Here is a 230,686-nt window from a genome sequence, read left to right as displayed (position 1 = left end):
TTGGGGTCACCGGTCTTGAGCTTGCCTGCCGCCTCCACAAAACGCTGCACGAAGGCATCGGCGATCGCATCGACCACGATGAAGCGCTTGGCCGCGATGCAGGTCTGCCCGGCATTGTCGAAGCGGCCCTTCACCGCCGCGGCCACGGTCTTGTCCAGATCGGCATCGTCGAGCACGACGAAGGCATCGCTGCCGCCCAGTTCCATCACGCATTTCTTGAGCTCGCCCCCGGCGTTGGCGGCAATGGACTTGCCCGCTCGCTCGGAGCCGGTGAGCGTCACCGCCGCCACGCGCCGGTCGCGGATGATCTCGGCGGCCTGGTCGTTGTCGATGTGCAGCACGGCGAACACGCCTTCGGGCACGCCGCCGTCGCGCAGCACGGAGGCGATGGCATCGGCGCAACGCGGCACGTTGCTGGCGTGCTTGAGCAAGGCCACGTTGCCTACCATGAGGGTCGGCGCCAGGAACCGGAACACCTGCCAGATCGGGAAGTTCCACGGCATCACTGCCAGCACGCAGCCGATCGGCTCATAGCGCACGTAGCTGGCCTGGGCCTCGGTCTCGATGGGCTGCGGCGCCAGGTAGCGCGCGGCGTTCTCGGCGTAGTAGTCGCAGGCACCGGCGCACTTGTCGACCTCGGCCAGGGCCTCGGCCTTCAGCTTGCCCATCTCGGCGGTCATGATCCCCGCGATGGCCTCGCGGCGCTCGCGCAGCAGCGCGCCCACCTTGCGCAGCACTGCGCCACGGGCCTCCAGCGGACGCTGCGCCCATTCGGGGAAGGCGGTCTGGGCCGCATGCAGCGCGGCCTCGACCGCGTTGGCGCCCATCAGTTCCTGGCGATGCTCGATCTGGCCGGTCGCAGGATTGGGAATCTCGGTGAACATGGCGCACTCCACACAGCTTGAAAACAGGGTTCCATCATCGCGATGTGCCTGTTACCGAGTCGTCGCCGACGCACGTCGCCACGGGTTGGAACCGCCCTTGTGAGAGCCGCCATGGCGGCGATGGGGCGTGACCGGGAATGCCCATCGCCGCCGTGGCGGCTCCCACAAAGCAATAACGTCAGCGCGCCGCGGTCTCCTGGTCTTTGGCGACCGGTTCCGGCGCGTCCTGCCAGCCCAGCCCCAGGCTCTTCTGCAGCGCCACGTAGTCCACCAGCAGTTGGACCCGCGCCTGCGCGGCGCTATCCCGTGCGGAGAGCTGCTGGCGCTGCACATCGAGCAGATCGATCTGCGAGCTGGCACCGGCATCTCGTCGCTGCTGCATGAGCTGCGCCGCGCGATCGGCCGAGGCTTCGGCCTGCTGCGCCACGACCAGCTGCTTGCGCGCCGAACCGAAGTTGGACAGCGAGGTATTGGCATCCTGCAGGGCCGACAGCACCGCGTTCTCGTAGGCCGCAGCCCGTGCCTGGGTGCCGGCGCGTGCCTGCGCGACCTGGGCGCGGATGCGGCCGAAGTCCAGGATCGACCACTGCAGGAACGGTGCGGCGATGGTCGCCGCCGAGTCCGCATCCAGGTCGCTGGGCTTGGTCGCCACCGCGGCGATGTTGCCGAACAGCTTCACCTGCGGGAAATAGCCGGACATCGCCTCGCCGATCCGCGCGTTGGCGCCGGCCAGTTCGCGTTCGGCCTGACGCACATCGGGACGGCGACGAATCAGCGCAGCCGGATCGTCCACCTTCACCTGCGCCGGCAACCCGGGCAAGGGCGTGACCGGTGCCAGCCTTGCGTCCAGCGCACCGGGCACTTGCCCGACCATCAGCGCCAGCTGGTCGAGCGCGGCATCGCGCTGGGCCTGCAGCGGCAGCAGGCGCGCCTGCTCCTGCTGGAGCTGCCCGCGCGCGCGCTCGACCTGCAGGTCCGAGGCGGCGCCACGGCCGCGGCGCTGCGCGACCAGATCCAGGGAGTGCTGCGCATCGCGCACGCTGTCCTGGCCGAGCGCGATGCGGGCCTGCAGGCCGCGATAGTTCAGATAGACCTGACCGATCTCCGCGGCCAGCCGGACCTGGGCGTCGGCCAGTTCGGCCTGCGCGGCCTGGGCCTGGGCCGCCGCCCCTTCCAGCGCACGCCGGCGCCGGCCGAAGAAATCCAGTTCCCAGCTGGCGTCGAAGCCGGCCAGGTACAGATCCGTATCCAGGTCGACGTCCTGCGTTGCCTGGGTGACCGCCGCGCCGGTGGCCGGATCGCTGGCCTGGGCAAGGCCCTGGCCCGCCTCGCGCAAGCCGTCCTTGACCGAATCCGGCGATCGGACATGCGCGTAGGCGGCCATCGCCCCGACCTGTGGCAGGCGTTCGGCCCGGCGCTGGGCGGCCAGGCCACGCGCCGAACGCAGCTTCGCGTCCGCCGCGCGCAGGTTGGGGCTGTCGCGCAGGGCGGTCTCCACCAGCCAGGTCAGCTGCGGATCGTCCAGCGTGCGCCACCACTGGCTGGGCGGCGGCGCGTCGACGATGTCGGCGGCGGCGGCGCGGTGCAGGCGCGGGGCCTCCATCGCGCCCGGCGCGACCTGCGGGCGCACATAGTCCGGACCCAGCATGCAGCCGGCCAGGGCCAGCGGCAGCAGCGCGAACAGCAGGGAACGCCTGGCGCGGGAATCAATGCATCGCAACGTGGGCCCCCTTGGGCAATGGCTTGAGCAGGAACGCCAGCGGAATGGCACAGGCCACCACCACGCCGAAGATCCAGAACAAATCGTTGTAGGTCATCACCAGGGCCTGCAGCTGCACCTGCTGAGCAAATGCCCCCATCGCCTGCATGGCGGCGTCGCCTCCGCTGCCGCGCAGCGCGCCGGCGATCTGGCGCAGGGAGTCCTGCCCCATCGGCGAATTGGCCGTGGTCGCGCTGCCCAGCACCTCGGTGTGGTAGGTCAGGCGCCGGTCCTGGAAGGTGGAGATCATCGCCAGGCCGATCGAACCGCCCAGGTTGCGCGCGGCGTTGAACAGGCCCGAAGCGTCACCGGCCAGTTCGGTCGGCACCGAGCTGATCGCCGCCTGGTTGAGCGACATCATCGCCAGCGCCAGGCCCACGCCCTGCAACAGCTGGCTGGCCACGAAGGTGGTGCCCACGCTCTGCGAGGTCAGGTCCATGTTGATGAAGCAGGCGATGCCAAAGCACAGCAGGCCGCCGATCACCAGCGCGCGCACATCCACGATCTCCAGCAGCTTGGGCATCAACGGCATCAGGAACACCGTGGGCAGGCCCTGCAGCAGCAACACATAGCCGGACTGCTCGGTGTTGTAGCCGGAGACCATCGCCAGGAACTGCGGGATCATGTACATCACGCCGAACAGGATCATGCCCACGGCGAGCATCATCAGGAACACCGCGCCGAAGCTGCGGTTGCGCAGCACCTTGAGCTGGATCACCGGCTCGCGGCTGACCACCTGGGCCAGCAGCAGGGCCGCAAACCCCACCGCGGCCACCAGCGACAGGACGATGATGAATTCGGACTCGAACCAGCGCTCACGCTGCCCCTCTTCCAGCACCACCGTCAGCCCGCCCAGTCCGGCGGCCAAACCGAAGATGCCCAGCCAGTCGGCATCCAGCAGACCGGCCCAGTGCGCCTTTTCGTGGTGCAGGCCCAGCAGCAGGAGCGCCAGCAGGCCAGCGCACACCGGCACGTTGAGAAAGAACGCGTAGTGCCAGCTGACGTTCTCGGTCAACCAGCCGCCCAGCAGCGGGCCGATCACCGGTCCCATGATCACCGTCATGCCGAACAGCGCCGTGCCCATGGTCTGCTGCGCGGGCGGCAGGCGCGTGGCCACGATGGTCAGCGCGGTGGGAATCAGCGCGCCGCCGGCAAAGCCCTGGCCAATGCGCCCGACGATCATCATCGGCAGCGAGCTGGACAGCCCGCACAGCACCGAGAACAGGGTGAAGAACGAGGCGCAGATCAGCAGGAAGTTGCGCAACCCGAGCGTGCGCACGAACCAGCCGGTCAGCGGGATCATCACGATCTCGCTGACCAGGTAGGCGGTGGAGATCCACGTGCCTTCGGTGCCGCTGGCGCCGACCTCGCCCTGGATGGTGGGCAGCGCGGCGTTGACGATGGAGATGTCCAGGGTGGCCATGAACGAACCGATGGTGCCGGCGGCCACCGCCAGCCAGGCGCCGGCGTCGGCCTTTTGCGCCGCCCCGGCCTGGCCGTCATCGTCCGCGCTGGCCGCCTGCGCGTTCACTCGCGTGCCTCCTCCCGCTCCTCCAGGCGTTCGGCTTCGTCCTGGGTCTGGTCCTTGGCGCCCTTGGCCGACCGCGTATCGACCGTGGCGGTCACCGACATGCCCGGGACCAGCACCTTGCGCGCCTCTTCCCCCGCGATGACCTTGATGCGCACCGGCACGCGCTGGACGACCTTGGTGAAGTTGCCGGTGGCGTTCTGCGGCGGCAGCAGCGCGAACTGCGAGCCGGTGCCCGGCGACAGGCTGTCCACGCGGCCGTGCAGGGTCACCCCGCTGAGCGCATCGACCTCGATCTCCACCGGCTGCCCGGGGCGCATGAGCCCGACCTGGGTTTCCTTGAAGTTGGCGCTCAGGTACAGCGCGTTGACCGGCACGATGGTCAGGGTCCGCGTGCCGGCACCGAGGAACTGACCGACCTGCACGGTCTTGTCGCCCAGGCGCCCGGCGATGGCTGCTGTCAGCCGGGTGTCTTCCACCGCCACCTGGGCCTGGTCCACATTGGCCTGCGCCTGCTTGAGCCCGGCCTGGGCCTGCTCCAGTTGCGCCTGGCTGGCGGCGATCTGGCTCTGCGCGCCGGCCACCTGGGCCTTGGCCGCGTCGTACTGCGCCTGGGCCTGGTCGCGCTGCTGGTGCAGCTGCTCCTGGTGTTCGTGGGTATCGGCGCCGGAGGCGGCCAAGGGCGCGAAACGCGCGACCTCGGCCTTGGCGAACTTCAGCTGCGCCGCGGCCGAGGCCACCTGCGTACGGGCCTGCAGCAGCTGCGCCTGATAGCCCTCGATGGCGGCCTGGGCCGCGACGATGTCGGCCTGACGCACGCCCACCGCGGCCTGGGCCTGCTCGAGCTGTGCGCGGTAGGTGCGGTCATCGATCTGCAGCAGCGGTTGTCCGGCCTTGACCCAGGCGTGGTCCTTGACGAAGACCTTGGTCACGTAGCCATTGACCCGCGGCGCCACGGCCACCGAGTCGGCCTGTAGATAGGCGTCGTTGGTTTCCTGCATGTAACGGCCGACCAACAGGTAATAGACCAGCCAGATCACCAGCGCGACGACCACCAGCACCCCGATCACGATCAGGGTCCACTTCACCCTGGGGCTCTTCAGCGGCGAGGGCTTTTTCTGCGCGTCCTTTTCCTGGTCATCGCCGCGGCCCTGCGCGGGCGCGTCTTCGGGGCGGCGGTCGTGGTCGTCGTGACTGCTCAAGATGGCGATTCCTGCTCGGTGGACATGGACAAGAAAGCCCGATCCACCACCACACCCATCCACGGCGCGACGGCGCCGGGGGACGGCACGTACGGCGCCGGATGTTAGATCACGGCGACTTCACGAAGGCGTGAAAGTGAAACTCGAGGTTCCACTTACCATCAAGCCTGGTCGTGCAGGGCCAGCTGCATGTCCGCCCTGCGGCGACGTTCGCTGCGGGACATCAGCCACCATCCCAGGAACGCGCACAAGGACACCGCCACGATCATCAGCGTGGCCAGCGCATTGATCTTGGGACTCAGCCCCAGGCGCACCGAGGAGAACACCTTCATCGGCAAGGTGGTCGAGCCGGGTCCGGAGACGAAGCTGGCGATCACCACGTCGTCCAGCGACAGGGTGAAGGCCAGCAGCCAACCGGACACCAGCGCCGGCGCGATGATCGGCAAGGTGATCAGGAAGAACACCTTGATCCGGTTGGCGCCCAGGTCCATTGCCGCCTCTTCCAGCGACTTGTCCAGCTCGGCCATACGCGAGGACACCACCACCGAAACGAAGGCCAGCGAGAAGGTCGTATGCGCGATCCAGATCGACAGCATGCCCTTGGGCTGGAAATGCAGCATGTCGCCCAGCGAGACGAACATCAGCAGCATCGACAGGCCAATGATCACATCCGGCATCACCAGCGGTGCGGTGATCAGCCCGCCGAACAAGGTCTTGCCGTGGAAGCGACGCATGCGCGTCATCACCAGCGCGGCCAGCGTGCCCAGCACCACCGAGGCATTGGCCGTCCAGAACGCGATGCGCAGGCTGATCCAGGCCGCGTCCATCATCTGCCGGTCGCGCAACAGCTCGCCGTACCACTTGACCGAGAACCCCGCCCACACCGTGGCCAGGCGCGAGCTGTTGAACGACCACACCACCAGCAGCAGGACCGGCAGGTACAGAAAGCCGAAGCCCAACCCCAACACCAGCCAGGCCGGCCAGCGGGCGCGACCGACGCTCACGTCAGCCGCCCTTCGATCTGCCGCTGCTGGACGCGGTTGAAGATCACGATGGGCACCATCAGCAACAGCAGCATGGCAATAGCCACCGCCGAGGCCAGCGGCCAGTCGCGGTTGGCGAAGAACTCGTTCCACAACACCCGGCCGATCATCAAGGTGTCCGGCCCGCCCATCAGTTCGGGAATCACGAACTCGCCTACCGCCGGGATCATCACCAGCATGCAACCGGCGACGATGCCGGCGCGCGAGAGCGGCAGGGTGATCCTGAGGAAGGCCCGCCACGGCCGCGCGCCCAGGTCGTAGGCGGCTTCGAGCAGGCGCGTGTCGTGCTTGACCAGGTTGGTGTACAGCGGCAGCACCATGAAGGGCAGGTAGCAATAGACGATGCCGATGTAGGCGGCCATCGGCGTGTACAGGATCTGGCGTCCGTCGATCCAGCCCAGCGCCTGCAGCGCATCGATCACGCCGAGCTTCTCCAATAGCCGCCCCACCGGGCCGCTGCTCTTGAGGATGCCGATCCAGGCATAGACCCGGATCAGGAACGAGGTCCACGACGGCAGCACCACCAGCATCATGGCGACATTGCGACTGGCCACCGGCAGGCGGGCGATGACATAGGCCATCGGATAGCCGATCAGCAGGGTCAGGAAGGTCGCGATGGCGGCGATCTTGAGCGAGCTCCAGTACGCGGCGATGTAGCCGTTCTGCAGCGCACCGAGCTGCAGGAAGTTGGACAGGTTGAGCTTGAGCGCGACCTCGGCCCCATCCACCTCCAGGATGGGCGTGTACGGCGGCATGGCGATGGCCAGCCGCGCGAAGGAAATCTTCAGCACGATCAGGAACGGGATGGCAAAGAACACCAGCATCCACAGATACGGGATGCCGATGACGCCCCAGCGCGGCCCGGGCGTGAGCTTGCGCAACGCCTGGAAGACCGTGGCGGCGCTCATTGGGTCAACACCACGCCATCGTTCTCGCCCCACCACACCCAGACCGTGTCGCCCCAGGTCAGGCCTTCGCTGGCCCAGCGCTGCACGTTGGCGAAGTGGGCCATGACGGTGAAGCCGCTGGGCAGCTTGACGTGGTAGACCGAATGGCTGCCGAAGTAGGCGATGTCCTCGATCACGCCCTGGGCCCGGTTGTGCGGCTGATCCGGCGCCTGCTTGCCGATGCCCAGCTTCTCCGGGCGTACCGCGAAGGACACCGCCTGCCCTTCGAAACCGGAGATGCCATGGCCGATGTAGATGACCGATTCCAGCGCCGGTGCGCGCAAGGTCACGTACTCCGGCTCGTCCTGCTCGATCACCGCATCGAGCATGTTCACCGAACCAATGAAGCTGGCCGCAAAACGGTTGGCCGGCTGCTCGTAGATCTCGTCGGGGGTGCCCACCTGGCGGATGCGTCCGGCGTCCATCAACGCGATGCGCGTGGCCATGGTCATGGCCTCTTCCTGGTCATGGGTGACCATCACGCAGGTGACCCCGGTCTTTTCGATGATCGAGACCAGTTCCAGCTGCATCTGGGTGCGCAGTTTCTTGTCCAGCGCGCCCATCGGCTCGTCCAGCAGCAGCAGCTTGGGGCCCTTGGCCAGCGAGCGCGCCAGCGCCACGCGCTGCTGCTGGCCGCCCGACAGCTGGTGCGGCTTGCGCCTGGCCAGCGCGTTCAACTGCACCAGCGAGAGCATCTCTTCCACGCGCCGGACGATCTGCGCCTTGGGCAGCCGGTCCTGCTTGAGTCCAAAGGCGATGTTCTGCTCCACGGTCATATGCGGGAACAGCGCGTAGGACTGGAACATCATGTTGATCGGACGCTCGTAGGGCGGCAGCGACCCCAACGCCTGACCATCGAGGAAGATGCGGCCGGAGGTCGGCGTCTCGAAGCCGCCCAGACAGCGCAGCAGCGTGGACTTGCCGCAGCCCGAGCCGCCCAGCAGCGCGAAGATCTCGCCCTTGCGGACGGATAGGTCGGTGTCGTCCACGGCCAAGAAGCCGTCGAACTCCTTGCGCACCTGCTCCAGCCGCAGATAGCCCTCCGTGCCGGCGGTGGGCACCGGGCCTGGCGCTGTCATCGGAGTTTCCACTGCGCTCATCCGGCGTCCCCCTCTTGAATGTGGCGGGGCCAGGCGTGTCGGACCCGGCGCCACCAGACAGGTTCCAGGATCCGGCGCGCGGATGGCCGCGCACCGGACCGCGACCGGCCCTGCTGGGCCGGTCAGGCGTGCCCTACTTGCCGCTCTTCAGGTCAGTCCACAGCTTGGTGTATTGCTTGTCGACCTCCGGCGGAATGATGGCGAAGGTGAACAGCTTGGCTTCCACATCCGGCGGCGGATAGATCGTCGGGTCGGAGGTGATGTCCTTGTCCATCAGCGCCTTGGCCTTGGGCACCGCGTTGGGATAGCTGATGAAGTTGGAGTTGTTGGCCATGACCTGCGGATCGAGCAGGTAGTTGATGTAGGCATAGGCGTTGTCCACGTTCTTGGCGTCCTTGGGGATGGCCAGCATGTCGAACCACAGCGGCGCGCCTTCCTTGGGGATCGAATAGGCGATGTCCACGCCGTTGCCGGCTTCCTGCGCACGGTCACGCGCCTGGATCACATCGCCCGACCAGCCCACCACCAGGCAGGTGTCGCCATTGGCCATCGCATCGATGTACGAGGACGAGTGGAACTGGGTGATATAGGGCCGGATGGTCTCGAGCAGCGCGGCGGCCTTGGCGATCACCGCCGGGTCGGTGCTGTTGGGATCCTCGCCCAGGTAGTTGAGCGCGATGGGGACGATCTCGGTGGGCGTATCCAGGAAGGTCACCCCGCAGTCCTTCATCTTGGCGAGGTTCTCCGGCTTGAACACCAGGTCCCAGCTGCCGGCGATGTCGGTGCTGCCGAAGGCCGCCTTGAGCTTGTCCACGTTGTAGCCGATCCCGGTGGTCCCCCACATGTACGGCACGGCGTACTGGTTGCCCGGGTCCTGCTTGGCGATACGCGCCATCATGGTCGGGTCCAGGTTGGCCAGATTGGGGATCTTGGCCTTGTCCAGCGGCTGGAACACGCCGGCCTGGATCTGCCGCCCAAGGAAGTTGAGCGTGGGCACCACGACGTCATAGCCGCTGGAGCCCGCCAGCAGCTTGGCTTCCAGCACCTCGTTGCTGTCGAACACATCGTAGGTCACCGTGATGCCGGTGGCCTTCTCGAAGTTGGCGTTGGTGTCTTCTGCGATGTAGTCCGACCAGTTGTAGACGTTGACCGTCTTGGAAGCGCCGGCCTGTGCAGCCGTCGACTCCTTCCCCGCTTCCGGGCCACCGCAGGCGGTCAGGCCCGCGGCCAGCATCACACCCAGGATTCGCAGCTTCATCGTCTCTCTCCATGCAGTCCCCGCCGGGCGGGGCGTTCGACTGGAAGCACGGACCGCCGGTGGGCGGACCGCGCGTTTGATCCCTCCCCAGGGAGCATCACCTACCGATCGCCGCAGCCGTCTCCTCCAGCGCGGCCCAGGCCTTGTCGAACAGTTCGTCCACCTGCGCGCGGGTCATGACCAGCGGCGGAGAGAGCAGCATCGAGTCGTAGGTCGCGCGAAGGATCAGGCCGTGACGCAGCGCACTGTCACGGCACAACGCCCCCACTCTACCGCGCTCCTCGAACATTGTGCGCTGGCCCTTGTGCGGCACCAGCTCCAGCGCGCCCATCAGACCGACGATTCGGGCCTGGCCGACCAGGCGGTGCTCGCCCAGTTCGGCCCAGCGCTGGGCCAGGTAGGGGGCGACCTGCTCGCGTGCGGTCTCCACGATCCGCTCGTCCTGCAGGATGCGGATGTTCTCCAGCGCCACCGCCGCGCACACCGGGTGGCCGGAATAGGTGGCGCCATGCGCCAGCTCCCCGCCCTGGCCCTTCAACACGCTGGCGACGCGGTCGTTGAACATCGCCGCGCCCAATGGGATGTAGCCGGAGGTGACGCCCTTGGCGATGGTCATGATGTCCGGCATGAAGCCGAAGGTCTGCGATCCGAACCACTCGCCGGTGCGGCCAAAGCCGCAGATCACCTCGTCGGCGACCAGCAGCACGTCGTACTTGCGACAGATGCGCTCGATCTCCGGCCAGTAGGTGCGCGGCGGGATGTACACGCCGATGGCCCCCATGACCGGCTCACCGATGAAGGCCGCCACGCGCTCGGGACCAAGCGCGAGGACCCTGTCCTCCAGCCGGCGCGCGGCGACCAGGCCATATTCGTCCTCAGACAGCTCGCCGCCGTCATGGAACCAGAACGGTGGTTCGATGTGCACGATGTCCGGGATCGGCAGCCTGCCCTGCCCGTGCATGCCCTTCATCCCGCCCAGGCTGGCCCCGGCCACGGTGGTGCCGTGGTAGCCGTTGTGGCGGCCGATGAAGATGTTTTTCTGCGGCTGGTCCTGCACCGCCCAGAAGTGCCGCACCAGGCGCAGGATGGTGTCGTTGGCCTCCGAGCCGGAATTGACGAAGAAGGCGTGGTTGAGATCCCCCGGGGTCAGCTCGGCCAGCTTGGCCGCCAGGCGGATGGTCGGCTCGGTGGTGCACTGGAAGAAGCTGTTGTAGTAGGCCAGCTGCTCCATTTGCCGCGCGGCCGCCTGGCCCAACTCGGCCCGGCCGTAACCGATGTTGACGCACCACAGGCCGGCGAAGGCGTCGAGCAGCTTGTGGCCCTGCGCGTCCCAGACATAGCAACCCTGGCCGCGAGTCAGGATGCGCGTGCCCTTGGCCGCCAGGGCGGCGTTGTCATTGAATGGATGCAGGTGGTGGGCGGCATCGAGGTCCTGCAGGAGTCGGGCTTGCTGGGTATCCATCACTTTTTTCCAACGCTTTGAAGGCAAGGGCAAGAGCTTTCGCGCTTACAGCGCGAGCTACTTTTGTCATCGCAAAAGTAGCCAAAACCGTGGGCACCGACGCAATCCGATGCTGCGCATCGGTCCCCTGTGCTTCTCGCAGCCCCGGGCACGGCGCCCAAACTCGCTTCGCTCAGACAAGGGCGCCTCTTCGGCCCGGGTCTGCTGCGATGCTCGGCTTGCTTTAAGGTGCTCAGAATCAAACGCCGACAGCAACAACAGGCCTCACCGCGCGGATCACACGTTCAACAACAAGAACTCGCGCTCCCACGAGCTGATCACCCGGAAGAACGTCTCGTATTCCTTGCGCTTGACCGAGATGTAGGCGCGCACGAAGCGCGGCCCGAGCAGGTCGTGCAAGGCGGTGGCGCCCTCCAGTTCGTCCAGCGCCTCGCCCAGCGAGCGCGGTAGCTCGAAGCCCACGTCCTGCGCGCTGGTGGACAGCGGCTTGGTCGGCTTCAGCTCGCCCTGGATGCCCAGCAGCCCACAGGCCAGGGTGGCGGCCATGGCCAGGTAGGGATTGGCATCGGAACCGGCGAAACGGCTTTCCACGCGCGTGTTCTCCAGCGTGTCCTTGGGCACGCGCAGGCCGCAGGTCCGGTTGTCGTAGCCCCACTGCACGTTGATCGGGGCCACCTGGCCGATCGCCAGGCGCCTATAGGAATTCACGTTGGGCGCAAAGAAGGCCATCGTCAGCGGCGCGTACTTCTGCAGCCCGCCGATGTAGTGATGGAAAGTCTTGCTCTCCTTGCCCAGCGCCTTGCCGGCGAACACGTTCCTCCCGCGCTTGAGGTCCAGCACGCTCTGGTGAAGATGCATGGCGCTGCCGGGCTCGTTCTCCATCGGCTTGGCCAGGAAGGTGGCGTAGATGCCGTGGCGCATCGCCGCCTCGCGCATGGTGCGCTTGAACAGGAAGACCTGGTCGGCGCGGCTCAGGGCGTCGGCGTGGGTGAAGTTGACCTCCAACTGGGCGGCGCCGGATTCGTGGATCAGCGTGTCCACGTCCAGCTCCATCGCATCGCAGTAGTCGTACATCAGGTCCAGGATCGGGTCGAATTCGTTGACCGCGTCGATCGAGTAGGACTGGCGCGCGGTCTCCGGCCGGCCCGAGCGCCCGGCCGGGGGCAGCAGCGGGAAGTCCGGATCGGTGTTCTTCTGCACCAGGAAGAACTCCAGCTCCGGCGCCACCACCGGCTGCAGGCCGGCGTCCTCGTAGGCCTTGAGCACGCGCCGCAGGACGTTGCGCGGGGCCAGCTCGTGCGGCTCACCGTCCTTGGTCCAGCAGTCGTGGATCACCTGCGCGGTCGGGTCGGCGGCCCACGGCACCATGCGCACAGTGCCCGGGTCCGGGCGCAGGAACATGTCCGAATCCGACGGACTGGTCAGCTCGTAGTAATCGTCTGGATAGTCGCCGGTGACGGTGGTGGCGAAGATGCCTTCGGGCAGGCGCGTGCCGTAGTCGTGGCTGAACTTGTCGGCCGGGATGATCTTGCCGCGCGCGATGCCGGTGATGTCCGGGACCAGGCATTCGACCTCGGTGATGCGGCGCTCCTTGAGCCAGCGCCGCAGCGAATTGTCGGCCGGTTCGGCGGGCGGTTCACGCGGGGGCTGGCGGCGGCTCATGCGAAAGCAGGCTCCTGGCGACGTCTGGCGCGGGCGCGGCAGGCATCGCCGAACGCCCGAAAGATACCCATGTAGAACGGGTGCTCGGTGAGCTTCCATTCCGGATGCCACTGCACGCCAAGCAGGAAGGTCTCGCCATCGAAGCGAAAGGCTTCGACCAACCCGTCCGGCGCGGTGGCTTCCACCAGCAGGCCGTCGGCGAGTCGGCGCACGCCCTGCCCATGCAGCGAATTGACCTGTTGGCTGCTTCCGCCAAACTCGGCCAGCAGCCCGCCCGGGGCCAGGGCGACCGGATGCGCCGGGCCGTACTGCACGTCCAGGGTCGCGGTCTTGTCCTCGCGGTGATCGGTCAATGCAGGGACCTCGTGCACCCGCTGGTGGAGGGTGCCGCCCAGGGCCACGTTCACCTCCTGGAAGCCGCGGCAGATGGCCAGGACCGGGACGCCAGCGCGCAGCGCCGCGCGCACCAGCGGCAAGGTGGTCGCATCGCGCGCGGGGTCGTGCAGGTTGCCGTCCCAGCTGGGCTCATCGGAGTAGTGGTGCGGCTCGATGTTGCTGACCGCACCGGTCAGCAACAGGCCATCGACCGTGTCCAGCAACGCATCGAAGGCCAGCGGCGGGCTCAGCGCCGGCCACAGCAGCGGCACGCCGCCGGCGCCATCCACCACGGCACGGACATACTTCTCACCCACGGCCAGGAACGGATGCAGGCCGATCTGCTTGCGGTCGGTGGGGATTCCGATCAGCGGCGACTGGGTCATGGGGGACGCGGCTCGCGTGCGGCTCCGGGCCAAAGTAGCCGCGGCGCCTGATTTTTACAACGCGGTCCTCCACCTAAGCCCAGGCAGCACTGAAAGCCGACGGACACTAAGCGGCGCGTGCATGGCCTTTGTTGATTTTTCTTGACAGCCACCCGCACTGCTAAGCTCCTGCGTGATCGCCAGCGAGGCCTCCATGACCCTTCCTCCCGCCGCCTCCGACGAGGCCCTGCGTGACCAAGACCGCGCCACCCGCGCCGCGCTCCCGGACCTGGAAGCCATCGACCTGCTGCTGCCGGACATGAACGGCCTGCTGCGCGGCAAGCGCATCACCGCCGATGCGCTGGACAAGGTGTATCGGGGCGGCGTGTGCCTGCCGATGTCGCTGATCGCCACCGACATCACCGGCAATACCGTCGAGGAGACCGGGCTGGGCTACGACATCGGCGACGAGGACCGGATCTGCCGGCCGGTGCCGGGCTCGCTGCGGCCGGTGCCGTGGTCGCCACGGCCGATGGCGCAGCTGCTGCTGTCGATGGAGGACGGGCAAGGCGGCGTGTTCGAGGCCAATCCGCGCGAAGTGCTGCGTCGGGTGGTCGAACGCTTCGCCGCGCGCGGCCTGACGCCGGTGGTCGCCATCGAGCTGGAGTTCTACCTGTTCGACCGCCTGCCCGATGCGCAGGGACGCCCGCAGCCGGCCATCAACCCGCAGACCGGCACGCGCAACGCGACCACGCAGGTCTACTCCATGGAAGACCTGGACGACCATCGTGGCTTCATCGACGCGGTCACCGCGGCCTGCGCCATCCAGGACATTCCCGCCGACACGGCCGTGGCCGAATACGCCCCGGGGCAGTTCGAAATCAACCTCAAGCATCGCGCCGACGCGCTGCGCGCCTGCGACGAGGCGCTGTTGCTCAAGCGCACCATCAAGGCGGTCGCCCAGCAGCAGGGGCTGCAGGCCAGTTTCATGGCCAAGCCGCTGGTCGAGCAGGCCGGTAGTGGCCTGCACGTCCATGTCAGCCTGCTGGATCGCCAGGGCCGCAATGTCTTCGCCGGCCCCCAGGACGCACCGGCCGAGGCGCTCAAGCACGCCATCGGCGGCTTGCAGCGCAGCGCGGCCGATACCCTGCTGTTGTTCGCCCCGCATGCCAACAGCTACCGACGCTATGTCCTCAATGCGTTCGTCCCCCTGGCCGACACCTGGGGCTTCAACAACCGCACCGTGGCCATGCGCGTCCCGCACAGCGATGCGGCCAATACGCGGATCGAACACCGCGTCGCCGGTGCCGATGCCAACGTCTACCTGGCCTGCGCGGCCGTGCTGGCCGGCATGCTGCATGGGCTGGAGCACGGGTTCGATCCCGGCCCGCCCATCGTCGGCAACGCCTACGAGCAGACCGACAACCGCAGCCCTTCCTGGCGCCAGTCGATCGATGACTTCCTGGCCAGCGACCTGGTGGCCACGCAGTTCGGCACGCGCTTCCGCCACATCTATGGGCAGCAGAAGCGCAAGGAGCTGCGCAGCTTCGAGACCCAGGTGACCGACCTGGACTACGCCTGGTATCTGCGTGCGGTCTGAGCCTGCCTGGCCGCGCGCCCGCCGCCGCACGCACCTGTAGAGCGCAGCTTGCTCCGCTGGGGCTGCCCCGGGAAAACCCCGTGCCGAGCAAGCTCGGCCCTACAACAACAACGACAATCGGGAAGGTCCACGCGCAGGAGCCTGCATGAGCGAGTCATACCCCCTCAGCTGGTACGCGGCCAGCGTCACTCCCCTGCCCCGCCAGCCCGCGCTGGAAGGCCGCCTCACCTGCGATGTCTGCATCCTCGGCGCCGGCTACACCGGACTGTCCGCCGCATTGGAGCTGGCCGAGGCCGGCTATCGCGTCGTGGTGCTGGAAGCGCAACGGATTGGCTGGGGGGCGTCTGGCCGCAACGGGGGCCAGGCCATCGTTGGCTTCGGCTGTGGCGAGGAGAAACTGGAACGCCTGGTCGGACTGGACCAGGCGCGGCGCCTGTTCGATCTCTCGCGTGAAGGCCTGGAGTGGTTGCACGCCCGCCTGGCCCGGCACGGCATTCAGGCCCACTGGCGCCCCGGCCATGCCACCGTGCCGCTCAAGCCGCGCCAGCAGCGCGACGTGCAGGCGATGGTCGAACGCTTCCAGACCCACTACGCCCATCCAGTCGAATGGTGGGACCGCGAACGCCTGCGCGCCAGCCTCGCCAGCGACCGCTACCTGGGCGCGCTCTACGACGCCATCAGCGGCCACCTGCACCCGCTGGCCTATGCGCTAGGCCTGGGACGCGCGGCCCTGGCCGCCGGCGTCCAGATCTTTGAAGGCAGCCCGGTCACGCAGTTGGTCCGCGGCGCCAAGCCCGTCTTCCGCACCGCGCAGGGCGAGGTGCATTGCGAGTTCGCCGTGCTGGCCGGCAACGCGCTGCTGCAGGGCATCGCCCCGGAGCTGGAGGCGCGGATCATGCCGGTCGGCACCTATATCGCCGCCACCGCCCCGTTGGGCGAGGCCGGGGCCCGGGCCCTGATCGGCAACGACATGGCCGTGGCCGATACCGCCCGGGCGCTGGATTACTACCGGCTCAGCCACGACCATCGCCTGCTGTTCGGCGGGCGCGCCAGTTATTCCGGGCGTGCCCCGCGAGACCTGCAGGCGATCATGCGCCGGCGCATCGTCGCGGTGTTCCCGCAACTGCGCGACACCTCGCTGGATTACACCTGGGGGGGCGTGGTGGACATCTCGCTCAATCGTGCCCCCCACTGGGGGCGCCTGGCGCCCAACCTGTACTTCGCCCAGGGATTCTCAGGTCATGGCGTGGTCGCCACCGGGCTGGCCGGCAAACTCATCGCAGAGGCGATCGCCGGCCAGTCCCAGCGGCTGGACCTGTTCGCCAGGATCGAGCACGCGCCCTTTCCCGGGGGCCAGGCCTTGCGCACCCCGCTGCTGGTCGCGGCAATGGGCTGGTACAAGCTGCGCGACGCACTTTGGTAAGCACAAAGGCCTCAAGAACCCCGCAGTCGTGCCGTTATGGGCACTGACTCTCCAAGTCTTCGCGACCCATGTCACCGTTTCCGCATCTAGCGGCGTTTCAAGCTGGCGACGAAGTGCTCCCGCAGAAAGTCCTGCTGGTGGAGAACTCGCGCACCTTCACCACCCTGGTGCGCGAGGCGATTGCCCAACGCATCAATCTGCCGGTGACCGTGGTCTCCACCCTGGCCGAGGCCGCGCGGGTGCTGGAGAGCGAGGATGGCTGGTTCATGGTGATGACCGGCCTGGTCCTGTCCGACGGCGACCGCGACACGGTCGTGGACTTCTTCGTCTCGCGCGGGCTGCCGACCGTGGTGGTCAGCGGCGTCTACGACGAGGACCTGCGCAAGCGGGTGCTGCAGCAGCAGATCATCGACTACGTACTGAAGAACGCCCCGGGCAGCATCGACTACCTGGCCTGGCTGGTGCAGCGTCTGGAACGCAACCGGCGCATCGCCGCCCTGGTGGTGGACGATTCGCTTTCCGCGCGGGCGTACGCCGCCGGACTGCTGAGCATGTACGGCTATCGGACCGAACAGGCGGCTGGCGGCGCCGAGGCACTGGAAGTGCTGGAGAAAGACCCCGGCATCCGCCTGGTGGTGGTTGACCAGGAAATGCCGGGCATGGAAGGCGTGGAATTCATCCGCCGCATGCGCGCCATCCGCGCGCGCGACAAGGTCACCGTCATCGGCCTGTCCGGGAGCAGCGACCCCACCCTAATCCCACGCTTCCTGAAGAATGGCGCCAACGATTTCCTGCGCAAGCCGTTCTCACGCGAGGAGTTCTTCTGCCGCGTCTCGCAGAACGTCGACCAGCTGGAGTTGATCGGCACCCTGCAGGACCTGGCCACGCGCGACTTTTTGACCGGGCTGCCCAACCGGCGGCACTTCCTGGAGCAGGGCCAGCGCATGCTGCCCCACCTGCGCCAGCAATCGGCCCAGGTCGCCGCGGCGATGGTCGACATCGACCACTTCAAACACATCAACGACACCTGGGGCCACGAGGCCGGCGACGACGCGCTGCGCGCAGTGGCCAATGCGGTCTCACGTCACGCCCGCCCGCAGGACCTGGTCGCCCGCTTCGGCGGCGAGGAATTCTGCCTGCTCGCGCCGGGACTGAGCGCGGACGAGGCGGCGACGTACTTCGAGGACCTGCGCCACCGCATCGCCGAGCTGGACGTCCAGATCGCGGGCGACCGCCTGAAGACCACCGTCAGCATCGGCGTGTGCCTCAGCGCGGGCGCTCACGACGAGACCCTGCACAGCCTGCTGGCCGAGTCCGACCGTCGCCTGTACTTGGCCAAGGCCGGCGGACGTAACCAGGTCATCGCCTCAGGCTGACAGCCTTGGTCAGCGCGGCGGTGCGCATACACCGGACCGCCGTGCCTTGCGCCAGATCAATGCCTCAGCGACGCGTGTCGCACACATTGCCTTCCATCGGCCCCGCCAACCTGGGGCGTCCTGGAAGCGTCAACATGGCCCTGCTGATCTGGCAGAACGACCTGGACACCGGCATCGAGGAGATCGACCGGCAACACCGGCGCATCGTCGAGATGATCAACCAGCTGCATGCCGCCCAGCGCACCCACGAGCAGCTGGCCGTGGGCGAGGTGATCGAGGAGCTGGTGGACTACACGATGTCCCACTTCGCCTTCGAAGAGGAACTGCTGGAGGAAGCCGGCTATCCCTTCACCGCCGCGCACAAGCGGGTGCAAGAGGTGTTCATCCGTCGGGTCAACGAGTTCCGGCTGCGCTTCCAGGCTGGCGAGGACGTCTCCGACGACCTCAAGCACCTGTTGTCGCGCTGGCTGTTCAACCACATCCGCAACGACGACAAGGCCTACGCCGAGGACGTCCGCCGGCACCTGGACCACTTCAGCCGCACCCATCAACAAGGTGGCTGGATGAAGCGAACCCTGGCGCGCCTGTTTCACTGACCGCCAGCTTGCCTCATCGGGCCACGCTGGCGTGGCGTCGCACCACCATCAGCGCCAGCAACGTGATCACCGCCGCCGCGCTCAGGTAGAACCCGACCGACTGCACGCCGTACTGCCCGGCCAGCCACTTGGCGGCCGCCGGCGCCGGCGCCGCGCCCAGGATGCTGGCCAGGTTGAACGACAGCGACGAGCCGGTATAGCGCACGCCCACCGGATAGACCTCCGACAGCAGCGTGCCCACCGGGCCGTAGGTACAGCCCATGATGAAAAAGCCGACCGACAGGAACAGCAGCACCATCGCCGGATGCCCGGACTGGAACAGCGTGGAGAACAGCAGGCCGAACACGAAGATGCACACCGTGGCCACCATCATCGCCTCGCGCGCGGTGGCGCGGTCGCCGTAGAGCGCCGAGAGCGGGATGCCCGCAGCGAAGAACAGGATGCCGATCATCTGCAGCAGCAGGAATTCCTGCTTGCTGTAGCCCAGGGTGCCGGTGCCGTAGCCCAGGGCGAACACGGTCATCAGGTAGAACAGCACGAAGGTCGCCAGGGCGCCCAGGGTCCCGGCCAGCATCGGGCCGAAGTGTCGGGTGAACACCTCGCCCATCGGCAGGCGCACGCGCTCGTTGCGGGCCAGGGCCTTCTGGAAATCCGGGGTCTCGGCGATCTTCAGCCGCACCCACAGGCCGACGATCACCAGCAGCGAGGAGGCAATGAACGGCACGCGCCAGCCCCAGGCCAGGAACTGGTCGCTCGACAGCGCCGCGCCCATGATCAGGAAGGTGCCCGCCGAAAGCAGGAAGCCCAGCGGCGCGCCCAGCTGCGGGAACATGCCGTACCACCCGCGCTTGCCGGGGGGCGCGTTCTCGGTCGCCAGCAGCACCGCACCGCCCCATTCGCCGCCCAGGCCCAGGCCCTGGCCGAAGCGGAACAGGGTCAGCAGCGCCGGCGCGGCCAGCCCGATGGTCGCGTAGGTCGGCAGCAGGCCGATCGCCACCGTGGAGACTCCCATCGTCAGCAACGCCGCCACCAGCGTGGCCTTGCGGCCGATGCGGTCACCGAAATGCCCAAACATCGCCGAACCGACCGGACGGGCGATGAAGGCCACCGCGAAGGTGGCCAACGACGACAGCTGCGCGGCGGTCTCGTTGCCCGGAGGAAAGAACAGATGCGGGAACACCAGTACCGCGGCGGTGGCATAGATGTAGAAATCGAAGAACTCGATGGTGGTGCCCATCAAGCTGGCCACCAGCACGCGCGCGGGTGAGTTGGTGGTGGGAGCGGCAGCGACGGAAGACATCGATGAAAACCGGTTCAGGAAAACGAAGCCGCCGGATTCTGTCATGTTTGCCTGATCACGTCGGCAATGGTTGCAGGCGTGACGATCGCGGTACGCAGGCTTCAGGCGTCGAGCTGCTCCACGGCGCTACGGGCCAATGGAACCAGCCCCTCCCCGCCCTCACGCACGTAGCGCAGCAACTTGCGACGCATGCCCGGCTCCCAGAACTTCACCAGGTGCTGGCGAACCCCTTCGGCGCCGATGGCCTGGTCGGACTCGGCGGCGAAGTAGGCGGCGATGTCGTTGGCCATCTCGACCAGGCGATTGACGCGTTCACCGGCAGTCTCGTTCATGGGCGGTCCTCGTGGATGTCTTCGATGAAGCGCGGCGCGTGGGTGTACACCGCGTGGCCGTCCTCACGCGCAAAGCCCAGCAGGGTCAGGCCGGTGCGCTGGGCCAGGGAGATGGCCAACGCGGTCGGTGCGGAGATCGCGGCCATGAAGGCGATGCCGGCGCTGGCCGCCTTCATCGCCATTTCGTAGCTGGCGCGGCTGGTCACCACCAGGAAGCCGGCCTGTGGATCATGGCCGGCCCGATGCATCGCCCCGATCAACTTGTCCAGCGCGTTGTGGCGGCCAACGTCCTCGCGCACCAGCACGACACGGCCATCGGCCAGCGCCCAACCCGCGGCGTGGGTGGCGCCCGTGCGCGCGTTGAGCGGCTGCAAGCCGCGCAGCTCCCGCAGGGCGCGCTGCAGGGCGGATGCGGTGACCGTGACGCCCTCGCCCACCGGTGCCGGCGAACGCAGGGCCGCTTCCAGCAGTTCGCTGCCGCACACGCCGCAGCCACTGCGTCCACTCATGCTGCGGCGGCGCTGCTGCAGGATCTCCGCGCGGTCCTGCGGGATGCGCACACGGATCTCCACGCCCTCCAGCAGATGCTCGACCGAAGCGACCTGCGCATCGTCGAAGGCTTCCACGATGCCCTCGCTCAGGGCAAACCCCTGCGCAAAATCGTCCAGGTCCGCAGGCGTGGCCATCATCACCGCGAACGGCGCATCGTTGTAGACGAACGCCACCGGCACCTCTTCGGCGATGTGGTCTTCCAGCGTGCGCACGGTGTCGCCACGCCGCCGGGCCACGCCGCGCACGACGCTGCCGGCGTCTTCGGTCCGCTCTGCGGTGTGGCTCTCGCTCATGGCCCTATTCTGCAGCAGGCAGCAACTGCTCCTGCAGCGTGTCGAAGGCCTTGTGCCGCTGCTGCCAGTCCGAAGGCTGGGTCACCCGCGTGACCTGGACCGCGGTGACCTTGTACTCGGGACAGTTGGTCGCCCAGTCCGAGTTGTCGGTGGTGATCACGTTGGCGCCCGAGCCAGGGAAGTGGAAGGTGGTGTAGGCCACGCCCGGCTGTACCCGGTCGGTAATGCGCGCGCGCAGGACGGTGTCGCCCGCGCGGCTGGCCACGCCGACCCAATCGCCCTCGGCGATGCCGCGCTCCTCGGCATCGTGCGGATGCAGCTCCAGGCGGTCCTCGTCGTGCCAGGTGGAGTTGGGCGTGCGCCGGGTCTGCGCGCCGACGTTGTACTGGCTCAGGATGCGCCCGGTGGTCAGCAGCAGCGGGAAGCGCGCGTTGACCTTCTCACGCGTGGGCACGTATGGCGTCAGCATGAACTTGCCCATGCCGCGCACGAAGGCATCCACGTGCATGGTCGGCGTGCCGTCCGGGTGCTCGGTGTTGCACGGCCACTGGATGCTGCCCATCTCCTCCAGCCGCGCATAGCTGACCCCGGTGAAGGTCGGGGTGAGCCGGGCGATCTCGTCCATGATCTGCGAGGGGTGGGTATAGGCCATCGGATAGCCCATGGCGTTGGCCAGCAACTGGGTGATCTCCCAGTCCGCATAGCCGGCCTTGGGCGCCATGATCTTCCTCACCCGCGAGATGCGGCGCTCGGCGTTGGTGAAGGTGCCATCCTTCTCCATGAACGAGCTGCCGGGCAGGAACACGTGGGCGAACTTGGCCGTCTCGTTGAGGAACAGGTCCTGCACCACCACGCACTCCATCGCGCTGAGCGCGGCGGTGACGTGCTGGGTGTTGGGATCGGACTGACCGATGTCCTCGCCCTCGATGTACAGCCCCTTGAACTCGCCATCCAGCGCCGCCTCGAACATGTTGGGGATGCGCAGCCCCGGCTCGTCATGCAGCGGCACGCCCCACTCGCCCTCGAACAGCGCCCGCACCTGGGCGTCGCCGACGTGGCGATAGCCGGGGAATTCATGCGGGAAGCTGCCCATGTCGCAGGAGCCCTGCACATTGTTCTGCCCGCGCAGCGGGTTGACGCCCACTCCGGGCCGGCCCAGGTTGCCGGTGGCCATGGCCAGGTTGGCGATGCCCATCACCGCAGTGGAGCCCTGCGCGTGCTCGGTCACGCCCAGGCCGTAGTAGATGGCCGCGTTGCGCGCGCCGGCATACAGGCGCGCGGCCTGGCGTACCAGCGCGGCGTCCACGCCGGTCTCGGCCTGCAACGCCTCGGGCGAGCGCGAGGGATCGGCCACGTAGCTGCGCCACTTGGCGAAGGGTTCGGGCTCGCAGCGCGCGGCGATGAAGCCCTCATCGGCCAGGCCTTCGGTCACGATGACGTGGGCCAGCGCGTTGAGCATGGCCACGTTGGTGCCGGGCCTGAGCTTGAGATGGACCTCGGCCTTGCCGTGCGGCGTCTTGACCAGGTCGATGCGGCGCGGGTCGATCACGATCAGCTTGGCGCCCTCGCGCAGGCGCCGCTTCATCTGCGAGGCGAACACCGGATGGCCGTCGGTCGGATTGGCGCCCATGACCAGGATCACGTCGGCATGGCGCACCGAGTCGAAATCCTGGGTACCGGCCGATTCGCCCAGGGTCTGTTTGAGCCCGTAGCCGGTCGGCGAATGGCACACGCGCGCGCAGGTATCGACGTTGTTGTTGCCAAAGCCGGCGCGCACCAGCTTCTGCACCAGGTAGGTTTCCTCGTTGGTGCAGCGCGAGGAGGTGATGCCGCCAATGGAGAACTTGCCGTACTGCTGCTGCAGGCGCTTGAACTCGCTGGCGGTGTGGGCGATCGCCTCCTCCCAGCTCACCACCTGCCACGGGTCGGTGATCTTCTTGCGGATCATCGGCGTGGTGATGCGGTCCGGATGGGTGGCGTACCCCAGCGCGAAGCGCCCTTTGACGCAAGAATGCCCGTGGTTGGCGTGCCCGTCGGCGTTGGGGACCATGCGCACCAGCTGGTCGCCCTGCATCTCGGCACGGAACGAGCAGCCCACACCGCAATAGGCACAGGTGGTGACCACGCTGTGGTCGGCCTGGCCCAGGGTGATCAGGGACTTTTCCGACAGCGTCGCGGTTGGGCAGGCCTGCACGCAGGCGCCGCAACTGACGCACTCCGATTCCAGGAACGGCTGCTCCTGCGCGGCGGACACCTTGGAATCGAAACCCCGTCCGGCGATGGTCAGGGCGAAGGTGCCCTGCACCTCGCTGCAGGCGCGCACGCAGCGCGAGCAAACGATGCACTTGGAAGGATCGAAGGTGAAGTATGGGTTGGACGCGTCCTTGTCGGCGAACAGCGGATTGACGTGCCCGCCCTGGCTGACCGGCTTGACGTGGTTGGCGCCCTCGTAGCCGTAGCGCACCTCGCGCAGGCCGACCGCGCCGGCCATGTCTTGCAGTTCGCAATGGCCGTTGGCCGGGCAGGTCAGGCAGTCCAGCGGATGGTCGGAAATGTACAGCTCCATCACCCCGCGCCGCAGTTCGCCCAGCTTGGGCGACTGCGTGCGCACTACCATCCCCTCGGACACCGGCGTGGTGCACGAGGCGGGGTAGCCCTTGCGTCCTTCGATCTCCACCAGGCACAGGCGGCATGAGCCGAACGCGTCGAGCGCATCGGAGGCGCACAGCTTGGGGATCTTGGTTCCCATCAGCGCCGCGGCACGCATGATCGAGGTACCTTCGGGCACCTGCACCGACTGGCCGTCGATGTTCAGGGTGACCTTCTTCAGCGGCTGAAGCTGGATGAGCTGGGGATTGGGGGTGCCCAGGTCGGTTTCGGCGATGGAACGCATGGTGACCTCCTCAGGCCGCGTCGGACTGGCGGACGCGGTCGAAGTCTTCGGGGAAATGATCCAGGGCGCTGAGCACCGGGTACGGCGTCAGCCCCCCCAGCGCGCACAGCGAGCCGTGCAGCATGGTCTGGCACAGGTCGCGCAACAGCGCCTCCTGCACCGCGCCATGCGTGGCGAAGCGGTCGATGACCTCCACCCCGCGGGTGGAGCCGATTCGGCACGGCGTGCACTTGCCGCAGGACTCGATCGCACAGAACTCCATGGCGTAGCGGGCCTGTTCGAGCATGTCCACGGTGTCGTCGAACACCACGATGCCGCCATGGCCGAGCATGCCGCCGACCTTGGCAAAGGCCTCGTAGTCCAGCGGCGTATCGAACAGCGATTCGGGCAGATAGGCGCCCAGCGGGCCGCCGACCTGTACCGCGCGGATCGGCCGGCCGCTGGCCGAGCCGCCGCCGTAGTCGTACAGCACCTGGCGCAGGGTCAACCCGAACGGCACCTCGACCAGCCCGCCGTGGGCGATGTTGCCCGCCAGCTGCAATGGCAGCGTGCCGCGCGAGCGGCCAGTCCCGTAGTCGTGGTAGGCCGGCGCGCCGTCGGCCAGGATCGCGGGCACCGCCGAGAAGGTGATCACGTTGTTGATCACGGTGGGCTTGCCGAACAGACCCTTGAGCGCCGGCAGCGGCGGTTTGAAACGCACCTGTCCGCGCTTGCCTTCCAGGCTCTCCAGCAGCGAGGTCTCCTCGCCGCAGATGTAGGCCCCGGCGCCCAGGCGCACTTCCAGGTCGAAGCGCCGCCCGGAGCCGGCGATGTCCGCGCCCAGCCAGCCCGCCGCGTAGGCCTGGGCGATGGCGGCGTTGAGCGTGCGCCAGGCGTGTGGGTACTCGCTGCGCAGGTAGATGTAGCCCTGGGTCGCCCCGACCGCCAGGCCGGCGATGGTCATGCCCTCGACCAGGCACAGCGGGTCGCCCTCCATCAGCATGCGGTCGGAAAAGGTGCCCGAGTCGCCTTCGTCGGCATTGCAGACGATGTATTTCTGCAGGGCGTGGGCATCGTGCACGGTCTGCCACTTGATCCCGGTCGGGAACGCCGCACCGCCGCGCCCGCGCAGGCCGGAGGCGGTCACCGTCTCCACGACCTTCGCCGGCTCCAGCGCCAACGCACGCTTGAGACCCGCCCAGCCGCCATGGGCGGCGTAGTCGTCCACATCCACCGGATCGATCACGCCCACGCGGGCGAAGGACACTCGCCGCTGGTCGCGGAAATACGGATGCTGGGTGATGTCGCCCAGACGCAGCGCATGGGCGCCCCCCTCCAGCCATCCGGCCTGGAACAGGCCCGCGACATCCCCCTCGCCCACCGGCGCATAGGCCACCCGCCCCTGGGGCGTGGCGACTTCGACCAGCGGTTCCAGCCACAGCAGCCCACGCGAACCGTTGCGGACCACGCGCACGTCAAGGCCGCGGGCCTGGGCCTCGCGGGTGATGGCCGCGGCCACGGCATCGGCGCCGACCGAGACCGCGGCGGCGTCGCCTGGCACATACACCGTAATGCTCATGCGGCGTGCTCCTCGGTCGTCTCACAGGCGGCCAGCAAGGCGTCGAAGCGCCCCGGCGTCACCCGCCCGTGCAACTGCCCGTCCAGCAACATCGCTGGCGACAGGGCGCAGTTGCCCAGGCAATACACCGGCTCCAGGGTGAAGCGGCCATCGGCGCTGTCATGCGCGCCGGCCGCAAGCCCGAGCCGGGCGCGGGCGTGGGCTTCCAGCGCCCGGGCGCCCATCGACTGGCAGGCCTCGGCCCGGCACAGCTGCACCAGGTGCGCGCCTGGCGGCGCGCTGCGGTAGTGGTGGTAGAAGCTCACCACGCCGTGCACGTCGGCGCGGGTCATGTTGAGCGCGGCGGCGATCGGCGCCACCGCGCCTTCAGGGACATGCCCCAGTGCATCCTGCACCGCATGCAGGATCGGCAGCAGTGCGCCGGGACGGTCGCGATGTTCGGCGATGGCCGCTTCCACCGGACCGGCCAGTGCCTCCTCCAGCGCCGGGACCACTTCGGTCACTGATTCGATATGCCTAGAGCGCTTGCCCATCGGTACGATCTCCTCTGCCCGACTACATGAACAGTGCCGCGGCCTTCTTCAGGGCGATCCACACGCCGATCAGGAACGGCACGCCCACCGCCAGCCACGCCAGCATCCCGCCCAGCCCGAAGCCGCCACGGGCCACTTGCTCGGTCCCGGCGCCAGTGGAGGCGGTCTTGGCCAACGCGCGCTCGGCGGCCAGTTCCTCCTCGCTCATGTAGTGCTTCTCGTTGACCGGGCGGATCAGCAGGTTGCAGATGAAGCCCACCAGCAGCAGGCCGGCCAGGATGTAGAGCGTGGTGTCGTAGACCAGGTTGGGCGCCATGCCGCGGTCCAGCTGGAACTGGCGCAGGTTGGTGATCAGCACCGGGCCGATGATGCCGGCCACCGACCAGGCGGTGAGCAGGCGTCCATGGATCGCGCCAACCATCTGCGTCCCGAAGATATCGGCCAGGTACGCCGGGATGGTGGCAAAGCCGCCGCCATACATGGTCAGCACCACGCACACGGCCACCACGAACAGCGCCGCGTAACCCAGGTGTCCCAGCGTGGGCATCAGGCAGTACAGCGCCATGCCCAGCACGAAGAACACGAAATAGGTGGTCTTGCGCCCGATGAAGTCCGACAGCGAGGCCCAGAACAACCGCCCCAGGCTGTTGAACAGGCTGATCAGGCCAACCAGCCCGGCCGCCGCCGCCGCCACCGCCGCCTTCTGCTCGGTACTCAACTCGGTGCCGGCCGGCAGGCCCAGCAGGCCGCCGCCAAACACCTCCTGCAACATCGGCGAGGCCATCGCGATCACGCCGATGCCGGCGGTCACGTTGAGGCACAGCACGCCCCAGATCAGCCAGAACTGCGGGGTGCGCCAGGCCTTGGACAGGTGCACGTGGCGCTGGGTGACCATGCGCGCGGCCTTGTCGCTGGCCGGCGGGGTCCAGCCGGCCGGGCGCCAGCCATCGGGGGCCACGCGGAAGCCGAAGGCACCGGCGCTCATCACCAGGAAATAGATCGCGCCCATCACCATCAGCGTGGTCGCCACGCCGTTGCCGCCACCGGCGTTGAAATGGCCCATCAGCCACACAGCCAGCGGCGCGCCGACCAGCGCGCCACCGCCGTAGCCCATGATGGCAAAGCCGGTCGCCATGCCGCGCCGGTCGGGGAACCACTTGATCAGCGTCGACACCGGGGTGATGTAGCCCAGGCCCTGCCCCACGCCACCGAGGATGCCGCAGCCCAGCCACACCAACCACAGCTGGTGCACGTAGACGCCGATGCCGCCCAGGATCATGCCGCCGCCCCAGCAGAGCGCGGCGATGAAGCCGGCCTTGCGCGGGCCGGCATGCTCCAGCCAGCCGCCCCAGATGGCCGCCGAGATACCCAGCATCGCGATGAACAGCGTGAACACGATGCTCACCATCGGCACCGACCAGTTGCAGGTGGTGGTGGTCAGCTCACCCAGCACCCCCAGGTTGGCGCAGCTGGCGGCCGCGCCATCGGCGCCGGCCAGCAGCTTGGTCATCGGCAGCCAGAACACGCTGAAGCCGTAGGCCATGCCGATGCACAGATGGATGGCCAGCGCAGCCGGAGGCACCAGCCAGCGGTTGAAGCCCGCGCCGGCGATGATGCGTTCCTTGGACATCAGGCTCGGCGCTGCGCCGCGGGTCCCTGCAATTAAGTCTGGTGTGCTCGCCATGAACCCTCCCAAGGTCGATTGGCTGGCGGATCTACGGATCACCCGGACGATTCAATATGTTCCAGATGACATAAGGCGTATCGGACTCGTGACGAGTTTAGTCGGGCATATTGACGCAATGCGGCGTTCCAAGACGCGCCATTGGTCGAATAATCGGCTCTGAACCACCGATGGCACCGGCACACCGGCCGCGCTGCCCCGCACCACCGCGAGATCATCCATGTACAAGGTCGGCATCCGCCCGCAGTGGAGCGTTCAGACCGTCGACGGTCGGGAGTTGCCCGCGCGCCTGATCGAACTGCTGGTCGCCGTGCGCGCGTCCGGTTCGCTGGCGGCGGCGAGCCGCGAGATCGGCCTGTCCTATCGCTATGCCTGGGGACTGCTGCGCCAGGCCCAGGCCCTGTTCGGCGTACCGCTGCTGCGCTCGCAGCGTGGACGTGGCGCCGTGCTGACCCCGCTGGGCGAGCGTCTGGTCTGGGCGGACAACCGCATCGCTGCGCGCCTGTCGCCCATGCTCGACAGCCTGGCCACCGAACTGGAGGCCGAGTTGTCGCGCAACCTAACCTGCGAGACCACGCCACTGCGCCTGCATGCCTCGCATGGCTTCGGCGTGGAGATGCTGCGCAAGACCCTGGCCGCCGCCGACCAGCCCCTGGACCTGAAGTACCGCAGCCCGGACGACGCCCTGACCGCGCTGCGTGCCGGCGCCTGCGACCTGGCAGGCCTGCACCTGCCCATCGGCGGCCTGGAGGGCGAATTGCTGCGTCATTACCTGGACAGGCTCGACCCGCTCGGGGACCGCGTCATCCACCTGGCCATGCGCCGGCAGGGATTAGTGGTGGCGCCTGGCAACCCCAAGCGCCTGCGCATGCTCAGCGACCTGCTGCGTGATGACGTGCGCTTCATCCATCGACAGCCGGGCTCGGGCACGCGCCTGTTGCTGGAATGCATGCTGGCCCGCGAGGGCCTGCCGCTGTCGGCGATCCACGGTTGCGATGCCGAGGAACTGACCCACGCGGCGGTCGCCGCGTATGTGGCCAGCGGCCTGGCCGACGTGGGCCTGGCGCTGGAACCGCCGGCGCGCCGCTACGGGCTGGATTTCGTGCCGTTGATCACCGAGCACTACTTCTTCCTGTGCCAGGCGCGCAGCCTGGATGACCATCAACTGCAGCCGGTGCTGGATCTGCTGCGCAGCGATGGCTTCCGACACGAGCTGGGGCAGTTGCCTGGCTACGACCCCAGCTACTGCGGCACGGTGCAGATGCTGGGCGATGCCTTCCCATCGATGGCCGAGCGCAAGCCCGTACCCACCCTCCCGTAGAGCGGAGCCCGCTCCGCTTGGGCTTCCTCGAAGATCCGGCCTGTAGAGCGGAGCTCGCTCCGCTGAGGCATTCCCGAACATCCGACCTGTAGAGCGGACCTTGGTCCGCTGGGGCTTTCCCGAAAACCTCGCGGACGAGCAGCGGAGCAAGCTCCGCTCTACGCGCGGTTTCGGAGTTATCGCAGCATGTCGGCTTCGCGCAGGACCGCCTGCCCCTGACGTGGTTGGTCAACGCCGGCCCGGTCATCTGCGGACGCGCGGCGCTCCCGAACATCCCATGTAGAGCGGAGCTCGCTCCGCTGCGGCTTTCCCAAATAACCCACCGTAGAGCGGAGCCAGCTCCGCCGGGGCTTTCCCGAACATCCGACCTGTGGAGCGGACCTTGGTCCGCTGGGGCTTTCCCGAAAACCCGGCCAAAGAGCAGCGGAGCAAGCTCCGCTCTACACGCGGCTCTGGGGGTTATTGCAGTACGCCGGTCTCGCGCAGGGCGGACTCGACCTTGGCCTGGTTGGCCGGCTCCAGCTCGGTCATGGGCAGACGCAGCGCACCACCGCAATGGCCCAGGCGCGAGACGGCCCACTTCACCGGGATCGGGTTGGCCTCCACGAACAGCTGCCTGTGCAGCGGCAGCAGCCGCATCTGGATCGCCATGGCGGTGGCGGCATCGCCGGCGATGGCGGCCATGCACAACGCATGCATCAGGCGCGGGGCGACGTTGGCGGTGACGCTCACATTGCCGTGGCCACCACAGAGCATCAGTGCCACGGCGGTGCCGTCATCGCCGGAGTAGATCGAAAAGCCCTCCGGCGCCTCGCGGATCAGCCACTGCGCACGTTCGATATTCCCGGTGGCTTCCTTGATGCCGACGATGCCCGGCAGCTGGGCCAGGCGCAGCACGGTGTCGTGCTGCAGATCGGCCACGGTGCGGCCGGGCACGTTGTACAGGATGATCGGCAGGTCGCCGGTGGCTTCGGCGATGGCGGCGAAGTGGCGGTACTGCCCTTCCTGCCCGGGCTTGTTGTAGTACGGCACCACCTGCAGCTGGCTGTCGGCGCCGACCTCGCGCGCGAACTTCGCCAACGCGATCGCCTCGGCGGTGGAATTGCCGCCGCAGCCGGCCATCACCGGCACGCGCCCGGCGGCCTGCTCGACGGCGACACGGATGATCTCGCAATGCTCGTCCACGTCCACCGTGGGCGACTCGCCGGTGGTGCCGACCACGCCGATGCAGTCGGTGCCTTCGGCCACGTGCCAGTCCACCAGTTTGCGCAGGGCGGCGTAGTCGACGCTGCCGTCCTGGTGCATGGGGGTGACGAGCGCGACGATGCTGCCGCGCAGGGGGGCGTGGGAAGTGGTCATGAAGGCAACGAGGAAGTGACGGACGGAAAGAGCGCCGATTCTAAGCGCCGCGGCGCGCCATCGCGCGCTTCCAGGACGTGTTTTGGCGCGAAACAGGCAGTGTCAGATGCAACCATCCGCCTTGTCGATTTCGCGCGCGCTGCACCGTCGTGTCATCAAACGCGCATCGCTGCACCACCCACTCGCCCAAGGAGAAACGCCTGTGATCCCAAAGAACCTGATCTGCCTGTGGTACGACGGCACCGCGCTGGAAGCGGCCGAGTTCTACGCCAGGACCTTCCCCGACAGCCGCCTCGGCCCGGTGCATCGGGCGCCATCGGACTTTCCGTCCGGCAAGGCGGGTGACGTACTGACCGTGGAGTTCACCGTGGTCGGCATCCCGTGCCTGGGGCTCAATGGCGGCCCGATGTTCAAGCACAGCGAGGCGTTCTCGTTCCAGGTCGCCACCGAGGACCAGGCCGAAACCGATCGGCTATGGAACGCGATCGTGGACAACGGCGGACAGGAGAGCGACTGCGGCTGGTGCAAGGACCGCTGGGGTCTGTCGTGGCAGATCACCCCGCGCGCCCTGACCGAAGGCGTGACCGATGCGGATCCGGCCGTGACCAGGCGCGTGTTCGAGGCGATGATGACGATGCGCAAGATCGACGTGGCCCGGATCCAAGCCGCGCGACGCGGCTGAGCGCATTCCTCAACCAGACCCCCTGCCCGCCTCGCGGCGGACAGGGGGTTCGGTTCACTCCAGTCGAATCGGGATCAGCGCCGAGGCAGCGCGTAGGCGACCACGTCGTTGCCGCGCTTGGTCTTCATGAAGTGATGGCCGGTGGCGGTGATGACCACGTACTCGCGGCCGTTCTGCTCGTAGATCATCGGCATGGCCTGGCCCCCGGCCGGGAGCGGCGCGGTCCACAGGGTCTTGCCGGTGTTGATGTCGATCGCGTGCAGCAGGTCATCGGTCGCCGCGGCGATGAAGATCAGGCCGGACTTGGTCACCACCGAGCCGCCGTTGTTGGGCGTGCCGATATTGATCGGCAAGCCACTGGAGATGCCCCAGGGGCCGTTCTTGCGGGCGGTCCCGAAGGGACGGTCCCACACGGTACGACCGGTGCGGATGTCGATGGCCCGGATCCCGCCGTAGGGCGGCTCGGTGCACAGCATGCCGGTGTACTTCAGCTGCCAGCCGGCGTTGACGTCCACGGCGACCGGCAGGCCCGCCTGCGGATCGCCCGCGCCTTCGGCCTGGGCATCGGCGTGCGGATCGTTGATCACGTCCTTGGCATGCCAGCCCAGCGCGTTGGCCTTCGCCCGCGTAACCAGCTTGTTGTAGTTGGCCATGTCGTTGTAGTTGGCGATGATCAGGCCGCGGGCCGGATCAAGCGCCACCCCGCCCCAATCGATGCCACCGTTGTAGCTTGGGTAATCGATGATCGGGTGCTTGACGCTGGGCGGCGTGAACTCACCGCGGTAGTCGGCCTGCTGGTACTGGATGCGGCACACCAACTGGTCGATCGGGGTCAGGCCCCAGGTCTTGGCCGGGGTCAGCTCGGGCTGGGCCACGGTGGCGAACTTGGAGAACGGCTGGGTCTTGCTGCGCTCGCTGGGCTCGTAGCCGCCCTGCGGCACCGGACGTTCTTCCACGCCGAACAAGGGCGCACCGGTCTTGCGGTTGAGGACGTAGATCTCCCCGTTCTTGGTCGGGAAGAGAATCGCCGGCACCCGGGTGCCGTCCTTCTGCGGATAGTCCACCAGGGTCGGTGACGCACCCGGGTCGTAATCCCACACGTCGTTATGGGTGTTCTGGAAGGTCCACACCGGCTTGCCGGTCTCGATATCCAGCGCCGTCAACGAAGGCGAATACTTCTTCTCGGCGGGCGTGCGGCTACTGGAGTAGTAGTCGCCCGAGGCATTGCCCACCGGCAGGTAGACCATGCCCAGCGTGTCGTCGCCGGTGAAGGAGGTCCACACGTCCGGCGAACCACGCTTATAAGCGTCGTCGTGATCGCGCGGTGCGGTGTTCTCCGGATCGGCCGCGTCCCAGGCCCACTTCAGCTTGCCGGTGTGCACGTCGTAGGCCTTGGTCACCCCGGCCGGGCCGAAGGCACGCTGGCCATCGACGGTCTCGTGCCCCACCACGATAGTGTCGCGGATCACCGCTGGTGGGCTCGAGATGGCCACATACCCGTGGTAGACCTTGCCCATGTCGATGGTGATGTCGACTTGTCCGTTGGTGCCGAAGTCGCTGCAACGCTTGCCGGTCTGCGGGTCCAGCTCGATGACGCGACCGTCCAGGGTGCCCATGATCAGGCGGGACTTGCAGGCTTGCGCGGTGGCGCCTGCGACAGGGGGCGCGGCTGCGGCAGAAGTCGCATCCGCGGGCACTGTCGCCGCATCGGCCACCGGAGCCGGCGTCTGGTCGGCGGGTGTCTGCGGGGCGGCGCCGGTGTCGGTGTAGTAGGCCATGGAGCGGCACGAAGGGGTGTAAGGCACGGACGTGGCCTTGACCCCCGGGTCGAAGGTCCACTTGGTCTTGCCCGTTGCCGCATCCAGCGCCGCGACCTTGTTGAGGTAGCCGCACACATACAGCGTGTCGCCGATCTTGAGCGGCGTGTTCTGGACGCCCCAGCGACCATCGGTGGGCACCTCGCCTACCTGGGCGGTCCAGGCCATCTGGAGGTTCTTGACGTTGTCTGGCGTGATCTGGGTGGCGGTGGTGTAACGGTCGGTCGCCTGGTTGCCGCCGTAGGCGGGCCAGTCGCTCGACGGCAGCGCGCCGTCCACGCTCGAACCGGTCTGCGCGGTGAAGTCGGCATCGCCCGCCGTCGGCACATTGGACGCTTCGGTCACGTGGTGCGGCGCGAACGCCAGGCCGCCGGCAACCAGAAAGGCGGCCACGAGCAAGGCGGTGATGCCGCCGGCCTTGGCGCGCGAGAAACCTGCATGCAGCCCCGGCAGCAGTAGGGAGAACCAGATCGCGAAGACCAGCACCAGCGCAAAGCGCGGCACCCAGCCCCAGTAGTCCAAGCCGGATTCCCAGATCGTGAACAACAAAGTGATTACGAACAGCGCGCCAAACCAGAGCGTGGCACTGGCTTTACGGCGCCATAGCGCTACCGCACTGGCCACGCTGAGCAGGCCGGCGACCAGGTAATACCAGCTGCCGCCAAGTGCGATCAGCCAAGCGCCGCCAATCGTCAGGAAAAGGCCGAATGCGCATAGACACAGCGCGAGAAGCCAACGACCCACGCGCATGGGAGTTGTCTCGGTTTTAAGCATGTTATTTCCTTCGGCAAAGGAGCTCCGCCGCGACGTCCATGCCCGGCCTGGAGATTTACTTGAAGGCCGGCCTTGCGATGGCGAACCTTCAATCAAGGAGTCGCGGGTAGGTTCCTCATCGGCCGCGATGGGGCCGGTGGGCCCACGATTTCGATCCAAGTGGAATGACCGTTCTGTCATTTTGGCCCGCTGGATGCATTCCCACCGTGAATTTTGGTCGAGCGCCCGCTGGTACCGGTCGGTACTGGTGGTCTCATCGCCAAGGCACGATCACTGCAACCTAGAGGTGTGCTTGCGTCAGAACATGCGCAGGTCGATTCTCAGCAGAACCTCTGCGGCGAGTACCTGCGCCGCGCGCGAGATTGGTTGGCGCTGCGCCACCGCATGCGAGCCGTGGTGGGAGGCCGCGCCGCATCGATCCAAATCCATGACGGCCGTGCGCCGAGCGCCGAGGTGATGTGTCCGGCTCGTCAGTGCCGGCGACTTCCGCCTGGGCGACGCGCATCGCCAAAGCCGTATCGAATGCGGCGCCCGGAACATGAGACCCGCATGCGCACCACATGCGGGGAGCCGCATCCATGGGACCCGAGCCAGCGGAGCGACACTGCGCCGTCCACAGCACACCCACTGACCAGGGCTCGCGCGCCAGATCGCTCGGTCAAACCCTCCCGTAGCGGCAAGCCCTCCCCCCGGGATCCTCGTGGGACTGACCATGTGGCAACCGCGGCTCGCCGCGCCAAGCGGTCGACCACCTGGCCGCGTTCCGGCCTCCACGGACGGACCTCGGCAGCTCTGCGCGCCGCGCCGGGAATCGGCAAGCCACGACACGACGTGTCACTAGGCGAACACCAGCTCAAATTTGTAGCGAAACGCTGCCCATTTCTGCGCGGCACTACTCCCGCACAAAGTGATAGCGTTAACGCTGATAGAGGGGACGGCCTTGCGAGCGCATGGCCAACGACAGGGGTAGGCCAGCACCGGCCTCAGAGGGAGCGGAGAACGGGCAATGCCAAACAGCCGATGGTCGCTGCGCCGAGGAGTCGGCCGCAGGGCACTACTCAGTTCCATCGCCACGGCGCTGGTGGGCACTGTGGCGGCGCTGCTGGCCGGCGCGGCCACCGAACGCCACAACACTCAGATGCTCAACGACCGCTTCGCCGACCTCAACCGGCACATGGTTACGGAGATCGGCGATCGCATGGCCATGTTCGAGCACGGTCTTCGGGGCGCGCGCGGGGCGTTGATCGCCACCGATGGCGACATCGGCCGCGAGCGCTTCGTGCGCTACAGCCGATCGCGAGACTACCAACGCGAGTTCCCAGGCGTCCGCGGCTTTGGCTATGCGCAGCGCGTTCCCCCTGACCAGCGCGCTGCCTTTCTTCAGAAAGCCCGGGACGACGGCGCAGAGAATCTGCACATCCGTCAGTTCGCACCGCACGACGGCGAGTCCTACGTGCTTCTGTATTTCGAACCCTACCCAACACAGGGGGGGCCCGCAGGACTGGACCTGGCTTCGGAGCCTGCCCGACGTACCGCGGCCATCGCCGCGGCACGCAGCGGCATGCCCGTCATGACCAGTCCGATCCTTCTGCAATCGGCGCCATTCCATGGCCGGCAGGGCTTCCTCATCCTGCTGGCCGACTACCGCGAAGGCAAGCCCCTAGACACGCCCGACGCGCGCGCGCGCGCAGTGCGCGGCTGGGCGCTGGCAGCCCTGGAGGCCGGCCACCTGCTCACGCACCTGGCACTGCATCGCCGCGACGTCGAGCTCTCGCTGGCCGATACCACGTCGCCTGACGCACCGTTCTTTCGGGTGCATCAGGCGCAAGCGGCGGATGGTACTAAGGCCATCATCAGTGACCTGCCCGTGTACGGGCGCCATTGGCGGCTGACCGCGCGCCCTACCCCGGCCTTCATTGGCTCCCTTAACCAGATCCAGCCATGGTGGGTAGCGGGTGGGATCACCGCGCTGTTCATCCTGTTGGCTGCGTTGCAGTACCAGTATCTGGCCAACCGGTTCCGACGCGCCCAGGTCCTGCGTCATCAGACCGAGTTGGCCTCGCTGGTCAGCCATTCCAGCGAGGCGATCATCGCCGAGGATGCCAAAGGAAGAATCACGCATTGGAACCCGGCCGCCGAACGCATCTTCGGCCATACCCGGGCGCAGGCGCTGGACCAGGAACGCCTGGCCCTGCTCGTGCCCGAGCCCTACCTGCCCCCGCAGATCGCCGAGCTGATGCCGGGCGAGGATCCCAGTCCCACCCTGGTCGAACAGATGCGGCATCGCGATGGACGCGTGGTCTACGTCCTGTCCAGCATCGCCCCCATCGTGGGTCGCCAGGGGCAGACCGTCGGGCACTCGCACTTCGTGCGCGACGTAACCGAGCGGGTCGTGGCCCAGCAGCGCGTCCTGCAGACCAACGCCACGCTGGAGCAGCAGGTCCAAGAGAGGACCAGTGAGCTGGTGCGCTACTCGGCGCTGCAGCATGCCATCCTCGCCCACGCCGGCTATGCCATCGTCGCCACCGACAGGCAGGGGCTGATCACCCTGTTCAATCCCGCGGCCGAGAAGCTGCTGGGCTATTCGGCCCACGACATGATCGGGCGCGGCCATCCCGAGCACTTTCTCGACGCGACCGAACTGGAACGCCGTGCCGAGGACGCCTCGCGCGAGGCCGGCCATCCCGTGGCGCCCCGCCTGGAAGCCATCGCCGCCGAATCCAGCCTGGGACGCAGCGACACCCGCGAATGGACCTATGTGGCCAGCAACGGCCGTCGTCTGCCCGTGCTGCTGACCCTGAGCACGCTGCTGGATGCGCAGGATCAGGTCATCGGCTACCTGGCCATGGCCGTGGACCTGAGCGAGCAGAAGCTGCGAGAGCAGCAGCTGCGCCTGGCCATCGATTCGGCCGAAAACGCCAACCGCTCCAAGTCGGATTTCCTGGCCAACATGAGCCACGAGATCCGCACGCCGATGAATGCCATCCTAGGCATGCTCTATCTGCTGAGCCGCAGCAGCCTGGCCCCGGCGGCCAAGGACATGGTGCAGAAGATCGATGTGTCGGCCCGTTCGCTGCTGGAAATCATCAACGACATCCTGGACTTCTCCAAGATCGAGGCTGGGCGGATCGACCTGGAGATCGCCCCGTTCGATCTCAACCAGTTGCTGGACGACCTGGGCGTACTGATGGGCAACTCGCTGGCGAACAAGCCGGTGGAGATGGTGATCGAGTCGGCGCCGGAAGACTGCCACTGGTTCCTGGGCGACGCGTTGCGGCTGAACCAGGTGCTGATCAACCTGGTCGGCAACGCGGTGAAGTTCACCGAAAATGGCGAGGTCGTGCTCTCGGTGCGAACCTTCCCGGCCGGCAATGCGAGCAGGGTCAAACTGCTGTTCTCGGTGCGCGACACCGGCATCGGCATCTCGCGGGAAAAGCAGGAACTGATCTTCTCGCCGTTCCTGCAGGCCGATACCTCCACCAGCCGCCAGTTCGGGGGAAGCGGACTGGGCCTGACGATCAGCGCACGCCTGGTGGAGCTGATGGGTGGCGAGCTCAAGGTGGACAGCGTGCTGGGCCAGGGCAGCGAGTTCTACTTCGCCATCACCCTGGAGCGCGCAGCGGCCCCCGCGCACGCGCTGCCACTGCCCCAGGCGCCCGCGGTAACCGAGCGGGCGCCGCGCGTGTTGATCGCCGACGACCACGAACTGGCACTGAGCACGCTCAGTGGGATCGCCAGCAGCCTGGGCTGGGAGGTCCGGGCCGTGGCCAGCGGCGCCGAAGCCCTGGCCGAGATCAAGGCCTCGGCCGAGGACCCGTTCGACATCTACCTGCTCGACTGGTGCATGCCCGAGATCGACGGCCTGGATGTGGCCCAGCACGTCCGCGACACCGCCACGCCCGGCTATCACCCGGTCATCGTGATGGTCACCGCCTACGAACGGCGCCTGCTCGAGCAGCAACCCGACCACCCCTGCATCGACGCGGTCATGACCAAGCCGGTCAGCGCCAGTTCCCTGCACCGCACCGTGACCGAGCTGGACCGCCAGGCGTGCCAAGACGCGGGCACCGCCCAGATCGAGTCAACTGAACGCCTGTCCGGCGCGCGTCTGCTCCTGGTTGACGACAGCCACATCAACTGCGAGGTCGCCCAACGGATCCTGCAGGGCGAAGGCGCCTCCGTGGAGGTCGCCCATGACGGCCAGCAGGCGTTGGACATGCTGCAGCGCCAGCCGGACCACTTCCACCTGGTGTTGATGGACGTGCAGATGCCACGCATGGACGGCTACGAGGCCACCGCCCGCCTGCGACGCGATCCGGCGCTGTCGGACCTGCCGGTGATCGCGCTGACCGCCGGCGCCTACCGCCAGCAGCAGGACCTGGCCCTGCAGGCCGGGATGAACGGTTTTGTGTCCAAGCCGTTCCAGGTCGACGAACTGGTGGACATGATCCAGCAGTTCATGCCGCGCACGGTCCGCATGACGCGCCTGGGCAACCTCCCTGCCCCGCCACAGGCGCCGCTTCCCCAGCGTGGCTGGACCAGCAGCGACCCGGACCTGCTCGATGGCGAGCGCGCGCAACAGTTTTGGGAGGAACCGGCGCCTTACCAGCGTTACCTGGCGCGCCTGTTCCATGACGACCCGGACCCCGCGGCGACGCTCGGCGGGCTGATCGAGGCCGGCGACATTGCAGCGGCCATTGCCCTGACGCACAAGCTGCGCGGCTCGTGCGGTTCGCTGGCGTTGCCGCGACTGGGCCAGGCCGCCGCGCAGCTGGAGCACGAGCTCGAGCAAGGGCGCAGCGGACGCGATGCCCTGACCGAGCTGCATCGCGCCGTCGTCGACACGGCGGCGGCCATCGAGGTCTTCCTGCGCCGTAATCGCCTTGAGCAGGCGCCGGACCTAGCCCAGGAGGACACCACCCGGCCGGACATCGCATCCGATGGGGAAGGCGACCCGCTGGCGCGCCTGATCCTGGCCCTGCAGACCGACGACGCGGACCAGATCGAGCAGACGCTCGCCAGCGTCGCCCCCTACATTCCCGAGGAACTGCGCGACCAACTCCAGACGCTGGTGGAGAACTTCGACTTCCGCGTCGCCGAGGATCAAGTCCGCCGCCACCAGGCCGATATCACGTCATGAAGCCCCGAATAATGGAACCCGGTCTCATCGAGCGGCATCGATCCGGAGCGGTCATGAGCCAACGCCCCATCCTCTGCGTGGACGATGAAGCCAGCAACCTCGCGTTGCTGCGCCAGATCCTGCACAACGACTACCCGCTGGCCTTCGCCAAGAGCGGCACCGACGCCATCCGCTGCGTGGTCCAGCACGCGCCCTCACTGATCCTGATGGACGTGGACCTGCCGGACGTGGATGGCTACACCATCGCCCGCACCCTCAAGCAGGACAACCGCAGCGCGGCGATCCCGATCATCTTCGTCACCTCCAAGAACAAGGACGCCGACGAGGACGTGGGGTTCGCCGCCGGCGGCGTGGATTACATCACCAAGCCCTACTCGCCGGCGGTCCTGCGCGCGCGCATCCGCACCCACCTGTCGCTGGTCAGCGCCACCGAGCTGGTGGCCAGCTACCACGACGCCATCCGCATGCTCGGTATCGCCGGGCACTACAGCGACAACGACACCGGCGTCCACATCTGGCGCATGGCCGCCTATGCCGGCGCCCTGGCCTGCGCCGCGGGCTGGCCGGTGGAGGAGGCCCGGCTCCTGGAGGAAGCCGCGCCGATGCACGACACCGGCAAGATCGGCATCCCCGACGCGGTGCTCAAGAAGCCCGGGCCGCTGACGCCCGAGGAATGGGCGGTGATGAAGACCCACCCGCGCATCGGCTACGACATCCTCAGCCACAGCAAGGCGCCGTTGTTCAAGCTGGCCGCCGAGGTCTCGCTCTACCACCACGAGCGCTGGGACGGCAGCGGCTATCCCAGTGGATTGGCCGGCGAGCGCATCCCGGAGTCGGCGCGCATCGTCGCGGTCGCCGACGTCTTCGACGCCCTGACCTCGCCGCGTCCCTACAAGGAGGCGTGGCCGGTGGAACGGGCGATCCAGCAGTTGCAGGACTCGGCCGGCAGCCACCTGGACGCCCGCCTGGTGCGGATCTTCATTTCGATCCTGCCGCGCATCCTGCAGATCAAGGCGCACTGGGACGAACAGGACGCCTGAGCGCGGCGCACGCTGGATAGCGCTTCATGGCGGAAGCGCGACGGCTCACCAGCACCGGGCCCCGGTGCCTGCGTGAAGCGGGTGGGACACGCTAGGCTAGCGATTCCCCGGCTCCTGACCGACCCCGCCCATGCCCGCCGACGCCCTGCCCGACGATACCGCCCTGGCCACCCAGCGACCGGAGGCGATGGACGCCTTCTGGATGCCGTTCACCGCCAACAAGGCGTTCAAGGCCAGGCCGCGCCTGCTGGCCAGCGCGCAGGGCATGTACTACACCGATGTGGACGGGCGGCAGATTCTCGATGGCTGCGCCGGCCTGTGGTGTGTCAACGCCGGCCACGCCCGCCCGCGCATCGTCGAGGCCGTGCGCCGGCAGATCGGCACGCTGGATTTCGCCCCCAACTTCCAGATGTCCTCGCCCCTGCCCTTCGTGCTGGCCGAGCGCCTGGCCGAACTGACCCCGGGCGACCTCGACCATGTGTTCTTCACCAACTCTGGCTCCGAAGCGGTGGACTCGGCACTGAAGATCGCCCTGGCCTACCACCGCGCCCGCGGCGAGGGGCAACGCACGCGCTTGATCGGCCGCGAGAAGGCCTATCACGGGGTGGGCTTCGGCGGCATCTCGGTGGGCGGCTTGCCCAACAACCGCAAGTGGTTCGGCCCCGGCCTGCCGGGCGTGGACCACTTGCGCCACACCCTGGACATCGAGCGCAACGGCTTCACCCCGGGCCTGCCCGTGCATGGCAAGGAATGGGCCGAGGAACTGGAGCGCGTGATCGCTCTGCATGACCCGTCGACCATCGCTGCGGTCATCGTCGAACCCATCTCCGGCAGCGCCGGGGTGATCCTGCCGCCGGAGGGCTACCTCAAGCGCATCCGCGAGATCTGCACCCGGCACGGCATCGTGTTGATCTTCGACGAGGTGATCACCGGTTTTGGCCGCGTGGGCAAGGCCTTCGCCGCGCAACGCTTCGGGGTGACGCCGGACATCATCACCGCGGCCAAGGGCATCACCAACGGGTGCGTGCCGATGGGCGCGGTGTTCGTGTCCGAGGACATCTTCGATGCCTTCACCCATGGCCCGGACAACGCCATCGACCTGTTCCATGGCTACACCTATTCCGGCCATCCACTGGCTTGCGCCGCCGCGCTGGCGACCCTGGACACCTACGCCGAGGACAATCTGTTCGAGCAAGCCATCGCCCTGGGCGAGGTCTGGCAACAGGGCCTGCACGCGCTCAAAGGCCTGCCCAACATCATCGACATCCGCAACTACGGGCTGATCGGCGCGATCGAGCTTGCCCCGCGCCCCGATGCGCCCGGCGCGCGTGGCGCGGAGGTATTTATCCGCGCCTTCCACGACGGCCAGCTGCTGGTCCGCGTCACCGGCGACACCATCGCCCTGTCGCCACCGCTGATCATCGAGAAGTCGCACATCGACCAGATCTTCAATGTCCTCGGCGAGGTCATCAAGGCGACCGCTTAACCCGTAGCGCGGAGCTTGCTCCGCTACCCTGCGACCAGATCAAGGGAAACGCCTTGTAGAGCGGAGCTCGCTCCGCTGCTCTTCGGCCAGGTCAAGGGGAACGCTTTAGCGGAGCAAGCTCCGCTCTACACGTGGTGTGGCGGGCCCGCTCAGGCCGTCGGCAACTGCATGCGGGCCTCGGCTCCGCCTTCGGCCACGTTGGCCAGTTGCACCTGGCCGCCGTGCAGGCGCGCGACTTCGCGCACGAAGGGCAATCCCAGCCCGCTGCCGCGCTGGCCGGTCGCCGGCGAGGCCTGCGAACAACGCCGCTGCCCTCCGCCCCGGATCAAGGCAAAACACCCGTAGAGCGGAGCTTGCTCCGCTGCTCTGCAATCAGGTCAAGGGGAACGCCCTGTAGAGCGGAGCTCGCTCCGCTGCTCTTCGGCCAGGTCAAGGGGAAGGCTCCAGCGGAGCGAGCTCCGCTCTACACGTGGCGTGGCGGACCTGCTCAGGCCGTCGGCAACTGCATGCGGGCCTCGGCCCCTCCACCGGGCGCGTTGGCCAGTTGCACTTGGCAGCCGTGCAGACGCGCGACTTCGCGCACGAAGGGCAGCCCCAGCCCGGTGCCGCGCTGGCCGATCGCCGGCGAGGCCTGCGAATAACACCGCTGCCCTCCGTCACGGATCAAAGCAAAACACCCGTAGAGCGGAGCTTGCTCCGCTGCTCTGCAATCAGGTCAAGGGAACGCCCTGTAGAGCGGAGCTCGCTCCGCTGCCCTTCGGCCAGGTCAAGGGGAACGCCCTGTAGAGCGGAGCTCGCTCCGCTGCTCTTCGGCAAGGTCAAGGGGAACGCTCCAGCGGAGCAAGCTCCGCTCTACGCGTGGCAGGGCGGACCTGCTTGCGCTCAGGCCGTCGGCAACTGCATGCGGGCCTCGGCTCCGCCCCCGGCCGCGTTGGTCAGTTGCACCTGGCCGCCGTGCAGGCGCGCGACTTCGCGCACGAAGGGCAGCCCCAGCCCGGTGCCGCGCTGGCCGGTCGACGGCGAGGCCAGCGAATAGAACCGCTCGAACACTCGCTCCACCGCGTAGTCCGGCACGCCTGGCCCGGTATCACGCACGATGATGGATACCTGGCCGCCCGATGGCTCGGCGATCAGCGCAACCTCGCTGCCCGGCGCCGAGAACGCCCGCGCATTGTCGAGCAGGTTCAACAGCGCCTGGCGCAGCAGGAAGGCATCGCCCTGCACCGCCAGCCCCGGCGCGCAGCGGACCTGCAACGCCACGCCGGCAGCCTGCATGCGCGGTGAGGCCGCGGCACGTACTTCATCGAGCAAGGTAGCTACCTCGATCCGCGCGCGCGTCTGCAGCCAACCGTGCTGCTCCACCTCGGCCAGCGCCAGCAGCTTGTCGATGGTTTCGGTCAGGCGCTGCTGCTGGTCCAGGATGTTGCGGGCAAAGCGCTGGCGGTCCGCCTCCGGGATCGGCTCCTGCAGCAGCTCAGCCGCGCCGCGGATGCCGGCCAGCGGGCTCTTCATCTCGTGGGTCAACGACTGCACGTATTGCTCGACGTAGTCCTTGCCTTCCAGCTTGCGGCGCATGGTTTCCAGCGCCTGGCCCAGATCGCCGATCTCGTCGCGGCGCGGCTTGGGCGGCGCGACCGGCTGTCCGGCGCTGACCGCCTGCGCGTAGCGGTTGAGCCGGCCGATGCCGCGCGAGAGCCACCAGGTCATCAGCACCCCGATCAGCACCGACAGGCCGATCAGCCAGCCGCCGCGGCGCAGGATGCTGCGCTGGCTGGCCGCGATGAACGGCTCGAAGGTCCGGTTGGGCTGGGACAGCGTCAGCACCCCGATCAGGCGCAGCGGCTGGCTGCCTGGCGCATAGATCGGCGCGGCCACGTGCATCACCGTATGCGCGGTGTCGCCCGGCGACTCGGGGCTGGAGCGTGCCCCGTACTCGCCCCGCAAGGTCAGGTAGACATCGTTCCAGCGCGAGTTGTCCCGGCCCAGGTTCTTGCCGCGCGAGTCGTAGACCACCACGCCATGCGCATCGGTGATGCTGACCCGGTAGTCCACGCGCTTCTTGGGGATCTGCCAGATGTGCGCGTCCACCTCGCGCTGGAAGGCCGCGTCCATGTCGCGGGCAAAGCGGCCATCGTCGATGCGACCGGCGGCCAGGTCGTCGGCCGCCATTACCGCCAGCACGTTGGCCGTATCCACCAGCGTGGACTCCATCGCCTGGCGCACGCCGGGTTTGACCTCGTTGACGAACACCCGCATGACGAAGAACGCCGCCAGGCCGGTGATCAGGAAAAACCCCAGGAACAGCCGCAGCCCGATGCGCATCAGGGTGCCCCGTCGCCGCACAGGCGGCACGCGCGGCGCTCGCGTGCGCGCAGGCAAAGCAAGCACGAGGCCATGGCCACCGGCCCATCACCGAGCGACGAGCGCGCGTGGGGCAGACGCAGACCGGGCCACACACGCCGCGCCTGAAAGCCTGGGCGCGGCGTGCTCGGAGACGGACGGCACACCCTCACAGCTCCAGCGAATAGCCCAGCCCGCGATGCGTGCGCACCGGGTCCGGCTCGGCGCCGGCGGCGCGCAGCTTGGCGCGCAGGGTCTTGATGTGGGTATCCACGGTGCGGTCCGCGCTGTCGGCATCGCGATCCCAGCCGCGGTCCATGAGCTGCGCGCGGCTCAGGATGGCGCCGGGCCGCTGCAGCAGCGTGGCCAACAGCGCGTACTCGTAGCGGGTCAGCTCCAGCGGCTGGCCGCGGAAGTGCACACGGTGGCCTTCCGGATCGACACTGAAATCGCCCTGGGTCCTGCCGCCGGCCATGACCACCGCCGGGCGCCGCAGCCGAGCACGCACGCGCGCCACCAATTCGCGGGGCGAGAACGGCTTGGCGATGTAATCGTCCGCGCCCAGTTCCAGGCCCAGCACGCGGTCGATCTCGTCGTTGCGGGCGGTCAGGAACAGCACCGGCACCTCGCTGAAGGTGCGCAGCTGGCGGCACACGTCAAAGCCGCTGCCGTCCGGCAGGCCGACGTCCAGCACCACCACGTCCACGCCACCGGCGCGCAGGCGCGGCACCACTTCGCGCGCCAGCTGCAGGTGCTCGGCCTGCAGCCCTTCGCTGCGCAATGCGTAAAGCACCGCATCGGCGATGGCGGTTTCGTCTTCGACAACCAGGACATGGGGCATGGCGCGCAGCATAGCGGTGCGCCGTGCCGGCCCGCATCCTCTATGCTTGTGCGCGATGAACTACCGACACGCCTTCCACGCCGGCAACCATGCCGACGTCCTCAAGCACCTGGTGCTGGTCAACCTGCTGGAGGCGATGGCGCGCAAGGACAGCCCGTACTTCGTGCTCGACACCCATGCCGGGCGCGGCCACTACCTGCTGGCCTCGCCGGAGAGCCGCAAGACCTCCGAGGCCGCCGAAGGCGTGCTCAAGCTGTTCGGCCAGCCGCCACTGCACGAGAGCATCGAGCGCTACCTGCGCGCGGTGCAGTCGCACAACCCGGTCGGTGCGCTGGTCGCCTATCCCGGCTCGCCGCTGCTGGTCGCCCAGCACCTGCGCGAACAGGACCGCCTGGCCGCCTGCGAGCTGCAGCCCGAAGAAGCCCAGGCCCTGCGCGAGCTGTTCGCTCGCGACGCGCGCGTGGCCGTGCACGGCCGCGACGGCTACAGCGCGATCAAGGCGCTGCTGCCGCCGCGCATCGGAGACACCAAGTTCGGCCGGGGCCTGGTCCTGATCGACCCGCCCTACGAGGCCCAGGACGCCGAGTACCCGCAGATCATCACGGCCGTGCGCGAAGGCCTCAGCCGCTGGCCCAACGCCACCTGGGCGGTGTGGTATCCGATCAAGCAGCGGCGCACGCTGCTGCCGTTCTTCCGCAAGGCCGCCGCCCTGCCGGCCAGGTCCATCTGGCTGGCCGAGCTGCAGGTGCGTCCGGACGACTCTCCGCTGCGCCTGGCCGGCAGCGGCATGCTGATGATCAATGCCCCATGGCAGCTGGAGCAGGCGATCGCCCCGGCCCTGCCGGTGCTGCAGCGGCTGCTCGGCGAAACCGGTGCGACCACGCGCCTGGAATGGCTCAAGCAGCCCGACTGAGCGCCGCACGGACGTTGGCTTGCACCACGGCCAGCCATGTCAAACCCGCTTTCACCCGCCGCGTGACAGCATCCGGCCATGAGCGGGCAAAAAAGACTGCCGCCGTGGCACGAGAAATTCCGGCTGAGGGATGGCCGTGAACTCCTGATCCGGCCAATTAGGCAAGAAGACGCGGCACCGATCCGCGGGGCGTTTTCCCTGTTGGAGCCCCAGGAGATCCGCCAGCGTTTTCTTTCCCCCATGAACGAACTGTCCGTCGACCAGGCCGCGGCCTTGTGCACGCCCGACAGCCGCACGGCGTTCGCGCTGGTCGCCGCCGAGCCGATGATCCCAGGCGAAGCCCTGGTCGGCGCGGTGGCGCGGGCCCACATCCTGGACGGTGGCAAACAGGCCGAGTACACGGTCCTGGTGAGTCGCTTCATCGCCGGCCAAGGCGTGGGCCGGCATTTGATGCGCCGGCTGGTGAAATGGGCGCGCGGGCGCAACGTGCAGCAGCTGCAGGGCGACGTGCTGGACGACAATCAGCCGATGCTGCAACTGGTCAAGTCGCTGGGCTTCCGCGTGTTGCCAGGGCACCAGACCCCGGGCATGTCCCGGGTCGTGCTGGACCTGGACACGGCCGCCGGTCGCCTGGGCGAGGCCGAACCCGCGCCGACCGCGCCAGCCTGATCCCCTCGCGCGCCCGCTCACGGCGTTTGTCCCGGCCAGCAAGTTAAAATGGCCGACTGATGAGCCAGTCTTCCTCGACCCCGCCGCTGCCGCGTGCCGGCCAGCCGCGCGCCTGGTGGCGCGCCCCGACCTCTCCTTCCGCCCTGGCCTGGCACCTGGTGCAAGCCGCGCGCGCGCATGATGGCCCGCTGCTGGCCATCGCAGCGGACAACCACGGCGCGCACCAGATCGAATCGGACCTGCAGACTCTGCTGGGCCCCGATGCCGACCTGCCGGTGCTGCCGTTCCCGGACTGGGAGACCCTGCCCTACGACCGCTTCAGCCCGCACCCGGACATCATCTCCCAGCGCCTGGCCGCGCTGAACCGCCTGCCCACGCTGGGGCGCGGCATCGTGGTGGTGCCGGTGCAAACGCTGATGCAGCGCCTGGCGCCAGTGGCGCGCATGTCCGGCAGCAGCTTCGACTACCGCGTCGGCCAGAAGCTGGACTTCGACGAGGAAAAGCGCCGCCTGGAGGCCGCCAGCTACCGCAACGTGCCCCAGGTGCAGGACCCGGGCGACTTCGCCGTGCGCGGTGGCCTGCTGGACGTCTACCCGATGGGCGCCAAGGCCCCGCTGCGCATCGAGCTGTTCGACGAAGACATCGACACCATCCGGGCCTTCGACCCGGAGACCCAGCGCTCGCTGGACAAGACCGACGCCATCCGCATCCTGCCCGGGCGCGAGGTGCCGCTGGACCCGCGCAGCGTGGAGAAGGCGATGAACGCCCTGCGCGAGCGCTTCGACGTGGACACGCGCCGCAGCAGCCTCTACCAGGATCTCAAGTCCGGCCTGGCGCCGGCCGGCGTGGAGTACTACCTGCCGCTGTTCTACGACGCCACCGCCACGCTGTTCGACTACGTGGGCGACAAGGCGCTGCCGGTGCTGGCCGATGCCGCCCTGGTCAATGCCGACGCGTTCTGGCTGCAGGCGCAGTCGCGCTACGAGCAGCGCCGCCACGATGTCGAGCATCCGGTGCTGCCGCCGGACGAGCTGTACCTGGCCCCCAATCCCCTGCGCGAGCTGCTCAACCAGCGCCCGCGCGTGGAACTGTGCGGACCGGCCCACCCGCGCGTGGACGAGGCCAAGTCGCTGGGCGACGTGATCCTGCCGCCACTGCCGCTGGCCCCGCGCGACGCACCGGCCGGTCAGGCGCTGCGCCAGTTCCTGGACGGCTATCCGGGCGGCGTGCTGGTCGCGGCCGATTCGGCCGGCCGCCGCGAGGCGCTGATGGAGGTCATGCAGTCGGCCCAGCTCAAGCCCGAGGTGGTGCACGACTTCAAGGCCTTCCTGGACAAAGGCCCGGGCGCCAAGACCTTCGCCATCGCCGTGGCCCCGCTGGAGGACGGCTTCGCGCTGGAATCCCCGCGCATCGCGGTGCTCACCGAGCGTCAGCTGTTCCCCGAGCGCGCCAACCAGCCGCATCGGCGGCGCCGCAGCGGCAAGGAGCCCGAGGCGATCATCCGCGACCTGGGCGAACTGTCCGAAGGCGCGCCCATCGTCCACGAGGATCACGGCGTGGGCCGCTACCGCGGCCTGATCACCCTGGACGCCGGCGGCATGCCGGCCGAGTACGTCGAGATCGAGTACGCCAAGGGCGACCGCCTGTACGTGCCGGTGGCGCAGCTGCACCTGATCAGCCGTTACTCCGGCGCCTCGGTGGAGACCGCGCCGCTGCATTCGCTGGGCGGCGAAGCCTGGACCAAGGCCAAGCGCCGCGCCGCCGAAAAGGTGCGCGACGTGGCCGCCGAACTGCTGGAAATCCAGGCCCGTCGCCAGGCCCGCGCCGGCCTGGCCTTGGATGTGGACCGGGCGATGTACGAGCCGTTCGCCGCGACCTTCCCGTTCGAGGAGACGCCCGACCAGCACGCGGCCATCGACGCGGTGCTGCGCGACCTGGCCAGCAGCCAGCCAATGGACCGCGTGGTCTGCGGCGACGTGGGCTTCGGCAAGACCGAGGTCGCCGTGCGCGCCGCCTTCGCCGCGGCCAGCGCCGGCAAGCAGGTCGCCGTGCTGGTGCCGACCACGTTGCTGGCCGAGCAGCACTACCGCAACTTCCGCGATCGCTTCGCCGACTGGCCGCTGCGGGTGGAGGTGCTCTCGCGCTTCAGGTCCACCAAGGAGATCAAGGCGGAGCTGGCCAAGCTGGCCGACGGGCAGCTGGACGTGATCGTCGGCACCCATCGCCTGCTGCAGAGCGACGTCAAGTTCAAGGACCTGGGGCTGGTGATCGTCGACGAGGAGCAGCGCTTCGGCGTGCGCCAGAAAGAGGCGCTCAAGGCCCTGCGCGCCAACGTGCACCTGCTGACCCTGACCGCCACGCCCATCCCGCGCACGCTCAACATGGCCATGGCCGGCCTGCGCGACCTGTCGATCATCGCCACCCCGCCGGCCAACCGCATGGCCGTGCAGACCTTCGTCACCGTGTGGGATGAGGCGCTGCTGCGCGAGGCCTTCCAGCGCGAACTGGCGCGTGGTGGCCAGGTGTATTTCCTGCACAACGATGTGGAAAGCATCGGCCGCATGCAGCGCGACCTGCAGGCGCTGGTGCCGGAGGCGCGCATCGGCGTGGCCCACGGCCAGATGCCCGAGCGCGAGCTGGAACAGGTGATGCTGGGCTTCCAGAAGCAGCGCTTCAACGTGCTGGTGTGCTCGACCATCATCGAGTCGGGCATCGACATCCCCAATGCCAACACCATCATCATCAACCGCGCCGATCGCTTCGGCCTGGCCCAGCTGCACCAGCTGCGGGGCCGCGTCGGTCGCTCGCACCATCGCTCGTACGCGTATCTGGTGGCGCCGGAAACGCGCGCGCTCACCGACGATGCGCGCCGCCGCCTGGAGGCCATTTCCTCCATGGACGAACTGGGCGCCGGCTTCATGCTGTCCACCCACGACCTGGAAATCCGCGGCGCCGGCGAGCTGCTGGGCGAGGACCAGAGCGGCCAGATGGCCGAGATCGGCTTCAGCCTGTACACCGAGCTGCTGGATCGCGCGGTGCGCTCCATCCGCCGCGGCCACCTGCCCGACGTGGATGCCGGCGAGGAAGCGCGTGGGGCCGAGATCGGGCTGCACGTCCCCGCCCTGATCCCCGAGGACTACCTGCCCGACGTGCATACGCGCCTGACCCTGTACAAACGCGTGTCCAGCGCCCGCGACGTGGACGAACTGCGCGAGCTGCAGGTGGAGATGATCGACCGTTTCGGCCTGCTGCCCGACCCGGTCAAGCACCTGTTCGCCACCGCCGAACTCAAGCTCACCGCCGACGCGCTGGGCATCCGCAAGCTGGAGCTGGGCGAGGCCGGCGGGCGCATCGTGTTCGAGGCCAAGCCCAAGGTCGACCCGATGACCGTCATCCAGCTGATCCAGAAGCAGCCCCGCATCTACGCTATGGACGGCCCGGACAAGCTGAAGATCAAGCTGCCCCTGCCCGAAGCCGCCGACCGCTTCAACGCCGCCAAGGGCCTGATGACGGCGCTGGCGCCGGCCGCCTGATCCGACCCTCGCCTCCGCCGTGACGGCACGCGCCATCGCGCGCCGCCACGGCGTCCGCACCGTCGTCACCAAGGCGCGCGCGCAAGCGAGATGGGTCGCAACCATTGATCGCGGGCCCGGACCGTGCGCACCAAAATCATCCGGCGAAGACCCCCTGTGCCGGTTGAGACTCTCGCGGCAGCCCCTCCTTTTCGGCCTAACGCCATCCAACACCCGTCAACGCTGCGGCCCGTGACGTGGACGGAACTCCGCACGATATCGGGGTCTACACGCCCCGCGATGTTGTACCGGGTTTGCTCGCCCCCTATTCCGACACCCGGCGAGCAACTCACGCGCAAAATGGCACCGCAAGCACCTGATTCCCTTCGGGAACTTTGAATTGACCCGCCAGCGGCGACAGCACAGAATCCGGATAACGCCCCTTCGAGGGGTCTAATAGTAGTTAGAGTTGATGAGAACGTTTGTAGCAGTTTTAACGGCCATTCTGGCAGCAGCACTTGCGCCAGCCCTGGCTTTTGTTTCTGCTGCGATGGCTTTGAACGGAAAAGGACTAGGCAGCAGCGAAGACATCATTTCTTTCCTGGCCCTAGTCGGATTCTGCATGCTTTTCGCCATTGCTCATGCAGTTATTCTTGGTTTGCCGGTGTCACTCTGGCTGCTACGTACTAACAAATTCGTGCTTCGCTCAATGCTTTTGGCGGGATCCCTCATCGGATCCGTGCCCATTGCATTGTTAGCTAATAGCCTATTGAGATCCGACTGGATTGACTATCTTCAGCTTGTTTTCAATGCCGGCGCCCTCGGCATAATCGGCAGCACGGCCTTCTATTTCACCTTTAAAGGCATCAACTCTAACAATTCATTCAATCCGAAACCGCTTCGCGGCTCGGCTTAATTCAGGCGTTAGCCGGCCATGAGAGAACTGTCAGAGCGGATGAAAGCTGAGACTCGCCAAGAATGGCGAGACTTTGGCTTCTTCTACACATCAGACGACACAACCAGGGAGTGGCTGCTATCTGGCAGCAAAGCTGGGCTTCTAGGCTTTGCAGCCATGCTTGACGCTTATTCCACGGACAGTCGATTCAGTGCCAAGAGCGAGCACGAGCATTTCGGGCCGCACTGGTACCTCAAAGTAATCACTTGGTCGGACGCCCGGATAGACGGGCAAGCCATCTGGGGATCACAGGCTGACATTGCCTGTCTTGCTCAGTTGGTTCGTAGCACTGTCTCCACCGCGCAGGCCGGTGAGTCCATTCGCATCAAAGATCAATACTCGGGTGACTCTGAGTACACTCTTGTGCTCAGGGTTCAGCCCGACAGTTTTGACCCGGCTGGCCTAGATCCACAGCTGGCCGGCTAACAATTCATTCAAGCCGAAGCCGCTTCGCGGCTCGGCTTAATTCTGGCGTTAGCCCTTAGGAACTAGATCAATGGATGCTCGGGCGCAGGTAAAGGCACTCGCAAAGCACGAGAACAGTCTTCTCGTAATTCACTACTCGTGCCAGAACCTCAACGATAACAACGAAGGCTACTCACCGCGCATCACATCCATTGCTGTGTTCCACGTTGCTAGCCACACGATGCACAGCTTTTCAATTCACCTGATCGCGGAAGTAAAGAAAATTCCTCGCGATCAGATCCAAGGTCAATACGACGCCCTCGAAGCCGTGATGCTTGAGGACTTCTACAAGTTTGTCCAAGAGCACCAAGATCATTCTTGGCTGCACTGGAATATGACAAATATCAATTTTGGTTTTGAGGCCATTGAGCACCGATATCGCGTGCTATCTGGAAAGATTCCACCACAGGTCGCTGACAGCAAGCGCTTCAATTTGTCGGCACTCGTTTCAGAGATATACGGGACGGGATATGTGGAGCACCCGAAAATGCCGAACCTGATGGACTTGAATGGCGGCAAATCACGCGACTTCTTGACAGGAGCCGAAGAAGTTCAGGCCTTTGAGCGTCAGGAGTACCTAAAACTGCACAAGTCGACGATGTGCAAGGTGTACTTTTTTAATTCCGTATTCCACAAGCTAGTAACGAGAAAGCTAAAGACGGCCAAGTCCAACTGGAGAGAGCGCCTCAACCGTGCACTGGAGTCAACCCCAGCAAAGGTTCTTGGGTTTATCACTGTTTTGTTCACGCTCTATCAGCTGGGCCAAGCAATAGGTCTCCTGCCGGAGAAGTCGGCAAAGTTGCCTGATCCGCCAGTCTCAACGCAGGGTGCGGTGCCAGCCAAGCCCAAGGGCTAACAATTCATTCAAGCCGACGCCGCTTCGCGGCGCGGCTTAATTCAGGTGTTAGGCGTGTGGCTTCTTCCTTGGCATGGCGCTCCCGCTTGCACTGGTCACCGCGCCGCCTGACACTTGGCAGGTCACCTCATCGGATGGTCAACGTGGCGAGGCCTGCATCGGACGGAGCACAAGACAATCAGCCTATCGGCCCGCAAGATCAGCCGGCCATCTGCGTTGGGTCGTCCTGGCCTAACAAGTCAATCAAGCCGAAGCCGCTTTGCGGCTCGGCTTATTTCCAGCGTTGCGCCTCACAGGAAACCTCATGAAGGACTTGGCAGAACTTCTAAGGGCAGTAGCCGCGCTTCTGTGGCCGGTCCTGACGTTCGTCGCGTTGCTCATGTTCCGCAAAGAGATTTCCGACATCGTCTCACGGCTAAAGCGAGGCAAGCTTTTTGGCCAAGAGATTGAGCTCGAGGAGACCTTAAACAATTTCAAAGTTTCAACAGATCTCGTGCAGGAGGAGGTTGCTGCGCTACCTAGCGAGCAGCGCGCAGAAGATGAGCCTGCGAAGATTGCTGCGGATCGAGATATAGCTCAGCACATCGTTCACGAAGCAGCCAAGTCCCCCAAGGCGGCACTAATCAGCCTATCGAGCGAACTCGAAAAGCTGGCTCGCGAGATCTTAGCCACCACCGGCCATCTCAATGGTCGGCGCCACATTCCGATGCCCCAAGCGATTTCGGAACTGCACAAAACGTACGGCTTAGCATCCCACGTCCCCAGCTCGCTGCAACACTTCTGGGATATTAGAAATCGTGTTATCCACCTCGGTGAAGGAACGGACGAAGACATTCTACGAGCCATCGACTCCGGCATAGCCTTGCTTCGAGCACTTCAAGCGGTGCCACGTGAAACGAATACTGTTTTCATGGCTAACGTTCCTGTCTTTTCGGACGAGGCACTGACTAAGCAGATCCAGGGTGTGTCCGGGCTGCTCCTAGAGTCTCGGTCACCTGGCGGCGTGTCAGTGTTCTACCGAATCTTTCCCACAACTCGAAACGACTATGTAGCCGGCAAGGCCGTAACATGGGAATGGAACATGGGGTTGGTACTCGGCGCTGCCTGGTACCGAGATCCGCAAACGGGTTCCGCTAAGGAAGCATGGTCTAGCTCAGCGGAGTTCGCGGGCAGGCACTTGGACGAGTTGCGGTGAGGCCCAACAATTCGTCCAAGCCGACGCCGCTTCGCGGGTCGGCTTAATTCACGCGTTAGCGAACAAGGGGGGGGACGCATGGGCGAGCAAGAAAGCGTAATGAAGCATCACTGCAACGCTTGCGCTCGAATTACCAAGCACAAGCTTTTGCTCGAGCGAGAGTCCAGAGATAGCGAGGAAATAGAAGACTACGGCCCGATCTTCTGGGTTGACACTTATGAGGTTCTCGAATGTCTTGGGTGCGAAACCGTGTGTATGAAGCACACAAATTATTTCGAACCTACAGACGAAACAAGCGTCTCCTCATATCCGCCCCGTGTCACTCGACGGAAGCCACTCTGGTTCCACCAGCTTCCAGCGCCAATAAATTCACTGCTCCAACAAGTCTACCAAGCACTCGATGCCAACGGGCGCTCGCTCGCGCTCATGGGAGCTAGAGCGATCCTGGACATGGTTATGGTCGAGACCTCCGGCGATCAAGGCTCTTTCCCCGCCAAACTTGATGCACTGGAGCAAAGTGGGGCGATAGGCTCAAAGAACAAGGAAATTCTTAGGATTGCACTGGATGCCGGGAGCGCGGCTGCTCATCGTGGATATCAGCCGTCAACGGATGATGTAAACGCGGTTATGGATATCGTTGAGAACCTATTGCAGAGCGTTTACCACCTAAAAACTCTCGCCGAGAGCCTGCGCAGTACAACTCCGTCGAGAACTGGATAGTTGAATCCTCAACGTATCCACTAACAATTCACTCAAGCTGAAGCCTCTTCGCGGCGCGGCTTATTTCCGGTGTTACCTGCCATGAACATATTCACCGCGTCTCTTCTATTTCTTTCGCAGGTCGTCGCGGCCGACACCTTTCCGCCACTTTGGACGGGTGGTGGGTACAAGATCTATGCATCACCCTCTGGGACGAGGGCCTATCTCGCTCCTGCGACGGAAAATGGACAAACAGTTTTTGGATGCATTACTGCCGCGGGATTAGATGAGAAGTACTTGGTGCTTCAAGGTTATCCGGAATATTCTTTCGCTAAAGGCCAGGCGTTCTCTGACATCCCGTTCTTTTACTTCATTGACCTGTCCAAACCCCTCTACCTACGCACGCTGTCCGGCCCACTGAGTCGGTGGGAGTATGGGATCATTCGCAAAAGTATCGATTTCCCTCGTTTGACTCCGGTACTTGATGTCGAGCGTTGCAAGGGTGCTGGCGACAGCTAACAATTCATTCAAGCCGAAGCCGCTTCGCGGCTCGGCTTATTTCCAGCGCTAGGTGTAACGGTGAACGATTTCTACATTCCTGGAAGGGTTGATTTCTCGATCAGCGAGGCTCAATGGCTTGCGGATCTGCACGGAATAGAGAACGACCTCCGCGACACCGACAAGCTTTGCGCCAAGTCTCTTGCATTGATGCGCCCGATGCCGACTCAGAATGAGAGTGCCGCCGATTGGCTCAACGACAGTTGGCTCGCAGGGGAGTTATCGTTTGCTGCCGTTATCAAGTACGGGCGGACGTTCGGTACAGGTGTGCGGTCAGGCATCCCAGTATCATGGATAAATCAGCTTCCAGATTGCTATAAAGCGTCGCATAAGTACTTCAAAGACATCCGAGATAAGTTTGTTGCGCACTCTGTGAATGCCTTCGAAGACAATCAGGTCTTTGTGTATCTTTCCCCGCAGTTCGCCCCTGTCGAGGCGTCTTCCGTCACGGTTGATACCGGTCGCTTCGTTTCACTTTCCAGTGAAGATATCCGCACCCTCAAGAGCTTGGCTGGTGCCCTAAACCAGTTGGTACAACAAGAGATCGCTGTGGAAAAGTCTAGGGTGCTGGAAATTGCGCGATCGCTGCCTCTCGCCCATCTGCTAGCGCGCGATACTGACAATCGCCCTCTACCGGCCGCTGAAGACGTCGGTAAGCCGAGGCCAAGGGCGTGACACCTAACAATTCATTCAAGCCGAAGCCGCTTCGCGGCTCGGCTTAATTCAGGCGTTAGACGCCAGATGAAAGCACTCCTTGCCCTTGTGATCATTGCCATTGTGCAACCTGTATCCGCGGGGACCCCCTGCGAGATACGCGGCGACGCCACTCACTGGGCTTACGATGCTTGCTTCAGTCAATTCGAGACAGATGATGATTTGCACCCCAGCGTTGTAACTTGCGCGGACCGCAACTTGGCGCTTATTCGATCCAGGGGCTCTTGCCCAGCCAAACGCATCTTCAAGGGCCGCATGTGTACCCTGTTGCAGCAAACTGAAGATCGCCACCATTCCTTCAAGGCATGCATGGCTGATCTATCTGTGGTCGGGTCAACGGTACTAAATGGCGGGCTTTAGGGCCTAACAATTCATTCAAGCCGAACCCGCTTCGCGTCTAGGCTTAATTCTGGTATTAGGCCGCAATATGCGACTTCTTAGCTCTTTGATTCTTCTCATGTCGCTCGCTCCGCTTGCTGGGCGCGCTATGGAACTTGACTACGACAAAGCAATTCACCTCGATGCTGAAGAGCTCGCCGAGCATGGCATCGCAGAGGCATACACCAAGCTCCTCCCGGAGCTCAAGCATCATGTTAATGCGCCAATCTGCGTGCGCGAATATCTAAATAGTGATCTCCCGTCTTACGAAGTAGTTGCCGGACAGCGCCACTACAAGATCTATCCGTCACCGCATGGTGGCGATGATTACGAAAGCTGGGGTACTGCTACGTACGCCCTGTTTGCAATCGTGAACACTCAGCTGCAGCACAGTTCGGTGAGGTTCTACGCTATTAATAGTGGCAACGACCTATTCGGCATATTCCTCACGCCCGACCAGGCTAAGAGCGCGCGCCGAAGCCTGCCCCGTCGACAGGATTGGCCCTACTTGCCGACCGATGCCCCACCTTGGTTCGGCCAAGAACACTAGATGGTGCCTAATAATTTGCGTATTAATCGCCCAGGGTTTCGTGGACACCTGCGCGCCGCTTGATTGCTGCGTCTCGAACTGCAACGCTGACAGTCTTCCGCTGGAACCATGCTGGCGCTCGGGGCTGTAGGACATCTGAGTTTGGTCAAGGACATCTGCTCTGGCCTCAGCACTGTGGGTGTGGATACTTCGCTTAGTCCGAGCGCGCTCGAACAATTGAAAGAAGCACTCCGCCGTCTCATATGCGGGAACATTTTTCCGAAGTACTCGACGACAGTGGCGGTGCTGCGGCTTTTCCTCTTCCGCGTCATTAACCTCGGGCAGCTTGGTGCAAGCGTTGCCGTTGGCACGCGCTCGACCTTCTGTCGGCCGCATCACACAAGCAATCCCAACACGGTTGACAAGGCCGCCGAGTGACCGCAATCTCCAGTCAAGGAGCGTAGAAACTCCTCTAGTAGCGGTACCCACCTCCGTCAAACCGGTGGGTTTTTTGTGCCTGCATTCTGCAGGCACAAACCGACGCGACGCCTGCGTCGGGAGGGCGGCTAATACAACACCCGTAAGGGGAATACGCCCGCCGACTACTAGCGGTTTCTAACCTCCCGACTTCCCGTCCGCCGTTCGGCGGGCGGTCACTTCATGGTGAAAGGAGAAGCGGCGATGACGGAACAGACGTTTGACGATCGAGGTGCGGGGGACTTCCTGCGTGAGAACAGCGGGCTGTTGCTGAGGCAGGTGAGGAATCACATCCACTTCCTTACGCGGCTGGCCCAGCCAGGCACTGAGGGAGGGCCCACGGACGAAGCACCGGCCGTGGGCATGGCCGAGGTGATGTCCTGCCTGGACCAGTTGTCCGAGCAGCTGGACTTGTTGCTCAAGGACGCGAACTTTTACGGACGTACGGGCCACCCGCTGATGGTGGATATTGCCGATATCCCTGCGGCGCACAGTGACGCTTCCGGTGCAGAAGAAGAGGAAGAAGATGCGTCATCGTCCGAGCGACAGGAGGATGAAGAAGGCGATTACGTCCCCGCATCCCCTGCCCGCCACGGCACCTATGCGCAACGGCTGGTCTTCGGCGTGACCCTGGCGCAGATCGACACGCTCCAACAGCTGATGGCGGGCATCAAGGCCTATGCCGATGCGGTGTTCGCCGATGGCATGGCGGACTTCGCACCCGGCACGTTGGCGACACTGGGCAGCACGATCTTCGACCGGGCCAATGATGTGTCTGAGATCCTCAGGGAGATCAATGCGCAGTCGCTGCAGCAGGGTCGCGCGGGTTTTGCGGTGGAAGAGGCCGCGCCCCCGTACCTCGTCCAGGGGCGGGCCGGAAGAAGCCACGGATCGCACAGCACGCCAGCATGGGAGGCGCGCGTGTGGACCGGGGCGCCGCACGCCGATCGGCGGCATCTGCACTGAGCGAGCGATGACCTGGCGCAACCGATCCGGTCGGTGACGCGAACCAGCGGGCCGTCTCTGGGACGCCGCTGGTTCGTTTGCAGTGCTGAGGTGAGCTTCAGTTCCTTCTTTGTCCGCTGGCCAGGTGCGTCGCCGCTCCTGGCTTGGCGCCGACGCTCGCAGGAGCCGACCGCCTTGTAGCCGCCTGTCGCCTCCACCACAACACGGCCTGATCAAGCTTTGCGACCAAGCGGATCAGCTTGCGCATGCCCGCTGCCGAACTGGCGATTTGCACCGCCCCAGGCCTGGCCTGCATGGCCACATCCATCGCCGCCTTGCCCACGTCAATACCTACTGCGGTCATGCCCGTTCTCCGATAGAGTTGGCCGGTCGAGGGCATCGCGCCCGTGGCCCACACTTATCAGTTCGAGGGTGACCTCGGTCAACTGTCCGGGCGCAGGGCGCGAGCACCGGCATGCGGCCCCTGCTGAGTTACGGTGCTGCTACACCGAGGCGTTATCGGGCGCGCATGCCGGGCGCTCGGCGCCTACAGTAGGGAAACTGGAAGACATAAGGCGTTAGGCGGTACGGATGGTTCGGGGCAATTCAAATCACAAGACGCGCTTCGGAAAGTGGCAGCAGCTCGCGCCTGCACAAACTCGCTTTCTGTCCTCAATCGTGGAGACCCGTTTGGTTCCCTTGCTTGAAACGGAGGGCTTTCTTTGGATGGATCACACGTTCCGTCAAACTGATTGGCCTGTTTCGGGCCGTGAGATCGAGTTGGAGCGCTGGTCCAACTCCTCAGTCGAGTCCGTCTCGTTCAACTTTGACAAGTACGGAGCACCTCGGCTTCAGATTCACTTCTCCCGGCGCATGGCAGAGCCGCCACATGACTTTGTATAGTCAAGCAATCTTGTGGCTAGGCGATCCCAGTACTATCACTTCTGGGGCAAGCCCTGGTGGGTTCCCATTTCGCTATGGTCGCAGCAATCCTCATTGCGCACCATCGCTAGAATTGAGCAATGTTTCCCCCAAGCGTTCGAGTTCCTTGCCACTGGTACGCGTGGCAACAACATCAGCCGGGCGGTTACGTGAGCGCCGCCTAACAATTCATTCAAGCCGACGCCGCTTCGCGGCGCGGCTTATTTCCAGCGTTAGGCCGCTATGGACAACGACGACATCGTGCAGATTCAAGACGTGGCTGCCGTAAGGGCATCGGTTCTCCAGACTCGTCGCAAAGTCCTGCTCGCTGCAACCATCACTCCGCTGCTAGTAGCATCATTGGCTTTCTTGACTATCCGCTACCTTACCTCGTTAGGCACTGCCGTCTCGCTTGTCCTAGCAGCCGTGTTTGTGTTGCTCGGGATCCCTGTTTTCGCTCATTGGCTGCGTCACTACCAGAGCATTCTCCGGCAGCTAGATGTTCTTGATCATCGTGTTTCCATTGGAGAGACTGTCTATGGCTCTCAGGTGGCTTTTCACTCTTATCGGCGAGTGAATCGCCCAGCGCTTCGTAGACACCCACGAGCCACTTGATTGCTGCTTCTCGAACTGTAGCGGTGACAGTCCTCCGCCGTATCGTGTCGGTGCTTGGGGCTGTAGGACACCTCATTGAGTTCTTCGGCGGCGGCGCGGGCGGCGGTTCTCGCCCGGTCGGCAAGCCTCGCGGCTGGCTGTCAAAGTTCTTCTTCGGCGCAAAAACGTACCGATGGTCCGGCCCGGTTACCGGGTGGGGACTAACAGTTCACTCAAACTCAACCCGCTTAGTGGGTCGGCTCAATTCACGCGTTAAGCTCCTGGATGCAGAAATGTCGCAAGCGCTGATTCTGGCCATGGCCGCGCATGTCGCGCTCGCGGCGTTGCTCTACGTGCTTCTCACGGTTGCTCGCGCCCCGGCGGTGTGGGGCGTCGGGAGGCGCACGGATGGGTCGAACCCGTTCGCCGCATTCGAGCCGCGCATCGGCGCCAACCTTTCCAACCAATTCGAATGGCCGGTGCTGTTCTACGCCGCATGCATCCTCTTGCTGCTCGGGACGCCTGGGCCGGCCGCCGTCGGCTTGGCGTGGCTGTTCATCGCGGGCCGCGTTCTCCACAGCGTGGTGCACATTGGCACGCGGAACGTCCGGCTCAGGGGTATCGTGTTCACCCTGAACTTCCTGGCCGTGTTGGGTCTTTGGGTGCTTGTAGTTGCACGCACAGTGTCCGAGCCCGTTACCTAAGAACGCCCTCTTCGTCCGCCGTCGAGGTGCGTAGCCTCTCCGGCTTGGCGCCTGTGATTGCAGAAGCCGACTCGCCCACCGACACTGCGGCCTGGTTCACCCGCTTCCCACCAGGGCCGATCTCCGATGAGCCTGTCGAAACCACAGCATGGCGTTGCCTTGGGCATGGCGTCGGCCCTGGCGCTCTCTGTCGCTGGGCTGGGCGCTGCGGTCCTTGTTGCGCCAGCTGTGTTGCTGCCAGACACCTTGGAGGGCCGGCTGCAGCTGGCGGCGTGTGCCGCGTTGGCGCCTGCACTGGCGCTCGCGGTCTGCATCGCGCGGCTGGCCGCGCATCGCTTTCGCACGCCCGCCGATCTCGATGGCAGCGGCATGACCGAGGGCACGGACCAGGCCAGGTTGCTGCAGGCACTGCTGCAAAACACGCTCGAACAACTGGCCCTCGCCCTGCCCGTCTATGTCGCCTGGGCCGCGCTCGCGCCGCCGCGCTGGCTGGGGGGACTCCCCTTGGCCGCTGGCATGTTCGCGCTGGGGCGGCTGCTCTTCTTCATCGGCTACCCGCGGGGCGCGCCAGGGCGGGCGTTCGGATTTGCGCTGACGTTCTATCCCAGCGTGCTCCTGCTGCTCGGTGCGCTCTTGTTCGCTGCACACGTGGTTTGACCGCCACCGCTCGCAGATCCACCGGCTTCGCCGGGCGATTCGGCTCGGTTAGAAGCGACTTCACTTTCGCTTTGGCGTAACGCACGTATGTGCGTCGGCGCAGGCCAGGCGAGGACGCCTGTGCCGCTCACGCGCGCTTGTTAAAGGGCCGGAGCGTGACGCCAAAGGACTAGTCCAGGAGCTGCGTGCGGACCCGCCCCTCCGCGTGCCCGGCAGACCCGCGACCTTGTTAGGAATCGGTGCGGCGTCAAGGGAATTTCTTCACCTGACATGCTCGCCGCAATCTTTAGGTTCGTGCTTCCCCCGCGTCTCACAAGATCCATGTTCTCTCATTCCTTGCGCCGCTTTCCTTGCGCTCGATGCGCTGTTTCCATGCGTTGTTTCGCCCGATGAAGGGGGACGCTGAAAGCCGTCTTCAGGACGCGCGTGAGTTCCGCGTGCACGGCGTGCTGCCCATTGCGCGCTACGGCGCGTTGGGTGAGGGGCGCTCGGTCGCGCTCTGCGGCGTGGATGGCTCGATCGACTGGTGGTGCGCGCCCAACATGGATAGCCCGCCGCTGTTCGATCGCCTGCTCGATCCCGAGCGCGGCGGGTTCTTCTCGCTCTGCCCCGATGAGCCCTTCGACATCGAGCGCCGCTACCGTGACGACAGCAATGTGCTGGAAACCGTGTTCCGCACCGCGTCGGCGCGGGCGGTCCTGGTCGAGTCCCTGAACAGTGGCAACGCTGGGCGCCTGCCCTGGTGCGAGCTGGCACGGCGGGTCGAGGGCCTGGAAGGGACGATGCGGTTTGTGCTCAAGATGAAGCCGGGCGCCCGCGCCGAAGCCGCCAACCCGTATTACTCCACGGTTGGGCCGCACAAGGTCTTCCATGTGCAGCGGCTTCTCGGGCTTTTGATTCACCATTCCGCCGTGCAGTGCCACTGGTCCGATGCCGGGATCACCGGTGAGGTCACGGTCTCGGCAGGGGAACGGGCCACCGTCGCGCTGGTGGTCGGCGAGGACGAGCCGTTGGTGGCGCCCTCGGTCGAAGAGGTCGATGGCCGCATCGACCTGACCGATCGCGAGTGGCGCGCGTGGGCGAGCAACGTCAAGTTCGAGGGCGATGCGCGCGCGGGATTCGTGCGCAGTGCGCTCGCGCTCAAGCTGCTGCTGTACTCCCCTTCCGGCGCGATCGCGGCCGCGGCGACGACATCGCTGCCGGAGCGGATTGGCGGTGAGAAGAACTTCGACTATCGCTATGCGTGGGTCAGGGATGCCGGCTACACCATCCAGGCGTTCCTGGCGGCCGGGCTGGAAGCCGAATCGAAGGCGGCCTTCACCTGGCTGCTCAAGCAGCTGCGACGACACGGTTCCAAGGTGGTGTTCACCCTGGATGGGGAAAAGGTCCCGTCGGTCACGCCCAAGCGTGCGGCGGGCTACCGCGATTCCACACCCGTGGTGGTCGGCAACCTGGCCGGTGACCAGCACCAGCACGGCATCTACGGCGACATCTTCGAGACCGCCTGGTGCTTCGTGAACACCGGCAACGTGCTGGACAGCGCGAGCGCGGAAGTGCTCTCGCATCTGGCCGACGAATGCGCCGATCGCTGGCGGATGCCGGATTCGGGCATCTGGGAGCTGGCGGACCTGCAGCACTACACCATGTCCAAGGTCAGCTGCTGGCAGGCATTGGCGCGGGCGGTGGAACTGGCCGACCAGGGCCAGCTGCCCACCACCTGCCGCGATCGCTGGCACCGCGAGCGCGACCGGATCCGCGCTTGGATCGAAGCCGAGTGCTGGTCCGACGAGAAGCAGGCCTTCGTCATGTATCCGGGCAGCGACCGGCTCGATGCCTCCATCGCCCTGGCCGTGCGTTTCAGGTTCGATGGCAAGGAACGGCTGCAGAAGACGCTGGACGCCATCGACCGCGAACTGGGCCAAGGCGATTTCCACTATCGCTACTCGGGCATGGAGCAGGAGGAAGGCTGTTTCATCGCCTGTTCCTTCTGGATGGCCGAAGCGGTCGCGCGCCTGGGCGACACCGAGGCCGCCCGTGCGCGCCTGCATCGCCTCGGTCGCGCGCTCGACCATTGCAACGGCGTGCTGAGCGAAATGATCGACCCCCATACCGGCGAGTTCCTGGGCAACACGCCCCAGGGACTCAGCCACCTGGCGCACATCATGGCCATGTCCACGGTGGCCGAACTGAGCGCACATCCCTCACCACAGCAAGGAGAATCTCCATGAGCGATCGTCTCAAGATGCAGGACCCACGCACCCAATATCCCCAGCCGCCCTTCCCCGCCCAGCCGCAGCAAGCGCCCGGCGAGGCGGCCAAGATGGAACCCACGCCGGATCACGGCGAGACCAGCTACCAGGGCTCGGGCAAGCTCAAGGGGCGCAAGGCCCTGGTCACCGGCGGCGACAGCGGCATCGGCCGCGCCGCCGCGATTGCCTTTGCCCGCGAGGGAGCCGATGTCGCCATCTCCTATCTTCCCAGTGAGGAGGCCGACGCAAAGGAAGTCATCGAACTGATACAGGCCGAGGGGCGCAAGGCGGTCAGCCTGCCCGGCGACGTCACCGATCAGGCCTGGTGCAAGACCCTGGTGGACAAGACGGTCTCCGAGCTGGGCGGCCTGGACTTGCTGGTCATCAATGCCGGTCGGCAGCAGTACCGCGAGGACATTTCCCAGCTCAGCGCCGAGGACTTCGACAAGACGCTCAAGACCAACCTGTATGCGATGCACTGGATCGCGCAGGCCGCCGTGCCGCATCTGCCGGCCGGTGCGTCGGTGATCACCACCGCATCGATCCAGGCCTATGACCCCTCGGCGATCCTGCTGGATTACGCCACGACCAAGGCGGGCATCGTGGCCTATACCAAGGCGCTTGCCAAACAGCTGATGGAGAAAGGCATCCGCGCCAATGTCGTGGCGCCGGGTCCGTTCTGGACGGTGCTGCAGTGGGCCGGTGGTCAGCCCACCGACAAGGTGACTCAGTTCGGCGCGCAGACAGAGTTCAAGCGCCCGGGCCAGCCGGTCGAAATCGCCCCGCTCTACGTGCTGCTCGCCAGCCAGGAGGGCAGCTATCTGTCCGGTGAAGTGCTGGGCGCCACCGGTGGCGCTGGCGTCGCCTGACGCCCACGGGCAGCCCGCTTCGGCGGGCTGCCTGGGCCTGCCTTAGCCGGCGATGGTGAACACCGAGCCGGAGTCGATGCGCAAGCCGGCGCCGTTGATGAAACTGGCGCGCTCGGAACACAGGAAGGCCACGGCCGCGGCGACCTCCTCCGGCCTGCCGCGACGCTTGAGCGTCATACCCGGCCTTTCCTCGTCCAAGAACGTGGCGATCGCCTTGTCCACGCTGATGCCTTTTTCCTTGGCCCGCTTTTCCATCATGGCGTCGGTCATCGGCGTGTGGATGAAGGCCGGCGAGACCGTATTGACCAGCACGTTGTCGGCGCCATAGGCCTTGGAGAGCCCCTTGGCCAAACTCACGATGCCGGCCTTGGAGGCGCAGTACGGCAGCTCGTCCACATAGGGCTGAACGGCATCTTCGGAGGCGAACAGGACGATGCGCCCCCACTTGCGCTGGCGCATGGCGGGAATGGCCTGCCGGCACATGCGCACCGCGCCCATCAGGTTGATGTCCAGTGTCTCCAGCCAACCCGCATCGCTGACGTCGAGAAAGTCCCCGGTGGCGCCCGTGACGCCTGCGGCGTTGACGTAGATATCGGGGTCGCCCAGGCGCTCGCGCACCTCCGACCAGATGCGGTGGACGTCGTTCTCGCGCCTGACATCGCCGGTCACCGCGATGACCTGCCCTAGCGGGGAAAGCTCATCGTGGGCCTGTTGCAGGGTCCCGTCCGGCAGGTCGGTGATGGCGACGCGGGCGCCGGCCTGCAGCAGCTGCCTGGCCGTTTCCAGGCCCATGCCCGAATCCGCGCCGCTGATCAGCGCGATCCTGTCTTTGATACCGAGGTCCATGTGATCTCCTTGATGAGTGAGTCGTGCAAGCGCAGCGGTGACGGCCGCGCGGGATTCAAGCCGCCAGGAAGCGATCGGCCGTCCGCAGGCCCAATGCCATCTGGGTCAAGGCCGGATTGGCCGCCATCGCGCTGGGAAAGGTGGAGTTGTCGCAGATGTACAGGTTGTCGATGTCGAACGAGCGGCCATCCGCATCGACCACGGCGCGGCTGCGATCGGTGCCCATGCGACAGGTCCCGAGCGTGTGCGCCGAGCGCGCCACCGCGAAGATGTCCCGCGCCCCGGCCGCCTCCCAGATTTGCCACAACGTGCGCTGGGCGTGGGCATCGAGCGCCTGCTCGTTGTCGTTGAAGCTGAAGTCGACGCGGGCCTTCTTCATGCCGAAGTCGTCGTCTTCCCCCGCCAGGGTCAGGACATTGTTCTCGCCAGGCAGGCACTCGCCGTTGATCCCGATGCCCGCCAGGTGGTTGTAGTCCTGCAGGACCGAGACCAGCCCGGCGCCCCACAGGCCGGCACCGCGCACCAGGCTGTTGGCCAGCGTGACCGGCTGCACGCCGAGACTCTGGATCAGGTAGCCGCCGGCGAACTCGGCGTCGGCAGGCCGCAGCATGTCCTCACTGATCAGCGAGGAGGGGTAGCCCCGGTTCATGCGCATGGGCGCATCGAAGCGGCCCCAGACCTGGGTCGCCACGTGCGCCATGAAGTTGCGACCGACCTGACCGCTGGAATTGGCAAGCCCCAGGTTCAGCAGCAGCCGCGGGGTCTCGATGCCACCGGCGCACAGGAACAAGGCCTGGCAACGTTGCCTGACGTTCCGCTCTTCCAGGCGGTACACGACGCCGGTCACCCGCCCTCGCGCGTCAAGCTCGATGTCGATGACGCGTGCGCCGGCCTGGAGCGTGGCGCCATGCGCCTGCGCCATCGGCAGCCAGCTGGTGTCCGAGCCGGCCTTGGCCCCGTTGAAGCAGCCCTGGTGACACGCGCCACAGTTGGCACAGGCCAGGCGCCGGCCGAGGAAGGGTTGCTCGCGGTCCTGCGTCACCAGCGCCGCCGGGGCGTCGGTGGCGGTGACGCCGATTGCCGCGCAGCCACGGGCCATCGCTTCGGCCGGTGCATTGCGCCTGGGTGGCGCATAGGCGTACGCGCGGCCGGGATCCCAGGGATAAGGCGACGGCCCGGCAACGCCGATGGTCGCCTCCACCTCACGCAGGTAGTCCACGAGCTCCCGATGCGCGATGGGCCAGTCCTCACCCACTGCATGGTGCGAACGCAGCGCCAGATCGCGCGCATCCGGCCGTGGGCAGAACGCACCCCAGTGCAGGGTCGAGCCTCCCATGCCCGTTCCGGAATTGTTGGGACCGAAGGCGGTCGGCGTGCGCCCTCCGCTCAGTCGCTCTTCCATCCAGTACAGGCTGGACTCCAGCTCGTCGGGAAGATGGTCGGCCGGGGCGAAGCGTGCGCCCGCCTCCAGCACCAGGACCGACAGGCCCGCCCGCGCAAGCCGCGCGGCCAGCGGGCCTCCGCCTGCTCCGCTGCCCACCACGACCGCATCGACGCATGAGGGGTTGCTCATGCGCGACGCGCTCCAAGCTGCCAGGCTTCCACCTCGTCGGCACCCGTCAGTGCGTAGCCCAGTGCGAGCTCGCCGTCGCGAGCGACAGCGAAGCCGTCATATCCCATCTTCGCCATCGTGCGCGGAAGACTGGTCCAGACACGCGCGATCTGGGCACAGGCATCCTCGAACCACAGGGCAAGTTGGTCCGGATCCAGTGGGCTTCCCGCGCCCACCGTCAGCTCACGGCGCTGGAGCTGGCGCAGCAACGACGCCTGTTCTGCGGTCGTGCGATGACAGAAGCCGCCGGCCAACGCGTCCACGCTCGCGAGTCCCGCGATCCACGCGTCCTTGTCGGGTGGAAGCTCGGCGAACCGCCACCCATCGCCCTCACCCGCGGCCAGTGCGATATCGATGCGGCGCGCAATCTCCTCGGCGCCCTCAGGCGAATCGACGACCTGCGCGACGATCGCCGCCAAGACCTGGCGCTGTGCCTGGTTCAAGACGCCGGCCGCCCGCGGGTCGGGAGGCAGATTCCGCGCGATCAGCCGGGCGCGCATCCGCGGATCGACGCGCGATGTGTTGAGCAGGGATAAAAATTCGTGAGGCAATGCGCGCTCGAGCGCGACGCTGGCCAGCGCATCAATTTCGCTGGCAACCTCAAGCGGCTTTTCGTAGGGAAGGAAATGCGCAGCGTGCGCGAGGACCCGCACCTCCTGCGCCGCCGCGTAATGCGGAAGATTCAAATCGCGTTGCGCCTGCGCGCCCAGATCGCCGTCTTCGGCGCCGGCGATGATGCAGGCGGGAAACGCCAGACGACCCGCCTCCTCGCGCCAGTCTTCGCGGCTGCCGTGCTCCAGCCAGGCCCGCCACGCCACCGGATCGGCGCGCATGACGTCGTGGATGGCCCGCTCTCGCAGCCGTTCGGGCAATGGCCCCGCGGTATTGGCGGAGACGAAGGTGTCCGCATCGCGGCGGCTGATCGAACCGTGTTCGACCCAGCCCAGCATGTCCTTGCGCCGAGACGCATCCATCGGCTCACGGGCGGGCGGTGAGCCCGCCAGCAAGACGACGCCGCACAGCCCGGCAAGGCCTGCATCGCCGGCAGCCGCTCGGGCAGCGGTGAGGGTGGCGATCTTCGCGCCCATGCTGTGCCCAACCGCCAGCCAGCTCGACGCGCCGCTGTCGATCACGACCTGGCAGAACCACTGCACCAGTGAGGCGACGTCGGTGTGACCCTGGACGGGGTTGTCGCCAAATCCCGGTAGATCCAGCGCGTGGCAGTCGTGGCGTTGGTCGAGATGGGCGATCACTTCCTGCCACTGCGCCCCGCTGGATCCCAGTGCATGCAAGAAGAAGAGCGTGGGTCTGGACATGAGTGCGTTGCCGTCGAATTGGCCTGGAGTGATAGCGCTCACTGGGTCACCAAGGCGTGATCGGTCAGTGGCCCGAGCTCGGTTCTGCGCTGTGGAGTGGGAGGTGAGTTTTGAGGGCTTCGGACGGTGACGGCACAGGCCCATGCATGCATGACCGCGCATGCATGGTCGAGTGCGATGCGACACCCTCCTGGCGGCCCTAGCTGGTCTGGCGCGATCACGGACAGCGCAGGCCCACCGGATATACGCGGACAGGCCTCACCGCACCTGTGTAGAGCGGAGCTCGCTCCGCTCGGGCTTTACCCACACACTGATCGCAGCGCAGCGGAGCTTGCTCCGCTGGCACGCTACTCATTCCCTGGTCGCAGAGCAGCGGAGCAAGCTCCGCTCTACGTGGTGAGCGGGTTGCGCGGCTTCCCATCCGGTTCAGCCCCGGGGGAAGGGTCACCAAAAAAGGAGCCGGTCACCCGGCTCCTTTCGTGTCATGCAAGCGCCGCCCTTACTTCATGGCGTGCTTGCGGTCACGCATGACCGCGTGGGTTTCCTGCACCTTCGGCAGCAGGGCCAGGATTTCCTCCTTGGCGCCCACCGCGATATCGCTGTCGTTGGCCGCTTCCTTGAACGCCTTCAGCAGACGGTCCTCGGACTCTTCGAGCTCGGCGACATAGCCATACTCGGTATCGCCCACCGCCGCACGCACCTTCCCGTATAACTCCTGCATCGAGCCCACGAAGGTCCCGTGCTCTGCCGGCTTTTCGCCCGTCGCCGCGACGACGGTGCTGAGCCTGGTCACGATCTCCGCCTTGGTGGTGGCGATCCGCGCGAACAGGCTGGACAACTCGGCGTCCTTCACCTTCTTCGCCGCGTCGCTGTAAAACTCGTTGCCGTCGCGGGCGATCTCGATCAGGTCGTTGACATGGTGCGCGGTTTTCTTTTCGACGTTCATCGTGGTGCTCCTGAATTGAAGCTCGATCATTCACCGCGCTCGCGCAAAATGGCGTGAGTCTGGAATGAGCGAGGCGTGACTCATCGGTGCGTGTTCAGAGGACGGGAAATTAACGATGTCCTGCAGGCCGCTTGTTGAGCGGATGCACCCAGATCGCGATAAGCGCCGCAGCCGCCGCGATACCCCGCCTGATTGCGCGACGCGCGGGATGCGCTCGCCGGGCAGCACGGTGCCCTGCATGTTGGCCTGGTCGCTGGCCGACGGGCACACCAGGCGCCTGTCGCCCCGGCGGCGGCGAGTTTCGCGCAGCTGGCTGATGGCCATCGGCGGGGCAAACTGCTTCGCGGATAGGCCTTCGATAGAGCGGCTGCCGGATCAGAACCGGAGATCGAGCAAACGACCCCTGTTGAAGCCACAGGAGGTTTGCAGCCGCCACGGACCCCGATGCCCTCGCTCGCATCGGGAGGAGCGGCGCCCGGGCCGCTGACTGCGGTAGATTGCGCCATCGTCTGGCATCGACACAGGGAAAGGTGCATGAAACTGCTCTGCTCATCCAGCAGCCTTGCCTTCATCCACACGCTCCGGATTGCGCTGGAAGGCGAAGACATCGCGACCTATATCTCCGATGCCGAAACCACCGCGCTTTCCAGCGTCGCCGGCCCCATTGGCAGCTCAGGACGGCTGTATGTGCTCCACGAGGAGGACTGGGACCGCGCAATCGAAATAATGAGGGATTTTTCCGGCCCAGATCAGCCGAGCGCAGAGGTTGCCCGAAGCAGAAAGCCAATGCCCGGTTGGCTTTTGGTTGGTGCAACCACTCTGCTCACCGCCGTTCTCGTCGGGCTATTGAGCAATTGACTTGAATCCCTGCCCTCCTAACGGCCTGCGACGCTGGTATCGCCTGTTCGCGGCGACGCTCCTCGCTCTCACTGGGTGCTCGACCCCATCAGCCCGCGCACATCACGATGCGTATGACGCGGTCTCCTCCGTCGAGCTCTATCGCGGCGAATGCTTCTGGGGCACATGCCCGAGCTACAAGCTCAAGCTCGGTATGGATGGGCAACTGAGCTACACCGGGCTGAGCGCCGTCCCCACACTTGGCGAACGCCAAAAGACCATTGCTGCGGCAGACGTTGAAGCCATTCTCGCGACACTCGATGAGATGGATTACTTCTCCCTCTCCGATCGTTACACGGCACTAAAGGAAGGTTGCAAGGAGGTGTGGACAGACGCGCCCGCCGCCGAGATCACCATCACACGCCATGACGTTCGCAAGACAGTGTTGTACTACTTCGGTTGCAGGGGCGGGAAGCAGCCGGGACAGCTGCATCGTCTCATCGAAGTCATCGAAAGCCGAACGGGCATCGCCGAGTGGATCAATGCCGATCCTCGATCGAGACCCGCGCCACTTCCGTCTCAGCTTTGAAGCAAGACGGCTTCCCGACCAGTCAGCAGCGCCATTACCGCAGCGCGTTCTTCTGCGTTGAGTTCGACCAGTGACTCAAACCGCTCACTGGCCCACGTAGCCACCGGCACGCCATCGCGATACGCCACCCGATTGCCGGGCACGCGCGGGATGCGTTCGCCGGGAAGCACGGTACCCAGCAGGTTGGCCGGGTCGCTGGCCGACAGGCAGACCAGGCGCCCGTCGCCGGGGCGGCGGCGGGTCTCGCGCAGCAGGCCGATGGCCTCGGGCAAGGCGAACTGCTCACCGGACAGGCCCTCGATGAATCGGCCGCCACGGATCTCGCCGCGCGCTTCCAGGCGCTGGTAGACCCGGACCAGTTCGCGCCAGGGCGGCAGCCACGCTGCCTCGCGCTCCAGCAGGCGCCAGGCGATCACGCCATAGCGTTGCAGCAGGATGCGGGCGATATGTTCGACCGAGGCACGCCTCGCCTCGGCCTGCTCGGCGCGGGCTTGCGCATCGTCGGCGTCCAACGCGGCGAGCGGCCGCAGCAAGGCCCAGCGCCCCGCGTCCTGGATACCGAACAGCGGCACGCGCCGACGCTTGCGTGACAACGCGGACGGGCGCTTGGACGCCGGCACCAGCAGCGCGCGCAGGCCGCCGAAGCTGTCGCAGTGGGCGCGGCCGCGTGCGACCAGCTCGGACAGCGCGTCTTCCAGCTCGGTGGACAGCAGGCGCGCGCCGTCGGCGATCTCGTCGAAGAACGACGCTCCGTTGGTCTGCAGATAGTCGGCCACGCGCTGGGCGCGCGAGCCGAGCGCGCCCTCGCCTTCCACCTGCGGTGCCAAGCGCGTCCAATGCGCAGCGCTGCGTCGCGGCAGCAGCAGGATGGGCGTGGCGCGCAGGGACTGGCCGGTACCGCCAGCAGGCTTCGGCGCGGAGGCGGCAGCATTCACGCGCGTGGCACTGGAAGCCCGCCTGCGCCGGGAGGACACCTCGGTCGAAGACGACGACGCAACGCCCGGCGCCGGGCGCAGGCGCGTCCACAGTGTGCGCCCGGCGCTGCACAGGTCGTCCAGCCACGAAGGCGCGTAGTCGCGCACGCGTGCGGACAGCAACTCGCTCTCCCACACCGCGGCCTGGGCCTCGTAGCCTTCCAGCTGCGCCAGTATGCCGGCCAGGGCTTCGGGCCCGGCCACGCGCGATTCGGCATCCAGATGCTGCCACTGGAACAGGAAGCGCGCGTAGTCGCGCACGGCCACCGGCTCGATCTCGCGCCGCAGCCGGCCCAGCGTGTAGCGATGGATGCGCGCCAGCAGATGCCGCTCGCACCATTCGTCCTGCGCCGCGGCCGGGCTGAAACGACCGGCGATGACGAAGCCATCGGTCTGCAGCGCCAGCAGGCCCGCTTGCACCTGCGCCAGGGGCAACTGCAGGTCGGCGGCGATCACCGCCGCCGGCAGCGGACCGAAGCCGGACAGGCGCGCGCGCAGCAGTTCGCGCAGGGCGTTCTCCGGCTGCCAGTCGTCCACGTCGTAGCCACGCGGGGCAACGATCTGTGGCTGCGGCACCGCATTGGCATACAGCGGGCCGAACTGGGCCAGGCGTTCGGCGCCGATCCACAGCCCCGGCGCACCGGCGTCATCCTCCAGCCGTGCGGCGCGGCCCGCGCGGGCCAGTTGCGCCAGCCAGGCGTCCCACCCCACGTGGTCCCGCACTTCATCGGGCGTGAGCACGCCCAGGCCGGTCAGGGCCTCGTGCAGTTCGTCGGCATCGCGCACCTGCGGCCAGGCCTCGGCACGCACGGCGGCGATGGCCTCCGGATCGAGCCGGCCCAGGTCATCGGCGCGGTCCGGATCGGCATAGCGGCGCGACTGCACGGCCTGGGTGCGGCGCTCCTCCAGCGGCGCATCGTCCAGGAAGGCGTAGGGCTTGGCGTTGAGCGCCTCGGCCGCCAACGGCGAGGGCGCGGCCAGGTCGCGCGCCAGCAGGCGCACCTGGCCGCTCTCCATGCGTCGCAGCAAGGCCAGCCAGCCCTCGGCGTCCATGGCCTCGTGCAGACAGTCCTCCAGGGTCTGGGCGACCAGCGGATGGTCGGGAATCTCGCGCTCGCCGACGATGTTCTCCAGGCAGGCGACCTGATCAGGGAACACCGTGGCCAGCAGGTCCTCGGACTTCATCCGCTGCAGCTGCGGGGCGGTCTTGCGGCCCCCGGTGAAGCGCGGCAAGGCCAGTGCGTTGGTGGCGTTCCAGCGCCAGCGCACGCCGAACAGCGGCGCGTCCAGCAGCGCCTGCACCAGCACCTCCAGTGCGCTGGACGACTTGAGGTAATGCCAAACCTCCTCCAGCGGAAAGCTATGACTGGTGGACAGCGACAGGACGATGGCGTCCTCGGTCGCGGCGGCCTGCAGCTCGAAGTTGAAGGTGCGGCAGAAGCGCTTGCGCAGGGCCAGGCCCCAGGCGCGGTTGAGGCGGCTGCCGTAGGGACTGTGAATGACCAGTTGGGTACCGCCGGAGCCGTCGAAGAATCGCTCCATCACCAGCTGGTCCTGGGTGGGCAGCGTGCCCAGGGCGATGGCGGCGCTGGCCAGGTAATCGGCGATCTGGCGCGCGGCTTCTGCATCGAGCTGGAGCTGCGTGCGCAGCAGGGCCAGGGCCGCGTCACGGCCGCCCTGCTCCACCGCGCCTGCGACCTCGGCCCGCAGGCGTGAAACGGCCTGGGACAGCTCATCGGTCCGGCCGGGCGCCTCGCCGATCCAGAACGGGATATTGGGCGCCGCGCCGCGCGCGTCCTCCACGCGGATGCGTCCGGGTTCCACGCGCAGGATCCGGTAGCTGATGTTGCCCAGCTGAAAGACATCACCGGCCAGGCTCTCGACCGCGAAGTCCTCGTTGACTGTGCCGATGGTCTGCGCCTGTGGCTCCAGCAGCACGCTGTAGTCACCGGTCTCGGGGATGGTGCCGCCACTGGTGAGCGCGGTCATGCGCGCGCCGCGACGCTGGCGCAACCGCCCGTTGACCGCATCGCGGTGCACGTACCCGGCACGCTGGCCGTTGCGGGTGGCAAAGCCTTCCGAGAGCATCCGCACCACCGCGTCGAAGTCCTCGCGCGCCAGCTGCGCATACGGCCAGGCACCGCGCACCAGCTCGAACAAGGCGTCCTCGTCCCAGTCCTGGGTGGCGGTCTCGGCAACGATCTGCTGGGCGAGCACGTCGCGCGGCGCCTCCAGCAGATGCAGCGCATCGAGTTCGCCGCGCCGCACGGCATCGAGCAGCGCGGCACATTCGACCAGCTCGTCGCGCGACTGCGGGAACAGCCGCGCCTTGGGCGTGCCGCCCACCGCATGGCCGGAACGTCCGGCGCGCTGGAGGAACGTGGCGATCGAGCGCGGCGATCCGATCTGGCAGACCAGGTCGACCTCGCCGATATCCAGGCCCAGCTCCAGCGAGGCGGTGGCCACCAGCACTTGCAGCTGGCCAGCCTTGAGCCGTTGTTCGGCCAGCAGGCGCGCATCGCGTGCCAGGCTGCCGTGGTGCGCGGCCACCGCCTCCTTGCCCAGCAGTTCGCCCAGATGCCGGGTGACGCGTTCGGCCATGCGCCGGGTGTTGACGAACACCAGCGTGGTGCGGTGTTCACGCACCAGCTGCGCGATGCGTTCATGGATCTGCTGCAGCTGATCGCCGGACAGCACCGCCGACAGCGGCGTGGGCGGCAGCTCCAGTGCCAGGTCGCGCTGGCGGGTGTAACCGATATCGACGATGGCGCAGTCCGGCACGCCGTCGTCCACGTGGCGGCTGCCGACCAGGAAGCGGGCGACCTGCTCGATGGGCTTCTGCGTGGCCGACAGACCCACGCGCACCGGTGGTTGTTCGCACAGGTTCGCCAGACGCTCCAGCGACAGGGCCAGGTGGCTGCCGCGCTTGCTGGCGGCTACCGCATGAATCTCGTCGACGATGACCGTGCGCACATGGCACAGCGAGGCACGCCCGGATTCGCTGCCCAGCAGCACGTACAGCGACTCGGGCGTGGTGACCAGCACGTGCGGCGGCAGCTTGCGCGCGGCGGCGCGCTCGCGCTGGGGCGTATCGCCGGTGCGCACGGCCGTGCGGATCGCCACGTCCGGCAGATCCATGGCGCGCAGTTGCGTTCGGATGCCGGCCAGCGGCGCTTCCAGGTTCAGGTGGATATCGTTGGACAAGGCCTTGAGCGGCGAAACGTAGAGCACCCGGGTTTCATCGGGCAGGACGCCGTCGGCGGCCACGCCCTCGGCCACCAGGGCGTCCAGCGCTGCCAAAAACGCGGTGAGCGTCTTGCCCGAACCGGTCGGTGCGGCCACCAGCGTGTGCCGCGCCGCCTGGATGGCCGGCCACGCGGCCGCCTGGGCCGGGGTCGGCCCTGCGAATGCACCTGCGAACCAACGCGCGGTGGCCGGGTGGAAGGAAGTCAAAGGGTCGTGCATGAAGACGCTCACAGCGCATGCGCACCAGCGATCCATTGAAGATGGGGTCGCGCAGGCAGCGGGTCAACGTGCGGCGCGAGATCACGCGTGACCGCATGCCGGCAACAAACTGGGATGGCTCCCACAAAAGCACCTGAATGCCAAAGGAATTGCGAACACCGGGTTTGCAATTGCTTTACAGCGTGACCGATAGCGTCATACCTGCCGCGCGCCGGCACTTTACCCAACTGAGCGCGAACGAGGATCAAACAGGATGATGGCACTCAAGCAGGGACACGACGAAGACACTTCCCCCTCCCACGACAGCCACCGCTGGTCGCAGCACGTCTCGGAGACCAGTGATGCGATGGATCTCAAATCCGGCGTCTTCGAGCAGGACGACCCCAAGGAGATCGCCCGCTCGCTCAAGCACTCGGCCGACGCCAGCACCCGACGCAAGGCGCCACCGTTCCGCTCGGCCATGTCGATGCTGGTCTTCTACATCAACCGCGCCGGCAAGAACCTGCCTCAGCATCGCATCGAGATCCTGGAGCAGGCCAAGGACGAGCTGAGGGCGCTCTACGGCAAGCCGCGCAAGGCGGCCACCGCCTGAGGTTCAGTGGCGCCGCCTTCAGCGCGGCGCCACATATCCCCCGCGCACGCCGTACGGCGCGAGCACCAACTGCCACAGCTGCGAGCGACGCGTGCGGAAGGTGGCCATCGATCCGGCCAGATAAAAGCGCCACATGCGCCGGAAGCGCTCGTCGTAGCGCGCGGACAGACGGCCCCATGCCGCCTCGATGTTGGCGCGCCAGGCCTGCAGCGTGCGGTCGTAATCGGTTCCGAAGTTGTGCCAGTCCTCGATCACGAACAGCCCTTCCAGCGCACGCGTGGTCTGCTCGGGTGAAGGCAGCATGGAGTTGGGGAAGATGTATCGGGCGATCCACGGATCAGTGCGATTGCGCGAGGTGTTTGTCCCAATGCTGTGCAGCAGGAACAGGCCATCGTTCTTGAGCACGCGACGGGCGACCTCGAAATAGGTGCGGTAGTTCTTGACCCCAACGTGCTCGTACATGCCGATGGACAGCACCGCATCGAACGGTCCACGCACCTGGCGATAATCCTGCAGCACGATCTCCACCGGCAGTCCGGCGCACAGTTTGCGCGCGTACTCGGCCTGCTCGCGGGAGATGGTCACGCCCACTCCGCTCACGCCATAACGCTCGGCGGCGAACTTCAGCGCCTCGCCCCAGCCGCAGCCGATGTCCAGCACGCGCATGCCCGGCCGCAGCCCCAGCTTGCGGCAGACCAGGTCGAGCTTGGCCTCCTGCGCGTCGTCCAGGGTGTCGGCCTGGCGCCAATACCCACAGCTGTAGACCAGTCGCTTGCCGAGCATGGCCTGGTAAAGGTCGTTGCCCAGGTCGTAATGCCGCTCGCCGACCTTGCGACTACCCCGCAGGCTCTGGGCATTGAACAGGCGCGCCCGCAGCGCGTCCCAGATTTCGCCCAGGCCGTGCACCTGCTCGTCCAGGCGTGCTTCCAGCACCCGGGTGAGGAACCCATCGAGTGAGCGCGCGTCCCATGCCCCGTCCATGTAGCTCTCGCCCAGGCCCAGCGAGCCCTGTGCCAGGACCCGTCCGTACATCCCGGGGTCGTGCACCTGCAGATCCCAGGGCCGTTCGCCGTTGAGACGGACGTCGGCCTTGGCCAGCAGGCGCGCAATGCGGGATTCGAAGCGGGGGGCGGTGGAGGACTGGGGATGGGCGGGGGCTTGGAAGTGGCTCATTTGAGGAAGAGATCTGCATACTCCGGTGCCAGGTAGGGACGCAGGACCGGGGCGGGCACATCCACGGTCTGCGTACCGTCGGCGTACGAGCCCACCTGGTAGGGCGGGAACACGAAGCGGACGGCGGCGATTTTCCCGTCGGCGTTCATCACCGGCTGGAACAGGCTGAAGTTGGAAACCTCCGGCGCGGTCCCTGCGTCGATCATCTGGTTCTCCGAATCCAGCAGTTGCATGCGCTGGTCCGGCGGCACGGTGTCATCATCGACACGCAGCGAGGCACTGGTGTGCAGTTGCTCGCGCACGTATTGGCTGGCCGCCTGCAGTCCCGCCGGCGTGGGCAGCATCTCCTGGGTGGTCAGCAACGCCTGCCGCTTGGGTAGCCAGGTGAAACGCGCCACCAGCGGCTCGCCATGGGCGCCCCCGGTGTAGCGTCCGCCATCGGCGGCCACGGCGAAGATCTCGGGCGTATCGGCCACCACGTCGAATGACAGCGACAACTCGTAAGGGGCCGACGGTTTCTGTCCATCCAGGCCGTTGACCGCCTGCATCAGCTCGGCACGTGCGGACCGGGCGTAATCGCCAAGCACCTTGACCATGCCCGGGTAGGCGTTGGCCTGGCGCGGGAAGCTGATCCCGATCACATAGCGCGGATCGGACTCGGCCACATCGGCCAGCGGGCCACCGGCGGCAGGCTCGGTCGTGGCCGGCGGCGGGGCCGCAGGCGCAGCGGGTGTCTCCGAGCCCTGCGGGCGCTTGGCCTCGCCGGCATCGTCGGGCTGGCCGGGGCTGCAGGCAGCAAGGAACGCGGTCAGGGTCAGCGGAGCAAGAACGGCTTTTACGGATCCCACGTGCATCATCCTAGGCAGGGTGTCGGTCGCAGTGTAGGTCCGGCGGGCGAACGCTCCATCCCACCGGCCAGGGCGCACAGCGCCGAGGCTAGCGCCGGCCTGGTGATGACCGTGCAATACACGGCGGCTGACCTGCCGCGTCACTTTTCGGCACAAACCGCCGGGGCAGCCGGATCGAAGACGCCAGAGCCACGCGTCCCGAGGTTGGCATGGTTGATGCTTGATCCTCCCCAACGATCACTGGGCGGGGGGAAGTGCGATGGATCAGGGTGAAGACGGATCCCAGGGGGTGGGAGTGCCGAGCGACTTCACGTTGCTCGAAGGGTTGTACCAGCTCGCGGTGACCGGTCATGCCCATGACTGGGAATTCGAGCGCCTCAACAACGCCGTTTACGAGCGCCTGCTCTCGTCATACGGCGTAGAGGAAAGCACCAAGTTTGACCAGAGCAAGAATGCGTTCAACGGTTCCTGACCGCCACCGCACAGCAACATCGTTTCACTATTGCTACGGACGGGCGACGGGGGTCGCCCGTTTTTTTTGCGCAGCGGTCACCGCCTCAACCGCGGTTGTCGCGCTTGCCCTGGTTGCGTCGATCCTGGACAGACGCACTGCCCTGCACCGCCTTGGTCCGGCTTTCCGCCAAATGCAGTTCGTTGGCCTTGGCCGCCGCCTCCTCGTGCGGAACGAAACCGGTCTCGGCGCTGTGTCCGACGGTGTCGTCGAGCATCTGCCACGGTTGCGGCTGGCGGTCGTGTTCCTGCTTGGCGGCGAGCAGTTCGCGCGTCTTGGCCAAGGCCTGCTCGGGGCTGATCTTCTTCGGGGCGCTGGGCCGCCTGCGCGCCGGTAGCTTCTTGGCGCTCGCCTGGGTCGGCGTGGGCGCGGCGCGCTTGACGGCCTGCTTCGCAGGCGCCTTTTTTGCAGGGACCTTCTTCGCCACTGCCGGCCTGGAACTCGTCTTCTTGACCGCGCCCTTGGCGACCTTCTTCGGTGCGGCTTTCCTTGCGACCTTCTTGACAGCCTTCTTCGCAGCGGCACGCTTGGCCGGCTTCTTGGCGACCGCTTTGCGGGCCGTCGTCTTCTTGGTTGCCTTCTTCGCGGCGGGTGTCCGGATCGCCTTCTTGGCGACGGCTTTCTTGGCAGCCTTTTTGACTGCCTTCTTCGCTGCCTTCTTGGTGGCGACCTTCTTGGCTGCGGGCTTGGTCGACTTCTTGGCCGCCTTCTTGGCGACGGTCTTGCGGACGCGTGTTGCCATCGTGCAGAACTCCTGAAGTGGTCACACGCGCATCGGGATAGCACGCAAAACATTCAGAAGTGGTGAGCCGCCAAGGCGGGCATTCAGCCCGCCAGCGGCGTGGCGCAGGACGTGCCTGCACCACGCATCAACGAATCGCTACTTGGCCTTGCCCTGGTTGGCGACGGCTTCGGCCGCGCGCTTGGCCGCTTCCGGATCGCCCAGGTAGCGATAGGACTGCACCTGCAGTTCGTCGTCCAGTTCGAACAGCAGCGGGATACCGGTGGGGATGTTGAGCTCCAGGATCTCCTCCTTGCTCACCCCGTTGAGGTACTTGTACAGCGCACGCAGCGAGTTGCCGTGGGCGGTGACCAGCACGGTCTGGCCGGCCTTCAGCGACGGGGCGATGGCGTCGTGCCAGTACGGCAGCACGCGATCGAGGGTGGTCGCCAGCGACTCGGTGGCCGGCAGCGCGTTGCGATCCAGCGTGGCGTAGCGACGGTCGTGCGCTGGATGCCCCGGATCGGCCAGGTCCATCGGCGGCGGCGGGATGTCGTAGGACCGGCGCCAGATCTTGACCTGGTCCTCGCCGTGCTTGGCCGCGGTCTCGGCCTTGTCCAGGCCCTGCAGGCCGCCGTAGTGGCGCTCGTTGAGACGCCAGCTCTTGTGGACCGGCAGCCAGTCCTGGTCCATCTGCTTGAGCGCTCGCTGCAGGGTGTGGATGGCACGCTTGAGCACCGAGGTGTAGGCCACGTCGAACTTCAGCCCCTCCTCCTGCATCAGCTTGCCGGCGGCGACGGCCTCGCTGCGGCCCTGTTCGCTGAGGTCGACATCGACCCAGCCGGTGAAGCGGTTGGCCAGGTTCCATTCGCTCTGGCCATGGCGCAGCAGGACAAGTTTGCGGCTCACTGAGGATTCTCCGGGAGGGGGCGAAAAGGGCTGTCGATTGTACGGCAGGCCACTTCCACGCCCGGTGGAGCGGCCGCACGCGGGCCCGGGCTAGAAGTGCGGCCGGCTCAATTCACCCAGGAAGTGCGAAAAGACCTCCGGGCGCATGATCAGCATGAACATCACGCCGTAGGCCGCGCCGGCCAGATGCGCACTGTGGTTGACCCGATCGCCGCCGCGCCGGTCCATCCAGATGCTGTAGATCACGTAGAGCACGGCGAACAGGATCGCCGGCATCGGAATCACGAAGACCAGGATGCGCGACCACGGCGCCAGCAGGATGAAGGCGAATAACACCGCCGACACCGCGCCGGAAGCGCCCAGCCCCAGGTAGTTGGGGTCCTTCTGGTGCTTGAGGTAGGTCGGCAGGATCGCCACGACCAAGGCGGAGAGATAGAACAGCGGGAACACCCACCACGCCGTCTCCTGGGTCATGAAGCCCTCGATCTGCCGCCCGAAGAAGAACAGGGTGAACATGTTGAAGAACAGGTGCATGAAGTCGGCATGGATGAAGCCATGCGTGATCAGGCGGTCGTACTGGTGTTTTTTGTCGATGGCCGGCGGCCACAGGATCAGGCGATCGGCGATGCGGCGGTTGTTGAGGGCGAGCAGCGACACCACGGCGGTGACGGCGATGAAGATCAGGGTGAACATCGAAACCTGCGGGGATGAGGAGACAGGACCCGCCGGTCAGGCGGTCCGGTAATTGTCCTGCATCGGGTAGCGTCGTGCGTACCAGGCGAAGGCCAGGCCAGCCAAGAAGGCGAATCCGGCGAAGAAGAACATCAGGAAAGCCGCCTCGCTCAGGCCGGTATCGGCGATCCGCGCGGTGAGCGCGTCGTTGCGGACCGCAGCATTGGTCAACAGCACCCACAGGCTGCCGAAGGTCGTGGCCAGGTACCAGAACGCCATGATCACGCCCTTCATCGCCGCAGGTGCCTGGCTGTAGGCGAACTCCAGCGCTGTGGCCGAGACCAGCACCTCGCCCAGGGTCAACAGCGCGTACGGGCCGATCTGCCAGGCCAGCGAGACCTGCGCCCCGCCATCCATCGCCAACTGCAGCACGCCGGCGAACACCCAGGAGACCCCGGCCAGCGCGATGCCCGCGCCCATCCGCCGCAGCGGCGTGGGCTCGAACCCCAGGCGCCGCAGCAGCGGGTAGGCGACCAGGTTGTTGAACGGGATCAGCAACATCACCAGCAACGGGTTGAGCGCCTGCATCTGCGCCGCATCGCGCACCAGCCAGCTCGGCCACCAGGCCAGCTGGTGCGGGATCACCATGTCCTGGCCCTGCAGGACCCAGGTCGAGGCCTTCTGGTCGAACAGGGAGAAGAACGGCGTGGTCAGGGCGAACACGATCAGGATACGCAGCACGGCCCGCACGCCATCGACCGCCGCATCCGGGTGGTGCGCCCGGGCGCGGTCGAGCTGCAGCGAGGCCCCTGCCCCGCCGAAGGCGATCACCAGTCCCAGCGCCAGGCAGGCCGCCGCCACGAAGCCCAGCACCGGCGTGGCGGCCAGGGCAGCCACCGCCAGAATCGCCCCGGTCACCGCGACAGCCAGGCCGGCGCGGCCCTGACCGTCCGCCCGTCCCAGCAGCGCGCTGCGCACCACCTTGAGGAAGGCATGTGGATCGGCCGGCGTGGGTGGGACGTTCACGTACTGCCTGCGTCCGGCCCAAAACACGACGGTGGCGATCAGCATCAGCACGCCGGGAATGCCGAAGGCCACCGCCGGACCGTAGCTGCGCAGGAAGATCGGCATCAGCAGCGAGGCGAAGAACGAGCCGAAATTGATGATCCAGTAGAACGCGTCGAAGACCGTGCGCGCCAGGTGCTTGTTGCGCTGGTCGAACTGGTCACCGACAAAGGACACCACCAGCGGCTTGATCCCGCCCGACCCCAGCGCGATCAGGAACAGCCCGGTATAGAAGCCCTGGCGGTTGTGCTCGAAGATCGCCAGGCACGCGTGGCCGGCGCAGTAGATCAGCGAGAACCACAGCACGGTGTGGTACTTGCCGAAATAGCGGTCGGCCAGCCAGCCACCCAGCAGCGGAAAGAAATACACGCCGATGACGAAGCTGTGGAACACGTCCTTGGCCATCGTCGCCCGCTCGGCTTCCGGCGCGTACAACAGCAGGGTGCCGACCAGGAACGAGGTCAGGATGTTGCGCATCCCATAGAAGCTGAAGCGCTCGCAACCCTCGTTGCCGATGATGTAAGGGATCTGGCGCGGCAGGCGCGCCGCAGGCGACGGGGTCTGGGTCATCGTGGAACCGATGGCGGCGAAGCGAGCCAGCTTACCCAGCGGGTCACACGACTTGGCTGACCACCCTGTCAGGTCATCCCGGCGCCGGGGCGCGCCTGGCGGTGGCAGGTGGCGAGGCGCCGTTCAGCTGGCATGATGCTGGCTGCCTTGAAAACGGTTCCCCGCCCCGATGCGCCTGCCATCCGCCCTGCTCGCCTGCTTGCTCCTCCCGACCATGGCCTTCGCGGCGCACGCCGCCGATGACGATGCCTTGACCACCGTCGCCGAGTCCTCCGGCTTCCAGAAGACCGGACGCTATGCCGAGGTCGGACCGCTGTGCCAGGCCTTCGCCACCCGCTGGCCCAAGGCGGTGCGCTGCTTCGACTTCGGCACCACACCGGAGGGCCGGCCGATGCACGCCATGGTCATCTCCACCAGCGGCGCGCTGGACCCGGCATCGGCCCGGGCGCGAGACCTGCCAGTGGTGCTGGTCCAGGGCGGCATCCATGCCGGCGAGATCGATGGCAAGGACGCCGGCTTCCTAGTCGCCAGGCAGCTGCTGGAAGGCCGGCGCGCCAAGGGCACGCTGGACAAGGTGGTGTGGGTGTTCGTCCCGGTGTTCAACGTCGATGGGCACGAGCGCTTCGCCGCGTGGAACCGCCCCAACCAGCGCGGCCCAGAGGAGATGGGCTGGCGCACCACCGCGCAGAACCTCAACCTCAACCGCGACTACACCAAGGCCGAAGCCCCGGAAATGCAGGCGATGCTGGCTCTGGTGAATCAGTGGGACCCGCTGATGGCGCTGGATCTGCACGTCACCGACGGGGCCAAGTTCCGCCACGACGTCTCGGTCCAGGTCGAGCCCTCGCATGAGGGCGATGCCACCCTGCAGCGCGACGGACAGGCCCTGCGCGCGGCGATGATCGCCGAGCTGGACCGACAGGGCTCGCACGCCCTGCCCTTCTATCCCTCGCTGGCCGAGCACGACAACCCGGCCGCCGGTTTTACCGACGAGATCTATCCACCGCGCTTTTCGCACGGGTATTTCCAGCTGCGCAATCGCTTCGGCATCCTGGTGGAAACCCACTCCTGGCTGCGCTACCCGCAGCGCGTGGCGATCACCGGCAACGCGATCGTGGCCTTGCTGCAACAGGCCGCCGCGCACGGCCGTGACTGGTCCAAGGACGCCGCGGCCGCCGACCAGGCCGCGACGCAGCTCGGCGGTCAGCCGCAGATCCTGGACTGGCAGGCCAGCGACACCGCCAGGACGATCGACTTTTTGGGCTACGCCTACACCCGCACGCCCTCGGACGTGTCCGGCGGGCTGATGACCCACTACGACGAGACCAGGCCGACTGTCTGGCACATCCCGCTGCGCGACCAGATGGTGCCGTCGGTCACCACCACCGCGCCGCGCGCAGGCTATCTGGTGCCGGTCGCCTGGGCGCCGGTGGTCGAGCCGCGCCTGCGTGCCCACGGCCTGACGTACCAGCGCCTGGAAGCGAACGAGGACCTGTCCGTACAGGCTTACCGGGCCACCGACATCGCCTTCGACAAGTCCTCCACCGAAGGCCACCAGCGCCTGAAGCTCGCCGGCGCCTGGGGCGCCGAGCCCGCGCAACTGCCCGCCGGCAGCCTCTACATTCCCATTGGCCAGCCGCGTGCGCGCCTGGTGGTGGCGCTGCTGGATCCGGCCGGGCCGGACTCGCTGCTGCAGTGGGGCTATTTCAATGGCGCCTTCGAGCGCAAGGAATACATGGAGGGCTATGTCGCCGAGGAGGTCGCGCGGCAGATGCTCCAGGATCCCGAGGTCAAGGCGCAGTTCGAGCAGCGCCTGAAGGACGACCCGGCCTTCGCCGCCAGTCCGCGCGCGCGGCTGGAGTTCTTCGCCCGCCGGCATCCTTCATGGGACACCCGCTACGGGCTCTATCCGGTTCTGCGCATTGACACCGCACCGCACTGATCACGCCCTGTGAGGGGGCGCACCACGCGCCGTTACACGTCACGCCGCTGGTCCACCGCATTGAAGGCGACCGATACCGGCCTTCGGCCTGAGACACGCGGTATCCGGACGCCGCACCGTTGAAGCGGGGCCGATGGGAAGGCGATGCCCGCACGGCACTTGAGCAGGTCGACGTCGGCCTGCCCGATCGCTGGTCGCCACGCGCGTCGGCCGCGTCGACACCTTGACGCGGGTGACGCGACGTCACATTCCAGACAAACGGTGACCGATGTTGGCCTGCTTGCCCGTTTACATCGGCGTGTAGGGCGCCGACACTTCCGACTCAACCTGAACAGGGGTAGCGCATGTCGCGTCGGGAAGCGCGAAGCCGTCGGCCGCGCAGCACCGGGGAATGGATGGTGCTGGTTGCCGGCCTGGTCCTGGCCATGGCATTCCTGGGCAGCCGTCCGCTCGACCCGACGCAGCCGGCGTCCACGGTCCCGCGGGAACCGGCCACGGGGCAGCGCCAGGCCCTTCCAGGCTTTCTGCCGCCCGAGGCCAGGACCACGCTGCGCCTGATCGCCCGCGGTGGCCCCTTCCCCCATCCGCAGGACGGCGCGGTGTTCGGCAACTTCGAAGGACACCTGCCACGCCAACCGCGGGGGTGGTACCACGAGTACACGGTGGAAACGCCCGGGCTGTCCAACCGAGGGACGCGGCGCATCGTCACCGGAGGCACGCCCCCTTCCAGCTACTGGTATACGGCCGATCACTACGCCAGCTTTCGGTCGTTCCAGGTGGAGCGGCCATGAGCCAGGAGCCTCCCGCCATGCACGATCCCGACCAGGCCGGCGTGTTCTTCGTCGGTGGCAACGACCTGGACGTGCTGGCCTACTACGCCTTCGACGCAAGGCTGCTCTCGCGCCGGATCGACCTGATGGGGGTGCGCGACAAACGCACGCTGCTGCTGCGCATCGCGGTGGCCCTGGATTTCCCCGTGTCGGCCGGACGCAACTGGGACGGACTGCTGGACAGCCTGCGCGACCTGTCCTGGCTAGAGGCGTCCGGCTACGTGCTGCTGATGGAGGGGGCCGGTGAGCTGCACGCCCACAACGAGCCCGAATTCGACACACTGATCGCCATCCTGGACCAAGCCCAGGCGCATTGGCACGCGCAGGGCGTGCCGTTCTGGGCATTCCTGGCCCTGCGCGACAAGGACATCGCCGAGCTGGAGGACTAGCGCCGCACCGCCGTGCGGTGCCGGCGCGTGCGCCCGCGCTTCGCAGCGCGTGCCGATGCTGCGATCATGGCGGATGGACGACTTTTCGACACTTCCGCTGACCGACGCGCTGCGCCGCGGTCTCGACGCCGCCGGCTACGCCCGCCCCACCGACATCCAGGCCCGCGCCCTGCCCGCCATCCTCGAGGGACGCGACGTCATCGCTCAGGCCCCGACCGGTAGCGGCAAGACCGCCGCGTTCGCGCTGGGGCTGCTCAGCCGCGTGGACACCGGGCTGGTCAAGACCCAGGCCCTGGTGCTGTGCCCGACCCGCGAGCTGGCCGATCAGGTCGCCCGCGCGGTGCGCCGCCTGGCCGTGGGCCTGCCCAACCTCAAGGTCACCCTGCTGTGCGGCGGCATGGCGCTCGAACCCCAGCTGGCCTCCCTGGAGCACGATCCGCACGTGGTGGTCGGCACGCCAGGCCGCGTGCAGGAGCTGATGCGCAAGAAGGCGCTGCATCTCAACGGGGTCCGCGTCCTGGTCCTGGACGAAGGCGACCGCATGCTCGACATGGGGTTCGAGGATCAGATCCGCGAAATCGTCGGGCGCACGCCCGCCGCGCGCCAGAGCCTGCTGTTTTCGGCGACCTGGCCCGACGCCATCCGCGCCATCGCCCAGGACAGCCTGAAGGACCCCGTGGAAGTGGCGTCCGACGCCACCACGACCGTGGCGCCGGCGATCTTTCAGCGCTTCTGCGAAGTGGAACCGGCCATGCGCCAGAAAGCGCTGGCGGGCCTGCTGCTGCAGCAGCGCGTGGAACCGGCGGTGGTGTTCTGCAACACCCGCAAGGACGTGGATGAAGTGGCCAATTCGCTACAGGGTTTCGGCTTCTCCGCGCTGGCCCTGCACGGCGATATGGAGCAGCGCGACCGCGAGGAAGTGCTGGTGCGTTTCGCCGGCGGCAGCTGCAACGTGCTGGTGGCCAGCGACGTGGCCGCGCGCGGCCTGGACGTGGAGGACGTGGCGGCGGTGTTCAACTATGAATTGCCGACCGACACCGACACCTACACCCACCGCATCGGCCGCACCGCGCGCGCCGGCCGCAGCGGCCTGGCCTTCAGCCTGGTCACGCCACGCGAGCTTCCGCGCGCGCGCGCGCTGGAAGACCTGTCAGGTGCGCCGCTGGACTGGATGAAAACGCCCCTGGCGACCGGCCGGCCCAAGCAGCCGCCCAGCGCGCCCTTCGTGTCACTGCGCGTGGATGGCGGCAAGAAGGACAAGCTGCGACCGGGCGACATCCTCGGGGCCCTCACCGGCGATGCGGGCCTGCCGGGCACGGCGATCGGCAGGATCACGATCGGTCCTGTGCGCAGCTACGTCTCGGTCCGGGACGAACACGCCAGCAAGGCTGTCGCGCGGCTGTTGGCCGGCAAGATCAAGGGCCGCAGCTTCCGCGTGCGGGCGCTCTGAGGGTCGCGCGCCACCACGCCTGAGCGCGGGACGCGCGACCCCGGCCGCTCACGCGTAGCGGAGCGTCGCGGTCAGCGGCAGGTCGGCCTGCCAGCGACCGCGGCCGCCCAGGGACTGCAGTTCGATCAACACCGCCGCCCCCAACACGTCGCAGCCCTGCTGGCGCGCCAGCGAGAGCGCCGCGTGCAGGGTCCCGCCGGACGCCAGCACATCGTCGACCAGCAACACCTTGGCCCCCGGCGGCAGCGCATCGGCGTGCAGTTGCAGGCTGTCGCTGCCGTACTCCAGGCCGTACTCGACCGTCAGCACGTCGCCTGGCAGCTTGCCCGGCTTGCGCACCGGGACGAAGCCGCACTTGAGGGCGCGTGCCAGCGCTGCGCCCAGGATGAAGCCGCGCGACTCGATCCCCAGCACCGCCTGCACGCCGGCCTCGCGCCAGGGCGCGGCCAGCGCACTGGTCGCCGCGGCGAAGGCGGCCGCGTCGGCCAGCACCGGGGTGATGTCCTTGAACAGGATCCCCGGCTTGGGAAAATCAGGCACGTCGCGGATCAGGGTTGCCCATTCGGTATCGCCGGACATCGAGGCTCTCGCAGTGAAGGATGGCCCCCGATGCTACTGCACTGCGCCGCCGATGCCAGCCGACACGGGCGCGCCCGTCGCTACGAGCTGCACGACAGCATCGAACAGCCTGCCCGCGTGCGCGCCCAATCCGGGCGCTTGCGGGCGAAGGCCTCGCGACCAGGCTGGTCGTCGTAGGGATGGCGCAGCACCTCGAGCAGCTCGTGCACCCCGGCCAGATCGCCGTCGTGCGCGCGATCGATCGCCTCCTGGGCCAGGTAGTTGCGCAGCACATAGCGCGGATTGGCCGCGCGCATGCGGCGCTGGCGCGCGGCCTCGTCGGCCTCGCCCGCGCAAAGCGCCGCATAGCGGGTTAGCCAAGCCTCGAAGGCAGGACGATGGGCGGTGTACTTGGCCGGGTCATAGAACGCGTCGGCCAGCGGCACAAGGGCCTGCGGCCCAGGCGCGTGATCGCCCAGGCCACGAAAGAACAACGTCATGTCGACCTCGGCGCCGTGCAGCAGGCCGCGTAGTTCCGCCATCAGGGGCGGTGCTTCGGGCACGCCCTCCGGCAGCCCCAGCTTGGCGGCGGCATCGGCGCGCTCGCACGCGGCATAGGTGTCGGCGTAGGCCTGCAGCGCCTCCTGCAGCGGCGCCGGATCGGCGAACAGCAGCGACAACGCGCCGGCCAGGCGGCTGAGGTTCCAGAACGCCACCTGCGGCTGCCAGCCGAAGCGATAACGACGGCCCTGCGCATCGGTGGTATTGGGTGTCCAGTCCGGATCGTAGTCGTCGATCCAGCCATACGGGCCGTAGTCGATGGTCAGTCCGAGGACCGAGAGGTTGTCGGTGTTCATCACCCCGTGCACGAAGCCCACCCGCATCCAGTGCGCCATCAGCACCGCGGTGCGCGTACAGATCTGTGTGAACCACGCCGCGTCCCGCTCAGCGCCTGGCGCCAGCTCGGACAGCTCGGGGAAGTCGCGCTCGATGGTGAAGTCCACCAATCGCCGCAGCAGCGCCGTGTCGCCGCGCGCGGCCGGGAGTTCGTAATGCCCCAGGCGCAGGAAGGAAGGCGCCACCCGGCAGACCACCGCGCCAGGCTCGGGCGCGGCATGGCCGTCGTAGAACATGTCGCGCACCACGTCTTCTCCCGTGCCCACCAGGCATAGCGCGCGGGTGGTCGGCACGCCCAGATGGGCCATGGCTTCGCTGCACAGGAATTCGCGGATCGACGAGCGCAACACCGCGCGTCCATCGGCGAAGCGAGAATACGGCGTCGGCCCGGCGCCCTTGAGCTGCAGCTCCTGACGGCTGCCATCGGCCGCGATGGCCTCGCCCAGGGAGATCGCCCGACCGTCGCCCAGCTGCCCTGCCCAGTTGCCGAACTGGTGGCCGCCGTAATTGGTCGCGTACGGCACCATGCCCGGCAGCAGCGCATTGCCACCGAAGACCTGGGCGAACTCGGCCGTCTCGATGTCGTCCTGCTTGAGTCCCAGCAACGCCGCCACTTCCGGCGACCAGGCCAGCACCCGCGGCGCGGCGACCGGCGTGGGCGCCACGCTGGACCAGACCGCGCCCGGGACCTGTCGGACCTGTGGCCCGTCGATGGGATCGCGCGGCAGCGCGCGCAGCAGAGTGTTGTCGAAATGCAGTTCCATGCGCACAGCCTACGCGGGCATGGCCACATGGACGCTGACACAAAAAAAGACGCCGGGGAAACCCCGGCGTCCTCTTCAATGCGGTTGACGCGATGAAGCGCTGGATTACAGCGGCTGCACCTGGTCGGCCTGCATGCCCTTCTGGCCCTGGACGGCCACGAAGGTCACTTCCTGGCCTTCCTTCAGCGACTTGAAGCCGGTGCCCTGGATCGCGCGGAAATGCACGAACAGGTCCGGGCCGGACTGCGGGGTGATGAAGCCGAAGCCCTTGGCGTCGTTGAACCACTTGACGGTGCCGGTCTGACGATCAGACATTTTTACTACTCCTGAAAACGAACGATGGGTAATCGCAGCCACGAAAAACCGCGACTGAGACTGGGTTTGCAGGCGTAGGAAAAACGCAAACGATGTAGCCGATCTGACGATCTACCGCATCAGGCTCACGATTTACGGTGACCCTGGCAAGCACAGTGGCGCGAACGATACGCAGGTTGGGGGGAAAAAGCCAACGCAATTGCAAGCCCGTTCGTCGGGCTCTGGGGGCGGCATGGGTCCGGCACTGGAACCGGGGTGTTTTCGGACAAAAATGTCTTTCACTATCAATTGGATACGAAAAAACCTGACGGTTCTGACAGGTGGATCTAGAGCACCTGCCGGCTCTGGAATTGTCGCAACGCACCACAAAGTGGGTCGCGAAACGCCAGGGATCGCGCCAAAAGTTTGACTGGGCGGCTAAAGTCCTCCGGCGCGTGCTGGGGCTGCAACACCGGATAAAGCGGATCGTGCTGGATCGGAATGCCGAGCGAGGCCATGTGCACGCGCAGCTGGTGCTTGCGCCCGGTCACCGGCTCCAGCGCGTAGCGCCACAGGTCTGGCCCGCGCTCCAGGACGGCCACGCGGGTCAGGCTGTTGGGCGCGCCGTCCACCTCGCGCATCCGGAAGAACGGTTCGCCGCGGACCAGTCGCGAGGCGACCTGACAGGGAAAGATCCGCTGCGGGCACGGTGCGGCCAGGGCCTCGTAGTGCTTGTCGATGCGCCGTTCGCGGAACAGCGCCTGGTAGGCGCCGCGCGTGGCCGGGTCGACCGAGAACAGGACCAGCCCGGCTGTCGCGCGGTCGATCCGATGCAGCGGCGCCAGCTCGGCCAGTCCGGTCATTGCGCGCAGGCGCGCGAGCAAGGTCTCTTGCACGAACCGCCCCGACGGCACCACCGGCAGGAAATGGGGCTTGTCGGCCACCAGCAGGTGCGCGTCCTGGTACAGCACCGACTCGGCGAACGGAATGGACGCTTCGTCGACCACTTCGCGGAAATAGACGATCTCCTGCCCGACCCGCCACGGCGCATCCGGCGCCAGCGCCCTCCCCTGCGCATCCTGCACGCGGCCGCGTGCGAAACGTGCGCACCACGTCTCGCGCGGAATCGCCGGAAAGCGCGCGCAGAGACCCTCCAGCAGACAGGACCAGGGGCCTGGCGCCAGTTGCAGGTGGCTGGGTAGTAGCGATGGTGCGTGCGTGCGGGACACGGCGATGCACGGTCGAGCCGTGTGCGTCAAAGGTGAAGCCATTATCATGACGTCCGCTTTCCGACGATATCCGCATGGCCCTCTCTGCCACGATCCGCAAGGTCGAGCTTCAGATCAACGACCTTGACCGGCACCATTACGCCAGCCACAGCCTGACCCTGGCCCAGCATCCTTCCGAAACCGACGAGCGCCTGGTCGCGCGCCTGCTGGCGTTCGTGCTGTATGCGCACGAGCGGCTGGAGTTCGGCCGTGGCCTGAGCGCCGAGGACGAACCCGATCTGTGGCGGCGCGACTACACCGGCCAGATCGAACAGTGGATCGATCTGGGCCAGCCCGACGAGAACCGCCTGCGCAAGGCGGCCGGACGCGCGAGCGAGGTCGTGGTGGTCAACTACGGCGGCCACGCCGCCGAGGTGTGGTGGCACAAGCAGGGCGCGGCGCTGCGCCGGATGAAGCAGCTCACGGTGATCGACCTGCCCCACGACGTGGTGTCCACCCTGGCCAGCCACGTGCAGCGGACCATGCGCCTGGACGTGCTGATCCAGGACGGCGAAGTGCAGATCATGGGCGACGCGCTGCAGCTGGTGTTGGTCCCCGGCGTGCGCCACGCGCCCCAGGCGTAATGGAACCCGGCTTCACCCACGACGTCCTGATCATCGGCGGCGGCGCGGCGGGACTGATGTGCGCGGCCACCGCGGCGCGGCGCGGGCGCTCGGTGCTGGTCATCGAGCACGCCAACCGGGTGGGCAAGAAGATCCTCATGTCCGGCGGCGGCCGCTGCAACTTCACCAACACCGGCACCTCGCCGGCCAACTACCTCTCGGCCAACCCGCACTTCTGCCGCTCGGCGCTGGCGCGCTACACACCGCGCGACTTCATCGACCTGGTCGAGCGACACCGCATCGCCTACCACGAGAAGGAGCTGGGCCAGCTGTTCTGCGACGACTCGTCCAAGCAGATCGTGGCGATGCTGCTGGCCGAGTGCGCGGACGCCGGTGCACGCATCGCCACCGGCTGCGGCGTGGAACGCGTGGCCGCGCGCGAAGGGGGCGGCTACACGCTGTACACGGCACAGGGCGTGTTCACCGCGCCGTCGCTGGTGGTCGCCACCGGCGGACTGTCGATCCCCTCGATGGGCGCCAGCGGATTCGGCTACGCACTGGCGCGCCAATTCGGGCACGAGGTGCTGGCCACGCGCGCCGGGCTGGTCCCGCTGACCCTGAGCGGCAAGCCGCAGCAGCAGTTGGCCGACCTGGCCGGCGTCGCCCTGCCCGTGCGCGCGCAGTGCGGCAAGACCGCCTTCGAGAACGCCATGCTGGTCACCCACCGCGGCATCAGCGGCCCGGCGATCCTGCAGATCTCCTCCTACTGGCAGCCCGGCCAGCTCCTGCTGCTGGACCTGCTGCCGGGCCAGGACGCGCTGGAGGTGTTGCAGGCCCAACAGGCCGCGCGCCCGGCCGCCGAGCTGAAGACCGTGCTGTCCGACCTGCTGCCGCGGCGCTTCGCCCAGCGCCTGTGCGAGCACTGGCTGCCCAACAAGCCGATGAAGCAGTTCAATGCTCCACAGCTGCGCCAGGCCGCCGAGCTGCTACGCGCCTGGCCGCTGGTGGCCAGCGGCACCGAGGGTTACCGCACCGCCGAGGTCACCCTGGGCGGGGTGGACACCCGTGAGGTCTCGCAGGCCGCCTTCGAGTCCAAGCGCGCGCCTGGGCTGCATTTCATCGGCGAGGTGCTGGATGTCACCGGCTGGCTGGGCGGCTACAACTTCCAGTGGGCCTGGGCCTCCGGGCACGCTGCCGGCGAGGCGGTCTAGACCCGCGGATCTGCCGCAGCGCAGCACGGCTTTCGTGGCGCCGCGTGGCATGATCGCGACCTCGTAACACCCTGCGTGACTGCCGTGCAGCATCCCATCAAGGGCAAGGCCACCTCGCTGGACATCGCGCATCTTGCCGGCGTCTCCCAACCCACCGTCTCGCGCGCCCTGCGCGGCAGCCCGATGGTCAACGAGGAGACGCGCAAGCGCATCCTGGCCATCGCCGAGGAGCTGCATTACAAGGTCGACAAGAACGCCTCCAACCTGCGCACCCAGCTCACCGGGACGCTGGCGCTGTTGTTCTTCGAAGATCCCACCCCGGACGACTCGGCGATCAATCCCTTCTTCCTGTCGATGCTGGGCGCGATCACCCGTGCCTGCGCGTTGCACGGCTACGACCTGCTGATCTCCTTCCAGAACCTCTCCGAGGACTGGCAGGCCGACTACGCCGACAGCAAGAAGGCCGATGGGCTGATCCTGCTGGGCTACGGCGACTACCTCAAATCGCGCATCAGGCTGGAGAAGCTCCAGCAGCAGGGCATCCGCTTCGTGCGCTGGGGCGCGGCCCTGCCCGGCCAGCCGGGCGTATCGATCGGCTGCGACAACTTCCAGGGCGGGCATGACATCGCCGCGCACCTGCTGGAACAGGGTCGCCGGCGGATCGCCTTCATCGGTCACGCCTCGGCGCATTACCCGGAATTCCAGGAGCGCCATCGCGGTGTCGCCGCCGCGCTGGCCGAGCTGGGCCTGGCGCCGGACCCGGCCTTGCAGGTCGACGCGGAGACCAGCGAGCAGTCCGGCTACGAAGCCACCAAGGCCCTGCTGGCGCGCGGCGCCAGTTTCGACGCCCTGTTCGGCGCCAGCGACCTGATCGCCATCGGCGCGATGAAGGCGCTGCTGGAACACGGCTTGCGCATTCCCGAGGACGTGGCCGTGGCCGGGTTCGACGATATCCCGCTGGCCAACTTCGTTGCGCCGGGGCTGTCCACGGTCCAGCAGGACACGCGCCAGGCCGGGATGCTGCTGGTCGATGCGCTGATGCAGCTGATCCACGGCCAGCCAGTGGACAACCAGACCATTCCGGTACGCCTGGCCCTGCGCGGCTCCACCCGCTGCGCGTAATGCGATGGACTCGCGTGTAGCGCCGAGCCTGCTCGGCTGAGGCTCTACCGGGAATGCTCCCGCCGAGCAAGCTCGGCCCCACAGGAATCGGTGAGCCCATCCATCAGAGCCCACCCACCGGGTGCGCGCCCGCACACCGAGACTCGTCGCATCGAGGACACGTGTGTAGCGCCGAGCTTGCTCGGCTGGGGCTCTATCGGCAATGCCCCGGCCGAGCAAGCTCGGCCCTACAGGAATCGGCGAGTCAATCCAGCAGAGCCTACCCACGGGGTGCGCGCCCGCACACAGGGACTCGCCGGATTGAGGACACGCTCTACTCGCGCAGGCGATGTCTCATGTCTTCGGCCAGTCGCGCGCGTAGTAGCGCATTGGTCAGCGGCTGGTCGTAAAGCAGGACGCGCACCCCATGCGCCGGGACGTCCAGCGCTAGCGTGTCCCCATCCACCTGCACGGCTGAGCCATCGAAGGCGTCTCGCCACTGGCCGGGCTGCAGCAGCTTATCCAGCGTCACTTCAGAAGCCGTGTCCGCCTTGTTGAGTAGCACCAGCGCGGTCTGCGCCTGACCGTCGTGCTCGAAGACGCGATAGAACGCGGCAGTCTGCTTGGTCAGCTGCAGATTGAGCTGCAAGCCGCGCTGCAGGGCGATCGATTCACGACGCAGGTTGGCGATGCGCTTGAGATTGCGGTAGATCGCGCTCTCGCCGGCCGCATCCACACGCGCCTGCCCGTAGTAGTTGCGATTGCCCGCGTGCTCGGCCGCGCCACGCATGAAGCCGGTCTCCGAGCCGTAGTACACCGCCGGGATGCCGCGCGTGGTGAACAGCCAGTTGTGCGCGTCGATGAAGCCCGTATCGGTCGCGTCCAGGCGCGACATGTCGTGGTTGTCGTAGAAGGTCACCAAGTCGTACGGGTTGTTGTACGGACCGTCCTCCAGGTACAGCGTGCGCTCCAGTGCGTCGTAGCCGCCGCCTTCCCTGCCGAAGACCTTGGACAGCTTCCCGCGCTGGGGAAAGTCCAGCACGCTGTAGTGCCCGTTGCGGTCCAGCGTATGCGCGGCGATGAACGCCGCGTCGTAATCGAAGGCCTCGCCGAACATGAAAAAGCCCGGGTGTTTGGCGCGGATGCGATCGGCGAACTGCTTCCAGAAGCGATGCGGCATCCAGCCGATGGTATCGACGCGGAAGGCGGCGGCGCCCTGGTCGATCCATTGTTCGTAGGCGCCGGCCAGATAGTCCAGAACCGCAGGGTTGTCCTCGGCCAGGTCCGACAGCTCGGCCAGCCCGCCGCCGGTGTTGTAGAAGGCATGCATCGGGTTGTGCTGCGGGTCCAGCTTGCCTGGATCCAGGTTCTGGTGGTCGGCGACCTTGTGGCCCTGCTTGTCGAAGAGCTGCCCGAACTGGGGCTGCGCGGTCGGCATGGAGAACGCCGGCGAGCCGTGGTTGGCGACGATGTCCAGCACCACGTCCAGCTGCTGGCCCTTCATCGCCTTGGTGAACCCGGCGAAGTCCAGGCCCTTACTGGGCAGGTGCTCGTCGAGCTTGTAGAAATTCACGCCCCAGTAGCCGTGGTAACCGGTCTTGCCCTGGTCGGCCAGCGAGCTGCCCCACTTCACCGGCTTGCCACCAGTAAAAGCCTGGTCGGGGTTGTCGACGATGGGCGTCACCCACACCGCGCTGAAGCCCATGTCGTGGATATAGCGTGCGTTGTCGACAATGCCCTTGAAGTCGCCCCCCAGGTAGCCGATGTTCGCACTCTTGCCGGCCGGGGCGCCCGGCACGGGAATATCGAAGGTGCGGTGCTTGCCGCCCTGGTCGCGGTGGTCGTTGGACGGATCGCCATTGACGAAGCGGTCGGTCACCACGAAATAGATCGCCTCGCTGGCGAACGGCTCCAGCGTGCCGTACAGCTCATCGGCCGGCGCCTGCTGCGCACGGGCCGGCAGCGCCAGGACGGTCGCCAGGGCCAACAGGGACAAGGACAGCGGCTTCATGCTTGGGACTCCAGGCGAGGTTCGGGCACGCGCAGGGTGCACAGGCCGGCGACCACCAGGCTCAGGCCACCGACGGCCAGGGCGTTGATCGGTGCGCCACCCAGGACGGTCTTGACCAGCAATCCCAGGATCGAGGCGGCGACCAGCTGCGGGATGACGATGAAGAAATTGAAGATGCCCATGTACAGGCCCATCTTCGCGGCCGGCACGCTGTCGGACAGCAGTGCGTAGGGCAGCGAGAGGATCGAGGCCCAGGCAAAGCCCACCCCGGCCATGGACAGCAGCAGCCAGTGTGGGTCGCGGAAGAGGAGGAACGAGCAGAACCCCACGCCGCCCAGGCACAGGTTCAACAGATGGCTCCAGCGCAGGCCGATGGCACGCACCATCCACGGGATCACGATCGCCGCCAGCGCGGCGAAGCCGTTGTAGGCGGCAAACAGCACGCCCACCCAGTTGGCGCCCTCGTTATAGGCGGCCGAGGTGGTGTCGCTGGTGCCGAAATGGGTGCTGGTCACTGCGTCGGTGGTGTAGATCCACATGGCGAACAAGGCGAACCATGAGAAGAACTGCACCACCGCCAGCCGCCGCATCGCCGACGGCATGTCCATCAGGTCATCGACGATGGTCGCGTACATCCCACCGCGGGCGCGTCCGCGCCCCAGCAGCAACGCACCGGCGACGGCCGCACCACCGCCGAGCACGTAGAGCTGCTTGTCCAGGCCAAACGCCGCCACCAGGACGCAGCCGACCAGGCCCAGGACCAGGGCCACGATGCCCAGCCGCACCCGCACCGCGGTATTGCCCGATGCCACTGGCACGGGCGCGGTGGTCGGCGGCTCCAGCTCACCGGCCAACTGCCCGGGCGGGGCTTCGCGCGTGGTGACCACCGTCCAGATGATGGTCAGCATCAACACCGCGCCGCCGAAGTAGAACGCGTAGCGCACCGTGTCCGGCACTTCGCCGGGCCCAGCGGTATTGGCCACGCCGACCTGCGCCAGGATCCAAGGCAACAGGCTGGCGACCACCGAGCCTAAGCCGATGAAAAAGCTCTGCATCGCATAACCAGACGCGCGCTGCCGGGTCGGCAGCAGGTCGCCGACGAAGGCGCGGAACGGCTCCATCGAGATGTTGATCGACGCATCCAGCACCCACAGCAACCCCGCGGCGATCCACAGCGCAGGCGAATGCGGCATGGCCAGCAAGGCCAGCGTGGCCAGCACCGCGCCGACCAGAAAATAAGGCCGCCGCCGCCCCAGCCGCGTCCAGGTCCGATCCGAGAAATAGCCAATCACCGGCTGCACCAGCAGGCCGGTCAGCGGCGCGGCCATCCACAGGATCGGGATGTCGTCCACCGACGCGCCCAGCGTGTGGAAGATGCGGCTGACGTTGGCGTTCTGCAGGGCGAAGCCGAACTGGATACCCAGAAAGCCGAAGCACATGTTCCATATCTGCCAGAACGACAGGGCGCGGGTACGGGTCATGATGCGAGTGAAATCCCCTTGCGACGGCACGGTGCGCACTCACGATGATGCGTGACCGGGTCGGCGCGTCATGGTGACCTCTGCCCACGCGCTTGCCATGCTGCACTGCAAAACACGCATCCCGGCCTCGAACCCGCCTTTGACCGTTGTCCCAGGCCTCGCCAAAAGCGCATGAAATGCCTTTTTTCAAGACACTTCACGCATTGTCCGGCGGACCCCGCGCGTCTCGTGCACTCGTTTCGGCAACGCGCACGCGCCGGCACGCCTGCATACGTATTCATGCGTCTTCGAACCCATCCTCTGGCGACGTCATCGGGATCGCGTGGAATAGTGGCGCCCGTTTTCGACCGCCAGGCAGTGGCCTGGCGGGGCACCGCATTTCTCGGGGAAGGCAATGAACAACTGGTGGCGTGGCGCGGTGATCTACCAGATCTATCCGCGCAGCTTCATGGACACCAATGGGGATGGCATCGGCGACTTGCCGGGCATCGTCGAGCGGCTGGACTACGTGGCCAGCCTGGGCGTGGACGCGATCTGGATCTCGCCGTTCTTCAAGTCGCCGATGGCCGACTTCGGCTACGACATCGCCGATTACCGCGATGTGGACCCGATGTTCGGCACCCTGGCCGACTTCGACGCGCTGCTGGCCAAGGCCCACCGGCTGGGCATCAAGGTGATGATCGACCAGGTGCTCAGCCATTGCTCGGACCAGCATGCGTGGTTCCAGGAGAGCCGGCAGAGCCGCGACAACCCCAAGGCCGACTGGTACGTCTGGGCTGATCCGCAGGAAGACGGCACGCCGCCCAACAACTGGATGTCGATCTTCGGCGGCGTGGCCTGGCGCTGGGAGCCGCGCCGCGAGCAGTACTACCTGCACAACTTCCTGGGCCTGCAGCCGGACCTGAACTTCCACAACCCCGATGTCCAGCAGGCCACGCTGGACAACGTGCAGTTCTGGCTGGACCGCGGTGTGGATGGCCTGCGCCTGGATGCGATCAACTTCTGCTTCCACGACCAGCAGCTGCGCGACAACCCGCCCAAGCCCAAGGCCGAGCGCGTCGGGCGCGGTTTCAGCCCGGACAACCCCTACGCCTACCAGTACCACTGGTACAACAACACCCGTCCGGAGAACCTGCCGTTCCTGGAGCGGCTGCGCGCGCTGATGGATCGCTATCCCGACGTGGCCGCGCTGGGCGAGATCTCCTCGGAAGACTCGCTGGCGACCACCGCCGAATACACCGGTCACACCCGCCTGCACATGGGCTACAGCTTCGAGCTGCTGGTCGAGGACTACAGCGCGGCCTACATCCGCGAGACGGTCTCGCGCCTGGAGGCGGCCATGGACGAAGGCTGGCCGTGCTGGGCCATCTCCAACCACGACGTGCCGCGCGCGGTGACCCGCTGGGGCGGCGCAGGCGATGCGGCCTTCGCCGCCCAACTGGTGGCGCTGGTGTGCTCGCTGCGTGGCTCGGTCTGCGTCTACCAGGGTGAGGAGTTGGGCCTGAGCGAGGCCGAGGTGCCCTACGAGTTGCTGCAGGATCCGTACGGCAAGGCGTTCTGGCCCAACTTCAAGGGCCGCGACGGCTGCCGCACGCCGATGCCGTGGCAGGCGCTGCCCGGCGGCGGTTTCAGCGCCGGCGTGCCGTGGCTGCCGGTGCCGGCCGAACACGTGCAGCGCAGCGTGGCGACCCAGGAGGCCGATCCTGACTCGGTGCTGCAACAGGTGCGCCGCTTCCTGGCTTGGCGGCGGCGCCATCCGGCGCTGGTGCGCGGCGATATCCGCTTCCTGGACACGCCAGAGCCGGTGCTGGCCTTCGTGCGCGAAGGCGAAGGCCAGGCGTTGCTGGTGGTGTTCAACCTGTCGGCCGCGCCGGTGCAGTGGCCATTGCCGAAAGGCATGAAGACCACCACGGTCGACGATCACGGCCTGCGCGCGGCGACGCTCGAGGCCGGCACGCTGTCGCTGCCCGGCCGCGGCAGCTGGTTCGCGACCCTGGCCTGAGCGGCGGGCGCCGCATGGCCATGCGCAAAGCACCTGCCGCGATGCAACAAAAGGCCGACCGTGGGCATGTGGAAGCGTTTTTCATGCGTGCGCACCGCGCCTGCCAAGCGCAGGTCGGTGCCACAGCGACATCGCTGCGCGCACCGAATTTCATCGCATTGCCATGAATACGTATGCAGGCCGATGCATCCGCGCGGGCCGGCACTACCATGGCCGCCCATTCGAATAGGCCTTGTTTTAACGCCTTTGCGAAACGCCGGCGATGTGGGGATGCCGGCCCACACCTTGAACGCTGCACCGACATTGACTGGAGGGGAAAATGTTGACTCCCAAGCGCAACCTGCTGTGCGTGGCCCTGGCGTCCGCGATCACGTTGACCAATACGCATGCCAACGCGCAGACCACGCCGACCGATACCACGGCCGATCCTGCTGGCACCCAGACCGCCCAGGCCACCGATCTTGAGCGGATCACGGTGACCGGCATCCGCCGCAGCATCGAAGGCGCGATCTCGGTCAAGCGTGAATCGACCTCGATCGTCGAGGCGATCTCGGCCGAGGACATCGGCAAGCTGCCCGACGTGAGCATCGCCGAATCGCTGGCGCGCCTGCCCGGCCTGGCCGCGCAGCGCGTGGCCGGGCGCGCGCAGGTGATCAGCGTCCGTGGCCTGTCGCCCGACTTCTCCACCACCCTGCTCAACGGGCGCGAGGTGGTCAGCACCGGCGACAACCGCAGTGTGGAGTTCGACCAGTACCCATCGGAACTGGTCAACGGCGTGACCGTGTACAAGACGCCCGATGCCGGCCTGGTCGGCCAGGGCCTGTCGGGCACCGTGGACATGCAGACCGTGCGCCCGCTGAGCTTCGGCGAGCGCGTGATCGCCGTCGGCGGCCGCTACCAGCGCAACTCGCTGGGCAAGGCCGCCAACGTCGATGCCTATGGCAACCGCTTCAGCGTCAGCTACATCGACCAGTTCTTCGACAAGACCCTGGGCGTGTCCATCGGCTATGCGCATACCGACATGCCCATCCAGGAAAACCAGGTGGGTCTGTACGAGCCATGGAGCACCCAGAACACCGACAGCGGATCGCGTCCTGGCGTGGCGCCGGGCACCTATTTCTCCGATGGCATCAAGGCGCTGCGCCGCACCGGAAACTCAAAGCGCGACGGCGTGATGGCCACCGTGCAGTACCGGCCTTCCAACAACTGGACCAGCACGCTCGATGCCTTCCATACCGAAGCCGAGCAGATCGACACGGCCAACCAGTTCGAGCTGAACCTCAGCAACTACAACGGCGGCTACACGCCGGGCCTGCTGATCACCAATCCGCAGGTCAACGCGGACAACACCTTCACCGGCGGTACCGCCAGCGGCGTGTATCCGCTGGTGCGCGGCATGTACAACAAGCGCAAGGACAAGATCGACGCGTTCGGATGGAACAACGAGTTCAACGCCGGTGCGGTGAGGATCAACACCGACCTCAACTACTCCAAGGCCACGCGCAAGGAACTCAACCTGGAGAACAACCTCCAGCTGACCCCCATGCCGCAGCTGGACACCGTCGGCCTGGCCTTCCGTGGGAACGACTTCTCGCAGATCTCGCCAAGCCTGGATTACTCCAATCCCGACGCCCTGTTCCTGACCAACACGATCTATGGCTCCGGCTACGGCAAGGCGCCGCAGGTGGAAGACAGGCTGAAGGGCGCGCGCCTGCAGGCCAGCTTCCCCATGCCGCAGTCGCTCAGCTGGTTCTCCGACCTGGACGTGGGCGTCAACTACGCCGACCGCGAAAAGCAGAAGCACCAGCCAGAGGGCAACATCACCCTGGGCGCGCAGGGCGACAGCACCGTCGCCTCGGACCTGCAGTATTCCCCGGTGAACCTGGGCTTTGCCGGCATCGGCTACATCCCGGCCTGGAACGTGCCTGGCGCGGTGGCGCGCTACATGGTGTTCGAACCGAACGAGGACGCGTCCTACCTGGTCTCCAAGGCCTGGACGGTCGATGAAAAGATCACGACCGCCTGGGCGCGCGCCAATATCGACACCCAATGGGGCGAGGTCGGCGTGCGCGGCAACGTTGGCGTGCAGATGCAGCACACCGACCAGTCCTCGAGCGCCAACTACTGGGATGCCTCGCAGCCGGCCGGCAGCGAGGTGCGCCCGATCGAGGAAGGCAAGACCTACAACGACTGGCTGCCCAGCCTCAACCTGGCGTTCCAGTTTGCGCACGAGCAGACCCTGCGCTTCGCCCTGGCCAAGCAGGTGGCCCGTCCGCGCGTGGACCAGATGCGCGCCTCGCTGGAATTCGGCGTGGACACCTCCACCGGCAAGCCCGGCGCCAGCGGCGGCAATCCGCTGCTCGATCCCTGGCGCGCCGACGCGGTCGACCTTTCGTATGAGAAGTACTTCGGCGAAAAGGCCTACGTGGCCGCCGCGGTGTTCTACAAGGATCTGAAGACCTACATCTACACCCAGACCCGCGACGACTACGATTTCAGCGCGCTGGTGGCCGGCTACGTGCCGCCGCCGGGCATGACCGTGCCGGTGCAGACCACGGGCACCTTCAGCGCGCCGTTCAACGGCAAGGGCGGCACGCTGCGGGGTCTGGAGCTGACCGCTTCGCTGCCGCTGGACATGGTGTTTGCGCCACTGGAAGGCTTCGGCATCCAGGCCAGCGCGACCTTCAACGACAGCGACGTCAAGATCATGGATCCGGAAAGCGCCTCCAGCGTGGGGAGCGATGCCATCGACCTGCCCGGCCTGTCCAAGCGCGTCTACAACTTCACCGCCTACTACGAGCACAGTGGATTCGAGGCGCGTGTGAGCCAGCGCAGGCGCTCGGACTTCATCGGCGAGATCGGCAACTTCAACGGCAACCGCACCCTGCGCTATGTGGTCGGCGAGAACATCACCGACGCGCAGATCAGCTATACCTTCGCCGACGGCGGCAACCTGAAGGGCCTGAGCCTGCTGCTCCAGGGGAGCAACCTGACCAACGCGCCCTACCGGACCTATGCCGAAACCAAGGACCGCCCGCTGGAATACATCGAGTGGGGCCGCACGGTCGTGCTGGGCGTCAACTACAAGTTCTGACCACGGCGGGATCGGTCGATACAGGGCGCCCCGCAAGGGGCGCTTCTGTTAGGGCGATGACGGGACCTGGGACAGCTGTGCCTGGATGGCCGCGCGGTCGATCAGCGACCACACCTGTGCGATACGCCCCGCCTCGACGCGGTAGAAGACGTGTTCGCAGAACCGCACCCGGCGCCCGTTGACCGGCAGTCCGAACAGTTCGCCCATCGGGGTGCAATCGAACACCAGCCGCGCGGCGATGATCGGCGCGGTGCAGGCGAGCTGGTCGATGGAAAATCGCAGGTCCGGAATCGACCGGACGTCGTCTTCCAGCATCCGTCGGTAGCCCTCCAGCCCAAATGCCCGCCCGTTGTGGCTGACCGACTCTGCGACGAATTCGCCCAACGCGTCCCAATCCCGCCGATTCAGGCAATCCAGGTAGGCGCGGTAGAAGCGATCCATGTCCTGTGCGTGCATGCGTACTCCATGGTCGTTTGTGGAAGCGCAGTGCAGCAGGCCTGGCCTGTGCACGAAGTCAACGCGCAAGTTCAGGCGCCGTCGGCCGGCTCCAGGCGCGGTGTCATCGCGCCCTGACGCGGCAGGCGCCGGCCCGCGCGGCGATCGGCGCGCCAGCACAACCAGCCGGCGACGAAGAACGTCGTCGCCCCCAACGCCAGGTGCATCGGATCATGCGCGACCAGCGGCGACAGCACGCCGGCCACCAAGGCGTTGGTGGTGAGCTGGACGAAGGCCTGCAGCGAGGACGCCAGCCCGCGCTGGCGCGGATACAGGTCTAGGACGGCCAGGGCCAGGATCGGGAACACCAGGCCCATGCCGGTGCCGGCCACGAAGATCGGCAACACCGCCCACGGCACCTCGAAGGTGGGCGATATCGACGCGTAGGCGATGCTCGCCAAGCTGGCCACCGCGCAGCAGATGAAGCCCACGCGCACCTGCGCGGCGGGCTTCAACCTGCCGGCCATGCGCCCGGACAGCCACGAGCCCAGCGTCATCCCGCCGATGGTGGGGATGAACAGCCACGCAAAGTCCTGCTCGGTCTTGCCCAGCAACTCCATGACGACCACGGGCGCCGAAGCGATGTACAGCCAGATCCCGGCGAAGGTCAGCGCGCCCGAGGCGGCCAGGCGCTGGAAGCGGCGGTCCAGGCCGATGGCCTTGTAGCCCCGCCACAGGCCACCGGGCGAGAGCGGCGTGCGCGCGGCCGGCGGATGCGTCTCCGGCAGCCAGACCGCCGTGGCCAAGATCAGCAGCGCAGCGAAAACGACCAGGAACCAGAAGATCACCGGCCAGCCCGCGCCGCTGCCCAGGATCCAGCCCCCGATGATCGGCGCGATGGCCGGGGCGATGCCGAAGATCATCGACACCTGGCTCATCAGCTTCTGCGCCAGGTGACCCTCGTAGAGGTCGCGGATCACCGCCCGCCCCACGATCATGCCGGCTCCGGCCGAAAAGCCCTGCAGGGCACGGAACGCCAACAAGGTGCCCAGGTCGCGCGAGAGCGCGCAGCCGGCCGAGGCCAGTACGAACACCACCAGTCCGCCCAGGATCACCCGCTTGCGGCCGAAGGCATCGGACAGCGCGCCATGGGCCAGGCTCATGACTGCGTAGGCCAGCAGGTACACGCTGACGGTCTGCTGCACCGCGACCTGTTCCACGCCCAGGCGCTGGGCCAGCTGCGGGAAGGCCGGGAAGATGGTGTCGATCGAGAACGGCCCGAACATCGCCAGTCCGGCCAGCAGCAGGGCGAGACGACGGGTCGAGGTGGCGGGCAACGGCATGGAATGGGGTCCTGGCAGGCGCCATCTGCGCGGATGGCACGCACGGGCGACACGACGAGGGCGCCGCGCAGCCCCGGGGGGCACACGGCGATGACAAGGAAGGAAGGGCGCCATGATAGGCGCTGGGCCCGGTCCCGTTAACCGCCCGGGCCGGACAGGCCGTCCCGGGATCGCGACACCCGGCGTCCGGCCCGGGCGTACGCAGCCCTGCCCGGCCCGTATAATCGGCGGGGCAACACAGGTGGGAGAAGCGGCGCAGGCCCGTCCAGGACCGGCTCCGCTGCCGAAGGCGCAACGCCCGTAATCGCTCAGGCCCGATACCACCGCAGGCAGCACACACTCTGGAGAGACCGGTCGGCCCGTGACAGGGCTCGGCACCGGCGCCGAAGGGGCACGAAGCGCAATCCAGCGCGCTTTTAAACTCTCAGGCAAAAGGACAGAGGGGCGCGAGGAAGACGCCGCCACTCCCGCCGATCCGCACCAGGATCGCAGGAGGGCCGCGGCTTCCGAACCTTTCGCGTGCCCCACCCTGACGGATGCCTGCCATGTCCCAGAACACCCCCTCGCTGCGCGACCTCGAACACCACGGCGCGTTCGTCGAACGCCACATCGGCCCCAACGACGCCGAGATCGCGCAGATGCTCGACGTGGTCGGCCATCCGACGCTGGAGTCGATGACCGACGCCATCGTCCCGGGCAAGATCAAGTCCCCCGCCCCGCTGGCCCTGCCCGAGGCGATCACCGAAGAAGAAGCGCTGGCCAAGATCCGCCAGATCGCGCTGAAGAACCAGGTGTTCCGCAGCTTCATCGGCCAGGGCTATTACGGCACCCACACCCCCAAGGTGATCCTGCGCAACATCCTGGAGAATCCGGCCTGGTACACCGCCTACACCCCCTACCAGGCGGAAATCTCGCAGGGACGCATGGAAGCGCTGATCAACTTCCAGACCATGTGCGCCGACCTGACCGGCATGGAGATCGCCAACGCCTCGCTGCTGGACGAGGCCACCGCGGCGGCCGAGGCGATGACCCTGGCCAAGCGCTCGGCCAAGTCCGAGTCGGACGTGTTCTTCGTCCATGACGCGGTGCACCCGCAGACTCTGGAACTGCTGCGCACCCGCGCCGAGCCGCTGGGTATCGTGCTGGAGCTGGGCACCCCGGCACAGGCGATGGACGCCGAGTGCTTCGGCGTGCTGCTGCAGTACCCGGATACCTTTGGCCACATCGGTGACTACAAGGCACTGGCCGACGCCGTGCACGCGCGCAATGGTCTGGTCGCCGTGGCCACCGACTTGCTGGCCCTGACCCTGATCGCCGCGCCCGGCGAATGGGGCGCGGACATCGTGGTCGGCAACTCGCAGCGTTTCGGCGTGCCGTTCGGCTTCGGCGGCCCGCACGCCGCGTTCATGGCCTGCCGCGATGCCTACAAGCGCTCGATGCCAGGCCGCCTGATCGGGGTGTCCATCGACGTCCAAGGCAACCCGGCCTATCGCCTGACCCTGCAGACCCGCGAGCAGCACATCCGCCGCGAAAAGGCGACGTCCAACATCTGCACCGCCCAAGTGCTGCTGGCGGTGATGGCCTCGATGTACGCCGTCTACCACGGCCCCGACGGCCTGACCCGCATCGCCCGTCGCACCCATCGCCTGGCCGCGATCCTGGCCGCCGCGCTGCGCGATGCCGGCGTCGAAGTGGGCGAACACTTCTTCGACACCCTGCACGTCAAGGGCGTCGACGCCGACGCGATCCACGCCAAGGCGCTGGCCGCCGGCATCAACCTGCGCGTGATCGACAGCGAGGCGCTGGGCATCAGCGTCGATGAGACCACCACGCGCGCCGACATCGTCGCACTGGGCGCGCTGTTTGGTGCGAGTGTGGATGTCGATGCGCTCGATGCCGCCACCGCCGATGCGCTGCCGCAGAGCCTGGTGCGCAGCAGCGCGTTCCTGCAGCACCCGGTGTTCAACACCCACCACAGCGAGCACGAACTGCTGCGCTACATGCGCGCCCTGGCCGACAAGGACCTGGCGATGGATCGCACCATGATCCCGTTGGGCAGCTGCACCATGAAGCTCAACGCCACCGCCGAGATGATCCCGGTGACCTGGCCGGAGTTCGGTGCGATCCATCCGCTGGCCCCGGCCGCGCAGTCCGCCGGCTACACGCAGCTGATCGATGAGCTGGAAGCCATGCTGGTCGAATGCACCGGCTATGACGCGGTGAGCCTGCAGCCCAACTCCGGCGCGCAGGGCGAATACGCCGGCCTGCTGGCGATCCGCGCCTACCACCGTTCGCGCGGCGAGGGCCATCGCGACATCTGCCTGATCCCCGAGTCCGCGCATGGCACCAACCCGGCCTCGGCGCAGATGTGTGGCATGAAGGTCGTGGTCACCAAGTGCGATGCCAACGGCAACGTCGATGTCGACGACATCCGCGCCAATGCCGAGAAGTACTCCGACCGTCTGGCCGCGCTGATGATCACCTATCCGTCCACGCATGGCGTGTTCGAGGAAGACATCGTGGCCATCTGCGAGGCCGTGCACGCGCACGGCGGGCAGGTCTACACCGACGGTGCCAACATGAATGCCCTGGTCGGCGTGGCCAAGCCCGGCAAGTGGGGCTCGGATGTCTCGCACCTCAATCTGCACAAGACCTTCTGCATTCCGCACGGCGGCGGCGGCCCGGGCGTGGGCCCGTGCGCGGTCAAGTCGCACCTGGCCCCGTTCCTGCCCAAGACCCTGGGCGGCGAAGGCGAAGTCGGCATGGTCTCTGCGGCGAGCTTCGGCAGCGCCAGCATCCTGCCGATCAGCTGGATGTACATCACCATGATGGGCACCGGTGGTTTGCGCAAGGCGACCCAGGTGGCGTTGCTCAACGCCAACTACATCGCCAAGCGGCTCAGCCCCCACTACAAGACGCTGTACACCGGCCGCAACGGGCTGGTGGCCCATGAGTGCATCCTGGACGTGCGTCCGCTGGAAAAGGCCACCGGCATCAGCGCCGAGGACGTGGCCAAGCGCCTGATCGACTTCGGCTTCCATGCACCGACCCTGAGCTTCCCGGTCGCCGGCACGCTGATGGTCGAACCGACCGAAAGCGAATCCCAGCACGAGCTGGATCGCTTCATCGACGCAATGATCCAGATCCGCGAGGAGATCCGCGCCATCGAGGACGGTCGCCTGGACCGTGAGGACAATCCGCTCAAGCATGCCCCGCACACGGCCACCCAGGTGTCGGGCAGCGAGTGGACCCACGCCTACCCGCGCGAACTGGCCGCCTTTCCCCTGGCCAGCCTCAAGCAAGCCAAGTACTGGCCGCCGGTGGCGCGCGTGGACAACGTCTATGGCGACAAGAACATCATGTGCGCCTGCATCCCGGTCGATGCCTACAAGGAAGACGACGTCGAGGCCTGATCACGCCCAGGTCCGCTGACGCGACAAGGCCCCGCTCCGGCGGGGCCTTGTCGTTGAAGCCATCAGGTCCCGAAGGCGACCTGCCGGTCGAGCACGGCCGGTGCGGGATGGATCCGGTTACGCCCCTCGGCCTTGGCCTTGTACAGCGCCTGATCGGCCGCCTGGAACAGCGACAGGGTCGTGTCGCCTTCGTCCAGCCAGTCGTGTTGCCGGATCGCGATGCCGATGCTCACCGAGACATGGCCCAGGGGCGAGGCCGGATGTGCGATCCGCAGTCCGGACACCGCGCCCAGCAGGCGCCTGGCCATGGCCTCGGTGTCGGCTTGACTCGCGGCCGGCATGACCGCCGCGAACTCCTCGCCGCCGTAGCGCGCCACCAGTTCGTCGGCGCGCTGCAGGCAGCCTTTCAGCGCCGCGGCCACGCGAACAAGGCACTGATCGCCGCGCACATGTCCCTGGCTGTCGTTGAACTGCTTGAAATGGTCCACGTCGATCATCAGCAGCGAACAGGTCACGCCGCTGGCGAGGATCTCGCGCACGCGGGCATCCAGCGCGCCGCGATTGGCGATGCCGGTCAGCGGGTCGATCCCCAGTTGCAACTGCAGCTGGCGGTTGTCCAGATCGACCTGCTCACGCAGGTCCTGGTGCCGGGTCTGGACAAAGGCCACCCGCAGGCCATACAGGATGGCGGCCAGCATGACCGCCGCGGCGCCGCCTGCGAAGTGCAGCCGTGACAGGCTCAAGCCCAGCATCAGCACGCCCAGTGAGATCGCCACCGGCGCGAAGGCGGCGATCACCCGACCGGTGCGCACCGAGGGCCGATAACGCCGCAGCCAGCGCGGCGGCGGCAGGCCGGCCAGGATCGCGACGGCCACAAACGCCGGCTCGATCACGATCGCGCTCCACCCTGTCGGCCCGGCAACGCTCAACCGGTTGTAGACCGCCGCATCGATGGCGTTGAACCACAGGAAGGCCGCGGCGACCCAATACAGATAGCGCCGGTTGATGCTGCGCGCGCCAAGCAGGCGCAGCGTGGCCAGCAGCGCCAGCGAGAAATCGATCACGTCGGCATGCCAGATCGCAAAGCGGGTGGCATCCAGCCCCGCAGGGACCGCGCCGCGCACGACCGTGACGATCAGCAGCGCCAGCAGCACGCCCAGCAACAGAGAGGTCCCGGCGTCGAGGATGCGCACCGCGCGCGGCTCGCCATGGGAGAACGCGCCGGCAATCAAGTACATGCACGGCAAGGTGTACAGCGCCGAGGCGACCTCGGCGGCGATGGAAAGCGAGGCGACACGCGCCGGCCAGAGTGTCCCCAACAGCAGCACGCTTCCCCAGACCACCTGCATCGTCACCGCCAGGGCAAGCAGGCCCCAGAGCGCGCGCAGGGTGCCGATGGTCAGCGCCCGCTGCCGCCACAAGGCGGCCAGTGCTGCGGTCATGACGCCCAGCCGCAGCAGTTGTTCGGCCACCTCCGGCCGCAGGCCTTCGCCGGTTGCGACCAGCACGTGCAGCGCCATCAGCCCCAGCGCAATGCTGGCATAGCGCAGTTTCAGCCGCACGCGGCGTCCACGCCCGACGTGCCTGGGGATCCCAGGTTGGCGCCCGCCACGCACTTGCGCTGGCGGCACGCGATTCATATCGCTTCGACGGCCGAGGCGAGGGTACCGGCCGGTTCATGGCGATCAACCGCCACGAGCCCCCAGCGCTGCGGGCGCCGGGCGACCCGGCTCTCGCTGGCATGCGTACGCAGCCCGCCCATGGCCGGTAGCGCCATGGCCGCCAGGACCTGCCGCCGAGGCGGGGAGTGCGCGTCGGCCTCCGCACCAGGCCTCGCGCTCAATCCCCACTGCATCGCCAGCATTGCCATGGCGGCCACGCGCGATCCCCATGCGGCATGGCACCGCATCCCAGCCACACGGGCGCTGTCATGCCACGATGGCCCATCGTCGTGTGATGCCTGCGTCCTTGCCTGCTGCTGTGCCTCCTGCCTGCGTGGCGTGCTGTGCATGACGGCTCCGCGAGGCGCCGCTCCGCGGCCCCCAATTTGCGCAATCCGAAGCAAGTTCCGCGCCAGCCATCACAAGTGTGATGAAGCACACATTTACCATACCCTGGCGCATGCCGCTGCGGCAATGGCTGACCCGGCACGTCACCCGCGCTGACGGTGGAGGCCGAACGTTACCCATGTCTCACCGCGATCCCGGCGTCTCCCCCTCCGTCGCGCCGCGGGCGATGCGCTCTTTCCAGGTCCGTCCATGCCTGCCCGCACCCACCGCCCTTCTGGTGTCTGTGTATGTCGGCTGGATCTTGCGCGTGCGCGTCGGGCGGCAAGCGTCGCCTCGCGCCCGATGACCAAGCAATCCGGTCATGTCCCATGCAGCAGCGGGCATCGGTGCCGATCCCAGCGCGTATCACGCGTCACGAGACCATGCGGGCTTCGACCGATGCACCCCCAACCGCCTGACGACGGGCCACGGGCCAATGCGCGCAGCCGATCAAGCAGACCAGAACACGGGAAGTGGGCAAACCGGACCTGGATCAGCGCGGTGAGCCTGCGCGCGATCACGATGGCCCCACCATGACCGTAACGCCACCACCGCTTCACACGGGCAAGTGCCATCCGCGCCCGCCTACGATGCGGCCAGCCGTATCCGAGGCTGATGAGAAGGTGACACAACGCGTCACCATGCTGGCCAAGCGCTCTGGGATGCCTCTCAACGAAAGAATGTCGCGGCAGGTGCGCCAGCAGGATGCAGGCGCGGCAACACGCCGCTTTGCCGGGCCAAGGCGATCCATGGCACGCTCCTTGCTGCCTTCTTCGGCGTCCCCCGCCTTTGGACGGCCCCCAGCCGATTCCAACCAACATGATCGGAACCTACAACCTTCCTCTGGTGCTGGCGTCCTTCCTGGTCGCCGGCATCGCATCCTATGTGGCGCTGAGCATGACCGAGCGCATCTCCGCCAGCGAGGGCGCCACCGCGCGTTGGTGGTTGGCCGGCGGTACCTGTGCGCTGGGATTCGGCGTGTGGTCCATGCATTTCATCGGCATGCTCGCCTTCCGCCTGCCGATCCCGCAGGGCTACGATCTGCTGATCACCGGTTACTCCCTGCTGATCGCAGTAAGCGCGTCCGGCTATGCGCTGTGGATGGTCAGTCGCCCCACCCTGCCGATAAGGCAGTTGCTGGGCAGCGGCCTGATCATGGGTTCAGGCGTGGCCGCGATGCATTACGTCGGCATGGCCGCCATGCACATGGAACCCGGGATCGACTACGACCCATTGTGGTTCTCGCTGTCCATCGTCATCGCCATCGCCGCCTCGGTCGCCGCGCTGTGGATCTCCTTCGCCCTGCGCAGCGAGCACCGGCACCTGCTGCGCCTGCGCCTGGCTGCGGCGGTGGTGATGGGCCTGGCGATCGCCGGCATGCACTACACCGGCATGGCTGCCGCGCGCTTTCCGGCCGGGAGCATCTGCGGCGCGGCCCTGGGTCATGGTGTGTCGCCGCAATGGCTGGCCGCGCTGGTCGGCAGCTCCACCTTCGGCATCCTCGGCATCGCCCTGGTCATCTCGGTGCTGGATCGACGTCTGCAGGAGCGCACCGCGCTGCTGGCCACCTCACTGGACAAGGCCAACCAGGAGCTCACCCACCTGGCCATGCACGACGGACTGACCCGCCTGCCCAACCGGGTGCTGCTGGAAGACCGTCTCACCCAGGCCATCGAGAACGCGCGCCGCGGCCAGCGTCGCTTTGCGGTGATGTTCATCGACCTGGACGGCTTCAAGGTCATCAACGACGCCTACGGCCACCAGGTCGGTGACCGGCTGCTGCTGCAGCTGGCCTCCAACCTGGTCGAAAGCCTGCGCGCTGAAGACACCGTCGCACGCCTGGGCGGAGACGAGTTCGTCGTGCTCACCGAGATCGAAGCACCGGAGGATGCAGCCACCATCGCCCACAAGCTGATGGAACTGGCGACCCTGCCGATGGAGGTGGACAAGGCCGAAGTCGCGGTCTCGGCCAGCATCGGCGTGGCCATCTACCCTGAAGACGGCCGTCGCGCGCAGGACCTGCTGGCCAACGCCGATGCCGCCATGTACTCGGTCAAGGAGCGCGGCCGCAACGGCTACCAGCTGTTCGAGCCGGCCATGAACCGGGGCGCGCACGAGCGCATCGCCCTGACCCAGGACCTGCGCCGCGCGATCGGGCGCGGCGAGCTGTTCCTGGACTACCAGCCCAAGGTCCAGGCCCCGGCTGGCCCGGTGATGGGCGTCGAGGCGCTGGTGCGTTGGCGCCACCCGGCGCGCGGCCTGATCATGCCCAACGACTTCATTCCGCTGGCCGAACGCAGCGGCCTGATCATCGAGCTGGGGCGCTGGGTCCTGGACGAGGCCTGTCGACAGATGTCGGAGTGGCGCGCCGAGGGGTATGCGCTGGGCAGCGTGTCGGTGAACCTGTCGCCTACGCAGTTCCGCTCCGACCTGCTCTACCACGACGTCAAGGCTACGCTGGCCCGCCACGCGCTGCCCGCCGCGTCCCTGGTGCTGGAGATCACCGAGTCGATGGCCATGCATGACCCGCAAACCAGCCTGGAGATCCTGCGCAAGCTTTCCGACCTTGGCGTGAGCATCTCCATCGATGACTTCGGCACCGGCTACTCCAGCCTGATGTATCTGAAGAAGCTGCCGGCCAGTGAACTCAAGATCGACCGTGGCTTCGTGCGCGACTTGATACCCGGCAGCGACGACGAAGCCATCGTCTCGGCCATCGTCGCGCTGGGCCGCACCCTGGGCCTGCAGGTGATCGCCGAGGGCGTGGAAACCGCAGAACAGCAGGCGCTGCTGACCCAGCTGGGCTGCACCTCGCTACAGGGCTATCTGCTGGGCCGCCCAAACCAGCCGGGCATCGTGCGTACTGGCTTCGAAAGACAAACGGTCCAGCTGCGTCGCGGTTGAGCCCCGCAGGGCTCGCTATGTGCCGACGGAGGGTCGGACCATGGCTGCGCACCATGGAAGGTGGCGCGCGAGCGGCTACGGCGAGTGCATCGGTCGCGTGAAGCGCGAGCGGCCACGGCGTCCGGTCTTGTGCCAATGCCGCGGCCGGCTCGTGAACTGCCGGTGCAACGCCAGGCGGCATGACGACATCGTCACGCCCCGCCAAACCGAAACCGACACGATGCGTGAAGATCATCGCGCGAAAGCTCGACGAACCATTGACGCCCGCGCTCCCAGCATCGGGGGTCCTGCCTTCATCATCCCCCGGAGTTCCTACCCCATGGCCGATCGCAAGCAAGCCTCCAAGCCCGCCGCCCCGCCCTCCAACGATCAAGCCGGCCAGGGTGGGGAGCTGCACCAGCCCGCGGGTGGCACGCATCCGGCACTGACCACCAACCAGGGCATTCCGGTCAGCGACAACCAGAATTCCCTGCGCGCCGGTCCCAAGGGACCGACACTGCTGGAAGACTTCGTTCTGCGCGAGAAGATCACCCACTTCGACCACGAGCGAATCCCCGAGCGCATCGTGCACGCACGCGGCACCGCGGTGCATGGCTATTTCGAGCTGACCAAGTCGCTGTCCAAGTACACCACCGCCAAGATCCTGACCGAGGTCGGCGAGAAGACCCCGGTCTTCACCCGCTTCTCGACGGTGGCCGGCGGCGCCGGTTCGGTCGATACCCCGCGCGACGTGCGCGGCTTTGCGGTGAAGTTCTATACCAAGGAGGGCAACTGGGACCTGGTGGGCAACAACATCCCGGTGTTCTTCATCCAGGACGCGATCAAGTTCCCCGACCTGATCCACGCAGTGAAGATGGAGCCGGACCGTGGCTTCCCGCAGTCGGCCACCGCGCACGACACCTTCTGGGACTACATGTCGCTCACCCCCGAGGCCATGCACATGGTGATGTGGGCGATGAGCGACCGCACCCTCCCGCGCTCACTGCGCATGATCGAGGGGTTCGGCATCCACACCTTCCGCCTGCTCGACGCACAGGGAAAGAGCACCTTCGTCAAATTCCATTGGCGGCCCAAGCTGGGGCTGCAGTCGCATGTGTGGGACGAGGCGGTGAAGGTCGCCGGCGCGGACCCGGATTTCCTGCGCCGCGACATGTTCGAGGCCATCAGCGCTGGCGACTTCCCCGAGTGGGAGCTGGGCGTGCAGCTGTTCACCGAAGAGCAGGCCGAGCAGTTCCCGTTCGACCACCTGGACTCCACCAAGATCATCCCCGAGGAAACCATCCCGCTGCAGATCATCGGCAAGATGGTCCTGGACCGCTGGCCGGACAACTTCTTTGCCGAAACCGAGCAGGTCGCCTACTGCCCGGCCAACATCGTGCCCGGCATCGACTTCTCCAACGATCCGCTGCTGCAGGGCCGGCTGTTCTCCTACCTGGATACCCAGCTCTCGCGCCTGGGCTCGCCCAACTTCCACCAGATCCCGGTCAATGCGCCCAAGTGCCCGTTCCACAACAACCAGCGCGATGGCCACATGCAGATGGGCGTGCCCAAGGGCCGGGTCGCCTACGAGCCGTCCTCGCTGCAGGACGACAGCCCGCGCGAGACGCCGGCTGGCTTCACCAGCCACGCCACGGTGGATGATGGCGCCAAGGGTCGCGTGCGTGCTGAAAGCTTTGCCGACCACTACAGCCAGGCGCGGCTGTTCTATCGCAGCCAGACCAAGCCCGAACAGGCGCATATGGCCTCTGCCCTGGTCTTCGAGCTGTCCAAGGTCGAGACCGCGCATGTGCGCGCGGCGATCGTGGGCCACCTGCGCCACATCGATGCCGATCTGGCCCAGCGCGTGGCCGATGGCCTGGGCATGGACACGCTGCCTGAAGCGCCCAGCACCACCACCGAGGTTGTGGACATGGCGCCGTCCCCGGCGATCCAGCTCATCGGCAAGATGAAGGACACCCTCAAGGGACGCAGTGTCGGCATCCTGGTCGACGATGGCTCGGACGCGGCTACGGTCAAGGCGCTGTCCAAGGCCATCCAGGACGCGGGCGCCATGGCCAAGCTGGTAGCGCCGAAGCTGGGCGTGAAGCTGTCCGATGGCAAGAAGCTCACCGCCTTTGGCCAGCTGGCGGGCACGCCGTCCTTCATGTTCGACGCGGTGGCCATCGTGCTCACCCCCGAGGCCGGCAAGAAGGCGTCCAAGGACAGTGCGGCGATCGACTTTGCCAGCAATGCCTGGGCGCACCTGAAGGCCATCGCCAGCGACGCCGGCGCCGCGCCGCTGCTCAAGGCCGCCAACGTCGGCAAGGACGCTGGCATCATCGATGCGTCCGATGCCAAGGCCTTCATCGCTGCGGCGAAGACCCGGCAGTGGGCGCGCGAGCCCAAGCTGCGCATGCTGGCCTGAGCCAGCGCAGCGGGTCTCCCGTCAGCAATCGCAGGCAGGCCGCCCGCTCCGGGCGGCCTGCCTGCTCTTAGAGGTTCAGCGGCGCAGCGCCATGACCACGTCCAAGGCCTCGCGCAGCTTGGCCGCGGTGACCGGCTTGACCAGGTGATGGTCAAAGCCGGCGGCCCGGGTTTTCTCGCGATCTTCCTCCGCTCCCCAGCCGGTCAGGGCGACGATGCGCAGGTCCTGTCCATCGGGGCGCTGGCGCAGGCGCCGACAGACCTCGTGCCCATCCAGTCCCGGCATCCCGATGTCGGTAAACACCACGGCCGGATGCCCGGCCGCGACTGCGTCCAGGCCTGCCAGGCCGTCGTAGCAGGTCACCACCTGATGTCCCAGCGCCTGCAGCACCATGGAGATCGAGTCGGCCGCGTCGCGGTTGTCATCGATGACCACCAGGGTCAGCACGCTGGGAGCGGCCTTGGCCTGGGCATCGGCGGACGGCAGCGGCGTCACGCTCGCGGCGTCGAGCGGGAGCTGGATGGTGAAGCAGCTTCCCTTCCCCAGCCCATCGCTATGGGCCTCGATGTGGCCCTGGTGCATCTCCACCAGTTCACGGGCCAAGGCCATGCCAACGCCCAGTCCCCCCAGGGTCGCGTCCCGACCGTTGTCGGCCTGCGCGAACAGCTCGAAGATCGTCTCCAGTTGGCTGGCTTCCATCCCTAGCCCCTGGTCGCGCACACGCAGGTGCGCCTTGTCCTTGTGTTCCAACAGCGAGAGCCAGACACGTCCGCCTTCGGGACTGAACTTGACCGCATTGGCCAGCAGGTTGCCCAGCACCTGGGCCAGGCGTGTGGGATCGATCCTGACCCACACCGGGCCGTCGGGCAGCACGCATTCCAGGGTGAGCCCATGCTGAAGGTAATGAGGGCGGAAGGCTTCGGCCACTTCGCGGACCAACTGCACCAGATCGCGCCGCTCCAGGCGCAGGATGACCTTGCCCAGGGTGATGCGGTTGATGTCCAGCAGGTCGTCGAGCAGCTCGGTCATCTGCGCGATCTGGCGCTCCATCATCGGCGTGGCCGGATGACTGGATACGCCATGGCTACCGAGTTTCATGGCTTGCAAGCCACTGGTGATGGTCGCCATGGGATTGCGCAGTTCATGGGCCAACATGGCGATGAACTCGGTCTTGCGCCGCCCTTCCTCGCGCAGCGCGTCCTCGGCCCGCTTGCGCTGGGTGATGTCGCTGAACAACACGCCGACCTGACCACAGCCTGGCGCACCGACCGGAAAGGCGTGGACGTCGTAGTAAAAGCCCAGCGCCGACGCCCCATGCTCGAAGCGCTCTGGCACACCAAGGCGTGCGATCCGCCCGTAGGTCTCGAACCAGTGCGCCTCATGCGCCGGCGCGATCTCGCGCATGCGCCGGCCGACCGCATCGACGATGCCGGTCACGCCCTCGAAAGCGGCATTGACCTCCAGGAAGCGATAATCGACCGCCTGGTCCTGCGCGTCGAACAACACCTCGATGATGCAGAAGCCCGACTCGATCGAATCCAGCAGTTGCCGGTACTTGTCGGCGGACTGCTGCGCACGCTGGTCGTGCATGGCACGGCCGCTCACGTCATCGAGCACGCCAAGCAAGCGCATCGCGCGTCCCTGGGCGTCACGTTCGATCACCTGGACACGGTCGCGCAGCCGACGCTCCTGCCCGTTCGCAGCGCTTACCCGATATTCGAGGTCCAGGGGCTGCCCCGTCCGCAGCATGCACTCGTATTCGGCACGGGCGCCGTCCACATCGTCGGGCAGCACCGCATGCCACCAGTCAGGGGGACCACCCGGGTCGAGGCCAAGCAACTCGTACAGATGCCCGGGCGCAGTCCGCGGAATCGCATGCGCGGCACTGGCCTCATACAGCATCCCCGTAGGGCGTCGCGCATCGAACGGTGGCGCAAGCGCCGTCGACGCTTGAGTGGTACGGATGGAAGCCAGTGTCGTGGTCCTGCCTGCAGGTCGTGCCCGTTCGCGCGAGGGTAGCGACCTTCACGCTGAGACAACGTGAACGACACGTGCTTCCATCAAGGCACTTGCCCCCGCCTCACTTCGAGGGCGTCTTCGGGCTCGGCGCAGGATCAGGCGCGTCGGAACGTGAAGGATCCGGCGCATGGCCGCGCGGCACATGCGGCATCCCCTCGCGCGAGGCCGGTTGCGACTGCGGGTCGTTGCGCTCGTCGTTGGTGCGTTTGCCAGGCTGCTCCCCGCGCTCCAGTGGCCCTGGCATCCGCGCTTGCTCAACTGCGTTGGTCGGGCGGCTCGGGTCCTGTCTTTGGTCGATGTTGTCTTTCATATGGATCTCCATAAGGGATGGGATGAGACGCAGTTAGCCATGCGATGCGCCGAGGCAGACCGCAGACGCGGGCGGCATCAGGCGGCGTTGCGTTTGCGGGTATGCGCGGCTTTCTTGGCCGCAGCCTTGCGAACCGCCGGCCCCTTGGTCCTGGCCGCCTGCTTGGCGGCCGCAGAACGACTGGCCTGGGTCCGCTTGCTGGCGGCCTTCTTTGCCTGACGCGAGAGAGCCTGTTTGCTCGCCACCTTCTTGGCCGACGACGAGGATTTGGCCGCGGTCTTCAGCGCTTTCTTGGCGCCCTTGGATCTGGTCGGTGAGGTGCGCTTACCGGCCTTGCCCGATTTCGCGGCCTTGGTGTCCTGTGCGGCCTTGCGCTTGACCGTCTTGGAGGCCGTCTTCGACGGCTTGACCTCGACCCCATCACGGCGTGCCTTGGACAGGCCGATGGCGATGGCCTGCTGGGTGCTCTTCGCACCGTGCTTGCCCTCTCTAAGATGATCGATTTCCTCGCGGACGTATTCGCCCGCCTGGGTCGCTGGAGACTTGCCCTCGCGTCGATCCTGCGCGGCGGCCTTACGTGTGCGTTGTTCAGGCATATCGGTCCTCGTGCACGAAGTGGCGATACCAAGACATCATGCGTCTTGGCCCGGTGAGCCGAAGGTGGAGTCCATACGATTCAATGCACACGGCTGACTAACATGCAGCCAAGCCATCGCCGACCCACACATGCGCGGACACCCGCCCGCTTTCCGGGTCGGCGCCTCTCGCCGCCGCCAAAGCTTGGCTAAATCGTTTTAGGTTCAGGTCTCGTCCCTCGCGGCGCCTTGAACGCAGGGCTGCATGACGCGATCCAACCGTGCTAGCGTTCATTTCTCGATCACGCTTTCCGGGAATGGGCCATGCGATACCCACACCGCGCTCGCCAAGGCATGCGCGCGATTTGTAACGTTTTAGCTTGCGCAGCGCTGCTGGCGTCCGGTGCGGCCGGCGCCGCGTCGCTGACCACCGCGCAGGAACAGGCTTTCGCGGCGGTCGATCCCTTCATCGGCAGCGGCGGCGAGGGTCACACCTTTCCCGGGGCCACCCTGCCCTTCGGCATGGTCCAGCTCTCGCCCGATACGCAGATCAAGTCGCGCAAGGACGGCTATGGCTGGGCCGCCGGCTACCGCTACAGCGACCACACCATCGTCGGCTTTTCGCATACCCACTTTTCGGGATCGGGCCACTCGGACCTGGGCGACTTTTTGGTCATGCCGACCACCGGCGAACTGCAGCTCGAGCGCGGGGAGGTGGACAAGCCGGGCAGCGGCTTCACCTCGCGCTTCGACCACGCCACCGAAACCGCGCAGCCGGGCTACTACGCCGTGACCCTGGCCGACTCGGGCGTGCGCGCCGAGCTGACCGCCACCGCGCGCGTGGGCCTGCACCGCTACACCTTCCCGAAGGGCAAGCCCTCGCACGTCATCCTGGACATGCGCACCAGCATGTACGACTACCCGGGCAAGGTGTTGTGGTCGCGGGTGCGCATCCGCCCGGACGGCACCATCACCGGCTTTCGCGAGACGCGTGGCTGGGCGGCCGGGCGCCAGCTGTACTTCGCCATGCGCTTCTCGCGCCCGGTGACCGCGCACACGCTCAACGACACCGAGCAGAACGTGATCTACAAGGGCTTCGCCCCGCCGGCAGCCGATGATCCGTCCAAGCGCGCGCAGATCGAAGGCCGCCAGCTGGTGGCCAGCTTCGACTTCGGCGATGGCGGCGGTCCGGTGCTGGTGAAGATGGCGATTTCGCCAGTGAGCGAGGACAACGCCGTCGCCAACCTGGAAGCCGAGGCCCCGGCGTGGGATTTCGATGGCGCACGCGCCGCCGCCAAGCAGCAATGGGCCACCGCGCTGGCCGCGGTCGACGCCCAGGGCAGCAAGCAGCAACGCACGCAGTTCTACACGGCGCTGTACCACAGCTTCCTGGGGCCAACGCTGTTCATGGACGTCGATGGCCGCTATCGCGGCCCGGACAACGCCGTGCACCAAGCCAAGGGCTGGACCAACTACTCCACCTTCTCGCTGTGGGATACCTACCGCGCCCTGCACCCGCTGCTGACCCTGGTGCAGCCGCCGCAGCACACCAACGACATCGTCAACTCACTGCTGGCTTCGCGCCGCGAGAGCCCCTACGGGATCCTGCCGGTGTGGGCATTCAACGGCCTGGAGACCTGGTGCATGATCGGCTACCACGCCGTGCCGGTGATCGCCGATGCCTACATGAAGGGCATCCGCGGCTATGACACCACCGAGGCCCTGGACGCGATGGTCGCCAGCGCCGACTACGGTCCCTACGACGGCATCGCCCAGTACCGCGAACTGGGCTATGTCCCGATCGACGAGGAAGGCGAAGCCGCGTCCAAGACGCTGGAGTACGCCTTCGACGACTGGACGATCTCCCAAGTTGCCAAGGACATGGGCGACGCCAAGGTCGCCGCCGAATTCACCCAGCGCGCCGGCAACTGGAAGAACGCCTACGACCCGGCCACCGGCTTCATGCGCGCCAGGAAGCGCGACGGCGCTTTCCGCGAGCCCTTCGATCCCACCGCCAGCGGCTATGGCACCGACTACACCGAGGGCAACGCCTGGCAGTACTCCTGGTACGTGCCGCAGGACGTGGCCGGCCTGGCCAAGGCCCACGGGGGCGCCGACAAGCTGCTGGGCATGCTGGACCAGGCCTTCGATGCCAAGGTCGATCCGAAGGTCTTCGAGCACATGGAGGACATCACCGGCCTGATCGGCTGGTATGCGCACGGCAACGAGCCGGGCCACCACGTGTCCTATCTGTACGCCTACGCCGGCCAACCCTGGCGCACCCAGCAGCGCCTGAAGCAGATCATGGACACCCAGTACAAGGCCACGCCCGACGGCCTGGCCGGCAACGACGACCTGGGCCAGATGTCGGCCTGGTACGTGTTCACCTCACTGGGCTTCTATCCGGTCACCCCGGGCAGCAACCAGTACGTGATCGGCCGGCCGTTCCTGCCCCGGGCCACGCTCAACCTGCCCAACGGCAAACGCTTCACCGTGGTGGCCGACGCGCTGGACGCCAAGCACACCTATGTGGGCAAGGTCACGCTGGACGGCAAGCCGCTGGACCGTGCCTACGTCACCCACGAGGAGATCATGGCCGGCGGGGAGCTGCACTTCACCATGCAGGCCGAGCCCAACAAGAACTGGGCCACGGACCTGAGCAAGCTGCCTTATTCGCAATCGACCCAATAGGCGCGCACGTCCAACGCCGAAGGGCCGCAGGTGCAGCATGCGGCCCTTCTCCCATCGGCACGCCACAGGGCATGCCGGGCGAGCGCGCCTAGAGCGACTGCAGGATCAGCGAATGCCAGCCTGTGCTGTAGGTTTCGTAGCCGGGCGAAGCGGCATGGGCGATGCAATGCACACGGCCATCGAGATCGGCCAGCACCGCGCCGCGTGGTTGCTTGAACAAGGCCTCACGGCCAGCAAAGTCGATCCGCTCCTGCAACATGCGCCCCGCCGAATCGGCCAGGACCTGCCCACGCCCGTCCACGATGCACACCCGGGTGCGGGTCCACTCCTGCGCCGACAGCGGCGTGCGCTGGACGACCGTCTGGGCCAAGGCATCCCAGCGAAACACGATGCCCAGCACGCCCAGCACGCGTCCGTCGACCCGCCCGCCATCACGCACCGTGCAGGCGTACACCAGGACGCGTTCGCCGTCGGCCAGCGCGCTGGGGTGCACGTCCTGGAAGCCGAACTCTTCGCCGCTGCGTGTCCGCGAGGCCTCCTGAAACCAGGCCTGGCCGGACACGTCGCTCCCCACCGAGTCATATTGCCGCGGTCGGCCGTTGGCCAGGACCCGGCCGTCGGTGCCGGCCAGCACCAGATCGAAATAGACCGTATACGAGTCCAGGATCTGGCCCATCCGGCGTGATGCGTGCGCCAGCGCCTCGTCGCTGCGGCCCTGGCGCGCAGCGGCGACCACGGCGGCGTCGGTGGCCCACCAGCGCACGTCGCAGCTGCGCTCGTAAAGATTCCGGTCAATCAGATCGATGTTGCTCAGGGCCAGTTCGCTCAGCCGGGTCTGACGCACGCCATCGTCCAGCCGTTGCAGGGTCTGGCGCATGTCGGCGCTGGTCGTGGCAGCGACCTTGTCCAGGTCCAGGGTGGCGTCCGCGACGCGCCGCGACAGTACGTCCATCTCCTGCGCGATGACACTGAAGCCGCGGCCGGCCTGGCCGATGCGCGCAGATTCGATTCGCGCATTCATGGCGATCACGTGGGTGGTGCGGTTGATCTCATCGATCCGCTGTAGCGAGCGTCGCAGCTGGATCAGGAGTTGATCGGAAAGGCCCACCACAGAACGGATGTGATCATCGATTCCCACCGCTGTGGGCGTGCCTGCAAGGTTCATTTGCGCTGTCGGTGGGAGGGAGGGAGGGGACAGCAAACGCAATTTCACTTGAACACTTAACGGCCGCCGATCGCGCACCTTGAGACGAACGTGCTCGGCACACGCACAGCCACTGAACTAGCTCAGCGACGACCTGCCACGGCTTGCCTCGCGGGCGTCAGCACCCGGGTCACCCGTGTGCCGCTCAGGCCACGCGCTGCGCGAACTACGGCCCCGGGATGGGGTCGTGGTGCTGGCCAGGCTGCCGTTCCGAGTCTTCCTGCTCGCGCCCGTCGTGCTCGGCAGGGATGTGGCCGGGCATGGGCACTTCGGCGTTGGGATCCATGTCGGAAGGGGAAACCGGTTGTGCGGGCTGGTTGGGCACGGCGGGAGACCTGGGCGATGGAGGTCCACACAGACTGCGCCAAGGGATGTCAGTGTCCCGCCTGCAAGGCGTGAAGCGCTGACCGCTTACAGGCGCGGCGCGCTGGCCTGATTGAAGTTGGCCGGCAGGCTGCCGAAGGCGTCGGCCGACATCGGCGTCGCGGCCTGCTCGGCGTTGCCGCCCAGGTTCAACGCGCCCGAACGCGACTGGGCCGGAGCGGTCCACGGCTGGCCCACCGGCTGCACCAGGGCCATCGTCGGCGCCGGCTGACGCAGCAGACGCTCGGCCCGGGACTGCAGCGCCGGGCTGGAGACGAACACGAAGATCCCCGCCATCGCAAGCGCGCCGGCACTGATCGCGGCCCGCAACGGCCAGGCCGGACGCGTGGCTTCGCGCAGGCTCATGGCGCGCAGGGCCGCGCGCTCGGCATAGACGTCCACCGCCGGCAACGGCTGGTCGGTGCCGGCCGGATGATCGGCCATCACCAGGTCGCCGTGGCGCAGCGCGGCCTGGTGCGCGGCGACCGTAAAGCCACCTTCGCCGATGAGAAACGCACGTTGCGCGCCCACTTCGAAACGCTCGGCCGCCAGCTGCTGAACTGCACCCTGCGCCAGCGCACCGTGGCGCCGTGCGTAAGCGTGGACCAGGACCTGCTCACGCTCCTTGGTCAGCAACAGCGCGGTGTCCGGCGCATTGGCCGAGGTGGCTGATGCGGCAGGCAGCACTTCGACGGCATAACCAAGCGCGCGATACGCCTTGGCCAGACGCGCTGCGGCTTCGTCGGCCACGCCGCGACCGGCGCGCCGCTCGCGGGAGAATGTGATGCCTTGCATGGTATGGCGCCCCTGTTCCGTAGGTCTTCGTAGAAGACCTACGGCCTGTGTAGTCAAGACTTGAGGGGTCCACAACCAAGATCCCGTGCCAGATCACCGAACTCCCAACGGCGTCTCACTCGGGACGTGCGCGGAATACCACACTCATGCGCGGCGCCACAGCCTGGCGCGTCTTGGGAATGCCGTGTTCGTGGGTCATCTGCGAGGCATGACTCATGACCAGCAGGCTGCCCGGGGCCAGGTCCAGCGCCCAGGTGCGGCGTCTCCCTTCCCGCGCCCGGATGTGCATGCGCCGCGTGCCCCCCAGTGACAGCAGCGCGATGGGCTGGCCCGGTTGCAGCGTGTGCAGCTCGTCATGGTGCATGGCCACGCTGTCACGGCCGTCGCGGTAGAAGTTCATGCCCACACCGGTGTACGGCGCCGGCACCCTGCCCTGCACCAGGGACAGCATTTCGGCCAACGGCAGTTGCGCTGGCAGTTCATCGAGCCGATAGCCGGCACGCAGGCGCGGGACATCGACGATGCGGTCGTACATCGGCCTGCGTTCGTGCTGCCAGTGGGCGTGATCGCGCAGGGCCTCGAACCAGCGCGTGGCCGTGCCCGGATCGACGACATCCGGCCAGTAGCGCATCCCGCCCTCGGCATCGTCGAACACCGTGATCGGCGCCGGCGCGAACAGGTCGTCCATGAAGGCGTTCAATGGAAATCCCGGGAGGGCAGCGACAGTTCGCCCAGCAGTTCGCTCATGTCGCGTAGATCGCCGGCGATGAGGTGTTCGACACCATCCACGCGCTCCCAGCGCCCGCGCACCGCCAGCAGCCGCGACTCCAGCAGCGCGCGCCGGCGGCGTATCGCCAGGTGCGACCAGACGATGACATTGATCATGCCGTGCTCGTCCTCCAGCGTGACGAAGATCGTGCCCTTGGCCGTGGCCGGGCGCTGGCGCTGGGTGACCAGCCCGGCCACGTGCACGCCGCTGCCGCTGGCCCGGCCCTGCAGCTCGCGCAGGCCGAGGATGCGCTGGGCGCGCATCTGCGGGCGCAGCAGCGCCATCGGATGCGCTTCCAGGCTCAGGCCCACGCTGCGGTAGTCGGCGGTGATGTCCTCGCCGATGCGCGGCGCAGGCAGGTCGATGCGGCGCTCTGCCGGGCTGCCGGGCAGCAGCGGGCGGCGCCGTTCGATCCCGGCCACCGCCCAGCGCGCGGCATTGCGGTGGCCGACCAGGGATTGCAGTGCACCGGCTTCGGCCAGGGCGGTGCGGGCCTTGTCGTCGAGTTGCGCACGCAGGCTCAGGTCCTCGACGCTGGAGAACGGTCGCTGCGCGCGCGCGGCCACGATCGCCCTGCCCGCCAGTTCGGACAGGCCGGCGACCTGGCGGAACCCCAGGCGGATGTCCGGCTGCGCCCCTAGCTCGTCCTGGCTGCGCCACGGCCGCCCACCGACGAGCGTGTTGTCCCAGTCGCTGTGCAGCACGTCCACCGGCAGCACGTGGATCGCCTCGCGCGCGGCCCTGCCGCGGCGCGCGTCCTGCACGATCTGGCTGGGCGAATAGAAACCCATCGGCTGGGCATTCAACAGCCCGCAGGCAAACGCCGCCGGCTCGTGCCGCTTCAACCAGCAGCTGGCATAGACCAGCTTGGCGAACGAAGCCGCATGGCTCTGCGGGAAGCCGTAGGAACCGAAGCCTTTGATCTGCTCGAAGATCTGGTCGATGAAGGCCGAGTCATAGCCTTTGGCCTCCATCAGCGCGCGGATCTTCTGCCGATGCGGCTCCATGTCCCCGCCACGCCGCCACGCCGCCATCGAGCGACGCAGGCCATCGGCTTCGTCCGGCGAATACCCGGCATGGATCACCAGTTCCATCACCTGCTCCTGGAACAGCGGCACGCCCAGGGTCGGGCCGAGGATTTCCTCGACGCCCTGCGATGGATACGTAGGCTGCTCCAGCCCCTGCCGGCGTCGCAGATAGGGATGCACCATGTCGCCCTGGATGGGGCCGGGGCGCACGATCGCCACCTCGATCACCAGGTCGTAAAACTTCGCCGGCTTGAGCCGCGGCAGCATCGCCATCTGCGCGCGCGACTCGATCTGGAACACGCCCACCGTGTCGGCCAGCTGGATCATCTGGTAGGTCGGCGCGTCTTCTTTTGGAATGGTGGCGATCTCGTAATCGCGCCCGCGATGCACGCGCACCAGGTCCAGGGTCTTGCGGATGCAGGTCAGCATGCCCAGCGCCAGGCAGTCGACCTTGAGCATGCCCATGGTTTCCAGGTCGTCCTTTTCCCACTGGATGATAGTGCGCTCGGCCATGGCCGCGTTCTCCACCGGCACCACCGTGGACAGGGTCTGCTCGGCGATCACAAAGCCGCCCACGTGCTGGGACAGGTGCCGAGGCTTGCCCTCCAGCTGGAAGGTCAACGCCAGGATCTTGAGGATCAGCGGATTGGCGGTGTCGAAGCCGGCCTCGGCCAGGCGCTGCTCCATCGGCGTGTCGCCATTACCCCAGCCAAAGCAGTTGGCCAGCAGCGCGATCTGGTCCGGTGGCAGGCCGAAGGCCTTGGCGACATCGCGCACCGCGCTCTTGCCGCGATAGCTGATGACCGTGGCCGCCAGCGCGGCGCGGTGCCGGCCGTACTTGCGGTAGACGTACTGGATGACTTCCTCGCGCCGCTCGTTCTCGAAATCCACGTCGATGTCCGGCGGCTCGTTGCGCGCCTTGGACAAAAAGCGCGAGATCAGCAGCCGGTTCTCGTCCGGGTCCACCGCGGTGATGCCCAGCGCGTAGCAAACCGCCGAATTGGCCGACGAGCCACGCCCCTGGCACAGGATCTGCTGCGAGCGCGCGAAGCGCACCACATCGTGCACGGTCAGGAAGAACGCCTCGTACTTGAGCTCCTCGATCAGCGCCAGCTCTTGCTCGATGTCGCTGCGCACCTTGGCCGAAAGTTTCAGCCCGCGATCGTCCCAGCGCGCGCGGATGCCGGCTTCGGTCAGTTCGCGCAGGTAGCTGGTGGCGGTGTGCCCGGCTGGCACCAGCTCGGCCGGATAGTCGTATTGCACATCGCGCCTGAGATCGAAGCCGCTGCAGCGCTGGGCCAGCGCGACGGTGGCCTGCAGCAGTTCGGCCGGATAGATATTGCCCAGCGCCCGGCGCGAGCGCAGGTGGCGCTCGCCATTGCGGAACAGCTGCGCGCCGGCCTCGGCCAGCGGCACGGTGTGGCGGATGGCGGTCATGGTGTCCTGCAGCGCGCGGTCGCGACGCGTGGCCATGTGCACATCGCCGCTGGCCAGGGGGGGCATGCCCAGCTGTCGGGAGAGCGCCAGCAGCGTGTCCAGGCGCGCGGTATCGTCGCATTCGCGCAGCAGCTCCACCGCCAGATAGGCGCGCTCTGTAAATACCTGGCGCAGCCATCGCGCCTCCTCTTCCCGTGGCGCATCGCCCGGCAGCCACAGCGCGAACAGCTCCGGTGCCGCTTGGCGAAACTGCGCCTCCACATCGGCGCGCGTGAGCGTGTAGCACCCCTTGGTCGCCGCGCGGCGCGCGGTGGTGATCAGCGCGCACAGCTGCGTGTAACCGGCGCGCGTTTCCACCAGCAGGACCAAGCGCGTGCCATCGACCAGGGTGAACTCGCTGCCGACGATCAGCGGCACGCCGGTGGCCTGCGCGCCCTCCCAGCCGCGCACGATGCCGGCCAGCGAACATTCGTCGGTGATGGCCAGCGCGGTGTAGCCGCAGGCCTTGGCCCGCTCGAACAGGCTTTCCGCATCCGAGGCGCCGCGCAGAAACGAAAAGTCGGACAGGCAATGCAGCTCGGCATAGGCCGGCAGGCCATCGCCGTGCCCGCCGTGCAGCACATCGTCATTGGCGGCCTGGCGCAGGCGCTGGGCCACGCGCCAGGCGCGCGGCATGCGCCCGCCGGGCGTGTCGCGATCCACCCCGTCGATGGCGTCATCCCAGCTCATGCGAACCAGCCGTGCAGCATCCAGCCGCCCTCGCGCACGCCCGCCGGCAAGAACGCCCAGGCGCGCTGACCCCGGGCGGTCTCCACCACGTAGTAGTCGCGACGGGTGTCGCCGTCGTCCCACCAGCCGCTTTCCAGGCGCTCGGGGCCGGAGAGGATCTTCGGCGGGGCGTGCAGCGGGACCGGCTGCGGCAGCAGCCAGGTCGGGCGCGGCGGACGGGCGGGCGCGGCTTCGACGCCACGCGCAGGGGCATCACCGATGGCCCGGCGCCAGGCACGTTCCGGGCGCGGATCGCCCGCCGGTTCGACCCGATACACCGACGCATCGCCCAGTCGCGCACGCAGGCGCTCGCGCAGCTGCGGCCAGTCCACGGCCTGCTGCGGGCGCGTATCGAACAGGTCGCGCGCGGCCGGCACGAACGGTGGCAGCTGGCGCGCCAGCAGACGCACGCCGACCACCGGGCGCGGAATCGACACCCGCTCCAACCGGTTGCGGGCCAGCTCGAACAGCATCGCCTGGTCGCGCTCGGGCGCCAACAGGCCGACGTCCACGTCGGTGTGGCCCTGCTCGTGCTCCAGCCGCAGCACGAAACGCTGTACGCCCCCGTCGCGGATGGACAGGTACGTGCACAGGTCACCGATCAAGCGCCGCAGCGGAAACAGCAGTGCCATGTGGCTTTCCACTTCGTAGCCCATTTCCACGCGCGCGTCGAAATGGTCTGGTGGCGCGTACCAGTCCAGCGGATCGTCGGCCTGCCCGTATAGTCGGTCCAGGTGCTCCAGTAGCGGCAGGCCGAAGCGCCGTCGCACGGCCTCGCGCGGCAATGCGCGCACGGCGGCCAGCGTACGCAGGCCCATGCGGTGCAGACGCTCGCCACTGTCCTGCGGCAGCCGCGCGCCGCGCACCGGCACGTCGTCGAGCACCCGCTGCAGGCGCGCGAGGTTGGCAATGGCCTGGCCGTCCTCCAGCCCGGCCAGCACATGGGCCGCGCGCGGTGTCGGCGCCAATGCCAGGCGATGGCGGAAACCCAGCGTGTCCAACTCCTTGCGCAGGCGTCGGGCGAACTGCGGCCATGGCCCGAACAGGCGGAAACTCGCGCGCGCCTCCAGCACGATGGCGTGCGGCCACTGCTGGCTGACCAGCGAGCTGTGCCGGTAGGCCCAACTGGCCAGGAAGCGCTGGCTGCGCGCCTGGTCCTGGGCGTCGAAATCGACCGTGCGCACCTGGGTCATCAGCGCGTGCGCCGCCGACAGGCGCATCCCGGGGTTGAGGCCGGCCTGCGCGGCGGTGGCATTGACCGAGTGCAGACGCCGCAGCTGCGCCGGGCCTTCGACCAGCACCAGCGGCGCTCGGCGCTCGTCTTCGGGCAGGCGCCGCAGCACGGCGTCCATGGCCAGGTGCGGCAACAGGATGCAGGCCCAGAGCATCAGCGTCGCTCCTGTGCAGGCGCGGCGTCAGCGTCGGGGCGGAAGGCCGGATTCCACGGCAAGAGACGATGCGATGACATGCGCGCGCCTCAATGCACCAGCCGCAGCGGCTGCGGCGGCACCTGCCCGCCGCGACATTTGCGCACGCGCCAGGCAGCTTCCTCCCTGCGGTATTCCAGGCGCAGCGCCGCCGGTGAGGCGTTGACCGCATGGCGTGCATCGCGCAGCGCGAACCCACAGCAGTCGCCACTGTCGGCCGCCACCTGCAGGCGCCGCAGTGCGCGCTCGTCAGCGGTCTGCGGCCAGCCCAGCACGGCCGCGCAGGCGCCGCTGCGCAGGCATTGCTCGAACGCCCATAGCGCATCGCGCGGTTCGGCCTCGATCACCTCCAACTGCGCCAGGTCGATGCCGCCGCCCTGCCAGGCCGGCGCATACGGCACGTACGGCGGGGCCACCAGCGCCACGCGCCCACCGGCAGCGGTCATGCGCGCCAGCGTGGGCAGCAGCAGGCCGATCTCGCCGACGCCGTCGGCCGGCAGCAGCAGTTCGGTCAAGGCCTTGCGCGGCCAGCCGGCGGTGGGCAGCACCGCATCCAGCGCCGCGTATCCGGTCGGCTCGCCGGCATGCTGGGCGCCGCCACCGCGTCCGGCCCGCCACACCGTGCGCGCAGCCAACAGGTCGTCCAGCGGCATCGCCGCGGACGACACAGCCGACAACGCGCGGCGCGGGACTTCAGACATCGCGCGCTCAGCCCCGCCGCACCAGGCCGCAGTACAGGCCTTCGATGGCGAAGTCCGCCCCGGCCGGGACCACGATGGGCGCGTGCGCCGGGTTGCGCGGCAGCAGGCGGATCCGGCGTGGGCCACGCTCCAACCGCTTGATGGTCAGCTCGCCGTCGATGCGCGCCACCACGGTCTGGCCGTCGCGCGCCTCATTGCTGCGATGCACGCCGACCAGGTCGCCATCGAGGATGCCGTCGTCGATCATCGAGTCGCCCTGCACCTTCAACAGGTAATCCGGCCGCAGCGAGAACAACCCGGCATCCAGCACCAGTTGCTGGTCCAGGCCGATGTCCGCGCCGATTGGCACACCCGCCGCGACCCGGCCCAGCACCGGCAGCGCCAGCAGCCCGTCCCGGCGCCCGCCGCCAGGCAGGCGGATACCGCGCTTCTCACCCGGACGCAGCTGGATCAGCCCGGCCTCGGCCAGCGCCTGGACATGTTTTTGCGCCGCATTGCGCGAGGCGAAGCCGAATGCTGCGGCGATTTCCGCCAGGCTGGGCGTATGGCCGCGCAGGGCCTGATCGTGGAGGAAGGCCAGCACGGCGGCGCGTTTGGGGGGCAAGATGTCCATAGGTGTACATTTGTACACCTATCGCGTCGCATGAGGCGAGATACCAGATGCCCTTCCCTCGCCTTGCATGCAGGCTGGGCGGGACGCAATATAACGATCGTTATAACAACGAGGCAACGACTATGAAGCTCAAGATCACCACCATCGGCAACTCGGCCGGCGTCATCCTGCCCAAGGACCTGCTGGCCCGCCTGCGCCTGGGCAAGGGTGACGAGCTCTACGCGCTGGAGACCCCGGACGGCATCAAGCTCACCGTGTTCGACCCGACCCTGGCCGAGCAGATGGAAGTGGCCGAGCGGATCATGCGCGAGGACCGCACCGTGCTGCACAAGCTGGCCCAGTGACATGATCGTCTGGATCACCCGTGCCTTGGCGCTGGCCATCCACGACCGCCAACTGGCCGAACACGGCGGCGGCAGCGGCGTGCGCGACGAGGCCTTGCTCGATTCGGCCCTGGCCCGACCTCAGCAGCTGTTTTCCTACGGCGATCCGCCGCCGGACCTGGCCGCGCTGGCCGCCAGCCTGGCGTTCGGACTGGCCCGCAACCATCCTTTCGTGGACGGCAACAAGCGCACCGCACACGTCTGCTATCGCGTGTTCCTCGCGCTCAACGATGTTGAATTGCAGGCCCGCGACGAAGACAAGTACATCGCCATGCTCAGCCTGGCGGACGGCTCGATCGACGAAGCGGCCTTCGCAGACTGGCTGCGCAAACATCTGGTGCCAAGGCCCGCACCCCACGTCCACGAGCCCGCCCCCACCTACGCGGACTAAGCCCCCGACACCGGCCTTCGGGCCAGCGCCGCGTCAAACGCGCGTTCCAACTCCGGATGCGCCCCGCGCACCTGCCCGATCACCTGCGCGGCCCAGTCGAAATACTGCTGGCGGCGGGCCAGGCTCCAGTCCTGCGGCGGTGCCTGGTGCAGGTCGCGCAGGTTGGCGATCTTGTCGGCGAGCTTCACCAGCTTGGCGCCGTGCGGGACGTGGGCGGCGTGTTCGACCTGCAGGCGCTTGCGCTCGGCCTTGGCCAGTGATTTGTCGTCACTGACCGCATCGACGTAGGACAGCACCTGCGGTCCGAAGCGCTCCAGCAGGCGCGCGCGCCCGGCCTCCACCGACATCGCCAGGTGCGCCGGCACCTCGGCACCAGGCCCGCAGCAATCTTCCAGATAGTCGTGAAGGGCCGCCGCGCACAGCACCTCGACATCGTCCACGCCGCCCTCCACCGCCAGGATGCGCACCAAGGCCATCGGGTGGTTGATGTACGGGGTGAGGCCATCCTTGCGACGCTGCAGGCTGTGCGCCTCGGCGGCGAAGGTCATCGCCTCGACCAGGCGCGGCAGCGCGGTTGCGGTGGCGGTTGTCTGGTCCATCGTTCTTCTCCTGTGATCGTGAAAGCGCAGGACGGTGGCCAGGGCCGCGGCATCAGTTGCCGGGCCGCGCCACCACCTTGGGTTCGTGTACTTCCTCACCGGGCTTGGCGCGCCCGGCCATTTCCGCGCCGGCATCGGGCGTCAGCTGGCGCATCACCAGCACCGAGCTGGCCGAGATCAACGCCACAGTGAGGAAGGCGAAGGTGAAGTTGATCGGCACGCCGGTGGCCTGCCCGGTCGCCAGGCTGGCCACGGTCAAAGCGTAGCCGCCCACGGTGATGCCCAAGGCCAGCGAGATCTGCTGGATCATCGCCGCCAGGCTGCTGGCCTGGGCCATGCGCGCCTGGTCGACGTCGGCGTAAACGATGGCGTTGAGACTGGTGAACTGCAGCGAGCGAAAGCAGCCGCTCACCAGCAACACCCCCCCCATCAGCGCGTAGGGCGTGGATTCGCGGAACAGCCCGACCACGGCCAGCGCCACCGAGGCGATCACCGCATTGCCCACCAGCACCCGGCGGAAGCCGAAGCGCTTGAGGATGCTCGCGGCCAGGGTCTTCATGAACATCGCCCCGGCTGCCGAGGTGAAGGTCACCAAGCCCGACTCGAACGGATTGAGTCCGAACCCCAGCTGCAGCATCAGCGGCAGCAGAAACGGAATCGCACCGATCCCGATGCGGAACAGCGAACCGCCCAGCACCCCGATGCGATAGGTCGGGATGCGCAGCAGGCCCAGGTCCACCAGCGGATGCGGATGCCGGCGCGCGTGCCAGCCGTAGCCCAGCAGCGCGAGCACGCCCAAGGCCGCGCATCCCAGCGCAAGCCCCAGGTTGACCATGTGCCGGCCCATCGTGGCCAGACCGAACATCGCCAGGGCCAGGCCTACGCCCGACAGCACAAAGCCCATCCAGTCCAGCGGCTTGACCTCGCCCTTGAGCAGCGGGATGTGACGCCAGGCCAGGAAGATGCCCAGCGCGCCCATCGGCAGGTTGATCAGGAAGATGAAGCGCCAATGCCCCCAGGTGGTGATCATGCCGCCCAGCAGCGGACCCAGGATCGGCCCCATCAACGCCGGGATGGTCAGCCAGCTCAGCGCGCGCACCAGTTCGGCCTTGGCCACGCTGCGCAGCAGGACCAGGCGCCCGACCGGCACCATCATCGCCCCGCCCATGCCCTGGACGAAGCGCGCCACCACCAGCCACTCCAGCGAGCCGGCCACCGCACAGCCCAGCGACCCCAGCAGAAACACGCCAATGGCCGTCATGAAGGTCGGCCGCGCGCCGAAGCGGTCGGCCACCCACCCGCTGATCGGAATGAACACCGCCAGGGCCAGCATGTAGGTGGTCAGCGCCAGCTTCAGCGCGACCGGCTCGACCCCCAGGTCCCGCGCGATCGCCGGCAGCGAGGTGGTGATCGCCGTGGAGTCCATGTTCTCGATGAACAAGGCGGTGGCGACGATCAGGGGCAGCAGGCGTTCGGGTTTCAACGGACCGGGGGATAAGCGAGGGGGGGGCGAGCCTATTTTCGCGCAACGCCGTATGCGCCGCTGTGATCCGCATGCGTCAGCACACCGGTTCGACCCATCAGCCGACACACCGCACGGACCCACCTGCCCGGACCGATCGTGATGTACGACCGGCGGCCTGTAGCGCCGAGCTTGCTCGGCGGCGTTCCGGACAGCTCGCTGGGAAGGCCCAAGCGGACCGAGGTCCGCTCTACGGGTCCGTGCCTGCATAACACCAGGCATACGGATACTCCCCGACCTGCCCGGCCAGCCCGCTGCGGACCGGATTGGCCAGGATGTAATAGGCCAAGGTCCGCAGGTCCTCATCGGCACGGAGTTGACGGTCGTAGAAGCCCGCCTGCCACACCGCTCCGCTGCGCGCGTGCGCGGCGTTGACGCTGCGGGCGGCGCACGACTTGGCTCGCTGCACGACGGAACTCAGGCCCCCCGCCTGCAGCACAAACAACCAATGCAGATGATCAGGCATGACAACCCACGCCAACGACGTGGTCCAACCGGCAGCATCCATGTTCCGCAGGACCGCCTCGACACCCTGCGCCGCCGAGGCAGGCGCCAGCCAGCGCTGTCGCAGCACGGTCACCGTGGTGATCATGTAGACCGCATCCAGAGACGAGCGGCGGCCACGCAGGAGTAATGGACTGGGCATGCCCCAGCGTCCCGCTCGTGGCACCACGCGCCCATCAGTGCAGCGCGCAGGCACGGGTCGGATAAATCCGAAGCCGTCGAGCAGCGCCGGGAAGGCCTCAGCGGACCAAGGTCCGCTCTACGCGCACGACCTGGACGGATTGTGATGTACGCCTGGCCGACCGTAGCGCCGAGCCTGCTCGGCGGCCCTTCTGACAGCTCGCTGGGAAGGCCCAAGCGGACCAAGGTCCGCTCTACGCGCATGGCCTGGACGGATTGTGATGCACACCTGGCCGACCGCAGCGCCGGGCTTGCTCGGCGGCTTTTGGGATAGATCACGACAACCCGATCAGCCCATCAGGGCCGGAATCGCGAGCGCTGCGAGCAAGTTGCCCGCCTCAGACGAAGCGTGGAATCGGCCCCACTTGAGGCGTCTGGTCCGGCAATTCCACCTCCACCCGATCCACGTAGCACCAGCCCCAGCCCTCGGGCGGATCGTAACCCTCGATGATGGGGTGGCCGGTGGCGCGGAAGTGCGCGCTGGCGTGCCGGTGCGGGGAGTCGTCGCAGCAGCCGACATGGCCACAGGTCCGGCACAGGCGCAGATGCACCCAGGGGCTGCCGATGGCCAGACACTCCTGGCAGCCGCGGGCGCTGGGCGTGACGTCCTCGATGGTCTCCAGATGCGTGCAGGTCTTCGGCATCACACGGTCTCCCGGGAAGTTTGCATGGCGTCCAGCTCGGCGAGGTACTGGTGGATCTGGGCCACCACCTGCGCCCCCTCTCCCACCGCGGCGGCCACACGCTTGACCGATCCGGCCCGGACATCGCCGATGGCAAACACCCCGGGACGATCGGTCTGCAGGGAGCTGCCATGCTGGCCGGTGAGGACGAAGCCGGCCGGATCGAGGCCGACGCAACCCTTGAGCCAGTCGGTATTGGGATCGGCGCCGATGAAGAGGAACAGGTGGCGCAGGTCGCAGTGATGGGTCTGCCCGCTGCCGCGTTCGCGGTAGACCGCACCAGCCAACGCACCGTCGGCATCGGCCTCCAGCGCGACCAGCTCGGTGCCGGTGTGCAGCACCACGTTGGGCAGCGCGGCGATGCGTTCGATCAGGTAGCGCGACATCGAGCTTTCCAGCCCCTTGCCGCGAATCACCAGGTGCAGCGTCTTGACCTGCGGGGCCAGGAAGACCACGGCCTGCCCGGCCGAGTTGCCCCCACCCAGCAGCGCGACCTCTTCGCCGCTGCACATGCGCGCCTCGATGGGCGAGGCCCAGTAGGACACGCCCGCGCCTTCGAAGCGCGCCAGCTGTTCCAGCGCCGGACGCCGATAGCGCGCACCGGACGCCACCACCACGGTACGTGCCGACACCGTGGCACCACTGTCCAGGACCAGCTTCAGCGGCGCCAGCGGGTCCTCCGCGCTGGCCGCGCAATCCAGGCGGAGCACGTCCAGCGGCAGGGCCAGTTCGGCACCGAACTTCAGCGCCTGGTTGTACGCGCGCCCGGCCAGTCCCTGCCCGGAGATACCGGTCGGAAAGCCCAGGTAGTTCTCGATCCGCATCGAAGCCCCGGCCTGCCCGCCAATGGCGCGCTGCTCCAGCACCAGCACCTTCAGGCCCTCCGAGGCGGCGTAGACCGCCGTCGCCAGCCCTGCCGGCCCGGCACCGACCACCACCACATCGTGGACGATGTCCGGGTCCAGCTCGGGGGTCATGCCCAGACAGCCGGCGGCGGCGGCATCGGTCGGCCGCCGGAGCACCGTGCCGTTGGGGCAGATCATCAAGGGCAGGTCTTCGGCGTGCAGGCCCATCCGTTCGACCACCGCGCGCCCTTCGCCGGGTACGGTGACATCGAGCAGTGCGTTGGGATAGCCATTGCGCGTCAAAAAGCCCTGCAGCCGCACCAGGTGCGCCTCGCCGGGGTGCCCGACCAGCACCGACCCTACCGCGTCGCTTTCGATCAGCCCGACCCGGCGCAGGATCAGCGCACGCATCACCAGCTCGCCCAGTTCGGCCGCGCCGATCACCAGCGCGCGCAGATGCGCGGCATCCAGCGGCACGGCCATGCACCCATGCTCACCGGCCACGCCGCCGGCCAGCGAACTGCGCCCGGCCAGCTGGCTGACCTCGCCGCTGAACTGCCCGGCGCGGTGCTCGGTGATCTGCGCCTGATGGCCCAGGCCATCGCGCCGGATCACCGACAGGCTGCCCTCCAGCACCAGCCAGACCGGGGCGGCATGCTCGCCCACCTCGAATACGGCCTCGCCCGGCGCGAAGCGACGCGGCGGACCACTGGCGAAACGTTGCGCCAGCGCCAGCTGCCCGGCGTCCAGCACCGGATACATCTGGTGCCGGCGGGTATCACTCAGGGCCATGGGCGTCTCCGGTCGACGGGCGCCGAGTGCGCCAGGCCCACTTTCTACCACCAACGGCCGTGCCTGACCCGCCCTGTCGGCATGCCCGCGGCAAGCCGCTGGCCTTCATCCGTGGATGTGGTGCACGCCGTCGCGCCGGGCTTGCTCGGCGGCTTTCCGGACAGATCACCGGGAACGCCTCAGCGGACCGAGGTCCGCTCTACAGGCATGGCCCGGAAGGGGTGTGGTGCACGCCTGTGCACCGTCGCGCCGGGCTTGCTCGGCGGCTTTCCGGGCAGATCGCTGGGAACGCCTCAGCGGACCAAGGTCCGCTCTACACGCGTGGCCCGGAAGGGGTATGGTGCACGCATGCCGCACCGTAGCGCCGAGCTGGCTCGGCGCCCCTCGCGAGCAAACATCACGACGAACCGGTCAGTACACCAGCGTCTGGATCGCGTGCGCCGGGATTTCCACCTGGGTGGACTGCTCGCCGACGTAGAAGTTGTAGGTGATCGCCTTGTCGCTGGCATTCATCACCACGGTGGCCAGCGAGTTGTCCGGGTTGATGAAGGAGGTCGTCATCAAATTGCTGCGGCTGCTCGCCGCGCTGACGCGTTTGGCGCCGGGACGGATGAACTTGGAGAAGTGGCCGATGTACCAGTAGCTGGGCGTGTAGATCAGCTTGCCGGTGCGGGTATCGGCGTGGATCGGCGAGAAGCAGAAGTTGCCCACGTGGTTGGGGCCACCGTGCTCGTCCAGCAGCACGTTCCAGTCGGTCCACGCCACCGAGCCGCCGTTGAGGTCGTGGATGATCGAGGTGCCATAGCGCTCGCCATTGGGCCAGTACTGGTAGCGCGCCGGGTCGAACTTCTCCACGGTGGCCTCGGTCAGCAGCACCGGCTTGTCCGGGTAGGCGCGGGTCACCTCGGCGACGTTCTCGAACATCGGGTCGAACCCGGCCCAGGTCTCGTACCAGTGGAACCCCATGCCCCAGGCGTACTTGGCCGCTTCCGGGTCGTCGAAGATCACGTGCGCGCGGTGGACCATCATGTCGCGGTTGTGGTCCCACACAATGATCGGCTTGTCGCCGTAGCCGGCCTTGGCCATGGTCGGACCGAGGTGGTCGCGCAGGAAGTCGCGCTCCTCCTCGGCCGAGTACTGCATCGATTCCCAGGTCTGCACGGCCATCGGCTCGTTCTGGATGCTGATGCCCCAGATCGGGATGCCGGCCTTCTCGTAGGCGGCGATGAACTTGGTGTAGTACTGCGCCCAGGCGTCATCATACTTGGGCAGCAGATGGCCGCCGTGCAGCATGTTGCCGGTGTCCTTCATGAAGGCCGGCGCGCTCCACGGGCTGGCGAACATCGGCAGGCTGCCGCCGGCCGCGGCGATCGCATCCTTGATCATCGGGATGCGGTACTTGCGGTCATGATCGATGCTGAAGGTCTTCAGCGCGGCATCGCCTTCCTTGATGTAGGTGTAGCTGGCGCTGGAAAAATCCGAGCTGTGGATGGTGGTGCGCGCCCAGGTGTAGCCGATGCCGTTCTTGGGATCGTAGTAGGCCTTCATGAACTCGGCCCGGGTGGGTTTGTCCAGCTTGGCGTAGACCTCGGCCGAGGCGTCGGTGATGGCCCCGCCGATGCCCAGCATCTCCTGGAAGCGGCGCGTGGGGTCGACGAAGATCGAGTTCTCCACCTCTTTCAGCGTATGCCCGGGCTTCGGCGCGGCCACCTGGCTGGGCACCATCTGTGTGGCAGCGCCCTCGGCGGTGGTGTAGACGGTGACCGCGCCGCCAGCCGGGGTATAGGCCGCGGTGGTCACGGCGGCGGCCTGCGCGGGTCCGGCCTGCGCCAGCAGGACACCGAGCGTGCCCACGGCCGACAAGAGCATGGATGGCTTCACGTTCCCCTCCCAGGGTGTTGAGTGCGGCCGGTAGGGTAACCGAGGGCCGTGGGGAGCGACATGGGACCATCTGTCGACTCAGCAGGCCGCAGCGCCTGCCTCAGCCCGCCGGCGTGATCCCCTGCGCGTCCAGGAACCGCCACATTCGCTGCAGCGTGTCGGCGAACGGCGAGCGCCCCAGCGCGGCATCGTCCTGCTGTCCGTGGAAGAAGCCATGCCCATGCCCGGCGTAGGTCTGCAGCTGGCAGAGCCGTCCGGCCCGCACGGCGCGCGCACAGAACGCCTCCACAGTGTGGATGGGCACCACCTGATCGTCCTGCCCATGGAAGACCAGCGTCGATGGCAGCCCGGCCACGGGCAGCACGCTGGGCGAGATGCGCCGGGCGACCAGCTTGAGCGCCAGCGGCGCCGGACCGACCAGATCCACCGCCGGATTGAACAACACCAGCGCCGCGGGGCGATGCGCGCGCGCGGATTTCATCGCCGTGGTCAGCGCCAGGTGGCCGCCGGCCGAGCCCCCGGACAGGACGATGCGCGCCGGGTCCACGCCAAGCCCGTGGGCTTCTGCGCGCAGCCAGGTGTGGGCGGCGTGGGCATCGCGCACGGCATCCAGCGGGCTGGTGCCATCGCGGCATTTGACCCGGTAGTCGGCCAGCACCGCCACGTAGCCGCGCGCCACGCACGCATCGGCCTGGGCGCGGAAGGCGTTGATGTCGCCGACCCGCCAGGCCCCTCCGAAGAAGAACAGAATCGCTGGACGCGACGCCCCGGCTTGCTCCGACTCCGGTGCCAGCACATGCACGCGCAGGTCGCGCCCGGACGCCTGGCGGTAGGTGAAGCTGCGCGCACCGGATAAGGTCTGCGGCTGCGGGGCGATGGCCTGGCAGGGATCGGAAAGGACCTCTGCTCCCGCGCCCACCGGCTTGCGAATTGCGACCAACCCCGTTCTCCACGCCTGCATCGTGGCGAACATGATCGCGGATCGCGGGCCATCCTTACAGTGCTCCACGTCGATCGAAGCACCGCCTACGCCCTGCTGGCGGCGGTTGGCCTGGTCCTGACCTGGACGGCCGACCTCTACCAGATCACCAGCGACGCCTCGCGCGCGTTTTCCGCGTACTACGCGCTGCAGTGCGCGCTGGCCGCCGTGCTGGCCAGGCACAGCGCACGCGCCGCCTGGCCTTTGCCGCGCTGTCGGTGCTGATGGCGGCAGCCGCGTTGCTCGGCGTCCCCGCCGAGTAGGCGCCCATCGATCAATCGCCGCTGGGGTGCAACACCTCGTGCAGGAACGGCGCCGTCCTGCTTCCCTTGGCCTTGGCCACCTGGGCGGGCAGTCCCGCCGCGATCACCGTGCCGCCCTGGTCGCCGGCACCCGGCCCCATGTCGATCACCCAGTCGCTGCTAGCGGCCACGCGCATGTCGTGCTCGACCACCACCACGGTGTTGCCCGCCTCCACCAGCCCGTGCAGCTGGGTCATCAGCGTGTCCACATCCGCCGGGTGCAGGCCGGTGGAAGGTTCATCCAGCACGTACACGGTGTCGCGACGCTGGGCGCGCTGCAGCTCGGTGGCCAGCTTGATGCGCTGGGCTTCGCCGCCAGAGAGTTCGGTCGCAGGCTGCCCCAGGCGCAGATAGCCCAGCCCCACCTCGATCAGGACCTGCAGCGGGCGGGCGATGGTGGCGTCCTGGGCGAAGAATTCCGCGGCCTGCGCCACGGTCATGCGCAGGACCTGGGCGATGTTATGACCGCGCAGCTCCACCTCCAGGGTCTTGGCGTTGTAGCGCGCGCCATGACAGGTCGGGCAAGGCGCATAGACGCTGGGCATGAACAACAGTTCCACGTTGACCGCGCCCTCGCCCTGGCAGGTTTCGCAACGGCCCTTGGCGACGTTGAAGGAAAACCGCCCGGCATCGAAGCGCCGCCGCCTGGCCTGCGGTGTTTCGGCAAAGCGCTTGCGCACGTGATCGAACAGGCCGGTGTAGGTAGCCAGGTTGGAGCGCGGGGTACGGCCGATGGCTTTCTGGTCCACGCGAACCAGCCGGCGCACGTGCTCCAGCCCGGCCACGATGTGGCCGCCGGTGGGAATCTCTTCCCCGCGCTCCAGCGGATCGAGCGCGTCTTCGTCATCCGTGCGTGCCTGTCCCAGGTGATCGGCCAGCAATTCCACCAGCGCCTGGCTGACCAGCGAGGACTTGCCCGACCCACTGACCCCGGTGACCGTGGTGAACACGCCGAGGGGAATGTCCACGTCCAGCCCATCGACGTTGTTGCGGGTGATGCCCCGCAGATGCAGCCAGGCACTGGGTTTGCGCGTACGACTGACCACCGCCTGCTGCCCGCCAAACAGATAACGCCGGGTGGCCGAGGCTTCGACTTGGGCCAGGCCGGCCGGCGGGCCGCTGTACAGCACCTGCCCGCCTTGCTCGCCCGCCGCAGGACCAACATCCACAATCCAGTCGGCATGGCGAATCACGTCGATCTCGTGTTCGACCACGAAGATCGAATTGCCTGCGCCCTTCAACTGATCCAGCGCCCGCAGCAGCGCCTGCGCATCGGCCGGGTGCAAGCCAGCGGATGGCTCATCCATGACATAGACCACGCCAAACAGCTGCGAACGGATCTGCGTGGCCAGGCGCAGGCGCTGCAATTCACCCGGTGAAAGCGTCGGCGTGCCGCGCTCCAGGGTCAGGTAACCCAGGCCCAGGTCCTGCAGGATGGCGATGCGCGCCAGCAGATCCTGCGCGATGCGCTGGGCGGCGATGGCCTGCTCGGGATGACCATCGCCGCGATGCGCCCTGCCCTGCGCAGCCGGTGTCAGCCGGGCCGCCACCTCGCTCAAGGGCAACTGCGAGAGCGCCCCGATATCCAGCCCGGCAAAGGTGACCGACAGCGCCTCGCGCCGCAGGCGTTTGCCGTCGCAGCTCGGGCACAGCGTGCTGACCAGGTACTGCGACGCGCGCTTTTTCTGCTGCGCACTCTGGGTGGTGGCGAAGGTATGCAGCACATGACGCCGCGCACTGGTGAAGGTGCCCATGTAGCTGGGCTCGGTCTTGCGCTTGAGCGCGGCCTGGGTCTGGGCCAGGCTGAAGCCGGGGTACACCGGCACCACCGGCTGCTCGTCGGTGAACAGGATCCAGTCGCGGGTCTTCTTGGGTAGCTTGGACCACGGCAGGTCCACATCGATGCCCAGCGTGGTCAGGATGTCGCGCTGGTTCTGTCCGTGCCAGGCGCCCGGCCAGGCCGCCACTGCGCGCTCGCGGATGGTCAGGCTGCGGTCGGGCACCATCGAGGCCTCGGTGGCTTCATACACACGCCCCAGTCCATGGCAGGTGGGACACGCCCCGGCGGGGGTATTGGGTGAAAACCCATCGGCATAGATGATCTCCTGCCCCTTGGGGTAATCGCCGGCGCGCGAGTACAGCATGCGCAGCGAGTTGGAGATGGTGGTGACACTGCCCACCGACGAGCGCGTACTCGGCGCGCCACGCTGCTGCTGCAAGGCCACCGCCGGGGGCAGGCCTTCGATGGCGTCCACCTCGGGTACGCCGGCCTGGTCGATCAAACGCCGTGCATAGGGCGAGATCGAATCCAGGTAGCGCCGCTGCGCCTCGGCGAACAAGGTGCCAAAGGCCAACGAGGACTTGCCTGACCCCGACACCCCGGTAAACACCACCAGCGCATCACGCGGGATGTCCACGTCCACGTCCTTGAGGTTGTGCTCGCGCGCACCACGCACGCGGACATAGCCGGCAGCGCCGGATGGGGAAGCTTGGGACATGACGACGGCACTCGCAAAAGAACCCCGCGATTATCCGGGACGGTTCGCATCGGGGGCGCGAATGGCGGCCAGGTCGCACCCTGCAAGCGCTCCGTGGAAGCGTCCCATGGGGACGCCCCAGCTTTCACCAGGTAGGGCCCGAACGCCTAACCACGCCACAGTGCTTTGCGGCGGGCGGAACCTATCGAAGGTTGCGGCTTGGAGCGACGGACGCCTCCAATCCCGCGAGCCGACTCCCGCTCTCAAGTGGACCTGTCCCACTGCATCGCCATCCCTGCGCGCTGGTCACGACTGCTTCGTCACCCGGCAGTTCTAGCGCCACTACTCAGCGAGTCGCACGCACCAATAGAAGCGCCCCGCACTGCGGGGCGTTTCGTGTCATCGGCAGATGGCGATAAGGAGCCCTGTCTCAGCGGACAACGCCCGGAGATCAGGCCTTGGCGAGCAACTTTTCCAGTTCGGCCTTGCCGACGCGGGCACCGTAGGCGGGGGTGCCATTTTCGTAGCGAAAGCCTTCATGCAGGTTACCGGCGTCCAGCACGTCAAAACCGAAAGATTCGATCAGCTCGGCCACCACGGCCTTGGCCGAGACATCGTCACCGACGATGGGCAAGGCGCGGCGTTCCGGATCGCCCTTGGGCCGGGCCGCCGTGCCGATCTCCTCGGCGTGGATGGAGTTGAAGGCCTTGACCACCTTCGACTGTGGCAGGTGATCAGCGGTCATCTCGCTGGTAGTGGTATCGCCACTGTCCAGCGCGGCAATCTGGCCGTCACGCTCGGGGTAGTAGTTCATGGTGTCAATGATCACTTTGCCGGCCAACGGCGCGACCGGCACGTCCTTCAAGTCCTTCAGCGGGATGGTGACCACCACCATCTCGCCCTGCTCAGCCGCCTCCTGCGCGGTAGCGGCGCTGGCCTTGGGGCCAAGTTCGCCAATCAAGCCAGACAAGGTCTCCGGCCCGCGCGAATTGGACATGATCACCTCGTGCCCGGCCTCGATGGCCTTGCGCGCCACGATGGAGCCGATGTTGCCGCTGCCGATGAATCCGATCTTCATGGGATGTCCTTTGGAACTAGATGAAAGTACCCACGATGATCCTCATCGCATCACGGCATCAGGGTGAAGAATTCGCTAGGCACCTTTCATCCGCGTGAACCGAAAGACATCACGCCGCCCCAGCTTGCAATGGTTCTCAAATCCACCATCAGCATCCGTCGCCAAGGTCACCGACTTAGAGATCCTCCACACTCGCTTGGCGAGGGATTCGTTTCGACCGCGGGGAAAGTAAGAGTCGCCCTGGATGCAAATGGCAACGTATGCCGTCCCATCGGTGGCCTAGTCAGGCTTCAACCCGCACCCGAACGGCAATCCTTCCTCGATCACAAACAGGCCGACCCAACTGTCAATTTCCAGCTCCGCTTCCACGTGAGAAAAGTCAGATCAAGGATCTAGCGCCCACTCCGCAGCATGCGTTCGCTCAGGATGTCCTAGTAGACGTGCCTGATGGGCCAAGTGACGGCGCAACGTCGAGATAGAACGGGCCGCTGCGCCGGTGTGCCAGCAGGAACACGATCACGTACGGTTCGGCAGGCGTGCAGGGTTGGGGCGTACTCACATCGTCGGCCCGCCACGTCCGCTCGGCGCGTCTTGCCGTGGCTGCAGATCCATGGCCAGTTGCTGCTCACGCTGCTGGCTGATGGCCTGCACGTTGTTCACGGTGTCCTGCAAAGGCTGCGCCTGGGCGGAAACATCGGAAACGCCACGCTGGCCCGCACCACTTCCCACAACCCAAAGCTGATCACCCGCCAGCATGACCGAGCTGACGTCACCGGCCTGGTAGATCTGGTTCTCCTTGGCGCCGAGCATGGCTTGGGCCACGTGTTCGTCGCTGACGTGCCCAGGCGTGGCACGGCGGATGTGCGCGAACAGGATCTGGTCCTCCATGGCCATCGTGGCAATGCCCTGTGCCTGTTCCGGCGTGCGCGGCATCGCCTGCGCCTTGTCCGCTACTGGGGCATTGAGCACCGTCTGCAGTTTGTCCTCGTAGACCTGCATCGACGGTTGCGTGGCCTTGGCCGGATCGATTCGGGCCAACACACGCGGCTCTTCCATGCCGATCTGGCGGATGCCTTCGATCATCCCATCCTCGCCCATTCGCACCTTGTTCAAATACAGCCGGCCTGCGGCACTTTCCACCAACAACGCCGCGGCGATTTTTTCGCTGTGCGGGCCAGAGGGCAGTTTGTTGTCAAACTCCATCCGGTGCACCTGGTCCAGCAGCTCCTTGTAGGTCCCGTTGCCCAAGTGGGAGGGATCACGAAAGCTCAGCCTGGCCGCCTCCTTCTCCTGTGCGTTCGTATGGGAGGGGCTTGGTGATACGGATGTTCGCGTAGGGGCATTCATCCCGGGCGCTGCAGCCGACGTGGCCGGAGCGGCGTCCACGCGCTGTCCCTGCTCGGGGACCGGTGCAGTGACCGAGACCGTGGTCTGCGTGGGCAACGCAGTCTGCGGGTTGCGGCCGTGCAGAATTTCCTGCCGCGCCTCATGGATCTGCGCACTGGTGGTGACCGCCACCTGGTGCGCGACGCCGTCCGCACCGGTTTGGTAATGGACGATGGGGCTGTCATAGCCGAACTGGCCATGGTCGTTACGCTGAAGTTGATCCATGGTAGGGCCACTGATCCCGTGTGTCGCGCGCGTGCGCTGCACCGCAAGATCGATCGCTTGCTGGGTCTCCGGATTGACGTTGAGATCCACCCCGGCGACCTGGTAGCGATGCAGCTGTTCGAACCGCTGTTGCTGTTCGGCGGTAGGCGCAGGCGCGGCTTGCAGCTGCGCCAGGCGCTGTGCATTGGCCTGCAGCACCGGCGCCCGCACCCGCTCGGTCAGCGCCAGCTCGAGCGCCATGTTGCCCTCGGCCCGACCGTCCGGACCCATCCAGCCGCCGTCCACCGCCTGCCGATATTGCCGATTGTCAGAACCGATGAGCGTATCGGTGCGCGCCTGCGCCTGCTGCACGGCCGCCGGAACCGGCGTGAAGTCCTGGGCACGCTGCGCCGCTGCGTGTTCCAGATAGGTTTGGGCAATGGCCCCGGGACTGTTGGCGATGTTGTGCTGGATCACACCCACCGCTTGCGCGTCCAGCGCCGCCTTGCGCTCGGGGGTGGCAACCTGGGTCTCGTACACACCAGCGTCGTTGGCTCCGCGCAGGCCTACCTTGACCGAGCGCGACCACTGATCGATTTGCGCGTTGTAGTTCCAGTCCGGGTTGTCGAGACGGCCTTCGTCCTTGTCTGCCGGAAGCTTGAACGGGTCTTGCGGTGCCGGCACCCTGCCCAGGGCCAGCTCCACCGCCCTGGCGTTGGCATAGGCGTTGAGCTCTCGTGATTTTTCATAGCTCGCGCCGATCCCGGAGCCCACTGGGTGGTGACTGGCATCGCTGGCCAGATCAATCCGCGCCTCACGGACCCACTCACGCCCGGTGAACTCCCAGTCCACCCCGGCCTTGTCGGTCTGGTGGTAGATCTTGTGGTTGTCGATCAGGTCCGCCCCCTTCTCGAAGGCTTTGCTGAACAACATCGCATCGGCCGCGACCGCCGCCACGGGCACGAATCCCGAGCCTCCCACCGCCGCCGTTGCGGCAGCCCCGCCCGCCCAACCGCCGAGGTTGCGTGCGATCGCGTGGTTGCGCTCGGAATCGGCGGCCGTGTCGTTCCCCTGGGCGGACAGCGCCTCGTAGCGTTGCCACGTCTGGTAGCCGTCGTAGATGGTCGCGCCAGCCGCCAACGCCGCGCCGGCCTGCCCGGCCAAGCGGATCAGGCGCTGGCCGCCCGTGGCGGGGCCGATTCCCGCGGCCTCCGCTGCACCGATGCGCAGAAGATTCTGCGCGGCCTGTGCGCTGCGTGCCTCGGGGACGGGGCCGATATGGACCGGCGTCGCCGGGCCACGCGGAAACTGATCGCCAAATGGCTTGGGGCCATCGACGGACGTCTCCATCGTCTGCACCTGACCTGGAATGGACGGCGACTGCGGTGCCAGCCGGGTGTTGACGCCCTCCGACAACGTGCGATCGACTTTGCGGTCCAGCTGATAGATCGGCATGCCCTCATGCGAGTTGTGCACGCGATTGAGGCGCGGCTCGTCAGGCTCGTGCACCTTCTCGAACATCGGCGCGCCCGGGCGCTGTGCATTGAGGTAGTCGGCCATCAGGTTGAAACTGCGCAGCGACAACCCGTCGCGGACATAGCTCCCGCCGATGTTCGAGTGCGCCCCAGCAGCCGCCACGTTGAGAAAGCGACCGTCCTCTGAAAAACCCAACGGCATGATCCGGTCGGACCTGAATTTCACCCGCTGCTCGTCCACTGCAGTGATCTGGAAGCCGGACACCACCGAAGGCGCGAGCCTGCGGTCGGCCAGCTCCTGCACGCCGGTGGAGACGGGGTCGAACAACCCGACCGCCTGTGGCGTCATCCCGGGAGCAGCGATGTGGCGGGTGTAGCTGATTTGCCCTTCGGCGTCGACCACGCGACTATCAAGATCGGCGATGCCGAGTTCGTGCACAGCGTTGGTGAAGATTGCGGCCTGGGTGGCACCCCGGCTGAATCCGACGCTGACGACGCGAATCTGGACCCCAGGATCTTGCTCAAGCCACGCGTTAGCTTGCTTTGTCAGGGAGTTATGCATCTCAGCCATACGCGCTTCGTAGGTATGACCCAGCGCACCATCAGCGGCTTTTACAAGCGTGTTGTCCTGGGTGCCTACGCCGGCAACGTAATGGAAAGCGATTTGCAAATCGCTGTTGCTTTGCAATCGTACTTGATCGCGAAATCGCGCAACATTCGTCGCATGAATCGGATCATTGTCCGCATCATTCCCAGTGCCATCGAAAAAAGCGTAGAAGATACGCTCGTGTGGATCAGCCCCATCTGCAAGTCGCGGCACCTCGAAGTGCGAGAGCTGCGCACTCGCCTCCTTGAACGTGTGCAGCCGGGCTTCGTCGGCAACGAACGAGGTGACATCGTCGTCCATGGGTGTGATGCGTTGCGGATCCTTCTCGCTCATGACGACACTCCTTGTCCGAGTTAGTACGTGCGGGTCCAGACCTCGATCAGATCTATCCGATGACAACTTCTTGGATTGCCGGGAATCTGCGGCTTCTTGGTCGTCACATGAGCTCGCGTGTAGACCGTCACCGTCCGATCATTGATTTCCATCAGCACGTCGATCGGGATCGGATCGATTGCATTGGCTGCCAGCCACCCCTCCGGAATGTCCTCTTTAGCGACGTTGTGGCGCACCAGCCGGTCCTTGAACAACGCACCGATATCGACCTCCGCATGGTGCTCGGTACCGTCCAAGCTGATCCAGTCGACCTGCGCCGGGGGGGGGAAGTTCTGGTCGACACTGGAGGTGCTTGTCCAGCGGTCCTTCCAATCGTTCCGTGGGGGCGGCCCAGAAGGCTCGAAATCGTAAGGACGCGCGAACTGATCGCGGTTGTAAATCACGCTGCACCGCAGTGTGTTGAAGCAGGCTGCATCGAAATTATGCCGCGTGAACTTCAACGGCCAAGGATCTTTGGAGCGAGAGGACAGGCCAAACATGGCGTTCTCCTTCCTGGAGGCGATGAGTGATGCTAAGCCAGTGCACGATGACGTGCCAGAGAGGGCTCGCGGCCTTCCACCCCAGCCACGCCGCTGCCCTGAGCGGTGGGACCTGCATAGAACACCCGCTCATGTGGGTCAACCACACCAACCAGCCGCGGCACCTCGAAGTGCGAGAGCTGCGCACTCGCCTCCCTGAAGGTGTGCAGCCGTGACTCGTCGGCAACGAACGAGGTGACATCGTCGTCCATGGGTGTGATGCGTTGCGGATCCTTCTCGCTCATGACAACGCTCCTTGTCCGAATCAGTATGTGTGGGTCCAGACCTCGATCAGATCTGTTCGATGGCAACTTCTTGGATTGCCAGGAATCTGCGGTTCTTTGGTCGTCACATGGGCTCGCGCGTAGATCGTCACCGTTCGATCATTGATTTCCATCAGCACATCGACAGGAATCGGATCGATCGCATTAGCTGCCAGCCAGCCCTCGGGAATATCCTCCTTCGGCACGTGATGGCGCACCAGGCGATCCTTGAACAAGGCGTCGACATCAATCTCGGCGTGGTGTTCGGTGCCGTCCAGACTGATCCAGTCGACTTGCGCCGGAGGGGGAAAGCCAGTGCCCACGCCGTAGCCTGATATCCAATCAGACCTCCAGTCGCCGTCGGGCTCGGGTCCTGGAGGCGTTTCACGCTCTCCATGGACGTGTCGGTCGTAGATGACGCGGTTGCGCAGTACGTCGTAAGCGCGCGCGCCGAAATTATGCCGCGTGAACTTCAACGGCCAAGGATCTTTGGAGCGAGAGGACAGGCCAAACATGGCGTTCTCCTTCCTGGAGGCGATGCGTGATGCTAAGCCAGCGCACGACGACGTGCCAGAGCGCGAAGCCTATCCCCTTCCGATCGCCGAGGGCGCGTCAGCTGCACAGGTGAACAGAAGATCAGGAGCGCGTTACCCGCCAGCCTAAATTCCCGAGCAACAAAGAAAAGGCCCCGCACAGCGGGGCCTTTTCCTCTTGACGCAATCGTCAGACTCAGCCCTTCTGCTGCTTCAGCCAGGCCTCGATCTGCGGCAGGCGCTCGGCGCGCAGCTTGATGCGGGTCTTGATGCCGGTGACCGCGGTTTCCGCATCGCGACGCGAGGTCGGCGCGATGTACTTGTCGGCGAAGGCGTTGAGCTTGTCGACCATCTTCAGGTCGGTCGAGCCGCTGGCCAGGCGCGGGTAGTAGCGCGAGATCGAGGTCGAGTCGACCAGCTTGTTCACCTGCTCGCGGTGGTCCACGGCAAAGTCGAACGCCATGTCCGGATGCTCGCGCGAGACACCGCCGATCATGCTGGCGCTGTTGGTGGCACCCGGCTCGTCGGTCAGCGCCATGTCCAGGGCCTTGCGCGCCAGGGCGTCGTCCTTGGCATAGGCCAGCAGGCTGTAGTACTGGTCGCGGACCATGGAGGAGGTTTCCTTCTGCGCCATCTGGTGCAGGGCCTCCCAGGTGGTCGCATCGGCATTGCGCGCCACGATGCCCAGCACCGTGCGGCGCAGGTCGGGCGAGAGCGAGGACGGATCGGCCTGGAAGGCGGCAAAGCGGCGACGCGCCTCGGCGATGACCTGCGCATCGCCCAGGCTGCTGAGGATGCCGATCAGGCTGCTGCGCAGCTGCTTGGTCCGCGCGGCATCCCCCTCGCGGTTGTCCCAACCCAACTGCTGGAACTTGGGCGAGAGCCGGCCGATGGCGTACTTGCGCCATGCCGCCTGCGCCTTGGGCTTGCCCTCGAACATATCGTCGATGCCGCCCAGCGTGCCGGCCACCTGCAGCCACAGGTCGTCGGAGGCCTTCAGCGGCACCTTGGCGGTCAGGTTGAGCATGTCCGATTCGGGCTGCAGGCCGATGGTCGCCAGCGCGCTGGTATCCATCATCACGCCCAGCTGGTCCACCACCGGCAGCGTATTGAAGCTGGCCGTCAGCGCCTTGAACTGCGCCGGCGCGTACAGCGTGCGGTAGTAGCCCTTCTGGCCGGCATTGACCAGCACCGGGCCGTCGCAGCCGGGAAGCTTGACCTGCGCGTCGCCATCGACCAGCACGCGCACTTCCTTGCCATCGGCGCCACGCAGGGCCACCGGCACGTGCCAGCGCAGCGGGGTCTTGTCGGGGCGATCGACCGTGTATTCGCCCTGCTCCAGGGTCACGGTGGTCTGCCCGCCCGCGCAGGTGGCGCTGGCCTTGATCAGCGGCACGCCCGGCTGCAGGGTGAAGTCATGCGCCACCTGGGTGAAGTCCTTGCCCGGGGCGGCCTTGTCCATCTCGGCCCACAGGTCGTCGGTCACCGCGTTGGCGTGCTCGTGCTTCTTGATGTAGCTGCGCACGCCGGCGCGCCAAGCGTCCGAGCCCACGTAGTCCTCCAGCATGCCGATCACCGCCGAGCCCTTGCCGTAGGTGATGCCGTCGAAGGCCTGGCTGGCCTGCTCCACCGTGGCCACGTGCTGCACCACCGGATGGGTGGTGGCGTAGGCGTCACGGCCCATCGCGCCACGGCTGGTGTAGGCCGCGTCGGTCTTGTCGATGTCCCATTCCGGATGCAGCTTGGCCGTGGTGCGCCCTTCCATCCAGGTGGCGAAGCCTTCGTTGAGCCACAGGTCGTCCCACCACGCCATGGTCACCAGGTCGCCGAACCACTGGTGGGCGATCTCGTGGGCGGCGGTGGTGAACACGCGCTGCTCGTCGTTGACGTTGGAGATGGCCGGGTCCAGCAGCAGCGAGTATTCGAAGGTGAAGATCGCGCCCCAGTTCTCCATCGCGCTGAAGAACTGGCTCTGCCCCGGCGCGGCGATGTTGTCCAGCTTGGGCAACGGATAGTCCACGCCGAAGTAATCGTTGTATTCCTTGAGCACGTCGCGGCCGGAATCCAACGCGAACTTGGCCTGGGACACCTTGCCCTTCTGCGCGATCACGCCGATCTCGGTGCCGTTGGGGCCCATGGTCGTGGCGCGCTCGAAGTCGCCCAGGCCGAAGAACAGCAGGTAGGTCGACATCTTGGGCGAGGTCTGGAAGACCACCTGCTTCATCCCGCCGGCCACGTCCTTGGACGAGGCGATGGGCATGTTGCTCACCGCCATCTGGTCGGCCGGCACCTCGACGGTCAGGTCGAAGGTCGCCTTGAAGTCCGGCTCATCCCAGGACGGGATGAAGCGGCGGGCGTCGGAGTTCTCGAACTGGGTGTACAGCGCGCGCTTCTGGCCGCTGTCGGTGGCGTAGTCCAGCGCGAACAGGCCATTGGCCTGGGTATTGATGATGCCGCTGTAGTCGATGGACAACGTGTACTGGCCCGGCGCCAGCGTCTTGTCGAAGGCGAAGGTCGCCGTCTGCGCATCGGCATCGGTGCTGACCTTGGCGGGCATTGGCTTGCTCTTGCCGGCGCTGAGCGTGCTGGTGCCGAAGGTCAGGTTGGCCGCCTGCAGGACGATGGTCTGGGTCGGCTGCAGCACCTGCACGTCGATCTTGACCTTGCCGTCGAAGGTCATCTTGTCCGCGTGCGGGGTGATCTGCACCGCGTAGTGGCTCGGCTTGGCCGTGCGCGGCAGCTGGGTGGTCACCTCGGCGGAAGACGCCGGGGTGGAAGAAGCAGGAGCGGCTTGGGCCAACGCGGCCACGCTCGTGCTGGCCAGGGCCAGGGCAATGGCGGTCACCAGGGTCTTGCGCATGCGAATCCTCGAAAATGAAGGGCGCCTCGAAGCGCCGACCGCCGATGATCCCCCGCCGCATCGGCAGCCGACACCGCCGGAAGTCATGGCCGGATCCTCCCGCCACCCCGCCTCACCCGTAGAGCGGAGCTCGCTCCGCTGTCCTCCGACCAGCGCGCGGAAAACTCACCCCGCGCGGGGAAAGCCCCAGCAGAGCAAGCTCTGCTCTACAAGGCCCGAAGCTCGCCGCAAATATTTCCCCGCCAACCCCGCCCCGTCGTAGCGCGCAGCTCGCTCCGCTGCACAGCCTTTCCGTAGAGCGGAGCTCGCTCCGCTGCCCTCCGACCAGCGCACGGAAATCCCCATCACCGCGCGAGGAACTCACCGGCCCTGGCGGCATCCAGCTTGCGAACAGGCTTATTCAGGCGATGCGTATCCCGCCTCACGCTGCGACCGGATCGCCAGGACAAGCGCCGTGCCGAGCGGCTCCAGATAGCGATACAGCGCCACATAACCCCGGGCGTCACGGCCAATCACCAGTTCCCGCAGCCCGTGCCCCGCAGGGCGGCCAATCAGGGGGTTGTCCGCGAGCACGTCCAGCGCGCTAATGATCTGGCTGACGCGGACTTCCCGCGCGTCGACCTCGTGCTGCTCCAGATGCGCGAGGATCCGGTCCAGATCGTCGAGGGCACCGGGCGTCAGTTGGACGCGCGACACCTCAGCGCACCTGCTTCCTCACAGAGGGCCGGGCGGCACGCGCTCCCGCCAAGCGGCGCGTCAGATAGTCGCGTGCCTGGTCCCACGGCACGCTGACGCCATCGGCCAGGAACTGCGCGTAACGCTGGTCCGCAACCGCATGGAATTCCGCACGCTGCTCGGCCAGCGCCGTCTTTTCGGCAATGGCCTCCAAAATAAAGCTGTGGGAAGTCGTGCCAGCCGCCTCGGCCGCCTGGGCCACGCGCGCCTTGAGTGCCTCCGGCAGGCGAATGGTGGTGGTGCTCATACAAGGCTCCGAGCCACGGAAAACCGAAATGTAGCACAGACGTGTCACACCCCAAGGCGGTCGCCACATGCCTGACCCCGCAATCAAGCCGCGTATCGCTCGACCCCGCCCCGCTCGACCCTGCTCTGCTCTACTCCTGTAGAGCGGAGCTCGCTCCGCTGCCCTCCGGCCAGCGCGCGGAAAACCTAACCCGCGCGGGGAAAGCCCCAGCAGAGCAAGCTCTGCTCTACAAGGCCCGAAGCTCGCCGCAAATATTTCCCCGCCAACCCCGCCCCGTCGTAGCGCGCAGCTCGCTCCGCTGCACAGCCTTTCCGTAGAGGGGAGCTCGCTCCGCTGCCCTCTGGCCAGCCTGCAGAAGACCCAAAGCAGCCAGGGGGCGAGAAACCTCGCCACCCGGGCTGCTTTTCTCGCCACGCACCAGCACCGCGCATGGCACGTTGAGGCATCGCAGTGACGCGATGCCTCAACACACGGCCAACAACGCGCTCAGTGCAGCCGCGCCCCCACCCCATAAACGGCACGCGGTTCACGCACGCGACCGAGCGGCGCCCGCTCCCGGAGGCACTGCGACGCCACAGCCTCCAGCACCGCGCGCACTTCCAGGCCGGCATCGAAGACGGTATGCCCCATCTGCGCCAACGTGCCGTCGGCGTACTCGGCCATGTCGCTGGCGGCCACCACGTCCCCGTGCGCCGTGATCGCGTGGACCAGCCGGTTGAGCGTGTCAATCTGGTCCAGGGTGACGCCAAAAAGGAAATCGCCCGCTTCCGCATCGCCCTCTTCCTCGGCTTCCGCGTCGTCGTCATCTTCATCCTCATCCGAAGCGACTTCATACGCGATCGTGTCGGAAGTCTCCGCCTGCGACGCTGGCGGGGGCATTTCGCCCAGCACCCGGTCCAACTGGTCGGCAAGCCATTGCAGGGAACCCGCAAGTTCGCCGCCACCTCCATCCGCCAATCCATCGCCCGCGCCGTCCTCGGCGCGTCGCTGGGCCAGCCCTGCCAGCAATCTGAGATGCGCGCTCAGCCGTACCAGCGGGAGCCGGCCTTCCTGATCCAACAGCGCCTGCGCGTCATGAAGTCCATGCGTTTCGTGCGTTGACATCGGTGCCTCCTCATTCCATGAAGTGACCGCCCGCCGGAATGGCGGACGGGAAGTCGGGAGGCTCGAAACCGCTTACAGCCGGCGGGCGTATTCCCCTTGCGGGTGTTGTATTAGCCGCCCTCCCGACGCAGAGCATCACGTCGGTTGCGCCTACAAAGTTTGCAGGCACAAAAAACCCACCGGTTTGTCGGAGGTGGGTACCGCTGTAAGCGGAGTTTCGAGGCTCCGTGCAGAAAGATTGCTACCGAAAAATTTCTACGTCAAGCATGGATAACGAACGCCGCTGCGAGCTGGAAAACGCATCATTGGCCAGCGACAACGAGGTTTCCCCGTCGGAGCTCAACCAACTCGTTGCCATCAGCCCGTACCCCGCACACTGCAGATTCAATTGAACAAGAAAGCTGCCTGTGACTTTGTCACCGCACTGTTACCCGTCGGGACAAGTCCATGATCGCGCATCCAACCAAGCCACTTACCTAAGATGTCCGGCGTGAAGCGCTCCTTCGCCTCATGCCAGTTGCCGCGAAACTCGTTGATCAACCACTCGTCATTGGGATCAAGCCCCCCGGCAAGCGCATCGTTCCAGACCGCGTATAGCGTTGCGACGACCTCCAGATCGTCCGTCTTACGCCCTTCGAATAGCGCGATAAGGCGATCCAACTCCTTCCGACCAGCGCCGAGTGCGGCAGCCGCCATTTCGACAGAGCGACTGATGTTCGCCCCGATGTGATAGGAGACCTTTTCCTGCCCCGATTTGAGCACCTCGATCGAGGTCGAATACAGCCCTTCTTTGGCGGCACGCTCCTCCACTCGATAAATCGTCGTATCGAGCGGACCAGCAGCATGGCGACGATATCCATCCATCAAACCCAAGCCAAGATGGGAATCCGCCAAAAACAGCATCTTCATATGTGCCACGCGCCCAAAGGTGCGTTGTGGCGCGAGCTTTGAAATGAGGTAAGCGCTGAAGTCAACAACCTCGGCGCCTGACTTCTTTTCACTACTTAAAACTTGGCCAATCAATGCATTGGCCAAGTGCTCATGCAATTGACGGGCTTCGCTGAAGCGGGATTTGAGCTGGTCGCAAAGCGCAATCAGTTGATCGACTTTGGCAACGATGCGGTGCTGTTCGGCGAGGGGAGGGAGGCGTATTGGCGCCTCCAGCACATCCTCACGTGAAATGCCTGGTATCGCTATTCCTATGGACTTTCCTTTAAAATGCTTTGCCATTGAGAGCAGCAAATATCTTGTGTACTTATTATCAAGTAAAATTGGGCGAATCGCCATTAGCTGCCGGCTAATCGCGATTTCTTCCTGATCAACAAAGTTTGTTTTACCAATTCCAGAGCCTTTTACTGTCAGCAGTATGTCTCCTCGGCTCGAAGTAGCTCGCCGCTCATTAGTGAAGCGCGTGGGCTGCGGGTGGACTTTGCCAAACTCAGCTGGGCCTGTGAGATACGGAATAGCCCCATTCTCTGGGGAGTCAAAGTACTCCTCTGGGCCTAGGTGTTGTCCAGAAATCAACTCAATGAGCTGGCCGAATCGAACCGACTCCCAGCCATTTCTCAAATTTAGCAAACGCTCATCTGCGTCGATCTGTACCAAAGCTTTCTGCTTTTTTTTACTTCCCGCTGATACCAGTTTCGCTTTTTCCTCCGCAATCCGCTTCATCAACTCGACCGCTGGTTCATCAGTAGGATCTTGCGGCACCAGCTTGCCTATCACCGCCAGTTGCAGCAGGGTTTGCTTGAGGGCGTCGATGCTGGGTTCGGTGGTGAACAGGGTGTGGAAGTGTTCGGCCAGGCGCTGCCAGCTTTGCGCAAAGTCCTCGGCATCGCGGGCCTGGGTCAGGCTCTCCAGCAGCGCCTGCACCAGTTGGGCATGGGCGCTGTCGGCATCGGCTTGCCGGGCGTCCAGCCGGTCGCACAAGGCCATCAGTTCATCGACTTTGGCGACGATACGGTGTTGTTCGGCAAGAGGAGGAGCAACCAAGGTCAGTGCTTCTAACTTACCTTTTGTGACATGCTGCAAACCTACTCCTCCATGAGCCTTTGCAATCAGCTCATCAAGACGAGTATTAATTGCAAGAATTAGAAAACGATCAAAAAAAGCATCACCCTTTTGAAGGCAGGAGAAAATGTGCTGATTAAGTGCAGCCCTCCCCCTATGCCATATAAAAGCACCAAATGATGTACCTGGAGTCCCAGACCAACTTATTAAAATAGTTCCCGTGTCGATAACATGTCGATCATCGACACTAGACTCCTCGCAGTAGTTAAACGGAGCATCCATTCTATTGAGGTTCTGGATGCGCACGATGGGTAGGCCAACGTCCTTCCAGTCTGAAGGTTTGAATGCTCTTCCATTTATCATTTCCAGAGAATCGCCAAGTCGAACCCAGTCCCAACTAGTGGGCACATGGAAAGGAGCATCTTCTTCGCTAATCTCACCCAGCACCTTTTGTTTCTTGATCCGCCCCTCCGCCACCAACCGAGCCTTTTCCTCAGCAATCTGCTTAAGCAACTTACTGGCCGGCTCATCATTCGGATCTTGCGGCACCAGCTTGCCACGCACCGCCAGCTCCAGAATCAGCTCGCGCAACTTCTTGATGCCATTGGGCGCGCCGGTCAGCAGCGGCAGATTGTCGGTAAGCAGCGCCGTCATACCCGGCGCTCCAGCGCTTCGGCCAGCACCGCCTTGAGCTGGTCACGCAGCTCGCCAATCTCGCCTTGCAGGGCGGCATAACTGCGCAGCAGCTCATCCGGGTCGTGGCTGATCTGCTCGCCCACATGCGGGTTCTTGCTGTCGAGGTTCCAGTTGCGGCTTTGCAGTTCGTCGAAGCTGACCTTCCAGGCGAACTCATTTTCCTGGCGAGCAGCAAAGCCATCGGCCTCGCTGCCCCACCAAGCTTCCTCGATGGTGAACTCCTCGACGCGCATGGGCTTGGTCTTGGAGTAACTTTTGTAACCAGCCGGGTACTGGTGCTCGTAGAACCATACGTCCTTGGTGGGCGTACCCTTGGTGAAGAACAGCAGATTGGTCTTGATGCCGGTGTAGGGGTTGAACACGCCGTTGGGCAGGCGAACGATGGTGTGCAGGTTGCACTCGGTGAGCAGCTTTTCCTTGATGCGGCTCTTGATGCCCTCACCGAAGAGGAAGCCATCGGGCAGCACCACGGCGGCGCGGCCACCGTCCTTGAGCAGGTGCATGATCAGCACAAGGAACAGGTCGGCGGTTTCGCGGGTGCGGAAGGCGGCGGGGAAGTTGCTTTCGATGCCGTCTTCTTCCATGCCGCCAAACGGTGGGTTGGCGACGATGCAGTCGACCCGCTCACCCGGCCCCCAGCTGATCAGCGGGCGCGCCAGCGTGTTGTCGTGCTTGATCTGGCTGGGCACCTCGATGCCGTGCAGCACCATGTTGGTAGTGGCCAGCAGGTGCGGCAGCGGCTTCTTCTCCACGCCGAAGATGCTGGCCTGCAGGACGGCCTCGTCCTCGGCGGTGCGCACATAGCGCTGGCGCTTGTGTTCGATGGCACAGGTGAGGAAGCCGCCGGTGCCACAGGCCGGGTCCATGAGCTTTTCATGCAGCTTGGGGTCGACCATGCGCACCATGAATTCTGTAACCGGGCGCGGTGTATAGAACTCGCCTGCGTTGCCGGCGCTCTGCAGGTCGCGCAACAGCTGCTCGTACATGTCGCCGAAGGCATGGCGCTCCTGCGCCTTGTTGAAGTCCACACCGCTCTGGATCTTGTTGAGCACCTGGCGGATCAGCTGCCCGGACTTCATGTAGTTGTAGGCGTCCTGGAACACATCGCGCACGACAAAGCCCAGGGGCTTGCTGTGGCGCGGTGTCAGATCGCGCAGATCGGGAAACAGGTCGATATCGATGAAGCTTTTCAGCTCATCACCGGTGATCCCTTCCGGATCGGCCGCCCAGTTGCGCCAACGCAGCCGCTGCGGCAACGGCGAACGGTAGTCCTCTTGGATGAGCTCCCATTCCTGCTCACGGTCATCGAGAATCTTGAGGAACAACATCCACACCAGCTGGCCGATGCGCTGGGCGTCTCCGTCGACGCCGGAGTCCTTGCGCATGATGTCCTGGATGGACTTGATGGTACTGCTGATCGACATCGTGTTACCTGTTGAAGGATGCAAGTGCGTCCAGCCGCGTGAAGATCAACTCCTCGCGCTGGCGGTTGTTGTTGGAAGTAGCCTGAACGGCATAGTTGAAGTCGCGGTGGCGCAGGAGTTCGGCGATCCCCTGTGCGATATCCAACTGCAATGCCGTTGACGCCTGCGCGACCTCATCGCACAGGCTGGCGCGGCCATCCACGACATTGAGGATGTCCTCGACATCCCGGCTGGCCAATGGATCACGGTTGCCGCGCCCCCGGTAGGCCTCCAGCTTGGTGCCCAGAAAGTAGGCTGGAGCGACCACGCGGATCGTCACACCGGTCGGCAGGGCGTGATCGTACGCCTCACGCAGCGCATCGGCATACCAGCGATTGCTGAATCCGAGGACGGCAGCGTCATCAGGCATGAAATCGACGATCAGCTCGCTGGCATGTTGATCGCGCAGGCGGGTACGGCAGACGACGTCGTCATTGGGCGAGGTGCGAAAGCCCTTACCGGCCAGCACCTGCTGCAGGCGGTACCAACTGCCCAGGCCCATGACGTGCACGATCAAGTCGACGTCTTCGGTGAAGCGAACAGCTTCCCGGCTTACCGCGTCTGTCATTAGCAGACCGGTGGTGCAGCCGCCGACGAAGGCGACTTCCGGCAGCAGATCCGGCCCAAGCGCTTCGGCCACGCGTGCCAGCATGTGCTGCTGGATATCCCAATTTCTAGGCGTGCCCATCACGGCACCTCCCGCAGGTATTGGGTCAGCACACTGCCGGCAAGCGCCGACTCACGCTCACGCCCCAGCCGGATCGCGTCCACCAACGCCAGCATGGCGTACAGCTCCGCATCGCGACGTACGGCACGCGGCACGCTCTTGTATAGCGGCTCCACGCGCTGGCCCTGCTCGCTGCCGTAGCCGTCCTCCCAGACGTAGATGTGTTCGCCTGCGGACAACAGGCGATCGACCAGCACCGGCGCGGCGTGTGCCGTGGGAATGCCTCGGACGATCGGGCCCGGGCGCGCCGGGAACACATACTTCAGCCCATTCATCACAAAGCCCAGCAGGGCGCGCGTGTTGGCGCGCGGGATGCCGCTGCCGCGCTCGGCCAGGACCAGCCCCACGTCGGCGCAACGCCGGAGCGCCTGACTGACTTCCGATTTGCTGATGCCGGTGGACTCCTCAAGGCCGCGCACGGAGAACGCGTCTTCGGCCAAGCCGCTCGTCCCCCCATCCTCCTGAGCCGCCGACATGGCCCAGCCGCGCCAGTCATCGGGAATGCCGAGCGCTGCTTTCTCGCCGCCTACAGGGACCGATTGCTGGCGCTCAAGGCTGACCAGCTTCAGCAAGAGCAGGATGTCTTGACTTTTCATGAGTAACGGAAATGTCCCGTCCCCCGTCCTGAAACAGAGGACAAGAATACTATGAAACGCACGTCAGGCAACGTCCGCACTGCTGTATAGCTGGCTTTCCAGGTCCAGGATGGCCCGTTGGTAATTCGTCTTGCCGCCAAAGGCCGCCACAAGTTCGACCGGTGCTCCAAGGGTACGAAACGGGTCAAGCTGCAGGATCCTGATGTCCTCGATGTGCTCCACCCCGGTGTCGGCGTACTTGTCCAACAAGCCTTCGAGTACCTGCCGCGCCTTGCCCTGATACCTGGCGAAGTAATTGCGCTTGCGCACACCCTCCGCCCGCTCGCTGCGCGACAGCGGCGGTTGATCAAAGGCCACGTGACAGATTAGGTCGAACGGATCGAGCGACTGGCCGAGTTTCTTCTCGACCTCGCCGGCCAGCTCTTCCCATAACACGCCCTGTGTGGCTAGCTCATCGATGATGGCCTTCTTCTGCTGCGCATCGCTCCAGCGCCGCAGGAAGTCATCAAGCGATGCGAACTGGCGCAGGACGCGCTCACGGGTGTAATCGCGCAGCGACTCGGTGATGAGCTTGCCATCGGATCCGTAATACAGGACGCGCTCGGCCACGACCGATACCGGCAATTTGTCGATGACGTATTTGATGCGCTTCGGCCCATCCTCACCTCCGGTGGTGACGTCATCACCGCCATCTGGAGGATCGCCGACCACACCGCCGTCGCCACCCTCGCCGCCCCCGATCTCAGGCGGTACCGGACTGTCATTGGGCGATGGGTTGTAGATCACCTCCGGGTCTCCATCGAATGATGGATCAGCGAACAGTTCGGTTGCCTTCTTGAAATCCATGATGGTGAACCAGTACTTGCCGTAGTCCTCATTGATACGCGTCCCGCGACCGATGATCTGCTTGAACTCGGTCATCGACCTGATGTGCTGGTCCAGCACGATGAGCTTGCAGGTTTGCGCGTCAACGCCGGTCGTCATCAGCTTGCTGGTGGTGGCGATGACGGGGTAGCGCATTTCCGGATTGATGAAATTGTCGAGCTCGGCTTTTCCCTCGTTGTCATCGCCGGTGATGCGCATGACGTACTTGCGATTTTCCGCAACACGCTGCGGATTGAGATTCACCAAGGCCTGGCGCATACGCTCGGCATGATCGATGTCGTCACAGAAAACAATGGTCTTCTGGAATGGACCGGTGGCAGTGAGGAATTCGGTGACTTTCTGAGCGACCAGATACGTCCGCGCTTCGACCACAAGCTGGCGATCCATATCCCGCAGGTTGTAGATACGATCTTCGATCAACTCGCCGTTTTTGTCGCGCATCCCTTTAGGTGGCCGCCAGCCCTGCAGATCGACATCGAAGTCGATGCGCACCACTTTGTACGGTGCCAGGAAGCCATCATCAATGCCCTGCTTCAGCGTGTAGCTGTAGACGGGCTCTCCAAAGTAAGTACTGCTGGAGACTTCCTTGGTCTCCTTTGGCGTTGCGGTCAGGCCGATATGCGTGGCACCAGAGAAATACTCCAGGATCTCCCGCCACGCAGAATCCCCAGCCGCGCTGCCACGATGGCATTCATCGATGACGACAAGGTCAAAGAATTCCCGAGAGAACTGCTTGTAGATGTTCTTGACGTCCTCTACGCCGGTCACCGCCTGGTACAGGGACAGGTAGATTTCGTAAGACGTATCGATCTGGCGCTTGGTGATCTTGGTCATCGCCGTACCGAACGGCTTGAAATCGTTGTTTTTTGTCTGATCGACCAAGATGTTGCGATCAGCCAGGAACAGGATGCGCTTCTTCTGGCGCGACTTCCAAAGCCGCCAGATGATCTGGAAAGCGGTATAGGTTTTGCCGGTTCCGGTGGCCATCACCAGCAGGATGCGGTTTTGACCATTGGCCACAGCTTCGATCGTTCGATTGATCGCATTGATCTGGTAGTAGCGCGGCGAGCGACTGCTGCCATCATCGTAATACGGGGACTCGACCACCTGTCGCGCGTCCTCACCAAGCCCCTTCCAGAGGCAATAGCGACGCCACAGTTCCTCTGGCGAGGGAAACTGATCCAACGTCAGTTCGGATTCGACCTTGTCGCCGGTTGCGGTTCTATCGTGGAAAAGGAATCCGTCGCCATTGCTTGAGAACACAAACGGAACATCCAGCGCATCTGCATATCCCAGCGCCTGTTGCATACCGGAACCAACGGCGTGCCTATTGTCCTTTGCCTCGATCACGGCCAAAGGAAGATTGGCGCGGTGGTACAGCACGAAGTCGGCACGACGCGCCAACCCTCGGCTGTGCAGCTTGCCGCGAACGACAACGCGCCCCTTGGTAAAAGCGACTTCTTCGCGCACCTGGATATCCATATCCCAGCCCGCAGTGACGATTGAAGGAATGATGAACTTCGTGCAGATATCGCGCTCGGTTAACGACGACTTTTCCATCCAATCCCCCTTATCTCCAGCTTCCCGTAATTGGCGACGCGCCCCGGGCACAGGCGCCATTTATCGATTGACTCGCCGCCTAATGATAGTCGTCTTCACGCTGATGCCTGACCGCCAGGACGGTCACCATCGCGCTGTTTTCGATCTCGAACAGCAGCACGTACCCCGCACTGCCAAAGCCGATCACAAGCTCTCGCAAGAACGGATCCGCCGTGGCCTTGCGACAGCTCATCGGTGCGAACTCGAGAAGGGCGACGCCCTCGCGCAGGGCCTGCAGGGCCCGTTCGGCAACCGAGTCATCCCCCGCCGCATGCTGCAGCCACCAGTTGTACAAGCGCTCCAGATCCTGCTGCGCTTCTTCCGTAAAGCGAACGGTGAATGCCACCCGACCTATTCCTTTCGCGCGCGATCCAACTTGGCTTGCAGTCCGTCCAACACATCCTGTGCATCGATGTAGCGCCCTGTCCGGCGCGCCTCGTCACGCGACGCCAGTCCTCTGGCGATGAACTCGGCCTGGTGACGGCGACGCCGCACCTCATCGCGCAGCGACTGCTCCATCAGCCCGGACAGACTCTCGCCCTTCTGCAGCACCGATTCGGCGGCTTCACGCAGTTCCGGCTCGACCCGCAGGGACGGCAGCGACGCGGTTTTCATCCCACACCTCATGCGTTGCAATTGCGATGCATGGTCGCAGGGGATGCACAGGCGTTCAAGTGCCGCAACCGAAGTTCGCTGTTCGCGAATGCCGAATTTGTTACCGCCCAGAAACACCAAACCCCGCTTGCGCGGGGCTTGGTATGGGCAAAGGCGCTGAAAGGCTCCTCACCCCCGCCCTCCCCCGCACGCGGGAGAGGGATCACAACGTGCGATCAGGCAAACGGATCCTGCAGCACCATCGTGTGGTCGCGGTCCGGGCCGGTGGAGACGATGCTGATCGGGCAGCCGGCCAGTTCTTCCAGGGCGCGCAGGTAGGCGCGGGCGGCGGCGGGCAGGTCGTCCCAGTGGGTGATGCCATGGGTGTTCTCGCTCCAGCCGGGGAACTCCAGGTACACCGGGGTGCATTCTTCCCAACCCTGCGCGTCCAGCGGGGCGCACTCGGTGCGCTTGCCGCGGTATTCGTAGGCGATGCAGACCTTGAGCTTTTCCATGCCGTCCAGCACGTCCAGCTTGGTGATGCACAGGCCGGAGATGCCGTTGATGGCCACCGCGCGCCTGAGGGCAAGGCTTCAGGGCCATAGGCCGATCCACCGTGTGACCATTGCGGACATCGGTCAAAGACCGCCGGCTTGCGTCAAGACAGCATAGGCCCTCTTGGACTCACGGCCGTCAGCTCGGGAGCGAGCTGCTGTTCCTTTGCCATTACCTGCTGCTGCGCCTGATTGGCGGCCTGCACCATCGCATCGGACTGGGCGATCGGCGTGTTCATGGCTTCGGCGATATTGACGTGGACGCGCAGGTGGGCGGGGTCACCAAGCTTCCCCTGCACCACGAACATGTTGTCGGCACCGGATACCACATGGTCGGCACGCTGAATCGCACTCATCCCGTTCGCGATGTCTTCGGCGCCACCCTTGCAAGCCGCCAAAAGACTGCGACTCAAGCGCTCGCTGGCTTCGTCGTAGGTGCGCCCGACGCGCGTATCTTCGCGACCGACGCCTGAGCGGATCTGCTCCAGCAGGGCATGGTCCGGGTGTCCGGGATGATCTGGACTGGAGGTTGCAGGATTGGCCGGCGCATCACGCTCGCTCTGTTCCGGGGATGCTCCACGCACCCGCACCGCTTCGGTCTGCACAGGCCGCAGCGGCTGGGCAGCCGGATCGAGATGGAGCAAGCGCCTTGAGTCGCCGTCCACACGAAGGTTGAGGTCAGTGGTGCCATCGGGATGATCGACGCGGCTCAGCTGGGAGCGCTCGACATCGCGCCACACGTCCGCCACCCATGCCTTGCCATGTCCGCGTCCATCCAACACCACGAAATCATCTCCTGCCGCATAGAGATTAGTGGACTGTGGGCGGCGATGACCGCGCGAATCCACGCTGGCATGGCCAAACGTGCCGCCTTGATTCAATGCATCGATAAAGGCAGGTGCCTCGCCCTTCTGGAGGAACAGGGTTTTGACTGTCGCGTATTCGAAGCCAAAGTCCGCGCTCCCGGGTGCTGCCCCGGCAAGCGCGGGATTGGTCAACGGATCCGAGACGACGTCCTGCCAAGGTTGATAAAGCGGACTTTGCTCATTGGCGTTGCGCAATTTGTTGAAGACTTCCGTACCCTCCAGCGCGTGTGCGACGCCGGTTTCGACGTAGTCAGGATCGGAATGCGAACGACCGCCACGGTTCGGAAGCAGGTTGTTGATGGAAGTCTGTACACCGTCGACGCTGCCGATACTGCCGTCGTTGAGCCCGCGGATGATGCGCGGGTAGTAACCCTGCCCCGCCTGGTTTTCCAGCTTCATGATCATCGTCGCCAGCCTAGCCTGATCATCCAGCGTGGATTGCTGATACAGCGAGGTGTCTTTGAGCTGATCGACGGCGCCCCCGACCCGCATCAATCGATCCACCTGGGCGACGTCGCGTTCATGGACATAGGTAATGCCGGCGTCCGAGGCCAGGAACTGGTCGAGATGCGATTTGACGACCGGATCCAGTGCCCTGCCATGCTGGGCCGTGATGGTATGGCCACTGCGTCCCAGATCGCTTGCGGTCTGCGCTTGCTGGTCAGCCGTCAGGGTCCAGTCCGGATGCGCTTGTCTGGCCCAGTCCTGATAGGCCGCCACCAGCGTGGTGGCAACCTCCGGATGCTGCCCCAGGTCGGTTTGCAAGGTGCCGATGGAATATCCGCTGTTGCCAATCGGATGCATCACGCCACCACTGACACGTCCCGCGAATGAGAGCCGATTGGATACGTCGCGCCCGCCAACGCTGCCTTCGGAGCCGACGCCTACCGCGAAATATGCCAAGGTTCGAAGTTCGTCATCGGTCAGTTCTGTCGTTGACGATGGGGATGCTTCGGGGTTGTCTTCCATGACGTTCACCTTTCCTCATTGATTACTGGACACCGGAACCCTTCTGGCACAGATGGAGGTTGGTCCTGGCTGAGCGCACGATGCTCAGATAGCGGTCCACTTGCGCCGGCGGCCAAGCGTCCATCACTGCATCATCGTCCTTGGCGGCATCCTCTGCGTATGGCGCAAGCGTCGCCAGGCACTGCCGGTCCATGCCGTTGTGATGCTGGGTAAGCGCCAGGTCGTTGCGCAGCTGCCCTTCCTGCTCCCAGGTCAGGGTCGGCAGGCAGTTGGCGAACACCGGCGACAACGCCTCCAGTGCCGGTCTGTACTGCTTCGCGTCGTAAAGACGCTTGAATTGCTGACGCGCCGCATTCAGGCCCGCATCCCTACAAGCGGCAGGAACGGGCAAATATTCGCCTTCGAAGCCACCGTTGTATCCGCAGAAAGTCTTGCACTGGGAGGCGGTGACAGGCGCAACGCCGATGCCCCCACCAGCGCCTGCCTTGAAGCGCACCACACAGGGCGCTTCACCCTGCTCCGGTGCAGCCGTACCGCGGTCACCGGCGATGTCACCTTGCAACGAACAGGTGTCCTCACCGGTCACCGTCTCCAGCGCGAACCGGAGCCCATTACCGGAAGGAACGATGTCCAGGTGTCCCCACCCCTTTTCCGTCACGTAGTGACCGGGCGCTAGCGCGGGCTGGGCCGCAGTCCGCGCTTCCGAGGCTGGCGCGGGCGTCTGGCCTGAACAGGCGGACATGACCACCAATCCCGTGCAAAGCGCACTCCAAGCAATTGAACAGCGCAGAAGACCCTTGCCCTTAAAGAATGCCCTCATGCCTGACTCCATGGCGACTCCTGGGTGACAACCTCATCACACGGCAACACCGCGATCATATGGGTTGGCGAGTCCCCGAAGCATATCCGTTTGCCATGGCCGCCTGTACAGCCCAGGGCTGGGACATCCATCACTTTCGTAGATTTCTCGTGCCACCAGCCGGGGCTTGGCGGATGGGTGCGTCGCGATGGGATGAAAGACGCCACAGACAATCGTGAGGCGCCCCACCATTGGGCGAGATGAGCGAACAGTGGGCGGCTCAGGCAACGCGCTCCGCGCAATCGCCGCTGCACACCCAAGCGTCCGACGGAATAACAAAAAGGCCCGACTTGCGCCGGGCCCTTCCGTTTCAACCGCCCTTCCCTGCCTCTCCCACACGCGGGAGAGAACATCAGGCCAGGGCCGCACGCATGGATCAGGCAAACGGATCCTGCAGCACCATGGTGTGGTCGCGGTCCGGGCCGGTGGAGACGATGCTGATCGGGCAGCCGGCCAGTTCTTCCAGGGCACGCAGGTAGGCGCGGGCGGCGGCGGGCAGGTCGTCCCACTGGGTGATGCCGTGGGTGTTCTCGCTCCAGCCGGGGAACTCCAGGTACACCGGGGTGCACTCTTCCCAGCCTTGCGCGTCCAGCGGGGCGTACTCGGTGCGCTTGCCGCGGTATTCGTAGGCGATGCAGACCTTCAGCTTCTCCATGCCGTCCAGCACGTCCAGCTTGGTGATGCACAGGCCGGAGATGCCGTTGATGGCCACAGCGCGCTTGAGGGCGACGATGTCCATCCAGCCGCAGCGGCGCGGGCGGCCGGTGGAGGCGCCGTATTCGGCACCGCGGTCGCGGATGCCCTGCCCGATCTCGTCGTCCAGCTCGGTCGGGAACGGACCGCCGCCCACGCGGGTGGCGTAGGCCTTGGCGATGCCCAGCACGTAGTCGATCGAATCGGCGCCCACGCCGGTGCCGGCCAGCGCGCCACCGACGGTGGTGTTGGAGCTGGTGACGTAGGGATAGGTGCCGTGGTCGATGTCCAGCAGCGCGCCCTGGGCGCCTTCGAACAGCACGCGCTTGCCCTGCTTGCGCAGGTCATGGCAGATGCCGGCCACGTCGGACTTCATCGGCTGCACGTATTCGCCAAAGGCCAGCGCCTCGTCGTAGGTCTTCTGGAAGTCCACCGCTTCCACGCCCAGGTACTTGGTCAGCACGAAGTTGTGGTAGTCCAGCGCGGTACGCAGCAGTTCTTCGAGCTGCTTGGGGTAATGCAGGTCGGCGATGCGGATGCCGCGGCGCGCCACCTTGTCCTCGTAGGCCGGGCCGATGCCGCGGCCGGTGGTGCCGATGGCCTTGCCGCCGGCGGCCTTTTCGCGGGCCTGATCCAGGGCGATGTGGTACGGCATGATCAGCGGGGCGGCCGGGGAGATCTTCAGACGGCTGCGCACTTCCACGCCAGCCGTCTCCAGCTCCTCGATCTCCTTGATCAGGGCGGCCGGGCTGATGACCACGCCATTGCCGATCAGGCACAGCGCGTCGTCGCGCAGGATGCCGGAGGGGATGAGGTGCAGGACGGTCTTCTTGCCGTTGATGACCAAGGTATGGCCGGCGTTGTGGCCGCCCTGGAAGCGCACGACCGCGCCGATCTCCTCGGTGAGCAGATCGACGATCTTGCCCTTGCCTTCATCGCCCCACTGGGCGCCCAACACCACCACTGACTGACCCATGACGGGTACTCCTGTTTTTGTTGCGGCCATCGGGGCCGCGGACTTGGGCCGTGCAAGGGACGACCCTGGCGCGTTGACCGGGGTGCCATCGGGGCGCCCCACGCGTTGCGGCCGTGCCCAGACACGGAAAAAGCCGGAGGGCTTGGCTCGATCACGAGCGGCCGTCCGGCTTTCGAGAATTATCCGGGTTTTTGGTGACGGGGGCCACCACCGGGATGAACGGGTGGTGGCCGGGGGGCCGCGATCGTGAAAGGCAGCGGAGCGGTTGGGGCCGGGCCGCAGCGGAGCGAAAGGCAGCGGGAACAAAAGACAGCGGAGCTAGCTCCGCACTACAAGGGGGCGGTTTGGGGCCGGTCGCGAGGGGCAGCGGAGCGAGCTCCGCTCTACATGGGCGGCGGGTCAGCGGTCGGACTTGAGGTACTGGAGGAAGGGGTCGTTCTTGTCCAGCACCACCACCGCGTTGCCATCGGCGAAGGCGTTCCGGTAGGCCTCCAGGCTGCGGTAGAAGGCATAGAACGCCGGATCGGCGCCATTGGCCTTGGCATAGACCTGTGCGGCCTCGGCATCGCCTTCGCCGCGCAGGCGCTGCGCATCGCGCTCGGCCTCGGCGGCGATCACCACCTGCTGGCGGTCGGCCTCGGCCTTGATGGTGCGGGCCTGCTCCTCGCCTTCGGCGCGCAGCGCGCTGGCGACCTGCAGGCGCTGGGCGCGCATGCGGTCGTAGACCTCGCCCAGCACCTTGCTGTCCTGCGGCAGGTCGATCTGCTTGAGGCGGATGTCCACCAGCTGCATGCCCAGGTTCTTGATCGCCGCGTTGATGGCCTTCAGCTGCCCGGCGATGATCTCACTGCGGTCACCGGACACCAGCTGGGTCAGCGTGCGCGAGTTGATCTCGTTGCGCAGGGAGTTGGTGATGATCGGGGTCAGGCGCGTATTGGCGTTGCGCTGGTCGCCGCCGGTGGCGCGGTAGTAGGCGCGCACGTCGGAGATGTAGCCGATGGCGAAGAAGTCGACCGACACGTCCTTCTGCTCGGAGGTGAAGTAACGCTCCGGCGCGGTCTCCAAGATCTGGAAGCGGCGGTCGAACACCCGCGCGGTCTCCACGATGGGCAGCTTGAAGTGCAGGCCCGGCTTGACGTCGGCCCGCACCACGCGGCCCAGGTTAAGCACCATGGCGGTCTGGTCCTCGCGCACGACGAACACCGAGCCCATCAGCGCCAGCAGGATGGCCACGATCACGGCCACGATCAGGGAAGTCTTCATTCAGCGGCCCTCCGGACGGCCAGTGGGTCGAGGCGGACGCTGGCTATCGCTGGATGAGGACGACGCACTGCTGCTGCCACTGCTGCTGCTCCCCGAGCCGTCCGAGGACTGGAGCAAGGTCTCGGGCGACAGGCGCGGCAGGCTGGACGTCGGCGGCAGCGGGCCACCGTTCTGCGCCCCTTGCTGCATCGGCACGTAGATCAGCTGGCGACCATCGCCGCCGACGACCTTGCGGTTGTGCGACAGCACGTCTTCCACCGTCTCCAGCCACAACCGCTTGCGGGTGGTTTCCGGCGCGCTGGCGTACTGCTGCTGCAACAGGGTGAAGCGGGCGGCGTCACCCTGGGCCTTGGCGATGGAGGCCTCCTTGTAGCCCTCGGCGGCGGTGCGGGTGCGGGCGGCTTCGCCGCGCGCCTCGGGCACCACGCGCGCGGCGTAGGCCTGTGCCTCGTTGACCAGACGCTCGCGGCTTTGCTGGGCACTGTTGACGTCGTCGAAGGCGGCCTTGACCTCGTCCGGCGGACGCGCATTGGGCAGGGTCAGGTCGGTGACGGTCATGCCGGCGTGATAGGCATCCAGTGCGGCCTGCAGGCGCACCTTGGCCGCGGTGGACAGCGGGCCGCGCTTGTTGAGCACGTCTTCCAGCGTGGCCCGGCCGACCTGCTCGCGCACCGCGCTCTGCGCAGCCTGCTGCAGCACCTGATCGGCATCCTGCGTGCCATAGAGGTACTGGCGCGGATCGCTGATGCGGTACTGCACGTTGAAGCTGACGCTGACGATGTTCTCGTCACTGGTCAGCACCGGCAGGGTGTTGCTGAAGGTGCCGATGGTGGTGACCTGCACGTTGCGCACGCTTTCGATGGGCCAGGGCCACTTGAAGTTGGGGCCCGGCTGCATGATGCGGGCGAACTGGCCAAAGCGCAGGACCACGCCGCGCTCCTGCTCGCCGACCAGCTGGAAGCTGCTGAACGCCACGATCAACAGCACCACCAGCCCGATCCAGCGCAGCGATCCACCACCACCGGAAAAGAACCCGCGCAGTTGCGAAAGCAGGTTGTCCGCGCCGCCGGGCTTCCAGCCGTTGCGTCCTCTGCCCGGCCCACGACCGCCGCTACCGTTGTCTCCCGAACCGCTACCAGGGGTGTTCCAGGCCATGCCAACTCCGCTTTGATGGGTGCAAGCGCCGCCGGGTGACCGGGGCGCAGCGCCGCACGATTCTACAAGGTCGCCGCGGGGATGCCGGCTGACACCCCTGTCATGGCGTCCCGCAGGCCGGCGCACAAGGGGGACCATCGGGTGTTGACGGCGCGTCCGGGGCCTGAACCCCAGCGGCTGCCCGACATCGGCAGACCACGCGGGAATGACATGAATGCTGGTACCACTAGAACGTTTTCAACGGAACGCCTCCATGTCGACCCCGATCGAGGATTACGCAATGCTGGGCGATTGCCGCAGTGCCGCACTGGTCTGCCGCAATGGCTCCATCGACTGGCTCTGCCTGCCACGCTTTGATTCCGACGCGGTGTTCGCCGCACTGCTGGGCACGCCCGAACACGGCCGCTGGCTGCTGTGCCCGGACGTGCCATCGCGAAGTTCGCGGCGCTACCTGGACGGCAGCCTGGTCCTGGAAACGACGTTCGAAACCGAGGAAGGCGCGGTCCGGCTGCAGGACTTCATGGTCGCCAGCCACGACGGGCATACCCACAGCCACCTGATCCGCCGCGTGTGTGGCGTGCGTGGCCGGGTGCCGATGAAGACCGAGCTGGTCATGCGCTTCGGGCATGGACGCATCGTGCCCTGGGTGACCCAGGACGCCGATGGCCTGCGCGCGGTCGCCGGACCGGACCAGCTGGTGCTGCGCACACCGCTGGAAATGGAAGGCCAGGACATGACCTCCACCGCGCAGTTCACACTGGGCGAAGGCGAATCGACCTGGTTCGTGCTCAGCCACGGGCCTTCGCACCTGGAGGCGCCACCGTCGGTGGACCCCGAAGAAGCCTTGTCCACGACGCTGTCGTTCTGGGAGGAATGGTCAGGCGCCTGCGCGCAGGCCGGGCGCTGGAGCGAGCAGGTCAAGCGCTCGCTGGTGGTGCTCAAGGGCCTGAGCTATCTGCCCACCGGCGCGATCATCGCGGCGCCCACCGCCTCGTTGCCCGAGCAGATCGGTGGCGAGCGCAACTGGGACTATCGCTACTGCTGGTTGCGCGACAGCGCCTTCGTCCTGCTGGCACTGATGAATGCGGGGTTTCGCGAGGAAGCCGGCGCGTTCCGTGACTGGGTCAAGCGCGCGGTCGCCGGGACGCCAGACCAGTTGCAGGCGCTCTACAGCGTCGATGGCGTGCGCAGGCTGGAAGAATGGTCGGCAGACTGGCTGCCCGGCTACGAGGATTCGCGCCCGGTCAATTTCGGCAACGCGGCCGCGCGCCAGTTCCAGCTGGACGTCTACGGCGAGCTGATCAGCCTGTTCGAAGTGGCGCGCATGCGGGGCATGCCCGCCGGTGATTACGGCAACGAGCTGGAACGCGCCTTCCTGCTGGAGCTGGAAAAGCGCTGGCACGACCCGGACGAAGGCATCTGGGAGGTACGCTCCGGTCGGCGCCATTTCACCCATTCCAAGATGATGGCGTGGCTGGCTTTCCACCTGGCCTCGGACAACGATGAAAGCGGCTTCAGCGATGAAGATCGCGCCCGCTGGGCCGCGCAGGCCGAGGCAGTGCACGCCGAAATCCTCGAACGCGGCCTGCATCGCGATGGCTACTTCGTGCAGAGCTATGACAGCGAGGAACTCGATGCCGCCCTGCTGCTGATGCCGCTGATCGGCTTTCTGCCCGGGGACGATCCGCGTTTGATCGCCACGGTGGAAGCCATCCAGGCGCGCCTGACCGTCGACGGGCTGGTCCAGCGCTACTCCACGCACGGCAGCGCCGATGGCCTGCCGCCCGGCGAAGGCACCTTCCTGGCCTGCAGCTTCTGGCTCGTGGAGGCGCTGGTGATGATCGGGCGCCTCGACGAGGCCACCACGCTCTACGACAACCTGCACGGCCTGTGCAACGACGTGGGGCTGCTGGCCGAGGAATACGACCCGCAGACCAAACGCATGCTGGGCAACTTCCCGCAGGGCTATTCGCACGTGGCGCTGGTCAACGCGGCCTATCGCCTCAACGACGCAGACAACACCAGGCGCACCAGCGCAGAGGTACATCCATGACCGATACGACTTCCCCCGGCGTGACCGACACCGGCGCACTGGCGCCACCCTGCGTGCTGGTCCTGTTCGGCGCGCGCGGCGATCTGGCGAGACGGCTGGTGATCCCGGCCTTGTACAACCTGCGCCGCGCCGGGCAATTGGACGAGCATTTCGCCATCCTGGGCTTCGACCATGGCGAGATCGGCGAAAGCGCCTGGCGGCGCAACATCGGCAACGCCCTGCGTGCGCAGGCCTCCGCCACCGGCACCGAATTCAGTGCGCCGGGGATCGACGAGGACACCTGGCGCTGGCTGAGCCGGCGCATGTATTACCAGCGCGGGGACTTCACCTCGACCGCCGACTATCGCGCGCTCAAGGAGCGGCTGGCCGAACTGGACCGCAAGCACGGCACCCAGGGCAATGCGCTGTTCTACCTGGCGACCGCGCCGCGCTTCTTTGGCACGGCGGTCAAGGAGCTGGGCCGCGCCGGCATGGTCAAGCAGGACGACGCCGGCCCCTGGCGCCGGGTGATCATCGAGAAGCCCTTCGGCCATGACCTGGAAAGCGCGCGCGCGCTCAACACGCAGGTCGCCAAGGTCCTGTCCGAGGACCAAGTGTTCCGCATCGACCACTTCCTGGGCAAGGAGACGGTGCAGAACATCCAGGCGTTCCGCTTCGCCAACGGCCTGTTCGAACCGGTGTGGAACCGCGACCGCATCGACCACGTCCAGATCACCGCTTCGGAAACCATTGGCGTGGAGGGGCGCGGCGGCTTTTACGAGCCCACCGGCGCCCTGCGCGACATGGTACCCAACCACCTGTTCCAGCTGTTGGCCATGGTCGCCATGGAGCCACCGGCCGACTTCACGCCCAAGGCCATGCTGCGCAGGCGCTCTGAAGTGATCGAGGCCGTGCGCCCACTGGCGCCCGAGGACGTGGTGCGCGGCCAGTACGCCGCCGGCACGGTCAACGGTCAGGCAGTGCCGGCCTACCGCGATGAAGACACCACCTCGTCCACGTCCGAGACCGAGACCTACGTGGCGATGAAGCTGGCCATCGACACTTGGCGCTGGGCCGGCGTGCCCTTCTACCTGCGCACGGGCAAACGCTTGCGCACGCGCACCACCGAGGTAGCGATCCGCTTCAAGCCCGCCCCGCTGGCGCCGTTCCGGCATACGGCGGTGGGCGGCTACGGGCCGGATTGGCTGGTGCTGCACATCCAGCCCGACGAGGGGATCTCGCTGCAGTTCGACGTCAAGCGCCCGGGCTATCCGGTGGCGCTGGCGCCGGTGCGGATGGACTTCCGTTATCGCGACTGGTTTCCACAGCAGAACACGGTGGGCTACGAGCGCCTGCTGCACGACTGCATGCGCGGCGAGGCGGCGTTGTTTCAGGACGCCACCATGGTCGACGCGGCCTGGCGCATCGTGCAGCCGGTGCTGGACGCCTGGGCCAAGCAACCGGCCAGCGAGTTCCCCAACTACGCCGCCGGCAGCGCCGGTCCGACTGCCAGCGACGCGCTGCTGGCGCTCGATGGCGGTCGCACCTGGCGAGCCCTGACCCCGGGCCGCACGCGTCCGCCGCAACGGGCGCGGCGCCTGGCGGCCGAAGCAGGCCGCGCCAAGGCCGGCGCCAAGAAGACGGCCGCCAAGAAAGCCGCCAAGGCCGCCAAGGCGCCCGCCACCAAACAATCCAGCGCCACAAAGACACCCGCAAAGCGCGCCAAACGCGCGTCCGCGACCAAGTCCGGCCGCGCGAAGTCGTGACCCGGGCCTCGACAGCGACGGTGCCGGCGCCCTAGCCTGATCACTTCACTTATGCGCCAGGACACTGCATGAAAGCGGCGAAAAGCGTGGTGGTGATGGGGGTCTCGGCATCGGGCAAGACCACGATCGCCAATCTGCTGGGTGCCGAGCTCGATTACCGGGTGCTCGACGCCGACGACCTGCACCCGGCCGCCAATGTGGAGAAGATGCGCGCCGGCATCCCGCTGGACGACGCCGACCGCGCGCCCTGGCTGCGCAAGGTGGCCGACTGGATCGGCGACCAGCGCGCACAGGGCGTTGGCGTGGTGGTGTCGTGCTCGGCGCTGCGGCGGGCCTATCGCGACGTGTTGCGCCAGGCCGACGCGCAGATCGTGTTTGTGTGGCTGGATGTGGATCGCGACACGCTCGAGCAGCGTCTTGCCCACCGTCGCGGGCACTTCATGCCGGCCAGCCTGCTGGATGACCAGCTGGAAACCCTGGAGCCACCCGGAGAGGACGAGCGCGCCGTGCGCGTGGCGCCCTCGGACTCGGCGCAGGACACCGCCGACCAGGCGATCGAGGCGCTGTCCCGCCTGGACTGATCGCTCAGTCCTCGTCCGGCCAGCGGATCTGCGCCGCCGCCGTCTCCCGGCGCGGCGCGGGCACGGCATCGACGGCCGCCCACACCTTGAGCGCATCCACAGTGGCCGCCACGTCGTGCACGCGCAGCAGCATGGCTCCGCGCTGGGCGGCCACCAGGTGCGCGGCGATCGAACCGGCGACCCGCTCGGCAGGCACCTGGCGCCCGGTCAGTTCGCCGATGCTGCGCTTGCGCGACAGCCCGGCCAGCACCGGCACCCCCAGTTCGATGAAGCGCGCGAACTGGGCCAGCAAGGCCATGTTGTGGGCGGTGGTCTTGCCGAAGCCAAAGCCGGGATCGACCACGATGTTCCGTTTCGGGATGCCGCTCATTTCGGCCGCGAAGATGCGTTCGGCCAGGAATCGATGCACGTCGCCGACGACATCGTCGTATTCCGGCGCATCCTGCATGGACTGCGGCTGCCCCAGCATGTGCATCAGTACCACCGGCACGCCGAGTTGCGCGGCGGTCTCCAGCGCGCCCTCCTCGCGAAGCCCGCGGATGTCGTTGATCATCCCGGCCCCGGCGGCCACGGCCGCACGCATGACCTCGGGCTTGAAGGTGTCGATGCTGATCGGCAGGGCGGTTTCGCGCGCCAGGCGCTCGATCACCGGTACCACCCGACGCAACTCCTCTTCCAGCGGCACGGCCTGTGCACCCGGGCGCGTGGACTCACCCCCGATATCCAGGACATCGGCCCCCTCGGCAGCCAGCTGCAGCCCATGGGCGACGGCCGATTCCAACGTGTCATGCGCACCGCCATCGGAAAACGAATCCGGCGTGACATTGATGATGCCCATCACCCGCGGCCGGTCCAGGCGCAGGATGCGGCCATTGCAGTCCAACTGCGGTGAGGTATCGAACATGACGCGCTCCGGGACAATCCAACGAGCGCGCATGATACGCGTCAGGCCTGTGGCGGCCCGCGTCGATCGCGCTTGCGCCGCAAGCAATCGACTTCGCGCCCGGCCAGCAGCGACATCATGGCGGCGCCGAGCCCTGCCCCCATGCCCAGCCACAGCCCCATTTGGCCGGTGGCGGCCCCCATCGCCGCACCAATGCCAATTCCCATGACCAGCGGGGTGATCCTGCGATCGCACTTCATGACGTGATCCTCGTACAGGGGGACGGCGCGCTGCCCTCCGGACGCCCTGCATGAGCAAAGACACAGCCCGCCGGGAAATGTGACCGCCGGGTGTGACCGGTCAACCGCCGCGGCGCTTTTTCTTCTGGCTGCTCATGAAGGCCCCCAGGGCCGCGCCCAGGCCCACGCCGACTGCCAGCCCGGTGCCCATGTCATGCATCGCCGCGCCAAAGCCGGCTCCGATCGCCACGCCCAGGGCAATGCCGACGCCCAGGCTCCACCCACTGCTGTTGAACATCCGGTCGTCCTCCTCGGCGCGCAGGCACCGGGTACCAACACAAACAAAAGGCCGGGAAAATCCCGGCCTTTTGTCGATCACTTGCCGCTTGGCCGTCAGGTCTGCGCGGCCGGCCCGGCGATCGGAGGCAGCGGACGCTTGGGCGTGGGACCACCGCCGTTGTCGTCCTTGCCGCCGGTCTTGGCCCAACCCATGGGCGGCGGCGGATCGCGGCCTTCCATGATGGCGTCGATCTGCGGCACGTCGATGGTCTCGTACTCCAGCAACAGCTTGGACATCGTGTGCAGCTTGTCCAGGTTGTCGGTGAGGATCTTGGTCGTGCGCTGGTAGGCGTTGTCCAGGATCCCGCGCACGACCTCGTCGATCTTGCGCGCGGTGGCATCGGAGACGTTCTTGTGCTGAGTCACCGAACGACCCAGGAACACCTCGTCCTCCTCCTCGCCGTAGGCGATCGGGCCCATCTCGTCGCTCAGGCCCCACTTGGTGACCATGTTGCGGGCCATCTTGGTGGCGCGCTCGATGTCGTTGGATGCACCGGTGGTGACCTTGTCGGTGCCGAAGATCAGTTCCTCGGCCACGCGGCCACCGTAGAGCGAGCACAGCTGGGATTCGATCGCGGTGCGGTTGTAGCTGTACTTGTCGCCCTCGGGCAGGTACATGGTCACGCCCAGCGCGCGGCCACGCGGAATGATGGTGACCTTGTAGACCGGGTCGTGCTCGGGCACCAGGCGCCCGACGATGGCGTGGCCGGCCTCGTGGTAGGCGGTCAACGTCTTCTCGTCCTCGCTCATGGCCATCGAGCGGCGCTCGGCACCCATCAGGATCTTGTCGCGGGCCCGGTCGAAGTGGTCCATGCGGACTTCCTTCTCGTTGCCGCGCGCGGCAAACAGCGCCGCCTCGTTGCAGAGGTTGGCCAGGTCCGCGCCGGAGAAGCCCGGCGTGCCGCGCGCCACGATCATCGGCTCGACATCGTCGGCCAGCGGCAGCTTGCGCATGTGGACCTTCAGGATCTGCTCGCGACCCTTGACATCGGGCAGGCCGACCACGACCTGACGGTCGAAGCGACCCGGGCGCAGCAGCGCCGGATCCAGCACATCGGGACGGTTGGTCGCGGCGATGATGATCACGCCCTCACCGCCCTCGAAGCCGTCCATCTCGACCAGCAGCTGGTTGAGGGTCTGCTCGCGCTCGTCATGACCGCCGCCCAAGCCGGCACCGCGATGGCGGCCGACCGCGTCGATCTCGTCGATGAAGATGATGCAGGGGGCGTGCTTCTTGGCCTGCTCGAACATGTCGCGCACGCGGCTGGCGCCAACGCCCACGAACATCTCCACGAAGTCCGAACCGGAGATCGAGAAGAACGGCACCTTGGCCTCGCCGGCGATGGCCTTGGCCAGCAGCGTCTTGCCGGTACCCGGCTGGCCAACCATCAGCACGCCGCGCGGAATCTTGCCGCCGACCTTCTGGAACTTGGTCGGGTCGCGCAGGAATTCGACCAGTTCGCTGACTTCTTCCTTGGCCTCGTCGCAGCCGGCGACGTCAGCGAAGCTGACCTTGACCTGATCCTCGCCTTGCAGCTTGGCGCGCGACTTGCCGAAGGACATCGCGCCCTTGGCCCCGCCGCCACCGCCCTGCATCTGGCGCATGATGAAGATCCAGAAACCGATGATGAGCAACACCGGCAGGAAGTTGAGCAGGATCATGCCCAGCGAGATGCCGTTGTCCGGCTTCTCACGGGTGATCTGCACGCCCTTGTTGATCAGCACATTGATCAGACCCTCGTCCTGCGGTCCGTAGACCACGCCCTGGGTGCCGTCATTGCGCTTGTAGCTGATCGCATTGGTGACCAGATCGCTGTCGTTGGTGAAATCCACCGAGCTGATCTGCCCGTTGTTCACCTCCTGCAGGAACTGGGTGTAGGTGGCCTGTCCGCTTCCCGGGCCCGCTCCACCGGAGCGCGGGGAGAAGCTCTGGAACACCACCATGAGCACCACCGCCACCACGACCCACAGCAGCAGATTTTTGGTCAAGTCATTCATCCTCATGGGCCTCGGTATTCCTCTAGCACTGCCACATTAGCGCGAATTGTCGAACCGGCCCGGAAGCCGGCATTACTTGGGTTGGATCCGCTTACCCTGCCCAAGTGCGTAGACCTCCGGCGAGCGCTTGCGGGAGGCGTCCGGCTTTCGGATCACCACCCGGTCGTACCGCCGGCGCATGTCGCGGACGTAGTCGTCGAACCCCACGCCTTGGAACAGCTTGATCAGGAACGCGCCTCCTGGCCGGAGATGCACATCGGCGAACTCCATCGCAAGCTCCGCCAGATGCATCATCCGCGGCTGATCGACCGCGTCCACTCCGCTCTTATTGGGGGCCATGTCAGAAAGCACAAGGTCGACCGGCTGCCCACCGAGCATCGCCTCCAACTGCGATAACACGGTCTGCTCCCTGAAGTCTCCGTGAAGAAACTCCACGCCGGCCAGCGAGGGCATGTCCAGGATGTCCATCGCCACCACTCTCCCGCGATCGCCCATGGCCTGGCGCACGTACTGCGACCAGCCGCCGGGCGCGGCCCCCAGGTCGACCACGACCATGCCCGGCTTGAGCAGCCGGTCACGTTCGATCAGCTCCTCCAGCTTGTAGGCCGCGCGCGAACGCAGCCCCTCGGCCTGCGCCTTCTTGACGTAGGGATCGGAGAAATGTTCCTTCAGCCAGCGCTGGCTGCTTTTGCTGCGTTGGGCCATGTGGACGGATAACGGCGGCACGGCGTGTGGCCGGCCCCGCGAAAGCTCGGGAGGGGTCCGGCCCATGATACGCTTAACCCCCTTGGCTTCCCCTGAAAATCCTGCATGTCTGTTGTCCTTACCGCTGCCCAGAACCGTTTCCTGCGTGGGCAGGCCCACGGGCTCAAGGCGTTGCTGCAGACGGGAGGCAAGGGCCTGACTGACGCATTTGTCACCGAACTGGACGAGGTGCTCGAGCGCCACGAGCTGGTCAAGGTGAAGGTCGCCGCCGAGGATCGTGAAGCCCGCGGCGCCATGATCGACGAGATTTCAAAGCGCACCGGGTGCGCCGTGGTGCAGAAGATCGGCCACGTGGCCGTGCTGTACCGCCCCAGCCAGGACAAGCGCACCATCGTCCTGCCGCGCGCCTGATCCTCACGGCCGTTCCTGACGGCAGCGGCGCCCGACGTACGGAGCCCCTCCATGCAACTCAGCCACGAAAGACCCGATTACGCTTTCACCCTGCGCGCCGCCGATGGGCGCAGCGCCAAGGTCAACGATCAGGTGCTGCAGCGCAGTTTCATCCTCACCCCCGCGCACCTGCAGACCGACTGGGCTGCCACGCAGCCTGAGGCGCTGGATGCGGCGACGCTGGAACCCCTGCTGGCGCTGGAACCGGAACTGGTCCTGCTCGGCACCGGCGACCGCCAGGTGTTTCCGCCCGCAGAAGCCATGGCGGCGTGCCTGACCCGCGGCGTGGGTATCGAAGTGATGACCAACGACGCCGCCGCCCGCACCTTCCACATCCTGGCAGGCGAAGGTCGGCGCGTGGTGGCGGGCTTCATCCTGGGGACGGAAGCGGCGCGGTAGGCCAGTCAGCGGAACTGCCCTCAGACGGGCAGTCGCACAACCCGGATGACGGGCCGCCGCTCGCGCGCGGCGGACGAATCCAGGGCGCGGCCTAGCGAGGCGGCAGGTAGGACAGCGGATCGACCGGCTTGCCGTTGTAGCGGATCTCGAAGTGCAGCATGTCGCGGGAAGCCCCGCTCCGCCCCATCTCGGCAATCTGCTGCCCGGCCTTGACGTTCTGGCCCTCGTTGACCAGCCGCTTGCGGTTGTGGCCATAGGCCGACAACCAGGCCTCGCTGTGCTTGACGATGATCAGTTCGCCATAGCCCACCAGCCCCGCCCCGGAGTAGACCACCACACCGTCAGCGGTCGCACGGACCGGATCACCGCCCTTGCCCGCGATATCCACGCCCTGGTTGGCGGCGTCGCCGGCGACGAAGCGACCCACGATCTGGCCATCGGCCGGCCAACGCCAATTGATGTCGCTCTTGACCGGCGCGGCGGCCGGCGTCGAAGGCGGCGTAGCAACGGGCGGACGGGATGCGGTCGTCCCCGCAGGCGCCGCTGCGCCCCCTTGCGGATACAGCTGCAGGCGCTGCCCCGGATAGATGGTGTAGGGCGGCGCGATGCCGTTCCAGGCGGCCAGATCGGCCGGCACGATCCCGTTGTCGGTGGCGATGCGGTATAGCGTCTGCCCGCGCTGGACCGTGACCCGCTGGCCGTACTTCGGCTTCGACACTGGGCGGGCCGCAGCGCTGCCGCCGACCGTGCGCCCCCCGGGGCCGCCCGAGGTCCGCGTGACCGTGCTACTGCAGGCCGCCAGGGCCAAGGCACCTGCGACCAGCGCCACTTGCGTCGTGCGCTTGCTGAAAGACCCCAGCAGGTCCATGCGAATCGTCATCCGTTCTTTGCACTCCAGACCAGCCAAGCCAACAACACCAGGAGCAGGACGCTGGCGATCCAGCCCACCGGTTCGATCCAGCGCCGCAACGCCGCTTCCGCACGCACACCACCCAGGCGCAATGCCAGGGCGATCAGGAACACGCGCTTGCCGCGCCCCACCACCATGCTCGCGATGAACGGTAGCAGCGGCACTCCCACAATGCCTGAGGCCCACGTAAATATCTTCAGCGGGATCGGGGTGAAGCCGGCCAGCACCAGCAGCCAGAACGCGCGCCAGGGCGACTGGGCGACCAGTTCGCGCAGATGCGCCACCTGTTTGTTGACCCCATCGGTCCAGCCCAGCGCGTCGATCAATGGCTGCACGGCCGCATAGGCGTAATGACCCAGCGCGTAGCCGATCAAGGCACCTAACAGTGAACCGACCAGGCTGATCCCGGCGAAGGAAAACGCGCGCCGGGGCTGGGCCAGCGACATCGGCGCCAGCATCACCTCGGGCGGCACAGGAAAGAAGATCGCCTCGATAAAGCTCAGCCCGAACAGCAGACGCGGCGCATGCCGATGGCGGGACCACGCGATCGCGCGGGCATACAAAGGACCGAAAAGCTGCATCAGTCGAGGGTTCCCGACAGGAGGGGGACGAACATCACCGGGGCCAGCGTGGTCTGCTGGACGTGGCCATCGGCATCCTTGGTGAGCTGCACCAGGGCCTGCGAGGACGCGCCACCCACCGGCGCGACCAGGCAGCCGCCCGGGGCAAGCTGATCGATCAGATCGTGGACCAGGGCCGGTGCAGCGGCCGTGACCATGATCGCGTCGTAAGGACCGTGCTCCGGCCAGCCCACCCGTCCGTCGTCATGCTTGCTGCGCACGTTCAAGCCGAGCAGGCGCAGGCGCTTGCGCGCCAGGCGCAGCAGGTCGCCGATCCGCTCGACCGTATAGACGTCCAGTCCCAGCGAAGCCAGGATCGCCGCCTGGTAGCCCGATCCGGTCCCCACTTCCAGCACCGTCCTGGGCGCACGTCCGGCCAGCAGCACCTCGGTCATGCGGGCCACCACCCAGGGCTGGGAAATGGTCTGGCTGTGGCCGATGGGCAGCGCGGTGTCCTCGTAGGCGCGCGTGGCCAGCGCTTCGTCCACGAACAGGTGCCGTGGCACGGTGCGGATGGCGTTGAGCACGTTCTCATCGACGATGCCCGCCTCGCGCAGGCGCTGCGCCAACCGATCGCGCACGCGCTGGGACGTCATTCCCGATCCGGCCGCATCGGCCGGTTGGACGCGCAGGCGCGGGGTCATGCCGCCGGCTCCAGGTCCGCGGCCAGGCCGTCGACCCAGCCGGCGACCGTCTCCAGCGCCTGGTAGCGGGTCAGGTCCACATGGATAGGGCTGATGGAGATGGCGCCACTGCGCACCGCATGGAAATCGGTCCCTACGCCGGCATCCTGTTCCGGCCCGGCCGGACCGATCCAGTACACGGTGCCGCCGCGCGGATCGCGCTGTGGCAGGCAGGGCTCGGAGCGATGGCGATTGCCGAGCCGCGTGACCTCGAACCCGGTGACCTCGGACCAGGGCCGGTCCGGGACGTTGACGTTGAGGATGGTGTTGGCAGGCAGCGGATCGGCCTTGAGCCGGGCCACGATCTGCACCGCCGCGCGCGCGGCGGTCTCGAAGTGCTTGGGGGCATGGTCACGGCTCACCAGCGACACGGCCACTGCGGGAAACCCGAGGAAGCGTCCTTCCATCGCCGCCGACACCGTGCCCGAATAGATCACGTCATCGCCCAGGTTGGGCGCGTTGTTGATGCCGGACACCACGATGTCCGGCTCGAAATCCAGCATCCCGGTCAGCGCCAGGTGGACGCAATCGGTTGGGGTGCCGTTGACGCGGATGGTGCGCTCGTCCAGCTGGCGGGTGCGGATCGGCAGATCCAGCGTGAGCGAGTTGCTGGCGCCGGAACGGTCCCGGTCGGGGGCCACTACCCAAACTTCGTGCCCGGCCTGGCGCAACGCCTCGGCCAGCATGCGGATCCCGGGGGCGTCGACGCCGTCATCGTTGCTTACAAGTACGCGCACTCAAACTTCCTTCAATGATGCGCGTCCGATGATACCGGATCGATCCGGACGCTTCGCCCTTGCATGGGCCGCGATGCGACGTAACCTGCCTGCCATGAGCGATCCGCGCGACGACGACGACGACGACGCCAGCCTGTTCCGCGAGGCTATCGGCCAGGTGCGGCGCCTGGACGCTGCGCCCTCGCCGCCCAGCAAGCCGCGCCCACGTCCGTCGGCCCGCATGGCGCGCGCCGACGAGCGCGCCGCGCTGAGCGAGTTCCGCCAGGCGCTGGAGGCCATGCCGATCGGTGCCGGCGATGTGCTCTCGCATCGGGTCGAGGCCCTGCCCGCCAGCATCTTCACCCGCCTCAAGCGTGGCCAGTTCTCGATTCAGGACGAATTGGACCTGCACGGCGCCACGGCCAGCCAGGCCGAGGCGCTGCTGCGTCAGTTCCTGCGCGAGGCCCAGCGCAGCGGCACGGCCTGCGTGCGCATCGTGCACGGCAAGGGGTTGGGCTCGGACGCCGATATCCCGGTCCTGAAGAACGTTGTGGACCGCGTGCTGCGCCAGCGCAATGACGTGCTGGCATTCCATTCCGCGTTGCCGACGCAGGGCGGCACCGGCGCGGTCATCGTCCTGCTCGCCGCCCGCCCCTGACCACCAACATTGGGGTTAGCGAACGTCGGCCACCATATCGACAGTCCGCGCGGGACGGTGGCCCCGCTAGGCTTTGAATGGACACGGCAGCGACGTCAGGTGATCCGGTTAGCCTCGCGCACCGCGCCGAGTTCGTGCAGCAGCGCGGTGGCATAGCTCCCGGGCACCAGCTCGAAGCGCAGCTCCAGCGTCTGTGGATCCTGCCACGACCACTGCAGGTCGGCCGCCTGCTGGCGCAAAGCGCGACGCTCCTGCTTCAACCGGGCCGACTCCAGGCCAGCACGCAGCGCCGGCCCATCGCCCTGCGCGAGCACCTGTGTCTCCAGGGCAGCACAGGCGTCCTGCGTGCGCAGCTCACCTTCTCCCCATAACGGACCACTGGGATGGATATCGAAGCGCGCCAGCCGTTCGGCCAGCGCGTCGCTCCAGGCTTCAGGGCCGAACACACTGCGGCTGCCGGCGAGCATCCAGACCTCACCGTCCAGCCCGCGTTCCCAGCTGCCCTCGGTCACGCGCGCCGACAAGACGCGATTGAACAGTTCCGAGCGCGCGGCCGACAACAGCATCGAGCGTTGCTCGCGCTTGACTCGGCGTCCTTCGAACATGGCCAGCGCCTGGGCGACGTTGTCTCCGGCGCGACCAAAGCGCTGCTCGCCAAACCAGTTGGGCAAGCCACGCGCGGCGATGGCCTGCAGGCGCGCGTCGATCGCCTCGCGCTCGCCCTGCACCTGGCGCAACACCAGGGTGAAGCGATTGCCCTCCAGCGCGCCGCGCGGCAGCTTGCGGCTGTGCCAGGTGGAGGCAGCGACCTCCAGATTGGGCGTCACCAGCGCGTCCAGGTCCGGCGACACACGCTTGGGCAGGTGCACGCTGAAACGCTGAGTGGTCACCGCATGCCGGTCCTTGAGCCCGGCATAACCGATGCCGACCTCGCCGATGCCCGCCCAGCGCGCAAGCGTGCGCGCCACCTCGACAGTGTTGAGGCCGCGTTTGCGCACGGTCAGCAGCAGGTGCTCGCCCTCGCCACTGGCGTCGAACGCATCGATCTCATCGACCTGGAAGTCTTCCGGCCGGCTGCGGAACACCGCCTCCAGCACCGCCGGCCCGAAGGCCAAGGGGAGCAACGATGTCTCGGTCATGTGGTGTGCCTTCTCGTAGCGCCGAGCTTGCTCGGCTGGGGCGTGCGGGCCGGAGCCTGCGCGGTAATGCCGGCGGAGCTCGCCCGATGGCTGTAGCGCCGAGCTTGCTCGGCCGGGGCCTTCCCGAGGAAAGCTTCAGCCGATCACGCTCGGCGCTACAGCGCGTCCGTTGAATAAGCGTCCGTCGAACAATGCGTCCGTCGAATCAAGCCCGCACCAGCAGCACCACGGCCTGCGCGGCGATGCCTTCACCGCGCCCGGTGAAGCCCAGCTTTTCGGTGGTGGTGGCCTTGACGCTCATGGCATCGGCATCGATGCCCAGGACCTGCGCCAGATGCGTGCACATGGCCAGCGCGTGCGGGCCGACCTTGGGTCGCTCGCACATCACGGTGATATCGGCGTTGCCGACCAGCCAGCCGCGTGCGCGCACCAGGCCATCGCAATGGCGCAGGAACTCGGTGCTGTCCACGTCTTTCCAGCGTGGATCGCTCGGCGGGAAGTGGCGACCGATGTCCCCCAGGGCCAGGGCCCCGAGGAGCGCATCGCACAGCGCGTGGACGACCACGTCGCCGTCGCTGTGCGCCAGCACGCCGCGGCTGTGCTCGACACGCACGCCGCCCAGCATGACGTGATCGCCGTCCGGGGCGAAGGCATGCACATCGAAGCCCTGGCCGATGCGGATCTGCGGGACTGACATCTCGAAGTTCCTTATGCGGCCACGCGCAGCGACAGGATGAACGCAAAGCGCTCCAGGTCGGCCGGCGTGGTGATCTTGAAATTGGTTTCCCTGCCTTCCACCAGCAGCGGACGCAGGCCCTGGCGCTCCATGGCCATGGATTCGTCGGTGACATCGATGCCGGCGCCGGCGGCCTCGTCCAGCGCGCGGGTGAGCTGCAGGCGCCGAAACATCTGCGGAGTGAGCGCCCGCCACAGGCGCTCACGCGGCTCGGTGCCGTCCACGCCGCCGTCATCGCCGGCACGCTTGAGCGTGTCGCGCACCGGCGCGGCGAGCAGCCCGCCGACGGGATCTTCGCGCCCGCGCTCGATCAGGCGCTCCAGGTCGGCCTCGGCCAGGTTCGGCCGCGCGGCATCGTGGACCAGCACGAAGTCATCGGCGCGTACGTCGTCGGGCAACACCTGCAGCGCCGCCAGCACGGAGGCCGCGCGGGTCCCGCCGCCGACGCAGGCCAGCACCGGCTTGCCGCCGAACTGCGTCCAGCCCGGCCACCACGGGTCATCGGCCGACAGCGCGACCACCGCACCGGCCACCAGCGGATGGGCCAGCAGTGTGGAGAGGGTCCAGGCCAGCACGGACTGGCCCCCGACTTCCAGATACTGCTTGGGAATCTCGCTGCCGAAGCGCGTCCCGCGCCCGGCCGCGGGGACGACCACCCACAGCCCCCCCATCAATCGCCCTCCGCGCGGGCCGCGTCGTCATCGTTGACCGGATCGGAGGCCTCCGGCGCACTGGCCGGCGCCGGGGCCGCGCTGCCCGCACCAGCGGGGGCGTCGACCACGCGATAGAACTTCTCGCCCGGCTTGATCATGCCCAACTCGCTGCGCGCGCGCTCCTCGACGGCTTCCTCGCCCGACTTGAGGTCCTCGACCTCGGCGGCCAGCGCCGCGTTGCGCTGGCGCAGGCCCGCGTTCTCGCGGGCCTGGCTTTCGACCTGCGCGCGCATGGTGATGACCTGGCCGGAGCTGCCGCGTCCGAACCACAGGTGGTATTGCAGCACCGCCAGCAGCACCAGCAAGCCCAGCAGCAGCCAACGCACCTTGGCCATGTCAGCTCCCGCGCACCGCGATCACACGCTTCGGACGCACGGCGCGGCGCTCAGCGCTTGAGTGAAACGAACGCGTTGCGCCCGGCGTAACGCGCCTGCTTGCCCAGTGCTTCTTCGATGCGCAGCAGCTGGTTGTACTTGGCCACGCGGTCCGAGCGGCACAGCGAGCCGGTCTTGATCTGGGTGGCGGTGGTGGCCACCGCGATGTCGGCGATGGTGGTGTCCTCGGTCTCACCGGAACGATGGGAGACGATCGCCGCGTACTTGGCATGGTGGGCCATGGCGATGGCTTCCAGCGTCTCGGTCAGCGTGCCGATCTGGTTGACCTTGATCAGGATGGCGTTGGCGGTCTGCGACTCGATGCCTTCCTTGAAGATCTTCGGGTTGGTGACGAACAAATCGTCGCCAACCAGCTGGACCTTGTTGCCGATGCGATCGGTCAGCTGCTTCCAGCCGGTCCAGTCGTCCTCGGACATGCCGTCCTCGATGGTGATGATCGGGTACTGGGCGGCCCAGTCAGCCAGGAAGTCGACGAACTGCTCGGAGGTCAGGCGCTTGTTCTCGCCCACCAAGTTGTACTTGCCGTTGTCGTGGAACTCGCTGGAGGCCACGTCCAGGCCCAGCAGGATGTCCTCGCCCGCGGCGTAGCCGGCCTTGCCGATGGCTTCCAGGATGGTGTCCAGCGCCTCGACGTTGCTGCGGAAATCCGGCGCGAAGCCGCCTTCATCGCCCACCGCGGTGCTCAGGCCATGGCCCTTGAGCACGCTCTTGAGCGCGTGGAAGATCTCGGTGCCGGCGCGCAGCGACTCGGAGAACGAATCGAAGCCGACCGGCAGGACCATGAACTCCTGGAAGTCCACGTTGTTGTCGGCATGCGCACCGCCGTTGATGATGTTCATCATCGGCACCGGCAGGCAGACATCCGATTCGCAGGTGTCGGCCAGGTGCTTCCACAGCGGCTTGTGGTTCGAGGCGGCCACCGCGTGTGCGTTGGCCAGGGACACACCGAGCAGCGCGTTGGCGCCCAGGCGGCCCTTGTTCTCGGTGCCATCCAGGTCGATCAGGCGCCGGTCCAGGCCTTCCTGGTCGGCGGCGTCGAAGTCCTTCAGCGCATCGGCGATGGTGGTGTTGATGTTCTCCACCGCCTTGCGCACGCCCTTGCCCAGGTAACGGGTCTTGTCGCCGTCACGCAGTTCCACCGCTTCCTTGGCACCGGTGGAGGCACCGGAGGGCACGGCCGCACGGCCGAAGGAACCATCGGTGAGCGTGACTTCCGCTTCCAGCGTGGGATTACCACGGGAGTCGAGGATTTCGCGGGCGTGGATCTTGGCGATATTGGTCATGGGATCAGTCTTGGCTCTTTCGATCGGATGAAAGTCGGGGGCCGGTCAGGCGATGACCGAGTGAAGTGAGGAACGCCATCTCGCGTGCGCCAGCGTTGCGGCCACGTGCACGTTCCCGGGCGACGCGATTGTAGAGGGTGCAGGCCAACAGCGCGGATGCCAGGCAGACCAGCAAGAAGCCGCTGGTCGAAGCCGCTGCCGTTTCGATGGCCTTGCCCGGGGCGAGCGTGCCACTGGACACACGCTCCTGGAGGTCTGGCACGCGCCAGTGGGTGGCGACCATCACGCCTGCCAACGGGACAAGCAGGCAGGCCACCCCCTGGCGGTGGCCCAGGCCTGCGAATCCGCGCGCGGGAGGCTGGCCGTCTGGCATCAGGCCTTGACGCCGTCTTCCAGGAAGCCGTTCTTCTTGGTGATCGAGTCCAGCGCCAGCAGGGTTTCCAGCAGCGCTTCCATCTTGTCCAGCGGCCAGGCGTTGGGACCATCGGACAAGGCCTTGGCCGGGTCCGGGTGGGTTTCGGCGAACAGGCCGGCCACGCCCACGGCCACCGCCGCGCGCGCCAGCACCGGCACGAACTCGCGCTGGCCGCCAGAGCTGGTGCCCTGCCCGCCGGGCAGCTGCACGGAGTGGGTGGCATCGAACACGACAGGACAGCCGGTCTCGCGCATCACCGACAGCGAGCGCATGTCGCTGACCAGGTTGTTGTAGCCGAAGGACGCGCCGCGCTCGCAGACCATGATCTGCTCGTTGCCCGTCGACTTGGCCTTGTCGACGACCGGCTTCATGTCCCACGGCGAGAGGAACTGGCCCTTCTTGATGTTCACCGGCTTGCCGGCCGCGCAGACGTTCTTGATGAAATCCGTCTGCCGCACCAGGAAGGCCGGGGTCTGCAGCACGTCGACCACGTCGGCGACCTCGTTCATCGGGGTGTACTCGTGCACGTCGGTCAGCACCGGCACGCCGATCTGACGCTTGACCTCGGCCAGGACCTTGAGCCCCTCTTCCATGCCCGGCCCACGGAACGACGTGCCCGAGGTCCGGTTGGCCTTGTCGAAGCTGGACTTGAAGATGAAGTTCATCCCCAGCCTGGAGGTGATGTCCTTGAGCTTGCCGGCGACGTCGAGCTGCAGCTGCATCGACTCGATCACGCAGGGCCCGGCGATCAGGAACAACGGCTGGTCGATACCAGCCTCGAATCCACACAGTTTCATGCGCGTGCCTCCTTGAGCAACGTGCCACCGGCCTTGCGCTCACGCGCGGCGCGGATGAAGCCGACGAACAACGGGTGGCCCTCGCGCGGGGTCGAGAGGAATTCAGGATGCGCCTGGCAGGCCAGGTACCAGGGATGCTTGTCGCGCGGCAGCTCGACCATTTCCACCAGCGTGTCGTCCATGGACTTGGCGCTGATGACCAGGCCTGCGTCTTCGAGCTGGGTGCGATAGCGGTTGTTGAACTCGTAGCGATGACGATGCCGCTCGGACACCACGTCCTGGCCGTACATCTCGCGCGCCAGGGTGCCGGGCTTGAGGCGCTGCTCCTGCAGGCCCAGGCGCATGGTGCCGCCCAGGTCCGAACGCTCGTCGCGCTTTTCCACCTCGCCCGAACTGGTGCGCCACTCGGTGATCAGGCCGATCACCGGGTGTGGGGACTGCTTGTCGTTCTCGGTGCTGTTGGCGCCTTCCAAGCCGCAGATGTGGCGCGCGTAGTCGACCACCGCGGCCTGCATGCCATAGCAGATGCCGAAATACGGCACGCCGTGCTCGCGGGCGTACTGGGCGGTGAGCACCTTGCCTTCGAATCCACGATCGCCGAACCCGCCGGGCACCAGGATGCCGTCCACGTCATCCAGGGTTTCGGCACCGGACTCGACGTCCTGCGACTCTATCCACTTGAGGTTGACGCGGGTGCGCTGGCGCAGGCCGCCGTGCTTGAGCGCCTCGCCGACCGACTTGTAGGCGTCCTTGTGGTCCACGTACTTGCCGACCACCGCGATGGTGACTTCATCGAGCGGATTGACGGTGGCATCGACCGCCGCCTCCCACTCGTGCAGGTCGGCTTCGTGCTTGGCCGGCAGGTGCAGGCGGTCGACCACGAACTGGTCCAGGCCCTGCTCCTTCAGCCCCAGCGGAATCTTGTAGAGCACGTCCACGTCGCGCAGGGTGATCACCGCGCGCTCGGAGACGTTGGTGAACAGCGAGATCTTGCGGCGTTCGCCGTCCGGGATCTCCTGCTCGGAGCGGCACAGCAGCACGTCGGGCTGGATGCCGATCGAACGCAGTTCCTTGACCGAATGCTGGGTCGGCTTGGTCTTCAACTCGCCGGCCGCGGCGATGTACGGCACCAGGGTCAGGTGCATGAAGACGGCCTTCTCTTGGCCGCGCTCGGCACGGATCTGGCGGATCGCCTCCAGGAACGGCAGCGACTCGATGTCGCCCACGGTGCCGCCGACCTCGATCAGGCCCACGTCGAAGCCTGACGCGGCTTCGTCGATGCTGCGCTTGATCTCGTCGGTGATGTGCGGGATGACCTGCACGGTCGCGCCCAGGTAATCGCCGCGGCGCTCCTTGCGGATGACGTTTTCGTAGATGCGCCCGGTGGTGACCGAGTTCTTGCGGCTCAGGCGCGTGCGCACGAAGCGCTCGTAGTGACCCAGGTCCAGGTCGGTCTCGGCGCCGTCGTCGGTGACGTAGACCTCACCATGCTGGAACGGGCTCATCGTGCCCGGGTCGACGTTGATGTAGGGGTCCAGCTTCATCATCGTGACCTTCAGGCCACGTGCTTCGAGAATCGACGCCAGCGACGCGGCGGCAATGCCCTTGCCCAGCGAGGACACCACGCCGCCGGTCACGAAAATCAGGGGAGTCATGGATCTTTGGGCTCCAGGAAAGCCATAGTTTAGCGGTAGCGGCGCTGGCGGCCAAACGCGGCGGGCGCTGGCTGTCCCGCGGCGCGAGACGTTGGCTGGCCCAAACGCACACGCCCCGCAAGAAGCGGGGCGTGGCGGAAAGGCGCAGCCGGCTGGATCAGGACTTGTGCCCTTCTTCCTCTTCCTCTTCGCGCGGGGCCGGGTTGGTCAAGGCGGGATCCTCGCCCTTGAGCCGGGCGGCATTGGCGGCGCGACGCGCGGCCCGCTTTTCGGCCTCGCTCCGGGTGTCCTGCGACTTGGACGGGTCGGCGCTGGCGCCCTTGCCAGCAGCCTGCGCGCCTGTGGCCTGGGCCATGGCGACGGCGGCGGAAGAAACGGCGGCGAGCGCGCCGGCGAGCATCAGAATGTGACGGGTTTTCATGGGGCCTCCAGTGAGGAACCGGGTGGAATCGCCACACTTGGCGGCGACATCTGCAAGCCTACGCAGTCCGCATCCAGCGCCACCTGAACCGGATCGCCCGGATTCAGCCGGCAAGCGCGCGACGCAAGCCCTCGACGCGTCCAATCTCGGTGCACCAATAACCGGTTTCAAGGCCATCCAGCCCCCGGCCGACCCCGGCGACGCGCTGGCGCGCCGAGGCGTGGAACTCGCGGGCGCCGGTCTGGCGCGCCAGTGCGGCGACATTGTCCGCAGTGATGCCCGCGCCGGGCATCACCGACAGGCGACCGCCGGCCTGACGCACGGCACGGGCGATCGCGTCGGCCCCAAGCGGCGCCGCGGAGGCCGCCCCGGACGTCAGCACGCGCTCGCAGCCCAGGCCGATGATCTGCTGCAGGGCCACCGCCGGATCGGCCACGCAATCGAAGGCCCGATGAAAGGTCACGCCCATCGTGCCCGCCTCGGCGATCAGGCCCGCGCAGCCGGCGACATCCACCTGACCGGCAGCATCCAGCGCCCCCAGCACGACCCCGTCGCAGCCAAGTTGCCGGCAACTGGCGACATCGCGCGCCATCACTTCCCACTCGGCCGGCGAATAGACGAAATCCCCCCCGCGCGGCCGGATCAGGACGTAGAGCGGGATGCGCAGCCGCTCCCGCGCCAGCGCCACGGTGCCGTAGGACGGGGTGCACCCGCCTTCGCCCAGGTTCTCGCACAGCTCGACCCGGTCGGCCCCGCCACGCTGCGCGACCAGGGCCGATTCCAGCGAGCCGGCCGCGACCTCCAGCAGATATCCCATGCGCCGCCCGCTCAGGTCTTGTCGGTGGTGTAGATCGACTGCGAAGGCAGCAGCGCGTCCTGCTTGGATGCATCGCAGACCGCGTAGACGAAGCCCTTGTGCAGGGCGAAGGCGCCCACCTGGCCATCCTTGTTCATCGCCAGGAAGCAGACCTGCAGCTCCTTGCTGGCCGCCGGGCGCTTGTGCACCACCCGCTCGATGGCCTCGCGGCAGGCATCGGCCGGGCTGCGCCCCTGGCGCATCAACTCGACCACCAGGAAGCTGGCGGCGTTGCGGATCATCTCCTCGCCCACGCCCGAGGCCGTCGCGCCACCGACCTCGTCGTCCACGTACAGGCCGGCCCCGATGATCGGGCTATCGCCGACGCGACCACGCATCTTCCAGGCCATGCCGCTGGTGGTGCAGGCGCCAGCCATGCGGCCCTCCTTGTCCAGGGCCAGCATGCCGATGGTGTCGTGGTTCTCGCTGTTGCCGGGCAGGCTGCGGCGCTCGACATTGATCTCCGGTTGGTACTTGGAGGTCTTGAGCCACGCCTTCCAGGCTTTCTCGGCCTCCGGCGTACGCAGGTCCTGCACCTTGAAGCCCTCGCTGACCGCGAACTGCTGGGCACCTTCGGCCACCAGCAGGACGTGGGGGGTCTTTTCCATCACCTTGCGCGCCACCGAGATCGGATGGTCGATGCCTTCGATGGCCGCCACCGCGCCGCAGCTGCCGTCACCCTTCATGATGCTGGCGTCCAGGGTCACGTGGCCGTCGCGGTCCGGATAGCCGCAGCGCCCCACCGTGGAATTGCACTGGCCGGTCTCGGCCCAGCGCGCGCCAGCCTCGACCGCGTCGATGGCGCTGCCGCCCTTGCCCAACACCGCCCAGGCCGCCTGGTTGGCCGGCACGCCGAAATCCCAGGTAGACACGACCTTGGCGCCGCTGGCTTTGGTCTGGGCAAACCCGCGCGGGAGCGCGGCGGCGCCGGCGGCCAGGAGGGAGGACTGCAGGAAAGTGCGACGTGAGGGCATGTCGGGAGCTCCGTGGGTGGGGATCAGTGGGGGTCCGGATGGGCCGCGAACCACGCGGCCGCACCGATGATGCCCAGTTGGCCGTGCTCGATGCACGACACCGGGATCTGTCGCAGCGCACTGGACAGCACGCCCTTGTCGTGGAAGCGGCGCATGAAGCCACCGGCCTGCAGATGTTCGCCCAGATGGCCGGCCAGGCCACCGGCCAGATAGACCGAATGGGCGCAGAAGGTGATGGCCAGGTCGCCGGCCAGGCTGCCCAGCCACTGGCAGAACATGTCCAGGCATTCGGCGGCCAGGGCGTCGTCGCCGGCGGCCGCGACCAGGTCGGCAGGCGCGCCGTGCACGACCGGCGCCTGTCGAAGTTCGCACAGGGCCGCATATAGATGCATCAGGCCGGTCCCGGACAGCGCCCGTTCGTTGTCGACATGGCCGAAGCGCCGCTGCAGCACGCGGACCACGTCCAGCTCCAGCGACGTAGTCGCCGCCAGCGCGGCATGCCCGGCCTCGCTGGGCTGGACGCCAAAGCCGGCATCACCATGGACGGCCAGGGCCGCTCCCAGCCCGGTACCAGGCCCCAGCAACAGCGCAGGAAACCGCACCGCGCCTGCCTCCGCCTCTCCCAGCGCACGCATCTGGCCTGCCGGCACATGCGGCAGCGCCCAGGCCAGCGCCTCGAAATCGTTGATCAGCCGGAACCTGCGCAGCCCGGCCTCGCGCTGGGTCTGCGCCAGCGACACCGGCCAGGGAAGATTGGCATTGAGCAGTTCGTCGCCCTGTAGAAGGCCCGCAATGGCCACCACGCCCTGGTCTGGGAAGGCGACGCCCTCGGCTTCCAGCGCGTGCCGGAAGCGGGACAACACCGCGGCCAGCGACGGAAATTCGGCCCCCACGTAACGCCGGTGATGACGCAATTCGGGCGTGCCGTCCTGCCCCACATGGACCAGGCCAAGCCGGGCATAGGTGCCCCCGACATCGGCCGCCACCATCTCTTGCCCCCCAAACGGGGCGCCCGCTGTCTCACGGGCGGCGACTTGCACCACTTAGGATCTCCTTGCAACGGCGCGCTCCGGCACCCGGTTCGCACGCCGGTGACACCGGCGCCGGACGGAGCCGTGCTGCCGCCTGTAACCGATTGTAGTGGCAAGCCGCGTCGTTGCCGCATGCCGCGCCGGTGGCGGCTGGACCATACGTCGCCGCACGTGCAAATCCGCCCCCCAGGCCCCACACTTGCCGCCCTTCGTGGCCCTAGACACGACCTGATCGACCGAATGAATACCCGCTACAACGCTGCTGATATCGAAGTCCTCTCCGGCCTGGACCCGGTCAAGCGCCGGCCCGGCATGTACACCGACACCGCGCGCCCCAACCACCTGGCCCAGGAAGTCATCGACAATTCCGTGGACGAGGCCCTGGGCGGCCACGCCAAGACCGTCGAGGTCACCCTCCACAAGGACGGCAGCGTGGAGGTTTCCGATGACGGGCGCGGCATGCCGGTAGACATCCACCCCGAGGAGAAGGTCCCCGGCGTGGAGTTGATCCTCACCAGGCTGCATGCCGGCGGCAAGTTCAACAACAAGAACTACACCTTCTCCGGTGGTCTGCACGGCGTGGGCGTGAGCGTGGTCAACGCGCTGTCCACCCTGGTGGAAATCCACATCAAGCGCGAAGGCAGCGAACACCGCATCACCTTCCGCGACGGCGACCGCGCCAGCCCGCTGGAAGTGGTCGGCAGCGTCGGCAAGAAGAACACCGGCACCCGGCTGCGCTTCTGGCCCGACCCGAAGTACTTCGACACGCCCAAGATCAACGTGCGCGCCCTGCGCCACCTGTTGCGGGCCAAGGCGGTGCTGTGCCCGGGCCTGACGGTCAAGTTGACCGACGAGGCCAGCGGCGATACCGACACCTGGCTGTTCGAGGACGGCCTGCGCGACTACCTCAAGGGCGAGATGGCCGGGCGCGAGCTGCTGCCGGCCGAGCTGTTCACCGGCGTGCTCAAGAAGGAGACCGAGGTGGTGGACTGGGCCGTGGCCTGGGTTCCGGAAGGCGAGCTGGTCCAGGAGAGCTACGTCAACCTGATCCCCACCGCCCAGCACGGCACCCACGTCAACGGCCTGCGCTCGGGCCTGACCGATGCGCTGCGCGAGTTCTGCGACTTCCGCAACCTGCTGCCGCGCGGGGTCAAGCTGGCCCCGGAAGACGTGTGGGACCGGGTCGCCTTCGTGCTGTCGCTGAAGATGACCGACCCGCAGTTCTCCGGCCAGACCAAGGAGCGCCTGTCCTCGCGTCAGGCCGCCGGCTTCATCGAAGGCGCCGCGCACGATGCCTTCAGCCTGTGGCTCAACCAGCATGTGGAAACCGGCCTGCAGATCGCGCAGATCGCCATCGATCGCGCCAGCGCGCGGCTGAAGACCGAAAAGCAGATCGTCCGCAAGAAGGTCACCGCCGGCCCCGCCCTGCCCGGCAAGCTGGCCGACTGCATCAGCCAGGACCTGTCGCGCACCGAGCTGTTCCTGGTCGAGGGCGATTCGGCCGGCGGCAGCGCCAAGCAGGCCCGCGACAAGGACTTTCAGGCGATCATGCCGCTGCGCGGCAAGATCCTGAACACCTGGGAAGTGGCCTCCGGCAGCGTGCTGGCCTCCGAGGAAGTGCACAACCTGGCCATCGCCATCGGCTGCGACCCGGGCAAGGACGACATCTCCGGCCTGCGCTACGGCAAGGTCGTGGTCCTGGCCGACGCCGACTCGGACGGCTTGCATATCGCCACCCTGCTTTCGGCGCTGTTCCTCAAGCACTTCCCGGCGCTGGTCGAGGCGGGGCACGTGTTCGTGGCGATGCCGCCGCTGTTCCGCGTGGACGTGGGCAAGCAGGTGTTCTACGCGTTGGACGAGGAAGAAAAGCGCCTGCTGCTGGAAAAGATCGCGCGCGAGAAGCTCAAGGGCCAGGTCAACGTGACCCGCTTCAAGGGTCTGGGCGAGATGAATCCTTCGCAGCTGCGCGAGTCGACCATCCACCCCGATACCCGGCGCCTGGTGCAGCTGACCATCGACGATGCCGAGCAGACCGACGGCCTGATGGACATGCTGCTGGCCAAGAAGCGCGCCGGCGATCGCAAGGCGTGGCTGGAGACCAAGGGCGACCTGGCTTCGCTGGAAGTCTGATCCGTCCGCATCGCCGCGCGACCCGCGGCGATGCCTCATTCGGAACGTCAACTCAGGACCACAGCCCACGCGCCCGGTCAGTGAGCGTGCGCGGACGCCACTTCCTCGTAGGGCTGCACCACCACCCAGCCCTCACCGGCGAAACGCAGTTGCACGCTTTCACCCGACCCGCGCCCGAGGAAGGTCTTCAGGCTTATGTCGGTGACGATGTCCGGGGTCAGTCCGCCCGACCAGGCCACGGTGGCCTGCGGATCGGTGAACACCGGGCCGCTGCCGGCGTCGACCCTGAGCGTCAACGGCTCGTAGTGCGAGGTGATCGCCACGATGCCGTGCCCGGACAGGTGCATGTTGAACAGACCGCCGGACAGCATCCCGGCGACCTTGCGCATCATGGTGATGCGTGCCTGGATGCCGGACTCGGTCGCCAGTACATCGTTGCCGTTGACGTAGATCGACTCGCCGGCCAGGCGCAGCAGGGTGATGCGCTTGCCCTTGTCGGCCAGGTAGACGCGCCCCCGACCCTCGACCTTCATCAGCTGCATGCCCTCGCCACTGGCCATCTTCTTGAGCAGGTTGCCCACGCCCTGCTCCAACAGCCCCTGGCGGGTGAACTTCACTTCCCCCATCCGCGCCACCATCGCACCGGCTTTGGCCCAGATCCGGCCGTTGAGGCGGACTTCCAGCAGGTGTGGGCCCTCCAGTTCGAAGGCATCGGTCGTGGTGTCGCGCTCGACGGATGCGTCGACGAACTCACCCAACGTACGGACGGACATGGCGCACTCCTGCGAGGCATGGCTGATACCCGATCTTAAGGGCTGCTGGACGGACCGCGGCCTCCGCGCATCGCATGCCTGACGCCATCACGCGCGTCGGCTAGACTTGCCGACGTTTGCCCCCATACCACTGAGGCCCCCACCGATGACCGCCCCCCTCGCCTATCGCCGCATCCTGCTGAAACTTTCCGGGGAGGCGCTGATGGGATCAGAGGATTACGGCATCGATCCCAAGGTCATCGGCCGCATCGCCCGGGAAATCCTCGAGGCGCACCATGCCGGCGCCGAAGTGGCCCTGGTCATCGGCGGCGGCAACATCTTCCGCGGCGCGGGCCTGGCCGCCGGCGGCATGGACCGGGTCACCGGCGACCAGATGGGCATGCTGGCCACGGTCATCAACGCGCTGGCCATGCAGGACGCGCTGGAGAAGCTCGGCGCCAAGGTGCGCGTGATGAGCGCCCTGAAGATCAACGACGTGTGCGAGGACTACATCCGCCGCCGCGCCGTGCGCCATCTGGAAAAGGGCCGCATCGCGATCTTCGCCGCAGGCACTGGCAACCCGTTCTTCACCACCGACTCCGGCGCGGCCCTGCGCGCGATCGAGATCGAGGCCGACCTGCTGCTCAAGGCCACCAAGGTTGACGGCGTGTATGACAAGGATCCGCGCAAGTTCCCTGATGCCAAGCGCTTCGACTCGCTGACCTACGACGAGGTCATCAGCCGCGGCCTGGAGGTTATGGACACCGCCGCCTTCGCCCTGTGCCGCGACAGCGCCGTGCCACTGCGCATCTACGACCTGGGCGTGCCGGGCAACCTGATGAACATCCTGCGCGGCGAGAACATCGGCACCCTGGTCGAAGGCCGCGGTTGAACCTGTAATTGTGTCCGCGCGGCCATCCGCGCGAGGCTGGTGCCATGTCGCACGACCACGATCACGGCGCGCACGCCGGCCACGCGCATTCCCACGGACACAACCACGCCCACGGCGGCGACACCGGCACCCGCGGCTATGCCGTGGCGCTGTTGGTCAACCTGGCGTACACCGCGCTGGAAGCCGGTTACGGCTTCCACACCAACTCCCTGGCCCTGCTCTCCGACGCGTTGCACAACCTGGGCGACGTGCTGGGCCTGGGCCTGGCCTGGGCGGCGGCCGGCATGGCCCGGCGCCGCCCGACGGCGAGCCATACCTATGGCTGGCGGCGCGCCACCCTGCTCGCCCCGCTGGCCAACGCCTTGGTCCTGATGGTCTTCGCCGGCGGCCTGGCCTGGGAGGCGGTGCGCCGCTTCAGTGACCCGCCAGGCGTTCCGGCCATGCCGGTGATCGTGGTGGCCGCCATCGGGATCGTCGTCAACCTGGGGGCCGGCTGGCTGCTGCATGGCGGCCACGGCCACGGCGGGCACGACCTCAACCGGCGCGGTGCCGTCCTGCACCTGCTGGCCGATGCCGCGGTCTCCCTGGCTGCGGTGATCGCCGGTTGCGGCATGCTCTGGCTGGGCTGGGAATGGCTCGATCCGGTGACCGCGCTGCTGGTCGGGGTGGTCATCGCGGCGGGCACCTTCGGCCTGCTGCGCGAAAGCTTCGCCGCGGCCATGGATGCGGTGCCATCGCATATCGACCAGGAGGCGGTCGTGCGCTTCCTTTCCGCGCGCCCCGGCGTGGAAGCCGTGCACCACCTGCACATCTGGTCGCTGGGTGCTGGCGAGATCGCGCTGACCGCGCATGTGGTCAGGCCCCGGGCCGAGGACGACGACGCCTTCATCGAGGCCACCGCACACGCGCTGGGCGTCGAATTCGGCATCCACCACGCCACCCTCCAGCTCGAGCGCGGCCAGGCCTGCCCGCAGGTCTGCCATGCCGGTGAGCACCCCGCGCACTGATCGCCGGCCCGGCCCAGGGTGGCTTTCGCCTATAATCCCGGGTTTGACGAATCCCAGGACCCGACGATGCTGAACGACATCAAGAACGACGCGCAGATGCGCATGAACAAGAGCGTCGAGTCGCTGCGCCAGGCCCTGACCAAGCTGCGGACCGGTCGCGCCACCACCGCGCTGGTCGATCATCTGAAGGTGAACTACTACGGCTCGGACATGCCGCTGTCGCAGGTGGCCACCGTGTCGGTCACCGACGCCCGCTCGCTGACCATCACCCCCTGGGAGAAGCAGATGGTCTCGGCCGTGGAGAAGGCGATCCTGGCCTCGGACCTGGGCCTGACCCCGAATACCGCCGGCACCGTCATCCGCATCAACATCCCGGTCCTCACCGAGGAGCGCCGCCGCGACCTGTCCAAGGTCGTGCACAGCGAAGGTGAGGACACCAAGGTCGCCATCCGCAACGTGCGCCGCGATGCCAATCAACAGGTCAAGGACCTGCTGAAGGAAAAGGAAGTCACCGAGGACGAGGTGCGCCGCAGCGAGGAAGAGATCCAGAAGCTCACCGACAAGGCGATCAAGGACGTCGATGAGGTGGTCAAGGCCAAGGAGCAGGAACTGATGGCCGTCTGAGCGGGTCAAACCGCCTTCATGACCGTCACGCCGCCCGTTCCGCCTCGCGTTCCTCGCCACCTGGCCATCATCATGGATGGCAACGGGCGCTGGGCCGAGCGCCGCCGCCGTCCGCGCATGATCGGTCATCGTGCCGGTGCGCGCGCAGTCAACCTGTGCATCGACTTCTGTCTGGAGCGCGGCGTCCAGGCCCTGACCCTGTTTGCGTTTTCCAGTGAGAACTGGGGCCGCCCGGCCGAGGAGGTCGGCGCCCTGATGAAGCTGTTCATGGGCGCGCTGGAGCGCGAGGTGGACGAACTGCACCGCCGCGGCGTGCGGATCCGCTTCATCGGGCAGCGGGCGCGCTTCGCGCCGGGCATCGTCCAGCGCATGGAAGCGGCCGAGCGCCTGACCGTGGACAACACGCGCCTGACCCTGGTCATCGCCGCCAGCTACGGCGGGCGCCAGGACCTGGCCGACGCCGCGCGCGCCCTGGCCGAGGAAGTTGCCGCCGGCCGCCTGCGGCCGGAGGACATCGACGAGGCGCGACTGGATGCGCACGTCGCCCTGTCCGACCTGCCGCCGCCGGACCTGTTCATCCGCACCGGCGGCGACCACCGCATCAGCAACTTCCTGCTGTGGCAGCTGGCCTACACCGAACTGTGGTTCACCGAGACACTGTGGCCCGATCTAAACGCCACGGTCCTGCAAGCCGCGCTGGACGACTTCGCCATGCGCGAACGCCGTTTCGGCCTGACCGGGGCCCAGGTGGCCACGCACGGAACCACATCATGACCCGTACCCGCGTCCTCGCCGCCCTGGTGATGACCCCGCTGGCGATCGCCGCCATCCTGCTGTTGCCGACCCCCTGGATGGCCGCGCTCGGCGCCGCCGTGTTCCTGATCGGCCTGTGGGAGTGGCTCAAGCTGGCCGAGGTCGACGACACCCTGTCGCGCACCGTGCTGCTGCTGCTCAACCTGGCCCTGATGGTGCTGCTGACCTGGGCCAGCGGTTCCAGCAGCGGGCTCTCCCCGGCCCTGTTCCAGATCGTGGCCCTGGTCGGCGCCGTGTGGTGGCTGGTCGCCCTGCTGTGGCTGCGTTTCTACACGTTCGGCTCGGATCACCGGAGCTGGGCGCGGCTGTTCAAGCTCGCGGCCGGGACCCTGGCGATCATTCCGGCCTGGTGCGCCATGTGCCTGATCCATTCGGGCAACTTCACCCAGCTGCACGACCTGCACCAGCACCTGTGGCTGCTGACCGCGCTGGCGGTGGTATGGGCGGCCGACAGCGGCGCCTACTTCGCCGGCCGTGCCTTCGGCAAGCGCAAGCTGGCGCCGCGGATCAGTCCCAACAAGACCGTCGAAGGCCTGCTTGGCGGCCTGGCCGGTGGCGTGGTCGTTGGCCTGCTGGGCGGCTGGGCGGCGGGCGTCAGCCTGGCGCAGCTCCCTGCGCTGACGGTGGTCTGCCTGGCCACGGTGCTGGTCTCGGTGGTGGGCGACTTGTTCGAGAGCCTGCTCAAGCGCCACGTGGGCGCGAAGGATTCGGGCCACCTGATTCCCGGCCATGGCGGCATCCTGGACCGCATCGATGGTGTCGTGGCGGCCCTGCCGGTGTTCCTGATCGGCCGTGAGCTGCTGGGATTCTGAGCATGGATGCACCCTTCCCCACGCGCAGCGTCGCCGTCCTGGGCGCCACCGGCTCGATCGGCACCTCCACCCTGGACGTGATCGCGCGCCACCCCGATGCGCTGCGCGCCAGCGTGCTGGCCGCCGGCAGCAACGTGCCGGCGCTCGTCGACCTGTGCCGTATCCATCATCCGGAACATGCGGTCATCGCCGATCCGGCGCGCTTCGAGGCCCTGCGTCAGGCCCTGGCCGACGCTGGGCTGCGCACCCGCCCCCATGCCGGCGATCAGGCCCTGGATGCGCTGGTCGCCAGTGATGCCTGCGACACGGTGGTGGCCGCCATCGTGGGCGCCGCCGGCCTGTCGTCCACGCTCGCGGCGGCCAAGGCGGGCAAGCGCCTGCTGCTGGCGAACAAGGAATCCCTGGTCCTGGCCGGCGCGCTGGTGATGGCGGCGGCCAAGGCCACCGGTGCAGACATCATCCCCATCGACAGCGAACACAACGCGATCTTCCAGTGCCTGGGCTCGCGCGAGGCCGGCGCCCGGGTGCGGCGGATCGTGCTGACCGCCTCGGGCGGGCCGTTCCGCGGGCGCAGCCGCGCTTCGCTGGAGACAGTGACCGTGGCCCAGGCCGTGGCCCATCCCAAATGGTCGATGGGGCCGAAGATCTCGGTCGATTCGGCCACCTTGATGAACAAGGGTCTGGAGCTGATCGAAGCGGCCCATCTGTTCGACGTGGGCCGCGACCGCCTGGACGTGCTCGTGCACCCACAGAGTCTGGTCCACTCCCTGGTCGACTTCATCGACGGCTCCACCCTCGCCCAGCTTGGCCTGCCGGACATGCGCACCGCGCTGTCGCTGGGCCTGGGCTGGCCGCGCCGCATCGACTCGGGGGTGGCCGGACTGGATTTGCTGCGGCACGGCACGCTGGAGTTCGAGGCCCCGGACCTGGAGGCCTTTCCCTGCCTGCGCCTGGCCTGGGAGGCCCTGGAGACCGGGGGCGCCGCGCCCGCTGTCCTGAATGCCGCCAACGAAACTGCTGTTTCAGCCTTTCTTCAGGGCAAAATCGGTTTCCTAGCGATCCCTGCATTGGTCGAGGATGCTCTCGCCGCCCACGCACACGCCCCGGCCGGAAGCCTGGAGGCCCTGCTGGCGGCCGACGGGCACGCGCGGCACTTCAGCCAGGGCTGGATCCAACGCACCGCCACAGGCCAAGCCGCTTCCGCATGAGTGAAATCGCAGGCTCCATCTGGTGGTTGATCGTCGCCCTGGGCGTACTGGTCACCTTCCATGAATTCGGCCATTACTGGGTCGCGCGACGCTGTGGCGTGGGCGTGCTGCGCTTTTCCGTGGGATTCGGCAAGCCGCTGTGGTCGCGACGGGACAAGCACGGGACCGAGTTCGCCATTGCTCCGATCCCGCTCGGCGGCTACGTCAAGATGCTCGACGAGCGCGAGGGCGACGTGCCCGCCGCGCGGCTGCACGAGGCATTCAACCGCAAGCCCGTCCTGCAACGCATCGCCGTGGTCGCCGCCGGCCCCATCGCCAACCTGATCCTGTGCGTCGGCCTGCTGTGGGCCATGCTGGTGATCGGCAAGGAGGACTACGCCCCGGTGGTCGGCCGCGTGGACGGCATCGCCCAGCAGTCGGGCCTGCGCCCGGGCGACCGGATCGTCTCGGTGGACGGCGACCGGGTGGCCACGGCCACCCAGGCCACGATCGCGCTGACCGGCGCGGCGATGGACGGGCGCGACCTGCAGGTCGGCGTGGAAGACGCCGCGGGCAATGCCATCACCCGCCGGGTCTACACCTCGCGTCTTCAGGGCGGTTTCGACGAGCAGAATGTCACCGGCAACCTCGGCCTGCGCTGGCAGTTCACGATCGAGCCGGCGCAGGTCAATGCGGTCACCGCCGGCTCGCCGGCGGCTGGCGTGCTGCAGCCGGGCGACCTGATTACCGCGATTGATGGCGAGCCGGTCCAGTCCGCCGACGCCCTGCGTCCCCTGGTGCAGACGCTGGGCGACCGCGGTGGCGAGGTGATGATCGAGGTCGAGCGCGAAGGCAGCCGCCTGGCCCTGCCGCTCAAGCCCAAGCGAATGACCGACCCGCGCAGCGGCGCGGCCTACTGGGGCCTGGGAATCGCCCTGGGCACCGGGCAGGCACCGGCTTATGACGCCCTGCAACGCTACGGCCCGCTGGAAGCCATCCCCGAGGCCTTCCGGCAGACCGGCCAGTTGGCCTCCGATTCGCTGGGCATGATCCGCAGGATGTTCACCGGCCATGCATCCCTGCAGGGCGTTTCCGGGCCGATCACCATCGCCAAGGTGGCCAACGCCTCGGCCGAACGCGGGCCGGCCTGGTTCCTTCAGTTCCTGGCGCTGCTGTCGCTGAGCCTGGCCATTGTGAACCTGCTGCCGATCCCGGTCTTGGACGGCGGACACCTGCTGTATTACCTTATCGAGTTGGTCAAGGGCAGCCCGCTCAGCGAGCGCGCGATGGCCGCCGGCCAATTTGCCGGCCTGGCCCTCCTGGCCGGCCTCATGGGGCTGGCGCTCTACAACGACATCCTGCGCCCGGTGATCTGATGCCCTCCACTGTTCCATGCCCGACCGCCAACCGGCGGCCTGCCGCCTGCAAGGGCGTTTCCGAAACAAGTTCTCCGACGGATGTGATAATGACGCGACTCCCGACCCGCCGCCTGCTTGCCCTTGCCCTGGCCTCGGCCATTGCGGCTCCGGCATCGGCACAGTCGACCGGCATGGTGCCGCCCTTCGGCGCCCCGCAGTCGGCGCCGCCCGCTGCCTTCGGGATGCAGCAGCCGTCCTCTCCGTCGGACTTCGTGGCCAGCGACATCCGCGTGGACGGGGTTCAGCGCATCTCATCGGGCACGGTGCTGACCTACCTGCCGATCGAGCGTGGCGACATGGTCACCCAGGCCAAGATCGGCGAGGCGATCCGCGCGCTGTATCACACTGGCTTCTTCGAGGACGTGCAGCTGTCGCGCCAGGGCTCGATCCTGGTGGTCACGCTCAAGGAGCGTCCGGCGATCAACAAGCTCACGTTGACCGGCAACAAGGACATCAAGACCGAGGACCTGACCAAGGGCCTGAACGACATCGGCTTGTCCGAGGGCGGGACCTTCGACCGCCTGGCCCTGGACCGGGTGACCCAGGAACTGGTCCGCCAGTACAACAACCGCGGCAAGTACAACGTCCAGATCACCCCCACGGTGAGCCCGCTGGATCGCAACCGCGTGGACGTCACCATCTCGATCAAGGAAGGCAAGGCGGCCAAGATCCGCCACATCAACCTGATCGGCACCGAAAAGTTCGACCAGGAAGACATCCGCGAGGGCTGGGAGTCGCAGGAACACAACTGGCTGTCGTGGTATCGCCGCGACGATCAGTATTCCAAGGAGAAGCTCTCGGGCGATATCGAGAAGCTCAACTCTTGGTATCTGGATCGCGGCTACGTCGATTTCAATCTGGACTCGACCCAGGTGGCCATCAGCCCGGATAAAAAGGACATGTTCCTCACCGCCGGGGTGACCGAGGGTGAGCAGTACACCGTTTCGGACGTCAAGGTCTCCGGCGACACCATCCTGCCGCAGGAGCGGGTGGAGAAAATGGTGCTGGTGCGCAAGGGCCAGATCTTCTCGCGGCGTCTGCTGGAGATCAGCTCCGATGCGATCACCGCGACCCTGAGCAACATCGGCTACGCCTTCGCCCAGGTCAATCCGATCCCGACGGTCGACCGCGAAGGTCGCACCGTGGCCATCAACATGCAGGTCGTGCCGGGCCCGCGCGTCAACGTGCGCCGGATCGAGTTCAAGGGCAACAACCGCACCGCCGACGAGGTCCTGCGCCGCGAGATGCGCCAGTTCGAGGGTGCGTGGTACTCGCAGGCCGCCATCGACCGTTCCAAGGTGCGCCTGCAGCGATTGGGCTATTTCGAGACCGTCGACGTGGAGACCCAGCCGGTCCCCGGCACGCGCGACCAGGTCGACGTAGTCTTCAACGTCAAGGAGACCACCTCGGGCAGCTTCACCTTTGGCCTGGGCTACTCGCAGCTGGCCGGCATCACCACTTCGGTGCAGCTGTCGCAGAACAACTTCCTCGGCGGCGGCAACCGCGTCGCGGTGGAGGCTTCGCGCAGCTATTACCTGGACCGGTACTCGTTCTCCTTCACCAACCCGTACTTCACCGACGGCGGCGTGTCGCTGGGCTACAACCTGTCCTACAGCAACCTGGACTACTCGGACTACAACACCGCCGCGTATTCGTCCAAAAACACCGCCGCGCAGGCGATCCTGGGTATCCCGCTGAGCGAGAGCGACAGCGTCTCGCTGATGTTCGGCGTGGACTCGACCCAGGTCAGCGTCTACGAAGGCACCACGCCGCAGGCGATCGTGGACTACGTCAAGGCGCTGGAAAGCCGCACCTTCCACGCCTGGCGCACCCAGATCGGCTGGGCCCGCGACACCCGCAACGCCTACTGGATGCCCACGCGCGGCACCTATCAGCGCGTGTCAGCGGAGATCACCCTGCCCGGCTCGACCGTGGAGTACTACAAGCTCAACTACGAGTTCTCCAAGTACTGGCAGCTCAGCCCGGCCTTCGTGCTGCGCACCGGCGGCGAGCTGGGTTATGGCGACAGCTACGGCAGCGACAAGACCACCGTCATCTGCCACAACCCCGCCAACGGCCAGGCCGTGACCTGCGACACCAGCGGCGCGGTGGCCGAGACCTTCACCGCCAGCGGCCTGCCGTTCTACGAGAACTTCTACGCCGGCGGCGTGCGCTCGGTGCGTGGCTTCGAGGACAACACGCTGGGGCCGCGTTCGGAGGCCACGCCCTACTACAACCGTGGCCAGCCGCTGGGTGGCTCGCTCAAGACCATCGGCCAGATGGAAATGATCTTCCCGAAGCTGTTCGACTCCAACGCCGCCCGCATCTCGGCCTTCATCGACGTGGGCAACGTCTACAACGGCTATGACAACTTCAAGGCCAACGAGCTGCGTGCCTCCACCGGCGTGGCGCTGCTGTGGCGCGCACCGGTCGGGCCGATCTCGATCAGCTACGCCTTCCCGCTCAAGACCGAGACGGGTGACGAGATCGAACGCCTGCAGTTCACCTTCGGCGGCTCGTTCTGATCCGACCTGCCCGCACGATGGACGCAAGGCCCGGCTTGTCCGGGCCTTCGTTTGTGCGGTGCGGGTCCGGGGTAAAATGTCGCGGATGACTACTCCTGCCTCCCATACCGCCGGCGCGCTGGCGCAGCGTTTCGGCCTGGAACTGCATGGCCCGGCCGAGACCAGCGTCACCGGCGTCGCCACCCTGGCCGCGGCGCGCGGCGGGCAACTCGCCTTTCTCGCCAACCCACGCTACGCCGACCTGCTGGCCACCACCCAGGCCTCGGTCGTGATCGTGGGCCGCGACCATGCCGAAGGCGTGCGCGGTGTGGCCCTGGTGGCCAAGGACCCGCATGCGACCTTCGCCAAGGTGTCCGAGCTGTTCGAACCGAAGTATCCGCGCCCGGCCGGCATCCACCCCTCGGCCGTGGTCGACCCCTCGGCGTCCATCGCGGCCAGCGCCAGCATCGGTCCGCATGTCTGCATCGGCGCCAACAGCATCATCGGCGAGCACTGCGTGGTCGGCCCGGGCTGCGTGATCGGCGAGGACTGCGTGCTGGGCGATGGCTGCGAACTGATCGCCCGCGTGACGCTGGTCGTGCGCGTGCGCCTGGGGCGCAATGTCCGCGTCCACCCCGGCGCGGTGCTGGGCGCGCAGGGCTTCGGCCTGGCGATGGAGGCCGGCCGCTGGCTCAACGTGCCGCAGCTCGGCGGTGTGGTGATCGGTGACGACTGCGAGATCGGGGCCAATACCTGCATCGACCGCGGCGCGCTGGAAGACACCGTGCTGGCCGAGGACGTGCGCGTGGACAACCTCATCCAGATCGCCCACAACGTGCAGATCGGCGCGCACACCGCCATGGCCGCGCAAGTGGGCATTGCGGGCAGCGCCAAGATCGGCCAGTACTGCATGCTGGCCGGCAAGGTCGGCGTCGCCGGCCATCTGGAAATCGGCGACAAGGTCACGGTGCTGGCCATGTCCATGGTCGCCGGCCCGGTCACCGAGCCGGGCACCTATGCCTCTTCCCTTCCCATCACCGATGTCCGCACCTGGCGCAAGAACGCAGCGCGTTTCCGCCAACTGGACGCGCTTGCCCGCCGGATTCCCTCCGGCAAGGAGCCCGTAGAAACACCATGACCACCAACCTGGAACTCCCGCTCACCATCGAGACCATCCAGCGCCTGCTGCCGCATCGCTATCCGTTCCTGCTGGTGGATCGCGTCACCGAGCTGGAGCCGGACAAGCGCATCAAGGCCTACAAGAACGTGAGCTTCAACGAGCCGTTCTTCATGGGCCATTTCCCCGAGCGCTCGGTGATGCCCGGCGTGCTGATCATCGAGGCGCTGGCCCAGGCCGGTGGGTTGATCACGCAGATCTCCAATGGCGAAGCCGCGGCGTGCAAGCTGTTCTATCTGGTCAAGGTGGAAAGCGCCAAGTTCAGCGCGCCGGTGGTCCCGGGCGATCGCCTGGAAATGGAAGTCTCGATCAAGCGCAAGATCCGCAACATGGCCGTGTACGAAGGCATCGCGCGCGTGGACGGCAAGCAGGTGGCCTGTGCCGAGATCCTGTGCGCCGAAGTCGACAAGTCCAAGGAGCAATGAGCCGATGTCCGACACGCTGATCCATCCCTCCGCCGTGGTCGACCCCGGCGCGAAGTTGGGCGCTGGCGTGCAGGTCGGCGCCTTCAGCCTGATCGGTGCCGAGGTGGAAATCGGCGATGGCACCATCGTCGGCCCGCACTGCACCGTCACCGGCCCCACCCGGATTGGCAGCGAGAACCATTTCGTCGGCCATGTCGCCGTTGGTGGCCCGCCGCAGGACAAGAAGTTCAAGGGCGAGCGGACCGAACTGGTGATCGGCGACCGCAACGTGATGCGTGAGTTCGTCACCCTCAACCGTGGCACGGCCACCGGCACCAGCGTGACCCGCATCGGCGACGACAACTGGCTGCTGGCCTACACCCACGTGGCCCACGACTGCGATGTCGGCAGCCATTGCGTGTTCTCCAACAACACCACCCTGGCCGGACACGTGACCATCGGCGACTGGGTGATCATGAGCGGCTTCTCCGGCGCCCATCAGTTCTGCCGCATCGGCGCGCATGCCTTCATCGGCATGGGTGCGCTGGTGGGCGGCGACGTCACGCCGTTCACCATGGTGGCCGCCGACGAACACGGCCGTCCGCGCGGCATCAACAGCGAGGGGCTCAAGCGCCGTGGCTTCGAGCCCGAGCGCATTTCGGCGATCAAGCGCGCCTACCGCACCCTGTATGTCGCCGGCCTGCCGCTGGCCGATGCCCAGGCGCAGCTGGCCGAACAGGCCAGGGACAGTGCCGATGTCCAGGCCATGCTCGACTTCATCACCAGCGGCGAGCGTCGCCTGCTGCGTTGAACGGAGCGAAGTGGCATGGCTGAGACCATCAGCGCCTCGCGGCCCCTGCCCGAGCTGAGGACGGGGGCCGCGCCGGCCCGCCCCCTACGCATTGCGCTGGTCGCAGGCGAGGCCTCCGGCGACGCACTGGGCGCTGGCCTGGTCTCCGAGCTGCGCCGCCGTCATCCCGACGCACACTTTGCCGGCATCGGTGGACCGGCGATGCGCGCGGCCGGGCTGGATGCGTGGTTCGATGCCAGCGAACTGGCGGTGATGGGCCTGGCCGAAGTGCTGCGCCACCTGCCGCGCCTGCTGAAGCTGCGCCGGTCGCTGCGCCAGCGGCTGCTGGACTGGCAGCCGGATGTCTTCGTCGGGATCGATGCGCCGGACTTCAACCTGGGGGTCGAGCGGTGGCTCAAGCAGCGCGGCGTACGCACCGTGCACTACGTCAGCCCCTCGGTGTGGGCCTGGCGCGAGCAACGCGCGGCCAAGATCGGCGCCAGCGCCGATCGGGTGCTGTGCCTGTTCCCGATGGAGCCGGCCATCTACGCGCGCCACGGGGTGGACGCGCGGTTCGTCGGCCATCCGATGGCCGATGCCCTCCCCCTGCAACCCGACCGTGAGGCCGCCCGCGCCGCGCTAGGCCTGGACCGGCGACCGGTGCTCGCGGTGCTGCCTGGCAGCCGCATGGGCGAAGTCGGCCGCCTGGCCGCCCCCTTCATCGAAGCCGCGCGCCGTGTCGCCGAGCAGGTACCCGACCTGCAAGTGGTCATCCCCGCTGCCAATGCCGCCTGCCGCGCTGCGCTGGAGCCGCTGCTGGCGTCCACGTCCTTCCCGTCACCGCCTCCGCGGCTGCTCGATGGACAGGCCCGCGAGGCGATGGTGGCCAGCGACGTGGTGCTGCTCGCCTCCGGCACCGCCACCCTTGAGGCGATGCTGGCCAAGCGGCCGATGGTGGTCGGCTACAAGGTCGCCCCGCTGTCGGCGTGGCTCGCACGCAAGCTGAAATTGCTCAAGGTCACGCGCTTTGCCCTGCCCAATATCCTGGCCAACGAGGATCTGGCGCCGGAACTGATGCAGGAAGACTGCACGCCCGAGCGCCTGGCCGAGGCGGTGCTGGCCTGGTTCAAGCACCCCGACGCGATGGCGACGCTGCAGACGCGCTATGTCGACCTGCACGCACAGCTACGCCAGGACGCGTCCGCGCGCGCCGCCGATGCGGTGGAGGCGCTCATCGGGGACCGGGAACCGGGGGGCGTGGCCCGGGAAAAGCAGGGATGAACTGGGTCGATCCGCTCATGGGCCGCCCTGGGTCCACTGTCCCCGCCGCCGAGTCCCGGCTCCTGGTCGCCGGTGTCGACGAAGCCGGGCGCGGGCCGCTGGCCGGGCCGCTGACCGTGGCGGCGGTGGTGTTCGACCCGGCACGCCCGCGCATCAACGGGCTGGACGACTCCAAGCAGCTCAACGCCGCCAAGCGCGAACTGCTCTACGGACGCATCGTCGAACGTGCCCTGGCCTGGCACGTGGAAGTACTGGAAGTGGCCGACATCGACCGCTTCAACATCTTCCAGGCCACCATGCTGGGCATGTGCCGGGCCGTGCAGGCCGTGGCGCACGTGGCCGGCGTGGCCCACATCGACGGCAACAAGGTGCCGCCCGGGCTGCCCTGCCCCGGCCACGCGCTGATCGGCGGGGACGGCCGTGACCGCGCCATCATGGCCGCTTCGATCCTGGCCAAGGTCACCCGCGACCGGATGATGGCCGCGCTGCACGACCAGCACCCCGCCTACGACTTCGCCACCCACAAGGGCTATGGCACGCCGGCGCATCTGGCCGCGCTGCGCAGCCACGGGCCCTGCGTCCAGCATCGGCACAGTTTCGCGCCGGTACGTGAGGCCGCCGCCGCACGCGCGGGGCTCGGACAGGTGGCGCTGTTCTGACGGGATGCGTGGCCTGAACGAGGCCTTCCGGTGCCCCCCGTTCCGGCCAGACACCCTGGCCTGTCAAGCCTGCCCCACCCCTGCCGCCGCGCGTACACTGCTTCCGATGTCTTCCCGTTTCGTCCACCTCCACCTGCACACCGAATTCTCGCTGGCGGATTCGACCATCCGTGTCCCGGAGAAGCCCGACCAGGGCCTGCCGGCCAACGCCAAGCGCCCCAACCTGGTCAGCCGGGCGGTGGAGCTGCAGGCGCCGGCGCTGGCGGTCACCGACCGCAACAACCTGTTCGCGCTGGTGAAGTTCTACAACGCCTGCGAAAAGGCCGGAATGAAGGCCATCGCCGGCGCCGACGTCAGCGTGATCGAGGAAGACGGCACGCCGTGGACGATGACCCTGCTGTGCCGCGACCACGGCGGCTACCTCACCCTCTCGCGCCTGCTCACCCGCGCCTGGCTGGAAGGCCATCGCACCGAGGGCGTGGCGATCGACCCGGCCTGGCTGCGCGCCGACACCTCGGGGCTGTTCGGCATCATCGGTCGCAACAGCCAGGCCGGCCGCCTGGCCGCCAGCGGTCGCCATGACCTGGCTGAGCAGCACATCGCCGACTGGCAGCGCGCCTTCGACGAAGGGCTGCACCTAGAGCTGACCCGCACCCAGCGCGCGGGCGAGGAGGCCTTCAACGCCTTCGCCCTGCATGCGGCCGCCGCCCGTGGCCTGCCGGTGATCGCCAGCAACGACGTGCGCTTCCTGGAACCGGAGGGGTTCGACGCCCACGAGGCGCGCGTGTGCATCGCCGCCGGTCGCGTGCTGGACGATCCCAAGCGGCCGCGCGACTACAGCCGCGAGCAATACCTCAAGTCCGCCGAGCAGATGTCCGAGCTGTTCGCCGATGTGCCCGACGCGATCGACAACACCTGGGCGCTGGCCCAGCGCTGCAACATCGAGCTCAAGCTCGGCACCTACTTCCTGCCGGCCTATCCGGTGCCGGACGAGGAGACGCTGGACAGCTGGATCCGCAGCGAAGCGCGCCGCGGCCTGGACGCGCGCCTGGAGAAGAATCCGCTGGCCGCCGGCAAGACCCGGCAGGACTATGTGGACCGCCTGGAATTCGAGCTGGACACCATCATCAAGATGGGCTTCCCCGGCTACTTCCTGATCGTGGCCGACTTCATCCAGTGGGGAAAGAACCAGGGCATCCCGATCGGCCCGGGGCGAGGCTCTGGCGCCGGCTCGCTGGTGGCCTGGGCGCTGCAGATCACCGACTTGGACCCGCTGCCGTACAACCTGCTGTTCGAACGATTCCTCAATCCCGAGCGCGTGTCGATGCCCGACTTCGACATCGACTTCTGCATGGACCGGCGCGACGAAGTCATCGACTACGTCGCGCGCAAGTACGGCCGCGACCGGGTCAGCCAGATCATCACCTACGGCACCATGGCCGCCAAGGCGGTGGTGCGCGATACCGGGCGCGTGCTCGGCTTCCCGTACGGCTTCGTCGATGGCGTGGCCAAGCTGATTCCCAACATCCTGGGGATCACGCTCAAGGACGCGATGGGCGAAGGCAAGGATTCGGAGATGGCCTCGGCCGAACTGATCCAGCGCTACGCCAGCGAAGACGACGTGCGCGACCTGATCGATCTGGCGCGCCAGCTGGAAGACCTCACCCGCAACGCTGGCAAGCACGCTGGCGGCGTGGTGATCGCGCCCTCGCCACTGAGCGACTTCAGCCCGCTGTTCGCCGAACACGACGAGGGCACGCTGGGCAAGAACCCGGTCACCCAGTTCGACAAGAACGACGTGGAAGCCGTGGGGCTGGTGAAGTTCGACTTCCTGGGCCTGCGTACGCTGACCATCATCGACTGGGCGGTGAAGGCCATCAACGCGCGCCACGCGCGTGCCGGCATCGATCCGGTGGACATCTCGGCCATTCCGCTCGATGACGCGGCCACCTACAAGGACATCTTCGCGGCGGCCAACACCGGCGCGGTGTTCCAGTTCGAATCCTCGGGCATGCGGCGCATGCTCAAGGACGCCAAGCCCGACCGCTTCGAGGACCTGATCGCGCTGGTGTCGCTGTACCGCCCCGGCCCGATGGACCTGATCCCCGACTTCATCGCGCGCAAGCACGGCCAGCAGGAGTTCGATTACCCGGACCCGCGCACCGAGGACATGCTGGCCGACACCTACGGGATCATGGTGTACCAGGAGCAGGTCATGCAGATGGCCCAGATCGTCGGCGGCTACTCGCTGGGCGGCGCGGACCTGCTACGCCGCGCGATGGGCAAGAAGGTGCCGGCCGAGATGGCCAAGCACCGCGAGATCTTCCGCGCCGGTGCGGCCAAGGGCAACGTCGACCAGGCCAAGGCCGACGAGATCTTCGACCTGATGGAGAAGTTCGCCGGCTACGGCTTCAACAAGTCGCACGCCGCCGCCTACGCCCTGGTCAGCTACCAGACCGCCTGGCTCAAGCGCCATTACCCGGCCGAGTTCATGGCCGCCACGCTGTCCTCGGACATGGACAACACCGACAAGGTGGTGGGCTTCCTGGGCGAGGCGCGCGGCCTGTCGCTGGAGGTGCTGCCACCGGAGGTGAACCACTCGGACTTCATGTTCGTGGCCACCGGGGCGGACACCATCCGCTACGGCCTGGGCGCGATCAAGGGCGTGGGCCAGGGTGCGTGCGAAGCCATCGTGGCCGAGCGCCAGCGCGGCGGTGCGTATCGCGACCTGTTCGACTTCTGCAAGCGCACCGAGGCCGCGCGCCTCAATCGCCGCACCCTGGAGGCGATGATCAACGCCGGCGCGCTGGACGAGCTGGGCAAGAACCGCGCCTCCCTGCTGCTGCAGGTGCCCGAGGTGATGAAGGCCATCGACCAGCTGGCCAAGAACCGCAACGCCGGCATCGTGGACATGTTCGGCGCCAGTGCCGGCGGCGACGACATCCAGATCGAACTGGCCGAATGCGACGAGGCGCCGCTGGCGCAGAAGCTCGCCGCCGAACGCGACACCTTGGGCTTCTACCTCTCCGGTCATCCGATGGATCCGTATCGCGACGACCTGCGCGCCCTGGTCGGTAACGACCTGGGCAGCCTGGACACCATCTGGGCGTCCAGCCAGTCCGGTGGCGGTGGCGGCGGTGAACGCAAATGGCGACCGGGGGTGACCGCGGTCCTGGCCGGCAAGGTCGTCGCGGTGCGGCAGAAGGGCGACAGCCAGAGCTTTGTCACCCTCGAGGACGGACGTGGCCGGGTCGAGTGCAGCGCCTTCTCCGATGCGATGGCCGAGTTCGGCCAGCTGCTGACCCGCGACCGCATCCTGGTGGTCAAGGGCGAGCTGCGCGAGGACGAGTTCAACGGCGGCTACAGCCTGCGCCTACGCCAGGTGTGGGACTACGCCCAGCTGGTCCAGGCCACGCAGAAGCTGTCGGTCCGCCTGGACCTGCGCGTGCCCGGCACGCTGGAGCGCATCGAGGCCCTGCTCGACCGGTATCGCCCGGGACGCACCTCGCTGCGCCTGGACCTGCTGCTGCCCGGCGGCGTGGCCGGCATGGTGGAGATCAACGGCAGCCAGTCGGTGCTGGTGGACGCGGACCTGCTGGGCACGCTGCGCGACCTGCCCGGCGTACGCACGGTCAAGATGGCCGTCGGCCACCGCCCCTGGGCCCATTGAGCCCGCGCCACCGCCAGCCCCCACTCCCTTCACCACACTGCCCGGTACGGGGCGTTTCCCCCGCATGGGCTAAACTCCCCGTTTTACGGCCGAACGCTTGCCGATGAATCCCAACTACCTCGATTTCGAACAGCCCATCGCCGACCTGGAAGCCAAGATCCAGGAGCTGCGCAGCGCAAGCGCCGGCCCGGCGGTCAATGTCGATGCCGAAGTGCGCGCCCTGCAGGACAAGCTGCGCGTGCGCACGGCCCAGATCTTCCGTGACCTGACCTCATGGCAGGTCTCCCAGCTCTCGCGCCATCCGGCCCGTCCCTACGCCCTGGACTACATCAAGGTGTTCTGCGACGAGTTCCAGGAGCTGGCCGGCGACCGCGCCTTTGCCGACGACAAGGCCATCGTCGGCGGCCTGGCCCGCATCGGCGGTCGCCCGGTCATGCTCATCGGCCACCAGAAGGGCCGCGCAACCAAGGAAAAGATCCTGCGCAACTTCGGCATGCCCAAGCCGGAGGGCTACCGCAAGGCGCTGCGCCTGATGAAGATGGCCGAACGCTTCGGCCTGCCGGTGCTGACCCTGATCGATACCGCTGGCGCCTGGCCGGGCATCGACGCCGAGGAACGTGGCCAGTCCGAGGCCATCGCCCGCAACCTGATCGAGATGGCCGAGCTGAAAGTCCCGATCATCTGTACCGTGATCGGCGAAGGCGGCTCGGGCGGCGCGCTGGCGATCGGGGTGGGCGACCGCACCATCATGCTGGAATACAGCACCTACTCGGTCATCACCCCCGAAGGCTGCGCCTCGATCCTGTGGAAGGACGCCGGCAAGGCCAAGGATGCTGCAGAACAGCTGGGCCTGACCGCCAAGCGCCTGCGGGAGCTGGGCCTGGTCGATAAGGTCGTGCGCGAGCCGACCGGTGGCGCCCATCGCAACCCGCGGGCCATGGCCACGCGCCTGAAGGCCGTTCTGCTGGGCGAGCTGGACGCCTTGGCCGATGTGCCGGTCGACACCTTGCTGCAGCGCCGTTACGAGCGCCTGCGCAGTTACGGCGCCTACGAGGCCGCCTGATTCCTGGACCCGGTCCCATGCCTTCACGGAAATGGATTTCCGTCTACCTCAAGGCCGGCCCTGCAACGTTTTGCATGGCTGGCCTTGTCGTTTCCGGCTGACCACGCGTGATGGCGAACTCACGCCCCCTGCGGTGGTCCAACCGGAGGCAGGCGCGCGCCACGCGCCGCCTTCGCCTTCCGGCGGACTTCATCCCATTCACACCAATGCATTGCCCATGAGTCCCTTCTTCATTGTCTCCCTGCTCCTGCAGATCGCCTGCTGTATTCACGTGGCACGCAGCGGCCGGCCGATGTACTGGATGCTGCTGCTGATGGTGGGCTCGTATCTGGCGGTGCTGGTCTACGTCTTCGTCGCGGTGCTGCCGGACCTGCGCCACGATCCTTCAGGCCAACGCGCCATGCGCAAGGTCCGCGCCCAGCTCGACCCGGGCCGCGCCGCGCGCGCGGCCAATCGCGACCTGCAGGTGGCCGACACGCCTGAGAACCGCCGCCGGCTGGCCGAGGAAAGCCTGCGCACCGGGGACTTCGCCCGCGCCGAGGAGGCCTATCGCGGTGCGCTCAGGGGGCTTTACAAGGAGGATCCCGACCTGCTGCTGGGCCTGGCCCGCGCGCAGCATGGGCTGGGCCGGGCCCAGGAGGCACGCGACACGCTGCAGACCCTGCGCACGGCCAATCCGGACTTCCGCAACCACGAGGCCGACCTGCTCGAGGCCCGCGTGCTGGCCGAGACCGGTGCGATGGATGCGGCGCTGGAACGCTTCGAGACCGTCTCGCAGGCCTATCCGGGCGAAGAGGCCCGCGTCCGCTACGGACAGCTGCTGCGCCAGGCCGGCGACCAGGCCGGTGCCGCCGCGCAGTTCCGCGAAAGCCTGGAGCGCTCGCGGCACGCCCCGGCTTACTACCGGCGCGAACAGAAATCCTGGCTGGACCTGGCCCGGCGCGAACTGGCCGCCGTAGAGGGCTGATCGCACCAGCGTCTAGAACGCTGGTGCTAATCCCTCGCAAAACGCCCCATGCGCGCGCCTTACATCCAAGGCAACTCCGGTCAGCGCACGTTTGCAGCTCGAATGCGCATCACGGCATGCCGTCGCGCTGCCCGTAGAGCGGAGCTTGCTCCGCTGGGGCTTTCCCGTGCACGCCCGGCGTAGATGGATGTGGTCCCATGCGAAGGCATATACCGGGGTGTGAATTCCTGCGGCATCGGCAATTGCATGGGCAAAAGCAACAGCAGCGGAGCAAGCTCCGCTCTACAAGGGATGTGCGCTCGTTTCGCCACTTCACACCAAGCAAGAAGGCCGCATTCGCGGCCTTCTTGCCGGGCCGGTCGACGCGCTGGCGTGACCGGCCCAAAGGGCACGTCTGCTTACTTGGCCTGGAGCAATTGGCTCAGGGTGTCCTTGGTCCCGGGCAGACGCTCGAGCGAGGGATACTGCAGGCCGCCGTGATAATCGAGCTTGTAGGTCGTGTACCGGTCGAGGTTCTTGACCAGCAGTTCGATCGGCGCCTTGTCGGTCTTGGCCGCCGTCACCGCGTCCTTGATCACATCCGGCGAAAAGCTCTGGCCGTTGACCGCCACGACGGTCATCTCCGGCGCGATGCCGGCCTGGAAAGCCGGGCTGTCCCACAACACGTCGCCCACGTCGCCGTCGTTGCCCACCGCCATGCCCAGCGAGTAGGTCAGGTTGACGTACTTGCCACGGCCCTCGCTGGCCTTGATCGCCACGCTGGGCTTGTCGTTGAACACCAGCTTCCAACCGCTGGCCTCGATGCCGCCGGTCAGCGGCTTCTTGCCGTCCAGGCGATCGCGCAGGAAGCTCGTCCAGTCGTACGCGGCCACGCCGTTGAGCGTGTCCACCACGTCCTGGAACACATACGGCTTGACCACGTAGCTGCCGTTGTCCATCCCGAAGAACGCCTTGGCGAAATCATCGATGGACTTCTTGCCGCCGCTCAGTTCGCGGATCTTGGCGTCGGCCTCCAGCCACACCATCTGCCCGCCGGAGTAGTAGTCCTCGCTCAACTGGTAGTTGCGGTAGGACTGTGGCTGGCGCTGGTTGATGCTCGGGTCGTTGGTGGTGTCCTGCAGCGCACGCCACTGCAGTCCCGGGCGACCCTTGGCATAGGTAGCGGCCACGTTGGCCAGCGCGGCCATGGTCTGATCCTTGCTCCACAGGCCCGAGCGGGCGGCCATCACGTAGCCGTAGAACTGGGTCTGGCCCTCATAGACCCACAGCAGGCTGTCGCCCATGGGCACGTTGAAGTTCGGCGTGGCCAGGTCGGCGCCGCGGCGGAACTTGCCGTCCCAGGAGTGGTTGAACTCGTGCGGTAGCAGGTCGCGGCCGGCCCACTGCTCGTCCCACTTGGTGAAGTAGTCCGGACTGCCACTGTTCTCGCTGGAGCGATGGTGCTCCAGGCCGATGCCACCGAGCTGGTTGGTCAGCGCCAGCAGGAAGTCGTAGTGATCGTAGTGGTGCGCGCCGTAGAGCTTGTACATCTGCTCCACCAGCGCCTTGTGCTTGGCGATCTGCTCGGGCGTGGCCTCCAGCGACTTGGCCTGGTCGGCGAACACGTTGAGCTTGACCGGCGTGTCGCCCACGCTCAGGTCGAACTGCTTGTAGTACTTGCCGGCGTACAGCGGCGAGTCCTGCAGCACGTTCCACTTCAGCGTCTTGAACTCGACCGTGTCGCCGGAGCGGCTCGCGGTCTCGGCAGCCGTCGCGTAGGACCAGCCGGCCGGCAGCTTGACGCTGGCCTGGATCGGGATCTGGCGGCTGTAGTAGCCGGCCGGATACAGCGTGGTCAGGTTCCACTGCAGGTTGAGCATGTTGGGCGTCATCACCACGCGGCCCTGGTTGGGCGCCAGCGGCGAGAGATAGTCGAACTCCACCTGCAGCTCGCTCACGCCCTCCGGGATCTGCACCTTGAAGGCATAGACGTCGTACTGATCGCGCTTCCAATCCAGGGGCTTGCCGTTGGCGGTGAACTTGATCCCGGCGATCTTGTTGATCTGGCCGCTGGCGCGGTGATTGCCGGGGATCCATTCCGGATACAGCAGGGTCAGCTCGCCCGCGGTGACCGGCATGGTTTCGCGCACCTTGAAGATGCGGTGCTGCAGGTCGGTGGCATCCACGTCCAGATGCACCGTGCCGGGATACGGCACGTCCTGCGGCGGCGGCGTGGAGGACTGCTGCGCCACGGCGGGCGTAGCCAGCGCGCACAGCACGGCCAGCGCGATCGGCGACACGGGGTTCTTCATGGGGACTCCAGGAATGGCAACGGAAGGAAGACGCAGCCCTCGATCGTAGCGCCGCGCGGATGTGGCGGCGTCCTGCCATTGGTCATGGTCCGCAACGATGACCGGCAAAAGCAAAGGCCGCCCTGGGGCGGCCTTTGCTGAGACGAACCGGCGAACGCCGGGATCGCTCGTCCCTACATCATCATGTTGGCGTTCATGTTGTGCAGCACCCACAGGGAGCCGACGATCACGATGCCGATCACCAGCACGGTGAGGACGAAGACCACCACGTTCCAGCGCTGCGCCGCCGAGCGGTCCATGTGCAGGAAGAACACCAGGTGGACCACGATCTGCACCGCGGCCAGGACCGCCACCAGCAAGGCGGTCACGCCCGGCGGGAAGAAGCCGGTCATCACCAGCGCGAACGGGATCACCGTCAACAGCACCGCCCAGCCAAAGCCGACCAGGTAGGACTTGACGCTGCCGTGGCTTGCACCGGCTTCGTGCATGGCGTCGTGGGAATTGGGGGAATGATCGTGAGCGCTCATCACAGGGCTCCCAGCAGGTAGACGACGGTGAACACACCGATCCAGATGATGTCCAGGAAGTGCCAGAACAGGCTCAGGCACGCCAGGCGCGTCATGTTCTTCGGGGTCAACCCGCGCATCAGCACCTGGATCACCAGCACCGTCATCCACAGAATGCCGGAGGTGACGTGCAGGCCATGGGTACCCACCAGGCTGAAGAACGCCGACAGGAAGGCGCTGCGACCCGGGCCGAAGCCCTCCTCGATCAAGTGATGGAACTCATAGAGCTCCATGCCAAGGAAGCCGGCACCAAACAGGAAGGTGACGAACAGCCACAGCAGCAGCTGGGACTTGCTGCCCTTGTGCGCCCCGATCATCGCCAGACCAAAGGTCAGGCTGGAAAACAGCAGCAGGAAGGTTTCGACCAACACGAACTTCAGGTCGAAGATCTCCTTGCCCGTCGGTCCATCAACCGTGGCGCCGGACAGCACCGCATAGGCAGCGAACAGCCCCGAGAACAGCAGGCAGTCGCTCATCAGGTAGATCCAGAACCCGAAGATGGCGTTGCCGCCAGCGTCGTGATGGTCGTGGGCGTGCTCGTCGTGGTGAGCGTGGCTCATCGTGGTACTCGCGGACATGTCAGACAGCCTCCTGCGCCTGGGCGGCACGCAGCTTGTCCAGCTGGTCGTAGCGCGCGTTCTCGATGCGCTCGACCTCGGCGGCCGGCACGTAATAGTCGGTGTCCTCATCGAAGGTGCGGACGATGTAGCTGCCGACCATGCCGACCAGGCCCACGATGGCCATCCACCAGATATGCCAGATCATGCCGAAGCCCAGGACAATGCTGAAGGCGCCCATGAACACGCCGATGGACGTGTTGCGCGGCATGTGGATATCCTCGTAGTGGGTCGGACGCTGGTAGGCGGTGCCGGCCTTCTTGTCGCGCCAATGCTGGTCAAGGCCATTGACCACCGGCAGATGGGCGAAGTTGTAGAACGGCGCCGGCGAGGAGGTGGACCACTCCAGGGTGCGGCCATCCCACGGATCGCCGGTCAGGTCGCGGTTCTCGTTGCGCTTGTAGATGCTCCAGCCCAGCTGGATCAGGTTCAGCGCGATGCCGCAGGCGATGATCACCGCGCCGAAGGCGGCCACGTACAGCCACGGCACCCACTCGGGGTTGTTGTAGCTGTTCATGCGACGGGTCATGCCCAGGAAGCCCAGCACGTACAGCGGCATGAAGGCGGTGAAGAAGCCGATGATCCAGCACCAGAACGAGGCCTTGCCGAGCTTCTCGACCAGCTTGAAGCCAAAGGCCTTCGGGAACCAGAACGCCAGCCCCGCCAGGCAGCCGAACACCACGCCGCCGATGATCACGTTATGGAAGTGCGCGATCAGGAACAGGCTGTTGTGCAGCACGAAGGCCACCGCCGGGATCGCCAGCATCACGCCGGTCATGCCGCCGATGGTGAAGGTCACCATGAAGCCGATGGTCCAGTACATCATCGAGGTCATCTGGATGCGACCACGGAACATGGTGAACAGCCAGTTGAAGATCTTCACGCCGGTCGGCACCGCGATGATCATCGTGGTGATGCCGAAGAACGCGTTGACGTTGGCACCCGAGCCCATCGTGAAGAAGTGGTGCAGCCACACGATGAAGGACAGCACGCCGATGCAGCTGGTGGCCCAGACCATCGAGGTGTAACCGAACAGCGGCTTGCGCGAGAAGGTCTGCACGACCTCGGAGAACACGCCAAAGCACGGCAGGATCAGGATGTAGACCTCCGGGTGACCCCAGATCCAGATCATGTTGATGTACATCATGGCGTTGCCGCCACCGTCATTGGTGAAGAAGTGCATGCCCAGATAGCGGTCCGCGGTGAGCAGCGCCAGGGTGACGGTGAGGATCGGGAAGGCCGCGATCATCAGGATGTTGGTGATCAGCGCGGTCCAGGTGAAGATCGGCATGCGCATCAGGGTCATGCCCGGGGCGCGCATCTTGAGGATGGTCACCAGGAAGTTGATGCCGCTCAGCGTCGTGCCCAGACCCGAGATCTGCAGCGCCCATATGTAGTAGTCGACACCGACCCCTGGACTGTATTGCAGCTCGGAGAGCGGCGGGAACGCCAGCCAGCCGGTCTTGGCGAACTCACCGACGAACAGCGACAGCATGATCAGCACCACGCCGGCCACGAACAGCCAGAAGCTGAGCGAGTTCAGGAACGGATAGGCCACGTCGCGCGCGCCGATCTGCAGCGGCACGACGATGTTCATCAGGCCCACGATGAACGGCATGGCCATGAAGAAGATCATGATCACGCCGTGCGCGGTGAACACCTGGTCGTAGTGGTGCGGCGGCAGGAAGCCCGCCTCGCCTCCGTGGGCCAGCGCCAGCTGCGCGCGCATCATGATCGCGTCGGAGAAGCCACGCAGCAGCATGACCAGGGCAACGGCGATGTACATCACGCCGATCTTCTTGTGGTCGACCGAAGTCAGCCATTCGCGCCACAACCAGCCCCACTTCTTGAAGTAGGTCATCAGCGCCAGCACCGCCAGCCCGCCCAGCGCGACACCGGCAAAGGTGCCGATCAGGATCGGCTCGTGGTACGGGATCGCCTCGAGCGACAATTTGCCGAGCAACATTAGTGCGTCTCCTGCGGATTCTGCGATTCACCCGCCGGCGCCTGGACGCCGTCGTGGTGCATGTCGTCCATGCCTGGCATGGCGTCCATCGAATGCATGTCGTGGCCCTTCGGGGCTTCGTCTGCGGCGCCGTGCTCGCCGGCATGCGCATCGGCCTGCTTGGCCGCTTCGGTGCCAGGAGGCGCCGGATTGTCCATGCCGAGCATCTCGTGCCCGCCATGGCCGTGCGAACCCATCATGTACTTGGCCATGATCCCCTGGAACAGGCCCGGGGTCGCCGAGGCGTAGTACATCGGCGCCACGTTTTCGCTGGGCTTGGCCAGTTCGGCGTAGGAGGCCTCATCCAGCGCCTTGCCCGAGGCCTTCGCCTTGGCCACCCAGGCGTCGAAGCCGGCCTGATCGGTGGCGATCGCATTGAAGTGCATGCCCGAGAAGCCCGCGCCGCTGTAGTGCGAGGACAGGCCGCGGAAGGTGCCCTGCTCGTTGGCGATCAGATGGAGCTTGGTCTCCATGCCGGCCATCGAGTAGATCATCGTGCCCATCTGCGGAATGAAGAACGCATTCATCACCGAATCGGAGGTGATGCGGAAATTCAGCGGGGTCTTTTCCGGAAAGGCCAGTTCATTGACCGCCGCCACGTTCTGGTCCGGATAGATGAACAGCCACTTCCAGTCCAGCGACACGGCCTCGATGTTGACCGGTTTGACCTGCGAATCGAGCGGACGATACGGGTCCAGCGCATGCGAGGAGCGCCACACCAGCACGCCCAGCACGGTGATGATCACGCAGGGGATGGCCCAGACCACGATCTCGATCGGGGTCGAGTGGTGCCATTCCGGCTCGTAGCGGTTCTGCTTGGACGCCCGATAGCGGTAGGCGAACACCAGCGTCAACACGATCACCGGCACCACCACCAGCAGCATCAGCACCGTGCAGGTCACGAGCAGGTTGCGCTCGTCGATGCCGATCTGGCCCTTGGGGTTCAGGATGGCGGACTGGCAGCCGCCAAGAAACAACACACTTGCCAGCAAAATCCATGGACGCAGTCGTCCAGGAAGCTTCAGCAGGGACATGGTCTATCCGTTTGCGAGAAGAAATCGGCGTCCGAGCGGGCCCCGGCTTGCCGAACCCCGCAACACTGTCGCGCGTGACGGGCGCCTCAAGGGCCGGACGCAGGCGGGCAAGTGCTTGAACCGCACTATTTTATGCTGCCCCGCAGCATCTAGGAATCCCTAGGCCGATGCTTTTCCGTCAGCGATGACGCGAGCCCGTCGCCCAAGGGACAGGTCAGCGCCACGATCCGTCCTGGATCCATCGGAAGAGGCGCCGCAAGCGGCGACACACGGAATGCATCTTACTCTTCTGCGGTCGGCGATGCCCCCTCGCTGACGCGGGTCACACAGAGCGTGCAGCCGGCCACAAAAAAGCCCCGTCGGCACGCGACGAGGCTTTGATGAAGACGCTTTGGTGCCGGAAACAGGAGTCGAACCTGCGACCTACGCATTACGAATGCGCCGCTCTACCAACTGAGCTATTCCGGCGGGACGGCGAATTCTAGGGATCGCCTCGCCCCCGGTCAATTGACCAGTTGCAGGCGCAGCTCCTTGGGCAGGGCGAACACCATGCTTTCCGGCTGGCCCGCCAGCTCGGTCACGCCGCTGGCACCCAGCTCGCGCAGCCTAGCGATCACGCCATCGATCAGCACGTCCGGGGCCGAGGCGCCGGCAGTCACGCCCACGTGCTGCTTGCCGGCGATCCAGGCAGGATCGATCTCCTGCGCGCCGTCGATCAGGTGCGCCTCCACTCCGTCGCGTTGAGCAAGCTCGCGCAGGCGGTTGGAATTGGAGCTGTTCGGCGAGCCCACCACCAGGACCAGGTCGCATTCGCGCGCCAGGTCGCGCACGGCGTCCTGGCGGTTCTGGGTGGCGTAGCAGATGTCGTCGTTCTTGGGCCCCTGCATGGCCGGATACCGGGCCCGCAGCGCCTCGATGATGCCGACCGTGTCGTCGACCGACAGCGTGGTCTGGGTGGTATAGGCGAAGTTCTCTGGCTGCTCGATCCGCAGCGTGGCGACATCGTCGATGTCCTCCACCAGATAGATGCGCCCGGCGCCGCATTCGCGGTCCCACTGGCCCATGGTGCCCTCCACTTCCGGATGACCGGCGTGGCCAATCAGGACCACGTCACGACCGGCACGGCAGTGGCGTGCCACTTCCAGGTGGACCTTGGTCACCAGCGGGCAGGTGGCATCGAACACCTTCAGCCCGCGCCGCTCGGCCTCCTGGCGCACGGCCTGAGAGACGCCATGGGCGCTGAAGATCACCGTGTTGCCGTCGGGCACTTCGTCCAGTTCTTCGACGAAGATCGCGCCGCGAGCCTTGAGGTCGTCGACCACGAAACGGTTGTGCACGACCTCGTGGCGCACGTAGATCGGCGCGCCCAAGGTCTCGATGGCGCGTTTGACGATCTCGATGGCGCGATCGACGCCGGCACAGAAACCGCGGGGATTGGCGAGCAGGACATCCATGGGAATCAGTCCGACCGGCCGCACAGGACCGGATGAGTCGAAGAAGGAGCCATCATTATCCGGATTTGGCCCGGCGCTTGCCGTCCAGCAGGCCAAACAGGCCGATCCCGATCGCGCCGCAGACGATCGCCGAATCGGCGATGTTGAACGAGGGCCAGTAATGATCGCCCACGTACCACTGGATGAAATCCACCACGTGGCCGTGCATCAGGCGGTCGATCACATTGCCCAGCGCGCCACCGATGACCAGCGCGTACGGCAAGGCCACGCGCCATTCACCGCGCGGCGTGCGCGACAGCCACCAGGCAAGCAGCCCGCTGACACCGACCGCCAATGCGGTGAAGAACCAGATCTGCCAGCCGCCCGCCTGGCTCAGGAAACTGAAGGCCGCACCGGTGTTGTAGGTGCGATACCAGTTCCAGAACCCGTCGATGACCTTGACCGGCTGGAATTCCGGCAGGCTGGCCAGCACCCAGGCCTTGGACCACTGGTCCAGTCCGACCACGGCCGCCGAGAGCAGCAACCACACCAGCGCATTGGGCTTCTTTGCGACCACCTTCGCCTCGCTGCTCAGAACCATTGGCGGTCCTCGCCGGGACCGTCCACGTTGTCCACGCAGCGCCCGCACAGCTCCGGGTGTGCCGCGTAGGCGCCGACATCGGCGCGACGCTGCCAGCAGCGCACGCACTTGGGCTTGGTGGTCGGCGTGGCCAACACGAAGATCTCGTCGGCCTGCGCCTCGGTCACGGTCACGTCGCCGCTGATGAACAGGAACCGCAGCTCGTCGCCCAGCGCCTGCCAGTGTTTGGCCACGGCCGGGCCTGCGGTGATCGCGATCTCCGCATCCAGCGCCGCGCCGATCGCGCCGCTGGCGCGCATCGGTTCGAGTACCTTGGCCACCTGCTCGCGCAGGGCCAGCAGTTGGTCGAAGTCGGCCGCCGACAGCGCCGCATCGGCAGGCAGCGGCGCGAGCCCGTCGTAGAACACCGAGAACAGCACATTGTCCAGGCGCTTGCCCGGCAGGTAGCCCCACATCTCGTCGGCAGTGAAGCTCAGGATCGGCGCGATCCAGCGCACGAAAGCCTCGGCGATGCGGTACATCGCGCTCTGCGCGCTGCGACGCCCGCGCGAGTCGGCGGGCATCGTGTACAGGCGGTCCTTGGTGACATCCAGGTACAGCGAGCCCAGGTCCACGCTGCAGAAGTTCAGCAACGCCTGCACGATGGAGGCGAAGTCATAGCGCTCGTAGGCCGCCTTGATCTTCTCCTGCACTTCCCAGGCGCGATGCACGATCCAGCGATCCAGCGCGACCATGTCGTCCAGCTCGCGCAGGTGCACGGCCGGGTCGAAGCCATGCAGGTTGCCCAGCAGGAAGCGCGCGGTGTTGCGCAGGCGCCGGTAGGCATCGGCGTTGCGCTTGAGGATCTCCTGCGACAGCGACATTTCGTTGCTGTAGTCGGCGCTGGCGATCCACAGACGCAGGATGTCCGCGCCCAGGGTCTTCATGATGTCCTGCGGCTCGATGCCATTGCCCAGCGACTTGGACATCTTGCGGCCGTGCTCGTCCACGGTGAAACCGTGGGTCAGGCACTGCTTGTAAGGCGCGGCCTTGTCGATCGCCACGCCGGTCAGCAGCGAGGACTGGAACCAGCCGCGGTGCTGGTCCGAGCCTTCCAGGTACAGGTCGGCCGGCTTGCCGAAGCCACGCTCCAGCAGCACGCCCTCGTGGGTGACGCCCGAGTCGAACCAGACATCCAGGATGTCGGTGACCTTGTCGTAGTGCGCCGCCTCTTCGCCCAGCAGCTCGGCCGGCTCCAGGTCGTACCAGGCGTCGACACCGCCCTGCTCCACCTTCTGCGCGACCAGCTCCATCAGCTCGACCGAGCGCGGATGCGGCTCGTGGGTCTCACGATGGACGAACAGCGCGATCGGCACGCCCCAGGTGCGCTGACGGCTAATGCACCAGTCCGGACGCCCCTCGATCATGCTGGCGATGCGCGCCTGGCCCCAGGCCGGGAACCAGCCGACCTGCTTGATGGCGGCCAGCGCATCGCGACGCAGATTGGCCTGCTCCATCGAGATGAACCACTGCGGCGTGGCGCGGAACACCACTGGGGTTTTGTGCCGCCAGCAGTGCGGATAGCTGTGGGTCAGCGGATGAAAGGCCAGTAGCGCACCGTTGCCGCGCGCGGCCTCGACGATGGCGTCGTTGGCCTTCCAGATGTGCGTGCCGGCCAGCTCGAGATCGCCAAAAGCCGGCGTGGATGGCAGGTACACGCCACGCGCGTCGACCGGATTGATCTGCGCGGCCGTGTACTGCTCGATCAGGCCATACTGCAGGCCGACCGCATAGTCCTCCTGGCCATGGCCGGGCGCGGTGTGGACCGCGCCGGTGCCGTCTTCGGCCGAGACGTGATCGCCCAGGATCAGCGGGATATCACGCTGTGCGTAGAACGGATGCGCCAGCAGCAGGTGTTCCAGGGCGGCGCCCTTGGCCTGCCCCTTCACCACCACCTCGGACACGCCGTAGCGCGCCAGCGCGCGCTCGGCCAGGGCTTCGGCAACGACCAGCCAGCGCGGCGCGCCGGCGCGGTCCGGGCCTTCGACCAGGACGTAATCCAGGTCCGGCCCCAGGCTCACCGCCAGCGAGGCCGGCAGCGTCCACGGGGTGGTGGTCCAGATCGGCACGGCGACTTCGACACCGGCAGGCACCTCGACACCGAACGCGGCGCCCAGCGCCTGCGGATCGCGCGCGGCGTAGCCGACGTCGATCGCCGGGGACACCTTGTCCTGGTATTCGATCTCGGCCTCGGCCAGCGCCGAGCCGCAGTCGAAGCACCAGTGCACCGGCTTGGCGCCGCGCACCAGATGCCCGTTGGCGACGACCTTGGCCAGCGCGCGGATCTCATCGGCCTCGAAGCGGAAGTTCAGCGTCTTGTACGGGTTATCCCAATCGCCGATCACGCCCAGGCGCTTGAAATCGCGCCGCTGCAGGTCGATCTGCTCCTCGGCGTACTCGCGGCACTTCTGGCGGAAGGCCTTGGCGTCCAGCTTGGTGCCGACCTTGCCGTACTTCTTCTCGATCGCGATCTCGATCGGCAGGCCGTGGCAATCCCAGCCCGGCACGTAGGGCGCATCGAAGCCGGCGACATAGCGCGACTTGACGATGATGTCCTTGAGGATCTTGTTGACTGCATGTCCCAGGTGGATCTGGCCATTGGCATACGGCGGGCCGTCGTGCAGCACGAACAGCGGCCTGCCCTTGGCGTTGGCGCGCAGCTGGGCGTACAGGTCCTGGTCGTACCAGCGCTTGAGCGTGTCCGGCTCGCGCTTGGGCAGGTCGCCGCGCATCGGGAAATCCGTGGCGGGCAGTTGCAGGGTGGCTTTGTAATCAGTGCTCACGGCAAGCGGTTTCTCGATGGCGTTGCGTTGGAAGGCCCGCGCCAGGCGCAGGCAGGCATTGGGGATCCGGCGGTCACGCGGTGGCCCTGAAGCGTTCGGCCGACAGCAGCTGGCGCGCCTGGGCGGCATCGCGCTGCATCTGCGCGGTCAGCGCGTCGAGGCCGTCGAACTTTTCCTCGTCGCGCAGCTTGGCCACGAACTCCACCCGCAGATGGCGCCCATAGAGGTCGCCGCTGAAGTCGAACAGATGCGCCTCCAGCAGCGGCTCCACGCCTTCCACGGTCGGCCGGGTGCCGAAGCTGGACACCGAGGGCCACGGCCGTTCGGTCAGCCCGTGGATCCAGGTGGCGTAGATGCCCGACAGCGCCGGCGTCTTGGGAAAGCGCAGGTTGGCCGTCGGGAATCCCAGGGTGCGACCGAGCTGCTTGCCGCGCACCACCCGCCCGCCGATCGCGTACGACCGGCCGAGCAGGCGCTCGGCGTGGGCGAAGTCGCCCTGGCGCAGCGCCGCGCGGATCCGGGTGCTGGACACCCGCTCCCCGTCGGCGCAATGCACCGGGGCGATGTGGCCGGCGCTGAAGCCCAGCTCCGCGCCCATGGCCTGGAGCAGCGCGACATCGCCGCCGCGCTTGTGGCCGAACCGGAATTCCGGCCCGATCCACACCTCGCGCGCGCGCAGTCGTCCGGCCAGCAGGATGTGCACGAAGTCCTGCGCGGACATGGAGGTCATGCGCCGGTTGAAACGCAGCAGACCGACCCGGTCGGCGCCGGCCTCCAGCAGGCCTTCGACCTTGGCCCGCGGCAGGCTCAGCCGCGGCGGCGGCGCATCGGGCATGAAGAATTCGCGCGGCAGCGGCTCGAAACTCAGCGCCACCATCGGCACGTTCAGGGTCGCCGCGCGCAGGCGCGCGTGCGCCAGCAGCGCACGGTGGCCCAGGTGCAGGCCATCGAAGGCGCCGATGCACACCACGCTGCCATCGGGGGTCAGGACCCCACCTTCGACGTCACGAAACAGCCTGCTCATTGCATTGGGGTCGGGCCGCGCCGCCTGTGAAACCGCCGCGTCCCGGGAAGCCTCTGGGGAAACCCTTGAAGTATAGCCGCCATGCGCGGGCACAACCCCTGGCGCCTCAGTGCTCGCGCAGGTCACGCGGGCGGAAGCCGAGCACCACCTGGACCACGGCGTAGCTCACCGCGCCGGTCGCCACCAGACCCAGCAGCGAGGCGATGCGGTGCCACTTGTCCATTCCGGTGAAGTCCGGGAGCCAGTGCACGCCGCCGCCGACCACCAGGGCCATCACCGCGCAGGAGGCCACCAGGCGAAACAGGAACCTCCCCCACCCTGGCTTGCGCCGGTACACCCCCGCCCGCCGCAGCCAGAACGCCAGCAGCCCCAGGTTGATGTAGCTGGCCACCGCGCTGGACAGCCCCAGTGCAAGATGCAGGCCCGGGGTCTGCGACAGCGCCTGGATCACGCCCAGCGCGCGCACCTCCGGCTTGACCATCAGCTTGTACAGCACCGCCAGGAAGGCAAAATTCAGCAGCATGTTAGCCACCAGCGCCGCCACGCCAGCGCGCACCGGCGTGCGGGTGTCCTGGCGGGCGTAGAACGCCGGCAGCAGGATCTTCAGCAGCGCGAAGGCCGGCAGTCCAAAGCTCAGGCCGAAGACCGACATGGCGGCCATGCGCGAATCGAAGGCGGTGAACCTGCCGTACTGGAACAACGTGGACACCAGCGGCGTGCTCAGCAGCATCAGCCCGACCATCGCCGGCGCGGCAATCAGCAGCGTGGTCCGCAGCCCCCAGTCCAGCGCGGCGGAAAAGCCCGCGCCATCGGTCTTGACGTGGTGCCGCGACAGCGCCGGCAGGATCACCGTGCCCAGGGCCACGCCAAACACGCCCAGCGGCAGCTCCAGGAAGCGGTCCGCCTGCGACAACCAGCTCTGCGAGCCGACGTAGAGGTAGGAGGCGATCACCGTATCCAGCAGGAGGTTGATCTGGGCCACCGACGAGCCGAACAGGGTCGGCAGCATCAGGCGCAGCACCTTGCGCACGTCCGGATGCGACCAGCCCCAACGCGGCAGGGTCAGCAGGTCGATCCCGCGCAGGGCCGGCAGCTGGAACAGCAGCTGCAGCGCACCGGCCGCCAGCACCGCCCAGCCCAGCGCCAGCACCGACATGCCCATCGCAGGCGCCAGCCACAAGGCGCCAGCGATCATGCAGACATTGAGGATCACCGGGGTGATCGCCGGGATGGCGAAGCGGTTGAAGCTGTTCAGCGCCCCGCCCGACAGCGCGGTCAGCGACACGAACAGCAGGAACGGGAAGGTCAGCCGCAGCAGTTCGACGATAGTGCCGAACTTGGTGGGGTCGTCGGCCGAGCCCGGATTGAAGATCAGCGCCACCTGCGGGGTGAAGATCAGCCCCAGCGCGGTGACGAGCAGCAGGATGCCGCCCAGGGTGCCGGACACGCGGGCCATGAGCGATCTGAGGTCCTCGTGCGGACGGGTCTCCTTGACTTCGGTGAAGACTGGCACGAAGGCCGTGGAGAACGAGCCTTCCGCGAACAGCCGGCGCAGGAAGTTGGGGATGCGAAAGGCCACCCAGAACGCGTCGGTGACCGCGCTGGCGCCAAAGCTGTAATTGATGGCCTGGTCCCGGACCAGGCCCAGCACGCGCGAGATCATGGTCATGCTGCTGAAGGACAGCAGCCCGCGCAGCATCTTCGGCGTGCTCATCGGCCGCCCTCCGCCGGCCAGGACCGCCCCGTGCACGCCGTGTTGACCCAACCCATTGAATAGCCCATAATTTCCCGTTCGTTTTTCCCGCCCGCCGTCAACCCAAGAATTCTCAGGATCCCAACGTGGCCAATATCAAGTCCGCCAAGAAGCGCGCCAAGCAGACCGTCGTGCGCAATGCGCGCAACGTCGCTCAGCGCTCCATGCTGCGCACCGCCGTGAAGAAAGTCATCAAGGCGCTGGATGCCAACGACGCCGCCGGCGCCCAGGCAGCCTTCGCCACCGCCCAGCCGCTGCTGGACCGTTTCAGCTCGCGTGGTCTGATCCACCGCAACAAGGCCGCCCGTCACAAGAGCCGCCTGACCGCACGCATCAAGGCCCTCCAGGCCGCGTGATGCACGCTTGACGGCAAGGGCGACAGGAAACCCGGCTTCGGCCGGGTTTTTTGTTGCCCGGCGATCGGCCGCACCCAAACGGGCACGCACGCTCCACCGTAGAGCGGAGCTTGCTCCGCTGCGGTTGCGTCTGCGGTCATTCCCATTCCGGCGCGCGCGCCTTACCTCGGCCGCGGCGCTGCGCGCCAGGCTCGCAGGGGAAAGCCCTAGCGGAGCAAGCTCCGCTCTACGGGCAGGACAGCAGACCCGCACCGCCAGCCCTCAGCCGGCGTCCCGTGCAGCCTCGGCCGCTTCCTCGCGCTGTCGATCGAAGAAGGCCATCACGTCCTTCATGATCGGGAAGGTGCCCTCGCGCGAGATCGCCGAGGTCACGTACCACGGACCTTCCCAGCCCAGCTCGGCGACCACCGCGCGCGCGCGCTCGGCCGCTTCGTCCTCGAACATCAGGTCGGCCTTGTTGAGCACCAGCCAGCGCGGCTTGTCCAGCAGCGCCGCGTCGTGCTTGTGCAGTTCGCGCTCGATCGCGCGGACCTGCTCGGCCGGCGAGATGGTCACCCCGGTGTCGGCATAGGCCTCGTCCACCGGCGCCATGTCCACCAGGTGCAGCAGCAGGCGGGTGCGCTGCAGGTGGCGCAGGAACTGCGCCCCCAGGCCCGCGCCATCGGCCGCCCCCTCGATCAGGCCGGGGATGTCGGCGATGACGAAGCTGCGGTGCGCCTCGACACTGACCACGCCCAGGTTCGGATACAGCGTGGTGAACGGGTAATCGGCCACCTTGGGCGTGGCCGCCGACACGGCGCGGATCAGGGTGCTCTTGCCGGCATTGGGGAAGCCCAGCAGGCCGACGTCGGCCAGCAGCTTCAGCTCCAGCTTGAGCAGGCGCTCCTCGCCCTCCTCGCCCGGCGTGGCCTTGCGCGGCGCGCGGGTCACCGATGACTTGAAGTGCATGTTGCCCAGCCCGCCCTTGCCACCGCGCGCCACCAGCAGACGGTCACCGTGGACGGTCAGGTCGCCGATGATCTCGTCGGTGCCCACGTTCACCACCACGGTACCGACCGGCACGGTGATGACCAGGTCCTGGCCCGCCTTGCCGTACATCTGCCGGCCCATGCCGTTCTCGCCACGCTGGGCGTTGAAGCGGCGCTGGTGGCGGAAATCGACCAGCGTGTTGAGGTTTTCGTCGGCCTGCAGCCACACGCTGCCGCCGTCACCGCCGTCGCCGCCGTCCGGGCCGCCGAGCGGGATGAACTTTTCGCGGCGGAAACCGACGCAGCCATTGCCGCCGTTGCCGGCGATGACCTGGATTTCGGCTTCGTCTACGAGTTTCATGGGAATGGGGACCGGAAAGAAAAGAGGATTGAAGCGCAGGGGCCGCGCACGATGCGCACGGCCCGAAAGTCTAGCGGCAGCGCCACCCCACGAGGGCGGCCCATGCCGCACACCACCGGCGGGTGGCACTGAAACGAAAAACCCCGCCGAAGCGGGGCTTTCGCGGCGGTGTAGCGAAGGCTTACGCCTCGGCGACCACGCTCACGGTGCGACGCTTCTTGGCGCCCTTCACCGAGAAGTCCACCTTGCCGTCGACCAGCGCGAACAGCGTGTGGTCGCGACCCAGGCCGACGCCCTGACCCGGATGGAACTGGGTACCACGCTGGCGAACGATGATGTTGCCGGCTTCGATCGCCTGGCCACCATAGATCTTCACGCCCAGCATCTTCGGATTGGAGTCGCGGCCGTTGCGCGAGGAACCTACGCCCTTTTTATGTGCCATGACTTGCGCTCCTTACTTGTTGTCGCCGGAACCAGTGATTCCGGTGATCTCGATTTCGGTGTAGTGCTGCCGGTGACCCATCTGCTTCATGTGGTGCTTGCGGCGGCGGAACTTGATGATACGGACCTTGTCGGCGCGGCCGTGCGACTTGACCGTCGCGGTGACGGTGGCGCCCTTCAGCGCATCGCCCAGCTTGATGCCGTTTTCGTCGCCCAGCATCAGCAGGGTGTCGAAAGTGATGTCCTTACCGGCTTCGGCGTCCAGCTTCTCAACGCGCAGGGTTTCGCCCTGCATGACGCGATACTGCTTGCCGCCCGTGACCAGAACTGCGTACATGGGTGCTTCCTCTAGTGTTGGCTTTTCGTAGTTATTCTCGTGCCTGCCGCCCATCGAGGGGCGGACAGAAGCGGAATCATATCCGGATCAGTGACTTGGAGCAAGTCACCCCCCAGCTCCGCACTGAACGGCGCGCGCGCGGCCCGGCGATCGGCGCGGCGGGCGCCCGGCCCCTTCGGAAACCTGTCAATTGCCCCCATACAGGGGACTCGCTAGGCTGATCGATTCGCACCGGATCGACACGCGCCGGCGCTCCTCCCCTGCACAGGCCAGACCCCCCAGGCATGGACAGTATCCGCATCCGCGGCGCACGCACGCACAATCTCAAGAACATCGACCTCGACCTGCCTCGCGACAAGCTGATCGTGATCACCGGCCTGTCCGGCTCGGGCAAGTCCTCGCTGGCGTTCGACACCATCTACGCCGAAGGCCAGCGCCGCTACGTCGAGTCGCTCTCGGCCTACGCGCGGCAGTTCCTGAGCGTGATGGAAAAGCCGGACGTGGACACCATCGAGGGCCTGTCGCCGGCGATCTCGATCGAGCAGAAGTCCACCTCGCACAACCCACGCTCCACCGTGGGCACCATCACCGAGATCTACGACTACCTGCGCCTGCTCTATGCCCGGGTGGGCAGCCCGCGCTGCCCGGACCACGGCTACCCGCTGGAGGCCCAGACCGTCAGCCAGATGGTCGATCAGGTGCTGGCGCTGGATGGCGAGCAGCGCTGGATGCTGCTGGCACCGGTGATCCGCGAGCGCAAGGGCGAGCACGCCCAGGTCTTCGACCAGCTGCGGGCGCAGGGTTTCGTGCGCGTGCGCGTGGATGGGCAGCTGCACGAGATCGACGCGGTGCCGACCCTGGCCCTGCGCGTCAAGCACACCATCGAGGCGGTGATTGACCGCTTCAAGCCGCGCGCGGACATCAAGCAACGCCTCACCGAGAGCTTCGAGACCGCGCTGAAGCTGGGCGACGGCATGGCCTCGGTGATGTCGCTGGATCGCCCGGATGCCACTCCGCAGCTGTTCTCCTCCAAGTACTCCTGCCCGGTCTGCGACTACTCGCTGCCCGAGCTGGAACCGCGCCTGTTTTCGTTCAATTCGCCGGTCGGGGCCTGCCCCAAGTGCGACGGCCTGGGCGTGGCCCAGTTCTTCGACCCGGCGCGCGTGGTGGTGCATCCGGAACTGGCCCTGTCGGCCGGCGCGGTGCGCGGCTGGGATCGGCGCAATGCCTACTATTTCCAGCTGATCGCCTCGCTGGCGCGGCACTACAAGTTCGACGTGGACGCGCCGTGGATGATCCTGCCGGAGAAGGTCCAGCAGGCAGTGCTGTACGGCAGCGGCAACGAGGTGATCACCTTCACCTACCTCACCGAATCGGGCGGGCGCACACAGCGCAAGCACAAGTTCGAAGGCATCGTGCCCAACCTGGAGCGCCGCTACCGCGAGACCGAATCGCCGGCCGTGCGCGAGGAGCTGTCCAAGTACATCAGCGAGCAGCCCTGCCCCGAGTGCGGCGGCGCACGCCTCAACCGCGCCGCGCGCAACGTGTTTGTGGC

Annotated in this window: 187 protein-coding genes, 1 tRNA gene, 3 pseudogenes and 1 riboswitch (2 of these 192 cut by a window edge); of the genes and pseudogenes, 71 read left to right on the top strand and 120 right to left on the bottom strand. The window is 66.7% G+C overall.

From position 1 onward, the window contains the following. The 11 genes from ACORQU_RS16525 to ACORQU_RS16475 all read right to left on the bottom strand — a co-directional run. Positions 1-884: the 5' portion of an NAD-dependent succinate-semialdehyde dehydrogenase gene (locus ACORQU_RS16525; protein WP_491642159.1), read on the bottom strand. Its footprint begins 478 nt before the window's first position; 884 of the gene's 1,362 nt are visible here — the first part of the coding sequence; the start codon lies at positions 882-884; its stop codon lies off the left edge, out of view. 178 nt (positions 885-1,062) lie between these two features. Next, positions 1,063-2,604: an efflux transporter outer membrane subunit gene (locus ACORQU_RS16520; protein ID WP_491642158.1), complete on the bottom strand. Its 1,542-nt coding sequence runs from the start codon at positions 2,602-2,604 to the stop codon at positions 1,063-1,065. Continuing rightward, a complete protein-coding gene (locus tag ACORQU_RS16515; RefSeq protein WP_491642157.1) occupies positions 2,591-4,174 on the bottom strand; it encodes an MDR family MFS transporter in 1,584 nt (527 codons plus the stop codon). Before ACORQU_RS16515 ends, ACORQU_RS16520 begins: the two co-directional genes overlap by 14 nt. After that, entirely contained in the window at positions 4,171-5,373 is a 1,203-nt protein-coding gene (locus ACORQU_RS16510) for an HlyD family secretion protein (RefSeq protein ID WP_491642156.1), read from the bottom strand. Before ACORQU_RS16510 ends, ACORQU_RS16515 begins: the two co-directional genes overlap by 4 nt. A gap of 161 nt (positions 5,374-5,534) precedes the next feature. Next, positions 5,535-6,377, bottom strand: a complete 843-nt coding sequence (locus ACORQU_RS16505) for an ABC transporter permease subunit (protein ID WP_491642155.1) — start codon at positions 6,375-6,377, stop codon at positions 5,535-5,537. Next, on the bottom strand, positions 6,374-7,324 hold the full coding sequence (locus ACORQU_RS16500; RefSeq protein WP_271646096.1) for an ABC transporter permease subunit: 951 nt from the start codon (positions 7,322-7,324) through the stop codon (positions 6,374-6,376). The genes ACORQU_RS16505 and ACORQU_RS16500 overlap by 4 nt, the downstream gene beginning before the upstream one ends. Beyond that, positions 7,321-8,442 carry an ABC transporter ATP-binding protein gene (locus ACORQU_RS16495; RefSeq protein ID WP_491642154.1) on the bottom strand — a complete coding sequence of 374 codons (1,122 nt, stop codon included), beginning with the start codon at positions 8,440-8,442 and terminating at the stop codon, positions 7,321-7,323. Before ACORQU_RS16495 ends, ACORQU_RS16500 begins: the two co-directional genes overlap by 4 nt. 154 nt (positions 8,443-8,596) lie before the next feature. Beyond that, on the bottom strand, positions 8,597-9,721 hold the full coding sequence (locus ACORQU_RS16490) for a polyamine ABC transporter substrate-binding protein (RefSeq protein WP_491642153.1): 1,125 nt from the start codon (positions 9,719-9,721) through the stop codon (positions 8,597-8,599). Positions 9,722-9,818: 97 nt separating this feature from the next. After that, positions 9,819-11,183, bottom strand: a complete 1,365-nt coding sequence (locus tag ACORQU_RS16485) for an aspartate aminotransferase family protein (protein WP_491642152.1) — start codon at positions 11,181-11,183, stop codon at positions 9,819-9,821. Positions 11,184-11,459: 276 nt separating this feature from the next. Then, positions 11,460-12,845 carry a glutamine synthetase family protein gene (locus tag ACORQU_RS16480; protein WP_271646100.1) on the bottom strand — a complete coding sequence of 462 codons (1,386 nt, stop codon included), beginning with the start codon at positions 12,843-12,845 and terminating at the stop codon, positions 11,460-11,462. Then, complete coding sequence (locus tag ACORQU_RS16475; protein WP_491642151.1) at positions 12,842-13,606, bottom strand: gamma-glutamyl-gamma-aminobutyrate hydrolase family protein; 765 nt, start codon at positions 13,604-13,606, stop codon at positions 12,842-12,844. The genes ACORQU_RS16480 and ACORQU_RS16475 overlap by 4 nt, the downstream gene beginning before the upstream one ends. Before the next feature lie 175 nt (positions 13,607-13,781). On the opposite strand from ACORQU_RS16475, the gene ACORQU_RS16470 reads away from it, so the two are divergent. The 4 genes from ACORQU_RS16470 (at position 13,782) to ACORQU_RS16455 (ending at position 18,580) form a co-directional block, all read left to right on the top strand. Continuing rightward, positions 13,782-15,185: a glutamine synthetase family protein gene (locus ACORQU_RS16470; protein ID WP_491645156.1), complete on the top strand. Its 1,404-nt coding sequence runs from the start codon at positions 13,782-13,784 to the stop codon at positions 15,183-15,185. 145 nt (positions 15,186-15,330) lie between these two features. After that, on the top strand, positions 15,331-16,608 hold the full coding sequence (locus ACORQU_RS16465; protein ID WP_491642150.1) for an NAD(P)/FAD-dependent oxidoreductase: 1,278 nt from the start codon (positions 15,331-15,333) through the stop codon (positions 16,606-16,608). A 68-nt stretch (positions 16,609-16,676) separates the two neighbouring features. Next, on the top strand, positions 16,677-17,984 hold the full coding sequence (locus tag ACORQU_RS16460; RefSeq protein ID WP_491642148.1) for a diguanylate cyclase: 1,308 nt from the start codon (positions 16,677-16,679) through the stop codon (positions 17,982-17,984). A 134-nt stretch (positions 17,985-18,118) separates the two neighbouring features. Then, complete coding sequence (locus tag ACORQU_RS16455) at positions 18,119-18,580, top strand: bacteriohemerythrin (protein WP_491642147.1); 462 nt, start codon at positions 18,119-18,121, stop codon at positions 18,578-18,580. Positions 18,581-18,593: 13 nt separating this feature from the next. Here the strand turns inward: ACORQU_RS16455 and ACORQU_RS16450 are convergent, their stop codons facing one another. From ACORQU_RS16450 to ACORQU_RS16420, 7 genes are all read right to left on the bottom strand, one after another. Then, positions 18,594-19,880, bottom strand: coding sequence for an MFS transporter (locus tag ACORQU_RS16450; RefSeq protein ID WP_491642146.1), 1,287 nt, complete (start codon positions 19,878-19,880; stop codon positions 18,594-18,596). A gap of 101 nt (positions 19,881-19,981) precedes the next feature. Next, complete coding sequence (locus tag ACORQU_RS16445) at positions 19,982-20,212, bottom strand: formate dehydrogenase subunit delta (protein ID WP_491642144.1); 231 nt, start codon at positions 20,210-20,212, stop codon at positions 19,982-19,984. Next, positions 20,209-21,057 (bottom strand): formate dehydrogenase accessory sulfurtransferase FdhD, encoded by an 849-nt coding sequence (fdhD, locus tag ACORQU_RS16440; RefSeq protein WP_491642143.1) that lies wholly within the window; start codon positions 21,055-21,057, stop codon positions 20,209-20,211. Before fdhD ends, ACORQU_RS16445 begins: the two co-directional genes overlap by 4 nt. Before the next feature lie 4 nt (positions 21,058-21,061). Continuing rightward, a complete protein-coding gene (gene fdhF / locus ACORQU_RS16435; protein ID WP_491642142.1) occupies positions 21,062-23,950 on the bottom strand; it encodes a formate dehydrogenase subunit alpha in 2,889 nt (962 codons plus the stop codon). Positions 23,951-23,960: 10 nt separating this feature from the next. Further along, positions 23,961-25,508 (bottom strand): formate dehydrogenase beta subunit, encoded by a 1,548-nt coding sequence (locus ACORQU_RS16430; protein ID WP_491642141.1) that lies wholly within the window; start codon positions 25,506-25,508, stop codon positions 23,961-23,963. Further along, on the bottom strand, positions 25,505-26,041 hold the full coding sequence (locus ACORQU_RS16425; RefSeq protein WP_491642140.1) for a formate dehydrogenase subunit gamma: 537 nt from the start codon (positions 26,039-26,041) through the stop codon (positions 25,505-25,507). The genes ACORQU_RS16430 and ACORQU_RS16425 overlap by 4 nt, the downstream gene beginning before the upstream one ends. A 22-nt stretch (positions 26,042-26,063) precedes the next feature. After that, a complete protein-coding gene (locus tag ACORQU_RS16420) occupies positions 26,064-27,725 on the bottom strand; it encodes an OFA family MFS transporter (RefSeq protein WP_491642139.1) in 1,662 nt (553 codons plus the stop codon). Positions 27,726-27,945: 220 nt separating this feature from the next. On the opposite strand from ACORQU_RS16420, the gene ACORQU_RS16415 reads away from it, so the two are divergent. After that, the gene (locus ACORQU_RS16415; protein WP_491642138.1) at positions 27,946-29,046 is read left to right on the top strand and encodes a substrate-binding domain-containing protein; all 1,101 of its coding nucleotides are present in this window, start codon (positions 27,946-27,948) and stop codon (positions 29,044-29,046) included. 459 nt (positions 29,047-29,505) lie between these two features. Here ACORQU_RS16415 and dapA read toward each other — a convergent pair whose 3' ends face one another. Beyond that, complete coding sequence (gene dapA / locus ACORQU_RS16410) at positions 29,506-30,405, bottom strand: 4-hydroxy-tetrahydrodipicolinate synthase (protein ID WP_491642137.1); 900 nt, start codon at positions 30,403-30,405, stop codon at positions 29,506-29,508. A gap of 202 nt (positions 30,406-30,607) precedes the next feature. On the opposite strand from dapA, the gene ACORQU_RS16405 reads away from it, so the two are divergent. Further along, a complete protein-coding gene (locus ACORQU_RS16405) occupies positions 30,608-31,087 on the top strand; it encodes a VOC family protein (protein WP_491642136.1) in 480 nt (159 codons plus the stop codon). A gap of 74 nt (positions 31,088-31,161) precedes the next feature. Here ACORQU_RS16405 and ACORQU_RS16400 read toward each other — a convergent pair whose 3' ends face one another. Next, positions 31,162-33,654 (bottom strand): membrane-bound PQQ-dependent dehydrogenase, glucose/quinate/shikimate family, encoded by a 2,493-nt coding sequence (locus tag ACORQU_RS16400; protein WP_491642135.1) that lies wholly within the window; start codon positions 33,652-33,654, stop codon positions 31,162-31,164. A gap of 1,030 nt (positions 33,655-34,684) precedes the next feature. Between ACORQU_RS16400 and ACORQU_RS16395 the strand changes: the two genes are divergently transcribed. The 3 genes from ACORQU_RS16395 to aptA all read left to right on the top strand — a co-directional run bounded on the left by ACORQU_RS16395 (position 34,685) and on the right by aptA (position 41,344). Then, positions 34,685-38,818, top strand: coding sequence for a CHASE domain-containing hybrid sensor histidine kinase/response regulator (locus ACORQU_RS16395; RefSeq protein ID WP_491642134.1), 4,134 nt, complete (start codon positions 34,685-34,687; stop codon positions 38,816-38,818). A gap of 53 nt (positions 38,819-38,871) precedes the next feature. Next, complete coding sequence (locus ACORQU_RS16390; protein ID WP_271646118.1) at positions 38,872-39,858, top strand: response regulator; 987 nt, start codon at positions 38,872-38,874, stop codon at positions 39,856-39,858. A gap of 130 nt (positions 39,859-39,988) precedes the next feature. Beyond that, positions 39,989-41,344, top strand: a complete 1,356-nt coding sequence (gene aptA, locus ACORQU_RS16385) for an omega-aminotransferase AptA (protein ID WP_491642133.1) — start codon at positions 39,989-39,991, stop codon at positions 41,342-41,344. A gap of 149 nt (positions 41,345-41,493) precedes the next feature. Here the strand turns inward: aptA and ACORQU_RS16380 are convergent. From ACORQU_RS16380 to creB, 4 genes and pseudogenes are all read right to left on the bottom strand, one after another. Further along, positions 41,494-41,655: pseudogene (locus tag ACORQU_RS16380) on the bottom strand (ATP-binding protein); the annotation flags it as partial. A gap of 176 nt (positions 41,656-41,831) precedes the next feature. Beyond that, positions 41,832-41,993, bottom strand: a pseudogene (locus ACORQU_RS16375) (ATP-binding protein); the annotation flags it as partial. A gap of 233 nt (positions 41,994-42,226) precedes the next feature. Next, entirely contained in the window at positions 42,227-43,666 is a 1,440-nt protein-coding gene (creC, locus tag ACORQU_RS16370) for a two-component system sensor histidine kinase CreC (RefSeq protein ID WP_491642131.1), read from the bottom strand. 187 nt (positions 43,667-43,853) lie between these two features. After that, positions 43,854-44,537: a two-component system response regulator CreB gene (creB, locus tag ACORQU_RS16365; RefSeq protein WP_491642130.1), complete on the bottom strand. Its 684-nt coding sequence runs from the start codon at positions 44,535-44,537 to the stop codon at positions 43,854-43,856. A 43-nt stretch (positions 44,538-44,580) separates the two neighbouring features. On the opposite strand from creB, the gene ACORQU_RS16360 reads away from it, so the two are divergent. The 16 genes from ACORQU_RS16360 (at position 44,581) to ACORQU_RS16285 (ending at position 63,384) form a co-directional block, all read left to right on the top strand. Further along, positions 44,581-45,438 (top strand): 23S rRNA (adenine(2030)-N(6))-methyltransferase RlmJ, encoded by an 858-nt coding sequence (locus ACORQU_RS16360; protein WP_491642129.1) that lies wholly within the window; start codon positions 44,581-44,583, stop codon positions 45,436-45,438. A 78-nt stretch (positions 45,439-45,516) separates the two neighbouring features. After that, positions 45,517-46,107, top strand: coding sequence for a GNAT family N-acetyltransferase (locus ACORQU_RS16355; protein ID WP_271646123.1), 591 nt, complete (start codon positions 45,517-45,519; stop codon positions 46,105-46,107). A gap of 59 nt (positions 46,108-46,166) precedes the next feature. After that, positions 46,167-49,640 carry a transcription-repair coupling factor gene (gene mfd, locus ACORQU_RS16350; protein ID WP_491642128.1) on the top strand — a complete coding sequence of 1,158 codons (3,474 nt, stop codon included), beginning with the start codon at positions 46,167-46,169 and terminating at the stop codon, positions 49,638-49,640. A gap of 451 nt (positions 49,641-50,091) precedes the next feature. Continuing rightward, positions 50,092-50,535: a hypothetical protein gene (locus ACORQU_RS16345; protein WP_491642127.1), complete on the top strand. Its 444-nt coding sequence runs from the start codon at positions 50,092-50,094 to the stop codon at positions 50,533-50,535. 18 nt (positions 50,536-50,553) lie between these two features. After that, positions 50,554-51,000 (top strand): hypothetical protein, encoded by a 447-nt coding sequence (locus ACORQU_RS16340; RefSeq protein ID WP_491642126.1) that lies wholly within the window; start codon positions 50,554-50,556, stop codon positions 50,998-51,000. Positions 51,001-51,070: 70 nt separating this feature from the next. Continuing rightward, positions 51,071-51,895: a hypothetical protein gene (locus tag ACORQU_RS16335; RefSeq protein WP_491642125.1), complete on the top strand. Its 825-nt coding sequence runs from the start codon at positions 51,071-51,073 to the stop codon at positions 51,893-51,895. A 304-nt stretch (positions 51,896-52,199) separates the two neighbouring features. Further along, on the top strand, positions 52,200-53,090 hold the full coding sequence (locus ACORQU_RS16330) for a hypothetical protein (protein WP_491642124.1): 891 nt from the start codon (positions 52,200-52,202) through the stop codon (positions 53,088-53,090). Between the two features lie 78 nt (positions 53,091-53,168). Beyond that, positions 53,169-53,810 (top strand): DUF4145 domain-containing protein, encoded by a 642-nt coding sequence (locus ACORQU_RS16325; protein WP_491642123.1) that lies wholly within the window; start codon positions 53,169-53,171, stop codon positions 53,808-53,810. Between the two features lie 81 nt (positions 53,811-53,891). Next, on the top strand, positions 53,892-54,308 hold the full coding sequence (locus tag ACORQU_RS16320) for a hypothetical protein (RefSeq protein WP_491642122.1): 417 nt from the start codon (positions 53,892-53,894) through the stop codon (positions 54,306-54,308). A 60-nt stretch (positions 54,309-54,368) separates the two neighbouring features. Beyond that, positions 54,369-55,022, top strand: coding sequence for a hypothetical protein (locus ACORQU_RS16315; protein WP_491642121.1), 654 nt, complete (start codon positions 54,369-54,371; stop codon positions 55,020-55,022). Positions 55,023-55,518: 496 nt separating this feature from the next. Continuing rightward, a complete protein-coding gene (locus tag ACORQU_RS16310) occupies positions 55,519-55,989 on the top strand; it encodes a hypothetical protein (protein WP_491642120.1) in 471 nt (156 codons plus the stop codon). A 660-nt stretch (positions 55,990-56,649) separates the two neighbouring features. Next, complete coding sequence (locus ACORQU_RS16305; RefSeq protein WP_491642119.1) at positions 56,650-57,411, top strand: XAC0095 family protein; 762 nt, start codon at positions 56,650-56,652, stop codon at positions 57,409-57,411. Positions 57,412-59,198: 1,787 nt separating this feature from the next. Further along, complete coding sequence (locus tag ACORQU_RS16300) at positions 59,199-59,609, top strand: MAPEG family protein (RefSeq protein WP_491642118.1); 411 nt, start codon at positions 59,199-59,201, stop codon at positions 59,607-59,609. 126 nt (positions 59,610-59,735) lie between these two features. Further along, positions 59,736-60,266, top strand: a complete 531-nt coding sequence (locus ACORQU_RS16295) for an MAPEG family protein (RefSeq protein WP_491642117.1) — start codon at positions 59,736-59,738, stop codon at positions 60,264-60,266. A 389-nt stretch (positions 60,267-60,655) separates the two neighbouring features. Then, on the top strand, positions 60,656-62,494 hold the full coding sequence (locus ACORQU_RS16290) for a glycoside hydrolase family 15 protein (RefSeq protein WP_491642116.1): 1,839 nt from the start codon (positions 60,656-60,658) through the stop codon (positions 62,492-62,494). Beyond that, positions 62,491-63,384: an SDR family oxidoreductase gene (locus ACORQU_RS16285; protein ID WP_491642115.1), complete on the top strand. Its 894-nt coding sequence runs from the start codon at positions 62,491-62,493 to the stop codon at positions 63,382-63,384. The genes ACORQU_RS16290 and ACORQU_RS16285 overlap by 4 nt, the downstream gene beginning before the upstream one ends. 42 nt (positions 63,385-63,426) lie before the next feature. On the opposite strand, the gene ACORQU_RS16280 is transcribed toward ACORQU_RS16285, so the two are convergent. From ACORQU_RS16280 to ACORQU_RS16265, 4 genes are all read right to left on the bottom strand, one after another. Next, positions 63,427-64,230, bottom strand: coding sequence for an SDR family NAD(P)-dependent oxidoreductase (locus ACORQU_RS16280; RefSeq protein WP_491642114.1), 804 nt, complete (start codon positions 64,228-64,230; stop codon positions 63,427-63,429). Between the two features lie 55 nt (positions 64,231-64,285). Beyond that, complete coding sequence (locus tag ACORQU_RS16275; RefSeq protein WP_491642113.1) at positions 64,286-65,803, bottom strand: GMC oxidoreductase; 1,518 nt, start codon at positions 65,801-65,803, stop codon at positions 64,286-64,288. Further along, positions 65,800-67,158 carry an alpha/beta hydrolase gene (locus ACORQU_RS16270; RefSeq protein ID WP_491642112.1) on the bottom strand — a complete coding sequence of 453 codons (1,359 nt, stop codon included), beginning with the start codon at positions 67,156-67,158 and terminating at the stop codon, positions 65,800-65,802. Before ACORQU_RS16270 ends, ACORQU_RS16275 begins: the two co-directional genes overlap by 4 nt. Before the next feature lie 499 nt (positions 67,159-67,657). Beyond that, positions 67,658-68,104 (bottom strand): PA2169 family four-helix-bundle protein, encoded by a 447-nt coding sequence (locus tag ACORQU_RS16265; RefSeq protein WP_491642111.1) that lies wholly within the window; start codon positions 68,102-68,104, stop codon positions 67,658-67,660. Between the two features lie 534 nt (positions 68,105-68,638). Here ACORQU_RS16265 and ACORQU_RS16260 point away from each other — a divergent pair. Together ACORQU_RS16260 and ACORQU_RS16255 are read left to right on the top strand one after the other, a co-directional pair. Beyond that, the gene (locus ACORQU_RS16260) at positions 68,639-68,962 is read left to right on the top strand and encodes a putative signal transducing protein (RefSeq protein ID WP_491642110.1); all 324 of its coding nucleotides are present in this window, start codon (positions 68,639-68,641) and stop codon (positions 68,960-68,962) included. 1 nt (position 68,963) lies between these two features. After that, positions 68,964-69,530 (top strand): DUF6438 domain-containing protein, encoded by a 567-nt coding sequence (locus tag ACORQU_RS16255; protein WP_491642109.1) that lies wholly within the window; start codon positions 68,964-68,966, stop codon positions 69,528-69,530. Here ACORQU_RS16255 and ACORQU_RS16250 read toward each other — a convergent pair. Beyond that, on the bottom strand, positions 69,521-73,969 hold the full coding sequence (locus tag ACORQU_RS16250) for a DEAD/DEAH box helicase (protein WP_491642108.1): 4,449 nt from the start codon (positions 73,967-73,969) through the stop codon (positions 69,521-69,523). The genes ACORQU_RS16255 and ACORQU_RS16250 overlap by 10 nt on opposite strands. Before the next feature lie 253 nt (positions 73,970-74,222). Between ACORQU_RS16250 and ACORQU_RS16245 the strand changes: the two genes are divergently transcribed. Next, on the top strand, positions 74,223-74,561 hold the full coding sequence (locus ACORQU_RS16245) for a DUF3175 domain-containing protein (RefSeq protein WP_491642106.1): 339 nt from the start codon (positions 74,223-74,225) through the stop codon (positions 74,559-74,561). 18 nt (positions 74,562-74,579) lie between these two features. Here ACORQU_RS16245 and cfa read toward each other — a convergent pair whose 3' ends face one another. Next, the gene (cfa, locus tag ACORQU_RS16240; protein WP_491642105.1) at positions 74,580-75,734 is read right to left on the bottom strand and encodes a cyclopropane fatty acyl phospholipid synthase; all 1,155 of its coding nucleotides are present in this window, start codon (positions 75,732-75,734) and stop codon (positions 74,580-74,582) included. After that, on the bottom strand, positions 75,731-76,591 hold the full coding sequence (locus tag ACORQU_RS16235; protein WP_491642104.1) for a DUF3298 and DUF4163 domain-containing protein: 861 nt from the start codon (positions 76,589-76,591) through the stop codon (positions 75,731-75,733). The genes cfa and ACORQU_RS16235 overlap by 4 nt, the downstream gene beginning before the upstream one ends. 211 nt (positions 76,592-76,802) lie before the next feature. On the opposite strand from ACORQU_RS16235, the gene ACORQU_RS16230 reads away from it, so the two are divergent. Then, positions 76,803-77,054, top strand: coding sequence for a hypothetical protein (locus ACORQU_RS16230; protein WP_491642103.1), 252 nt, complete (start codon positions 76,803-76,805; stop codon positions 77,052-77,054). Between the two features lie 85 nt (positions 77,055-77,139). Here ACORQU_RS16230 and ACORQU_RS16225 read toward each other — a convergent pair whose 3' ends face one another. The 4 genes from ACORQU_RS16225 to ACORQU_RS16210 form a co-directional block, all read right to left on the bottom strand. Continuing rightward, positions 77,140-77,835 (bottom strand): hypothetical protein, encoded by a 696-nt coding sequence (locus ACORQU_RS16225; RefSeq protein WP_491642102.1) that lies wholly within the window; start codon positions 77,833-77,835, stop codon positions 77,140-77,142. A 138-nt stretch (positions 77,836-77,973) separates the two neighbouring features. Beyond that, complete coding sequence (gene gpmA / locus ACORQU_RS16220) at positions 77,974-78,723, bottom strand: 2,3-diphosphoglycerate-dependent phosphoglycerate mutase (RefSeq protein WP_271646147.1); 750 nt, start codon at positions 78,721-78,723, stop codon at positions 77,974-77,976. A gap of 90 nt (positions 78,724-78,813) precedes the next feature. Next, the gene (locus tag ACORQU_RS16215; protein WP_491642101.1) at positions 78,814-79,416 is read right to left on the bottom strand and encodes a rhomboid family intramembrane serine protease; all 603 of its coding nucleotides are present in this window, start codon (positions 79,414-79,416) and stop codon (positions 78,814-78,816) included. A 36-nt stretch (positions 79,417-79,452) separates the two neighbouring features. Continuing rightward, positions 79,453-81,030, bottom strand: a complete 1,578-nt coding sequence (locus tag ACORQU_RS16210) for a POT-type proton-dependent oligopeptide transporter (protein ID WP_491642099.1) — start codon at positions 81,028-81,030, stop codon at positions 79,453-79,455. A 169-nt stretch (positions 81,031-81,199) separates the two neighbouring features. Here ACORQU_RS16210 and ACORQU_RS16205 point away from each other — a divergent pair, with 169 nt between their 5' ends. The 4 genes from ACORQU_RS16205 to dbpA all read left to right on the top strand — a co-directional run bounded on the left by ACORQU_RS16205 (position 81,200) and on the right by dbpA (position 85,641). Next, positions 81,200-82,972 (top strand): M14 family metallopeptidase, encoded by a 1,773-nt coding sequence (locus ACORQU_RS16205; RefSeq protein WP_491642098.1) that lies wholly within the window; start codon positions 81,200-81,202, stop codon positions 82,970-82,972. A gap of 425 nt (positions 82,973-83,397) precedes the next feature. Beyond that, entirely contained in the window at positions 83,398-83,763 is a 366-nt protein-coding gene (locus ACORQU_RS16200) for a guanyl-specific ribonuclease (RefSeq protein WP_491645155.1), read from the top strand. Then, positions 83,760-84,191, top strand: coding sequence for a barstar family protein (locus ACORQU_RS16195; RefSeq protein ID WP_491642097.1), 432 nt, complete (start codon positions 83,760-83,762; stop codon positions 84,189-84,191). Before ACORQU_RS16200 ends, ACORQU_RS16195 begins: the two co-directional genes overlap by 4 nt. Positions 84,192-84,264: 73 nt before the next feature. Then, a complete protein-coding gene (gene dbpA, locus ACORQU_RS16190; RefSeq protein WP_491642096.1) occupies positions 84,265-85,641 on the top strand; it encodes an ATP-dependent RNA helicase DbpA in 1,377 nt (458 codons plus the stop codon). 48 nt (positions 85,642-85,689) lie between these two features. On the opposite strand, the gene ACORQU_RS16185 is transcribed toward dbpA, so the two are convergent. The 4 genes from ACORQU_RS16185 to ACORQU_RS16170 form a co-directional block, all read right to left on the bottom strand. Beyond that, positions 85,690-86,220, bottom strand: a complete 531-nt coding sequence (locus ACORQU_RS16185) for an adenine phosphoribosyltransferase (RefSeq protein ID WP_271646154.1) — start codon at positions 86,218-86,220, stop codon at positions 85,690-85,692. A gap of 80 nt (positions 86,221-86,300) precedes the next feature. Further along, positions 86,301-87,860, bottom strand: a complete 1,560-nt coding sequence (locus tag ACORQU_RS16180; RefSeq protein WP_491642095.1) for a protein adenylyltransferase SelO — start codon at positions 87,858-87,860, stop codon at positions 86,301-86,303. 105 nt (positions 87,861-87,965) lie between these two features. Further along, the gene (locus tag ACORQU_RS16175) at positions 87,966-88,175 is read right to left on the bottom strand and encodes a cold-shock protein (RefSeq protein WP_271646156.1); all 210 of its coding nucleotides are present in this window, start codon (positions 88,173-88,175) and stop codon (positions 87,966-87,968) included. A 326-nt stretch (positions 88,176-88,501) separates the two neighbouring features. After that, entirely contained in the window at positions 88,502-89,383 is an 882-nt protein-coding gene (locus ACORQU_RS16170; protein ID WP_491642094.1) for a pseudouridine synthase, read from the bottom strand. A 74-nt stretch (positions 89,384-89,457) separates the two neighbouring features. Here ACORQU_RS16170 and ACORQU_RS16165 point away from each other — a divergent pair, with 74 nt between their 5' ends. The 3 genes from ACORQU_RS16165 (at position 89,458) to ACORQU_RS16155 (ending at position 92,318) form a co-directional block, all read left to right on the top strand. Continuing rightward, positions 89,458-90,006, top strand: coding sequence for a YaeQ family protein (locus ACORQU_RS16165; protein WP_271646158.1), 549 nt, complete (start codon positions 89,458-89,460; stop codon positions 90,004-90,006). Beyond that, entirely contained in the window at positions 90,006-91,196 is a 1,191-nt protein-coding gene (locus ACORQU_RS16160; RefSeq protein WP_491642093.1) for a BaiN/RdsA family NAD(P)/FAD-dependent oxidoreductase, read from the top strand. Before ACORQU_RS16165 ends, ACORQU_RS16160 begins: the two co-directional genes overlap by 1 nt. Before the next feature lie 84 nt (positions 91,197-91,280). Beyond that, the gene (locus ACORQU_RS16155) at positions 91,281-92,318 is read left to right on the top strand and encodes a LacI family DNA-binding transcriptional regulator (protein ID WP_491642092.1); all 1,038 of its coding nucleotides are present in this window, start codon (positions 91,281-91,283) and stop codon (positions 92,316-92,318) included. Positions 92,319-92,631: 313 nt separating this feature from the next. On the opposite strand, the gene ACORQU_RS16150 is transcribed toward ACORQU_RS16155, so the two are convergent. Further along, positions 92,632-94,308 carry an alpha-amylase family glycosyl hydrolase gene (locus ACORQU_RS16150; RefSeq protein ID WP_491642091.1) on the bottom strand — a complete coding sequence of 559 codons (1,677 nt, stop codon included), beginning with the start codon at positions 94,306-94,308 and terminating at the stop codon, positions 92,632-92,634. Then, positions 94,305-95,789 carry an MFS transporter gene (locus ACORQU_RS16145; RefSeq protein WP_491642090.1) on the bottom strand — a complete coding sequence of 495 codons (1,485 nt, stop codon included), beginning with the start codon at positions 95,787-95,789 and terminating at the stop codon, positions 94,305-94,307. The genes ACORQU_RS16150 and ACORQU_RS16145 overlap by 4 nt, the downstream gene beginning before the upstream one ends. Positions 95,790-96,183: 394 nt before the next feature. On the opposite strand from ACORQU_RS16145, the gene ACORQU_RS16140 reads away from it, so the two are divergent. From ACORQU_RS16140 to ACORQU_RS16130, 3 genes are all read left to right on the top strand, one after another. Then, entirely contained in the window at positions 96,184-97,791 is a 1,608-nt protein-coding gene (locus ACORQU_RS16140; RefSeq protein WP_491642089.1) for an alpha-glucosidase family protein, read from the top strand. A gap of 14 nt (positions 97,792-97,805) precedes the next feature. Further along, positions 97,806-97,958, top strand: coding sequence for a hypothetical protein (locus tag ACORQU_RS16135; protein ID WP_271646164.1), 153 nt, complete (start codon positions 97,806-97,808; stop codon positions 97,956-97,958). Positions 97,959-98,110: 152 nt separating this feature from the next. Next, entirely contained in the window at positions 98,111-100,885 is a 2,775-nt protein-coding gene (locus tag ACORQU_RS16130) for a TonB-dependent receptor (protein WP_491642088.1), read from the top strand. 48 nt (positions 100,886-100,933) lie between these two features. Here the strand turns inward: ACORQU_RS16130 and ACORQU_RS16125 are convergent, their stop codons facing one another. Then, positions 100,934-101,341, bottom strand: coding sequence for an ester cyclase (locus tag ACORQU_RS16125; protein ID WP_271646166.1), 408 nt, complete (start codon positions 101,339-101,341; stop codon positions 100,934-100,936). A 71-nt stretch (positions 101,342-101,412) separates the two neighbouring features. Continuing rightward, positions 101,413-102,663, bottom strand: a complete 1,251-nt coding sequence (locus ACORQU_RS16120; RefSeq protein WP_271646167.1) for a multidrug effflux MFS transporter — start codon at positions 102,661-102,663, stop codon at positions 101,413-101,415. 331 nt (positions 102,664-102,994) lie between these two features. Further along, positions 102,995-103,113: riboswitch (glycine riboswitch) on the top strand. An 86-nt stretch (positions 103,114-103,199) separates the two neighbouring features. Between ACORQU_RS16120 and gcvP the strand changes: the two genes are divergently transcribed. Beyond that, on the top strand, positions 103,200-106,076 hold the full coding sequence (gene gcvP / locus ACORQU_RS16115) for an aminomethyl-transferring glycine dehydrogenase (protein ID WP_491642087.1): 2,877 nt from the start codon (positions 103,200-103,202) through the stop codon (positions 106,074-106,076). 62 nt (positions 106,077-106,138) lie between these two features. On the opposite strand, the gene ACORQU_RS16110 is transcribed toward gcvP, so the two are convergent. Then, positions 106,139-107,638 carry a GGDEF domain-containing protein gene (locus tag ACORQU_RS16110; protein ID WP_491642086.1) on the bottom strand — a complete coding sequence of 500 codons (1,500 nt, stop codon included), beginning with the start codon at positions 107,636-107,638 and terminating at the stop codon, positions 106,139-106,141. A gap of 1,305 nt (positions 107,639-108,943) precedes the next feature. Here ACORQU_RS16110 and ACORQU_RS16105 point away from each other — a divergent pair. Next, positions 108,944-111,028 (top strand): putative bifunctional diguanylate cyclase/phosphodiesterase, encoded by a 2,085-nt coding sequence (locus ACORQU_RS16105; RefSeq protein WP_491642085.1) that lies wholly within the window; start codon positions 108,944-108,946, stop codon positions 111,026-111,028. A gap of 319 nt (positions 111,029-111,347) precedes the next feature. Next, positions 111,348-113,432 (top strand): catalase, encoded by a 2,085-nt coding sequence (locus ACORQU_RS16100; protein ID WP_491642084.1) that lies wholly within the window; start codon positions 111,348-111,350, stop codon positions 113,430-113,432. A 75-nt stretch (positions 113,433-113,507) separates the two neighbouring features. Here ACORQU_RS16100 and ACORQU_RS16095 read toward each other — a convergent pair whose 3' ends face one another. From ACORQU_RS16095 to ACORQU_RS16085, 3 genes are all read right to left on the bottom strand, one after another. After that, on the bottom strand, positions 113,508-115,334 hold the full coding sequence (locus ACORQU_RS16095; RefSeq protein WP_491642083.1) for a hybrid sensor histidine kinase/response regulator: 1,827 nt from the start codon (positions 115,332-115,334) through the stop codon (positions 113,508-113,510). A gap of 178 nt (positions 115,335-115,512) precedes the next feature. After that, positions 115,513-115,761 (bottom strand): hypothetical protein, encoded by a 249-nt coding sequence (locus ACORQU_RS16090; RefSeq protein WP_491642082.1) that lies wholly within the window; start codon positions 115,759-115,761, stop codon positions 115,513-115,515. Between the two features lie 77 nt (positions 115,762-115,838). Further along, positions 115,839-116,357, bottom strand: coding sequence for a DUF6496 domain-containing protein (locus ACORQU_RS16085; RefSeq protein WP_491642081.1), 519 nt, complete (start codon positions 116,355-116,357; stop codon positions 115,839-115,841). 303 nt (positions 116,358-116,660) lie between these two features. Between ACORQU_RS16085 and ACORQU_RS16080 the strand changes: the two genes are divergently transcribed. Next, positions 116,661-119,027, top strand: a complete 2,367-nt coding sequence (locus ACORQU_RS16080; protein ID WP_491642080.1) for a GH92 family glycosyl hydrolase — start codon at positions 116,661-116,663, stop codon at positions 119,025-119,027. 88 nt (positions 119,028-119,115) lie between these two features. Here ACORQU_RS16080 and ACORQU_RS16075 read toward each other — a convergent pair whose 3' ends face one another. The 7 genes from ACORQU_RS16075 to lexA all read right to left on the bottom strand — a co-directional run bounded on the left by ACORQU_RS16075 (position 119,116) and on the right by lexA (position 128,132). Further along, the gene (locus ACORQU_RS16075; protein WP_491642078.1) at positions 119,116-120,135 is read right to left on the bottom strand and encodes a cache domain-containing protein; all 1,020 of its coding nucleotides are present in this window, start codon (positions 120,133-120,135) and stop codon (positions 119,116-119,118) included. A 507-nt stretch (positions 120,136-120,642) separates the two neighbouring features. Next, the gene (locus ACORQU_RS16070; protein ID WP_491642077.1) at positions 120,643-121,389 is read right to left on the bottom strand and encodes a hypothetical protein; all 747 of its coding nucleotides are present in this window, start codon (positions 121,387-121,389) and stop codon (positions 120,643-120,645) included. 115 nt (positions 121,390-121,504) lie between these two features. Beyond that, positions 121,505-122,077, bottom strand: coding sequence for an alpha-ketoglutarate-dependent dioxygenase AlkB (locus ACORQU_RS16065; RefSeq protein WP_491642076.1), 573 nt, complete (start codon positions 122,075-122,077; stop codon positions 121,505-121,507). A gap of 8 nt (positions 122,078-122,085) precedes the next feature. Further along, complete coding sequence (locus ACORQU_RS16060; protein WP_491642074.1) at positions 122,086-125,352, bottom strand: error-prone DNA polymerase; 3,267 nt, start codon at positions 125,350-125,352, stop codon at positions 122,086-122,088. Further along, positions 125,349-126,779, bottom strand: coding sequence for a Y-family DNA polymerase (locus tag ACORQU_RS16055; RefSeq protein ID WP_491642073.1), 1,431 nt, complete (start codon positions 126,777-126,779; stop codon positions 125,349-125,351). The genes ACORQU_RS16060 and ACORQU_RS16055 overlap by 4 nt, the downstream gene beginning before the upstream one ends. A gap of 89 nt (positions 126,780-126,868) precedes the next feature. Further along, a complete protein-coding gene (gene imuA / locus ACORQU_RS16050) occupies positions 126,869-127,519 on the bottom strand; it encodes a translesion DNA synthesis-associated protein ImuA (RefSeq protein WP_491642072.1) in 651 nt (216 codons plus the stop codon). A gap of 7 nt (positions 127,520-127,526) precedes the next feature. Continuing rightward, positions 127,527-128,132 carry a transcriptional repressor LexA gene (gene lexA / locus ACORQU_RS16045; RefSeq protein WP_491642071.1) on the bottom strand — a complete coding sequence of 202 codons (606 nt, stop codon included), beginning with the start codon at positions 128,130-128,132 and terminating at the stop codon, positions 127,527-127,529. Between the two features lie 122 nt (positions 128,133-128,254). On the opposite strand from lexA, the gene ACORQU_RS16040 reads away from it, so the two are divergent. Beyond that, positions 128,255-128,476 carry an AbrB/MazE/SpoVT family DNA-binding domain-containing protein gene (locus ACORQU_RS16040; protein ID WP_491642069.1) on the top strand — a complete coding sequence of 74 codons (222 nt, stop codon included), beginning with the start codon at positions 128,255-128,257 and terminating at the stop codon, positions 128,474-128,476. Between the two features lies 1 nt (position 128,477). Next, entirely contained in the window at positions 128,478-128,906 is a 429-nt protein-coding gene (locus ACORQU_RS16035; protein ID WP_491642068.1) for a type II toxin-antitoxin system death-on-curing family toxin, read from the top strand. Here the strand turns inward: ACORQU_RS16035 and ACORQU_RS16030 are convergent. From ACORQU_RS16030 to ACORQU_RS16000, 7 genes are all read right to left on the bottom strand, one after another. Next, positions 128,903-129,505, bottom strand: a complete 603-nt coding sequence (locus ACORQU_RS16030) for an HD domain-containing protein (protein ID WP_491642067.1) — start codon at positions 129,503-129,505, stop codon at positions 128,903-128,905. The two genes, ACORQU_RS16035 and ACORQU_RS16030, sit on opposite strands and share 4 nt — an antisense overlap. Before the next feature lie 52 nt (positions 129,506-129,557). Further along, positions 129,558-130,988 (bottom strand): MFS transporter, encoded by a 1,431-nt coding sequence (locus tag ACORQU_RS16025; protein WP_491642066.1) that lies wholly within the window; start codon positions 130,986-130,988, stop codon positions 129,558-129,560. A gap of 229 nt (positions 130,989-131,217) precedes the next feature. Next, positions 131,218-131,673, bottom strand: a complete 456-nt coding sequence (locus ACORQU_RS16020; RefSeq protein WP_271646189.1) for an REP-associated tyrosine transposase — start codon at positions 131,671-131,673, stop codon at positions 131,218-131,220. 376 nt (positions 131,674-132,049) lie between these two features. After that, entirely contained in the window at positions 132,050-132,355 is a 306-nt protein-coding gene (locus ACORQU_RS16015) for a UBP-type zinc finger domain-containing protein (RefSeq protein WP_271646190.1), read from the bottom strand. Next, positions 132,355-134,031, bottom strand: a complete 1,677-nt coding sequence (locus tag ACORQU_RS16010) for an FAD-dependent oxidoreductase (protein WP_491642064.1) — start codon at positions 134,029-134,031, stop codon at positions 132,355-132,357. Before ACORQU_RS16010 ends, ACORQU_RS16015 begins: the two co-directional genes overlap by 1 nt. A 411-nt stretch (positions 134,032-134,442) precedes the next feature. Beyond that, positions 134,443-135,900 carry a glycoside hydrolase family 30 protein gene (locus ACORQU_RS16005; protein ID WP_491642063.1) on the bottom strand — a complete coding sequence of 486 codons (1,458 nt, stop codon included), beginning with the start codon at positions 135,898-135,900 and terminating at the stop codon, positions 134,443-134,445. Positions 135,901-136,012: 112 nt separating this feature from the next. Continuing rightward, positions 136,013-136,852, bottom strand: a complete 840-nt coding sequence (locus ACORQU_RS16000) for an alpha/beta hydrolase (RefSeq protein WP_491642062.1) — start codon at positions 136,850-136,852, stop codon at positions 136,013-136,015. Between the two features lie 60 nt (positions 136,853-136,912). Here ACORQU_RS16000 and ACORQU_RS15995 point away from each other — a divergent pair, with 60 nt between their 5' ends. After that, positions 136,913-137,116 carry a hypothetical protein gene (locus tag ACORQU_RS15995; protein ID WP_491642061.1) on the top strand — a complete coding sequence of 68 codons (204 nt, stop codon included), beginning with the start codon at positions 136,913-136,915 and terminating at the stop codon, positions 137,114-137,116. Between the two features lie 49 nt (positions 137,117-137,165). On the opposite strand, the gene ACORQU_RS15990 is transcribed toward ACORQU_RS15995, so the two are convergent. The 23 genes and pseudogenes from ACORQU_RS15990 to hflK form a co-directional block, all read right to left on the bottom strand. Next, positions 137,166-139,691, bottom strand: a complete 2,526-nt coding sequence (locus ACORQU_RS15990) for an excinuclease ABC subunit UvrA (protein WP_491642060.1) — start codon at positions 139,689-139,691, stop codon at positions 137,166-137,168. A 430-nt stretch (positions 139,692-140,121) separates the two neighbouring features. Beyond that, entirely contained in the window at positions 140,122-140,748 is a 627-nt protein-coding gene (locus tag ACORQU_RS15985; protein ID WP_491642059.1) for an NADPH-dependent F420 reductase, read from the bottom strand. Between the two features lie 555 nt (positions 140,749-141,303). Beyond that, positions 141,304-144,753: a phospholipase effector Tle1 domain-containing protein gene (locus tag ACORQU_RS15980; RefSeq protein ID WP_491642058.1), complete on the bottom strand. Its 3,450-nt coding sequence runs from the start codon at positions 144,751-144,753 to the stop codon at positions 141,304-141,306. A gap of 20 nt (positions 144,754-144,773) precedes the next feature. Further along, positions 144,774-145,292 carry a hypothetical protein gene (locus ACORQU_RS15975; protein WP_491642057.1) on the bottom strand — a complete coding sequence of 173 codons (519 nt, stop codon included), beginning with the start codon at positions 145,290-145,292 and terminating at the stop codon, positions 144,774-144,776. A 32-nt stretch (positions 145,293-145,324) separates the two neighbouring features. Beyond that, entirely contained in the window at positions 145,325-145,576 is a 252-nt protein-coding gene (locus tag ACORQU_RS15970) for a hypothetical protein (protein WP_491642055.1), read from the bottom strand. 20 nt (positions 145,577-145,596) lie between these two features. Continuing rightward, positions 145,597-146,109 (bottom strand): hypothetical protein, encoded by a 513-nt coding sequence (locus tag ACORQU_RS15965; RefSeq protein WP_491642054.1) that lies wholly within the window; start codon positions 146,107-146,109, stop codon positions 145,597-145,599. 214 nt (positions 146,110-146,323) lie between these two features. Further along, on the bottom strand, positions 146,324-148,987 hold the full coding sequence (locus ACORQU_RS15960) for a M1 family metallopeptidase (protein WP_491642053.1): 2,664 nt from the start codon (positions 148,985-148,987) through the stop codon (positions 146,324-146,326). Between the two features lie 396 nt (positions 148,988-149,383). Beyond that, a complete protein-coding gene (locus tag ACORQU_RS15955) occupies positions 149,384-149,683 on the bottom strand; it encodes a type II toxin-antitoxin system RelE/ParE family toxin (protein WP_491642052.1) in 300 nt (99 codons plus the stop codon). Between the two features lies 1 nt (position 149,684). Then, a complete protein-coding gene (locus tag ACORQU_RS15950) occupies positions 149,685-149,969 on the bottom strand; it encodes a CopG family transcriptional regulator (protein WP_491642051.1) in 285 nt (94 codons plus the stop codon). Positions 149,970-150,455: 486 nt separating this feature from the next. After that, positions 150,456-151,073, bottom strand: coding sequence for an XAC0095 family protein (locus ACORQU_RS15945; RefSeq protein ID WP_491642050.1), 618 nt, complete (start codon positions 151,071-151,073; stop codon positions 150,456-150,458). A gap of 384 nt (positions 151,074-151,457) precedes the next feature. Then, positions 151,458-153,737 (bottom strand): restriction endonuclease subunit S, encoded by a 2,280-nt coding sequence (locus tag ACORQU_RS15940; RefSeq protein ID WP_491642049.1) that lies wholly within the window; start codon positions 153,735-153,737, stop codon positions 151,458-151,460. Then, positions 153,734-155,203: a type I restriction-modification system subunit M gene (locus ACORQU_RS15935; RefSeq protein ID WP_491642048.1), complete on the bottom strand. Its 1,470-nt coding sequence runs from the start codon at positions 155,201-155,203 to the stop codon at positions 153,734-153,736. The genes ACORQU_RS15940 and ACORQU_RS15935 overlap by 4 nt, the downstream gene beginning before the upstream one ends. 4 nt (positions 155,204-155,207) lie before the next feature. After that, positions 155,208-155,894, bottom strand: coding sequence for a nucleotidyl transferase AbiEii/AbiGii toxin family protein (locus ACORQU_RS15930; RefSeq protein WP_456360004.1), 687 nt, complete (start codon positions 155,892-155,894; stop codon positions 155,208-155,210). A gap of 35 nt (positions 155,895-155,929) precedes the next feature. After that, positions 155,930-156,565, bottom strand: coding sequence for a transcriptional regulator (locus ACORQU_RS15925; RefSeq protein WP_491642047.1), 636 nt, complete (start codon positions 156,563-156,565; stop codon positions 155,930-155,932). 63 nt (positions 156,566-156,628) lie between these two features. Next, positions 156,629-159,010 carry an EcoAI/FtnUII family type I restriction enzme subunit R gene (gene hsdR / locus ACORQU_RS15920; protein ID WP_491642046.1) on the bottom strand — a complete coding sequence of 794 codons (2,382 nt, stop codon included), beginning with the start codon at positions 159,008-159,010 and terminating at the stop codon, positions 156,629-156,631. A gap of 79 nt (positions 159,011-159,089) precedes the next feature. After that, complete coding sequence (locus ACORQU_RS15915; protein WP_491642045.1) at positions 159,090-159,395, bottom strand: type II toxin-antitoxin system RelE/ParE family toxin; 306 nt, start codon at positions 159,393-159,395, stop codon at positions 159,090-159,092. A gap of 5 nt (positions 159,396-159,400) precedes the next feature. Next, a complete protein-coding gene (locus ACORQU_RS15910; protein ID WP_491642044.1) occupies positions 159,401-159,664 on the bottom strand; it encodes a YlcI/YnfO family protein in 264 nt (87 codons plus the stop codon). Between the two features lie 215 nt (positions 159,665-159,879). Beyond that, positions 159,880-160,233 (bottom strand): annotated as a pseudogene (locus ACORQU_RS15905) (adenylosuccinate synthetase); the annotation flags it as partial. 68 nt (positions 160,234-160,301) lie between these two features. After that, positions 160,302-162,032: an XVIPCD domain-containing protein gene (locus ACORQU_RS15900; RefSeq protein WP_491642043.1), complete on the bottom strand. Its 1,731-nt coding sequence runs from the start codon at positions 162,030-162,032 to the stop codon at positions 160,302-160,304. A gap of 22 nt (positions 162,033-162,054) precedes the next feature. Further along, positions 162,055-162,852, bottom strand: coding sequence for a hypothetical protein (locus ACORQU_RS15895; RefSeq protein ID WP_491642042.1), 798 nt, complete (start codon positions 162,850-162,852; stop codon positions 162,055-162,057). Between the two features lie 415 nt (positions 162,853-163,267). Beyond that, a complete protein-coding gene (locus ACORQU_RS15890; RefSeq protein ID WP_491642041.1) occupies positions 163,268-164,560 on the bottom strand; it encodes an adenylosuccinate synthase in 1,293 nt (430 codons plus the stop codon). Positions 164,561-164,959: 399 nt separating this feature from the next. Next, entirely contained in the window at positions 164,960-165,823 is an 864-nt protein-coding gene (gene hflC, locus ACORQU_RS15885; protein WP_491642039.1) for a protease modulator HflC, read from the bottom strand. After that, positions 165,824-166,978, bottom strand: coding sequence for an FtsH protease activity modulator HflK (gene hflK / locus ACORQU_RS15880; protein ID WP_491642038.1), 1,155 nt, complete (start codon positions 166,976-166,978; stop codon positions 165,824-165,826). It abuts the gene before it with no gap. A 253-nt stretch (positions 166,979-167,231) separates the two neighbouring features. Here hflK and ACORQU_RS15875 point away from each other — a divergent pair, with 253 nt between their 5' ends. The 3 genes from ACORQU_RS15875 (at position 167,232) to ACORQU_RS15865 (ending at position 171,357) form a co-directional block, all read left to right on the top strand. Next, positions 167,232-169,031, top strand: a complete 1,800-nt coding sequence (locus ACORQU_RS15875; RefSeq protein WP_271646208.1) for a glycoside hydrolase family 15 protein — start codon at positions 167,232-167,234, stop codon at positions 169,029-169,031. Next, positions 169,028-170,776 (top strand): glucose-6-phosphate dehydrogenase, encoded by a 1,749-nt coding sequence (zwf, locus tag ACORQU_RS15870; protein WP_491642036.1) that lies wholly within the window; start codon positions 169,028-169,030, stop codon positions 170,774-170,776. Before ACORQU_RS15875 ends, zwf begins: the two co-directional genes overlap by 4 nt. Positions 170,777-170,844: 68 nt before the next feature. Then, positions 170,845-171,357, top strand: a complete 513-nt coding sequence (locus tag ACORQU_RS15865; protein WP_271646211.1) for a gluconokinase — start codon at positions 170,845-170,847, stop codon at positions 171,355-171,357. Positions 171,358-171,361: 4 nt separating this feature from the next. Here the strand turns inward: ACORQU_RS15865 and folP are convergent, their stop codons facing one another. From folP to rlmE, 5 genes are all read right to left on the bottom strand, one after another. Then, the gene (folP, locus tag ACORQU_RS15860; RefSeq protein WP_491642035.1) at positions 171,362-172,261 is read right to left on the bottom strand and encodes a dihydropteroate synthase; all 900 of its coding nucleotides are present in this window, start codon (positions 172,259-172,261) and stop codon (positions 171,362-171,364) included. A gap of 41 nt (positions 172,262-172,302) precedes the next feature. Further along, positions 172,303-172,500 (bottom strand): hypothetical protein, encoded by a 198-nt coding sequence (locus ACORQU_RS15855; protein ID WP_271646213.1) that lies wholly within the window; start codon positions 172,498-172,500, stop codon positions 172,303-172,305. A 100-nt stretch (positions 172,501-172,600) separates the two neighbouring features. Then, positions 172,601-172,777 carry a glycine zipper domain-containing protein gene (locus tag ACORQU_RS15850; RefSeq protein ID WP_271646214.1) on the bottom strand — a complete coding sequence of 59 codons (177 nt, stop codon included), beginning with the start codon at positions 172,775-172,777 and terminating at the stop codon, positions 172,601-172,603. A 95-nt stretch (positions 172,778-172,872) separates the two neighbouring features. Then, positions 172,873-174,816: an ATP-dependent zinc metalloprotease FtsH gene (ftsH, locus tag ACORQU_RS15845; protein WP_271646216.1), complete on the bottom strand. Its 1,944-nt coding sequence runs from the start codon at positions 174,814-174,816 to the stop codon at positions 172,873-172,875. Positions 174,817-174,888: 72 nt separating this feature from the next. Further along, positions 174,889-175,521, bottom strand: coding sequence for a 23S rRNA (uridine(2552)-2'-O)-methyltransferase RlmE (rlmE, locus tag ACORQU_RS15840; RefSeq protein WP_491642034.1), 633 nt, complete (start codon positions 175,519-175,521; stop codon positions 174,889-174,891). Between the two features lie 105 nt (positions 175,522-175,626). On the opposite strand from rlmE, the gene yhbY reads away from it, so the two are divergent. Both yhbY and ACORQU_RS15830 read left to right on the top strand, forming a co-directional pair. Beyond that, positions 175,627-175,932 carry a ribosome assembly RNA-binding protein YhbY gene (gene yhbY / locus ACORQU_RS15835; protein ID WP_271646220.1) on the top strand — a complete coding sequence of 102 codons (306 nt, stop codon included), beginning with the start codon at positions 175,627-175,629 and terminating at the stop codon, positions 175,930-175,932. 51 nt (positions 175,933-175,983) lie between these two features. Then, entirely contained in the window at positions 175,984-176,370 is a 387-nt protein-coding gene (locus ACORQU_RS15830) for an Mth938-like domain-containing protein (protein ID WP_491642032.1), read from the top strand. Positions 176,371-176,461: 91 nt separating this feature from the next. Here ACORQU_RS15830 and ACORQU_RS15825 read toward each other — a convergent pair whose 3' ends face one another. From ACORQU_RS15825 to surE, 4 genes are read right to left on the bottom strand one after another with little or no spacing between them, the layout of a single operon-like run. Beyond that, entirely contained in the window at positions 176,462-177,250 is a 789-nt protein-coding gene (locus ACORQU_RS15825) for a peptidoglycan DD-metalloendopeptidase family protein (RefSeq protein WP_491642031.1), read from the bottom strand. Next, on the bottom strand, positions 177,247-177,861 hold the full coding sequence (locus ACORQU_RS15820) for a YqaA family protein (RefSeq protein WP_271646223.1): 615 nt from the start codon (positions 177,859-177,861) through the stop codon (positions 177,247-177,249). The genes ACORQU_RS15825 and ACORQU_RS15820 overlap by 4 nt, the downstream gene beginning before the upstream one ends. After that, positions 177,861-178,544 carry a protein-L-isoaspartate(D-aspartate) O-methyltransferase gene (locus ACORQU_RS15815; protein ID WP_491642030.1) on the bottom strand — a complete coding sequence of 228 codons (684 nt, stop codon included), beginning with the start codon at positions 178,542-178,544 and terminating at the stop codon, positions 177,861-177,863. The genes ACORQU_RS15820 and ACORQU_RS15815 overlap by 1 nt, the downstream gene beginning before the upstream one ends. Beyond that, positions 178,541-179,320: a 5'/3'-nucleotidase SurE gene (surE, locus tag ACORQU_RS15810; protein WP_271646226.1), complete on the bottom strand. Its 780-nt coding sequence runs from the start codon at positions 179,318-179,320 to the stop codon at positions 178,541-178,543. The genes ACORQU_RS15815 and surE overlap by 4 nt, the downstream gene beginning before the upstream one ends. A gap of 94 nt (positions 179,321-179,414) precedes the next feature. On the opposite strand from surE, the gene ACORQU_RS15805 reads away from it, so the two are divergent. Further along, positions 179,415-179,957, top strand: a complete 543-nt coding sequence (locus ACORQU_RS15805; protein WP_271646228.1) for a Smr/MutS family protein — start codon at positions 179,415-179,417, stop codon at positions 179,955-179,957. A 95-nt stretch (positions 179,958-180,052) separates the two neighbouring features. Here the strand turns inward: ACORQU_RS15805 and truD are convergent, their stop codons facing one another. From truD to ACORQU_RS15745, 12 genes are all read right to left on the bottom strand, one after another. After that, entirely contained in the window at positions 180,053-181,096 is a 1,044-nt protein-coding gene (gene truD, locus ACORQU_RS15800; RefSeq protein ID WP_491642028.1) for a tRNA pseudouridine(13) synthase TruD, read from the bottom strand. A gap of 205 nt (positions 181,097-181,301) precedes the next feature. Continuing rightward, positions 181,302-181,793 (bottom strand): 2-C-methyl-D-erythritol 2,4-cyclodiphosphate synthase, encoded by a 492-nt coding sequence (gene ispF / locus ACORQU_RS15795; RefSeq protein ID WP_491642027.1) that lies wholly within the window; start codon positions 181,791-181,793, stop codon positions 181,302-181,304. 11 nt (positions 181,794-181,804) lie between these two features. After that, positions 181,805-182,503 (bottom strand): 2-C-methyl-D-erythritol 4-phosphate cytidylyltransferase, encoded by a 699-nt coding sequence (gene ispD / locus ACORQU_RS15790; protein ID WP_491642026.1) that lies wholly within the window; start codon positions 182,501-182,503, stop codon positions 181,805-181,807. Then, positions 182,503-182,880 carry a cell division protein FtsB gene (gene ftsB, locus ACORQU_RS15785; protein WP_271646236.1) on the bottom strand — a complete coding sequence of 126 codons (378 nt, stop codon included), beginning with the start codon at positions 182,878-182,880 and terminating at the stop codon, positions 182,503-182,505. Before ftsB ends, ispD begins: the two co-directional genes overlap by 1 nt. Before the next feature lie 50 nt (positions 182,881-182,930). After that, a complete protein-coding gene (eno, locus tag ACORQU_RS15780; protein ID WP_491642025.1) occupies positions 182,931-184,223 on the bottom strand; it encodes a phosphopyruvate hydratase in 1,293 nt (430 codons plus the stop codon). 4 nt (positions 184,224-184,227) lie between these two features. After that, positions 184,228-184,506 (bottom strand): hypothetical protein, encoded by a 279-nt coding sequence (locus ACORQU_RS15775; protein WP_491642024.1) that lies wholly within the window; start codon positions 184,504-184,506, stop codon positions 184,228-184,230. Between the two features lie 89 nt (positions 184,507-184,595). Next, positions 184,596-185,435 (bottom strand): 3-deoxy-8-phosphooctulonate synthase, encoded by an 840-nt coding sequence (kdsA, locus tag ACORQU_RS15770; RefSeq protein ID WP_491642023.1) that lies wholly within the window; start codon positions 185,433-185,435, stop codon positions 184,596-184,598. Next, positions 185,432-187,090 (bottom strand): CTP synthase, encoded by a 1,659-nt coding sequence (gene pyrG / locus ACORQU_RS15765; RefSeq protein ID WP_491642022.1) that lies wholly within the window; start codon positions 187,088-187,090, stop codon positions 185,432-185,434. The genes kdsA and pyrG overlap by 4 nt, the downstream gene beginning before the upstream one ends. A gap of 157 nt (positions 187,091-187,247) precedes the next feature. Further along, entirely contained in the window at positions 187,248-187,511 is a 264-nt protein-coding gene (locus ACORQU_RS15760; RefSeq protein WP_491642021.1) for a hypothetical protein, read from the bottom strand. Between the two features lie 103 nt (positions 187,512-187,614). Then, complete coding sequence (locus ACORQU_RS15755; protein ID WP_491642020.1) at positions 187,615-188,328, bottom strand: copper homeostasis protein CutC; 714 nt, start codon at positions 188,326-188,328, stop codon at positions 187,615-187,617. An 11-nt stretch (positions 188,329-188,339) separates the two neighbouring features. Next, positions 188,340-189,341 (bottom strand): glycosylasparaginase, encoded by a 1,002-nt coding sequence (locus ACORQU_RS15750; protein WP_491642019.1) that lies wholly within the window; start codon positions 189,339-189,341, stop codon positions 188,340-188,342. 23 nt (positions 189,342-189,364) lie between these two features. Next, positions 189,365-190,384, bottom strand: a complete 1,020-nt coding sequence (locus ACORQU_RS15745) for a glucokinase (RefSeq protein ID WP_271646246.1) — start codon at positions 190,382-190,384, stop codon at positions 189,365-189,367. 228 nt (positions 190,385-190,612) lie between these two features. Between ACORQU_RS15745 and parE the strand changes: the two genes are divergently transcribed. Next, positions 190,613-192,502, top strand: coding sequence for a DNA topoisomerase IV subunit B (gene parE / locus ACORQU_RS15740; protein ID WP_491642018.1), 1,890 nt, complete (start codon positions 190,613-190,615; stop codon positions 192,500-192,502). 77 nt (positions 192,503-192,579) lie between these two features. Here parE and ACORQU_RS15735 read toward each other — a convergent pair whose 3' ends face one another. Continuing rightward, positions 192,580-193,275, bottom strand: coding sequence for an AIM24 family protein (locus ACORQU_RS15735; protein ID WP_491642017.1), 696 nt, complete (start codon positions 193,273-193,275; stop codon positions 192,580-192,582). Positions 193,276-193,420: 145 nt separating this feature from the next. On the opposite strand from ACORQU_RS15735, the gene pyrH reads away from it, so the two are divergent. The 16 genes from pyrH to ACORQU_RS15655 all read left to right on the top strand — a co-directional run bounded on the left by pyrH (position 193,421) and on the right by ACORQU_RS15655 (position 212,522). Continuing rightward, a complete protein-coding gene (gene pyrH / locus ACORQU_RS15730; RefSeq protein ID WP_271646250.1) occupies positions 193,421-194,146 on the top strand; it encodes a UMP kinase in 726 nt (241 codons plus the stop codon). 44 nt (positions 194,147-194,190) lie between these two features. Then, positions 194,191-195,153 carry a cation diffusion facilitator family transporter gene (locus tag ACORQU_RS15725; protein ID WP_491642016.1) on the top strand — a complete coding sequence of 321 codons (963 nt, stop codon included), beginning with the start codon at positions 194,191-194,193 and terminating at the stop codon, positions 195,151-195,153. Positions 195,154-195,219: 66 nt separating this feature from the next. Continuing rightward, positions 195,220-195,777 carry a ribosome recycling factor gene (frr, locus tag ACORQU_RS15720; protein ID WP_271646252.1) on the top strand — a complete coding sequence of 186 codons (558 nt, stop codon included), beginning with the start codon at positions 195,220-195,222 and terminating at the stop codon, positions 195,775-195,777. A gap of 18 nt (positions 195,778-195,795) precedes the next feature. Then, positions 195,796-196,551: a polyprenyl diphosphate synthase gene (gene uppS, locus ACORQU_RS15715; RefSeq protein ID WP_491642015.1), complete on the top strand. Its 756-nt coding sequence runs from the start codon at positions 195,796-195,798 to the stop codon at positions 196,549-196,551. Beyond that, complete coding sequence (locus ACORQU_RS15710) at positions 196,548-197,402, top strand: phosphatidate cytidylyltransferase (RefSeq protein WP_271646254.1); 855 nt, start codon at positions 196,548-196,550, stop codon at positions 197,400-197,402. The genes uppS and ACORQU_RS15710 overlap by 4 nt, the downstream gene beginning before the upstream one ends. A 2-nt stretch (positions 197,403-197,404) precedes the next feature. Beyond that, on the top strand, positions 197,405-198,610 hold the full coding sequence (locus ACORQU_RS15705) for a 1-deoxy-D-xylulose-5-phosphate reductoisomerase (protein WP_491642014.1): 1,206 nt from the start codon (positions 197,405-197,407) through the stop codon (positions 198,608-198,610). Continuing rightward, complete coding sequence (rseP, locus tag ACORQU_RS15700; protein WP_271646256.1) at positions 198,607-199,965, top strand: RIP metalloprotease RseP; 1,359 nt, start codon at positions 198,607-198,609, stop codon at positions 199,963-199,965. The genes ACORQU_RS15705 and rseP overlap by 4 nt, the downstream gene beginning before the upstream one ends. A gap of 224 nt (positions 199,966-200,189) precedes the next feature. Next, positions 200,190-202,532: an outer membrane protein assembly factor BamA gene (gene bamA / locus ACORQU_RS15695; protein ID WP_491645154.1), complete on the top strand. Its 2,343-nt coding sequence runs from the start codon at positions 200,190-200,192 to the stop codon at positions 202,530-202,532. Positions 202,533-202,617: 85 nt separating this feature from the next. Continuing rightward, positions 202,618-203,649: a UDP-3-O-(3-hydroxymyristoyl)glucosamine N-acyltransferase gene (gene lpxD / locus ACORQU_RS15690; RefSeq protein ID WP_491642012.1), complete on the top strand. Its 1,032-nt coding sequence runs from the start codon at positions 202,618-202,620 to the stop codon at positions 203,647-203,649. Continuing rightward, positions 203,646-204,113 carry a 3-hydroxyacyl-ACP dehydratase FabZ gene (fabZ, locus tag ACORQU_RS15685; RefSeq protein ID WP_491642011.1) on the top strand — a complete coding sequence of 156 codons (468 nt, stop codon included), beginning with the start codon at positions 203,646-203,648 and terminating at the stop codon, positions 204,111-204,113. Before lpxD ends, fabZ begins: the two co-directional genes overlap by 4 nt. A 4-nt stretch (positions 204,114-204,117) precedes the next feature. After that, positions 204,118-204,903, top strand: coding sequence for an acyl-ACP--UDP-N-acetylglucosamine O-acyltransferase (gene lpxA / locus ACORQU_RS15680; protein WP_491642009.1), 786 nt, complete (start codon positions 204,118-204,120; stop codon positions 204,901-204,903). A gap of 15 nt (positions 204,904-204,918) precedes the next feature. After that, a complete protein-coding gene (gene lpxB, locus ACORQU_RS15675; protein ID WP_491642008.1) occupies positions 204,919-206,163 on the top strand; it encodes a lipid-A-disaccharide synthase in 1,245 nt (414 codons plus the stop codon). Then, entirely contained in the window at positions 206,160-206,822 is a 663-nt protein-coding gene (gene rnhB / locus ACORQU_RS15670) for a ribonuclease HII (RefSeq protein ID WP_491642007.1), read from the top strand. Before lpxB ends, rnhB begins: the two co-directional genes overlap by 4 nt. 106 nt (positions 206,823-206,928) lie before the next feature. Then, the gene (dnaE, locus tag ACORQU_RS15665; protein WP_491642006.1) at positions 206,929-210,492 is read left to right on the top strand and encodes a DNA polymerase III subunit alpha; all 3,564 of its coding nucleotides are present in this window, start codon (positions 206,929-206,931) and stop codon (positions 210,490-210,492) included. Between the two features lie 103 nt (positions 210,493-210,595). Then, positions 210,596-211,555, top strand: coding sequence for an acetyl-CoA carboxylase carboxyltransferase subunit alpha (locus ACORQU_RS15660; RefSeq protein WP_491642004.1), 960 nt, complete (start codon positions 210,596-210,598; stop codon positions 211,553-211,555). A gap of 217 nt (positions 211,556-211,772) precedes the next feature. Beyond that, positions 211,773-212,522 (top strand): tetratricopeptide repeat protein, encoded by a 750-nt coding sequence (locus ACORQU_RS15655; protein ID WP_491642003.1) that lies wholly within the window; start codon positions 211,773-211,775, stop codon positions 212,520-212,522. Between the two features lie 398 nt (positions 212,523-212,920). Here ACORQU_RS15655 and ACORQU_RS15650 read toward each other — a convergent pair whose 3' ends face one another. The 11 genes from ACORQU_RS15650 to murJ all read right to left on the bottom strand — a co-directional run bounded on the left by ACORQU_RS15650 (position 212,921) and on the right by murJ (position 226,614). Further along, positions 212,921-214,813, bottom strand: a complete 1,893-nt coding sequence (locus tag ACORQU_RS15650; RefSeq protein WP_491642002.1) for a M61 family metallopeptidase — start codon at positions 214,811-214,813, stop codon at positions 212,921-212,923. 173 nt (positions 214,814-214,986) lie between these two features. Then, entirely contained in the window at positions 214,987-215,340 is a 354-nt protein-coding gene (gene cyoD, locus ACORQU_RS15645; protein ID WP_491642001.1) for a cytochrome o ubiquinol oxidase subunit IV, read from the bottom strand. Beyond that, the gene (gene cyoC, locus ACORQU_RS15640; protein ID WP_491642000.1) at positions 215,340-215,957 is read right to left on the bottom strand and encodes a cytochrome o ubiquinol oxidase subunit III; all 618 of its coding nucleotides are present in this window, start codon (positions 215,955-215,957) and stop codon (positions 215,340-215,342) included. The genes cyoD and cyoC overlap by 1 nt, the downstream gene beginning before the upstream one ends. Position 215,958: 1 nt before the next feature. Continuing rightward, positions 215,959-217,959, bottom strand: a complete 2,001-nt coding sequence (gene cyoB, locus ACORQU_RS15635; RefSeq protein ID WP_491645153.1) for a cytochrome o ubiquinol oxidase subunit I — start codon at positions 217,957-217,959, stop codon at positions 215,959-215,961. Between the two features lie 2 nt (positions 217,960-217,961). Continuing rightward, positions 217,962-219,035 (bottom strand): ubiquinol oxidase subunit II, encoded by a 1,074-nt coding sequence (cyoA, locus tag ACORQU_RS15630; protein ID WP_491641998.1) that lies wholly within the window; start codon positions 219,033-219,035, stop codon positions 217,962-217,964. 392 nt (positions 219,036-219,427) lie between these two features. Beyond that, positions 219,428-219,503, bottom strand: a tRNA-Thr gene (locus ACORQU_RS15625). 35 nt (positions 219,504-219,538) lie between these two features. Next, entirely contained in the window at positions 219,539-220,489 is a 951-nt protein-coding gene (gene ispH / locus ACORQU_RS15620; RefSeq protein ID WP_491641997.1) for a 4-hydroxy-3-methylbut-2-enyl diphosphate reductase, read from the bottom strand. 55 nt (positions 220,490-220,544) lie between these two features. Then, positions 220,545-221,069 carry a signal peptidase II gene (gene lspA / locus ACORQU_RS15615; RefSeq protein ID WP_491641996.1) on the bottom strand — a complete coding sequence of 175 codons (525 nt, stop codon included), beginning with the start codon at positions 221,067-221,069 and terminating at the stop codon, positions 220,545-220,547. Next, positions 221,060-223,891 (bottom strand): isoleucine--tRNA ligase, encoded by a 2,832-nt coding sequence (gene ileS / locus ACORQU_RS15610; protein WP_491641994.1) that lies wholly within the window; start codon positions 223,889-223,891, stop codon positions 221,060-221,062. Before ileS ends, lspA begins: the two co-directional genes overlap by 10 nt. A gap of 73 nt (positions 223,892-223,964) precedes the next feature. Continuing rightward, positions 223,965-224,915 (bottom strand): bifunctional riboflavin kinase/FAD synthetase, encoded by a 951-nt coding sequence (locus tag ACORQU_RS15605; RefSeq protein WP_491641992.1) that lies wholly within the window; start codon positions 224,913-224,915, stop codon positions 223,965-223,967. 106 nt (positions 224,916-225,021) lie between these two features. Continuing rightward, a complete protein-coding gene (gene murJ / locus ACORQU_RS15600; protein WP_491645152.1) occupies positions 225,022-226,614 on the bottom strand; it encodes a murein biosynthesis integral membrane protein MurJ in 1,593 nt (530 codons plus the stop codon). A 140-nt stretch (positions 226,615-226,754) separates the two neighbouring features. Between murJ and rpsT the strand changes: the two genes are divergently transcribed. Beyond that, a complete protein-coding gene (rpsT, locus tag ACORQU_RS15595; RefSeq protein WP_271646272.1) occupies positions 226,755-227,024 on the top strand; it encodes a 30S ribosomal protein S20 in 270 nt (89 codons plus the stop codon). 261 nt (positions 227,025-227,285) lie between these two features. Here the strand turns inward: rpsT and obgE are convergent, their stop codons facing one another. The 3 genes from obgE to rplU all read right to left on the bottom strand — a co-directional run bounded on the left by obgE (position 227,286) and on the right by rplU (position 229,131). Beyond that, positions 227,286-228,353 carry a GTPase ObgE gene (gene obgE / locus ACORQU_RS15590; RefSeq protein WP_491641991.1) on the bottom strand — a complete coding sequence of 356 codons (1,068 nt, stop codon included), beginning with the start codon at positions 228,351-228,353 and terminating at the stop codon, positions 227,286-227,288. 181 nt (positions 228,354-228,534) lie between these two features. Beyond that, positions 228,535-228,795, bottom strand: a complete 261-nt coding sequence (rpmA, locus tag ACORQU_RS15585; protein WP_271646274.1) for a 50S ribosomal protein L27 — start codon at positions 228,793-228,795, stop codon at positions 228,535-228,537. Between the two features lie 12 nt (positions 228,796-228,807). Then, entirely contained in the window at positions 228,808-229,131 is a 324-nt protein-coding gene (gene rplU / locus ACORQU_RS15580; RefSeq protein ID WP_271646275.1) for a 50S ribosomal protein L21, read from the bottom strand. Between the two features lie 284 nt (positions 229,132-229,415). Between rplU and uvrA the strand changes: the two genes are divergently transcribed. Continuing rightward, on the top strand, positions 229,416-230,686 hold the start of the coding sequence (gene uvrA / locus ACORQU_RS15575; RefSeq protein ID WP_491641989.1) for an excinuclease ABC subunit UvrA. It continues 1,675 nt past the right edge of the window; the window shows 1,271 of its 2,946 coding nt (coding positions 1-1,271); it begins with the start codon at positions 229,416-229,418; its stop codon lies off the right edge, out of view.

This window comes from Pseudoxanthomonas sp. JC1303 (assembly GCF_058448525.1).
Note: the sequence above shows the minus strand (reverse complement) of the source record. Positions and strands in the feature narration are given on the sequence as shown.

Excerpts from the sequence above, each read along its gene's own strand:
- lpxA (WP_491642009.1), top strand. The coding sequence starts at position 204,118 with ATGTCCGACACGCTGATCCATCCCTCCGCCGTGGTCGACCCCGGCGCG.
- ACORQU_RS16485 (WP_491642152.1), bottom strand. The coding sequence starts at position 11,183 with ATGGATACCCAGCAAGCCCGACTCCTGCAGGACCTCGATGCCGCCCAC.
- ACORQU_RS16225 (WP_491642102.1), bottom strand. The coding sequence starts at position 77,835 with ATGGCAACACGCGTCCGCAAGACCGTCGCCAAGAAGGCGGCCAAGAAG.
- ACORQU_RS16430 (WP_491642141.1), bottom strand. The coding sequence starts at position 25,508 with ATGAGCATTACGGTGTATGTGCCAGGCGACGCCGCCGCGGTCTCGGTC.
- ACORQU_RS16280 (WP_491642114.1), bottom strand. The coding sequence starts at position 64,230 with ATGGACCTCGGTATCAAAGACAGGATCGCGCTGATCAGCGGCGCGGAT.
- ACORQU_RS16285 (WP_491642115.1), top strand. The coding sequence starts at position 62,491 with ATGAGCGATCGTCTCAAGATGCAGGACCCACGCACCCAATATCCCCAG.
- ACORQU_RS16185 (WP_271646154.1), bottom strand. The coding sequence starts at position 86,220 with ATGTCCGGCGATACCGAATGGGCAACCCTGATCCGCGACGTGCCTGAT.
- ACORQU_RS16005 (WP_491642063.1), bottom strand. The coding sequence starts at position 135,900 with ATGCTCTTGTCGGCCGTGGGCACGCTCGGTGTCCTGCTGGCGCAGGCC.
- ACORQU_RS16425 (WP_491642140.1), bottom strand. The coding sequence starts at position 26,041 with ATGGGCAAGCGCTCTAGGCATATCGAATCAGTGACCGAAGTGGTCCCG.
- ftsB (WP_271646236.1), bottom strand. The coding sequence starts at position 182,880 with ATGGCCAAGGTGCGTTGGCTGCTGCTGGGCTTGCTGGTGCTGCTGGCG.
- ACORQU_RS16340 (WP_491642126.1), top strand. The coding sequence starts at position 50,554 with ATGAGAGAACTGTCAGAGCGGATGAAAGCTGAGACTCGCCAAGAATGG.
- cyoD (WP_491642001.1), bottom strand. The coding sequence starts at position 215,340 with ATGAGCGCTCACGATCATTCCCCCAATTCCCACGACGCCATGCACGAA.
- ACORQU_RS15970 (WP_491642055.1), bottom strand. The coding sequence starts at position 145,576 with ATGAGCGAGAAGGATCCGCAACGCATCACACCCATGGACGACGATGTC.
- ACORQU_RS15855 (WP_271646213.1), bottom strand. The coding sequence starts at position 172,500 with ATGAAGTGCGATCGCAGGATCACCCCGCTGGTCATGGGAATTGGCATT.
- yhbY (WP_271646220.1), top strand. The coding sequence starts at position 175,627 with ATGTCTGTTGTCCTTACCGCTGCCCAGAACCGTTTCCTGCGTGGGCAG.
- ACORQU_RS16260 (WP_491642110.1), top strand. The coding sequence starts at position 68,639 with ATGAAACTGCTCTGCTCATCCAGCAGCCTTGCCTTCATCCACACGCTC.
- ACORQU_RS16200 (WP_491645155.1), top strand. The coding sequence starts at position 83,398 with ATGGCATTCCTGGGCAGCCGTCCGCTCGACCCGACGCAGCCGGCGTCC.
- dapA (WP_491642137.1), bottom strand. The coding sequence starts at position 30,405 with ATGACCACTTCCCACGCCCCCCTGCGCGGCAGCATCGTCGCGCTCGTC.
- ACORQU_RS16205 (WP_491642098.1), top strand. The coding sequence starts at position 81,200 with ATGCGCCTGCCATCCGCCCTGCTCGCCTGCTTGCTCCTCCCGACCATG.
- ACORQU_RS15775 (WP_491642024.1), bottom strand. The coding sequence starts at position 184,506 with ATGGTCGCCACCCACTGGCGCGTGCCAGACCTCCAGGAGCGTGTGTCC.
- rseP (WP_271646256.1), top strand. The coding sequence starts at position 198,607 with ATGAGTGAAATCGCAGGCTCCATCTGGTGGTTGATCGTCGCCCTGGGC.
- ACORQU_RS15965 (WP_491642054.1), bottom strand. The coding sequence starts at position 146,109 with ATGTTTGGCCTGTCCTCTCGCTCCAAAGATCCTTGGCCGTTGAAGTTC.
- ACORQU_RS16275 (WP_491642113.1), bottom strand. The coding sequence starts at position 65,803 with ATGAGCAACCCCTCATGCGTCGATGCGGTCGTGGTGGGCAGCGGAGCA.
- ACORQU_RS15865 (WP_271646211.1), top strand. The coding sequence starts at position 170,845 with ATGAAAGCGGCGAAAAGCGTGGTGGTGATGGGGGTCTCGGCATCGGGC.
- ACORQU_RS16125 (WP_271646166.1), bottom strand. The coding sequence starts at position 101,341 with ATGCACGCACAGGACATGGATCGCTTCTACCGCGCCTACCTGGATTGC.
- ftsH (WP_271646216.1), bottom strand. The coding sequence starts at position 174,816 with ATGAATGACTTGACCAAAAATCTGCTGCTGTGGGTCGTGGTGGCGGTG.
- ACORQU_RS15660 (WP_491642004.1), top strand. The coding sequence starts at position 210,596 with ATGAATCCCAACTACCTCGATTTCGAACAGCCCATCGCCGACCTGGAA.
- ACORQU_RS16290 (WP_491642116.1), top strand. The coding sequence starts at position 60,656 with ATGAAGGGGGACGCTGAAAGCCGTCTTCAGGACGCGCGTGAGTTCCGC.
- ACORQU_RS16295 (WP_491642117.1), top strand. The coding sequence starts at position 59,736 with ATGAGCCTGTCGAAACCACAGCATGGCGTTGCCTTGGGCATGGCGTCG.
- creC (WP_491642131.1), bottom strand. The coding sequence starts at position 43,666 with ATGCGCATCGGGCTGCGGCTGTTCCTGGGGTTTTTCCTGATCACCGGC.
- ACORQU_RS15750 (WP_491642019.1), bottom strand. The coding sequence starts at position 189,341 with ATGCCCTCACGTCGCACTTTCCTGCAGTCCTCCCTCCTGGCCGCCGGC.
- ACORQU_RS15605 (WP_491641992.1), bottom strand. The coding sequence starts at position 224,915 with ATGAGCAGGCTGTTTCGTGACGTCGAAGGTGGGGTCCTGACCCCCGAT.
- ACORQU_RS16030 (WP_491642067.1), bottom strand. The coding sequence starts at position 129,505 with ATGGACCAGACAACCGCCACCGCAACCGCGCTGCCGCGCCTGGTCGAG.
- hflK (WP_491642038.1), bottom strand. The coding sequence starts at position 166,978 with ATGGCCTGGAACACCCCTGGTAGCGGTTCGGGAGACAACGGTAGCGGC.
- ACORQU_RS15910 (WP_491642044.1), bottom strand. The coding sequence starts at position 159,664 with ATGAAAACCGCGTCGCTGCCGTCCCTGCGGGTCGAGCCGGAACTGCGT.
- ACORQU_RS16140 (WP_491642089.1), top strand. The coding sequence starts at position 96,184 with ATGAACAACTGGTGGCGTGGCGCGGTGATCTACCAGATCTATCCGCGC.
- hsdR (WP_491642046.1), bottom strand. The coding sequence starts at position 159,010 with ATGGAAAAGTCGTCGTTAACCGAGCGCGATATCTGCACGAAGTTCATC.
- ACORQU_RS16450 (WP_491642146.1), bottom strand. The coding sequence starts at position 19,880 with ATGTCTTCCGTCGCTGCCGCTCCCACCACCAACTCACCCGCGCGCGTG.
- eno (WP_491642025.1), bottom strand. The coding sequence starts at position 184,223 with ATGACCAATATCGCCAAGATCCACGCCCGCGAAATCCTCGACTCCCGT.
- ACORQU_RS16150 (WP_491642091.1), bottom strand. The coding sequence starts at position 94,308 with ATGAAGCCGCTGTCCTTGTCCCTGTTGGCCCTGGCGACCGTCCTGGCG.
- cyoC (WP_491642000.1), bottom strand. The coding sequence starts at position 215,957 with ATGTCCGCGAGTACCACGATGAGCCACGCTCACCACGACGAGCACGCC.
- ACORQU_RS15945 (WP_491642050.1), bottom strand. The coding sequence starts at position 151,073 with ATGTCAACGCACGAAACGCATGGACTTCATGACGCGCAGGCGCTGTTG.
- ACORQU_RS16355 (WP_271646123.1), top strand. The coding sequence starts at position 45,517 with ATGAGCGGGCAAAAAAGACTGCCGCCGTGGCACGAGAAATTCCGGCTG.
- ACORQU_RS15960 (WP_491642053.1), bottom strand. The coding sequence starts at position 148,987 with ATGCGCAAGACCCTGGTGACCGCCATTGCCCTGGCCCTGGCCAGCACG.
- ACORQU_RS15975 (WP_491642057.1), bottom strand. The coding sequence starts at position 145,292 with ATGTTTGGCCTGTCCTCTCGCTCCAAAGATCCTTGGCCGTTGAAGTTC.
- ACORQU_RS16105 (WP_491642085.1), top strand. The coding sequence starts at position 108,944 with ATGATCGGAACCTACAACCTTCCTCTGGTGCTGGCGTCCTTCCTGGTC.
- creB (WP_491642130.1), bottom strand. The coding sequence starts at position 44,537 with ATGCTGCGCGCCATGCCCCATGTCCTGGTTGTCGAAGACGAAACCGCC.
- ACORQU_RS15815 (WP_491642030.1), bottom strand. The coding sequence starts at position 178,544 with ATGACCCCGCGCCTGCGCGTCCAACCGGCCGATGCGGCCGGATCGGGA.
- bamA (WP_491645154.1), top strand. The coding sequence starts at position 200,190 with ATGCAGCAGCCGTCCTCTCCGTCGGACTTCGTGGCCAGCGACATCCGC.
- ACORQU_RS15710 (WP_271646254.1), top strand. The coding sequence starts at position 196,548 with ATGACCCGTACCCGCGTCCTCGCCGCCCTGGTGATGACCCCGCTGGCG.
- ACORQU_RS16035 (WP_491642068.1), top strand. The coding sequence starts at position 128,478 with ATGATCGTCTGGATCACCCGTGCCTTGGCGCTGGCCATCCACGACCGC.
- ACORQU_RS16215 (WP_491642101.1), bottom strand. The coding sequence starts at position 79,416 with ATGTTCACCCTGATCTTCATCGCCGTCACCGCCGTGGTGTCGCTGCTC.
- ACORQU_RS15950 (WP_491642051.1), bottom strand. The coding sequence starts at position 149,969 with ATGAGCACCACCACCATTCGCCTGCCGGAGGCACTCAAGGCGCGCGTG.
- ACORQU_RS16500 (WP_271646096.1), bottom strand. The coding sequence starts at position 7,324 with ATGAGCGCCGCCACGGTCTTCCAGGCGTTGCGCAAGCTCACGCCCGGG.
- ACORQU_RS16090 (WP_491642082.1), bottom strand. The coding sequence starts at position 115,761 with ATGAAAGACAACATCGACCAAAGACAGGACCCGAGCCGCCCGACCAAC.
- rlmE (WP_491642034.1), bottom strand. The coding sequence starts at position 175,521 with ATGGCCCAACGCAGCAAAAGCAGCCAGCGCTGGCTGAAGGAACATTTC.
- ACORQU_RS16085 (WP_491642081.1), bottom strand. The coding sequence starts at position 116,357 with ATGCCTGAACAACGCACACGTAAGGCCGCCGCGCAGGATCGACGCGAG.
- fdhD (WP_491642143.1), bottom strand. The coding sequence starts at position 21,057 with ATGAGCGAGAGCCACACCGCAGAGCGGACCGAAGACGCCGGCAGCGTC.
- ispH (WP_491641997.1), bottom strand. The coding sequence starts at position 220,489 with ATGGATGTCCTGCTCGCCAATCCCCGCGGTTTCTGTGCCGGCGTCGAT.
- ACORQU_RS16245 (WP_491642106.1), top strand. The coding sequence starts at position 74,223 with ATGATGGCACTCAAGCAGGGACACGACGAAGACACTTCCCCCTCCCAC.
- ACORQU_RS16490 (WP_491642153.1), bottom strand. The coding sequence starts at position 9,721 with ATGAAGCTGCGAATCCTGGGTGTGATGCTGGCCGCGGGCCTGACCGCC.
- ACORQU_RS16445 (WP_491642144.1), bottom strand. The coding sequence starts at position 20,212 with ATGAACGAGACTGCCGGTGAACGCGTCAATCGCCTGGTCGAGATGGCC.
- ACORQU_RS15990 (WP_491642060.1), bottom strand. The coding sequence starts at position 139,691 with ATGTCCCAAGCTTCCCCATCCGGCGCTGCCGGCTATGTCCGCGTGCGT.
- ACORQU_RS15655 (WP_491642003.1), top strand. The coding sequence starts at position 211,773 with ATGAGTCCCTTCTTCATTGTCTCCCTGCTCCTGCAGATCGCCTGCTGT.
- ACORQU_RS15825 (WP_491642031.1), bottom strand. The coding sequence starts at position 177,250 with ATGACGATTCGCATGGACCTGCTGGGGTCTTTCAGCAAGCGCACGACG.
- ACORQU_RS16345 (WP_491642127.1), top strand. The coding sequence starts at position 50,092 with ATGAGAACGTTTGTAGCAGTTTTAACGGCCATTCTGGCAGCAGCACTT.
- ACORQU_RS16130 (WP_491642088.1), top strand. The coding sequence starts at position 98,111 with ATGTTGACTCCCAAGCGCAACCTGCTGTGCGTGGCCCTGGCGTCCGCG.
- ACORQU_RS16010 (WP_491642064.1), bottom strand. The coding sequence starts at position 134,031 with ATGGCCCTGAGTGATACCCGCCGGCACCAGATGTATCCGGTGCTGGAC.
- ACORQU_RS16100 (WP_491642084.1), top strand. The coding sequence starts at position 111,348 with ATGGCCGATCGCAAGCAAGCCTCCAAGCCCGCCGCCCCGCCCTCCAAC.
- ACORQU_RS16060 (WP_491642074.1), bottom strand. The coding sequence starts at position 125,352 with ATGAGCTGGGATGACGCCATCGACGGGGTGGATCGCGACACGCCCGGC.
- ACORQU_RS15850 (WP_271646214.1), bottom strand. The coding sequence starts at position 172,777 with ATGTTCAACAGCAGTGGGTGGAGCCTGGGCGTCGGCATTGCCCTGGGC.
- pyrG (WP_491642022.1), bottom strand. The coding sequence starts at position 187,090 with ATGACTCCCCTGATTTTCGTGACCGGCGGCGTGGTGTCCTCGCTGGGC.
- ACORQU_RS16320 (WP_491642122.1), top strand. The coding sequence starts at position 53,892 with ATGAACATATTCACCGCGTCTCTTCTATTTCTTTCGCAGGTCGTCGCG.
- ACORQU_RS16390 (WP_271646118.1), top strand. The coding sequence starts at position 38,872 with ATGAGCCAACGCCCCATCCTCTGCGTGGACGATGAAGCCAGCAACCTC.
- ACORQU_RS16235 (WP_491642104.1), bottom strand. The coding sequence starts at position 76,591 with ATGATGCACGTGGGATCCGTAAAAGCCGTTCTTGCTCCGCTGACCCTG.
- fabZ (WP_491642011.1), top strand. The coding sequence starts at position 203,646 with ATGACCACCAACCTGGAACTCCCGCTCACCATCGAGACCATCCAGCGC.
- ACORQU_RS16175 (WP_271646156.1), bottom strand. The coding sequence starts at position 88,175 with ATGTCTGATCGTCAGACCGGCACCGTCAAGTGGTTCAACGACGCCAAG.
- ACORQU_RS16455 (WP_491642147.1), top strand. The coding sequence starts at position 18,119 with ATGGCCCTGCTGATCTGGCAGAACGACCTGGACACCGGCATCGAGGAG.
- rnhB (WP_491642007.1), top strand. The coding sequence starts at position 206,160 with ATGAACTGGGTCGATCCGCTCATGGGCCGCCCTGGGTCCACTGTCCCC.
- folP (WP_491642035.1), bottom strand. The coding sequence starts at position 172,261 with ATGTTCGATACCTCACCGCAGTTGGACTGCAATGGCCGCATCCTGCGC.
- ACORQU_RS16475 (WP_491642151.1), bottom strand. The coding sequence starts at position 13,606 with ATGACCCAGTCGCCGCTGATCGGAATCCCCACCGACCGCAAGCAGATC.
- obgE (WP_491641991.1), bottom strand. The coding sequence starts at position 228,353 with ATGAAACTCGTAGACGAAGCCGAAATCCAGGTCATCGCCGGCAACGGC.
- ACORQU_RS15895 (WP_491642042.1), bottom strand. The coding sequence starts at position 162,852 with ATGAGGGCATTCTTTAAGGGCAAGGGTCTTCTGCGCTGTTCAATTGCT.
- ACORQU_RS15925 (WP_491642047.1), bottom strand. The coding sequence starts at position 156,565 with ATGAAAAGTCAAGACATCCTGCTCTTGCTGAAGCTGGTCAGCCTTGAG.
- cfa (WP_491642105.1), bottom strand. The coding sequence starts at position 75,734 with ATGAGCCACTTCCAAGCCCCCGCCCATCCCCAGTCCTCCACCGCCCCC.
- ACORQU_RS15820 (WP_271646223.1), bottom strand. The coding sequence starts at position 177,861 with ATGCAGCTTTTCGGTCCTTTGTATGCCCGCGCGATCGCGTGGTCCCGC.
- ACORQU_RS15705 (WP_491642014.1), top strand. The coding sequence starts at position 197,405 with ATGGATGCACCCTTCCCCACGCGCAGCGTCGCCGTCCTGGGCGCCACC.
- uppS (WP_491642015.1), top strand. The coding sequence starts at position 195,796 with ATGACCGTCACGCCGCCCGTTCCGCCTCGCGTTCCTCGCCACCTGGCC.
- fdhF (WP_491642142.1), bottom strand. The coding sequence starts at position 23,950 with ATGCGTTCCATCGCCGAAACCGACCTGGGCACCCCCAATCCCCAGCTC.
- ACORQU_RS16165 (WP_271646158.1), top strand. The coding sequence starts at position 89,458 with ATGGCCCTCTCTGCCACGATCCGCAAGGTCGAGCTTCAGATCAACGAC.
- ACORQU_RS16400 (WP_491642135.1), bottom strand. The coding sequence starts at position 33,654 with ATGCGCGTGGGTCGTTGGCTTCTCGCGCTGTGTCTATGCGCATTCGGC.
- ACORQU_RS15940 (WP_491642049.1), bottom strand. The coding sequence starts at position 153,737 with ATGACGGCGCTGCTTACCGACAATCTGCCGCTGCTGACCGGCGCGCCC.
- ACORQU_RS16330 (WP_491642124.1), top strand. The coding sequence starts at position 52,200 with ATGAAGGACTTGGCAGAACTTCTAAGGGCAGTAGCCGCGCTTCTGTGG.
- ACORQU_RS16305 (WP_491642119.1), top strand. The coding sequence starts at position 56,650 with ATGACGGAACAGACGTTTGACGATCGAGGTGCGGGGGACTTCCTGCGT.
- ACORQU_RS16095 (WP_491642083.1), bottom strand. The coding sequence starts at position 115,334 with ATGCTGTATGAGGCCAGTGCCGCGCATGCGATTCCGCGGACTGCGCCC.
- ACORQU_RS16040 (WP_491642069.1), top strand. The coding sequence starts at position 128,255 with ATGAAGCTCAAGATCACCACCATCGGCAACTCGGCCGGCGTCATCCTG.
- dbpA (WP_491642096.1), top strand. The coding sequence starts at position 84,265 with ATGGACGACTTTTCGACACTTCCGCTGACCGACGCGCTGCGCCGCGGT.
- cyoA (WP_491641998.1), bottom strand. The coding sequence starts at position 219,035 with ATGTCCCTGCTGAAGCTTCCTGGACGACTGCGTCCATGGATTTTGCTG.
- gcvP (WP_491642087.1), top strand. The coding sequence starts at position 103,200 with ATGCCTGCCATGTCCCAGAACACCCCCTCGCTGCGCGACCTCGAACAC.
- dnaE (WP_491642006.1), top strand. The coding sequence starts at position 206,929 with ATGTCTTCCCGTTTCGTCCACCTCCACCTGCACACCGAATTCTCGCTG.
- ispD (WP_491642026.1), bottom strand. The coding sequence starts at position 182,503 with ATGGGGGGGCTGTGGGTGGTCGTCCCCGCGGCCGGGCGCGGGACGCGC.
- rplU (WP_271646275.1), bottom strand. The coding sequence starts at position 229,131 with ATGTACGCAGTTCTGGTCACGGGCGGCAAGCAGTATCGCGTCATGCAG.
- kdsA (WP_491642023.1), bottom strand. The coding sequence starts at position 185,435 with ATGAAACTGTGTGGATTCGAGGCTGGTATCGACCAGCCGTTGTTCCTG.
- ACORQU_RS15805 (WP_271646228.1), top strand. The coding sequence starts at position 179,415 with ATGAGCGATCCGCGCGACGACGACGACGACGACGCCAGCCTGTTCCGC.
- ACORQU_RS15830 (WP_491642032.1), top strand. The coding sequence starts at position 175,984 with ATGCAACTCAGCCACGAAAGACCCGATTACGCTTTCACCCTGCGCGCC.
- ACORQU_RS16065 (WP_491642076.1), bottom strand. The coding sequence starts at position 122,077 with ATGGACGACCTGTTCGCGCCGGCGCCGATCACGGTGTTCGACGATGCC.
- lpxD (WP_491642012.1), top strand. The coding sequence starts at position 202,618 with ATGACTACTCCTGCCTCCCATACCGCCGGCGCGCTGGCGCAGCGTTTC.
- ACORQU_RS15650 (WP_491642002.1), bottom strand. The coding sequence starts at position 214,813 with ATGAAGAACCCCGTGTCGCCGATCGCGCTGGCCGTGCTGTGCGCGCTG.
- ACORQU_RS16195 (WP_491642097.1), top strand. The coding sequence starts at position 83,760 with ATGAGCCAGGAGCCTCCCGCCATGCACGATCCCGACCAGGCCGGCGTG.
- ispF (WP_491642027.1), bottom strand. The coding sequence starts at position 181,793 with ATGTCAGTCCCGCAGATCCGCATCGGCCAGGGCTTCGATGTGCATGCC.
- hflC (WP_491642039.1), bottom strand. The coding sequence starts at position 165,823 with ATGAAGACTTCCCTGATCGTGGCCGTGATCGTGGCCATCCTGCTGGCG.
- ACORQU_RS16120 (WP_271646167.1), bottom strand. The coding sequence starts at position 102,663 with ATGCCGTTGCCCGCCACCTCGACCCGTCGTCTCGCCCTGCTGCTGGCC.
- ACORQU_RS15930 (WP_456360004.1), bottom strand. The coding sequence starts at position 155,894 with ATGCTGGCACGCGTGGCCGAAGCGCTTGGGCCGGATCTGCTGCCGGAA.
- truD (WP_491642028.1), bottom strand. The coding sequence starts at position 181,096 with ATGACCGAGACATCGTTGCTCCCCTTGGCCTTCGGGCCGGCGGTGCTG.
- ACORQU_RS15725 (WP_491642016.1), top strand. The coding sequence starts at position 194,191 with ATGTCGCACGACCACGATCACGGCGCGCACGCCGGCCACGCGCATTCC.
- pyrH (WP_271646250.1), top strand. The coding sequence starts at position 193,421 with ATGACCGCCCCCCTCGCCTATCGCCGCATCCTGCTGAAACTTTCCGGG.
- ACORQU_RS16055 (WP_491642073.1), bottom strand. The coding sequence starts at position 126,779 with ATGCTCTGGGCCTGCATCCTGTTGCCGCACCTGGCCATGGACGCCGTG.
- lspA (WP_491641996.1), bottom strand. The coding sequence starts at position 221,069 with ATGGTTCTGAGCAGCGAGGCGAAGGTGGTCGCAAAGAAGCCCAATGCG.
- ACORQU_RS16080 (WP_491642080.1), top strand. The coding sequence starts at position 116,661 with ATGCGATACCCACACCGCGCTCGCCAAGGCATGCGCGCGATTTGTAAC.
- ACORQU_RS16395 (WP_491642134.1), top strand. The coding sequence starts at position 34,685 with ATGCCAAACAGCCGATGGTCGCTGCGCCGAGGAGTCGGCCGCAGGGCA.
- ACORQU_RS16360 (WP_491642129.1), top strand. The coding sequence starts at position 44,581 with ATGAACTACCGACACGCCTTCCACGCCGGCAACCATGCCGACGTCCTC.
- ACORQU_RS16265 (WP_491642111.1), bottom strand. The coding sequence starts at position 68,104 with ATGAACGTCGAAAAGAAAACCGCGCACCATGTCAACGACCTGATCGAG.
- ACORQU_RS15760 (WP_491642021.1), bottom strand. The coding sequence starts at position 187,511 with ATGAAAACCCGTCACATTCTGATGCTCGCCGGCGCGCTCGCCGCCGTT.
- ACORQU_RS15900 (WP_491642043.1), bottom strand. The coding sequence starts at position 162,032 with ATGGAAGACAACCCCGAAGCATCCCCATCGTCAACGACAGAACTGACC.
- rpmA (WP_271646274.1), bottom strand. The coding sequence starts at position 228,795 with ATGGCACATAAAAAGGGCGTAGGTTCCTCGCGCAACGGCCGCGACTCC.
- ACORQU_RS16300 (WP_491642118.1), top strand. The coding sequence starts at position 59,199 with ATGTCGCAAGCGCTGATTCTGGCCATGGCCGCGCATGTCGCGCTCGCG.
- ACORQU_RS16325 (WP_491642123.1), top strand. The coding sequence starts at position 53,169 with ATGGGCGAGCAAGAAAGCGTAATGAAGCATCACTGCAACGCTTGCGCT.
- ACORQU_RS16135 (WP_271646164.1), top strand. The coding sequence starts at position 97,806 with ATGGCCATGCGCAAAGCACCTGCCGCGATGCAACAAAAGGCCGACCGT.
- murJ (WP_491645152.1), bottom strand. The coding sequence starts at position 226,614 with ATGCTGCGCGGGCTGCTGTCCTTCAGCAGCATGACCATGATCTCGCGC.
- aptA (WP_491642133.1), top strand. The coding sequence starts at position 39,989 with ATGCCCGCCGACGCCCTGCCCGACGATACCGCCCTGGCCACCCAGCGA.
- lpxB (WP_491642008.1), top strand. The coding sequence starts at position 204,919 with ATGGCTGAGACCATCAGCGCCTCGCGGCCCCTGCCCGAGCTGAGGACG.
- ACORQU_RS16415 (WP_491642138.1), top strand. The coding sequence starts at position 27,946 with ATGTACAAGGTCGGCATCCGCCCGCAGTGGAGCGTTCAGACCGTCGAC.
- ACORQU_RS16210 (WP_491642099.1), bottom strand. The coding sequence starts at position 81,030 with ATGACCCAGACCCCGTCGCCTGCGGCGCGCCTGCCGCGCCAGATCCCT.
- ACORQU_RS15935 (WP_491642048.1), bottom strand. The coding sequence starts at position 155,203 with ATGTCGATCAGCAGTACCATCAAGTCCATCCAGGACATCATGCGCAAG.
- ACORQU_RS16460 (WP_491642148.1), top strand. The coding sequence starts at position 16,677 with ATGTCACCGTTTCCGCATCTAGCGGCGTTTCAAGCTGGCGACGAAGTG.
- parE (WP_491642018.1), top strand. The coding sequence starts at position 190,613 with ATGAATACCCGCTACAACGCTGCTGATATCGAAGTCCTCTCCGGCCTG.
- ACORQU_RS15735 (WP_491642017.1), bottom strand. The coding sequence starts at position 193,275 with ATGTCCGTCCGTACGTTGGGTGAGTTCGTCGACGCATCCGTCGAGCGC.
- ACORQU_RS15980 (WP_491642058.1), bottom strand. The coding sequence starts at position 144,753 with ATGAGCGAGAAGGATCCGCAACGCATCACACCCATGGACGACGATGTC.
- ACORQU_RS16335 (WP_491642125.1), top strand. The coding sequence starts at position 51,071 with ATGGATGCTCGGGCGCAGGTAAAGGCACTCGCAAAGCACGAGAACAGT.
- ACORQU_RS16420 (WP_491642139.1), bottom strand. The coding sequence starts at position 27,725 with ATGGCGAGCACACCAGACTTAATTGCAGGGACCCGCGGCGCAGCGCCG.
- mfd (WP_491642128.1), top strand. The coding sequence starts at position 46,167 with ATGAGCCAGTCTTCCTCGACCCCGCCGCTGCCGCGTGCCGGCCAGCCG.
- ACORQU_RS16180 (WP_491642095.1), bottom strand. The coding sequence starts at position 87,860 with ATGGAACTGCATTTCGACAACACTCTGCTGCGCGCGCTGCCGCGCGAT.
- ACORQU_RS15890 (WP_491642041.1), bottom strand. The coding sequence starts at position 164,560 with ATGGGTCAGTCAGTGGTGGTGTTGGGCGCCCAGTGGGGCGATGAAGGC.
- zwf (WP_491642036.1), top strand. The coding sequence starts at position 169,028 with ATGACCGATACGACTTCCCCCGGCGTGACCGACACCGGCGCACTGGCG.
- ACORQU_RS15755 (WP_491642020.1), bottom strand. The coding sequence starts at position 188,328 with ATGGGATATCTGCTGGAGGTCGCGGCCGGCTCGCTGGAATCGGCCCTG.
- ACORQU_RS16480 (WP_271646100.1), bottom strand. The coding sequence starts at position 12,845 with ATGAGCCGCCGCCAGCCCCCGCGTGAACCGCCCGCCGAACCGGCCGAC.
- ACORQU_RS16270 (WP_491642112.1), bottom strand. The coding sequence starts at position 67,158 with ATGTCCAGACCCACGCTCTTCTTCTTGCATGCACTGGGATCCAGCGGG.
- ACORQU_RS16250 (WP_491642108.1), bottom strand. The coding sequence starts at position 73,969 with ATGCACGACCCTTTGACTTCCTTCCACCCGGCCACCGCGCGTTGGTTC.
- ACORQU_RS16015 (WP_271646190.1), bottom strand. The coding sequence starts at position 132,355 with ATGCCGAAGACCTGCACGCATCTGGAGACCATCGAGGACGTCACGCCC.
- lexA (WP_491642071.1), bottom strand. The coding sequence starts at position 128,132 with ATGGACATCTTGCCCCCCAAACGCGCCGCCGTGCTGGCCTTCCTCCAC.
- ACORQU_RS16070 (WP_491642077.1), bottom strand. The coding sequence starts at position 121,389 with ATGCAAGGCATCACATTCTCCCGCGAGCGGCGCGCCGGTCGCGGCGTG.
- ACORQU_RS16145 (WP_491642090.1), bottom strand. The coding sequence starts at position 95,789 with ATGACCCGTACCCGCGCCCTGTCGTTCTGGCAGATATGGAACATGTGC.
- frr (WP_271646252.1), top strand. The coding sequence starts at position 195,220 with ATGCTGAACGACATCAAGAACGACGCGCAGATGCGCATGAACAAGAGC.
- ACORQU_RS16020 (WP_271646189.1), bottom strand. The coding sequence starts at position 131,673 with ATGCCCAGTCCATTACTCCTGCGTGGCCGCCGCTCGTCTCTGGATGCG.
- ACORQU_RS16465 (WP_491642150.1), top strand. The coding sequence starts at position 15,331 with ATGAGCGAGTCATACCCCCTCAGCTGGTACGCGGCCAGCGTCACTCCC.
- imuA (WP_491642072.1), bottom strand. The coding sequence starts at position 127,519 with ATGTCTGAAGTCCCGCGCCGCGCGTTGTCGGCTGTGTCGTCCGCGGCG.
- ACORQU_RS16495 (WP_491642154.1), bottom strand. The coding sequence starts at position 8,442 with ATGACAGCGCCAGGCCCGGTGCCCACCGCCGGCACGGAGGGCTATCTG.
- ACORQU_RS15985 (WP_491642059.1), bottom strand. The coding sequence starts at position 140,748 with ATGAAGATCGGATTCATCGGCAGCGGCAACATCGGCTCCATCGTGGCG.
- ACORQU_RS16160 (WP_491642093.1), top strand. The coding sequence starts at position 90,006 with ATGGAACCCGGCTTCACCCACGACGTCCTGATCATCGGCGGCGGCGCG.
- ACORQU_RS16310 (WP_491642120.1), top strand. The coding sequence starts at position 55,519 with ATGTCGCTCGCTCCGCTTGCTGGGCGCGCTATGGAACTTGACTACGAC.
- ACORQU_RS15875 (WP_271646208.1), top strand. The coding sequence starts at position 167,232 with ATGTCGACCCCGATCGAGGATTACGCAATGCTGGGCGATTGCCGCAGT.